Annotated in this window: 212 protein-coding genes, 9 tRNA genes and 2 riboswitches (1 of these 223 cut by a window edge); of the genes, 140 read left to right on the top strand and 81 right to left on the bottom strand. The window is 57.6% G+C overall.

Translation table 11 applies throughout. From position 1 onward, the window contains the following. The first annotated feature begins 234 nt into the window (after window positions 1-234). Window positions 235-1,578 carry a dicarboxylate/amino acid:cation symporter gene (locus V476_RS03785; RefSeq protein ID WP_024960044.1) on the top strand — a complete coding sequence of 448 codons (1,344 nt, stop codon included), beginning with the start codon at window positions 235-237 and terminating at the stop codon, window positions 1,576-1,578. Window positions 1,579-1,644: 66 nt separating this feature from the next. On the opposite strand, the gene V476_RS03780 is transcribed toward V476_RS03785, so the two are convergent. Next, a complete protein-coding gene (locus V476_RS03780) occupies window positions 1,645-2,139 on the bottom strand; it encodes a SprT family zinc-dependent metalloprotease (RefSeq protein WP_003314586.1) in 495 nt (164 codons plus the stop codon). Window positions 2,140-2,333: 194 nt separating this feature from the next. On the opposite strand from V476_RS03780, the gene ttcA reads away from it, so the two are divergent. Continuing rightward, entirely contained in the window at window positions 2,334-3,158 is an 825-nt protein-coding gene (gene ttcA / locus V476_RS03775) for a tRNA 2-thiocytidine(32) synthetase TtcA (protein ID WP_024960045.1), read from the top strand. Window positions 3,159-3,164: 6 nt separating this feature from the next. Here the strand turns inward: ttcA and V476_RS03770 are convergent, their stop codons facing one another. From V476_RS03770 to arsC, 3 genes are all read right to left on the bottom strand, one after another. After that, a complete protein-coding gene (locus V476_RS03770; RefSeq protein WP_003314590.1) occupies window positions 3,165-3,836 on the bottom strand; it encodes a DNA-3-methyladenine glycosylase I in 672 nt (223 codons plus the stop codon). 99 nt (window positions 3,837-3,935) lie between these two features. Further along, on the bottom strand, window positions 3,936-4,541 hold the full coding sequence (gene wrbA / locus V476_RS03765) for an NAD(P)H:quinone oxidoreductase (protein ID WP_003418197.1): 606 nt from the start codon (window positions 4,539-4,541) through the stop codon (window positions 3,936-3,938). Further along, a complete protein-coding gene (arsC, locus tag V476_RS03760; protein ID WP_003418195.1) occupies window positions 4,538-4,891 on the bottom strand; it encodes an arsenate reductase (glutaredoxin) in 354 nt (117 codons plus the stop codon). The genes wrbA and arsC overlap by 4 nt, the downstream gene beginning before the upstream one ends. 129 nt (window positions 4,892-5,020) lie before the next feature. Between arsC and V476_RS03755 the strand changes: the two genes are divergently transcribed. Beyond that, a complete protein-coding gene (locus tag V476_RS03755) occupies window positions 5,021-5,488 on the top strand; it encodes a TlpA disulfide reductase family protein (RefSeq protein ID WP_011268596.1) in 468 nt (155 codons plus the stop codon). Between the two features lie 144 nt (window positions 5,489-5,632). Here the strand turns inward: V476_RS03755 and V476_RS03750 are convergent, their stop codons facing one another. From V476_RS03750 to V476_RS03740, 3 genes are all read right to left on the bottom strand, one after another. Beyond that, on the bottom strand, window positions 5,633-6,040 hold the full coding sequence (locus tag V476_RS03750) for an META domain-containing protein (RefSeq protein ID WP_003314594.1): 408 nt from the start codon (window positions 6,038-6,040) through the stop codon (window positions 5,633-5,635). Beyond that, on the bottom strand, window positions 6,037-6,474 hold the full coding sequence (locus V476_RS03745) for a hypothetical protein (RefSeq protein WP_003314595.1): 438 nt from the start codon (window positions 6,472-6,474) through the stop codon (window positions 6,037-6,039). The genes V476_RS03750 and V476_RS03745 overlap by 4 nt, the downstream gene beginning before the upstream one ends. An 80-nt stretch (window positions 6,475-6,554) precedes the next feature. After that, the gene (locus V476_RS03740) at window positions 6,555-9,308 is read right to left on the bottom strand and encodes a response regulator (protein ID WP_024649972.1); all 2,754 of its coding nucleotides are present in this window, start codon (window positions 9,306-9,308) and stop codon (window positions 6,555-6,557) included. 250 nt (window positions 9,309-9,558) lie between these two features. Between V476_RS03740 and cysM the strand changes: the two genes are divergently transcribed. The 5 genes from cysM to V476_RS03715 all read left to right on the top strand — a co-directional run bounded on the left by cysM (window position 9,559) and on the right by V476_RS03715 (window position 15,714). After that, window positions 9,559-10,461 (top strand): cysteine synthase CysM, encoded by a 903-nt coding sequence (cysM, locus tag V476_RS03735; RefSeq protein ID WP_024960046.1) that lies wholly within the window; start codon window positions 9,559-9,561, stop codon window positions 10,459-10,461. Then, window positions 10,461-11,816, top strand: coding sequence for a 23S rRNA (uracil(1939)-C(5))-methyltransferase RlmD (rlmD, locus tag V476_RS03730; protein ID WP_003424955.1), 1,356 nt, complete (start codon window positions 10,461-10,463; stop codon window positions 11,814-11,816). Before cysM ends, rlmD begins: the two co-directional genes overlap by 1 nt. Before the next feature lie 156 nt (window positions 11,817-11,972). Then, entirely contained in the window at window positions 11,973-14,216 is a 2,244-nt protein-coding gene (gene relA / locus V476_RS03725; RefSeq protein WP_004416742.1) for a GTP diphosphokinase, read from the top strand. Window positions 14,217-14,310: 94 nt separating this feature from the next. Continuing rightward, a complete protein-coding gene (gene mazG / locus V476_RS03720) occupies window positions 14,311-15,144 on the top strand; it encodes a nucleoside triphosphate pyrophosphohydrolase (RefSeq protein WP_024960047.1) in 834 nt (277 codons plus the stop codon). A gap of 30 nt (window positions 15,145-15,174) precedes the next feature. Further along, complete coding sequence (locus V476_RS03715) at window positions 15,175-15,714, top strand: DUF2058 domain-containing protein (RefSeq protein WP_003314606.1); 540 nt, start codon at window positions 15,175-15,177, stop codon at window positions 15,712-15,714. Between the two features lie 78 nt (window positions 15,715-15,792). Here V476_RS03715 and V476_RS03710 read toward each other — a convergent pair whose 3' ends face one another. From V476_RS03710 to purM, 4 genes are all read right to left on the bottom strand, one after another. Continuing rightward, entirely contained in the window at window positions 15,793-15,972 is a 180-nt protein-coding gene (locus V476_RS03710; protein WP_002554613.1) for a hypothetical protein, read from the bottom strand. 508 nt (window positions 15,973-16,480) lie between these two features. Continuing rightward, on the bottom strand, window positions 16,481-17,194 hold the full coding sequence (locus V476_RS03705) for a DUF3108 domain-containing protein (protein ID WP_003305121.1): 714 nt from the start codon (window positions 17,192-17,194) through the stop codon (window positions 16,481-16,483). An 8-nt stretch (window positions 17,195-17,202) separates the two neighbouring features. After that, on the bottom strand, window positions 17,203-17,853 hold the full coding sequence (purN, locus tag V476_RS03700; RefSeq protein WP_017279531.1) for a phosphoribosylglycinamide formyltransferase: 651 nt from the start codon (window positions 17,851-17,853) through the stop codon (window positions 17,203-17,205). Next, the gene (gene purM / locus V476_RS03695; protein ID WP_003344863.1) at window positions 17,853-18,911 is read right to left on the bottom strand and encodes a phosphoribosylformylglycinamidine cyclo-ligase; all 1,059 of its coding nucleotides are present in this window, start codon (window positions 18,909-18,911) and stop codon (window positions 17,853-17,855) included. The genes purN and purM overlap by 1 nt, the downstream gene beginning before the upstream one ends. Window positions 18,912-19,252: 341 nt before the next feature. Here purM and V476_RS03685 point away from each other — a divergent pair, with 341 nt between their 5' ends. From V476_RS03685 to V476_RS03660, 6 genes are all read left to right on the top strand, one after another. Next, complete coding sequence (locus V476_RS03685; RefSeq protein WP_017279530.1) at window positions 19,253-20,356, top strand: DUF2066 domain-containing protein; 1,104 nt, start codon at window positions 19,253-19,255, stop codon at window positions 20,354-20,356. A 39-nt stretch (window positions 20,357-20,395) separates the two neighbouring features. Further along, complete coding sequence (locus V476_RS03680; protein ID WP_003404282.1) at window positions 20,396-21,469, top strand: AI-2E family transporter; 1,074 nt, start codon at window positions 20,396-20,398, stop codon at window positions 21,467-21,469. A 216-nt stretch (window positions 21,470-21,685) separates the two neighbouring features. Beyond that, window positions 21,686-22,390, top strand: coding sequence for a DnaA regulatory inactivator Hda (hda, locus tag V476_RS03675; protein ID WP_003369632.1), 705 nt, complete (start codon window positions 21,686-21,688; stop codon window positions 22,388-22,390). Then, complete coding sequence (locus V476_RS03670; RefSeq protein ID WP_017279529.1) at window positions 22,384-23,148, top strand: NAD-dependent deacylase; 765 nt, start codon at window positions 22,384-22,386, stop codon at window positions 23,146-23,148. The genes hda and V476_RS03670 overlap by 7 nt, the downstream gene beginning before the upstream one ends. Window positions 23,149-23,223: 75 nt before the next feature. After that, window positions 23,224-23,952: a C40 family peptidase gene (locus V476_RS03665; RefSeq protein ID WP_024960048.1), complete on the top strand. Its 729-nt coding sequence runs from the start codon at window positions 23,224-23,226 to the stop codon at window positions 23,950-23,952. 89 nt (window positions 23,953-24,041) lie between these two features. After that, a complete protein-coding gene (locus V476_RS03660; protein WP_003369637.1) occupies window positions 24,042-24,587 on the top strand; it encodes a C40 family peptidase in 546 nt (181 codons plus the stop codon). Between the two features lie 339 nt (window positions 24,588-24,926). Here the strand turns inward: V476_RS03660 and V476_RS03655 are convergent, their stop codons facing one another. Next, window positions 24,927-26,255, bottom strand: coding sequence for a PQQ-dependent sugar dehydrogenase (locus V476_RS03655; protein ID WP_004411233.1), 1,329 nt, complete (start codon window positions 26,253-26,255; stop codon window positions 24,927-24,929). Window positions 26,256-26,374: 119 nt separating this feature from the next. Next, window positions 26,375-26,588: riboswitch (cobalamin riboswitch) on the top strand. A gap of 91 nt (window positions 26,589-26,679) precedes the next feature. Between V476_RS03655 and cobO the strand changes: the two genes are divergently transcribed. From cobO to V476_RS03590, 13 genes are all read left to right on the top strand, one after another. Continuing rightward, on the top strand, window positions 26,680-27,291 hold the full coding sequence (cobO, locus tag V476_RS03650; protein WP_003393737.1) for a cob(I)yrinic acid a,c-diamide adenosyltransferase: 612 nt from the start codon (window positions 26,680-26,682) through the stop codon (window positions 27,289-27,291). 25 nt (window positions 27,292-27,316) lie between these two features. Further along, entirely contained in the window at window positions 27,317-28,612 is a 1,296-nt protein-coding gene (locus tag V476_RS03645; protein ID WP_024960049.1) for a cobyrinic acid a,c-diamide synthase CobB, read from the top strand. Then, window positions 28,609-29,259 carry a 5,6-dimethylbenzimidazole synthase gene (bluB, locus tag V476_RS03640; protein WP_016568711.1) on the top strand — a complete coding sequence of 217 codons (651 nt, stop codon included), beginning with the start codon at window positions 28,609-28,611 and terminating at the stop codon, window positions 29,257-29,259. The genes V476_RS03645 and bluB overlap by 4 nt, the downstream gene beginning before the upstream one ends. Next, window positions 29,256-30,164 carry an adenosylcobinamide-phosphate synthase CbiB gene (gene cbiB / locus V476_RS03635; protein ID WP_003344887.1) on the top strand — a complete coding sequence of 303 codons (909 nt, stop codon included), beginning with the start codon at window positions 29,256-29,258 and terminating at the stop codon, window positions 30,162-30,164. Before bluB ends, cbiB begins: the two co-directional genes overlap by 4 nt. Continuing rightward, a complete protein-coding gene (gene cobD, locus V476_RS03630; protein WP_003314621.1) occupies window positions 30,157-31,161 on the top strand; it encodes a threonine-phosphate decarboxylase CobD in 1,005 nt (334 codons plus the stop codon). Before cbiB ends, cobD begins: the two co-directional genes overlap by 8 nt. Then, complete coding sequence (locus V476_RS03625) at window positions 31,158-32,618, top strand: cobyric acid synthase (RefSeq protein WP_003344889.1); 1,461 nt, start codon at window positions 31,158-31,160, stop codon at window positions 32,616-32,618. Before cobD ends, V476_RS03625 begins: the two co-directional genes overlap by 4 nt. After that, a complete protein-coding gene (gene cobU / locus V476_RS03620; protein WP_003344890.1) occupies window positions 32,619-33,140 on the top strand; it encodes a bifunctional adenosylcobinamide kinase/adenosylcobinamide-phosphate guanylyltransferase in 522 nt (173 codons plus the stop codon). Further along, entirely contained in the window at window positions 33,137-34,189 is a 1,053-nt protein-coding gene (gene cobT, locus V476_RS03615; RefSeq protein ID WP_024960050.1) for a nicotinate-nucleotide--dimethylbenzimidazole phosphoribosyltransferase, read from the top strand. Before cobU ends, cobT begins: the two co-directional genes overlap by 4 nt. Then, a complete protein-coding gene (cobC, locus tag V476_RS03610) occupies window positions 34,186-34,758 on the top strand; it encodes an alpha-ribazole phosphatase family protein (protein ID WP_004416762.1) in 573 nt (190 codons plus the stop codon). Before cobT ends, cobC begins: the two co-directional genes overlap by 4 nt. A 1-nt stretch (window position 34,759) precedes the next feature. Further along, window positions 34,760-35,491: an adenosylcobinamide-GDP ribazoletransferase gene (locus V476_RS03605; protein WP_024960051.1), complete on the top strand. Its 732-nt coding sequence runs from the start codon at window positions 34,760-34,762 to the stop codon at window positions 35,489-35,491. Window positions 35,492-35,589: 98 nt separating this feature from the next. Further along, complete coding sequence (locus V476_RS03600; protein WP_004416764.1) at window positions 35,590-36,798, top strand: MFS transporter; 1,209 nt, start codon at window positions 35,590-35,592, stop codon at window positions 36,796-36,798. Continuing rightward, entirely contained in the window at window positions 36,795-36,917 is a 123-nt protein-coding gene (locus V476_RS29055) for a hypothetical protein (protein ID WP_003314627.1), read from the top strand. Before V476_RS03600 ends, V476_RS29055 begins: the two co-directional genes overlap by 4 nt. 61 nt (window positions 36,918-36,978) lie before the next feature. Then, entirely contained in the window at window positions 36,979-37,530 is a 552-nt protein-coding gene (locus tag V476_RS03590) for a glutathione peroxidase (protein WP_003319771.1), read from the top strand. A gap of 258 nt (window positions 37,531-37,788) precedes the next feature. On the opposite strand, the gene V476_RS03585 is transcribed toward V476_RS03590, so the two are convergent. The 3 genes from V476_RS03585 to V476_RS03575 form a co-directional block, all read right to left on the bottom strand. Further along, window positions 37,789-39,072, bottom strand: coding sequence for an OmpP1/FadL family transporter (locus V476_RS03585; protein WP_011268576.1), 1,284 nt, complete (start codon window positions 39,070-39,072; stop codon window positions 37,789-37,791). A gap of 239 nt (window positions 39,073-39,311) precedes the next feature. After that, complete coding sequence (locus V476_RS03580) at window positions 39,312-39,530, bottom strand: hypothetical protein (RefSeq protein ID WP_002554588.1); 219 nt, start codon at window positions 39,528-39,530, stop codon at window positions 39,312-39,314. Window positions 39,531-40,011: 481 nt separating this feature from the next. Further along, window positions 40,012-40,317, bottom strand: a complete 306-nt coding sequence (locus V476_RS03575) for a hypothetical protein (protein WP_024960053.1) — start codon at window positions 40,315-40,317, stop codon at window positions 40,012-40,014. Window positions 40,318-41,069: 752 nt separating this feature from the next. Between V476_RS03575 and V476_RS03570 the strand changes: the two genes are divergently transcribed. Together V476_RS03570 and V476_RS29050 are read left to right on the top strand one after the other, a co-directional pair. Then, the gene (locus tag V476_RS03570; protein ID WP_161420716.1) at window positions 41,070-42,434 is read left to right on the top strand and encodes a DNA recombination protein RmuC; all 1,365 of its coding nucleotides are present in this window, start codon (window positions 41,070-41,072) and stop codon (window positions 42,432-42,434) included. A 200-nt stretch (window positions 42,435-42,634) separates the two neighbouring features. Then, a complete protein-coding gene (locus V476_RS29050; protein WP_003418154.1) occupies window positions 42,635-42,757 on the top strand; it encodes a PA1414 family protein in 123 nt (40 codons plus the stop codon). A gap of 86 nt (window positions 42,758-42,843) precedes the next feature. On the opposite strand, the gene V476_RS03565 is transcribed toward V476_RS29050, so the two are convergent. Then, on the bottom strand, window positions 42,844-43,140 hold the full coding sequence (locus V476_RS03565; protein ID WP_024960054.1) for a hypothetical protein: 297 nt from the start codon (window positions 43,138-43,140) through the stop codon (window positions 42,844-42,846). Window positions 43,141-43,365: 225 nt separating this feature from the next. On the opposite strand from V476_RS03565, the gene V476_RS03560 reads away from it, so the two are divergent. Both V476_RS03560 and V476_RS03555 read left to right on the top strand, forming a co-directional pair. Then, window positions 43,366-43,965, top strand: coding sequence for a tRNA-uridine aminocarboxypropyltransferase (locus tag V476_RS03560; protein WP_017279519.1), 600 nt, complete (start codon window positions 43,366-43,368; stop codon window positions 43,963-43,965). Between the two features lie 102 nt (window positions 43,966-44,067). Continuing rightward, window positions 44,068-45,027, top strand: a complete 960-nt coding sequence (locus V476_RS03555; RefSeq protein WP_003314634.1) for a DMT family transporter — start codon at window positions 44,068-44,070, stop codon at window positions 45,025-45,027. A 20-nt stretch (window positions 45,028-45,047) separates the two neighbouring features. Here V476_RS03555 and V476_RS03550 read toward each other — a convergent pair whose 3' ends face one another. Next, window positions 45,048-45,662 carry an NAD(P)H-dependent oxidoreductase gene (locus V476_RS03550; protein ID WP_024960055.1) on the bottom strand — a complete coding sequence of 205 codons (615 nt, stop codon included), beginning with the start codon at window positions 45,660-45,662 and terminating at the stop codon, window positions 45,048-45,050. Next, window positions 45,655-47,049: a class II fumarate hydratase gene (locus V476_RS03545; protein ID WP_003342769.1), complete on the bottom strand. Its 1,395-nt coding sequence runs from the start codon at window positions 47,047-47,049 to the stop codon at window positions 45,655-45,657. The genes V476_RS03550 and V476_RS03545 overlap by 8 nt, the downstream gene beginning before the upstream one ends. A gap of 169 nt (window positions 47,050-47,218) precedes the next feature. Here V476_RS03545 and V476_RS03540 point away from each other — a divergent pair, with 169 nt between their 5' ends. The 7 genes from V476_RS03540 (at window position 47,219) to V476_RS03510 (ending at window position 55,035) form a co-directional block, all read left to right on the top strand. Continuing rightward, window positions 47,219-47,746 carry a DUF2059 domain-containing protein gene (locus V476_RS03540; RefSeq protein WP_003314637.1) on the top strand — a complete coding sequence of 176 codons (528 nt, stop codon included), beginning with the start codon at window positions 47,219-47,221 and terminating at the stop codon, window positions 47,744-47,746. Window positions 47,747-47,761: 15 nt separating this feature from the next. Next, window positions 47,762-48,055: a BolA family protein gene (locus V476_RS03535; protein WP_003314638.1), complete on the top strand. Its 294-nt coding sequence runs from the start codon at window positions 47,762-47,764 to the stop codon at window positions 48,053-48,055. 186 nt (window positions 48,056-48,241) lie between these two features. Next, on the top strand, window positions 48,242-49,180 hold the full coding sequence (gene trhO / locus V476_RS03530; RefSeq protein ID WP_032629148.1) for an oxygen-dependent tRNA uridine(34) hydroxylase TrhO: 939 nt from the start codon (window positions 48,242-48,244) through the stop codon (window positions 49,178-49,180). 3 nt (window positions 49,181-49,183) lie between these two features. Beyond that, window positions 49,184-49,816, top strand: coding sequence for a DsbA family protein (locus V476_RS03525; RefSeq protein ID WP_024960057.1), 633 nt, complete (start codon window positions 49,184-49,186; stop codon window positions 49,814-49,816). Then, window positions 49,809-51,635, top strand: coding sequence for an ABC transporter ATP-binding protein (locus V476_RS03520; RefSeq protein WP_004416781.1), 1,827 nt, complete (start codon window positions 49,809-49,811; stop codon window positions 51,633-51,635). Before V476_RS03525 ends, V476_RS03520 begins: the two co-directional genes overlap by 8 nt. Before the next feature lie 123 nt (window positions 51,636-51,758). Further along, the gene (locus V476_RS03515; RefSeq protein ID WP_004416784.1) at window positions 51,759-54,221 is read left to right on the top strand and encodes an EAL domain-containing protein; all 2,463 of its coding nucleotides are present in this window, start codon (window positions 51,759-51,761) and stop codon (window positions 54,219-54,221) included. 31 nt (window positions 54,222-54,252) lie between these two features. Continuing rightward, window positions 54,253-55,035 (top strand): iron-containing redox enzyme family protein, encoded by a 783-nt coding sequence (locus V476_RS03510; RefSeq protein ID WP_003314645.1) that lies wholly within the window; start codon window positions 54,253-54,255, stop codon window positions 55,033-55,035. A gap of 27 nt (window positions 55,036-55,062) precedes the next feature. Here V476_RS03510 and V476_RS03505 read toward each other — a convergent pair whose 3' ends face one another. From V476_RS03505 to V476_RS03485, 5 genes are all read right to left on the bottom strand, one after another. Next, window positions 55,063-55,989, bottom strand: a complete 927-nt coding sequence (locus V476_RS03505) for a GGDEF domain-containing protein (protein WP_003424751.1) — start codon at window positions 55,987-55,989, stop codon at window positions 55,063-55,065. A 207-nt stretch (window positions 55,990-56,196) separates the two neighbouring features. Beyond that, window positions 56,197-56,937: a YciK family oxidoreductase gene (locus V476_RS03500; RefSeq protein WP_024648749.1), complete on the bottom strand. Its 741-nt coding sequence runs from the start codon at window positions 56,935-56,937 to the stop codon at window positions 56,197-56,199. A gap of 12 nt (window positions 56,938-56,949) precedes the next feature. Further along, a complete protein-coding gene (gene mupP, locus V476_RS03495) occupies window positions 56,950-57,621 on the bottom strand; it encodes an N-acetylmuramic acid 6-phosphate phosphatase MupP (protein ID WP_003314649.1) in 672 nt (223 codons plus the stop codon). A gap of 3 nt (window positions 57,622-57,624) precedes the next feature. Then, window positions 57,625-58,323 (bottom strand): bifunctional 2-polyprenyl-6-hydroxyphenol methylase/3-demethylubiquinol 3-O-methyltransferase UbiG, encoded by a 699-nt coding sequence (gene ubiG / locus V476_RS03490; RefSeq protein ID WP_003369710.1) that lies wholly within the window; start codon window positions 58,321-58,323, stop codon window positions 57,625-57,627. A gap of 85 nt (window positions 58,324-58,408) precedes the next feature. Then, window positions 58,409-59,740, bottom strand: a complete 1,332-nt coding sequence (locus V476_RS03485; RefSeq protein ID WP_024960058.1) for a TRZ/ATZ family hydrolase — start codon at window positions 59,738-59,740, stop codon at window positions 58,409-58,411. Between the two features lie 120 nt (window positions 59,741-59,860). Here V476_RS03485 and mtnA point away from each other — a divergent pair, with 120 nt between their 5' ends. The 14 genes from mtnA to V476_RS03415 all read left to right on the top strand — a co-directional run bounded on the left by mtnA (window position 59,861) and on the right by V476_RS03415 (window position 78,097). Further along, window positions 59,861-60,937 (top strand): S-methyl-5-thioribose-1-phosphate isomerase, encoded by a 1,077-nt coding sequence (gene mtnA, locus V476_RS03480; protein ID WP_004416794.1) that lies wholly within the window; start codon window positions 59,861-59,863, stop codon window positions 60,935-60,937. Window positions 60,938-61,241: 304 nt separating this feature from the next. Beyond that, on the top strand, window positions 61,242-64,019 hold the full coding sequence (gene gyrA, locus V476_RS03475; protein WP_024684554.1) for a DNA gyrase subunit A: 2,778 nt from the start codon (window positions 61,242-61,244) through the stop codon (window positions 64,017-64,019). A gap of 204 nt (window positions 64,020-64,223) precedes the next feature. Continuing rightward, the gene (gene serC, locus V476_RS03470; RefSeq protein WP_024960059.1) at window positions 64,224-65,309 is read left to right on the top strand and encodes a 3-phosphoserine/phosphohydroxythreonine transaminase; all 1,086 of its coding nucleotides are present in this window, start codon (window positions 64,224-64,226) and stop codon (window positions 65,307-65,309) included. Continuing rightward, the gene (gene pheA, locus V476_RS03465) at window positions 65,309-66,403 is read left to right on the top strand and encodes a prephenate dehydratase (protein ID WP_003314657.1); all 1,095 of its coding nucleotides are present in this window, start codon (window positions 65,309-65,311) and stop codon (window positions 66,401-66,403) included. The genes serC and pheA overlap by 1 nt, the downstream gene beginning before the upstream one ends. 57 nt (window positions 66,404-66,460) lie before the next feature. Then, the gene (locus V476_RS03460) at window positions 66,461-68,065 is read left to right on the top strand and encodes a prephenate dehydrogenase/arogenate dehydrogenase family protein (RefSeq protein WP_024960060.1); all 1,605 of its coding nucleotides are present in this window, start codon (window positions 66,461-66,463) and stop codon (window positions 68,063-68,065) included. After that, window positions 68,062-68,751 carry a (d)CMP kinase gene (gene cmk, locus V476_RS03455; protein WP_003319089.1) on the top strand — a complete coding sequence of 230 codons (690 nt, stop codon included), beginning with the start codon at window positions 68,062-68,064 and terminating at the stop codon, window positions 68,749-68,751. The genes V476_RS03460 and cmk overlap by 4 nt, the downstream gene beginning before the upstream one ends. 121 nt (window positions 68,752-68,872) lie before the next feature. Further along, window positions 68,873-70,564 carry a 30S ribosomal protein S1 gene (gene rpsA, locus V476_RS03450; protein WP_002554562.1) on the top strand — a complete coding sequence of 564 codons (1,692 nt, stop codon included), beginning with the start codon at window positions 68,873-68,875 and terminating at the stop codon, window positions 70,562-70,564. A gap of 321 nt (window positions 70,565-70,885) precedes the next feature. Next, the gene (ihfB, locus tag V476_RS03445; RefSeq protein WP_002554561.1) at window positions 70,886-71,182 is read left to right on the top strand and encodes an integration host factor subunit beta; all 297 of its coding nucleotides are present in this window, start codon (window positions 70,886-70,888) and stop codon (window positions 71,180-71,182) included. A gap of 24 nt (window positions 71,183-71,206) precedes the next feature. Next, window positions 71,207-71,449: a lipopolysaccharide assembly protein LapA domain-containing protein gene (locus V476_RS03440; protein WP_003314660.1), complete on the top strand. Its 243-nt coding sequence runs from the start codon at window positions 71,207-71,209 to the stop codon at window positions 71,447-71,449. Between the two features lie 412 nt (window positions 71,450-71,861). Next, entirely contained in the window at window positions 71,862-73,295 is a 1,434-nt protein-coding gene (locus V476_RS03435) for an MBL fold metallo-hydrolase (RefSeq protein WP_024960061.1), read from the top strand. 198 nt (window positions 73,296-73,493) lie between these two features. Next, a complete protein-coding gene (locus tag V476_RS03430; RefSeq protein WP_003393782.1) occupies window positions 73,494-74,474 on the top strand; it encodes a UDP-glucose 4-epimerase family protein in 981 nt (326 codons plus the stop codon). Next, window positions 74,467-75,477 carry an MraY family glycosyltransferase gene (locus tag V476_RS03425; RefSeq protein ID WP_024960062.1) on the top strand — a complete coding sequence of 337 codons (1,011 nt, stop codon included), beginning with the start codon at window positions 74,467-74,469 and terminating at the stop codon, window positions 75,475-75,477. The genes V476_RS03430 and V476_RS03425 overlap by 8 nt, the downstream gene beginning before the upstream one ends. A 104-nt stretch (window positions 75,478-75,581) precedes the next feature. Further along, window positions 75,582-77,576, top strand: a complete 1,995-nt coding sequence (locus V476_RS03420; RefSeq protein WP_024960063.1) for a polysaccharide biosynthesis protein — start codon at window positions 75,582-75,584, stop codon at window positions 77,574-77,576. A gap of 158 nt (window positions 77,577-77,734) precedes the next feature. After that, window positions 77,735-78,097: a ComEA family DNA-binding protein gene (locus tag V476_RS03415; protein ID WP_024960064.1), complete on the top strand. Its 363-nt coding sequence runs from the start codon at window positions 77,735-77,737 to the stop codon at window positions 78,095-78,097. 103 nt (window positions 78,098-78,200) lie between these two features. Here the strand turns inward: V476_RS03415 and V476_RS03410 are convergent, their stop codons facing one another. Together V476_RS03410 and V476_RS03405 are read right to left on the bottom strand one after the other, a co-directional pair. Next, on the bottom strand, window positions 78,201-78,770 hold the full coding sequence (locus tag V476_RS03410) for a TetR/AcrR family transcriptional regulator (RefSeq protein WP_003314666.1): 570 nt from the start codon (window positions 78,768-78,770) through the stop codon (window positions 78,201-78,203). Between the two features lie 119 nt (window positions 78,771-78,889). Next, complete coding sequence (locus V476_RS03405) at window positions 78,890-79,681, bottom strand: TlpA disulfide reductase family protein (protein WP_003393787.1); 792 nt, start codon at window positions 79,679-79,681, stop codon at window positions 78,890-78,892. A gap of 367 nt (window positions 79,682-80,048) precedes the next feature. Here V476_RS03405 and V476_RS03400 point away from each other — a divergent pair, with 367 nt between their 5' ends. Beyond that, a complete protein-coding gene (locus V476_RS03400) occupies window positions 80,049-81,326 on the top strand; it encodes an aromatic amino acid transport family protein (RefSeq protein WP_024648738.1) in 1,278 nt (425 codons plus the stop codon). Window positions 81,327-81,398: 72 nt separating this feature from the next. On the opposite strand, the gene V476_RS03395 is transcribed toward V476_RS03400, so the two are convergent. From V476_RS03395 to V476_RS03385, 3 genes are all read right to left on the bottom strand, one after another. Continuing rightward, entirely contained in the window at window positions 81,399-81,605 is a 207-nt protein-coding gene (locus V476_RS03395; RefSeq protein WP_002554553.1) for a hypothetical protein, read from the bottom strand. 123 nt (window positions 81,606-81,728) lie between these two features. After that, window positions 81,729-82,211 (bottom strand): GreA/GreB family elongation factor, encoded by a 483-nt coding sequence (locus V476_RS03390; protein WP_003314669.1) that lies wholly within the window; start codon window positions 82,209-82,211, stop codon window positions 81,729-81,731. Window positions 82,212-82,214: 3 nt separating this feature from the next. After that, window positions 82,215-82,613 (bottom strand): hypothetical protein, encoded by a 399-nt coding sequence (locus V476_RS03385; protein WP_003424765.1) that lies wholly within the window; start codon window positions 82,611-82,613, stop codon window positions 82,215-82,217. 159 nt (window positions 82,614-82,772) lie between these two features. Between V476_RS03385 and earP the strand changes: the two genes are divergently transcribed. Continuing rightward, complete coding sequence (gene earP, locus V476_RS03380) at window positions 82,773-83,909, top strand: elongation factor P maturation arginine rhamnosyltransferase EarP (RefSeq protein WP_024960065.1); 1,137 nt, start codon at window positions 82,773-82,775, stop codon at window positions 83,907-83,909. Between the two features lie 99 nt (window positions 83,910-84,008). After that, window positions 84,009-84,578, top strand: coding sequence for an elongation factor P (locus V476_RS03375; RefSeq protein WP_002554550.1), 570 nt, complete (start codon window positions 84,009-84,011; stop codon window positions 84,576-84,578). 102 nt (window positions 84,579-84,680) lie between these two features. On the opposite strand, the gene V476_RS03370 is transcribed toward V476_RS03375, so the two are convergent. Continuing rightward, window positions 84,681-85,100 (bottom strand): organic hydroperoxide resistance protein, encoded by a 420-nt coding sequence (locus tag V476_RS03370; RefSeq protein ID WP_024960066.1) that lies wholly within the window; start codon window positions 85,098-85,100, stop codon window positions 84,681-84,683. A gap of 202 nt (window positions 85,101-85,302) precedes the next feature. Beyond that, on the bottom strand, window positions 85,303-85,776 hold the full coding sequence (locus V476_RS03365) for a MarR family winged helix-turn-helix transcriptional regulator (protein WP_024960067.1): 474 nt from the start codon (window positions 85,774-85,776) through the stop codon (window positions 85,303-85,305). A gap of 188 nt (window positions 85,777-85,964) precedes the next feature. Here V476_RS03365 and V476_RS03360 point away from each other — a divergent pair, with 188 nt between their 5' ends. Then, window positions 85,965-86,711 (top strand): sulfite exporter TauE/SafE family protein, encoded by a 747-nt coding sequence (locus V476_RS03360; RefSeq protein ID WP_003424767.1) that lies wholly within the window; start codon window positions 85,965-85,967, stop codon window positions 86,709-86,711. On the opposite strand, the gene V476_RS03355 is transcribed toward V476_RS03360, so the two are convergent. Next, window positions 86,701-87,555: a LysR family transcriptional regulator gene (locus tag V476_RS03355; protein WP_003314677.1), complete on the bottom strand. Its 855-nt coding sequence runs from the start codon at window positions 87,553-87,555 to the stop codon at window positions 86,701-86,703. The two genes, V476_RS03360 and V476_RS03355, sit on opposite strands and share 11 nt — an antisense overlap. A gap of 94 nt (window positions 87,556-87,649) precedes the next feature. Between V476_RS03355 and V476_RS03350 the strand changes: the two genes are divergently transcribed. After that, window positions 87,650-87,883: a DUF1127 domain-containing protein gene (locus V476_RS03350; protein ID WP_003342689.1), complete on the top strand. Its 234-nt coding sequence runs from the start codon at window positions 87,650-87,652 to the stop codon at window positions 87,881-87,883. A gap of 26 nt (window positions 87,884-87,909) precedes the next feature. Here the strand turns inward: V476_RS03350 and V476_RS03345 are convergent, their stop codons facing one another. Beyond that, window positions 87,910-89,256, bottom strand: coding sequence for a class II 3-deoxy-7-phosphoheptulonate synthase (locus V476_RS03345; RefSeq protein ID WP_004411146.1), 1,347 nt, complete (start codon window positions 89,254-89,256; stop codon window positions 87,910-87,912). A gap of 169 nt (window positions 89,257-89,425) precedes the next feature. Between V476_RS03345 and V476_RS03340 the strand changes: the two genes are divergently transcribed. Both V476_RS03340 and V476_RS03335 read left to right on the top strand, forming a co-directional pair. Beyond that, complete coding sequence (locus V476_RS03340) at window positions 89,426-90,187, top strand: spermidine synthase (protein WP_024960068.1); 762 nt, start codon at window positions 89,426-89,428, stop codon at window positions 90,185-90,187. A gap of 454 nt (window positions 90,188-90,641) precedes the next feature. After that, on the top strand, window positions 90,642-92,315 hold the full coding sequence (locus V476_RS03335; protein ID WP_003314681.1) for a DEAD/DEAH box helicase: 1,674 nt from the start codon (window positions 90,642-90,644) through the stop codon (window positions 92,313-92,315). 90 nt (window positions 92,316-92,405) lie between these two features. On the opposite strand, the gene V476_RS03330 is transcribed toward V476_RS03335, so the two are convergent. After that, window positions 92,406-93,173, bottom strand: a complete 768-nt coding sequence (locus tag V476_RS03330) for a DODA-type extradiol aromatic ring-opening family dioxygenase (RefSeq protein ID WP_024960069.1) — start codon at window positions 93,171-93,173, stop codon at window positions 92,406-92,408. A gap of 101 nt (window positions 93,174-93,274) precedes the next feature. On the opposite strand from V476_RS03330, the gene V476_RS03325 reads away from it, so the two are divergent. Next, window positions 93,275-93,931 carry a thiopurine S-methyltransferase gene (locus V476_RS03325; protein ID WP_024960070.1) on the top strand — a complete coding sequence of 219 codons (657 nt, stop codon included), beginning with the start codon at window positions 93,275-93,277 and terminating at the stop codon, window positions 93,929-93,931. Window positions 93,932-94,358: 427 nt separating this feature from the next. On the opposite strand, the gene htpX is transcribed toward V476_RS03325, so the two are convergent. Continuing rightward, window positions 94,359-95,246 (bottom strand): protease HtpX, encoded by an 888-nt coding sequence (gene htpX, locus V476_RS03320; RefSeq protein WP_003314685.1) that lies wholly within the window; start codon window positions 95,244-95,246, stop codon window positions 94,359-94,361. Window positions 95,247-95,511: 265 nt separating this feature from the next. Further along, on the bottom strand, window positions 95,512-96,723 hold the full coding sequence (locus V476_RS03315) for a pyridoxal phosphate-dependent aminotransferase (RefSeq protein WP_003314686.1): 1,212 nt from the start codon (window positions 96,721-96,723) through the stop codon (window positions 95,512-95,514). A 188-nt stretch (window positions 96,724-96,911) separates the two neighbouring features. Here V476_RS03315 and msrB point away from each other — a divergent pair, with 188 nt between their 5' ends. Further along, entirely contained in the window at window positions 96,912-97,307 is a 396-nt protein-coding gene (gene msrB / locus V476_RS03310; RefSeq protein ID WP_003393808.1) for a peptide-methionine (R)-S-oxide reductase MsrB, read from the top strand. A 57-nt stretch (window positions 97,308-97,364) separates the two neighbouring features. Continuing rightward, complete coding sequence (locus V476_RS03305) at window positions 97,365-97,850, top strand: glutathione peroxidase (protein ID WP_003418059.1); 486 nt, start codon at window positions 97,365-97,367, stop codon at window positions 97,848-97,850. Between the two features lie 4 nt (window positions 97,851-97,854). Here the strand turns inward: V476_RS03305 and V476_RS03300 are convergent, their stop codons facing one another. Then, window positions 97,855-100,206: a hybrid sensor histidine kinase/response regulator gene (locus V476_RS03300; protein ID WP_024664589.1), complete on the bottom strand. Its 2,352-nt coding sequence runs from the start codon at window positions 100,204-100,206 to the stop codon at window positions 97,855-97,857. Between the two features lie 85 nt (window positions 100,207-100,291). Here V476_RS03300 and V476_RS03295 point away from each other — a divergent pair, with 85 nt between their 5' ends. Both V476_RS03295 and V476_RS03290 read left to right on the top strand, forming a co-directional pair. Further along, window positions 100,292-101,182 (top strand): ATP-binding protein, encoded by an 891-nt coding sequence (locus V476_RS03295; RefSeq protein WP_003314690.1) that lies wholly within the window; start codon window positions 100,292-100,294, stop codon window positions 101,180-101,182. After that, window positions 101,179-101,661, top strand: coding sequence for a GAF domain-containing protein (locus V476_RS03290; RefSeq protein ID WP_024960071.1), 483 nt, complete (start codon window positions 101,179-101,181; stop codon window positions 101,659-101,661). The genes V476_RS03295 and V476_RS03290 overlap by 4 nt, the downstream gene beginning before the upstream one ends. Before the next feature lie 54 nt (window positions 101,662-101,715). On the opposite strand, the gene V476_RS03285 is transcribed toward V476_RS03290, so the two are convergent. Beyond that, the gene (locus V476_RS03285; RefSeq protein WP_004416847.1) at window positions 101,716-102,474 is read right to left on the bottom strand and encodes a hypothetical protein; all 759 of its coding nucleotides are present in this window, start codon (window positions 102,472-102,474) and stop codon (window positions 101,716-101,718) included. 304 nt (window positions 102,475-102,778) lie between these two features. Here V476_RS03285 and V476_RS03280 point away from each other — a divergent pair. From V476_RS03280 to V476_RS03265, 4 genes are all read left to right on the top strand, one after another. After that, window positions 102,779-102,854, top strand: a tRNA-Glu gene (locus V476_RS03280). Between the two features lie 2 nt (window positions 102,855-102,856). Continuing rightward, window positions 102,857-102,932, top strand: a tRNA-Gly gene (locus V476_RS03275). 100 nt (window positions 102,933-103,032) lie between these two features. Then, a tRNA-Glu gene (locus tag V476_RS03270) sits at window positions 103,033-103,108 on the top strand. A 4-nt stretch (window positions 103,109-103,112) separates the two neighbouring features. Beyond that, window positions 103,113-103,188, top strand: a tRNA-Gly gene (locus V476_RS03265). A gap of 135 nt (window positions 103,189-103,323) precedes the next feature. On the opposite strand, the gene V476_RS03260 is transcribed toward V476_RS03265, so the two are convergent. Next, window positions 103,324-104,046: a pirin family protein gene (locus V476_RS03260; protein ID WP_003393821.1), complete on the bottom strand. Its 723-nt coding sequence runs from the start codon at window positions 104,044-104,046 to the stop codon at window positions 103,324-103,326. A 183-nt stretch (window positions 104,047-104,229) separates the two neighbouring features. Here V476_RS03260 and V476_RS03255 point away from each other — a divergent pair, with 183 nt between their 5' ends. The 3 genes from V476_RS03255 to V476_RS03245 all read left to right on the top strand — a co-directional run bounded on the left by V476_RS03255 (window position 104,230) and on the right by V476_RS03245 (window position 108,557). After that, window positions 104,230-105,138, top strand: a complete 909-nt coding sequence (locus V476_RS03255; protein WP_024960072.1) for a LysR family transcriptional regulator — start codon at window positions 104,230-104,232, stop codon at window positions 105,136-105,138. A 117-nt stretch (window positions 105,139-105,255) separates the two neighbouring features. Further along, the gene (locus V476_RS03250) at window positions 105,256-106,248 is read left to right on the top strand and encodes an ABC transporter substrate-binding protein (protein ID WP_174518588.1); all 993 of its coding nucleotides are present in this window, start codon (window positions 105,256-105,258) and stop codon (window positions 106,246-106,248) included. Window positions 106,249-106,286: 38 nt separating this feature from the next. Further along, window positions 106,287-108,557 carry a molybdopterin guanine dinucleotide-containing S/N-oxide reductase gene (locus V476_RS03245; protein WP_024960074.1) on the top strand — a complete coding sequence of 757 codons (2,271 nt, stop codon included), beginning with the start codon at window positions 106,287-106,289 and terminating at the stop codon, window positions 108,555-108,557. A gap of 6 nt (window positions 108,558-108,563) precedes the next feature. Here V476_RS03245 and V476_RS03240 read toward each other — a convergent pair whose 3' ends face one another. From V476_RS03240 to V476_RS03225, 4 genes are all read right to left on the bottom strand, one after another. Then, window positions 108,564-109,757 (bottom strand): acyl-CoA dehydrogenase family protein, encoded by a 1,194-nt coding sequence (locus tag V476_RS03240; protein ID WP_024960075.1) that lies wholly within the window; start codon window positions 109,755-109,757, stop codon window positions 108,564-108,566. A 21-nt stretch (window positions 109,758-109,778) separates the two neighbouring features. After that, window positions 109,779-110,768, bottom strand: coding sequence for an ABC transporter substrate-binding protein (locus V476_RS03235; protein ID WP_024960076.1), 990 nt, complete (start codon window positions 110,766-110,768; stop codon window positions 109,779-109,781). A gap of 224 nt (window positions 110,769-110,992) precedes the next feature. Further along, a complete protein-coding gene (locus tag V476_RS03230) occupies window positions 110,993-112,576 on the bottom strand; it encodes a rhodanese-related sulfurtransferase (RefSeq protein ID WP_024960077.1) in 1,584 nt (527 codons plus the stop codon). Further along, window positions 112,573-113,178, bottom strand: a complete 606-nt coding sequence (locus V476_RS03225; RefSeq protein WP_024960078.1) for a cysteine dioxygenase family protein — start codon at window positions 113,176-113,178, stop codon at window positions 112,573-112,575. Before V476_RS03225 ends, V476_RS03230 begins: the two co-directional genes overlap by 4 nt. A 207-nt stretch (window positions 113,179-113,385) precedes the next feature. On the opposite strand from V476_RS03225, the gene V476_RS03220 reads away from it, so the two are divergent. Continuing rightward, complete coding sequence (locus V476_RS03220) at window positions 113,386-114,291, top strand: LysR family transcriptional regulator (protein WP_024960079.1); 906 nt, start codon at window positions 113,386-113,388, stop codon at window positions 114,289-114,291. 65 nt (window positions 114,292-114,356) lie between these two features. On the opposite strand, the gene V476_RS03215 is transcribed toward V476_RS03220, so the two are convergent. Then, window positions 114,357-115,445 (bottom strand): LLM class flavin-dependent oxidoreductase, encoded by a 1,089-nt coding sequence (locus V476_RS03215; protein WP_024960080.1) that lies wholly within the window; start codon window positions 115,443-115,445, stop codon window positions 114,357-114,359. Between the two features lie 256 nt (window positions 115,446-115,701). Here V476_RS03215 and V476_RS03210 point away from each other — a divergent pair, with 256 nt between their 5' ends. The 4 genes from V476_RS03210 (at window position 115,702) to V476_RS03195 (ending at window position 118,666) form a co-directional block, all read left to right on the top strand. Next, window positions 115,702-116,559 carry an ABC transporter permease gene (locus tag V476_RS03210; RefSeq protein WP_024960081.1) on the top strand — a complete coding sequence of 286 codons (858 nt, stop codon included), beginning with the start codon at window positions 115,702-115,704 and terminating at the stop codon, window positions 116,557-116,559. Window positions 116,560-116,563: 4 nt separating this feature from the next. Next, the gene (locus V476_RS03205; protein ID WP_024960082.1) at window positions 116,564-117,397 is read left to right on the top strand and encodes an ABC transporter ATP-binding protein; all 834 of its coding nucleotides are present in this window, start codon (window positions 116,564-116,566) and stop codon (window positions 117,395-117,397) included. A 51-nt stretch (window positions 117,398-117,448) separates the two neighbouring features. Continuing rightward, window positions 117,449-117,751, top strand: a complete 303-nt coding sequence (locus V476_RS03200) for an Rdx family protein (RefSeq protein ID WP_003314703.1) — start codon at window positions 117,449-117,451, stop codon at window positions 117,749-117,751. Window positions 117,752-117,844: 93 nt separating this feature from the next. Beyond that, the gene (locus V476_RS03195) at window positions 117,845-118,666 is read left to right on the top strand and encodes a UDP-2,3-diacylglucosamine diphosphatase (RefSeq protein ID WP_003342638.1); all 822 of its coding nucleotides are present in this window, start codon (window positions 117,845-117,847) and stop codon (window positions 118,664-118,666) included. A gap of 10 nt (window positions 118,667-118,676) precedes the next feature. Here the strand turns inward: V476_RS03195 and V476_RS03190 are convergent, their stop codons facing one another. Both V476_RS03190 and V476_RS03185 read right to left on the bottom strand, forming a co-directional pair. Further along, window positions 118,677-118,988 carry an Mpo1-like protein gene (locus V476_RS03190; protein ID WP_003393857.1) on the bottom strand — a complete coding sequence of 104 codons (312 nt, stop codon included), beginning with the start codon at window positions 118,986-118,988 and terminating at the stop codon, window positions 118,677-118,679. Window positions 118,989-119,186: 198 nt separating this feature from the next. Continuing rightward, window positions 119,187-120,641, bottom strand: a complete 1,455-nt coding sequence (locus V476_RS03185) for a TrkH family potassium uptake protein (protein ID WP_003314706.1) — start codon at window positions 120,639-120,641, stop codon at window positions 119,187-119,189. A gap of 173 nt (window positions 120,642-120,814) precedes the next feature. Between V476_RS03185 and V476_RS03180 the strand changes: the two genes are divergently transcribed. Next, entirely contained in the window at window positions 120,815-121,375 is a 561-nt protein-coding gene (locus tag V476_RS03180; protein ID WP_024960083.1) for a nitroreductase family protein, read from the top strand. Here V476_RS03180 and V476_RS03175 read toward each other — a convergent pair whose 3' ends face one another. The 5 genes from V476_RS03175 to V476_RS03155 all read right to left on the bottom strand — a co-directional run bounded on the left by V476_RS03175 (window position 121,376) and on the right by V476_RS03155 (window position 125,110). Further along, window positions 121,376-122,725 carry a sensor histidine kinase gene (locus tag V476_RS03175; protein ID WP_003424788.1) on the bottom strand — a complete coding sequence of 450 codons (1,350 nt, stop codon included), beginning with the start codon at window positions 122,723-122,725 and terminating at the stop codon, window positions 121,376-121,378. 86 nt (window positions 122,726-122,811) lie between these two features. Further along, window positions 122,812-123,291: a Spy/CpxP family protein refolding chaperone gene (locus V476_RS03170; protein WP_003314709.1), complete on the bottom strand. Its 480-nt coding sequence runs from the start codon at window positions 123,289-123,291 to the stop codon at window positions 122,812-122,814. A 156-nt stretch (window positions 123,292-123,447) separates the two neighbouring features. Continuing rightward, complete coding sequence (locus tag V476_RS03165) at window positions 123,448-124,125, bottom strand: response regulator transcription factor (RefSeq protein WP_003424789.1); 678 nt, start codon at window positions 124,123-124,125, stop codon at window positions 123,448-123,450. Window positions 124,126-124,212: 87 nt separating this feature from the next. After that, the gene (locus V476_RS03160) at window positions 124,213-124,512 is read right to left on the bottom strand and encodes a YciI family protein (RefSeq protein ID WP_003314712.1); all 300 of its coding nucleotides are present in this window, start codon (window positions 124,510-124,512) and stop codon (window positions 124,213-124,215) included. A gap of 1 nt (window position 124,513) precedes the next feature. Next, entirely contained in the window at window positions 124,514-125,110 is a 597-nt protein-coding gene (locus V476_RS03155; protein WP_003314713.1) for a septation protein A, read from the bottom strand. Between the two features lie 65 nt (window positions 125,111-125,175). On the opposite strand from V476_RS03155, the gene V476_RS03150 reads away from it, so the two are divergent. From V476_RS03150 to arfB, 8 genes are all read left to right on the top strand, one after another. Beyond that, entirely contained in the window at window positions 125,176-126,039 is an 864-nt protein-coding gene (locus tag V476_RS03150; RefSeq protein ID WP_003314714.1) for a PHP domain-containing protein, read from the top strand. A 13-nt stretch (window positions 126,040-126,052) separates the two neighbouring features. Beyond that, complete coding sequence (locus V476_RS03145; protein WP_024960084.1) at window positions 126,053-126,682, top strand: L-threonylcarbamoyladenylate synthase; 630 nt, start codon at window positions 126,053-126,055, stop codon at window positions 126,680-126,682. Then, window positions 126,682-127,500, top strand: coding sequence for a segregation and condensation protein A (locus tag V476_RS03140; RefSeq protein ID WP_003314716.1), 819 nt, complete (start codon window positions 126,682-126,684; stop codon window positions 127,498-127,500). The genes V476_RS03145 and V476_RS03140 overlap by 1 nt, the downstream gene beginning before the upstream one ends. Before the next feature lie 15 nt (window positions 127,501-127,515). After that, window positions 127,516-128,283 carry an SMC-Scp complex subunit ScpB gene (gene scpB / locus V476_RS03135; protein ID WP_003404130.1) on the top strand — a complete coding sequence of 256 codons (768 nt, stop codon included), beginning with the start codon at window positions 127,516-127,518 and terminating at the stop codon, window positions 128,281-128,283. Between the two features lie 304 nt (window positions 128,284-128,587). After that, complete coding sequence (locus tag V476_RS03130) at window positions 128,588-128,779, top strand: DUF1289 domain-containing protein (RefSeq protein WP_003314720.1); 192 nt, start codon at window positions 128,588-128,590, stop codon at window positions 128,777-128,779. A 184-nt stretch (window positions 128,780-128,963) separates the two neighbouring features. Then, the gene (gene rluB / locus V476_RS03125) at window positions 128,964-130,196 is read left to right on the top strand and encodes a 23S rRNA pseudouridine(2605) synthase RluB (RefSeq protein WP_024648258.1); all 1,233 of its coding nucleotides are present in this window, start codon (window positions 128,964-128,966) and stop codon (window positions 130,194-130,196) included. 271 nt (window positions 130,197-130,467) lie between these two features. Then, window positions 130,468-131,877 carry an amino acid permease gene (locus V476_RS03120; protein WP_024960085.1) on the top strand — a complete coding sequence of 470 codons (1,410 nt, stop codon included), beginning with the start codon at window positions 130,468-130,470 and terminating at the stop codon, window positions 131,875-131,877. Window positions 131,878-131,908: 31 nt separating this feature from the next. After that, window positions 131,909-132,322, top strand: a complete 414-nt coding sequence (arfB, locus tag V476_RS03115) for an alternative ribosome rescue aminoacyl-tRNA hydrolase ArfB (RefSeq protein ID WP_003314723.1) — start codon at window positions 131,909-131,911, stop codon at window positions 132,320-132,322. An 800-nt stretch (window positions 132,323-133,122) separates the two neighbouring features. Here the strand turns inward: arfB and V476_RS26545 are convergent. From V476_RS26545 to phhA, 5 genes are all read right to left on the bottom strand, one after another. Then, window positions 133,123-134,498, bottom strand: a protein-coding gene (locus tag V476_RS26545) for an IS3 family transposase (protein WP_103715870.1) whose coding sequence is annotated in 2 segments (ribosomal slippage) — window positions 133,123-134,027 and window positions 134,027-134,498 — 1,377 coding nt in all. Because the reading frame shifts where the segments join, the coding sequence is not laid out codon by codon here. Window positions 134,499-134,617: 119 nt separating this feature from the next. Beyond that, the gene (locus V476_RS03100; protein ID WP_004416882.1) at window positions 134,618-135,817 is read right to left on the bottom strand and encodes an MFS transporter; all 1,200 of its coding nucleotides are present in this window, start codon (window positions 135,815-135,817) and stop codon (window positions 134,618-134,620) included. 140 nt (window positions 135,818-135,957) lie between these two features. Continuing rightward, window positions 135,958-136,137 carry a hypothetical protein gene (locus V476_RS03095; protein WP_003314725.1) on the bottom strand — a complete coding sequence of 60 codons (180 nt, stop codon included), beginning with the start codon at window positions 136,135-136,137 and terminating at the stop codon, window positions 135,958-135,960. Between the two features lie 454 nt (window positions 136,138-136,591). Then, window positions 136,592-136,948 carry a 4a-hydroxytetrahydrobiopterin dehydratase gene (locus tag V476_RS03090; protein ID WP_003342603.1) on the bottom strand — a complete coding sequence of 119 codons (357 nt, stop codon included), beginning with the start codon at window positions 136,946-136,948 and terminating at the stop codon, window positions 136,592-136,594. Window positions 136,949-136,983: 35 nt separating this feature from the next. Beyond that, a complete protein-coding gene (gene phhA / locus V476_RS03085; protein WP_004416888.1) occupies window positions 136,984-137,781 on the bottom strand; it encodes a phenylalanine 4-monooxygenase in 798 nt (265 codons plus the stop codon). Between the two features lie 266 nt (window positions 137,782-138,047). Here phhA and V476_RS03080 point away from each other — a divergent pair, with 266 nt between their 5' ends. Further along, window positions 138,048-139,625: a sigma-54-dependent phenylalanine hydroxylase transcriptional regulator PhhR gene (locus V476_RS03080; protein WP_024959967.1), complete on the top strand. Its 1,578-nt coding sequence runs from the start codon at window positions 138,048-138,050 to the stop codon at window positions 139,623-139,625. 97 nt (window positions 139,626-139,722) lie between these two features. On the opposite strand, the gene V476_RS03075 is transcribed toward V476_RS03080, so the two are convergent. After that, the gene (locus V476_RS03075; protein WP_003342597.1) at window positions 139,723-139,989 is read right to left on the bottom strand and encodes a DUF2790 domain-containing protein; all 267 of its coding nucleotides are present in this window, start codon (window positions 139,987-139,989) and stop codon (window positions 139,723-139,725) included. A 436-nt stretch (window positions 139,990-140,425) separates the two neighbouring features. Here V476_RS03075 and acs point away from each other — a divergent pair, with 436 nt between their 5' ends. The 14 genes from acs to astE all read left to right on the top strand — a co-directional run bounded on the left by acs (window position 140,426) and on the right by astE (window position 156,121). Next, window positions 140,426-142,381, top strand: coding sequence for an acetate--CoA ligase (acs, locus tag V476_RS03070; protein ID WP_003342595.1), 1,956 nt, complete (start codon window positions 140,426-140,428; stop codon window positions 142,379-142,381). Between the two features lie 531 nt (window positions 142,382-142,912). Next, complete coding sequence (locus V476_RS03065; protein WP_004416894.1) at window positions 142,913-143,689, top strand: ABC transporter substrate-binding protein; 777 nt, start codon at window positions 142,913-142,915, stop codon at window positions 143,687-143,689. Between the two features lie 84 nt (window positions 143,690-143,773). Further along, window positions 143,774-144,463, top strand: a complete 690-nt coding sequence (locus V476_RS03060; protein WP_003314732.1) for an ABC transporter permease — start codon at window positions 143,774-143,776, stop codon at window positions 144,461-144,463. Continuing rightward, the gene (locus V476_RS03055) at window positions 144,460-145,158 is read left to right on the top strand and encodes an ABC transporter permease (RefSeq protein WP_003424811.1); all 699 of its coding nucleotides are present in this window, start codon (window positions 144,460-144,462) and stop codon (window positions 145,156-145,158) included. Before V476_RS03060 ends, V476_RS03055 begins: the two co-directional genes overlap by 4 nt. 1 nt (window position 145,159) lies before the next feature. Beyond that, window positions 145,160-146,272, top strand: coding sequence for a succinylglutamate desuccinylase/aspartoacylase family protein (locus V476_RS03050; RefSeq protein ID WP_024959968.1), 1,113 nt, complete (start codon window positions 145,160-145,162; stop codon window positions 146,270-146,272). Between the two features lie 22 nt (window positions 146,273-146,294). Beyond that, window positions 146,295-147,059: an ABC transporter ATP-binding protein gene (locus V476_RS03045; protein ID WP_024959969.1), complete on the top strand. Its 765-nt coding sequence runs from the start codon at window positions 146,295-146,297 to the stop codon at window positions 147,057-147,059. A gap of 135 nt (window positions 147,060-147,194) precedes the next feature. Continuing rightward, window positions 147,195-148,187 (top strand): transcriptional regulator ArgR, encoded by a 993-nt coding sequence (argR, locus tag V476_RS03040; protein ID WP_003424817.1) that lies wholly within the window; start codon window positions 147,195-147,197, stop codon window positions 148,185-148,187. A gap of 235 nt (window positions 148,188-148,422) precedes the next feature. Further along, window positions 148,423-149,640 carry an aspartate aminotransferase family protein gene (locus tag V476_RS03035; RefSeq protein WP_024959970.1) on the top strand — a complete coding sequence of 406 codons (1,218 nt, stop codon included), beginning with the start codon at window positions 148,423-148,425 and terminating at the stop codon, window positions 149,638-149,640. Between the two features lie 133 nt (window positions 149,641-149,773). Beyond that, a complete protein-coding gene (aruF, locus tag V476_RS03030) occupies window positions 149,774-150,805 on the top strand; it encodes an arginine/ornithine succinyltransferase subunit alpha (RefSeq protein WP_003424821.1) in 1,032 nt (343 codons plus the stop codon). A 63-nt stretch (window positions 150,806-150,868) separates the two neighbouring features. Then, window positions 150,869-151,894: an arginine N-succinyltransferase gene (gene astA / locus V476_RS03025; protein ID WP_004404400.1), complete on the top strand. Its 1,026-nt coding sequence runs from the start codon at window positions 150,869-150,871 to the stop codon at window positions 151,892-151,894. Further along, the gene (gene astD / locus V476_RS03020) at window positions 151,891-153,360 is read left to right on the top strand and encodes a succinylglutamate-semialdehyde dehydrogenase (RefSeq protein WP_161780154.1); all 1,470 of its coding nucleotides are present in this window, start codon (window positions 151,891-151,893) and stop codon (window positions 153,358-153,360) included. Before astA ends, astD begins: the two co-directional genes overlap by 4 nt. 46 nt (window positions 153,361-153,406) lie before the next feature. Further along, complete coding sequence (gene astB, locus V476_RS03015; protein WP_024959972.1) at window positions 153,407-154,753, top strand: N-succinylarginine dihydrolase; 1,347 nt, start codon at window positions 153,407-153,409, stop codon at window positions 154,751-154,753. Window positions 154,754-154,814: 61 nt separating this feature from the next. Next, window positions 154,815-155,102: a hypothetical protein gene (locus V476_RS03010; RefSeq protein WP_003314741.1), complete on the top strand. Its 288-nt coding sequence runs from the start codon at window positions 154,815-154,817 to the stop codon at window positions 155,100-155,102. Window positions 155,103-155,113: 11 nt separating this feature from the next. Further along, on the top strand, window positions 155,114-156,121 hold the full coding sequence (astE, locus tag V476_RS03005; protein ID WP_024959973.1) for a succinylglutamate desuccinylase: 1,008 nt from the start codon (window positions 155,114-155,116) through the stop codon (window positions 156,119-156,121). A gap of 78 nt (window positions 156,122-156,199) precedes the next feature. On the opposite strand, the gene V476_RS03000 is transcribed toward astE, so the two are convergent. Continuing rightward, window positions 156,200-156,712 (bottom strand): 6,7-dimethyl-8-ribityllumazine synthase, encoded by a 513-nt coding sequence (locus tag V476_RS03000; RefSeq protein ID WP_003369893.1) that lies wholly within the window; start codon window positions 156,710-156,712, stop codon window positions 156,200-156,202. A gap of 126 nt (window positions 156,713-156,838) precedes the next feature. Further along, window positions 156,839-157,004: riboswitch (FMN riboswitch) on the bottom strand. A 212-nt stretch (window positions 157,005-157,216) separates the two neighbouring features. Between V476_RS03000 and ltaE the strand changes: the two genes are divergently transcribed. From ltaE to V476_RS02965, 7 genes are all read left to right on the top strand, one after another. Next, complete coding sequence (gene ltaE, locus V476_RS02995; protein ID WP_024959974.1) at window positions 157,217-158,221, top strand: low-specificity L-threonine aldolase; 1,005 nt, start codon at window positions 157,217-157,219, stop codon at window positions 158,219-158,221. A gap of 144 nt (window positions 158,222-158,365) precedes the next feature. Beyond that, entirely contained in the window at window positions 158,366-160,990 is a 2,625-nt protein-coding gene (gene alaS, locus V476_RS02990) for an alanine--tRNA ligase (RefSeq protein WP_004404395.1), read from the top strand. Between the two features lie 91 nt (window positions 160,991-161,081). After that, window positions 161,082-162,314 carry an aspartate kinase gene (locus V476_RS02985; protein WP_003369901.1) on the top strand — a complete coding sequence of 411 codons (1,233 nt, stop codon included), beginning with the start codon at window positions 161,082-161,084 and terminating at the stop codon, window positions 162,312-162,314. Window positions 162,315-162,483: 169 nt separating this feature from the next. Continuing rightward, window positions 162,484-162,672 (top strand): carbon storage regulator CsrA, encoded by a 189-nt coding sequence (gene csrA, locus V476_RS02980; RefSeq protein ID WP_002554426.1) that lies wholly within the window; start codon window positions 162,484-162,486, stop codon window positions 162,670-162,672. Window positions 162,673-162,734: 62 nt separating this feature from the next. Beyond that, a tRNA-Ser gene (locus V476_RS02975) sits at window positions 162,735-162,825 on the top strand. Between the two features lie 109 nt (window positions 162,826-162,934). Continuing rightward, window positions 162,935-163,011, top strand: a tRNA-Arg gene (locus V476_RS02970). Between the two features lie 87 nt (window positions 163,012-163,098). Then, window positions 163,099-163,175 (top strand) — tRNA-Arg (locus tag V476_RS02965). 44 nt (window positions 163,176-163,219) lie between these two features. On the opposite strand, the gene bamE is transcribed toward V476_RS02965, so the two are convergent. Continuing rightward, a complete protein-coding gene (bamE, locus tag V476_RS02960) occupies window positions 163,220-163,711 on the bottom strand; it encodes an outer membrane protein assembly factor BamE domain-containing protein (protein ID WP_024959975.1) in 492 nt (163 codons plus the stop codon). A gap of 325 nt (window positions 163,712-164,036) precedes the next feature. On the opposite strand from bamE, the gene mgtE reads away from it, so the two are divergent. Further along, on the top strand, window positions 164,037-165,479 hold the full coding sequence (mgtE, locus tag V476_RS02955) for a magnesium transporter (RefSeq protein WP_003424840.1): 1,443 nt from the start codon (window positions 164,037-164,039) through the stop codon (window positions 165,477-165,479). A gap of 187 nt (window positions 165,480-165,666) precedes the next feature. Here the strand turns inward: mgtE and V476_RS02950 are convergent, their stop codons facing one another. The 3 genes from V476_RS02950 to V476_RS02940 all read right to left on the bottom strand — a co-directional run bounded on the left by V476_RS02950 (window position 165,667) and on the right by V476_RS02940 (window position 166,883). Further along, window positions 165,667-165,993 carry an Arc family DNA-binding protein gene (locus V476_RS02950; RefSeq protein WP_002554423.1) on the bottom strand — a complete coding sequence of 109 codons (327 nt, stop codon included), beginning with the start codon at window positions 165,991-165,993 and terminating at the stop codon, window positions 165,667-165,669. A 428-nt stretch (window positions 165,994-166,421) separates the two neighbouring features. Then, the gene (locus V476_RS02945) at window positions 166,422-166,607 is read right to left on the bottom strand and encodes a PA3371 family protein (RefSeq protein ID WP_003314749.1); all 186 of its coding nucleotides are present in this window, start codon (window positions 166,605-166,607) and stop codon (window positions 166,422-166,424) included. Window positions 166,608-166,643: 36 nt separating this feature from the next. Beyond that, a complete protein-coding gene (locus tag V476_RS02940; protein WP_003342562.1) occupies window positions 166,644-166,883 on the bottom strand; it encodes a hypothetical protein in 240 nt (79 codons plus the stop codon). Between the two features lie 467 nt (window positions 166,884-167,350). Between V476_RS02940 and V476_RS02930 the strand changes: the two genes are divergently transcribed. Both V476_RS02930 and V476_RS02925 read left to right on the top strand, forming a co-directional pair. Beyond that, a tRNA-Arg gene (locus V476_RS02930) sits at window positions 167,351-167,425 on the top strand. Window positions 167,426-167,567: 142 nt separating this feature from the next. After that, window positions 167,568-167,639 (top strand) — tRNA-Arg (locus V476_RS02925). 263 nt (window positions 167,640-167,902) lie between these two features. Here the strand turns inward: V476_RS02925 and V476_RS29250 are convergent. Beyond that, on the bottom strand, window positions 167,903-168,199 hold the full coding sequence (locus V476_RS29250; RefSeq protein WP_051128929.1) for a helix-turn-helix domain-containing protein: 297 nt from the start codon (window positions 168,197-168,199) through the stop codon (window positions 167,903-167,905). Between the two features lie 192 nt (window positions 168,200-168,391). On the opposite strand from V476_RS29250, the gene V476_RS02915 reads away from it, so the two are divergent. The 3 genes from V476_RS02915 to V476_RS27920 are packed head-to-tail and all read left to right on the top strand — an operon-like array spanning window position 168,392 to window position 169,819. Continuing rightward, a complete protein-coding gene (locus V476_RS02915; RefSeq protein WP_024959976.1) occupies window positions 168,392-169,027 on the top strand; it encodes a hypothetical protein in 636 nt (211 codons plus the stop codon). 3 nt (window positions 169,028-169,030) lie between these two features. Next, the gene (locus tag V476_RS02910; protein ID WP_050428329.1) at window positions 169,031-169,558 is read left to right on the top strand and encodes a hypothetical protein; all 528 of its coding nucleotides are present in this window, start codon (window positions 169,031-169,033) and stop codon (window positions 169,556-169,558) included. Window positions 169,559-169,579: 21 nt separating this feature from the next. Beyond that, on the top strand, window positions 169,580-169,819 hold the full coding sequence (locus V476_RS27920) for a hypothetical protein (protein ID WP_146050770.1): 240 nt from the start codon (window positions 169,580-169,582) through the stop codon (window positions 169,817-169,819). Between the two features lie 38 nt (window positions 169,820-169,857). On the opposite strand, the gene V476_RS02905 is transcribed toward V476_RS27920, so the two are convergent. Genes V476_RS02905 through V476_RS26530 form a run of 4 tightly spaced genes read right to left on the bottom strand, consistent with a single transcriptional unit; the run spans window position 169,858 to window position 174,499 of the window. Beyond that, the gene (locus V476_RS02905; protein ID WP_024959978.1) at window positions 169,858-171,543 is read right to left on the bottom strand and encodes a non-canonical purine NTP pyrophosphatase; all 1,686 of its coding nucleotides are present in this window, start codon (window positions 171,541-171,543) and stop codon (window positions 169,858-169,860) included. Next, window positions 171,536-172,519, bottom strand: a complete 984-nt coding sequence (locus tag V476_RS02900) for a beta-ribofuranosylaminobenzene 5'-phosphate synthase family protein (protein WP_024959979.1) — start codon at window positions 172,517-172,519, stop codon at window positions 171,536-171,538. Before V476_RS02900 ends, V476_RS02905 begins: the two co-directional genes overlap by 8 nt. Further along, window positions 172,512-173,237 (bottom strand): hypothetical protein, encoded by a 726-nt coding sequence (locus V476_RS02895; RefSeq protein ID WP_024959980.1) that lies wholly within the window; start codon window positions 173,235-173,237, stop codon window positions 172,512-172,514. Before V476_RS02895 ends, V476_RS02900 begins: the two co-directional genes overlap by 8 nt. Then, window positions 173,237-174,499 carry a DNA adenine methylase gene (locus tag V476_RS26530; protein ID WP_024959981.1) on the bottom strand — a complete coding sequence of 421 codons (1,263 nt, stop codon included), beginning with the start codon at window positions 174,497-174,499 and terminating at the stop codon, window positions 173,237-173,239. The genes V476_RS02895 and V476_RS26530 overlap by 1 nt, the downstream gene beginning before the upstream one ends. A 247-nt stretch (window positions 174,500-174,746) precedes the next feature. On the opposite strand from V476_RS26530, the gene V476_RS28790 reads away from it, so the two are divergent. The 5 genes from V476_RS28790 (at window position 174,747) to V476_RS27915 (ending at window position 179,290) form a co-directional block, all read left to right on the top strand. After that, window positions 174,747-175,100, top strand: a complete 354-nt coding sequence (locus tag V476_RS28790) for a DUF2158 domain-containing protein (protein ID WP_241001533.1) — start codon at window positions 174,747-174,749, stop codon at window positions 175,098-175,100. Window positions 175,101-175,105: 5 nt separating this feature from the next. After that, window positions 175,106-175,372, top strand: coding sequence for a DUF6953 family protein (locus tag V476_RS26525; RefSeq protein ID WP_080278498.1), 267 nt, complete (start codon window positions 175,106-175,108; stop codon window positions 175,370-175,372). Between the two features lie 636 nt (window positions 175,373-176,008). Continuing rightward, window positions 176,009-177,574, top strand: coding sequence for an AAA family ATPase (locus V476_RS02880; RefSeq protein WP_024959983.1), 1,566 nt, complete (start codon window positions 176,009-176,011; stop codon window positions 177,572-177,574). Continuing rightward, window positions 177,574-178,446 (top strand): HNH endonuclease, encoded by an 873-nt coding sequence (locus tag V476_RS02875; protein ID WP_024959984.1) that lies wholly within the window; start codon window positions 177,574-177,576, stop codon window positions 178,444-178,446. Before V476_RS02880 ends, V476_RS02875 begins: the two co-directional genes overlap by 1 nt. A 148-nt stretch (window positions 178,447-178,594) precedes the next feature. Continuing rightward, window positions 178,595-179,290, top strand: coding sequence for a hypothetical protein (locus tag V476_RS27915; RefSeq protein ID WP_024959985.1), 696 nt, complete (start codon window positions 178,595-178,597; stop codon window positions 179,288-179,290). Here V476_RS27915 and V476_RS29245 read toward each other — a convergent pair. The 3 genes from V476_RS29245 to V476_RS02860 all read right to left on the bottom strand — a co-directional run bounded on the left by V476_RS29245 (window position 179,226) and on the right by V476_RS02860 (window position 182,104). Next, on the bottom strand, window positions 179,226-179,531 hold the full coding sequence (locus tag V476_RS29245) for a TetR/AcrR family transcriptional regulator (RefSeq protein ID WP_211254774.1): 306 nt from the start codon (window positions 179,529-179,531) through the stop codon (window positions 179,226-179,228). The two genes, V476_RS27915 and V476_RS29245, sit on opposite strands and share 65 nt — an antisense overlap. Before the next feature lie 331 nt (window positions 179,532-179,862). Beyond that, on the bottom strand, window positions 179,863-181,047 hold the full coding sequence (locus V476_RS02865; RefSeq protein ID WP_024959986.1) for a hypothetical protein: 1,185 nt from the start codon (window positions 181,045-181,047) through the stop codon (window positions 179,863-179,865). Then, window positions 181,031-182,104, bottom strand: a complete 1,074-nt coding sequence (locus tag V476_RS02860; protein ID WP_024959987.1) for a nucleoid-associated protein — start codon at window positions 182,102-182,104, stop codon at window positions 181,031-181,033. The genes V476_RS02865 and V476_RS02860 overlap by 17 nt, the downstream gene beginning before the upstream one ends. Window positions 182,105-182,307: 203 nt before the next feature. On the opposite strand from V476_RS02860, the gene V476_RS29240 reads away from it, so the two are divergent. The 12 genes from V476_RS29240 to V476_RS02815 all read left to right on the top strand — a co-directional run bounded on the left by V476_RS29240 (window position 182,308) and on the right by V476_RS02815 (window position 202,895). Further along, a complete protein-coding gene (locus V476_RS29240) occupies window positions 182,308-182,502 on the top strand; it encodes an NYN domain-containing protein (RefSeq protein ID WP_373365909.1) in 195 nt (64 codons plus the stop codon). Between the two features lie 542 nt (window positions 182,503-183,044). Further along, on the top strand, window positions 183,045-183,521 hold the full coding sequence (locus V476_RS02855) for a hypothetical protein (protein WP_024959988.1): 477 nt from the start codon (window positions 183,045-183,047) through the stop codon (window positions 183,519-183,521). A 1,335-nt stretch (window positions 183,522-184,856) separates the two neighbouring features. Beyond that, window positions 184,857-186,257 (top strand): tyrosine-type recombinase/integrase, encoded by a 1,401-nt coding sequence (locus V476_RS02850; RefSeq protein ID WP_080278499.1) that lies wholly within the window; start codon window positions 184,857-184,859, stop codon window positions 186,255-186,257. 81 nt (window positions 186,258-186,338) lie between these two features. Beyond that, the gene (locus V476_RS27910) at window positions 186,339-189,632 is read left to right on the top strand and encodes a hypothetical protein (protein ID WP_146050771.1); all 3,294 of its coding nucleotides are present in this window, start codon (window positions 186,339-186,341) and stop codon (window positions 189,630-189,632) included. A 16-nt stretch (window positions 189,633-189,648) separates the two neighbouring features. Further along, window positions 189,649-190,248: a hypothetical protein gene (locus tag V476_RS02840; protein ID WP_146050772.1), complete on the top strand. Its 600-nt coding sequence runs from the start codon at window positions 189,649-189,651 to the stop codon at window positions 190,246-190,248. Between the two features lie 1,124 nt (window positions 190,249-191,372). Continuing rightward, complete coding sequence (locus tag V476_RS02835) at window positions 191,373-194,024, top strand: AAA family ATPase (protein WP_024959992.1); 2,652 nt, start codon at window positions 191,373-191,375, stop codon at window positions 194,022-194,024. A gap of 358 nt (window positions 194,025-194,382) precedes the next feature. Further along, window positions 194,383-198,048, top strand: a complete 3,666-nt coding sequence (locus V476_RS02830) for an ATP-binding protein (protein WP_024959993.1) — start codon at window positions 194,383-194,385, stop codon at window positions 198,046-198,048. A gap of 258 nt (window positions 198,049-198,306) precedes the next feature. Then, entirely contained in the window at window positions 198,307-198,840 is a 534-nt protein-coding gene (locus tag V476_RS02825) for a recombinase family protein (protein ID WP_235810977.1), read from the top strand. Next, window positions 198,828-198,995 carry a hypothetical protein gene (locus tag V476_RS28780; RefSeq protein ID WP_235810976.1) on the top strand — a complete coding sequence of 56 codons (168 nt, stop codon included), beginning with the start codon at window positions 198,828-198,830 and terminating at the stop codon, window positions 198,993-198,995. Before V476_RS02825 ends, V476_RS28780 begins: the two co-directional genes overlap by 13 nt. 347 nt (window positions 198,996-199,342) lie before the next feature. Continuing rightward, window positions 199,343-199,603, top strand: a complete 261-nt coding sequence (locus tag V476_RS27905) for a hypothetical protein (RefSeq protein ID WP_146050773.1) — start codon at window positions 199,343-199,345, stop codon at window positions 199,601-199,603. A 334-nt stretch (window positions 199,604-199,937) separates the two neighbouring features. Beyond that, a complete protein-coding gene (locus V476_RS02820) occupies window positions 199,938-201,974 on the top strand; it encodes a PIN-like domain-containing protein (RefSeq protein WP_024959994.1) in 2,037 nt (678 codons plus the stop codon). Window positions 201,975-202,184: 210 nt separating this feature from the next. Next, on the top strand, window positions 202,185-202,895 hold the full coding sequence (locus V476_RS02815) for a hypothetical protein (RefSeq protein WP_024959995.1): 711 nt from the start codon (window positions 202,185-202,187) through the stop codon (window positions 202,893-202,895). Between the two features lie 274 nt (window positions 202,896-203,169). On the opposite strand, the gene V476_RS02810 is transcribed toward V476_RS02815, so the two are convergent. Beyond that, window positions 203,170-205,581, bottom strand: coding sequence for a DUF3772 domain-containing protein (locus V476_RS02810; RefSeq protein ID WP_024692725.1), 2,412 nt, complete (start codon window positions 205,579-205,581; stop codon window positions 203,170-203,172). A 338-nt stretch (window positions 205,582-205,919) separates the two neighbouring features. Between V476_RS02810 and V476_RS02805 the strand changes: the two genes are divergently transcribed. Both V476_RS02805 and V476_RS02800 read left to right on the top strand, forming a co-directional pair. Then, window positions 205,920-206,621 (top strand): glutathione S-transferase family protein, encoded by a 702-nt coding sequence (locus V476_RS02805; protein WP_003406441.1) that lies wholly within the window; start codon window positions 205,920-205,922, stop codon window positions 206,619-206,621. A gap of 198 nt (window positions 206,622-206,819) precedes the next feature. Further along, on the top strand, window positions 206,820-207,386 hold the full coding sequence (locus V476_RS02800; protein ID WP_027902964.1) for a TetR/AcrR family transcriptional regulator: 567 nt from the start codon (window positions 206,820-206,822) through the stop codon (window positions 207,384-207,386). A gap of 56 nt (window positions 207,387-207,442) precedes the next feature. On the opposite strand, the gene V476_RS02795 is transcribed toward V476_RS02800, so the two are convergent. From V476_RS02795 to V476_RS02780, 4 genes are all read right to left on the bottom strand, one after another. Continuing rightward, window positions 207,443-208,255, bottom strand: coding sequence for an oxidoreductase (locus V476_RS02795; RefSeq protein ID WP_024959996.1), 813 nt, complete (start codon window positions 208,253-208,255; stop codon window positions 207,443-207,445). Window positions 208,256-208,320: 65 nt separating this feature from the next. Next, complete coding sequence (locus V476_RS02790) at window positions 208,321-209,322, bottom strand: NADP-dependent oxidoreductase (protein WP_024959997.1); 1,002 nt, start codon at window positions 209,320-209,322, stop codon at window positions 208,321-208,323. A gap of 59 nt (window positions 209,323-209,381) precedes the next feature. Continuing rightward, window positions 209,382-210,170, bottom strand: a complete 789-nt coding sequence (locus V476_RS02785; RefSeq protein WP_024959998.1) for an SDR family NAD(P)-dependent oxidoreductase — start codon at window positions 210,168-210,170, stop codon at window positions 209,382-209,384. 255 nt (window positions 210,171-210,425) lie between these two features. Next, complete coding sequence (locus V476_RS02780) at window positions 210,426-211,028, bottom strand: TetR/AcrR family transcriptional regulator (protein WP_024959999.1); 603 nt, start codon at window positions 211,026-211,028, stop codon at window positions 210,426-210,428. A gap of 117 nt (window positions 211,029-211,145) precedes the next feature. Between V476_RS02780 and V476_RS02775 the strand changes: the two genes are divergently transcribed. Together V476_RS02775 and V476_RS02770 are read left to right on the top strand one after the other, a co-directional pair. Beyond that, a complete protein-coding gene (locus V476_RS02775; RefSeq protein WP_024664792.1) occupies window positions 211,146-212,009 on the top strand; it encodes an alpha/beta hydrolase in 864 nt (287 codons plus the stop codon). 217 nt (window positions 212,010-212,226) lie between these two features. Beyond that, on the top strand, window positions 212,227-212,646 hold the full coding sequence (locus V476_RS02770) for a hypothetical protein (RefSeq protein ID WP_017278364.1): 420 nt from the start codon (window positions 212,227-212,229) through the stop codon (window positions 212,644-212,646). Here the strand turns inward: V476_RS02770 and V476_RS02765 are convergent. Continuing rightward, window positions 212,616-213,410, bottom strand: coding sequence for an NYN domain-containing protein (locus V476_RS02765; protein ID WP_003314764.1), 795 nt, complete (start codon window positions 213,408-213,410; stop codon window positions 212,616-212,618). The genes V476_RS02770 and V476_RS02765 overlap by 31 nt on opposite strands. Window positions 213,411-213,688: 278 nt before the next feature. On the opposite strand from V476_RS02765, the gene V476_RS02760 reads away from it, so the two are divergent. Next, window positions 213,689-214,672 (top strand): GlxA family transcriptional regulator, encoded by a 984-nt coding sequence (locus V476_RS02760; protein WP_032607639.1) that lies wholly within the window; start codon window positions 213,689-213,691, stop codon window positions 214,670-214,672. Window positions 214,673-214,729: 57 nt separating this feature from the next. On the opposite strand, the gene V476_RS02755 is transcribed toward V476_RS02760, so the two are convergent. The 3 genes from V476_RS02755 to V476_RS02745 all read right to left on the bottom strand — a co-directional run bounded on the left by V476_RS02755 (window position 214,730) and on the right by V476_RS02745 (window position 218,886). Beyond that, window positions 214,730-215,068 (bottom strand): hypothetical protein, encoded by a 339-nt coding sequence (locus V476_RS02755; protein ID WP_057443087.1) that lies wholly within the window; start codon window positions 215,066-215,068, stop codon window positions 214,730-214,732. Between the two features lies 1 nt (window position 215,069). Then, window positions 215,070-217,145 carry a hybrid sensor histidine kinase/response regulator gene (locus V476_RS02750; protein WP_024960000.1) on the bottom strand — a complete coding sequence of 692 codons (2,076 nt, stop codon included), beginning with the start codon at window positions 217,143-217,145 and terminating at the stop codon, window positions 215,070-215,072. A 289-nt stretch (window positions 217,146-217,434) separates the two neighbouring features. Continuing rightward, complete coding sequence (locus V476_RS02745) at window positions 217,435-218,886, bottom strand: NCS1 family nucleobase:cation symporter-1 (protein ID WP_003417967.1); 1,452 nt, start codon at window positions 218,884-218,886, stop codon at window positions 217,435-217,437. A gap of 344 nt (window positions 218,887-219,230) precedes the next feature. On the opposite strand from V476_RS02745, the gene V476_RS02740 reads away from it, so the two are divergent. Both V476_RS02740 and V476_RS02735 read left to right on the top strand, forming a co-directional pair. Then, window positions 219,231-219,950 (top strand): GntR family transcriptional regulator, encoded by a 720-nt coding sequence (locus tag V476_RS02740; protein WP_024960001.1) that lies wholly within the window; start codon window positions 219,231-219,233, stop codon window positions 219,948-219,950. Window positions 219,951-219,960: 10 nt separating this feature from the next. Continuing rightward, the gene (locus V476_RS02735) at window positions 219,961-220,692 is read left to right on the top strand and encodes an aspartate/glutamate racemase family protein (RefSeq protein WP_024960002.1); all 732 of its coding nucleotides are present in this window, start codon (window positions 219,961-219,963) and stop codon (window positions 220,690-220,692) included. A gap of 856 nt (window positions 220,693-221,548) precedes the next feature. Here V476_RS02735 and V476_RS02730 read toward each other — a convergent pair. Together V476_RS02730 and V476_RS02725 are read right to left on the bottom strand one after the other, a co-directional pair. Then, window positions 221,549-222,784 (bottom strand): zinc-dependent alcohol dehydrogenase, encoded by a 1,236-nt coding sequence (locus V476_RS02730; protein ID WP_024961481.1) that lies wholly within the window; start codon window positions 222,782-222,784, stop codon window positions 221,549-221,551. 105 nt (window positions 222,785-222,889) lie between these two features. Then, window positions 222,890-223,795, bottom strand: a complete 906-nt coding sequence (locus tag V476_RS02725; protein ID WP_024961482.1) for a LysR family transcriptional regulator — start codon at window positions 223,793-223,795, stop codon at window positions 222,890-222,892. Window positions 223,796-223,956: 161 nt separating this feature from the next. On the opposite strand from V476_RS02725, the gene V476_RS02720 reads away from it, so the two are divergent. The 3 genes from V476_RS02720 to V476_RS02710 are packed head-to-tail and all read left to right on the top strand — an operon-like array spanning window position 223,957 to window position 227,530. Beyond that, a complete protein-coding gene (locus tag V476_RS02720; RefSeq protein ID WP_024961483.1) occupies window positions 223,957-224,847 on the top strand; it encodes an NAD(P)-dependent oxidoreductase in 891 nt (296 codons plus the stop codon). A gap of 3 nt (window positions 224,848-224,850) precedes the next feature. Continuing rightward, the gene (locus V476_RS02715) at window positions 224,851-226,368 is read left to right on the top strand and encodes an aldehyde dehydrogenase family protein (RefSeq protein ID WP_024961484.1); all 1,518 of its coding nucleotides are present in this window, start codon (window positions 224,851-224,853) and stop codon (window positions 226,366-226,368) included. 4 nt (window positions 226,369-226,372) lie between these two features. Next, window positions 226,373-227,530, top strand: coding sequence for a M20 aminoacylase family protein (locus V476_RS02710; protein WP_024961485.1), 1,158 nt, complete (start codon window positions 226,373-226,375; stop codon window positions 227,528-227,530). Between the two features lie 139 nt (window positions 227,531-227,669). Here the strand turns inward: V476_RS02710 and V476_RS02705 are convergent, their stop codons facing one another. Further along, on the bottom strand, window positions 227,670-228,910 hold the 3' portion of the coding sequence (locus V476_RS02705; protein ID WP_024664098.1) for an L-serine ammonia-lyase. 136 nt of this gene lie beyond the right edge of the window; the window shows 1,241 of its 1,377 coding nt (coding positions 137-1,377); the start codon falls outside the window, past its right edge — the gene reads right to left on this strand; its stop codon occupies window positions 227,670-227,672.

The raw sequence follows: 228,910 nt of genomic DNA, 5'->3' as shown, positions 1-228,910 counted from the left end.
GCGGAAAACCGCCACCTCTCCTGTCGGATCCCGGCTACCGTTACCAGTGTGCGCCTTATACTGCGGGGTTTTGATATCAAAATGACTCCATGGCGCGCGTATTGCTACCTACATGGCAGAGACCTGCCTTGCGCAGCTCGACAAAACAAATCCCTCCAGTGCAGGAGGGTTAGCGCTTTATAGGCTCGCGCGCATCAGGTGAAGATGCCGACGACGCCCTTGAGGAAAACTGCAATGACGACTCGTCAGCCCATCTACAAATCCCTCTATTTTCAGGTAATCGTTGCGATTGTCATCGGTATCCTGATCGGTCACTTCTACCCGGACACCGGCAAGGCGTTAAAACCGCTGGGTGACGGGTTCATCAAACTGATCAAGATGGTCATTGCTCCGATCATCTTCTGTACCGTCGTCAGTGGTATCGCTGGCATGCAGAGCATGAAGTCGGTCGGCAAGACTGGCGGCTATGCGCTGCTGTACTTCGAAGTTGTTTCGACCATTGCGTTGCTGATCGGTCTGATCGTAGTCAACGTCGTTCAGCCGGGTGCCGGCATGAACATCGACGTCAGCACGCTCGACGCTTCGAAGATCGCCGCCTACGTCACGGCCGGTCAGGACCAGAGCATCGTCGGCTTTATCCTTAACGTCATTCCGAACACCATCGTCGGCGCGTTTGCCAACGGCGATATCCTGCAAGTGCTGATGTTCTCGGTGATCTTCGGCTTCGCGCTGCATCGCCTGGGGGCCTACGGCAAGCCGGTTCTGGACTTCATCGATCGCTTCGCCCACGTGATGTTCAACATCATCAACATGATCATGAAGCTGGCCCCGCTGGGTGCGTTCGGTGCCATGGCCTTCACCATCGGTGCCTACGGCGTGAGCTCGCTGGTGCAACTGGGTCAGTTGATGATCTGCTTCTACATCACCTGCGTGCTGTTCGTCGTGTTTGTACTGGGCGCTATCGCCCGCGCTCACGGCTTCAGTATCTTCAAGCTGATTCGCTACATCCGTGAAGAGCTGCTGATCGTACTGGGTACTTCTTCTTCGGAATCGGCCCTGCCGCGCATGCTGATCAAGATGGAGCGCCTGGGAGCCAAGAAGTCTGTGGTCGGTCTGGTTATCCCGACGGGCTACTCGTTCAACCTGGACGGTACCTCGATCTACTTGACCATGGCCGCCGTGTTCATCGCTCAGGCAACCAACACGCACATGGACATCACGCACCAGATCACCCTGTTGCTGGTGCTGCTGCTGTCGTCCAAAGGTGCTGCTGGTAGCGGCTTCATCGTACTGGCTGCGACTCTGTCGGCTGTAGGCCACCTGCCGGTTGCCGGTCTGGCGCTGATTCTGGGTATCGACCGCTTCATGTCCGAAGCCCGCGCCCTGACCAACCTGGTCGGTAACGCTGTTGCTACCGTTGTGGTTGCCAAGTGGGTCGGCGAGCTGGACACCGACAAGCTGCAGTCCGAGCTGACTTCCGGTGGCTCCGCCATTCTGGAAACCCGCCCTGAAGACGACCTCGGCGTTGCCGAAGGCCCGACTCCAGGCGCTGCGGTGAACACCACCAAGACTGTCTGATACCCTTCAGGCCATAAAAAACCCATCTTCGGATGGGTTTTTTTATGTCTGCAGTTTGCCGGAGGATTATTCCGTGCGCGTCTCGCCGCTGAACACCAGAGGCTCGCGGCAGCGACGGCACAGGTAGCGCCGCCCCTTGCGAACCATGCCGTGACGCTGCGCGGTGAACGGAAAGTCGCTGTCCGGGCACGGGCAGCGGTAGATGTAACGGATCACGCTACGCCGCTTGACCGCATAGGTGTGGCAGCGATTGGGCGGCAGTTCATAGACGCCGCGCATGATCAATTGCCATTCTTCGCCATGCGGCTGGATGCTGCCACCGAACAACTGATGGGCAATAAGGTGCGCGACCTCGTGGGGCACGGTCTGGCGCAGGAAGTCTTCGGCGTTTTCCTTGTAGAGCTGCGGGTTGAAGCGCAACAGGTTTTCATGCAGATGAGCGACACCGGCCTTCTGACCGCGCAACTGGAAACTGACCACCGGGCGTTTGAAGGTGCGCTTGAAGAAGGCTTCGGCTTGTTGGTAACAGGTTTCGACGCGTGAATTGAGTTGTTCGGGCATGCTTTAGGGTTCTCCAGTGCGCCAAGTATGCCGCAATGTGGCTAAGCTCTGAACAGGCCAGCTGCCCGGTGGTCATTTTTGATCCAGCGTGGTCGCCTGTCTGAACAGCACGGGCGCAGCATATTTAACGAATGGTCGGTTACGGGTAAAATGTCCGGCTTTTCTCAAGCTATCGTCAGCGGATATTTCCATAAATGGGCACCCTTTCAGTCAATCAGAACAAACTGCAGAAACGTCTGCGTCGGCTGGCCGGCGAAGCGGTTGCCGACTTCAACATGATCGAAGAGGGTGACAAGGTCATGGTCTGCCTGTCCGGCGGCAAGGACAGTTACACCATGCTCGACGTGCTGATGCACCTGCAGAAGGTCGCGCCGATCAAGTTCGACATCGTGGCGGTCAACATGGACCAGAAGCAGCCCGGCTTTCCCGAGCACGTGCTGCCTGCCTACCTCAAAGAGCTGGGTATCGAGTACCACATCGTCGAGAAAGACACGTATTCGGTGGTCAAGGAACTGGTCCCCGAAGGCAAGACCACCTGCTCGCTGTGTTCACGGCTGCGTCGCGGCACGCTGTACACCTTCGCTGACGAGATCGGTGCCACCAAGATGGCGCTCGGGCACCACCGCGACGACATCGTCGAGACATTCTTTCTCAACATGTTCTTCAATGGCTCGCTCAAGGCCATGCCGCCCAAGCTGCGTGCCGATGATGGCCGTAACGTGGTGATTCGTCCGTTGGCGTACTGCCGTGAAAAGGACATTCAGGCCTACTCGGACCTAAAGCAGTTTCCGATCATCCCGTGCAACCTGTGCGGTTCGCAGGAAAACCTGCAACGTCAGGTGGTCAAGGAGATGCTGCAGGACTGGGAGCGCAAGACGCCTGGCCGGACGGAGAGCATTTTCCGCGCCTTGCAGAACGTGCAGCCCTCGCAGTTGGCCGACCGCAACCTGTTCGACTTCAGCAACCTGCGCATCGACGAAACCGCTGCGTCGCGGTTCGTCAATGTGGTCAATATCTGACGGCACTCAGTGGTTGACGGTGAACGCCAGCATGGCTGACAGCTGGCACATCGGCCGACCGCTTTCTGCGTGCCACTGGTTGAAGACGTCCTGCACGATCGCCTGATCGCGTTTGCTGCTCGGCACACGGTCGACGATATCCTGCGCGTTCAGGGCGGCAACCACATCCCAGGTCGGAATGAAGGTGTCCTTGCCGATCATGCGCAGAAAGCGCGGCGCTGACAGGCCGCCCATCTGGTTGCCGTGTTTGGCGATGTACTGCCACAGGCCGGTGATGTTATCGACCGGCCACTCGGCGATGAACTTGCCGAAACTGCCATGCTCCTGCTCGATGTCCAGAATCAGTTGCGCATTGCGCGGCACGCTCTTGAGCTTGCCCAGATGACGAATGATGCGCGCGTCCTGCATCAGCCGTTCCAGGTGATCGGCGCCCATCAGCACGACTTTCTCCGGGTCGAAGCGAAAAAACACTTCTTCGAACGCTGGCCACTTGGCGTCTACCAGGCTGTGTTTCAGGCCTGCGCGGAAAACCCGCAGGGCCATGGTCGACAGGTAGCGGTCGGCGCTGATGGCTTGCAGTTGCCTGGGTGTCTTGGGGGAGGGCAGATGAGCTTCCAGAGCTTTGGCGGAGCCGAATCGATTCAGGCAATACTCGTTCAGCCATTTGTAGTCGTGCATCGGTTCTCCAAAGAAATTCAACAGGCAGGACAAGGGTTCAGACCGACCCTTGCCGTGCAAGTTTACGATTTAACTGAAAGCATCCGGCGCTCTGCCGATTCAGCTGCGCGGCGCGTCCAGTTGCACCGCGGTCCTGGCCAGACGCTGGCCCAAGGCGCGGCACAGGTCGGTTTCATGACGGTCCAGCGCGCGCTTGCCATCGGCACCAGCGTGATGGCTGGGACCGTAGGGCGTGCCACCGCCGGTGGTTTCCAGCAGCGCCGATTCGCTGTAGGGCAGGCCCATGATCAGCATGCCGTGGTGCAGCAGCGGCAGCAGCATCGACATCAGCGTGGTTTCCTGACCACCGTGCAGGCTGGCGGTGGAGGTAAAGACGCCGGCGGGTTTACCGACCAAAGCGCCGGTCAGCCACAGGTTGCTGGTGCCGTCGAGGAAGTATTTCAGCGGCGCGGCCATGTTGCCGAAGCGCGTCGGGCTGCCCAGCGCCAGGCCGGAGCAGTTTTTCAGGTCATCGAGGGTCGCGTACAGCGCGCCGCTTTCCGGAATCTCGGGGGCGGTCGCTTCGCAGTCGGCGGAAACGGCAGGCACGGTGCGCAGCCGCGCCTCCATACCGCCCAGTTCGATGCCGCGGGCAACCTGCCGGGCCATTTCGCTGGTGGAGCCGTTGCGGCTGTAATAGAGGACCAGAATGTAGGGTGTGCTCACGGCAGCAGCTCCAGAATGTTCTCGGGTGGGCGGCCAATGACAGCCTTGTCGCCAGCGACCAGAATCGGCCGTTCGATGAGTTTGGGGTGAGCAGCCATGGCGGCGATCAGTTGCTCGTCGCTCAGGCTCGGGTCGGCCAGATTGAGTTGCTTGTAATCGTCCTCGCCGGTACGCAGCAGTTGCCGGGCACCGATGCCCAGCTTGCCGAGCAGGTCGCGCACACGGTTGGCGTCGGGCGGGGTTTCCAGGTACAGGACGATGTCCGGCGTCAGGCCGCGGGCCTGAAGCAGTTCCAGCGCGCCGCGGGACTTGCTGCAGCGCGGGTTGTGATACAGCGTCAGATCGGTCATTTGCACGTCGCATCTTGTGTGGGGTGGCGTATTCTAACCAGCGATGGCACTGTCCGACATATCGAATGGTCAATAGTCGTGGCTTGGGTATAAGTAATTGCAGGTTGAACGGGGCGAGGAAACAAGCAAATGGCAAGGCGATTAACAGCAGCGGTAATACTTTTCGGCAGTTTGCTGCTCAGCGGATGTGGCGTGGACCTGGGCAATGATCAGAATGGCCAGAAGGTCGCCAGCGAGCGCATCAAGGGGCACTGGCTGGTGGTCAACTACTGGGCCGAATGGTGTGGCCCTTGCCGCACCGAGGTTCCGGAGTTCAATGCATTGTCCGAGCAGCTCAAGGACCAGAAAGTCACCGTGCTGGGGGTCAACTTCGACAACCTGCAGGGCGACGAACTGAAAAACGCTGCCAATGCACTGGGCATCAAATTCACCGTGCTCGCCCAGGACCCGGCCGAGCAATACAGCCTGCCGCCCTCCGAGGCACTGCCGGTGACCTACATCATCGACGACAAGGGCAAGATGCGCGAACAACTGCTCGGCGAACAATCGGCCGCGACCGTGATCCAGAAGCTCAAGACACTGCGTGGCGAGGGCTGATCGGATCGATTTTCGACGCTTGGCGTAGCAACGAGGACGCGGAGCGTCGCACGATAGTGATCGTTCCCTGCGCTCCAGCGTGGGAATGCAGTTCTAGACGCTCTGCGTCGCAAGTTACGCTGAGCTTCGGCACGATAGTTACAATCAGCTATCTTCCAGCCAGAAACGCAACGGCTTGCCCTGCGTTGGCCACAGACGCAACTGCTCTATGGGCGAGATATCCCAGCGCTGAACACTGCTCATCGCCTTGATAAAACGTTGCTCCTGCTCCATCAATGCCGGCGCACACATCTTGCGCGTCTTGCCCACCGGACCGAAGCTGATGCTGTGATCGTTCAGCGTATAGGGCGCAAACCAATGGTTGCAGCCCGCATTGCCATACGCACGGCCATCGGCACCCAGCGTCATGGTCAAACGACTGTTATCGATCAGCGGACGCTCGCCGATCCACTCGGTTACATAGCTGTGATCCTGCTGGATCGGCAGCGGGTCAGCAGTACAACCAACCAGCAGCGCGCCGCCGATCAGGCTCAGGAGCGCAAACTGTTTCATGCCGCTTTCTCCTGACACTTCTTGCAGAAGTGCTTCTCGCCATCGGTTTTCCAGCCCAGCTCCGCGATGCGCGCGGTAGCGGCCGGTTTCTGCGCCTTGACGCCCAGCTTGCTCTCTACCATGAACTCGAAGTTCAGTTCGGCGGCGCAGCTGTCGCAATTCACTTTCCACTGATGAATTGCCAACTCGTCGAATACCGGGCCTTTGGCCACCGCAATCCACTGGCCGGGCGGGTTGATCAGGTGCCGGACTTTCTCGACGGTGAGGCGCATGTGCAGGCTTTTACTGCCTTTGATGGTCACCAACAACTGGTCGTTGTCGTGAATCGAGCCGCCGTTGCCGGTGACCTGATAGCGACCGGGCGCCAGAGTGCGGCATTCGGTCAGCGTGTGCTGAGGGTTAAGCATGCTGTAGCGAAAATCATGTTCGACCATGGGTCCTCCAAAATTGCGCGCATCCTAACATGCTCCGCCCACGCTGGAGCGTCAGGCACGAAAGGTGTCCCGCCGCACGCTCAAGCCATGACCCGCGCCTCGGCTTCCAGGCGAATGATGGCCTTGTCCAGATCGTTCAGGGCCTCTTCGGTGTGCGGAGCGTCTTGCTTGAGCAGGGTTTCGGCGCGCTGGCAGGCACTGCGCAGTTGAGGAACGCCGCAATACCGCGTTGCGCCGTGCAGACGGTGGATGCGTTCGATCAACGCGTGCACATCCTGGCTGGCACGCGCCGCACGAATGGCCTCGCGGTCGGCATCCAGGGAAGCCAGCAGCATGGCCAGCATGTCGGCGGCAAGATCCGCCTTGCCTGCCGCCAGGCGCAACCCTTCTTCATGATCCAGCACCAGCGGCCCTACGTGCACCTCAAGCGCTTCATTCTGGCGTTCCGGCGCAGGGTTGCGCAGCGCCAGCCCGGTCCACTTGAGCACCACCTGCGCCAGTTGCCGTTCGCTGATCGGCTTGGTCAGGTAGTCGTCCATACCGCTTTGCAGCAGTGAGCGCTTTTCATTGGCCATCGCATGTGCGGTGAGGGCTACGATCGGCAGCGAACTCTGGTTGCGTTCGGCTTCCCAGGCGCGGATCGCCTCGGTGGCCTGCCGGCCGTCCATGCCGGGCATCTGCACGTCCATCAACACCAGATCGAACGCTTCTTGCTGTACCGCATTGACCGCCGCGTAACCGCCCTCGACAGCGACCACTTCAGCGCCCATGTCTTCGAGCAGGGTCTGTACCAGTAGCAGGTTGGCCGGGTTGTCGTCCACGCACAGCACTCGCGGTGCGCGGCTCGACAGTGGCGGGCCGATATCGGTACGCACCGCTCGCGGCGCGATCAGCTCGGACAGGGCTTTTTGCAGTTTGCGGGTGCATGCGGGCTTGGCCTGCAGTTGCGTGTAGACATCGTGGACCGCCAGCTGGAACAGCGCGTGCTCGGTGGTCGGGCACAGCACCATGACCTTGCAGTTGAGGTTTTCCAGGTCCCAGATGTGCTGGCGCAGCCGTTCCGGAGAGATTTCCAGCGCCGTCACGCCAAGTACCGCCAGATCGATGGCTGCTGGCGTTTCGTGCGCTGCGGTCACGCCGTTGAGCAGGTTTTCCAGATTATTGAACACGATGGTCTGCAGGCCGCAGTCTTCCAGCTGATGCTCCAGCGCCTGACGCGCCAGGTCATGATGTTCAAGTACTGCGGCGCGCAGGCCTCCGAGCGGAATATTGAGTGATTCTTCCTTGTCTTCACGGGCCTTGGGCAGTTTCAGGCTGATCCAGAATTCCGAACCTTCGCCCGGCGTGCTGTCGACACCGATTTCGCCGCCCATCTGTTCGATCAGGCGTTTGGAGATCACCAGACCCAGCCCGGTACCGCCCGGTTGACGCGAAAGAGAATTGTCGGCCTGGCTGAAGGCCTGGAACAGTGCTCGGACATCCTGGCTGGACAGGCCGATTCCGGTGTCCTGCACGCTGATGCGCAGCTGCGCGTGCTCTTCGGTTTCGTCCTCGAGCATGGCGCGCGCGACGATCGTGCCTTCGCGGGTGAATTTGATCGCGTTGCTGACCAGATTGGTCAGGATCTGCCGCAGACGCAGCGGGTCACCGGACAGCGCCAGTGGCGTATCGCGGTACACCAGACTGACCAGCTCCAGCTGTTTGGCGTGCGCCGCCGGGGCGAGGATGGTCAAGGTGTCCTGCAACAGATCGCGCAGGTTGAACGGAATATTGTCGAGCACCAGCTTGCCGGCCTCGATCTTCGAGAAGTCGAGAATCTCGTTGATGATGCTCAACAGGTTGTCTGCGGACTTTTCGATAGTGCCCAGATAGTCGAACTGGCGCGGGGTCAGCTCGCTTTTTTGCAGCAAATGGGTGAAGCCCAGAATGCCATTCAGCGGCGTGCGAATTTCATGGCTCATGTTGGCCAGGAATTCGGACTTGATCCGGCTTGCTTCAAGCGCTTCCTTGCGTGCCAGATCGAGTTCGATGTTCTGGATTTCGATGGTCTCCAGATTCTGTCGCACATCCTCGGTTGCCTGATCGATGCTCAGTTGCAGTTCTTCCTGCGCGTTCTGTAGCGTCGCCGCCATGCGGTTGATGCCCGACGCCAGCTCGTCCAGCTCCCGGCTGCCCAGCGGTGGCAGGCGGGTTTCCAGATTGCCGTCCTTGAGTTGCGAAACCGCCTGCTTGATCTGGCTCATCGGCCCGTTGATGGTGCGGCTCATGCGTACCGCGAGGGTCGCGGTAAACGCCAGCCCGGTCAGGATCAGCAGCAGGCTGGCAAACAGGCTTCGGTAACCGCGCAGCAGCGTGCCGTTATGGGAGATTTCAAGCTCGACCCAGCCCAGCAGGGTATCGGCTTCGGCAGGGATGATCGGGCTGGTCAGATGGCGTTGACTGCCGAATACCGGCAGCAGGTAGCGCGTGGCGTCGGTGCCGGTGGAACTGAGCAACTGCGAGGCGCTGCCAATCGGCGACGGGCTGATCATGGTCGGCCCGGCGTGGGCCAATACCGTTCGATCGGTGTCGAGAAACGACACGGCGCGCACGTCGGCCTGCTCCAGCGTCTGGGTGGCAATGCGACTGAGCAGCACTTTATCCTTGCGCCCCAGGGCATTGGCGGCAAGCGGCGCCAGATCCTGGGCGATCATTTCGCCGCGTTGCAGCAGTTGGCTTTGCAGTTCGCTCAACTGCATCCAGGTGAAATAACCACCGAGCGTCGCCGCCATCAGGCTGGCAGGCAAAATAGTCAGTAGCAGCACACGGCCTTTTATACCCAGCTTGGTCAGCACGCTCTTCCTCCGGCAACATGTATCAGTCCGTCGATATCAGGCATCGGCTGCCTTGCTGTATCGGCACAAGGGAATGAGTTTAGCCATTTACCATCGGCATGGGCACCTTACTCTCTGTGCAGGGCGGGGCGGCAGTGGAAAAATCAGCGTTTATTCTTTTTGGGAATAAGCAGCGCACTTTGCGTGATATGGGCTTTGGCCGTTTGCCGTTATGATAGGCACCCCCCGCAGTCTGGATTGCGAAGACGCCATGACCCTGCAGTATCAAACCATTGCCGATTGCGTCGGCAACACCCCGCTGGTGCGTCTGCAACGCATGGCGGGTAACACCAGCAATACCCTCCTGTTGAAACTCGAAGGTAACAACCCCGCTGGCTCGGTAAAAGACCGCCCGGCCTTGTCGATGATCACCCGCGCCGAGTTGCGCGGCCAGATCCATCCGGGTGACACACTGATCGAAGCCACCTCCGGCAATACCGGGATCGCGCTGGCCATGGCTGCGGCGATCAAGGGCTACCGGATGATTCTGATCATGCCGGACAACTCCAGTGCCGAACGCAAGGCCGCGATGACCGCCTATGGTGCCGAGCTGATTTCTGTCAGCAAGGACCAGGGCATGGAAGGTGCTCGCGATCTGGCCGAGCGCATGCAGGCCGAAGGGCGCGGCAAAGTGCTCGATCAGTTTGCCAATGGCGACAATCCTGAAGCGCATTACACCTCCACCGGTCCGGAAATCTGGCGGCAGACGGGCGGTACCGTGACCCATTTCGTCAGTTCGATGGGCACCACTGGCACCATCATGGGCACCTCGCGCTACCTCAAGGAGCAGAATCCGGACGTGCAGATCGTCGGCCTGCAACCGATGGAGGGCGCCTCGATCCCCGGTATTCGCCGCTGGCCGTACGAATACCTGCCGAAAATCTATCAGTCGGACCGTGTCGACCGCATCATCGACATGGGCCAGACCGAAGCCGAAGAGACCATGCGTCGACTGGCCCGCGAAGAAGGCATCTTCTGTGGCGTGTCGTCCGGTGGTTCGATCGCCGGGGCGTTGCGTATTTCCCAGGAAGTCGAAAACGCCGTGATTGTGGCGATCATCTGTGACCGAGGCGACCGTTACCTGTCGACCGGCGTCTATGATTCGCCCAACTGATGGCCAAGCATGAAAGAGGTTTGCGCTTTCAGCCTGCGGGCGGCGTTAAAACCGTACAGATTCCTACTGGTAAAAAGCAGCGGCTGACCATCGAGCGGCTGTCCGACGACGGTCGCGGTATCGCCTTTCTCGAGGGCAAAACCTGGTTTGTCGCCGGCAGTCTGGCAGGCGAAGAGGTCGAGGCGCGCGTGCTCAATGCGCGCGGCAAGGTCGTCGAGGCGCGCACCGAGCGGGTCTTCACCGCCAGCGCCATGCGTCGTGCGCCGGCCTGTGAGTATTTCGGTCGCTGTGGCGGCTGCAGTGTTCAGCATGTGCCCCACGAAGAACAGCTTGCCCTGAAACAGCGCATGCTCGCCGAGCAGTTGCTGCGCGTGGCGAATGTTGTGCCGGATGAATGGGCGGCACCTTTGAGCGGTGCCGAGCTGGCCTATCGCCGACGCGCGCGGGTCGCGGTTCGCTGGGATGCCAAGGCCAAAAGGCTGGAGGTGGGGTTTCGCGCAGCCGCCAGCCAGGACATCGTCAGCATCGAACACTGTCCGGTGCTGGTACAGGCCTTGCAACCCATCATGAATGAGCTGCCTGGCATGCTGAAAAGTTTCAGCAAGCCGCAGTCGCTGGGTCATGTCGAGCTGTTCAGTGGTGTGGCGACTGCCGTGTTGTTGCGCCACACCGCGCCGCTTGCCGAGGCCGATCTGGCGCTGTTGCAAGCGTTTTGCTCCAGGCATGGCGCGCAGCTGTGGCTGCATGGTGACGGCGAGCCCCAACCGGCCAGCCCTGGCGATACGCTGGGCTACCGGCTGGAGCCGTGGAACCTGCACTTGGCCTGGCGACCGGGAGATTTCATTCAGGTCAACGCGGCGGTCAACACCGCGATGATCGAGCAGGCTATGCAATGGCTGGCGCCTGCAAAAGACGAACGTGTCATGGACCTGTTCTGTGGTCTGGGCAATTTCGCCTTGCCGCTGGCGGGTCTGGCCAGGGAAGTGGTGGCGGTTGAAGGCGTTGCGACCATGGTCGAGCGTGCAGCCGTCAACGCAATGAGTAATGATCTGCACAATGTGCAGTTTTTTCAGGCGGATCTTTCGCAGCCGCTGACACATGCCGACTGGGCGGCAGAAGGGTTTTCTGCGGTACTCTTGGACCCGCCGCGTGACGGGGCCTTTGAAGTGGTCCGTCAGATCAGAAAGACGGGGGCCCGGCGACTGCTCTATGTTTCATGTAATCCGGCAACTTTGGCTCGTGACGCGGTCGAACTGATCCGTCAGGGCTACCGGTTAAAACGTGCCGGAATCCTCGATATGTTTCCGCAGACGGCGCATGTCGAGGCGATGGCTTTATTTGAAATGAGTAAGTGAGCAGCGTTCACTGGAACGAGGTCGTTGCTGACAAGGAATCTCATTTAATCCGACTGGCCCGCGAATGCCGGTCCTTGCTTGCCCGGCAAGTGGCATTCGCTCAGAAGGCTGGCGACTGATGGCGCTATTCATCGCGCCGTAGGGAAGGTAAGCAGCATGGTACAGGTGAGAGCGAACCAGCCGATAAACACAGACGGCAGTATCAATCTCGACGCGTGGCTTGATCATATTGTCAGCGTCGACCTGGTCCTGGACCGGGAAGTCATGAAAAAGGCCTGTGAATTTGCCCGGGAAGCCGAGCAGACCGACAAGGCCCACAAGAATCATTGGGCAGAGGGCACCTCCAGTTTCCAGACCGGTCTGGAAATCGCGGAGATCCTGGCTGACCTCAAGCTGGATCAGGACTCGCTGGTCGCTGCGGTCATTTACCGTGGCGTGCGTGAAGGTCTCATTGCGCTGCCTGAAGTCGAGCAGCGCTTTGGCGCAACGGTCGCCAAGCTGATCGACGGCGTGCTGCGCATGGCCGCGATCAGCGCCAGTCTCAGCCCTCGTCAGTCATTGGTGCTCGGCAGTCAGGCGCAGGTCGAAAACCTGCGCAAGATGCTGGTGGCGATGGTCGACGACGTTCGTGTTGCACTGATCAAGCTGGCCGAACGTACCTGCGCGATTCGTGCGGTAAAGAACGCCGACGACGAAAAACGCAACCGTGTGGCCCGCGAAGTATTCGACATCTATGCTCCGCTGGCCCACCGCCTGGGCATCGGTCACATCAAGTGGGAGCTGGAAGACCTGTCCTTCCGCTACCTGGAGCCTGATCAATACAAGCAGATCGCCAAGCTGCTGCATGAACGCAGGCTGGACCGCGAGCGCTTCATCAGCGACGTCATGTCCCAGCTCGACAACGAACTGCAGGCCACCGGCGTGACCGCAGACATCAGCGGGCGTGCCAAGCATATCTATTCCATCTGGCGCAAAATGCAGCGCAAGGGCCTGGCCTTCAGCCAGATCTATGACGTGCGTGCGCTGCGTGTGCTGGTCCCGGAAATGCGCGATTGCTACACCGCGCTGGGTATCGTGCATACGTTGTGGCGGCATATTCCCAAAGAGTTCGACGACTACATCGCCAACCCCAAGGAAAACGGCTATCGCTCGCTGCACACCGCCGTGATCGGGCCGGAAGGCAAGGTGCTGGAAGTGCAGATCCGCACCCACGCCATGCATGAAGAGGCCGAGCTGGGCGTGTGTGCGCACTGGCGCTATAAAGGCACCGACGTCAAATCCGGCTCCAATCATTATGAAGAGAAGATTTCCTGGCTGCGTCAGGTGCTCGAATGGCATGAAGAGCTGGGCGACATCGGCGGTCTGGCCGATCAGTTGCGGGTCGATATCGAGCCTGACCGCGTCTACGTCTTCACCCCGGACGGCCACGCCATCGACCTGCCCAAGGGCGCGACACCACTGGACTTCGCTTATCGGGTGCACACCGAAATCGGCCACAACTGCCGGGGTGCGAAGATCAATGGTCGAATCGTACCGCTCAACTACAGCCTGCAGACCGGCGAGCAGGTCGAAATCATCACCAGCAAGCACGGTACGCCGAGCCGCGACTGGCTGAACTCGAACCTGGGGTACATCACCACCTCACGGGCGCGGGCCAAGATTGTTCACTGGTTCAAATTGCAGGCCCGCGACCAGAACGTCGCTGCCGGCAGAACCCTGATCGAACGCGAACTGGCGCGCCTGGCGTTGCCACAGGTCGATTTCGACAAGCTCGCGGACAAGGCCAATCACAAGACTGCCGATGACATGTTCGCGGCCTTGGGCGCAGGCGATCTGCGTCTGGCGCAACTGGTCAATCTGGCTCAGCAGCAGGTCGAGCCTGATCGCGTCAATGAACAGCTGGAACTGATCCCGCGCAAGGCCACCGGCTACAAGCCCGGCAAGCGTGGCGATATTCAGATTCAGGGCGTCGGCAACCTGATGACGCAGATGGCCGGCTGCTGCCAGCCGCTGCCGGGCGATGCCATCGTCGGTTATATCACCCAGGGTCGTGGCGTCAGCATTCACCGTCAGGATTGCGCTTCGGTGCTGCAGCTGGGCGGTCGCGAGCCCGAGCGGATCATTCAGGTCAGCTGGGGACCGGTGCCGGTGCTCACCTATCCGGTGGACATCATCATCCGCGCCTACGACCGTTCCGGCTTGCTCCGGGATGTCACCCAGGTGCTGCTCAACGAGCGGATCAACGTGCTGGCGGTCAACACCCGTTCGAACAAGGAAGACAACACAGCACTTATGTCCCTGACCATCGAGATTCCGGGTCTGGACGCGCTGGGGCGGTTGCTGGGGCGTATTTCCCAGTTGCCGAACATCATTGAAACGCGCAGGAACAGGACGCCCTAGGGGCAGCTATAAGCTGCAAGCTAAAGCGGATTGCGGTGGCTTCCAGCTTGCAGCTTGAAGCTTGAAGCTAAACCGCTGCGACCGAAGGAAGCCTATGTACACAGTTCAAGACCTGCTCAACCTCATGGCCCGGCTGCGTGATCCGCAGTTCGGCTGCCCGTGGGACCTGAAGCAGAACTACGCCAGCATCGTGCCGCACACGCTGGAAGAAGCCTATGAAGTGGCCGATGCCATTGAACAGGGCGACCTCGACCATCTGAAAGGCGAGTTGGGAGACCTGCTGTTTCAGGTGGTCTTCTATGCGCAATTGGCCAAAGAGGAAGGCCGGTTTGAATTCGACGATGTGATCGACGGTATTACCCGCAAGTTGCTGCGTCGCCATCCGCACGTGTTTCCGACCGGCGAGCTGTACGCGCCGGCAGAAACGCCGCGCCTGACCGACGAGCAGGTCAACCTTCGCTGGGACGAAATCAAGGCCGAGGAGCGTGCCGAAAAGGCCGGCGTTCCCGAGCAGTTGTCGCTGCTCGACGACGTGCCTCGGGCCTTGCCGGCGTTGAGTCGTGCGGCCAAACTGCAGAAGCGTGCGGCGCAGGTGGGTTTCGACTGGCCTGCGGCTTTGCCGGTGGTCGACAAGGTGCGTGAAGAACTCGATGAAATTCTTGAGGCCATGGTCGACAATGACGCCGAGGGCATTGCCGAGGAAGTCGGCGACCTGCTGTTCAGCGTCGTCAACCTGGCCCGACATCTTAAGGTCGACCCGGAAACTGCGCTACGCTCGGCCAATAGCAAGTTCGACAGACGCTTCCGATTCATTGAACAGGCTTTGCGCCACCTGCAGCGTCCTATCGAAGCGTGCTCGCTCGAAGAAATGGACGCGTTGTGGGGCGAAGCCAAACGTCAGGAAAAAAGCACGCCCGGCTGTGGCTGAGTGTGCGGTAACGGTATAAGTGAGTAGACAATGAGCCTTTCCCTTCGCGATCAGTTGCTCAAGGCAGGTCTGGTCAACCAAAAGCAGGCCAAGCAGGTCGGCAAAGAAAAGCAGAAAGAGCAGCGTCTGGTGCACAAGGGTCAGGCGCAGGCCGATGACTCGCAAAAGCGTGCGGCCCAGGAGGCCATGGCCGAGAAGGCCAAGCGTGATCAGGAGCTGAACCGTCAGCAGCAGGAGAAGGTCGAGCAGAAGGCCCGTACTGCTCAGGTCAAGCAACTGATCGAAGTGTCGCGCCTGCCCAAGCTGATCACCGAGGATTACTACAACTTCGTTGACGACAAGAAGGTCAAGCGCATCCCGGTCAACGCCATGGTGCGCAACAAGCTCAGCAGCGGTTCACTGGCCATCGTTCACCACGGTGGCGGTTACGAGATCATTCCGCGTGAGGCTGCGCTGAAGATCCAGGAGCGTGACCCGCGCCGTATTGTGCTGCTCAACACCCCGACCGAAGCGCCGGATGCAGACGACCCGTACGCGGCGTATCAGGTGCCTGACGATCTGATGTGGTAAGCCCACGGCGCTGTCATTGAGTTGTCAAAACAAAACCCGCATTCAGCGGGTTTTGTCTTTTCCTGTTCTTGGAATTGTTCAGTGGTTACCCTGGCTTTCCAGTGCTTCCAGCTCTTCCTTATAACGAAGGGCATCGGACTCAACGTGGAACATGCCGACAAGTTGGTCCTGTTGGTGTACGTCCCAGATCTGGATGCCGTCGGCAACGGCTTCGTGAGAGAGGTGGGCGTCGTCGCGTTCAGTAACTCTGACAGTCATAGTAGTAAGCTCCTGACTTTGATGGCCTTGATGGTTAGGCCTCTGGATACTGCGGCGATGTGGCGCAGGACTCTTTTATAGGATTTGTTAGCTGCCTAAGTAAATAGCCTGTTCAGGTTCCCCGGTGGTCAGAAACTAATCGATCTTCTGCAGCCCTTGCTTGACGAGGCTTACAGCGCAGTGGTGGCAAAATGAAGGATGTTTCATGTGCTTCGGGTGCGCTGTCGGCTCGTCCGAACGCGCCTGGATACGCCGTTCCAGACGCTCCGCGTCCTCTTTGCGACGCGGAGCGTCGCGAACTGCATTCCCACGCTGGAGCGTGCGAAACGATAACCTCAACTATCGTGCCCGATGCTCTGCGCTTCTGCCCGAAGGGCGTGGGAGTGAGCTTGCTCACGAAGGGGCCGGTGCCGGCGCGACTATCGTGCGGCGCTCTGCGTCGCATGCCTTCAGCCAATAAAAAGCCCCGCTAAAAAGCGGGGCTCTGTGGTGCGGGCGGTCAAGGCTATCAGCTGCCTTTGACGGCTTTGCCGTTGACGGTGCCGTCCAGCAAGACGATGTTGTATTCCTTGCCGTCGGTTTCGACCTGTTGCAGACGGACCAGCAGGTAATCCCAGTCCTTGGCGAACCACAGCACGGTGGTGCGCTTGCTTTGCGTCGGGTCACGTACGCGCTCGACCTTGATCGCATCGACCTGGCCTGTCTTGGTGGTGACTTTTTCCGAACCCAGCACGCGGAAGTCGTAGGTGTCCACTTCATCACCATCGACAACCTGATAGCTCATGCTCTTCTTGCCCTCAGCGATGTCATGTTGCAAGGCCAGCTGATAGGTGGACTTGTCGAGGATGCCACGGTTGAGCGGCAACTTGATCGCATCGCCACGGTCGGTGCCGGTGACGAACTTGGTGTTCCAGTCGAACGCCAGATCGACCTTCTTGGATTTGCCCAGGCCACTGCGCTCGAAGCTGTAGGTCTGCGGCAGCAGGGTGTCCTTGTCGACCTTCAGTGTGCTGACTTCAGTCAGGCTGGCGATCATCATCGAGGCCTTGAAGCTCAAGGTCCAGGTGCCGTTGGCGCCGGCTTCCAGGCTGCGTTCAGCCGTACCGCTCATAGGCAGCTGTTTCCAGTCGGCGGTGTAGCTGGCGGAGAAGGGTTGAAGGTCTGCGGCCTGTACGGCAGGCAATGCGAGCAGAGCGAAAGCGAAGAGCAGAGCGCGACGCATAGTATCTCCTAATGTCGAATCAGATGGCCGCTGGCCGGGAGTAACTGGCTATCGAGTAACGCACCTTGTTCACCAAGGCTCAGTCGGCCTTCGGCAAACCAGCGAATGGCCAGTGGGTAAATACGGTGCTCTTGAACATGGACCCGTTGCGCGAGCGTTGCGGGCGTGTCGTGCAACTGTACCGAAATAACTGCCTGTACGACCAGTGGGCCGCCATCGAGTTCCTCGGTAACAAAATGCACGCTGCAGCCATGCTCGGTGTCGCCGGCTTCCAGCGCACGCTTGTGCGTGTGCAAGCCTTTGTAACGCGGCAGCAGGGAAGGGTGAATATTCAGCAGACGGCCGTGATAGTGGCGAACGAATCCTGCGCTGAGAATGCGCATGAACCCGGCCAGTACGACCAACTGTGGCTGGAAGGCGTCGATCCGTTCGATCAGCGCAGCATCGAAAGCCTCACGGCCTTCGTACGCGGTGTGATCCAGTACGCAGGTTTCGATGCCTGCGTCCCGGGCGCGTTGCAGGCCGAACGCATCTGCGCGGTTGGATATCACCGCGCGGATGCGGACGGGGCTGGCCCCGTCCTTGAAGCTGTCGATCATTGCTTGAAGGTTGCCGCCGGTGCCGGACAGCAGCACCACGACGTCGCAGATGGCTGGCATCAATGCGCCTTGAGGTTTTTCAGCTCGACCTGTGCTGCGCCTTCGGCAGCGGTGGCGATCTGGCCGATCACCCAAGGCTGCTCGCCCGCTTCACGCAGCACCTTGAGTGCCGCTTCAACGTGCTCCTGAGCGACGCAGATCACCATGCCCACGCCGCAGTTCAGCACGCGGTGCATCTCGTTTTCCGCAACGTTGCCTTGCTGCTGCAGCCAGTCGAACACGGCCGGACGCTGCCAGCTGGCGACGTCGACAACGGCCTGAGCGCCTTCAGGCAGTACGCGTGGAATGTTGTCGAGCAGGCCGCCACCGGTGATGTGGGCCATGGCCTTGACTGCGCCGGTTTCCTTGATCAGCTTGAGCAACGGCTTCACGTAGATGCGGGTCGGCGCCATCAGCAGTTCGGTCAGCGGTTTGCCGTCCAGCTGGATGTTCTCGATGTCCGCGCCTGCCACTTCGATGATCTTGCGGATCAGCGAGTAACCGTTGGAGTGCGGGCCGGACGATGGCAGGGCGAGCAGGGCGTCACCGGCAGCAACTTTCGAGCCGTCGATGATCTCGGCCTTTTCCACCACGCCGACGCAGAAGCCTGCGAGGTCGTAGTCTTCGCCTTCGTACATGCCCGGCATTTCAGCGGTTTCGCCACCCACCAGCGAGCAACCGGCCAGTTCGCAGCCGGCGCCGATGCCGGTGACGACCTGAGCGGCGGTGTCGACGTTCAGTTTGCCGGTGGCGTAGTAATCGAGGAAGAACAACGGCTCTGCACCGCAGACCACCAGGTCATTGACGCACATGGCGACCAGGTCGATGCCGATGGTGTCGTGCTTGTTCAGGTTCAGCGCCAGACGCAGCTTGGTGCCCACGCCGTCGGTGCCGGAAACCAGAACCGGTTGCTTGTAGCCGGCCGGGATTTCGCAGAGGGCGCCGAAGCCTCCCAGGCCGCCCATGACTTCCGGACGCTTGGTGCGCTTGGCGACGCTCTTGATGCGTTCGACCAATGCTTCACCGGCGTCGATGTCTACACCGGCGTCTTTATAGCTCAGGGAGGGTTGCTTGCTCATAGAAAATCCAGGCCTTTAGGGGGGATTCGGAGGTATCGACCGCTGCGTTAGGGCCCGTTCAGCACCGCGCTGTCATGCGGTGGTAATGTTGGGGCCATGGCGATTGCCGGTCTGCGAAGGCGCGCGATTTTATCAGGCTTGCTCATCAGGGGCCATCCTTGCGCCGACAACAGGGCGGTGTTGCACCAAATAAACCTCAACCAGGTGGCCTGTCAGTGCGGGCCTGGACGTTTAGGGTGTACTTTATGCGCGAACTGAATGATAGGTGGCTCACGTCTGTCCCAGACCTGTACACCTGCTGAAACAGCTTCTTTTTACTTTTTTCCGTTCGGGAACTGTCCATGCGTTTTTCCAGAATTCTTCTAATCGGCTGTCTGTCCCTGATCAGCCTTCCCAGCCTTGCCGAAACGGTCAGCAACCTTTATCAGGTTCGCGAGCCGGTCAATGGCCAGTCGCCCGATGAACGCACGCGGGCCACGCAGGCCGCCGTTGAAACCCTAGTGCTGCGCCTGACCGGCGACGCCAAGGCCGTGCAGGGTTCGGCCATCGCCGCGCTGCGCAAAGACCCGCAGCAGATCATTAGCCAGTTCGGCTACGAGGCCGGACCGCCGGAAACCCTGCTGGTCGACTTCGATCCGGCAACCACCGACCGTGCGCTGCACGATGCGGGTCTGTCGATCTGGGGCAGTAATCGCCCATCGATTCTCGGCTGGTGGCTGAATGACTCGGTGGAAGGCTCGAATCTGGTCGGCGACGGTCAGGCCGCCGCCGAACCCTTGCGCCAGGCCGCTCAGCACCGCGGACTGCCACTGCGCCTGCCGCTGGCTGATTTGAGCGAGCAGGGTATCGGTAATGCGAAAACCCTGGAGGGCACTGACCCTGCGCCGCTCAAGGAAGCCTCGGAGCGCTATGGTGCTGACGCGATACTGGCCGTGCACGCCAGGGAAGATGGCGGTCAGTGGCAGGGCAAATGGCGCTTGTGGCTGGGTGATCAGCGCGAACAGGGCAGCGCAACCGGTGCCACCTCCGAGGCGTTGGCCGATGCGGTGCTGCTCTCGGTCAGCGAGCGTCTGGCGCCGCGCTTCGTTGCCAAGCCAGGTGCGTCGACCGGCATGCTGATCCAGGTTCAGGGCATGACGCTGGAGCGCTATGCGCAACTGCTTCAGTTACTCGAACCGTTCGGCGTGCGTCTGAGTTCTGTCGAAGGCGATAAAGTGGTGTTTGAGGTCAGTGGCAGCACCGATCAGCTACGCTCGCAGTTGTCGCTGGCCAAATTGCAGGAAGTGCCTGCAGCCGAGGCAGCCGCTACTGCAACGCCGCCTGCTGCGCCTGTCGATGCAACTGCGCCGATGGCGCCAGCGAATGGAGCTGCTCCTGTTGCGGCACCTGCGCCCGCACCGATGATTGTTCCGGCGTCCGCGCCACAGCTTTATTTCCGCTGGTAACCCGGCAAGAACGCTTTTCTATTGGCTTGAGGGATATTGATGACTGATATGCGGCGTTGGTTCTGGATCGGCGGCCTGGCCTTGCTGGTCGCATTCGTGGTGCTGTTGCACCCAATCCTCACTCCCTTTCTGGTGGCATTGCTACTGGCCTATATGGGCGATCCGCTGGTGGATCGACTGGAGCGCGCCGGACTGTCCAGAACCCTGAGCGTGGTGGTCGTTTTCGGGCTGTTCACGCTGGTGCTGATGGCGTTGCTGCTGATTCTGGTACCGATGCTGGCCAAGCAGTTGTTCCGCCTCTACGAACTGGCGCCGCAGATTCTCGACTGGCTGCAACACGCGGCGTTGCCGTGGGTTCAGGCCAAGTTCGGGCTGGCAGACGGGTTCTGGAAGTTCGACAAGATCAAGGCAGCCATCTCCGAGCATATGGGCCAGGCCGGGGACATCGTCTCTATCGTGCTGTCCCAGGCTACTGCGTCCAGCCTTGCGCTGATCGGCTGGCTGACCAACCTGGTGCTGATTCCCGTGGTGTGTTTCTACCTGCTGCGCGACTGGGACATCATGACCGGCAAGATTCGTGGTCTGCTGCCGCGTCAGCGTGAAGCGCAAATCGTCAAGCTGGCGGGCGAGTGCCATGAAGTATTGGGCGCGTTCATACGCGGTCAGTTGCTGGTGATGGTCGGCCTTGGCGTGATCTACGCGGCCGGTCTGATGCTGGTCGGGCTGGAACTGGGCCTGCTGATCGGCGTCATTGCCGGTCTGGCGGCCATCGTGCCTTACATGGGTTTCGTGATCGGTATCGGTTCGGCGCTGGTGGCCGGGCTGTTCCAGTTTGGCGGTGACCTGTACCCGATGATGGGGATTGTGGCGGTGTTCATGATCGGTCAGGCGCTGGAGGGGATGGTGCTGACGCCATTGCTGGTCGGTGATCGCATCGGCCTGCACCCGGTCGCGGTCATCTTCGCGATTCTGGCAGGTGGCGAGCTGTTCGGCTTTACCGGCATTCTGCTGGCCCTGCCGGTGGCGGCGGTGATCATGGTGCTGGTGCGTCACATGCATGATCTGTACAAGGACTCGGAAATCTACGCAGGCGCGGAAGATCCGGAGCTGTAAGGTCGACGCAAGCCTCTTCGCCGACCGGTGAAGAGGCTCATGCCCTGAGTGCATGCCCGCCTTCAAACGCCCCGTACTGGGCGGCGCTTTACTCACCCTGACGCAAACCTTTGATTTTGCTTGAGGTCTGTCGCATTGTGCGACCAGCGTCACGGGTATAAACTTTGCGCTCTTTACACAGAGGCCCTTGACGGTTTGCATGAGCCGTTAGTCAGCATGAAACCGATTCAGCTGCCCCTGAGTGTGCGTCTGCGTGATGACGCCACTTTCGTCAATTACTATCCAGGCGCCAACGCCGCTGCACTCGGCTATGTCGAGCGGCTGTGCGAAGCCGACGCTGGCTGGACCGAAAGCCTCATCTATCTGTGGGGCAAGGACGGGGTAGGGCGCACGCACCTGCTGCAGGCTGCCTGCCTGCGTTTCGAACAGCTTGGTGAGCCTGCGGTGTATCTGCCGCTGGCCGAAGTGATAGATGAAGGCATCGAGCTGTTCGATCATCTGGAGCAATATGAGCTGGTGTGTCTGGACGACCTGCAGGCGATCGTCGGCAAGCCGGACTGGGAAGAAGCGCTGTTTCATCTGTTCAATCGTCTGCGTGACAGCGGGCGTCGCCTGCTGATTGCCGCGTCCAAATCGCCCCGCGAACTGCCGGTAAAGCTTCCCGACCTGAAATCGCGCCTGACCATGGCATTGGTGTTCCAGATGCGCGGGCTGTCCGACGAAGACAAGCTGCGCGCCTTGCAACTGCGTGCTTCACGCCGGGGCCTGCACCTGACCGACGATGTCGGGCATTTCATCCTGACGCGTGGTACACGCAGCATGAGCGCGTTGTTCGAATTGCTCGAGCGCCTCGATCAGGCGTCACTCCAGGAAAAGCGCAAGCTGACCATTCCCTTCCTTAAAGAGACCCTCGGGTGGTAGATCAGGCGCTGTTGATGCAGACGGCGGCTGCCTTGCGCCATGCACGGCGGATTCTGGTGATCACCGGGGCGGGGCTGTCTGCCGATTCAGGGCTGCCGACCTATCGTGGCGTGGGCGGGCTCTACAATGGCAAGACCGACGATGGCCTGCCTATCGAAATGGCCCTGTCCGGGCCCATGCTGCGTCGTGACCCTGAGCTGTGCTGGAAATACATCGCCGAACTGGGCAAGGCGTGCCTGGGTGGCGAGCCGAATGTCGCGCATTACGCCATCGCCCAGTTGCAGCGCATCAAACCCGAGTGCTGGGTACTGACCCAGAACGTCGACGGTTACCATCGCGCGGCGGGCAGTCCGCCGGAGCGCCTGATCGAAATTCACGGGCAACTCTCGCCACTGTTTTGCCAATCCTGCGGTGCTGAGGATTCTCAATTGAGCGAGCACTTGCAGCGCCCTTTGCCCCCCTTATGCCCGGCATGTAGTGGCATTTTGCGACCGTCCGTCGTTCTTTTTCAGGAAATGCTCCCCGAAAAAGCGCTGGAAACACTGCATGAAGAGCTGGCTAAAGGCTATGACGCGGTCCTGAGTATCGGCACCACCGCAAGCTTCCCCTACATTCACGAACCTGTCATTCGCACCAGGGTTTCCGGGGGTTTTACCGCAGAAATCAATCCGCAGCCGACGGATCACAGCGCGCAGATGGACGTCTTTTTACCGTACCGCGCGGCACATGTCATGGCCGAACTCATAAGTCACATCTAGTTCGATTGAATTTGCAAATCACCTTCATAAAAGGCATAGTCTCGCCATCTTAACTAGTCAGTCACGGTTGTGCCCATGCAAGTTGTTCGCTTCGCACCCCTCGTGCCTCTCGCACTCGTTACATTTCTCTTCGGTTGCTCGGCCAATATGCCGGTCGCACAGCAGGAACAGGCCCAGCCAGTTCCACGCTATCAGAGCGCAATCAATGCCAACGCCCAGTCCGCAGCCCGTCGCGCCGACGCGGCAGTCCTGCAGGACGAGCTCGCTACCGAAGACGAACTGTCCCAGTTCGCTGATAACAGGTCTTACCAACTGCCGGCCCTGGCCGACAGCATCCTGGAGCGTGGCAAGTCGCTGATCGGCACACGCTACAAGTTCGGCGGCACGTCGACTTCTTCGGGTTTCGATTGCAGCGGCTTCATCGGTTATCTGTTTCGCGAAGAGGCCGGCATGAGCCTGCCACGTTCCACGCGTGAAATGATCAACGTCGACGCACCTCTGGTGGCGCGCAACAAGCTTCAGCCGGGCGATGTGCTGTTCTTCAGTACCCGCGGTCGCGGTCAGGTCAGCCACGCAGCGATCTACGCCGGTAATCGGCAGTTCATCCACTCCAGCAGTCGCCGCAGCGGCGGTGTGCGCATCGACAGCCTTGATGACGCCTACTGGAGCAAGACCTTCATCGAGGCCAAGCGGCCTCTGGCGATGGCCCCAGGTACTGTTGCAGTAAAATCGACACCTGAAGTCACGCAGACAACGGCGATGACTTCGACTACAGTCAAGACCGCGTCCAAGCGGCGTAAATAAATAGAACGCGCAGTACAAGACCTTCGGGTCTTTCTGCGTTTTTGAGCTTCTCGGCAGCGTAAGCCGCATCCGGATGGGTTGTTGTGGTTATGTCGATTGCGTTGCGGCTGTTAGTCATCTCTGTTGCTGCGTTGCTCGGTGCCTGCGCCAGTGCGCCGCCTCCGCCCAAAGCGCCCCGGATCGTTCAGCGTCCGGTGGTCACTGCACCTCCCCAGATTCTCTCTCCGGCTGCCGAAGACGTCCTGTTTCGTGCGTTGGGGCTGGTTGGCACGCCTTATCGCTGGGGCGGCAACACGCCTGACTCCGGTTTCGATTGCAGCGGTCTTATAGGTTATGTCTATCGTGATGCGGCGGGCATTTCCCTGCCGCGTTCCACGCGCGAGATGATCGTGATGGGCGCACCGAATATTCGTCGCGAGCAATTGCAGTCAGGTGATCTGGTGTTCTTCGCCACATCGGGCGGTTCTCAGGTGTCCCACGCCGGGATCTATGTCGGCGAAGGCCGCTTCGTGCATGCACCTGCCACCGGCGGCACGGTCAAGCTCGACAGCCTCGACAAGCCTTACTGGCAGAGAGCCTACCTCAACGCCAAGCGCGTAATTCAGCCCTCCAGCCTGGCGCAGAATCGGCCTTAAGCGCTTCGCGCTGATTGCTCTGCGCGCGCTCAAGAGCGTCCAGAACTGCATGCCCACGCCCACGCGGAGCGCTCAACGTCACACCTAAGTCTGCTTTTGATTCTGGCCGTAGGCCGTAGGAGCGAACTTGTTCGCGAAAGGGCCTGTATGATCGCCGAAAATGCATCTTCTGAAACACCGCCTTCGCGAACAAGTTCGCTCCTACGCCCTTCGGGCTGAACCCTGAAAGGCACGTATTCCGGGCTCTCCAGGACTTGTGTGTAACGCCGAGTGCTGAGCGTAGGGAACGATGATCTCAACTATCGTCCGACGCTCTGCGTCAAACCTCTACGCTCGGCGTTACTGAGCAGCCTTGGCGGATGTCACGCGCCAGATCTTGTTGCCGACATCGTCGGCCACCAGCAATCCGCCGCGCTGGTCATTGACTACGCCAACCGGACGACCCATGGCTTTTTCATCCTTGTTGAGGAAACCGGTCAACACATCGACCGGTGTGCCGTTGGGTTTGCCGCCACTGAATGGAATGAACACCACCTTGTAGCCGCTGTGCGGTTTGCGGTTCCACGAGCCGTGCTGGCCAATGAACAGACCTTCGTTGAACGGTGCAGCCAGTGTCTTGCCGTCGGCGAACACCAGGCCCAGCGAGGCGGTGTGTGGACCGACTGCGTAATCCGGGGCAATCGCCTTGGCGACCAGTGCCGGGTTCTGCGGCTTGACGCGCTCGTCGACGTGTTGGCCGTAGTAGCTGTAAGGCCAGCCGTAGAATGCGCCGTCCTGCACCGAGGTCACGTAGTCAGGCACCAGATCGCTGCCGATCTCGTCGCGCTCGTTGACCGCCGTCCACAGTTTGCCGGTCTTCGGTTCCCAATCCATGCCGTTGGGGTTGCGCAGGCCGGAAGCGAAGATCCGGTGGTTACCGGTAGCCGCGTCCACTTCCCAGATCGCCGCACGACCTTCTTCCTTGTCCATGCCGTTCTCGGCCACGTTGCTGTTGGAGCCCACGGTCACGTACAGCTTGCTGCCATCCTTGCTGGCGATGACGTTCTTGGTCCAGTGGTGATTGAGCGTACCGCCCGGCAGGTCGACGACCTTGGTCGCTTGCGCGCTGATCGAGGTCTGCCCGGATTCATAAGGGAAGCTGATCAGGCGGTCGGTGTCGGCGACATACAGCTTGTTGCCCACCAGGGTCATGCCGAACGGCGAATTGAGGTTTTGCAGGAAAACCGTGCGGGTCTCTGCCACACCGTCCTTGTCCACGTCGCGCAGCAAGGTAATGCGGTTGGCGCTGGGCACACCGGCACCGGCGCGGCCCATGACTTTTTCCATCACCCAGCCGCGAATGCCTTTGGAGTCATCCGGTTTGGCGGGCGAATTGGTTTCTGCCACCAGCACGTCACCGTTGGGCAACACATACAGCCAGCGCGGGTGATCAAGGTTTTCGGCGAACGCAGCCACTTGTGTGCCCGGCGCGGCGACCGGCTTGGCGCCTTTTTCCCAGCCTACGGCGGGTGCGATGTTGACGGTCGGAATCAGCGTCTTGTTGGGCTCCGGCAGCTTGGGCGAGGGGCCTGTTCCATCCGAGACTTGCAGGCTCGACGACTCGCCGCAGGCAGCGAGGCCGCCGGCGACCAGCAGCAACACTGCGTAGTGGGGTCTGAGTTTGAACATGATCGATCTCCATTAACAAAGGCGTGGTCCAGTAACTGATAGAGGCGCCGCCAACCCGCTAGGTTCAATAACGTTCCGCGGCGACGGTGTCGATTGACGCTCCCGGTCCAACCCTCTACCCTTCGCGGTTTGTTTCAGGTGCTCTGCAATCCTCGATTGGCAGAGTGAAACAGGGAAGCCGGTGTGGGTCGACAGATCCGATCCCGGCGCTGCCCCCGCAACGGTAAATGAGTCAAGGCTGTGCCTGACGCCACTGTGTTTCGACATGGGAAGGCGCGCAGCCGGGGTGACCCGCTCATGAGCCCGGAGACCGGCCTGAATCATTCAATGACATCACGGAGGGTGATGTTCTGTGCAGGGCGTTGCCGTGCTGTCCAGTGCTGTCCTTCCGTCTGTTGTCGCCTGCCCCGAGCGGAGAACCCAGATGAACGAATCCCCCGAACGCGACGAACGCCATCTGGCGCGCATGCAGCGCAAGAAAGCCTTCATGGACCAGCGTATTGCCAGCTCGCCCAACGAGTGCGGCCTGCTGCTGGTATTGACCGGCAATGGCAAGGGCAAGAGCAGTTCGGCATTCGGCATGCTCGCCCGGGCCATGGGCCACGACATGCAGTGTGGTGTGGTGCAGTTCATCAAGGGCCGCAACAGCACGGGCGAAGAAATGTTTTTCCGCCGTTTCCCCGAGCAGGTGCGCTATCACGTGATGGGCGAGGGCTTCACCTGGGAAACCCAGGATCGCCAGCGTGACATCGCCGCCGCTGAAGCCGCCTGGGCCGTGTCTCAGGAAATGCTTCGCGATCCGGCCATTGGTCTGGTGGTGCTCGACGAACTGAACATCGCCCTCAAACATGGCTACCTCGACCTTGAACAGGTGCTGAGCGATCTGCAGGCACGTCCGCCGATGCAGCACGTATTGGTGACTGGCCGCGGCGCCAAAGCCGAATTGATCGACCTGGCCGATACCGTTTCCGAGATCGGCGTGGTCAAGCACGCGTTTCAGGCCGGTATTCGCGCGCAGAAAGGTATCGAGCTGTGACCCCTTCATCATTGAGCGCATTGCAATGAGAGCCCCGCGTGATTGCCCGGCAGTATTGATCGCTGCGCCTGCCTCCGGGCAAGGCAAAACCACGGTGACCGCTGCACTGGCACGCCTGCACCGCAACCAGGGGCGCAAGGTCCGGGTGTTCAAGTGCGGCCCGGACTTCCTCGACCCGATGATTCTCGAGCGGGCCAGTGGAGCGCCGGTCTATCAACTGGACATGTGGATGGTCGGTGCGGATGAAAGCCGTCGCTTGTTGTGGGAAGCGGCTGATGAGGCGGACCTGATTCTGATCGAGGGGGTCATGGGCCTGTTCGATGGCACGCCGTCGAGCGCCGACCTGGCCCGGCATTTTGGCGTGCCGGTACTCGGTGTGATCGACGGCACGGCCATGGCGCAGACGTTTGGCGCACTGGCGCTGGGCCTGGCGCGCTATCAGCCTGATCTGCCGTTCGCCGGTGTGCTGGCCAATCGCGTCGGCACGGTACGCCATGCGCAATTGCTGGAGAACAGCCTGACCGAAGGCCTGCGCTGGTACGGCGCACTGTCCCGGGAAGTCGGCTTCGAACTGCCCAGCCGCCATCTGGGGCTGGTCCAGGCCAGTGAGCTCAACGATCTGGACGTGCGTCTGGACATGGCGGCTGCGGCGCTTGCCAGCACCTGTGAAGTGGCCTTGCCGCCGGCCGTGACCTTCACTGCGCCCGACCCGGTTCAGGTCGAGCCGCTGCTGCGCGGCGTACGCATCGCCATCGCGCGCGACGAGGCCTTTGCCTTTCTGTATGGCGCGAGTCTGGACCTGCTGAGGAACATGGGTGCCGAGCTGAGTTTCTTCTCGCCGATCCATGATCGCGAGTTGCCCGACGCCGACAGCCTGTACCTGCCAGGTGGTTACCCGGAGCTGCACCACGTCGCGCTGGCCGCCAATGGCGCGATGCAGGCTTCGATCAGGGCTCACCATATTGCCGGCAAGCCGATTCTGGCCGAGTGCGGCGGCATGCTCTATTTGCTCGAAGCCTTGACCGATGTCGAGGGCGTGCGTGCCGAACTGGTCGGTTTGCTGTCCGGTGACGCCGTCATGCAGAAGCGTCTGGCGGCGCTGGCCTTGCAAGCCGTCGAGTTACCCGAGGGCACGCTGCACGGTCACACTTATCATCATTCGCTGACCAGCACCGAGCTGCAGCCGATCGCGCGCGGCGTCAGCCCCAATGGCGGACGCGGCGCAGAAGCGGTTTATCGCCTGGGTCGCCTGACCGCGTCCTACGTGCATTTCTATTTTCCGTCCTGCCCTCGGGCGATAGCGGCGCTGTTCAAACCATGACCGAGCAAGCGTTCAGCCCCGAAGAGCGGGCTGCGGTGTACCGCGCCATCGCCGAACGTCGCGACATGCGCCACTTCATCGGCGGCACGGTCGCGCCCGAGCTGCTGGCACGCGTGCTGGAGGCCGCGCATCAGGCTCCCAGCGTCGGGCTGATGCAGCCGTGGCGCTTCATCCGCATCAGCGACCCGCTATTGCGCGACCGGATGCAGGCGCAGGTAGAGGAAGAGCGTATCCGTACCGCCGAGGCGCTGGGTGAGCGAACCGACGAGTTCATGAAGCTCAAGGTCGAAGGCATCAACGACTGTGCAGAAGTGCTGGTCGCCGCGCTGATGGAAGGGCGAGAGCAGCACATTTTCGGCCGTCGCACCTTGCCGGAAATGGACATGGCCTCGCTGTCCTGCGCGATCCAGAACCTGTGGCTGGCCTCGCGTGCAGAAGGCCTGGGCATGGGCTGGGTGTCGCTGTTCGACCCCGAGGCGCTGGCCGAACTGCTGGGCATGCCTGACGGCGCCAAGCCGCTGGCGATCATATGTCTGGGCCCGGTCAAAGAATTTTATCCTGCGCCAATGCTGGTGATGGAAGGCTGGGCGCAGGCGCGTCCGCTGCATGAGCTGCTGTACGAGAATCAATGGGGAGTGAGTCAATGAGTGTGGCGCTGTTGAGCGTCGCCGGGGTCGCGCTGGATGCGCTGCTCGGTGAGCCAAAACGATGGCATCCGCTGGTGGCGTTCGGCAACTTCGCCAGTCGGGTCGAGCAGCGCTTCAACAGTGGCGGTCGTGGCTGGCGCAGTCATGGCGTTACTGCCTGGGTCATCACCGTTGTACCGCTGACGCTGCTGGCCACGCTGCTGAGCTGGTTGCCTGGCGTGGGCTGGCTGTTCGATATTCTGGCGCTGTATTGCGCGCTGGGCATGCGCAGCCTGGGTGAGCACGTTCAGCCGGTGGCGCAAGCGCTGCGCAGTGATGATCTGGTTGAAGCCCGTCAGCGGGTCGGTTATCTGGTCAGTCGCCAGACCACTGAGCTGGACGCTACCGAAGTCGCCCGCGCAGCCACCGAGTCGGTGCTGGAGAACGGCAGCGATGCGGTGTTCGCGGCGCTGTTCTGGTTCGTGGTGGCTGGCGCGCCCGGCGTGGTGCTGTACCGGCTGAGCAATACGCTGGACGCCATGTGGGGTTACCGCAATGAGCGCTTTGAGCGTTTTGGCTGGGCTGCGGCGAAGATCGATGATCTGCTCAACTATATTCCCGCACGTCTTGTGGCTTTGACCTACGCCTTGCTGGGCAAGACCCGACTGGCGCTGCGTTGCTGGCGTACGCAGGCTCCGGCATGGGACAGTCCGAATGCCGGCCCGGTAATGGCCGCTGGCGCAGGCGCGCTGGGTGTCGAGCTGGGTGGCGCAGCGATCTACCACGGCGAGCTGCATCAGCGTCCGCAACTGGGTGAGGGTACGCCTGCCGATGCGGACTCGATCGATCGCGGCTGGCAACTGGTGCAGCGCGGCGTCTGGTTATGGCTGCTGGTCATCTGCGTGGCGGCTGAATTTTATGCTTGAGCACGGCGGGCGGTTGCGCGCGGCGGCGCAGCATTACGGTATCCCTCTGGCCGACTGGCTGGACCTGTCCACCGGGATCGCGCCCTGGTCGTGGCCCATCCCGGAGATTCCGACGCGTGCCTGGGCGCGGTTGCCCGAGACTGACGATGGTCTGGAAGCGGCGGCCTGCACTTATTATGGCGTGTCCCGGTTATTGCCGGTGTCCGGTTCGCAGGCTGCGATTCAGGCACTGCCGCGGGTGCGCAGCGGAGGGAGGGTTGGCGTACTGTCGCCATGCTACGCAGAGCACGCGCATGCCTGGCGCAAGAACGGCTTCGTGGTCCGTGAGGTGGGTGAGCAGGAGGTCGACTACTTCCTCGACAGCCTGGACGTGCTGGTGGTGGTCAACCCCAACAACCCAACCGGCCTGCACCTGAGCGCCGAGCGCCTGCTGGAGTGGCATGCGCGACTGGCCGAGCGCGGTGGCTGGCTGGTCGTCGATGAAGCGTTCATGGATAACACGCCGGGCATGAGCCTGGCGGCCGAGACGTGGCGCAGCGGACTGATTGTCCTGCGTTCGTTTGGCAAGTTTTTCGGCCTGGCCGGCGTCCGGCTTGGTTTTGTCATGGCCGAGCCGGTGCTGTTAAGGATGCTGGCGCAGGAAATCGGCCCTTGGTCGGTCAGTGGGCCAACCCGGATCATCGGTCAGGTGTGCCTTAGCGATCAGCAGGGGCAGACGCGCCAGCGTGAGCGCTGTGAGCAGGCCCGCGAGCGGCTGGTGGCGTTGCTCGACCGCTACCGTCTGAGCCCGCAAGGCGGCTGCGCGCTGTTCCAATGGCTGGTGACCCCTGAAGCGCAGACGCTCTATGAGTTTTGTGCGCAGCGTGGCGTGCTGCTGCGCCTGTTCAAGGGTGACAGCTCCGAGTCGTCCAGTCTGCGTTTCGGTCTGCCCTGCGACGAGGCCGACTGGCTGCGGCTGCACGATGTTCTGCTTGAATACCGCAAGGAATACCCATGAGCACGCTGATGGTACAAGGCACCACTTCCGATGCCGGCAAGAGCACCCTGGTGACGGCCCTGTGCCGCTGGCTGACTCGTCAGGGCGTCAAGGTTGTGCCGTTCAAGCCGCAGAACATGGCGCTCAATAGCGCGGTGACGGCAGACGGCGGCGAGATCGGTCGCGCACAGGCCGTGCAGGCCCAGGCGTGCTACCTCGAACCGCACACCGACATGAACCCGGTGCTGCTCAAGCCCAATAGTGACACCGGCGCGCAGGTGATCATTCACGGCCGCGCCGTGACCACCATGAACGCGGTGGCGTATCACGGCTACAAAGAGATCGCCATGCAGGCAGTGCTGGAATCGCATCGGCGCCTGGGTGAGAGCTATCCGGTGATTGTGGTCGAGGGTGCGGGTTCTCCGGCCGAGATCAACCTGCGCGCCAACGATATCGCCAACATGGGCTTTGCCGAGGCGGTCGACTGCCCGGTGCTGCTGATTGCCGACATCAATCGTGGCGGGGTGTTTGCCCATCTGGTCGGCACGCTCGAGCTGCTGTCGCCCAGCGAGCAGGCGCGGGTCAAGGGTTTCATCATCAACCGTTTTCGCGGCGACATCGCCTTGTTGCAGCCGGGCCTGGACTGGCTGGAAGCGCGCACCGGCAAGCCGGTGGTTGGCGTGCTGCCCTACGTGATGGATCTGCACCTGGAGGCCGAAGACGGCCTGGACCAGCGTCAGACCGACAAGGTCGAGCATGTGCTGAACGTGGTGGTCCCGGTGCTGCCTCGCATCAGTAATCACACCGATTTCGATCCGTTGCGTCTGCACCCTCAGGTCAATCTGCAATTCATCGGCCCCGGCCAGGCGATTCCTCCTGCGGACCTGATCATTCTGCCCGGCTCCAAGAGTGTGCGCAGCGATCTGAACTACCTGCGCAACAATGGCTGGGCCACCGCCATCGAGCGGCATTTGCGTTATGGCGGCAAGCTGATGGGGATTTGCGGTGGCCTGCAAATGCTCGGTGAGCAGGTACACGATCCACTCGGGCTGGAAGGCGCAGCCGGGTCCAGCCCAGGGTTTGGCCTACTGGCAATGAGCACGGTGCTGGAAGCGGAAAAGCAACTGCGCAATGTGCGCGGTCGTCTGACCCTGGAAGACGCCGAGGTCAGTGGCTACGAAATTCATGCCGGGGTAACGACAGGGCCGGCGCTGGAGCAGGCTGCCGTGCAACTGGACGACGGGCGTTGCGATGGTGCGCAGAGTGCCGACGGCCAGGTGCTGGGGACTTACCTGCACGGCCTGTTCGAATCACCTGCTGCCTGTAGCGCGTTGCTGCGCTGGGCGGGGTTGACGAACGTGCAGTCCGTCGATTATCACGCCTTGCGCGAGCGCGACATCGAACGTCTGGCGGACCTGGTGGAAAAGCACCTGGACGGCCCATTGCTTCGCGAACTGTGTGGCCTGGAGGCGAACTGAATGCTGCAATTGATCCTCGGCGGCGCGCGCTCCGGCAAGAGTCGTCTGGCGGAAAAACTGGCCGCCGACAGCGCGCTGAGGGTGACGTACATCGCCACCAGTCAGCCTCTGGACGGCGAAATGAATCAGCGTGTTGCCAGTCATCGCGCACGCCGTCCCGAGCACTGGGGGTTGGTCGAAGAGCCGATCGAACTGGCGCGGGTACTGCGCGAAAACGCGGCGCCCGATTGCTGCCTGTTGGTCGATTGCCTGACCCTCTGGTTGACCAATCTACTGATGCTCGACAACCCCGAGCGCCTGCTTCAAGAACGTGAATCCCTGCTCGACAGCCTTGCCGGGCTGCCGGGTGAAATCATTTTTGTCAGCAACGAAACCGGGCTCGGCGTCGTGCCGCTTGGCGAACTGACCCGTCGCTATGTCGATGAAGCCGGCCTGTTGCATCAGGCGCTGGCCGAGCGTTGCCAGCGTGTCGTGTTGACCGTTGCCGGCTTGCCCCTGACGTTGAAAGGAACCGCGCTATGAGTAATTCCTGGTGGCTCAAGCCTGCACAGGCCATTGATGTGCCAATGCGCGAGGCGGCACTGGCCCGTCAGCAGCAACTGACCAAACCCGCCGGTTCACTGGCACAACTGGAGCGCCTGGCGGTACAGCTGGCCGGTCTGCAGGGACGTGAGCGTCCGGCCGTCGATCAACTGTGGATCGCGGTTTTTGCCGCTGATCATGGTGTCGTCGCTGAAGGTGTGTCGGCGTACCCACAGGAAGTCACCGGTCAGATGCTGCACAACTTCGTCAACGGCGGCGCCGCGATCAGCGTGCTGGCGCGTCAGCTCTCCGCGCAACTGGACGTGGTCGATCTGGGCACCGTGTCGCCAATGGATCTGCCCGGGGTGCGCCATCTGCGCATTGGCGCGGGCACCGCCAATTTTGCCCAGGGGCCGGCCATGAGTGTCGAGCAGGGGCTAGCCGCCCTGCAGGCCGGGCGTGACAGCGTATTGCGCGCCAAAGCTGTCGGCACCGAACTGTTCATCGGTGGCGAGATGGGCATCGGCAACACCACAGCCGCCAGCGCAGTCGCCTGCTCGCTGCTGGAGTGCGCCGCGCCATTGCTGGTCGGTCCGGGCACCGGGCTGAACGCCGAGGGTATTCAGCACAAGACGCGTGTCATCGAGCGCGCACTGGCATTGCACGCCGAGCAGGCCGGTGACCCGTTGAGCAGCCTGTTCTGTCTGGGCGGCTTCGAAATCGCCGCACTGACTGGTGCGTACCTGGCCTGCGCGCAGGAAGGAATTGCGGTACTGGTCGACGGTTTCATTTGCAGCGTGGCCGCGCTGGTGGCGGTGCGCCTGAACCCTTCCTGCCGTAACTGGCTGCTGTTCGGTCATCGGGGCGCCGAACCGGGCCATCGGCATCTGCTGGAAACGTTGCAGGCCGAACCGTTGCTGGACCTCGGTTTGCGTTTGGGCGAGGGCAGCGGTGCCGCACTGGCGGTGCCGCTGGTGCGCCTGGCGTGCGAGCTGCACAACGGCATGGCGACGTTTGCCGAAGCGGCTGTGGCGGATCGTCCCGCATGACCTTGCACCTGGACTTGTTGCGTCACGGCGAAACCGAACTGGGCGGCGGCCTGCGCGGCAGCATCGACGACGCTCTGACCGAGTCTGGCTGGCAGCAGATGCATGCGGCAGTGGCGGGTAGCGGCCCCTGGACGCGGATTGTCAGCTCGCCGCTGCAACGTTGCGCCCGTTTTTCCGAAGAGCTGGCGCAGCGCTTGTCGTTGCCTCTGCACCTGGAGCCGGGTTTGCAGGAGCTGCATTTCGGTGACTGGGAAGGGCACAGCCCTGCGCAACTCATGGAGACCGATGCCGAGGGCCTGGGGCTGTTCTGGGCGGATCCCTACGCCTTCACACCTCCCAACGGCGAGCCGGTGCTGGATTTCTCGAATCGCGTATTGAGTGCCGTTGAGCGTCTGCATCAGGCTTATGCCGGTGAGCGCGTGTTGCTGGTCAGTCATGGTGGTGTCATGCGCCTGCTGGTGGCGCAGGCGCGTGGTTTGCCGCGTGAGCAACTGTTGCAGGTGGTGGTCGGGCATGGCGCGCTGTTGTCGATTCAGGTCGCTGCTGATCGCGTACTCACGGAGATCTGAGATGCTGCCGTTCTGGATCGCTCTGCAATTTCTCGGCAGCCTGCCGATCAGGCTGCCCGGTATGCCGCGTCCCGAAGAGCTGGGGCGTTCTTTGCTGTTCTACCCGTTGGTGGGGGCGGTGTTCGGCACCCTGCTGCTGGGTTTCAACACGCTGCTCAGTGGTGCGCCGCTGATGCTGCACGCCGCGCTGGTACTCACTGCCTGGGTATTGCTCAGCGGCGGCCTGCATCTGGATGGTCTGGCCGACAGTGCTGACGCCTGGCTGGGCGGCTTCGGTGACCGTGAACGCACCTTGAAGATCATGAAAGATCCACGCAGCGGGCCTATCGCCGTGGTCACGCTGGTCTTGGTGCTGCTGCTCAAGTTTGCCGCGATTCTGGCGCTGATCGAGAGCCATGCCAGTGCTTGGCTGCTGTTGGCACCGGTAATCGGGCGCGCTGCCATGCTTGGGCTGTTTTTGGGGACGCCGTATGTGCGTTCCGGAGGGTTGGGGCAGGCGCTGGCCGATCATCTGCCGCGTGGCCCTGGACGCAAGGTTTTGCTCGCCACTGCCATTGTGTGCGTGCTGCTCGCCGGCTGGTCAGGGGTAATGGTATTGCTGGTCTGCGCCGCCTGCTTCTTCTGGTTGCGGCAGCTGATGATGCGACGTCTGGGCGGATGCACCGGTGATACAGCCGGGGCATTGCTTGAGCTGCTGGAGTTGGCGGTGCTGCTGACGCTGGCGCTGCTTTGAGACCCTGCGCATCGCTTTGTTGACAGCTTTTACCGGCAGCGCGTAGCTTCGCGAATCGCGGGTAAAACCATGTAACACAAAGCGCAGGGAGCTTAACCATGACATCGATCTGGCGTACCAGTGGCTGGGTTCTGCTGGGGAGTGCGCTGATTCTTGCGCTTTCGTTGGGCACGCGGCACGGCTTCGGTCTGTTTCTGGCACCCATGAGCGCCGAGTTTGGCTGGGGGCGTGAAGTCTTTGCCTTTGCCATTGCCTTGCAGAACCTGATGTGGGGTCTGGCGCAGCCATTCGCCGGGGCGCTGGCAGATCGATTTGGTGCGGCGAAAGTCGTCTTCGTCGGCGGTGTGCTGTATGCCGCGGGTCTGTTGTGCATGAGTACCGCCGACTCTTCCCTCAGCCTTTCACTGAGCGCCGGTCTGCTGATCGGTATCGGTCTGTCCGGCACATCGTTTTCGGTCATCCTCGGTGTCGTGGGGCGAGCGCTGCCCGCGGAAAAACGCAGCATTGGCATGGGGATCGCCAGCGCAGCCGGCTCATTCGGTCAGTTCGCCATGCTGCCCGGTACATTGGGCTTGATCAGTTGGCTGGGCTGGTCCGGTGCCTTGCTGGTGCTGGGCGTGATGGTGGCGTTGATCCTGCCTTTGGTGGGTATGCTCAAGGATACGCCGAGCGTATCCACCGGCGTCGAATTGACCCTGGGCGAGGCGCTGCGTGAGGCGTGCTCGCATTCGGGGTTCTGGCTGTTGGCGCTGGGGTTCTTTGTCTGCGGCTTTCAAGTGGTGTTCATTGGCGTGCATTTGCCGGCCTATCTGGTGGATCAGCACTTGCCCGCCAAGGTCGGCACTACGGTGCTGGCCCTGATCGGCCTGTTCAATATCTTTGGCACCTACACCGCAGGCTGGCTGGGCGGACGCATGTCCAAGCCCCGACTGCTGACCGTGCTTTACCTGTTGCGTGCGGTGGTGATCGTGCTGTTTCTCTGGATACCCTTGAGTCAGACCACAGCGTATCTGTTCGGCGTGGCGATGGGCTTGCTGTGGTTGTCGACCGTGCCGCTGACCAACGGTACGGTCGCGACACTGTTCGGTGTGCGCAACCTGTCGATGCTGGGCGGCATTGTCTTCCTGTTTCACCAGCTAGGCGCCTTCCTCGGTGGCTGGCTGGGCGGGCTGGTGTATGACCGCACCGGTAGCTACGACCTGATCTGGCAAGTCTCGATACTCCTGAGTCTGCTCGCCGCGGCGCTCAACTGGCCGGTGCGCGAGCGGCCGGTGGCACGATTGCAGGCGCAGGGCGGTCTGGCATGAGTCGGCGCTGGCCTCTGCTGGCGGCGCTGCTGGTGGGCGCCGTGGTGCTGGGATTGCTCTGGTGGGCCTGGCAGCATGTCGGGCTGGGCGCATTGCAATTGGGAATGGGCGCTTGCTAGGCAGACGCTCCTGCATGGGGTAGCGTGTCGGCAGACCAAAACAATATTCAGGGCCGCCATGATGAACATTCGCTTTTTTTCGATCCCTCTTTTGCTGCTGGCCATGAGCGGTGTTGCAATGGCCGCCGACTGCCCGCCGTTGCTGCAAGGCGAGTTGCCCAAGCTGCGCGCCAAGGAAAACATCGACCTGTGCAAGCGCTTTGCCGGCAAGCCGCTGGTGGTGGTCAATACTGCCAGCTTCTGCGGCTTCGCCCCGCAGTTCAAAGGCCTTGAAGCGCTGAGTCAGCGCTACAAGGGGCAGGGGCTCGAAGTATTGGGCGTGCCGTCCAATGACTTCAAACAGGAAGCCAAGGATGGTGAGGAGACTGCCAAGGTCTGCTACGTCAATTATGGCGTGACCTTCACCATGACCGAGCCGCAGGCCGTGCGCGGTGATGATGCGACCCATTTGTTCAAGGTGCTGGCCGAGCAAAGCAGTGCGCCGCGCTGGAACTTTTACAAGTACGTGGTCGATCGCCAGGGCAAGGTCATCGCCAACTTCTCCAGCATGACCAAGCCGGATGATCCTGAGCTGATCGCAGCCATTGAGAAGGCGATTGCGTCTAAGCCTTAGGGGGCAAAAAAGGGCGGCTTGAGTCTTGTCTGAATCGACCTGGCATCGCAGAGCCCTTGTGTGACGCGGAGCGCCACATAGAGGACGCGGAGCGTCCAGAACTGCATGCCGACGCTGAGCGTCGGCACGATAGTCAGTCAATGACGCGGAGTATCTGCACGCTATTCAATCAATGCAGATATGAGCGCACCAGACACGCACTAAAAAGCCCACAACCATTACTGGTTGCGGGCTTTTTTTCAGCCTGGCAGGTGCTTATCAGAAGCGATAGGTAACCGAAGTGCCCAGGCCGTGAGCGGTGTTGCGGTAGTCGGCGCTGTACGAACCTTTGGTCGCGCTTGAGTCGCGGATCTTGGTTTCGTCTTCACGCAGGTACGAGTACGCCACGTCGATGGTCAGGTCGTCGGTCGGGCTCCAGCCTGCACCGAAGCTGATGATCTTGCGATCGCCCGTCGGGATGCGTGGGGAGCGGTTGACGTTGTTAGTCGGCGACTGATCAACGGAGAAACCGGTACGCAGCGTCCACTCTTTATTGACCTTGTACGAAGCACCGATGGCGTGCGCCCAGGTGTCGTGCCAGTTCTGCTCTTCAGTGATGGTGCCGATCGGACCGGCAGAACCGCCCAGCAGGGCAGGGACGCCATCGTTGTTGACGGTGATGTCTTGCAGGCGGCTCCAGCGAGTCCAGGTACTGCCGGCATAGACCGTCCAGTTCTCGTCGATCTGCTGGGTGATGGAGAAGTCCACGGACTCAGGCGTGGAGATATCCAGCGAAGCGTCATACTTCTGACCGCCGAAAGGTCCGAAACCCGAACCTTCGATCTTGGTCTTGCCCTTGAGCTTGTAATCGACCTTGGAGTGGTAAGTCAGGCCCAGGCGAGTGGTGTCGGTAGCCTGCACCAAAATACCGGCATTGAAGCCGATTGCGGTGTCATCGCCTTCGATCTTCACCTTGCCGTCGTTACGGCCCGGTGTTGCGGCGTTCAATGTTGCCGACGTTAGCTCGCCGTCGATACGGTTGATCGTCGGGCCGAAACCGATGGACACCTTGTCATTGAATGCATAGCTGACAGTCGGCTGGAAGGTCACGACCTGGACGTGACTCTTGTCACCCCAGTAGCGACCAGCGAAGCCTTTTTCGTAATCGGTGACCAGGCCGAACGGCACGTACACGCCCAGACCAAATGCCCAGTGATCATCGATTGGTTTGACGTAGTAGCCCATGGGTACGCCGACCACCGGAACCATGTCGCCGTCGTTGCTGCCGCCAAATGTGCCACGGCCATTGTCGATATCGGTCTTGGCGATCACTGCCGCTGCACCCACGCTGATTTGTTCGCGTTTGATGCGGGACATACCGGCAGGGTTGCCGAATACGGTGCTTGCGTCATCGGCTGACGAGGAGCGACCTGCAAAGCCGGTGCCCATGCCGCTGATGCTTTGTTCGTTGAGGGCAAAGCCGGCAGCGAGCAGTTGAGAAGAGGCCAGACCCAGTGCGAGTCCAAGCGTTGTCCGGTTCAGTGCTTTTGTCATTATTTTCATTATTAGAACTCCTTGTTGTTCACCGGTCGAAAATTACCAACATTTTCGACGGCGCGCTATAGGCTGAGGAGCCCGATTTAGAGCTATTCTTGTAGGACAATCCTGCCGAAGGAGTAGGAACTTCGAATTAGCGCAGTTCCAGAGCCTTATCGTCGCATAATGACACTGTTATAAAGCGCGCATAAAAAAAGCCCCGCCTTTGCAGTGCGGGGCTTTTGGCTTGCGGTGCAACGTTTTTGTCAGGCGATGAGGGCCTGACGGGTACGCTCGATCACGGCCTGCAGCGGTTCGGCGCTGGCGTACTGATCGGGGTACAGGCGTTCGCTGTGGCGGGCGATGCCGTGTTCATTGACGATGGTGAAACTGAAGCAGCCTTTGCGAGCGGCCATGATCAGGCAGTTCATTGGGGCAAAAGCGTTGGTCAATGTGTGAATTGCATGTTGAGTCTGAGTATTCATATTCAAGGTGTTTCCTGAAGCAACACGGAACAATACCGTGCAAAAATAAAGATTCCAGTAAACGCGGGCCGACATTTGATACAAAAGCCTGGCTGGGCGGAGAACCTGACTGGAACAAAGACAGGCAGTTGAAGCGCGCTTTATCGTATGGCGCTCTGGCTGACCGGTAGGTACTTAGGAGGGCAGGCAACACAACAGGAGCAAAGGTTCTACGCTCCGGGTGAAGATCCTGATCAATTGCAGGCTGGTTGAAGCAGACCATGAGGGCCATGACTGCACTGTCACCCCAAATGGTGCATCAGCGCGAAAGGTTCATGTCTGGAAACCATCGAGGTGGTCGATCCCTTGTTGCCAACATTCTCGTCGCATGGAGGAGTGTCTGTCGGGGGACTTGTCGACCGGAATTGATTTTCAGCTTGGTACTAACGGTGGCGATATTACCCGCCTCATCTGGACATTGCAAGTGGCAGTGTATAAAACTTCACCAGTGCCCGGCCAATCTATAGATCAGTACGGTGATTGACGCAACCATCGAGCAGCCCAGCACGTAGGCGGTGACAGTAAGCCGAAGCGACCTGCGGCTTTCGATGGCGCGCATGATGTCGCCTGTCGCGTTGATGCGCCCGCTGCTCAGGTCACCGCAGATGATCAGCATCAGGGCGATCGCTGACAGCAGCACGCTGTAGGCGAACACGCCGCCGTCCGGGGGTGGCAGCACGATACTGACTGCCAGGGCGACGAAGCAAACAGCCAACAGCAGCAGGAAGAACTGGGCGATCTCCTTCATGGATTCCTTCACTGAATCGTTGGTTCATTAGGATGGGGAGCATTTTTGGCAGTGCTTGGACCGCACTATGTGCAATTTGTCGCCTGTGTTGCTTTCATTGCCCTGAATAATGCGCAAAATGCCTCTTCATCAATGTCGAACCAGAAACCGAAAACCTGCTGAGAGCCTTGTATTCATTGAGAATGCGATGCGTTCGGGCACGCAATAAATGATGCATGAAATGACCAAAAACGGCCCTGATGAGGAGTTGTGCACATTAGCGCCACAATCTGCGACATCACTGTCACAAGCGAAGCTAAGGGTTTGATTTATGATGGTGAATTATTAAGTCAATGAAAAACATCGTTTTTTTTAGCTGGTGAAAAAATCGTCAGTTTGAGCGCAGGCCCCATGCTGCTTGCGTTTGCGGAAGTTAAAGGGCGGTTGTCCACTGAGTTATCCACAGCTTCTGTGGATTGTCCCGCGCAAATGTCCCCCTAATAGGGGCTGTGTGCCGTGCTGAAAGCGCGTACAATCCGTTCCCCCGATTTGCCCCCGCCTGTTGATCCCGTCTCACCCGAGATGATGTTTCTGCTGCACTATCACGCTCTACTCAATCTGCCGCTGGCCTTTATTATTCAGCCCGCATGGAGTCTTTAATGGCACTGGACCTGAACAGCCTGTTACTGGGGCTTGGCGCAGCAGCGTTGCCCTTGCTGGGCCTGCTTTGGCATCTGCAGCGCCGTCTGGCCGCTCGTCAGGCCGAGAGCGCGTTGCTCGATGAGCGTTTGAGCATGGCGCAAATGGCGCAGGAAGGTCTCAACGCCCAGCTGGATGCGTGCCGTGACGAGGTCAGCGACCTCAGTCAGGCCAATGCCGCCAAGCAGGCTGATCTGGCGGCTTTGCGCCGCGAGGTCGAGTTGTTGCGCCAGGAAAGCGATAACGCGCGCGAAACGGCACAGGACTGGAATCATGAGCGTGCCGCCAGAGAGGCAGAGTTGCGTCGCCTTGATGCGCAGTGTGCAGCGCTTAACGCTGAGCTGCGCGAACAGCAGGATGGCCATCAGCAGCGCCTGAACGATCTGCAGGGGTCCCGGGATGAGCTGCGCGCGCAGTTCGCTGAACTGGCGGGCAAGATTTTCGATGAGCGCGAGCAGCGCTTCGCCGAGACCAGCCAGCAGCAGCTGGGCCAATTGCTCACGCCGCTCAAGGAGCGTATCCAGTCGTTCGAAAAGCGTGTCGAGGAGAGTTACCAGAACGAAGCGCGCGAACGCTTTTCCCTGGCCAAGGAGCTAGAACGTCTGCAGCAGTTGAATCAGCGTTTGAGTGATGAGGCGACCAACCTGACACGCGCCTTGAAGGGGCAGAAGACCCAGGGCAACTGGGGCGAGCTGATCCTGGAGCGCGTGCTGGAGCATGCCGGGCTTGAAAAGGGCCGTGAGTACCAGACGCAAATCAGCCTCAAGGGGCCGGACGGCGAACGCTTTCAGCCTGACGTGTTGATCATGTTGCCGGGCGACAAGCAGGTGGTGGTCGACGCCAAGGTCAGCCTGACGGCCTACCAGCAATATGTGTCTGCCGATGACGAGGTCATTGGTCAGGCTGCGCTGAAGCAGCACGTACTGTCGTTGCGTAACCATGTCAAAGGCTTGTCGGGCAAGGATTATAAGCGTCTCGAAGGGCTTCATAGCCTGGATTTCGTTCTGCTCTTCGTGCCTATCGAGGCCGCTTTTTCTGCCGCCCTGCAGGCCGAGCCGAACCTCTTCCAGGAAGCCTTCGACCGCAACATCGTTATTGTCAGCCCCACGACCCTGCTGGCCACCTTGCGGGTGATTGACAGCCTCTGGAAGCAGGAGCGTCAGAGCCAGAACGCCCGTGAGATCGCCGAACGCGCAGGCTGGCTGTATGACAAGTTCGTATTGTTCATCCAGGATCTGGATGAGGTGGGCAACCGCCTGCAACAACTGGACAAGGCTTACTCGGCTGCGCGAAACAAGCTGACGGAAGGGCGTGGCAACCTGATCAGCCGCAGCGAGCAGCTCAAACTGCTGGGGGCGCGCGCCAGCAAGAGTCTGCCCGCCGATTTACTGGAGCGGGCGATGACCGACGGCGATGGCCTGATCAGTCCGCCAGACTGAGTCTGGTCGACTCGTCGGCGTAATGTTCAGTAACAGGCCGTCCGTCGCAAAGACTAGAAGCGATCCTGCACAAATGTCACATTGGCTCCATCGGGAAAATTGTTTCTCGTTGCACTCGGCTAACAGTTCATTTGCTTCTATGATCTCTAGTGAGTGATGAGTACGGATCGACTGCCGAGTATTTCCCTCAAGGGGGCTCTATGAATAGCAAACTGCAAGAATGGCTCCACGATGTAGGCGTTGCATTGGGTCTGATAGAACGCCCAAAACTGCAACCCATTCCGGTTCGTGCCGACGATGATCGTCGCCGCCAACGCCGGTAAGCCTCTCGCCTGACCCTGGTCACAGGGTAATGCGCATGTTGAATTTCGTCGGGGCGCACAGGGCGTCCCGATACAAGGGCTGGCTTTCAATGCTGATGCCCGGGCTTTTCCTCTGACTTTCCCGGTTCCTTTTTCAGCTCATGCAAAATCAGCTTGACGATGCTGTCCAGCGCAAACTGATCTGGTCTGGCGGTTGCCTGTCTTCTGATGGCTTCAGGGAGGGTGAAATCGAAGGCTTCCTCCAGCGCGCTGAAAAAGCGCTCGATATCCTCGTCATCAAGGGCCAGATCGGCGAGCGTTGCGTCATCCTGAATGGCGCTCTTGTCCACTAGAATGATACCCAGGGCGTCGAATACCTTTTGCCTGATCTCTTCGCGATTCATGAAAGCCCCTGATGTGGATCTTGTCAGATACAGCAGGCGTACTTCATTTCTCCAGCCCAGACCCATGAGGCTAGCTCAAATCGCCGTTGCGGCTGCGGATTGCTCCGCCGTTGGGAGGCTGATTTGTTTAAAATGCCTGGCTGTTCGACAAGCGGTTTGCGGCAATGCTGATTCATCGCGCAGTGCAGCTTCTTTAACCTTGTGAGATTGACCGAGTACCCATCGATGTCCCGCGCCCGTTGTGAACGTTGTCTGCGTCCTGCCACGCATTGTCTGTGCGCCCTGATTCCACAGCTGGACAGTCGCACGCGAGTGTTGATCCTGCAGCATCCCGATGAAGTCGGCCATGCCTTGAACACCGCCCGACTGGCCGCGCTCGGTCTGGTCAATGCGCAGTTGTTGGTGGGTGAAGTGTTCGACGATCTGCAGCGGATTCTGAATCCGCCCGGTTATCAGCCTCGATTGCTGTTTCCGGGTGAGGCTGCGCAGACGCTGACGCCTTATGCGCAGGATTCACTGCCCACGCTGCTGGTCGTGCCGGATGGCACGTGGCGCAAGGCGCGCAAACTGCTGCACCTCAACCCCTTGCTCGCCGAGCTGCCAAGGGTGACGCCGGGCGACGTGCCTGTTTCGCGTTATCGCTTGCGCAAGGCGCCGGGCCCGGAGGCCTTGTCGACGCTCGAGGCCATCGTGCATACCTTGCAGACGCTGGAAGCACCCACCTCGTTCGAGGCGTTGCTGAAGCCGTTCGATGCGTTGATCGAAGGTCAGATTCAGGCCATGGGCAGTGAGACCTACCAGCGCAATCACGGCGGGCAGGGATAAGGAACACAATTCGCGCCGTTAACTGCACCCAGCTGTAACTGTTGCTTTGCCGATCAGCGCCTAGAATGAATGTTCTGTTTTAACCCTCTTGCGGAAGTTGCAATGCATATCTCGTCTGGTCGCTGGGTCTATGGCCTTTGTCTGTCACTGTTGACCGCGCTGCTGTGGGGCATTTTGCCGATCAAGCTCAAGCAGGTGCTGCAGGTGATGGATCCTGTGACAGTGACCTGGTTCCGCCTGGCTGTGTCCGGTGCGCTGTTGTTCATCTGGCTGGCGTCGGTCAAGCGCCTGCCCAGCTTCAAAGTGCTGGGGCGCAAGGGCAGGGTGCTGGTCGGGCTGGCTGTGTTCGGTCTGGTCGGCAACTATGTGCTGTACCTCATTGGCTTGCGCCTGCTGAGCCCGGGCACCACGCAATTGCTGGTTCAGGTCGGTCCGATTTTTCTGCTGATCAGCAGCATCTTTCTGTTCAAGGAGCGTTTCAGTCTGGGGCAGGGCATCGGCCTGATGGTACTGCTGGTGGGCTTCGGATTCTTTTTCAATCAGCGTCTGGTGGAGCTTTTCACCTCGTTGGGTGACTACACCCTGGGCGTGCTGGTGGTGCTCCTGGCCTCGACCATATGGACGTTTTACGGGCTGAGTCAGAAGCAGCTCCTGACGGTATGGAATTCGCTGCAGGTGATGATGGTGATCTACCTGTTTTGCGCGTTGTTGCTCACGCCGTGGGCGCACCCTGCCGAGGCGTTGCTGTTGAGCCCGTTGCAAGGCTGGCTGCTGCTGGCCTGCTGTCTGAACACGCTGGTGGCCTACGGTGCCTTCGCCGAAGCGCTGGCGCACTGGGAGGCTTCGCGGGTCAGTGCGACGTTGGCGCTGACGCCCCTGGTCACGCTAACCGCCGTGGCGGTTGCCGCCTGGCTGTGGCCGGATTACGTGCTGGCTGAAGAGTTGAACATGCTGGGATACGGCGGTGCGCTGTTGGTGGTGGCCGGGTCGGCGCTGACTGCGCTTGGCCCTTCGCTGGTCGCCGGCCTCAGGGCGCGCAAGGCGCGGCTTGCGCAGGCCTGACGTGCGGGTGGTGGGGCAGATCAGCGTCTGCCCAGCCCCTGCGCCTGAATAATCCATTCCTGGCGCTGCTGTTCGCTGGCGCTGTGTACCGGGGCAAACTCGGTCAGGCGTTTGGTCTTGATCCCGCAAAAGCCGAGTATGGTCCGCACCATCTGGCGGTGCGCCGGCGCGCCGTAAATCCATTTAAAGTAGCGCGGCGGCGTGTCCATGGCGACCAGCAGTTCCGCCGTCCGGCCGCGAAGCAGTTCATTGGATGAGTGCTTGCGGCCATGCACCTTGAACGCAAACCCGGGTGTCAGTACCCGGTCGAAAAAGCCAGTCAGCAAGGCAGGCAAGCCGCCCCACCAAACCGGGTAGACGAAGACCAGATGCTCGGCCCAGTGGATCTGACGCTGGGCTTCGAGCAGGTCGGGTTCAAGGGTCTGAGTCTGATCGTAGCCGTTGTGCAGAATCGGATCGAAGTCCAGTTCGCCCAGCTTGATGACCCGCACCACGTGCCCTTCGCCACGCGCGGTATGCGCATAGGCGTCACCCAGGGCGTGACAGAAACTGATGGCCTTCGGCGTGCCGTAGACCATCAGGATTCGTTTGCCATTACCTTCCAGTGGCGTTGCGCCGCTTCTGGCATCAGCCATTACTGCCTGCCTCGAGCATTTTGTCCGGCCGCACCCAGGCGTCGAACTCTTCATCGGTCAGGTAACCCAGCGCCAATGCCGCCTCGCGCAAGGTCAGACCTTCGGTGTAGGCTTTCTTGGCAATCTGCGCCGACTTGTCATAGCCGATATGCGGATTGAGGGCGGTGACCAGCATCAGGCCGCGCTCCAGGTGCTCGGCCATTTTTTCGCCATCCGGCTCCATGCCCGCGATGCAGTGCTCGTTGAAATTGCTGCAGCCATCGGCCAGCAGGCGAATCGACTGCAGAACGTTATGAATGATCACCGGCTTGTAAACGTTCAGTTGCAGGTGACCCTGACTGGCGGCAAAACCGATGGTCACGTCGTTACCCATGACCTGGCAGGCCAGCATGGACAAGGCCTCGCACTGGGTCGGATTGACCTTGCCGGGCATGATCGAACTGCCTGGCTCATTGGCAGGCAGTCTGACTTCTGCCAGCCCGGCACGTGGGCCTGAGCCCAGCAGGCGCAGGTCGTTGGCGATTTTCATCAGCGTACCGGCCAGCGTCTTCAATGCGCCGGACAGCGCAGCAAGTGGCTCATGACCGGCCAGCGCGGCGAACTTGTTGGGGGCGGTGACGAATGGCAGGCCTGAGAGTGCGGCCAGTTCTGCGGCAATGGCCTCGGCAAACCCTTTGGGTGCATTGAGCCCGGTGCCGACTGCTGTACCGCCCTGAGCCAGCTCGTAGACGGCGGGCAGAGCGGCGCGAATGGCTTTTTCCGCGTAATCGAGTTGCGCGACAAATCCCGACAGCTCTTGGCCGAAGGTGATCGGCGTCGCATCCATCATGTGCGTGCGCCCGGTCTTGACCAGCTTCATGTGCCGCGCCGCCTGTTCGGCCAGACCGCTGGACAGCTCGGCGATGGCGGGCAGCAGTTGCTCCTTGACCGCCTGGGCAGTGGCGATGTGCATGGCTGTCGGGAAGCAGTCGTTGGAGCTTTGCGAGCGATTGACATGATCGTTGGGATGGACTGGCGACTTGCCGCCACGACCTTGGCCAGCCAGCTCGTTGGCGCGGCCAGCGATCACCTCGTTGACGTTCATGTTGCTCTGCGTGCCACTGCCGGTCTGCCAGACCACCAGCGGAAATTGCGCGTCATGCTGACCGTCGAGCACTTCGTCGGCGGCCTGCTCGATCAGGCGGGCGATATCGGCAGGCAGATCGCCATTTCGGTCGTTGACCCGTGCGGCGGCTTTCTTGATCAGTGTCAGCGCGTGCAGGACGGGCAGCGGCATTCGCTGGTCGCCAATCGCAAAATTGATCAGTGAGCGTTGGGTCTGCGCGCCCCAGTAGGCATCTTCGGGGACTTCGATCGGGCCAATGCTGTCGGTTTCGGTGCGGCTCACTGGTCTTACTCCTTTAAGTACGTTGCAGGGTTAGGTGTCCATATGCCCACAGGGTTCCCGCGCAGTGCTTTTTAACCGCTGGGTGAACCGGGGGTTGAGCCAAAAGCCCAGATAAGCGCAGAATGGTCGGCCCTGGGGTAATGCCTCGTTTGCTAGATAAGGAAACTCGATGACCCGTCTTCGTGCCATTTGTACCGCGGTAGCCCTGGTCTGTGCCAGCGGCCAGGTTTTCGCCGACACCGCCAGTCACAACGCGAGCGCCGAAACGTTCCTGAAGCTTGCCAACGCCGATCGCCTGGGCGCTCCGGTCTACGCTCAGGTTCAGCAGATGTTCGCTCAGCGTTTTGCTGAAACCAAGGCACCTGCGTCGAAAAAAGCCCTGCTTGAAACTTATCAGGCCAAGGCCAATACCGCTCTGGACCAAGCCATTGGCTGGAACAAGCTCAAGCCTGAGATGGTCAAGCTCTACACCGCCAACTTCACCGAAAGCGAGCTGAAGGATCTGGTTGCGTTCTACCAGTCTCCACTGGGCAAGAAAGTGATGACCAAGATGCCTGAGCTGGCTCAGCAGTCGGCCCAGCTGACCCAGAGCAAGCTGGAAAGCGCTGTTCCAGTCGTCAACAAGCTGCTGGCTGACATGACTGCCGAACTGGAACCTGCCAAGGCAGCTGCTCCGGCTCCGGCCAAAAAGCCCTGACAGGCGATTTCCATCATGACCATGCAACAACGAATCGAGTCGGCGCTTGCGCTGCTGCAACCGCACCACCTGCAAGTGCTCGACGAGAGTCATATGCACAGTCGTGGTCAGCAGACCCATTACAAGGCTGTTCTGGTCAGTGATCAGTTTCAGGGCCTGAACTCGGTCAAGCGGCACCAGAAGGTTTACGCCACGCTGGGCCCGCTCATGGGCGAGTTTCATGCGCTGGCGCTGCACACGTACACGCCTGAAGAATGGTCGAAGATCGGTGCAGCGCCTGCTTCGCCGACCTGTGCCGGCGGGCATTGATCAGGGCTTTTACTGATCCGGCCCCCTTGCCGGGGCGATTGACCCGCCGAGCTGCCTGCTGTACTCCGGTTTTTGCTAGAATCCGCACCGCGCCGCCTGGCCGGTGCGTTTTTTTGGTCCGCAATTTTTTACCCGGTAGGCCCTTTGCGAGGGTCGCCACTGGAGAGATACATGACTCAAGAGCCGATGACTCAGCCGATCGTCGTGGCTGCGCTGTACAAGTTCGTTACCCTCAGCGATTACGTGGAACTGCGCGAGCCGCTGTTGCAGGCGATGATCGACAACGGCATCAAGGGCACGCTGTTGATCGCCGACGAGGGCATCAACGGCACGGTGTCCGGCAGTCGCGAAGGCATCGATGGCCTGATGGCGTGGTTGAAGAACGACCCGCGCCTGGTCGACATCGACCACAAGGAATCCTACTGCGACGAGCAGCCGTTCTATCGCACCAAGGTCAAGCTCAAGAAAGAGATCGTGACCCTGGGCGTCGAAGGCGTCGACCCGAACAAGAGCGTCGGTACGTACGTCGAGCCCAAGGACTGGAACAACCTGATCAGCGATCCCGAAGTGCTGCTGATCGATACCCGCAACGATTACGAAGTCTCGATCGGCACCTTCGAGGGCGCCATCGATCCGAAAACCACGTCGTTTCGAGAGTTTCCGGAATACATCAAGGCGCATTTCGACCCGGCAGTACACAAGAAAGTCGCCATGTTCTGCACCGGTGGCATCCGCTGCGAAAAAGCGTCGAGTTACATGCTCGGCGAGGGCTTCGAAGAGGTCTATCACCTCAAGGGCGGCATTCTCAAGTATCTGGAAGAGGTCCCCGAGCAGGAAAGTCACTGGCGCGGCGAGTGTTTCGTGTTCGACAATCGGGTCACGGTGCGACACGACCTGACCGAAGGCGATTATGATCAGTGCCACGCCTGCCGTACGCCTATCAGTGCCGAAGACCGCGCCAGCGAGCATTACTCGCCGGGCGTCAGTTGTCCGCATTGCTGGGATTCGCTGAGCGAGAAGACGCGTCGCAGCGCCATCGACCGGCAAAAGCAGATCGAACTGGCCAAGGCACGTAACCAGCCTCATCCGATCGGTCGCAACTATCGTTTACCCTCCGAGGCCTGAGCCATGTCTGCCCGCCTGATCTATGTCATGGACCCGATGTGTTCCTGGTGTTGGGGCTTTGCCCCGGTTGCCGACGCGTTGGTGCAACAGGCTCGGGCGGCGGGCGTGCCGCTGCATCTGGTGATGGGCGGGCTGCGCTCCGAAGGTGCGGCGCTGGAGCCTGCCAAACGTCGTTACATTCTTGAACACTGGCAGGCGGTCGAAGAGGCCACCGGCCAGCCGTTTTGTCGCGAAGGTGCGCTGCCGGAAGGGTTTGTCTACGACACTACACCTGCCTGCCTGGCCGTCACTGCGGCACGGCAGCTGGACCCGGATCGCGCCTGGCAACTGGTCGGACTCATCCAGCGGGCTTTCTATAGCGAAGCCCGTGACGTAACGCGTCCGTCATTGCTGGCTGAGCTCGCGGAGCAGACGGGGCTGTCGCGTCAGGCATTTGCCGATGAGTTTGAAAGTCCTCCGCGGCAAGCGGCCACCGCTGCCGATTTTGCCTGGGCACAGGATCTGGGCATTGCCGGCTTCCCGACCCTGCTGGCCGAGCGCAATGGTCAGCTGGCGCTGCTGACCAACGGTTATCAGCCACTGAGCAGCCTTTCGCCCTTGCTGGGTCGATGGCTGGAGCGTGCAGCCAGTGCATGATGAGGTGACTGAGGCTGCCCGACCGTCGCACGCCACGCGCAGCGATGCATTGAGCTGGGCCGAGATCCGTCGTCTCGCCTTGCGGCATAAAAAGTCCCTGTGGCTGGCCAACGGTGTCGCGGTGCTGGCCACACTGTGCAGTGTGCCTATCCCGTTGCTGCTGCCGTTGCTGGTCGACGAGGTGTTGCTGGGCCGTGGCGATGCTGCGCTCAAGGTCATGGATCACCTACTGCCTGGCAGTTGGCAAAAGGCGGCGGGCTACATTGGCCTGATGCTGTCGTTGACACTGGTGCTGCGGGTCGGAGCGCTGGTGTTCAATGTGTTGCAGGCGCGGCTGTTCGCCGGGCTGGCCAAGGACATCGTCTATCGTATCCGGCTGCGGCTGATCGAGCGGCTCAAGCGCATTTCCCTGCGTGAATACGAAAGCCTGGGCAGCGGCACGGTGACCACGCACCTGGTCACCGATCTGGATACGCTGGACAAGTTCGTCGGTGAAACCCTCAGTCGTCTGCTGGTGGCCACGCTGACCCTGGCAGGCACCGCGGGCATTCTGATGTGGATGCACTGGAAGCTGGCACTGCTGATTATGCTGTTCAACCCGCTGGTCATCCTCCTCACGGTAAAACTGGGCAAGCGCGTCAAGCACCTCAAGAAGCTGGAGAACGACAGCACGTCGCGGTTCACCCAGGCGCTGAGCGAGACGCTGGATGCGATTCAGGAAGTCCGGGCGGGAAACCGACAAGGCTTCTTTCTGGGGCGCCTGGGCGTGCGTGCGCAGGAAGTGCGTGACTACGCAATCAATTCACAATGGAAAAGCGACGCCTCGGGCCGTGCCAGCGGGCTGCTGTTCCAGTTCGGTATCGATATCTTTCGCGCCGCGGCAATGCTTACCGTGTTGTTCTCGGACCTGTCCATTGGGCAGATGCTCGCGGTGTTCAGCTACCTGTGGTTCATGATGACGCCGGTGGAGCAACTGCTGAACCTGCAATACGCCTACTACGCAGCCGGCGGAGCTCTGACGCGCATCAACGAGCTGCTGGCGCGTGCCGACGAGCCGCAATATGCCGGTGGCACCGACCCGTTCGAGGGCAAGGAAACAGTAGGGGTCGAAGTGCGTGGCCTGACTTTCGGCTATGGCGAAGACCTGGTGCTGGACCAGTTGAACCTGAACATCGCGCCGGGAGAAAAGGTCGCCATTGTCGGTGCCAGCGGCGGCGGCAAGAGCACCTTGGTGCAGTTGCTGCTCGGGCTCTATACGGCCCGTACCGGGGTGATCCGATTTGGCGGCGTCAGCCAGCAGGATATCGGCCTGGAGACCGTGCGTGAGAACGTCGCCGTGGTGCTGCAGCATCCGGCCCTGTTCAATGACACCGTACGCGCCAACCTGACCATGGGCCGTGACTGCAGCGATGAAGACTGCTGGCGCGCGCTGGAGGTTGCGCAACTCGACCCTGCGATCCGCGATCTGCCACAAGGTCTGGACAGCGTTGTCGGACGCTCCGGGGTCAGAATGTCGGGTGGCCAGCGCCAGCGCATGGCCATCGCGCGCATGGTGCTGTCCGACCCCAAAGTGGTGATCCTCGATGAGGCCACCTCGGCGCTGGACGCTGCCACCGAGTACAACCTGCATCAGGCGCTCGCACGTTTTCTACGCAGCCGCACGACGCTGATCATTGCCCATCGCCTGTCGGCCGTGAAGCAGGCTGACCGGGTGCTGGTGTTCGATGGCGGGCGTATTGTTGAAGACGGTGACCATCAGCAGTTGATTGCCGATGGAGGTCTGTACGCCAAACTGTACGGACATTTGCAACAAATCTGATGTGCGAAGCCTCTATCAGCGCACAGGTTGGCTCGATTGCGGGAGAATCACCTGCCATCACGGGCGAATTTAGCCTAGTCTCTGCGCTAGACGTTTATTCAGGCATGTGGTGACGTGAAACCCATGAAGCAAGCATGGACCTTCTCCAAGCCCCGTCTGTTGGGCATCGTGTGGCCTTTCATTGCCGTCGCCCTGTTTCAGGCGTTGCTGGGGTGCGTCAGTCTCTACACCATGTCTGCGGTACGCAGCTATGTGGCGGGGGAGAGCCTCTGGTCCAAGGGGCAGAAGGACGCCATTCACTACCTGAGCCTGTACGCCAGCCGTCACGATGAGCGTGACTACCTCAAGTATCAAAAAGCCTTTTCCGTACCTCAGGGCGGCCAGGCGCTACGCAAAGCCCTTGATCAGCCCAACCCGTCGCTGGCCGATGCCAGAAGTGGAATCATTCAAGGCGGCAATCACCCGGACGATGTTAACGGCATCATCTGGATGTACATGAATTTCCATAGCTTCAGCTTCATGAAGCAGGTCATCCATTTCTGGGAAGTGGGTGACGGCTACCTCATGCAGCTCGACGAGCTTGCGCGGCATATTCATGAGCGGGTCGGGCAGGGCGCTGTGAGCGCCGCCGAGGTCGACCAATGGCGCGAGCAGATCAATGTGATCGATGAAGGCGTAACGCCTGCTGCGCGCGCTTTCAGTGATGCACTGGGCGAAGGCTCCAGGCTGATCCTCAACCTGTTGATAGCGGTCAACCTGGTCACCGCCGTGTTACTGATTCTCTTGGCGCTGCTGCGGGTGCGACGTCTGATCGTTCAGCGGCGTGTATTTGCCGATGCCCTGCAACTGGAGAAGGAGCGCGCACAGATCACGCTGGAGTCTATCGGCGACGGGGTGATCACCATCGATGTGGCCGGCGCCATTGTTTACATGAACCCTGCCGCCGAGGGCCTCACCCATTGGAAAAGTACTCAGGCCAGCGGGCTTCCTCTGGCTGCACTGTTCAATCTGCTGGATGAAAACGATCAGAAGGACCAGTCAACGCTGGTCGAGCAGATCATTACCGGCAAACTCAAGGGCGGCAGCGCCAACAGCAAGCTGATTCAGCGGCTTGATGGCAGCACGGTGTCGGTCGCGCTGGTAGGTACGCCGATCTACACCGAAGGCGTGATCAGTGGTGCGGTGCTGGTGCTGCATGACATGACCCAGGAGCAGCAGTACATCGCCGATCTGTCCTGGCAGGCTGCCCATGATCCGCTGACGGGGCTGGTCAACCGCAGTGAATTCGAACGCCGCTTGCAGCGAGTGCTCGATGAAGACTGCGGTCAGGGCCGCAGCCACTGCCTGATGTTTCTCGATCTGGATCAGTTCAAGCTGGTCAATGATACCGGTGGCCATGCGGCGGGTGATGAGCTATTGCGTCAGCTTTGCCGGGCCTTGCCGCAGGGTTTGCGTGACGGCGACACGCTGGCCCGGCTGGGAGGTGACGAATTCGGTGTGTTGTTGGTCGATTGTCCCGCCGAAACGGCGCTCGATATTGCCGAGGCGTTGCGCGAGGCGGTGCAGCGTCTGCATTTCATGTGGAAAGGCCGGCCATTCATGGCTACCGTCAGTATTGGCCTGGTGCACCTCGGCGACACGCCGGCGTCTCTGGAAGGATCATTGTCGGCCGCTGACATGGCTTGCTATATGGCCAAGGAAAGAGGTCGCAATCGGGTCCAGGCCTACAGTGTGGATGATCTGACGCTGTCGATGCGTTTTGGCGAGATGGCCTGGATACAGCGCCTGCATATGGCCATGGACGAGAATCGCTTTTGCCTTTATGCGCAGGAAATCGCTTCGATAAAGGGCGAGGCGGGTGAAGTACGACACATTGAAATCCTCCTGCGCCTGCGCGACGAGTCCGGGCGAATGGTCGTCCCGGACAATTTCATTCCGGCCGCCGAGCGCTACGGACTCATGACCACCCTGGATCGCTGGGTGGTACACAATGTGTTCAAAGTCATAGCTCAGTGCCAGAGTGATGATCGGCATCAGGTGCCACAGGCGCTATGTGCTATAAATTTGTCAGGATCGAGTATCGGAGATGATACGTTCCTCGAATACCTGAAACAGCAATTCGAGACGTTTGCCGTATCGCCCGGGATGATCTGCTTCGAGATCACCGAGACCAGTGCGATTGCCGACCTGCAAAGTGCGATCAGATTCATCAACGAGTTGAAGGGATTGGGCTGTCAGTTTTCCCTTGATGATTTCTGCTCGGGCATGTCGTCCTTTGCCTATCTCAAGCATTTGCCGGTGGATTTCCTGAAGATCGATGGCAGTTTTGTAAAGGACATGCTCGACAACCCGATCAACAAGGCGATGGTCGAGGTGATCAACAATATCGGCCATGTCATGGGCAAACGCACCATTGCGGAGTACGTTGAGACGCCGCAGATCGAAGCTGCGTTGCAGGAAATGGGCGTGGATTTTGCACAGGGCTATCTGATTTCCCGCCCTGAATTGTTCACTTGCGAGAGTCTTTATATTCAGCCCGTACGGCCTGACCCCCTGATGTTCGGCGCGCCAGGAACGCTACGTTAATCAGTTGAAACCCTCATAAGGAGATACCCCAGTGATCGACGCTTTCGAAAGAACCGGTCCGCTCATGGAAGCCAGCAGTTATCCGGCCTGGGCGCAGCATTTGATCAAGGATTGCAGCGCTGCAAAAGCGCGGGTGGTCGAGCACGAGTTGTACCAGCAAATGCGTGACGCGAAGTTGAGTCCGCAGATCATGCGGCACTACCTGATCGGCGGGTGGCCAGTCGTCGAGCAGTTTGCGGTGTACATGGCCAAGAATCTCACCAAGACCCGTTTTGGTCGTCACCCGGGTGAAGACATGGCGCGCCGCTGGCTGATGCGCAATATCCGTGTCGAACTCAATCATGCCGACTACTGGGTGAACTGGTGTGCGGCCCATGAAGTGACGCTTGAAGACTTGCACGATCAGCGGGTAGCGCCCGAGTTGCACGCGCTGAGCCACTGGTGCTGGCAGACCAGTTCGTCAGATTCGCTGGCCGTGGCGATGGCGGCTACCAACTACGCCATTGAGGGGGCGACCGGCGAATGGTCGGCCGTGGTCTGCTCCAGCGGTGTGTACGCCGAAGCCTTTCCTGAAGAGACACGCAAGAAAGCCATGAAGTGGCTCAAGATGCATGCACAGTACGACGACGCGCACCCTTGGGAGGCGCTCGAGATTATTTGTACGTTGGTGGGTAGCAAGCCGAGTGTGCAATTGCAGGCCGAGCTGCGTCAGGCCGTTACCAAAAGCTACGACTATATGTACCTGTTTCTTGAACGTTGCATGCAGATGGACAGGGTCAAGCCGCGAGGACGTGTTGCCGCGCTGGAGGCGTAAGGACGGGCGAGACGGCAGGAGAGAGTGCTAGCTTGCCATGGCGATACGATTGCGGCCTTCGCGCTTGGCGACGTACAGAGCATTGTCCGCACGACGCAGCAGGCTGTCGGCTGTTTCAGTCGGCAGCAGTGTCGAGCAACCCAGGCTGACAGTCATGGTCAATGCCGGGCTAAGCTCGCGAAACTCGAGATTTCGCACGGCCTGGCACAGACGCTGACCAATCAGCTCGGCAGAATCGGCGCCAGTGTTGGAAAGAATCACCACGAACTCTTCACCGCCATAGCGGAACACCCGGTCGATATTGCGCAGTTGTGCCTTAAGGCTCTGCGCGACGGTCTTCAGCACATCGTCACCGGTGTGATGACCGTATTCATCATTCACTTTCTTGAAGTGGTCGATATCCAGCATCAGCAGGGACAAGGGTTGCTTGTGGCGACGTGAAATCTCGATTTCACGGGCCAGGCTCTGATCCATGGCGATGCGATTGCCGGTGCTGGTCAGCGGGTCACGCAGGGCAGTCTGGGTAGCAATGCGGTACAGCAGCGCATTCAGCAACGGGTACACCAGGCACACCAGCAGGGATTCGAGGTCGCTCAGTTGCCGCGTATCGAATGGCCTGGAGCCCTGAAACTCCAGTTCGCCGATGCATTTGCCTTCGTGACGCAGATGAAAACTGGCGCTGTCGGATGACATCTCGCCCAGACGCAGGTGCAAGTCGCTTTCGATATGTCGATACATCAGACCGCTCAATGGCAGGAACCGTTGTACGCCTTGAAAGAACAGGGTCAGTATCCGCTCGGCTTCCAGACTGGTTTGCAATTGTCGCCCAAGCTGATAGATCAGCTCGGGCAGTGACGGGGGGGGAAGCACGGCGTCAGGTCGATTTCTGAAACCCAGGCGCTGCAGTTCAGCCGTATCGAAATCGATTGCATGGGTCTGGGTAGGAAAATTCATCTCTTCGCTCCTCAGCACATATTGCTGGCTTGGCTGGGTTAGAGGGGACGTGGTGCCATTCGGTTCATTTTTGGCCAGACTTATTAAAATCAGTGGTTTAGCTGACGCCATCTCTCTGACAGTGGCCCCGGATCGGCAATTCCTTGACTTAAAAAGCCGCTCGAAACAGCCTTTGTGACGGTTTTTCGTCACAACGGCCTTTTCCCTTCACTGGGCATTCAATGCCTGCCCGTTGATGCCTTTGCTGTCCGGCCCCATCAGGTACAGATAGACCGGCATGATCTCTTCAGGTGCCGGATTGTTCTGCGGGTTTTCATCCGGGTAGGCCTGCGCGCGCATGCCGGTACGGGTCGCGCCGGGGTTGATGCTGTTGGCGCGGACCGTGCTGACGCCTTCCAGCTCGTCAGCGAGGGTTTGCATCAGGCCTTCGGTGGCAAACTTCGACACGCCGTAAGCGCCCCATTGTGCGCGCCCTTTGCGGCCCACGCTGCTGGAGGTGAAGGCTATCGATGCATCCTCCGAACGCTGAAGCAGCGGCAGCAGTGCCTGGGTGAGCATGAAGGTGGCATTGACGTTGACGTGCATGACCTCCATGAAGTCTTCGCCGGGCAGGTGCTCCACTGAGGTACGCGGGCCGATGATCGAGGCGTTGTGCAGCAGCCCGTCAAGACGGCCGACTGTGCGCTCGATCATGGTCGCCAGCGCTTGATACTGCGCAGGGTCGGCGCTTTGCAGATCGAAGGGTATGACCAACGGCTGCGGCTGGCCTGCTGCATTTATCTCGTCATGGACCTGCGCCAGGCTGGCTTCGGTCCTGCCCAGCAGCAGGACGGTGGCGCCATGCGCTGCGTAGGCTTTGGCGGCTGCGGCACCGATGCCGCGAGCGGCGCCAGTGACCAGAATGATCCGGCCCTTGAGCAGTTCCGGGTGCGCGGAGTAATCAAACATGTAAAGCCTCGTTTAGCAGCTGCACAGTGCGTTATCCAGCACCTTGCGCAATTCCAGCGGATGATCGACCACCACGTCGGCACCCCAGTGATCCGGGTTGTCGTCGGGGTGGATATAGCCGTAGCGCACGGCGGCGGTCTTTGTGCCGGCGTCGCGCCCGGACTCAATGTCGCGCAGGTCATCGCCTACGAACAGAACGCTGGCCGGGTCCAGGTCAAGCATCCGGCAGGCCAGAATCATCGGTTCCGGGTGTGGCTTGCTGTGTGTGACATGGTCAGGGCAGATCAGCAGCGCCGAGCGTTCCGACAGGCCGAGCCGCTCCATGATGGGTTGGGCAAAGCGCACCGGTTTGTTGGTCACCACACCCCAGATCAGCCCCGCCTTTTCGATGTCGGCCAGCAGTTCGTCCATGCCGTCGAACAGTTTGCTGTGAACGGCGCAGTCACGCTGATAGCGTTCCAGAAATTCCAGGCGCAATGCCTCGAATTGTGGATCTTCGGGGGACATCGCAAAGCTGGCCGCGACCATGGCTCTGGCACCGCCGGAAACTTCGTCGCGGATCAGTTTGTCCGGCACCGCAGGCAGGTTACGATCTGCAAGCATTGCCTGGGCGATGGCGATGAAGTCCGGTGCGGTGTCGAGCAGGGTGCCGTCCATGTCGAATAAAACCGCTCTCAGGCGCATCAATCATGCCTCCCGCAGGGTCTGGATCATGTAGTTGACGCCGACATCGGAGGTCAACTTGTAATGCTTGGTCAGCGGGTTGTAGGTCAGGCCGATGACGTCCTTGACCTGCAGACCGGCGTCACGGCTCCAGGCGCCCAGCTCGGAAGGGCGGATGAATTTCTTGAAGTCGTGAGTGCCGCGTGGCAGCAGGTTAAGGATGTATTCGGCGCCGACCACGGCGAACAGATAGGCTTTCGGGTTACGGTTGATGGTCGAGAAGAACACCTGGCCGCCAGGCTTGACCATGCGGTAGCAGGCGCGGATCACCGAGGAGGGGTCCGGCACGTGCTCGAGCATTTCCAGGCAGGTCACTACATCGTATTGCTCGGGCATTTCTTCGGCCATGTCCTCGGCGGTGATCTGTCGATACTCGACGCTGACACCCGATTCGAGCTGATGCAGCTGCGCAACTGCCAGCGGCGCTTCGCCCATGTCGATGCCGGTCACCGTGGCGCCGCGCAAAGCCATCGCCTCGCTGAGAATGCCGCCGCCGCAGCCGACGTCCAGCACCTTCTTGCCCGCCAGGCCGACACGCTCGTCGATCCAGTTGACGCGCAGCGGGTTGATGTCATGCAGCGGCTTGAATTCGCTTTCGCGGTCCCACCAGCGATGGGCCAGGGCCTCGAATTTGGCGATTTCTGCGCGGTCGACGTTGCTCATGGGTGTCCCTCTTGAACTCAAAATTCTTTTTCATCAGTCAGGGTTATAGATAAGCCTGACTGGCATGTGTTCGGTCCGAATCGAATTATTCGGCTTTACCGGAAATACGCTGGCCCCACGCGATCGCGGTGTCGCGCAAAGCGTGTTCATCCATGCGGGTCAGCTGGCGAGCGTCGAGCAATTGCTTGCCGGCCACCCAGACATGACTCACGCAATCGCGGCCAGTGGCATATATAAGCTGCGATACCGGATCGTAGATCGGTTGCTGGGCCAGGCCCGACAGGTCGAAAGCGACCATGTCCGCCGCCTTGCCGATCTCCAGCGAGCCGGTCTCGGCCTGAATACCCAGGGCGCGAGCGCCATTCAGCGTTGCCATGCGCAGCGCGCGGTGTGCATCCAGCGCCGTAGCCGAGCCAGCAACAGCCTTGGCCAGCAAGGCGGCGGTGCGGGTTTCGCCGAGCAGGTCCAGGTCATTGTTGCTGGCGGCACCGTCGGTGCCCACCGCAACGTTCACACCGGCCTGCCACAGTCGTTCAACCGGGCAGAAACCGCTGGCCAGCTTGAGATTGGATTCCGGGCAATGAATGACGTTGGTATTGCTTTCCACCAGCAGGGCCAGATCGTCGTCGCTGATCTGGGTCATGTGCACGGCCTGGAAGCGCGGCCCGAGCATGCCCAACCGGTTGAGGCGGGCGAGGGGGCGTTCCTGGCGCTGTTCGACAGCCTGCTCGACTTCAAATGCGGTCTCGTGGACGTGCATCTGGATCGTGGCGTCCAGCTCGTCGGCGATTACCCGGACCTTCTCCAGGTTCTCATCGCTCACGGTATAGGGCGCATGCGGGCCGAAGGCGATCTTGATGCGTGGATGATGGGCGAGATCGTTGAACAGTTCGATGCCGTTGTGCAGGGCTTCAGCCGTGGTATGGGCACCTGGAATCGGAAAATCCAGCACCGGGACGGTGATCTGCGCACGCATGCCGCTGGCGTGGACGCGTTCGGCGGCCACCTTGGGGTAGAAATACATGTCGGAGAAACAGGTGATGCCGCCCTTGAGCTGCTCGGCGATGGCCAGGTCTGTGCCGTCACGCACGAAGTCTTCATCGACCCACTTGCCTTCGGCAGGCCAGATATGGTCCTGCAGCCAGGTCATCAGTGGCAGGTCATCGGCCAGCCCGCGAAACAAGGTCATCGCCGCATGGCCGTGGGCGTTGATCAGGCCGGGGCTGAGCAGCATGCCGGGCAGTTCCAGCACCTGCACGGCGTTTTGCCGCAGCGCTTCGGCGCGTGGACCGATATAAGCGATACAGCCATCGCGAATGCCGATGCCGTGGTCCTTGAGCACGACGCCTGCGGGCTCGACCGGCACCAGCCAGTCGGGCAGGAGCAAAAGGTCGAGCGGTGCTGTAGCGTTCGGCATGAGAAGGTTTCCATCGTTTATTACGTTGATGACGAAGTATACCCGAGCGTCTTCGCAGGCGGCTCGCTATAATCAGCGGCTTTTGATGCTGGGTTTCGGATGTTCAAGATGGAGTTGGCGATGCGCGATCGAATGTTGGCTGCAGAGAAAGTTAAGGCCATCGATTGGCGAGACGACGCTCTGTACCTGCTGGACCAGCGGGTACTGCCGTTCGAGGAAGTCTGGCACCGCTATACCACCGCCGAGGGAGTCGCCGAAGCGATTCGCACGATGGTCGTGCGCGGCGCGCCGGCTATCGGCATCAGTGCTGCCTATGGTGCGGTGCTGGCCGCACGTGCGCGTATCGCGCAAGGTGCAGACTGGTATCCGGCGCTGGAAGAGGACTTGCAGTTGCTGGCCGATTCGCGCCCAACGGCAGTGAACCTGTTCTGGGCGCTGAACCGGATGCGTGATCGTCTGATGCGCGTCAAGCACGGCGATGACCCGCTGGCGGCCCTCGAGGCCGAAGCCGTGGCGATTCACCTGAGCGACCGCGAGGCCAATCTGACCATGGCCCAGCTGGGCGCCGACCTGATCCGCAAGCACCAGGGTAATCTGCAGACGGTGCTCACCCACTGCAATACCGGGGCGCTGGCCACTGGCGGCTTCGGCACGGCGCTGGGCGTGATTCGTGCGGCGCATCTGGAAGGCATGATCGAGCGGGTCTACGCCGACGAAACCCGGCCCTGGCTGCAGGGTTCGCGGCTTACCGCCTGGGAGCTGGCCAACGAGGGCATCCCGGTGACCCTGAACGCAGATTCCGCCGCCGCGCACCTGATGCGCACCAAGGGCATCACCTGGGTCATCGTCGGTGCTGACCGCATCACCGCCAACGGCGACGTGGCGAACAAGATCGGCACCTATCAGCTTGCTGTCGCCGCCATGCACCACGGGGTGCGCTTCATGGTGGTCGCACCGAGCTCGACCATCGACATGGACATGGCCAGTGGTGACGACATCATCATTGAAGAGCGCGACGGCCGTGAACTGCTCGAAGTGGGCGGCCAGCGAGTCGGCGCCGAGGTCGAGGCTTTCAACCCGGTGTTCGATGTGACGCCGGCCGACCTGATCGACGCCATCGTGACCGAAAAGGGCATTGTCGAACGTCCCGATACCGCGCGCATGGCTCAATTGATGAGCCGTAAACACCTTCACTGAGGCAGACAGGCCCGACCCGTCGCCGTTGTGCAATGCGGCTGGGCGGGCCTGTAAGCGTTTCTCAGGCGTGTTATGTGTCTGCGGCTCGCTTTCAGCGCCTGCAAAGGATGTGAGCGCCTCGGCGATTGTGGTAATATCCGGCGGTTATCGGGGACACTGATTGTAGTCGCCCACGCTGCGTAGATTCATGGCATAACTCGTTGATTTGTCGTAAGTCGCTGCCCTGCATATGCTGGCAGCGGCGAGCTTCGTATACCCCGAATGGGTTTGCGAGGTTTCACCAGAAAAAGGAATCAGGCTTCTCATGGGCGAACTGGCCAAAGAAATCCTCCCGGTCAATATCGAAGACGAGCTGAAGCAGTCCTACCTCGACTACGCAATGAGCGTAATCGTCGGTCGCGCACTGCCCGATGCACGCGATGGCTTGAAGCCCGTGCACAGGCGCGTGCTGTTCGCAATGAGCGAGCTGGGTAACGACTGGAACAAGCCGTACAAGAAATCCGCCCGTGTGGTTGGTGACGTGATCGGTAAGTATCACCCGCACGGCGACACCGCCGTGTACGACACCATCGTTCGTATGGCTCAGCCATTCTCTCTGCGTTACCTGCTGGTAGACGGTCAGGGCAACTTCGGTTCGGTCGACGGCGACAACGCCGCCGCCATGCGATACACCGAAGTGCGCATGACCAAGCTGGCGCACGAGCTGCTGGCCGACCTGCACAAGGAAACCGTGGACTGGGTGCCGAACTACGACGGCACCGAGATGATCCCGGCGGTCATGCCGACCCGTATTCCCAACCTGCTGGTCAACGGTTCCAGCGGTATCGCCGTGGGCATGGCGACCAACATCCCGCCGCACAACCTCGGTGAAGTCATCGACGGTTGCCTGGCGCTGATCGACAACCCCGAGTTGACGATCGACGAGTTGATGCAATACATCCCCGGTCCGGATTTTCCGACTGCGGCGATCATCAACGGTCGCGCCGGCATCATCGAAGCCTATCGCACGGGCCGTGGACGCATTTACATGCGTGCCCGCTCCATCGTCGAAGACATCGACAAGGTGGGCGGTCGCCAGCAGATCGTTATCACCGAGCTGCCTTACCAGTTGAACAAGGCGCGTCTGATCGAGAAGATCGCCGAGCTGGTCAAGGAAAAGAAACTCGAAGGCATCACCGAACTGCGCGACGAGTCCGACAAGGATGGTATGCGCGTGGTCATCGAGCTGCGTCGTGGCGAAGTGCCTGAGGTTATCCTCAACAACCTCTATGCCCAGACCCAGCTGCAAAGCGTTTTCGGTATCAACATCGTCGCCCTGATCGACGGTCGTCCGCGCATCCTGAACCTCAAGGATCTGCTGGAAGCCTTCGTTCGTCATCGCCGCGAAGTGGTGACCCGTCGTACCGTGTTCGAACTGCGCAAGGCGCGCGAGCGTGGCCACATCCTTGAAGGTCAGGCCGTTGCGCTGTCCAACATTGACCCGGTCATCGCCCTCATCAAGGCCTCTCCGACACCTGCCGAAGCCAAGGAAGCGTTGATCAAGACGCCTTGGGAATCGAGCGCAGTGGTCGAGATGGTCGAGCGTGCCGGTGCCGATTCGTGCCGCCCCGAGAACCTCGATCCGCAATACGGTCTGCGTGAAGGCAAGTATTTCCTGTCGCCGGAACAGGCTCAGGCCATTCTGGAACTGCGTCTGCACCGCCTGACCGGTCTCGAGCACGAGAAGCTGCTGGGCGAGTACCAGGAAATTCTCAACCAGATCGGCGAGCTGATCCGCATCCTGAACAGCGCAACGCGCCTGATGGAAGTGATCCGCGAAGAGCTGGAACTGATCCGCTCCGAATACGGCGATGCCCGTCGCACCGAAATTCTCGATGCACGTCTTGACCTGACGCTGGGTGACCTGATCACCGAAGAAGAGCGTGTTGTCACCATTTCCCACGGTGGCTATGCCAAGACTCAGCCATTGGCGGTCTATCAGGCTCAACGTCGTGGCGGCAAGGGCAAGTCGGCCACCGGCATCAAGGATGAGGATTACATTGCTCACCTGCTGGTTGCCAACAGCCACACCACGCTGCTGATGTTCTCCAGCAAGGGCAAGGTCTACTGGCTCAAGACCTACGAGATTCCGGAAGCGTCCCGCGCTGCCCGTGGTCGTCCGCTGGTCAACCTGTTGCCTTTGAGCGACGGCGAATACATCACCACCATGCTGCCGGTCGACCTCGAAGCCATGCGCAAGCGTGCCGATGAAGAAGGCGAGGCGCTGGAAGGCGAGCTGGACGACGCGGAAAACAGCAGCGAGACCGAAGAAGAGCGCAAGGCCCGTATCAAGGCGGCCGACAAGAAGAAGGCTCCGTTCATCTTCATGTCCACCGCCAACGGTACCGTCAAGAAGACTCCGCTGGTTGCATTCAGCCGTCAGCGCAGCTCGGGCCTCATCGCCCTTGAACTGGACGAGGGCGATATCCTGATCTCCGCAGCCATTACCGATGGCGAACAGGAAATCATGCTGTTCTCCGACGGCGGCAAGGTGACCCGCTTCAAGGAATCCGACGTGCGCGCCATGGGCCGTACAGCCCGCGGCGTTCGTGGTATGCGTCTGCCAGAAGGGCAAAAGCTGATTTCGATGCTGATCCCGGAAGAAGGCAGCCAGATTCTAACCGCTTCCGAGCGCGGCTACGGCAAGCGTACGGCGATCTCCGAGTTCCCCGAGTACAAGCGTGGCGGTCAGGGCGTCATCGCCATGGTCAGCAACGAGCGTAACGGCCGTCTGGTCGGCGCGGTTCAGGTGCTCGATGGCGAAGAAATCATGCTGATTTCCGATCAGGGCACGCTGGTTCGTACCCGTGTCGGTGAAGTTTCCAGTCTGGGTCGTAACACCCAGGGCGTTACCTTGATCAAGCTGGCCAGCGACGAGAAACTGGTCGGTCTGGAGCGTGTTCAGGAGCCGTCGGAAGTCGAAGGCGAAGAGCTTGAGGGTGAGCTTGTCGACGGCGTGATCGTCGATGCTGCTGAAGTGGACGATGCCGGTGAAGGCCTGCAGGCGGATGCTGCGTCAGACGAAGACGAACCACAGAACTAAGCGGTAACGTAAATCAGGTAAGGGCTGGCTCGTCTGTGCATGCATCTGCATTCCAGGCAAGTCCAGCCCTTGCGGTATTCGGCCAGCCCGGCGGCCGGATCAAGATTCCCGCAAGGAGCTGCCAGTCGCTGCGGCGTCTGTCTGCTCGTGGCAAGCAACCAGAAACAAGCGCGTACAGACCCAACGTATTTGACGAGAGTGGATATGAGCAAGCGAGCCTTTAACTTCTGCGCAGGTCCTGCTGCGCTTCCTGAAGCTGTTCTGCTGCGTGCCCAGGCGGAGCTCCTCGACTGGCATGGCAAAGGCCTTTCCGTCATGGAAATGAGCCACCGCAGTGATGAGTTCGTCTCCATTGCCACCAAGGCCGAGCAGGATCTGCGTGATCTGCTGTCCATTCCTTCGAATTACAAAGTGTTGTTCCTGCAAGGCGGTGCCAGCCAGCAGTTCGCCCAGATCGCGCTGAACCTGCTGCCTGAAAATGGCAAGGCCGATTACATCGACACCGGCATCTGGTCGCAGAAGGCTATCGACGAGGCTTCGCGCTATGGCGCAATCAACGTCGCGGCCAGCGCCAAGGCCTACGGTTACTTCGCCATTCCCGGCCAGAGCGAGTGGAAGCTGTCCAAGGACGCGTCTTACGTCCACTACGCGCCAAACGAAACCATTGGCGGCCTGGAATTCAACTGGATTCCGGAAACCGGCGACGTGCCCCTGGTGGCCGACATGTCTTCGGACATCCTCTCGCGTCCGCTCGATATCTCGCGTTTCGGCATGATCTACGCCGGCGCCCAGAAGAACATCGGCCCCAGCGGCATCGTGGTGGTGATCATTCGCGAAGACTTACTGGGTCGTGCGCGCTCGCTGTGCCCGACCATGCTCGACTACAAAGTCGCGGCCGACAATGGTTCGATGTACAACACGCCGCCGACCCTGGCTTGGTACCTGTCCGGGCTGGTCTTCGAATGGCTGAAAGAGCAGGGCGGTGTCGAAGCGATCGGCAAGCGCAACGAAATCAAGCAGCGCACGCTGTATGACTTCATCGACGCCAGCGAGCTGTATAGCAACCCGATCAACAAGTCTGATCGTTCGTGGATGAACGTCCCGTTCCGTCTGGCTGACGATCGTCTCGACAAGCCGTTCCTGGCCGGTGCCGATGCAAACGGCCTGCTTAACCTCAAGGGCCATCGCTCGGTGGGTGGCATGCGTGCATCCATCTACAACGCGATCGATATCAACGCCGTCAACGCGTTGGTGGCCTATATGAAAGACTTCGAGAAGGAGCACGGCTGATGTCCGAGCAAGAACTCAAGGCGCTTCGCGTCCGTATCGACAGCCTCGATGAGAAGGTTCTGGAACTGATCAGCGAGCGTGCCCGCTGTGCCCAAGAGGTGGCCAGGGTCAAGATGTCCTCGCTGGCTGAAGGCGAGGTGCCGGTGTTCTATCGGCCGGAGCGCGAAGCTGCGGTGCTCAGGCGAGTCATGGAGCGTAATCGCGGGCCGTTGAGCAACGAAGAAATGGCGCGTCTGTTCCGCGAAATCATGTCTTCCTGCCTCGCGCTGGAACAGCCGCTCAAGGTCGCCTATCTTGGCCCTGAGGGGACGTTTACCCAGGCCGCCGCGATGAAGCATTTCGGGCACGCCGTCATCAGTCTGCCGATGGCTGCAATTGACGAAGTGTTCCGCGAAGTGGTCGCCGGTGCCGTGAATTTCGGCGTGGTTCCGGTGGAAAATTCCACCGAAGGCGCGGTCAATCACACCCTCGACAGCTTTCTTGAACACGACATGGTGATCTGCGGCGAAGTCGAACTGCGCATTCACCACCATTTGCTGGTGGGCGAAAGCACCAAGACGGAAAGCATCACGCGCATTTATTCCCATGCCCAGTCGCTGGCTCAGTGCCGTAAATGGCTGGATGCCCATTACCCGAATGTCGAGCGCGTCGCCGTTGCCAGCAACGCCGAAGCTGCCAAACGGGTAAAGGGCGAGTGGAACTCGGCGGCCATCGCCGGCGATATGGCGGCAGGTCTGTATGGCCTGACCCGACTGGCGGAAAAGATCGAAGATCGTCCGGACAATTCCACGCGTTTTCTCATTATCGGCAATCAGGAAGTCCCGCCGACCGGCGATGACAAAACCTCGATCATTGTGTCGATGAGCAACAAGCCGGGCGCGCTGCACGAGCTGCTGGTGCCGTTTCACGAGAATGGCCTGGACCTGACGCGTATCGAGACCCGTCCTTCGCGCAGTGGCAAGTGGACCTACGTGTTCTTCATTGACTTCGTCGGCCATCACAAGGATCCGCTGGTCAAGGCCGTGCTGGAGCGAATCAGCAGCGAAGCCGTCGCCTTGAAGGTGCTGGGTTCCTACCCGAAAGCGGTGCTCTGAGGGTGTGGTCCATGATTCGTTTGTTTTTTACCTTGCCGGGTTGTCAGGTGTGTTCGCGTGGTTGATGTGATTGCAGAACAGTCAGTACGGCCGGTGATCGGTCGTCTGGTGGTCGTCGGGCTCGGGCTGATCGGTGGTTCCTTTGCCAAGGGTGTGCGCGAAAGCGGCCTGTGTGGCGAAGTGGTCGGCGTCGACCTCGATCCGCAGTCGCGACAGCTGGCGGTAGAGCTGGGGGTCGTGGACCGTTGTGAGGCTGACCTTGCCACCGCTTGCCGTGGTGCGGACGTGATCCAGCTGGCGGTGCCGATACTGGCCATGGAAAAGCTGCTTGCGCTGCTGGCGCCGATCGATCTGGGTCATGCAATCCTGACCGATGTCGGCAGCGCCAAAGGCAATGTGGTGAGGGCTGCACGTCAGGCGTTCGGGCACATGCCGTCGCGCTTCGTGCCCGGCCATCCGATTGCAGGCTCCGAGCAGAGCGGTGTCGAGGCGTCCAATGCGGCGCTGTTTCGTCGCCATAAGGTCATTCTCACGCCACTGACTGAAACCGATCCCCAGGCGGTGGCGATTGTCGACCAGTTGTGGTCAGCCCTTGGGGCTGACGTTGAGCACATGCAGGTCGAGCGCCACGACGAGGTGCTGGCTGCCACCAGCCATCTGCCGCATCTGCTGGCATTCGGTCTGGTCGACTCGCTGGCCAAGCGCAATGAGAACCTGGACATATTCAGGTATGCCGCGGGCGGGTTTCGTGATTTCACGCGCATCGCAGGCAGCGATCCGACCATGTGGCATGACATTTTCATGGCCAATCGTGATGCCGTACTGCGCACCCTGGACAGCTTTCGCACCGATCTCGACGCCTTGCGCGAGGCTGTGGATGCCGGTGATGGCGCGCAGTTGATGGATGTATTTACCCGTGCACGCGCAGCGAGGGAGCACTTCGGCAGAATTCTCGCCAGCCGTGCGCGTGTCGATACCGCACCTGAGGAGCCTCGTGCACTCCACGGTGGGTCTGCTGAGGGTGTCAGTCATCGCATCAAGGGGCCGGTTGACGTGACGTCGGCGGTGCTGTTCATGGTCGCGACGTCGATCAGTGAAGGCTGCGATCTGCTGCTGGAGGACGTTCCCGTCAGTTCCTCTTGCGAGGGGGCGATCGATATCTTGCGCCTGATGGGCGGCGATATCGTGCTGCAGAACGTCCGCAAGCTGGCGAATGAAGCGGTCGCTGACCTGCATGTTCGCTCGGCCCGGCTCAAAGGCGCTGACATCCCCGAAGCACTGGTGCCTCTGGCGCTGAATGCATTTCCGGTGCTTCTTGTTGCCGCAGCCTGCGCAGAAGGGCGTACCATTCTGCGCGGCGCGCAGGCCCTGCAAGCCGATGAGTCGGAGTGCGTCAGGCTGATGGCTGACGGTTTGCTGGCGCTCGGTATCGAGGCCGAGCCCGTGCTGGATGGCATCATTATCGAAGGCGGTGTGCCGGGTGGCGGCGAGGTGGATGCTCGCGGTGATCAGCGTATCGTCATGGCGTTTCGCGTTGCATCGTTGAGGGCTTCGGCACCCATCCGTATCCAGGCGTGCGCGGATGCCGCCGCATTGTTTCCCCATTTTCTGGCGCTGTGCGCTCAAGTTGGCATGCGTGTAGCGCAAGAGGACAAAAAGTGAAAATCAAAGCTCCTGTTATTACCATCGACGGCCCCAGCGGTTCCGGAAAGGGCACTGTCGCCGGATTGCTGGCCAGGAAACTTGGCTGGTGCCTGCTCGACTCCGGCGCGTTGTATCGCCTGCTGGCTTTCGCGGCGCGCAATCACGGTGTCGACCTGACCAATGAAGAAGCGCTCAAGGTTCTGGCCGCTCATCTTGATGTTCAGTTCGAAGCGACTGCGGCAGGGCAGGGGCAGCGCATCATTTTGGAAGGCGAGGACGTCACCCACGCCATTCGCAACGAGCAGGTCGGCAGTGGCGCATCACAGGTGGCCTCGCTGCCGGCGGTGCGCGATGCGTTGCTGTTGCGTCAGCGAGCGTTTCAGGAAGAGCCGGGTCTGGTCGCGGACGGTCGCGACATGGGTACCGTGGTCTTTCCGGATGCACCGCTGAAGATATTCCTCACCGCCAGTGCCGAGGAGCGTGCGCGTCGACGTTACTTGCAGTTGAAGGCCAAGGGCGATGATGTTAGTCTGTCGAGTCTGCTAGATGAGATATGTGCACGCGACGAGCGTGACACCCAGCGAGCGGTAGCACCGTTGAAGCCGGCGCACGACGCCATACAGCTGGATTCCACTGAATTGTCCATCGAACAGGTGCTGGAACGCATTCTGAGCGAAATCGCGCTTCGCGGTATTGCCGGGTGACGAAGAAGCATGTGGGAGACCAGTCATAGTCCCGCAGGCTTTCTTTTACTTGAACGAAACCCACGTTGTCTGGAGCGTGGCAGATGGGCGTATCCTTCGCCCTTGATCAACAGGAATTAAAATGAGCGAAAGCTTTGCAGAACTTTTTGAAGAAAGCCTAAAGACCCTCAACCTTCAGGCCGGTTCGATCATCACCGCGATCATCGTTGATATCGACTACCAGGCAGGTTGGGTTACGGTTCACGCCGGTCTGAAATCTGAAGGCCTCATCCCGCTGGAGCAGTTCCACAACGACGCTGGCGAGCTGACCATCAAGATCGGTGATGAAGTTCACGTTGCGCTGGACGCGGTCGAAGATGGCTTTGGCGAAACCAAGCTGTCCCGCGAAAAAGCCAAGCGTGCCGAGTGCTGGATCGTTCTGGAAGCGGCTTTCGCAGCTGAAGAAGTGGTCAAGGGCGTTATCAACGGTAAGGTTAAAGGCGGCTTCACTGTCGACGTTAACGGCATCCGTGCGTTCCTGCCTGGTTCTCTGGTTGACGTCCGCCCTGTGCGTGACACGACTCACCTGGAAGGCAAAGAGCTCGAGTTCAAGGTCATCAAGCTGGACCAGAAGCGCAACAACGTTGTCGTTTCCCGTCGCAGTGTCCTGGAAGCCGAGAACAGTGCCGAGCGCGAAGCTCTGCTCGAGTCCCTGCAGGAAGGTCAGCAAGTCAAGGGTATCGTCAAGAACCTCACCGATTACGGCGCATTCGTCGATCTGGGTGGCGTCGATGGCCTGCTGCACATCACCGACATGGCCTGGAAGCGCATCAAGCATCCATCGGAAATCGTCAACGTTGGCGACGAGATCGATGTCAAGGTCCTGAAGTACGATCGCGAGCGCAATCGTGTTTCCCTGGGTCTGAAGCAACTGGGTGAAGATCCATGGGTCGCTATCAAGGCTCGCTACCCGGAAAGCACCCGCGTTACCGCGCGTGTTACCAACCTGACCGACTACGGCTGCTTCGCAGAGCTGGAAGAAGGCGTGGAAGGCCTGGTACACGTTTCCGAAATGGACTGGACCAACAAGAACATCCACCCTTCGAAAGTCGTTCAGGTTGGCGACGAAGTGGAAGTCATGGTTCTGGACATCGACGAAGAGCGTCGTCGTATCTCCCTCGGCATCAAGCAGTGCAAATCTAACCCGTGGGAAGATTTCTCTGGCCAGTTCAACAAGGGCGATAAAATCTCCGGCACCATCAAGTCGATCACCGATTTCGGTATCTTCATTGGTCTGGACGGCGGCATCGACGGTCTGGTTCACCTGTCCGACATCTCCTGGAACGAAGTGGGCGAAGAAGCCGTACGTCGCTTCAAGAAGGGCGACGAGCTCGACACTGTGATCCTGTCGGTTGATCCTGAGCGTGAGCGTATCTCGCTGGGTATCAAGCAACTGGAAAGCGATCCGTTCTCCGAGTACGTCACTGTCAATGACAAAGGCGCCATCGTTCGCGGTATCGTTAAAGAAGTTGACGCCAAAGGCGCCATCATCACTCTGGCCGACGACATCGAAGCGACCCTCAAGGCTTCCGAAATCAGCCGTGACCGCGTTGAAGACGCGCGTAACGTTCTGAAGGAAGGCGAAGAGATCGAAGCCAAGATCATCAGCGTTGACCGCAAGAGCCGCGTAATCAGCTTGTCCATCAAGTCGAAAGACGTTGAAGACGAGAAAGAAGCGATCCAGAGCCTGCGTAGCAAGCCTGAAGTCGCTGAAAGCACTGGTCCTACCACTATTGGTGACCTGCTGCGCGCGCAAATGGAAAAACAGAACTAAGTTCTGCTTGACCAAAAAAAGGACGACTTCGGTCGTCCTTTTTTGTTTCTATCGTTCAGGCCCTACAGGTTCAGGTCTTCCTGGCTTGCTCTCACGCACAGTGTGAGTCGCAAAACGCCTCCATTGGCCTCTCAGGCTGTCTCGTTTCGTCTATTGCTCCAGCTCCCTTCCCCTGCCTCGCCCCTGTCATGTCGCTGTAATCTGTTCATGCCTGGTTAGACGGGATTGAACATAAGTCAATAGATGGGCTGTTCAAATTCATCCGGTCATGCTAAAACCTTCCAAGCGCTGATCTAGCTGCTTGAAAAAGAAGGGAAAAATATGACGAAGTCGGAGTTGATCGAACGAATTGTCACCCATCAAGGGCTGCTCTCATCCAAGGATGTCGAGCTGGCCATCAAGACCATGCTTGAACAAATGTCCCAGTGTCTGGCAACCGGAGACCGAATCGAGATTCGAGGCTTTGGCAGCTTTTCGCTGCATTACCGCGCACCGCGGGTAGGGCGCAACCCGAAGACCGGTCAGTCGGTCAGCCTCGATGGCAAGTTTGTCCCGCATTTCAAGCCGGGCAAGGAGCTGCGGGATCGCGTCAACGAAGATGAAGAAGAGGGCTTTTAAAGCCATTCACCACAGGATCACCAGATGCGTATCTTCAAACGAGTCATTTTGATCGTCGCCGTATTGCTCGTTGTTTTGGCAACAACTGTGTTTGTGCTTGAGAACCGGCAGTCTGTTGCCGTGACGTTTTTCGGTTGGTCGGCGCCTCAGCTTCCGCTGGCATTGCCTGTTGTCCTCGCGTTGCTCGTGGGCATGGTCATTGGCCCGATACTGGCGTGGATAGCCAGCCTTCGCAAAAAGCGCGCACCTTCCCCTCGCTCTGTCTGAGCAGCGCTGATCATGCGTCGTCGGAGAACGATCTGGCGACACGATAGCGCGCGTCTTTTACTCCCTTCTGTTCATGAAGCAGCATGCGCTGCTGCTGAGCTGGCACGCTTTGTTGTGTCTTCAAACAGTTTTGTCGAAAAAAGAGTCTTATAATTCTGTCGGTTTATTCTTCTGTTATATGAAGATTAGTTACTACGCCGTGTAGGAATATTCGCTTTTTTAAATCGTGTACCCATTTTAAAGGGGGTACGGGTTATATTGATTTTCAGCGTCGATTACTGCTGCCCTGACAGCCTTGTGTCAAGGCTTGAAAATGATTCGTTCAAGTGCAGAATGCGCCGAAACTTAATGTTCAGCCCTGATATCGGATATCCCGGATATTCAGAGCAGGCTGGCAAGAAAAGGTGACTGCATGTCTTATCCGCAAATCATTCATCACGGCGCTGTCGATACAGTAACGGGCTCGTGTCATCAGCTGCACATCGACGTATCGAGCAGCCTGCTGATTGACTGTGGGTCGGTGCAGGAGCGCGGCAGGCAGTCCGAACGCGCGTCATTCGGATTCGATCCCGAGGCTATCAGGGCGCTGCTGATCAGCCACGTACACAATGACCATGTCGGGCGTATTCCAGAGTTGCTGGGATCCGGTTACAAGGGGCCGATACTGTGCAGTGAGCCCAGTGCCCATCTGTTGCCACTGGTCATGGAAGATCTCCTGAAAATTGAATTTGCACACGACCCCGGGCAAGTCGCGCGCTACCTGGACGTCATCAACAAGAGAATTATCGCTCTGCCATTCGATGACTGGTTCAGCCTGATCGACAACGAATCCTTGCATTGCCGGGTCCGCTTGCAGCGCGCCGGACACATATTGGGGTCGGCCTATATAGAATGCGATCTTCAATATCCTGCACAAGGGCGTTCTGTGCGGGTGGTGTTTTCCGGTGACCTGGGGGCGAGTCATACGCCTTTTCTGCCTGCGCCGAAGCCGCCCGAGCGCGCGGATGTGCTGGTGCTGGAAAGCACCTACGGCAATCGTGTTCACGAAGATCGCAACATTCGTCAGCTTGGACTTGAGCGCATCGTAGACAAGGCGCTGGAGGATAACGGCACCGTGCTGATACCGGCGTTCAGCATCGGCCGAACCCAGGAATTGCTCTACGAGCTGGAAGACATACTGCGACGCAAGATGCCTTCGAATCATTGCACTGAAAGCAGCGAGCACCGGGGTGAGAGTGCCCCAGACTGGTCGAGGTTGCCGATCATCCTTGATTCGCCTCTGGCGAGTCGCTTTACCAAGGTCTATCAGTCGTTCGAAGACTATTGGGATGAGGACGCCCGGCTAAGGCTCGACGTCGGCAGAAAGCCGTTGGGTTTCGAGCAACTGGTTACCGTCGACACCCATGAAGAGCATTTGCGTACGGTCAATTACCTGGCCAGTACGGCGCGTCCGGCCATTGTGATTGCCGGTAACGGCATGTGTGCAGGAGGCAGAATCGTCAATTACCTGAAAGCCATGCTCGGCGACACGCGACATAACGTGGTATTTGTCGGCTATCAGGGCAAGGGAACACCGGGCGAGGCCATTCAGTTACATGGCCCATCGGGCGGCTATGTAGAGCTGGATCGCGAGCGCTTTGATATAAATGCCGGAGTCCATACCGCAAAAGGCTATTCTGCTCACGCCGATCAGGTCGAATTGGTCGAATTCGTCACGGGGATGAAAGAGTGGCCGACGCAGATTCGGTTGGTGCATGGCGAAGCGGCTGCGAAAAAGGTTCTGGGTAATATTCTGAGTCGTAAGTACTCGCTCGAAAAACGCCCGTTGGAACTGTTTATCCCTTGAAGGCACGATGAGCACGTTAGTTGTCGGCTGGCGTGGTAATCGAATTCTTGCAAGTAAGTGCCAGGACATGATGATTGTGCATTGACCTTGGTACACGTTGAGCATCATCGTGAACGTTATAAAATGGATTGGACATATTTCAGTTGTCAAAAAGCGTTACTTGAGCAATATTTGGCCGATTTGGAAGGGCGTGTTTGCATGAGCGGTGATGTTGCATTGGTTGCAATAACAGGTGCGACAGGTTTCGTGGGCAGTGCCGTGGTTCGTCGGCTGATCGAGCGCACAGGCTTTGCTGTGAGGGTTGCAGTCCGAGGCGCTTATGTCGCTTCCAGTCCGCGCATCGATGTTGTCAGCGCGCAATCATTGGCACCGGACAATCAATGGGCAAGTTTTGTAGCTGGCGCGGACGTGGTGATTCATTGTGCTGCCCGTGTTCATGTACTGAACGAGACCGCTGAAGCGCCGGATCAGGAATACTTCCGCGCTAATGTCACCGCAACGCTGAATCTGGCCGAGCAGGCCGCAGCCGCAGGCGTCAGACGCTTCATCTTTATCAGTTCCATCAAGGCCAATGGCGAGTCTACGCCTGTTGGTGCGCCATTCACGGCCAGCGACCCGTGCAATCCGCTGGATGCCTATGGTGTTTCAAAGCACAGGGCCGAAGAGGGCTTGCGTGAGTTGTCTGCCCGCACCGGTATGCAGGTGGTGATCATTCGACCGGTACTGGTCTACGGTCCGGGGGTCAAGGCTAACTTCAGAAGCATGATGCGCTGGCTGGACAAGGGGCTGCCGTTGCCGCTCGGGTCCATCGATAATCGTAGAAGCCTTGTGGCGGTGGATAACCTGGCAGACCTGGTGACGGTCTGTGTCGATCATCCTGCTGCGGCTGACCAGACGTTTCTGGTCAGTGATGGGGAAGATTTGTCCACGACCAGGCTGCTGCGCGAAATGGGCAAGGCCCTGGGCAAACCTGCTCGACTGTTGCCGGTGCCGGCCGTACTGCTGAAAGCGGCTGCAGCACTGTTAGGCAAGAAAGCTTTTTCACAACGGCTGTGCAACTCGCTGCAGGTCGATATCAGTAAAACCTGTACGATGCTGGATTGGCATCCACCTGTGAGTATTGAACACGCCATGCAGGACACTGCCCGATATTATCTGGAACACGACAAGCATGATTGAGTGGCTGTCGGTAATCGCTATTGCCTTTCTGTCTCTGATTCTAACGGCGTTGCTGCGCAAGTATGCGCTCGCCAAAAGTCTGATCGACATTCCAAACGCCCGAAGTTCGCATTCCATACCCACGCCCAGGGGCGGCGGTGTTGCCATCGTCATCACTTTCATCCTGGCGATCGCTGTGCTGGGGTGGGCGGGTTATCTGCCTCCCTCTGCGCTTGCCGCAATTGTCGGTTCGGGAGGCCTGGTGGCGGTGATCGGTTTCATGGACGATCACGGGCATATCGCCGCACGGTGGCGCCTGCTGGGGCACTTTGCTGCGGCTGCCTGGGCCTTGTTCTGGCTGGGCGGACTTGCCCCGCTCGACATCATGGGCTGGACGGTCGACCTGGGGGGGCTCTGGCAGGTGCTCGCGGCGTTCTATCTGGTGTGGATTCTGAACCTCTACAACTTCATGGACGGAATAGACGGCATCGCCGGTATCGAGGCGGTCACGGTATGCCTGGGCATGAGCATTATCTACGCGTTTGGCGGCCAGGCCGGGCTGTCCTGGGAAGTGCTCATGCTGGGCGCTGCCGCAGCAGGTTTCCTCTATTGGAACTTCCCTCCGGCGAAGATATTCATGGGCGATGCGGGCAGTGGTTTCCTCGGCATAGTGCTCGGTGTGCTATCCATTCAGGGTTCCTGGGCTTCACCTCAGTTATTCTGGTCCTGGTTGATTCTGCTGGGAGTGTTTGTCGTCGATGCGACCGTAACCCTCGTGCGACGCCTGTTACGCAAAGAAAGGCTCTACGAGGCGCATCGCAGCCATGCTTACCAGTTTGCTTCGCGTCACTACGGCAGGCATGTGCCGGTTACGCTTGCGGTGGGGTTGATCAATCTGGTGTGGTTGCTGCCCATTGCACTATGGGTTGCGCTGGGCGATGGGGAAGGGCTTATATGGGCGGTCATTGCTTACTGCCCGCTGATTCTGCTGGCGTTGAGGTTCGGCGCCGGCGAGGCAGAATAAGGTAACGAAGTGTTTTTCTGGTTGTCTCAGACACGTAGCTGTTTCACAGGTACCGATTTCAGATCATGTTGCAACCGGTAGCATAACGGAGCATAAAAAAATTGATGAGCAGATTGCGGACCAGATTACTGGCTCTACCACGCCGCAAAAAACGAATAATTCAGGTTGCTACCGACGTCTTCCTGGTCTGGCTGGCTCTGTGGATGGCGTTTGTGGTACGGCTGGGTATCGATGAGCTGATCAATCCTCTCGAGAAGCACACGTGGCTGTTCATCAGTGCGCCCGTTGCGGCTATCCCGCTGTTCATACGATTCGGCATGTATCGCGCAGTCATGCGCTACTTCGGCAATGATGCGCTGATTGCCATCATCAAGGCCGTCACGATGTCGTCCTTGATCCTTGGTTGCATGGTCTACGTGTACAGCAACCACCAGCAATTGGTCCCGCGTTCGGTGATCTTCAATTACTGGTGGCTGAGCATGGTCATGATCGGTGGTCTGCGCCTGGCCATGCGGCAGTATTTTCTCGGCGACTGGTTCGCTGCGGCGCAGCATGTGCCTTTCGCCAAGAGCGACAACGGTTTGCAGAAGGTTGCCATTTACGGCGCCGGTGCAGCGGGAAACCAGTTGGTCGCCGCATTGCGCATGGGCCGTCTGATGCATCCGGTGGCGTTCATCGATGATGATGAGTCGATTTCCAATCGGGTCATTTCCGGTCTTCAGGTCTACAAGCCGCGAAACATCCAGCGAATGATCGATTCCACGGGAGCTCAGGAAATCCTCCTGGCAATCCCGTCATCGTCGCGTGGGCGTCGTCGGGAAATCCTCGGCTTTCTGGAAGGCTTCCCGCTGCACGTACGAAGCGTTCCGGGCTTCATGGATCTGGCCGCTGGCAGGGTCAAGGTCGATGACCTTCAGGAAGTCGACATCGCAGACCTCCTGGGGCGCGATGCAGTCCCGGCTCGCGATAACCTGCTCGAGCACTGCATCAAGGGCAAGACGGTGCTGGTGACCGGCGCCGGCGGCTCGATCGGTTCCGAGCTGTGCCGACAGATACTGCTGCTGCAACCTACCCAATTACTGCTGCTGGACCATAGCGAGTTCAATCTCTACAGCATTCTCTCCGAGCTTGAACAGCGCTCGGCTCGAGAGTCACTCTCGGTGAAATTGCTGCCCATACTCGGTTCGGTACGCAATCACCCCAAGCTGCTGTCGATCATGAAAACCTGGAAGGTCGATACGGTCTATCACGCTGCTGCCTACAAGCATGTGCCGATGGTCGAGCACAATATTGCCGAAGGCGTCATCAACAACGTTGTGGGTACGCTCAATACCGCCCAGGCGGCGTTGCAGGCAGGGGTGTCCAACTTTGTCCTGATCTCTACCGACAAGGCGGTCCGCCCCACCAACGTGATGGGCAGTACCAAGCGCCTTGCCGAATTGATATTGCAGGCACTGAGCCGCGAAACCGCGCCAGTGATCTTCGGTGACAAGGCCAACGTCTATCAGGTCAACAAGACCCGCTTTACCATGGTGCGCTTTGGCAACGTGCTTGGCTCTTCCGGTTCGGTGATCCCGCTGTTCCACAAGCAGATCCAGTCAGGCGGTCCGCTGACGGTGACGCATCCAAAGATCACCCGCTATTTCATGACCATCCCCGAAGCCGCTCAGTTGGTGATTCAGGCCGGCTCCATGGGGCATGGCGGCGATGTCTTCGTTCTCGATATGGGGGAGCCGGTCAAGATTGTCGAACTGGCCGAGAAGATGATCCATCTTTCCGGTCTGGCCATTCGCTCGGAGAAAAATCCGCACGGTGATATCTCCATCGAGTTCACTGGCCTGCGTCCCGGCGAAAAACTCTATGAAGAGCTGTTGATCGGCGACAACGTGGTTGCCACCGAGCACCCGATGATCATGAGTGCAAACGAAGATTGCCTGTCATGGGATGTATTGAAAGGCCGCCTGACAAAGCTGCTGGATGCGGTCGACCGAGATGATTACACCAGCGTGCGTCAGTTGCTGCGCGAAACGGTAAACGGTTATACGCCAGAAGGTGAAATCGTTGACTGGATGTATCAGGAACGCAGCGGCGAAACGTGATTTCATCAGCACTGCCGGGGCTCTGGGCAGGGGTGGAAATACGTTGAACGATCCGGCAACAGGCAGCAACGCTCGACTTCTTTTCCAGGAGGGGACGCTGGTCTAAGTTTCAGGCACAGCATGTGGATGCTGCCTTGAACTGCTATGGAGCTTTATCTATGCGAACCCCTATCTTCAGTGCCTTGATCTTTGCCTTGCTCACCAGTACCTCGGTTGCGGTCAACGCCGCGCCTGCGTCCCAGCCCGCCATCCCCCAGTCCGCGGTATCCCATTCGCCGATGATGGAAGAAACAGCACCCGCTGTGGCGCATGAGCAGCGCAAGGACAGGGTCAATCTCAATACTGCCGATGCTCAGACACTGCAGAAAGAACTGGCGGGGATCGGGAAGAACAAGGCTGATGCCATTGTGGCTTATCGGGAAGCCAACGGCGATTTCACCTCGATTGATGAACTGATCGAAGTAAAAGGAATCGGCAAGGCCATTCTGGAGAGGAATCGCGAAAAGCTTGCACTCGACTGATCAGTGTTTCATCCGCTAAACACACAGGCCGATCGATGATCGGCCTGTGTGTTTATAAACTCTCACCGGGGAAGCTCTCCGAGAGAGTATCTGTTCCAGAGGATCAGTTGGTGCTCTTTTTTATCTCCTTTTTGAGATAGTCGCGGGTCGTGTCCAGAATGCGCTGTGACAGTTCCTCGTCAAAAGCGCTGCGGGCGAGTGCCAGACCACCTACCAGTGCGGACAGCACCGGCAAGCTTTTGGACTCCAGTCCATTCTCCGCCAGGGGCTTGTCGAACTGCTCCAGCAGATGAAGGATGATTTTATCCGTCGTCATGCTGGGCTGATCGCGCTGGCCTAGTTCCAGGCACATAGTCGGTAACGGACAACCGCCGTCTTCCGCATCGCGGCTGGCTATCGATAGGTAGAGATCAATGAATTCACTGAGCGAGTCCTGCCTGGCGAAAACGTCGCTGGTGATTCCTTTCACATTGTCGAGGGCGTGACTCAATGCCTGTTCAACAAGATCATCCTTGGATTTGAAATGCGCGTAGAACCCGCCATGGGTCAAGCCAAGTGCCTTCATCAAAGGTTGCAAGCCCGTAGCACCAATGCCGTCACGACGGAAGCGCATGGACGCTTCCTTGACGATGCGTTGGTGCGTTTGGGCCTTATGATCAAGCGCGTAACGCATGCGCTGAGTCTCCAGAAGGGCCAATGTGTAAGCGCATTTATACATGGATAGGTGAAACGATGCAGCAGGCTTTCGCTCGCAATGACAACTTCATCTCAATCAGGTAGGTGAATACCTAGCTATTTATCCAGGTAATGAGTGAGGCTGGCTCTGGACAACTCGCCCAGATGACTGTCGATCAGCCGTCCGTCTGGTGAGTAGAAAAGAGTGGTGGGCAGCGCCGCCGAACCCACCTGGCGGGCGAACTCGCCGTCCGGATCGAGAAAGCTGTTGCTTAGCACCAATTGCTGTTTCGACAAGTAGTCGCTGACTTCTCCGGCGCTTTCGGCCTGATTGACGAACAGAAATGTAATGTCCTCGCGTTCCCGTTGCATATCGCGCAGCACCGGCATTTCGCGGCGACACGGAGGGCACCAGGTGGCCCACAGGTTGATGACCACTGGTTTGCCCCGATAGTCGGAGGCCCTGACCGGCTCGCCAGTCAGCGTTCGAAGGGTTGTATCAGGCAGCGAATTGCCCTTCTGATAGTGGTCCAGAATCAAACCGCCCGATACCCAGATCGCCAGTCCGATGCTCATTGCGAACGTCAGGGCGCGCCGCTGTCCGGGACGGCGCCAGCCGATGATCAAGCCGCCCAGCAGAGCGCAGATAACCCCGGGCCAGACCACAAAGCCGCCATCACGGATGTCCAGCGCCTTCCAGGGGGCGTCGCTGTATTGCGCGAAATAGGTCAGGACGAATGCGATACGTGCAGTGGCAATACCCAGAATGAAGAGTCCGAATACTGCGGTCTTTCTGGTCAGGGTATGCCGGACGAGCCGGGCCTCTACCCATGTGGCGGTTATCAAGGCGCCCAACAGCAACAGATGGGATATCGCGAGGGCGAACGGCCCGGCGTTGATGCTCAACATCGTTTTTGGTCCTTGAAGAGGTTTTTGCCGGATGTACCGCACAGGCGCGGCATGGTATCGCTGCTGCCCCTCCAGGAAAAATGCAGAACTGTTCCCGGATGTTAGGCCGCGTGGGCGGCTCGATTGAGCCCGTAAGCTGTTGAAACACTAATTCCTCGACAAGAGGTCGACCGTCCTCCAGCCCTTTGTGCAAAAGGCGTGCGCTCGAATGCCGGCATGTCGTGGAAGAAACTATTGTCCTACAAACCTTTGACTTCTGGCGTCAATCCCGGAGAATCTCGCCCGCTGTTTTCGAGGGGAGCGCTGAACTGCCGGTTTTTTCGATGCGTTTCCCTTTTTGATAAACCGGCCACGGAGAGTCGACCGGATGAATGATCAGGCTAATGGCGTCGTAGAACGTCTGGATGTAGCTCCCGAGAGCATCGCGTCGTGGAATCGTAATGACACCACCTGGATGCTCGGATTGTTCGGTACCGCCATCGGTGCGGGTACCCTGTTTTTGCCAATCAACGCGGGTATCGGCGGTTTCTGGCCATTGATGGCGCTGGCACTGCTGGCGTTTCCCATGACGTTCTACGCTCACCGCGGTTTGACGCGCTTCGTGCTCTCAGGACGTGAGGGTGCCGACATCACCGATGTGGTCGAAGAGCATTTCGGCAAGAGTGCTGGCGCGATGATCACCTTGCTGTATTTCTTCGCCATCTTCCCGATCCTGCTGATCTACAGCGTGGCCCTCACCAATACCGTGGGCAGTTTTCTTGAGCACCAGCTGCACATCACGCCACCGCCGCGAGCCGCACTGGCGTTTTTGCTGATCATGGGGCTGTTGGCCGTGGTGCGTTGTGGCGAGCGGTTCATCGTCAAGGCCATGAGCCTGATGGTTTATCCGTTCATCGTCGCACTGTTGTTTCTGGCGATATTCCTCATTCCGCACTGGACCGGCGGCATTCTGAGCACCGCCACTACGTTCCCTGAGCTATCGGCGTTCATACCCACGCTGTGGCTGGCCATTCCGGTGATGGTGTTCTCTTTCAACCACACACCGATCATTTCCGCGTTTGCCGTCGATCAGAAGCGCCAGTATGGCGAAAACGCCGAAGTGCGCAGTTCGCAGATTCTGGCCCGCGCCCACGGTCTGATGGTCGTGATGGTGCTGTTCTTCGTATTCAGTTGCGTGTTGACCCTGTCGCCTGTCCAGCTCGCCGAGGCCAAGGCGCAGAACATCTCGATCCTGTCCTACCTGGCCAACCACTTCAACAACCCGACCATCGCCTTTGTCGCGCCACTGATTGCGTTCGTGGCTATTTCCAAGTCGTTTCTCGGTCACTACATCGGTGCAAGCGAGGGCTTGAAAGGCCTGGTTCTGAAGGCGGGTCGTCGTCCTGCACCCAAGGCGCTGGACCGCATGACGGCGGCTTTCATGCTGGTGGTGTGCTGGCTGGTGGCAACACTCAACCCAAGCATCCTGGGCATGATCGAAACCCTGGGCGGGCCGGTGATTTCGGCTTTGCTGTTCCTGATGCCGATGTACGCCATCCACAAGGTACCGGCCATGCGTAAATACGCTGGCGCGTGGTCCAACTACTTTGTGGTGGCCGCCGGAGTTGTGGCGATTTCAGCACTGATCTTTTCGCTGATCCGCTAAAGCCAGCAAGCGAAACCTCGAAGTCTGCGCCGATCCAGCGGCGCAGACTTCGATAAGGTTATGCGATCGTGATCAGTCCACTGGCTCGGGATACAATGGCCTGGACAAGTGCATGATGCTCGCATAGTCGTAAACGTACTGCCTTCCCGCATGGCTGGTCGAACGCAGTTGGTCGATCAGTTGTCGTTCTTTCTTGTTCAAGTATCTCAACGCCGGATCTTGGCTGGACTTCAGGCGATCACGTTCATGGGCGTCAGGGAATGCGATGACGTTCGTCATGAAAAATCTCCTTGGGTTTTAGTCCTTGTTTGCTTTGATGTTGCCCCGGTTGCGGTGGTGATGGCGACGGTTAACCTTACCCACAAAAACTTGATGCGATCAACCCTGCAGATGCCGGGTGTGTCACAACGTTTGTGTGATCTCGTAGGATTGTCGACTGCCGTTGATGACAATCTGTACGGCATCGTCTTCGAATTTGCCCAGCAGGCTCTGCCCGAGCGGGGCTCTGGCAGTAATGACGGTGACCAGTTGATCCCCTGCACTGACCTTCAGGCCGGCAGCATCGGGGCCGAGAAACAGATAGTGTGTCTGCCCGTCGGCATCCTCGACGACCACCAGATCACCGGTCTGAATGCCACGCGATTCATCGAATGGCTTTAGAGACCATTTCCGATAAAGCGTCAACGACTGACGAATCTCCTCGACGCGGCGCGCCTGGCCGGCTGCCAGATAAGAAGCCTCCAGCCCTAGCGTGTCGTACTTGTTCTCGGCGATGTTCTCTTCGTGAGTGGCCGTTTCGTAGGCGGTCTGCGCCGCTCGTTCGGCGATGTCCAGATCGATGTTCAGTTTGTCGATGATCCGTTGCAGTACATCCTGTTTGTTCATGGTTTATCCGCAGTACTGATTGATGCTGGCACGGCTTTTTTCGCTAGGCGCGGTGCGATCCTGCTGTATCCAGAAGTCACACTTCGAGCGGTTGAAGGTGCGCTGCTGTTGCTCCTGCGCCTGTTCACGCGCCTGACGCGCCTCGCTTTCACGCAGGCTTTGCTCATATTTGCGAAACATCTCGGTCTCCGGCGCAGACGGGGAGGCGGGCTTTTGCGCGGGCGGGGTGGTCAACTGTGCGGCGGCATTGTCCAGCGCCTGGGTCTGGGCCGGTGGCAGGCTTTTGTAATACAGCAGGGCGGTCAGAAACACCGCCAGGGCGCCCAGCCAGATGCCCAGCGCAATGCACACGATCAATTTCAACGACACGTACAGGTCGCGACGGCGGGTAGGGAATGACATGGCTGAACTCCTTGCAGGCCAACAGATGTGATTGTGCCATGCCTGATGGTCAGGCATGAAAACGGTGCCGCCTGTTTGCCCGGCAGCATCAGGCTGGTGACAACGTGCCGTTCTGAACGACAATCAGCGTTTTTTGCCATCCAGCCTCAGGGAGCCAGGATGAAAGCCTCGTGGGACATTTTTTGCAGCGTAGTCGACAACTACGGTGATGCGGGCGTGACCTGGCGCCTGGCGCGCCAGCTGGTTGCCGAGCATGGCCTGCAAGTGCGTTTATGGATCGATGATCTGTCGGCCTTCGTTCGCTTGTGCCCCGGAGCCGATCCCCAGGCCCGGCAACAATGGCAAGAGGGCGTGAGCGTCTGCCAGTGGCCGACCGACTGGCTGAACACCGATATTCCTGATGTCGTCATCGAAGCGTTCGCCTGCCGCCTGCCGACGCGCTACACCGAAGCGATGCTGCAGCGTTCGCCAAGGCCGCTGTGGCTGAATCTCGATTACCTCAGCGCCGAGGACTGGGTGTCTGGCTGCCACGGCCTGCCTTCGCCACAGTCGAACGGTTTGAAGAAGTTCTTTTTCTTCCCGGGTTTTTCCGAAGCCACGGGTGGCCTGTTGCGCGAAAAAAACCTCATCGAGCAGCGCCAGGCGTTTCAGCAAAACAGCGCGGCAAGGCAAGCCTTCCTGAGCGGGTTGGGTATCGAAGCGTTGGCCGGTGCGCGCCTGATCTCGGTATTTGCCTATGAAAATCCCGCGCTCGGCAGTTGGCTTGATGCCCTGGTCTGCGACAGCCGGCCGACGCATCTTCTGGTGCCAGAGGGGCGCATACTCGGCGACCTGCAGCGTTGGCTGGGTACCAAAGATCCGCTGCGCGCCGGGTTCATTCAGGCCTGCGGCGGGCTGACGGTTCAGGTCCTGCCGTTCATCCGTCAGGAGCTTTACGACCAACTGCTCTGGAGCTGCGATTTCAATATCGTGCGCGGCGAAGACTCGTTCGTGCGTGCGCAGTGGGCGGGGCGGCCGATGCTCTGGCACATCTACCAGCAGGAAGACGACGCGCATCTGCCCAAGCTCGATGCGTTTTTAACGCTCTATCTCGCGGGTCTTTCGCCGGCGGCCGCGCAGGCGTTGAATCAGTTCTGGCAGCGCTGGAATGTCGGCGACGACCTTGGCGAGTGCTGGGCTGCGCTGGCAGAACACTGGCCGCAGATCCAGCACCATGCCGAACACTGGTCCCAGCAACAAGCCGCACAGACTGATCTTGCCACGGCGCTGGTGCAGTTTTATGTAAATTCGCTATGATACGCGGCCTTGATACAAGGCTCTGTACGAAAAAGGCCTGCGCAGGTTGTTTCTCGTACAGAGCCTTTGGTTAATTCCATCCAAATTCGGATATATGCAATGAAAACTGGTAAAGAGCTGAAACCCGGTACCGTGATCCGTCTCGAGAACGATCCTTGGCTGGTTCAGAAAGCTGAGTTCACCAAATCCGGTCGTAACAGCGCGATCATGAAGACCAAGCTGAAAAACCTGCTGACCGGTTACAAGACCGAGATCGTTTACAGCGCCGACGACAAGCTGGACGACGTGATCCTGGATCGCAAGGAAGCCACCCTGTCTTTCATCAGCGGTGACACCTACACGTTCATGGACACCACTGACTACACCATGTACGAGCTGAACGCCGAAGACATCGAAAGCGTTCTGCCTTTCGTTGAAGAAGGCATGACCGACGTCTGCGAAGCCGTGTTCTTCGAAGACCGTCTGGTTTCCGTAGAGCTGCCGACTACTATCGTGCGTCAGGTTGACTACACCGAAGGCTCCGCTCGTGGCGACACGTCGGGCAAGGTCATGAAGCCTGCCAAACTGAAAAACGGCACCGAGCTGAGTGTTGCTGACTTCATCGAAATCGGCGACATGATCGAGATCGATACCCGTGAAGGCGGTTCCTACAAAGGCCGTGCGAAGTAAGCACGGTTTTGTAACCCCGTTACGCAAAAAACCCGCATCGCTGCGGGTTTTTTTGTGCCTGAGGTTCTTGTGAGGTGGCCGTTACTCAGGCGTCAGACCGGATCAGACCGTTACATGCAGGCGCACATCGACGTTACCGCGAGTGGCGTTGGAGTAAGGGCAGACCACGTGAGCGGCATCGACCAGTTGCTGAGCGTCGGCTTGATCCAGGCCTGGCAGGCTGACATGCAGATCGATGTCCAGACCGAAACCGCCTGGAATCTGGCCAATGCCTACATGGGCGGTAATCGAGGTGTCTGCCGGAATGCTGCGTTTGCTCTGACCGGCCACGAACTTCAATGCACCGATGAAGCAGGCCGAATAACCGGCAGCGAACAGCTGCTCAGGGTTAGTGGCTGCGCCGCCAGCACCACCGAGTTCTTTCGGGGTCGCCAGCTTGACGTCGAGAATCTTGTCGTCGGAAACAGCACGACCATCACGGCCGCCGGTGGCGGTTGCAACTGCGGTGTAAAGAGTGTCCATGATTTTGCCTCGTTCGATGAAGGTTTGATTGCGCTAAATACTTGCGCGCTAACTAATCGCAAAGCAAAGGTATTCCAAGGATAGTTTGCGCGCAAGCTAATTTTGCAAAAAGGTCGAGGATGGTCGTTGGAAGCAAGAAAACATGCTTGGAGCACCTGTCAGACCTCACGCGCGGTGACGAGAGGCAGGTCTGCACTTTTTCCTAGAGGCTGTGGTGCAGGTGCTCGCGCAGCTGCAGCAACTGGGCTTGCAGGTCGCGAAGCTTTTCCATGGTCAGCCCGCTTGACGAAAGAACACAGCCAGGGACGGTCAAGGCTTTCTGCTGCAATTCGCTGCCCTGCGCAGTCAGGTGAAGCAGCACCACACGCTCGTCTTCCTTGCTGCGCGTACGGCTGATGAAGCCCTCACCTTCGAGGCGTTTGAGCAATGGCGTCAATGAGCCCGGATCGGTGAGCAGGCGGGTGCTGACATCCCCCACGGTAAGCCCGTCCCTTTCCCACAGCACCATCATCGCCAGGTACTGCGGATAGGTGAGCCCGAGCGCCTGCAGCAGCGGCTTGTAAACCTTGGTCATCATCAACGACGTGGAATACAGGGCGAAACACAACTGGTTATCCAGCAGCAGCGAATCGCAATCGGCAGGTGCGGCGCGGGTCGGGCTTTCATCGGCGCTCATATCAGGTCCTCAAACTCGGTCGGATGAGTTTAACTTAGTGTTGCACTCTTTAATGCGCCAGATAATTTTGCTCATGTGCGCTCAACGCGCTGGGATTGTGCGTGACGCGTGAAAAAAACGCCGTCATCGGGTGTCGGTCCAGAGCAGGACTGCGTAGGATTTGCTCATTGATTGGGTGGGGATGCAGTGTGATTGAAATTGTAATGTTTGTATTGCTGGGTGCAGCGATGGGCACCCTGGGAGGATTGTTCGGCATCGGTGGTGGTCTTGTGGCAATTCCCGCACTCGGGGTGTTGTTTGGTCTGGATCAGCAACTCGCTCAAGGCACCGCCTTGTTGATGGTCCTGCCCAATGTGTTGCTTGCCTTGTGGCGTTACAACCAGCGCAACCGGATTCTGCTGCGTAATGCGCTGATGTTGATCATCCCCAGTTTCATTTTTGCCTGGTTGACCTCACTGCTCGCGGTCCGCGTCGACCCGCAGGGCATGCGCCTGGCCTTCGTCGGTTTTCTGGTGGTACTGACCGTGTTCAACGTTGCGCAGATGTATTGGCGCAGCAAACAGGCCGCGGGCGGGTTGCGTCATGAAAAGTGGCTATGGCTGCTGGGCGTCGGGTCCGGCGTGACCGGTGGTCTTTTTGGCGTTGGCGGCGGGGTAGTGGCGACGCCGATCCTCACCAGTGTCTTTGGCGCGACCCAGGTCGTGGCCCAAGGGCTGGCGCTATCCCTGGCGGCGCCGAGCACCGGCATCACGCTCGTCACCTACGCGCTGCACGATCACGTCAACTGGGCGATGGGCATTCCGCTGGCCATTGGCGGCCTGGCCAGCATCAGTTGGGGCGTGAAGCTGGCGCATTCGTTGCCGGAGCGCACCCTGCGCCTGATGTTCTGCGTGTTTCTAGTGCTCTGTGCGGTCATTCTCGCGCTCAAGGTTTGAAGCCGGCGATGATGTAATCGGCCATGCATTCGGTGATGGGCGAGGGATTTTCAGGCTTGCGTAGCAAGACGATGCTGGCGGTTGGCAGCTGTGGCAATTGTTCCGCCTCGCCGAGGATGCGCAAATCCGCTGTGGCCAGGCTCTGGAACTGCGCGGTGACTGCCAGGCCCGCGCTGACCACTGCGGTGATCGCCGCCATGCTCGAGCTGCTGTAGGCGATGCGGTAGTCACGCCCGACGCCGTCCAGCGCATTGCACGCCCAGTCACGACAGAAGCAGTGGGTGTTGAACATCGCCAGGGGAATGGGCGTTTGCTCATGCGGGGCAAAGCCGATGGCCTCCATCCACATCAGACGTTCCTGACGCAGCAATGTGCCGATCTCGGTGCCTGGCTTGCGCGTGACAATGGTCAGATCCAGGTCGTGACGTTGCAGCAGAAGGTCCGAAGGCTCGCAATGCACTTCCACCTGAACCAGCGGATACGCTTGGGCGAACTGCGCCAGAATGCCGGGCAGGAAGCGCATCACGTAATCGTCAGGCGAGCCGATTTTCACCACGCCGATCATGTGCGGCTCGCGCAAGGTGTTGAACACCTCGCTGTGCAGCTTGAGGATTCGTCGCGCGTAACCGAGCAGTACCTGGCCCTCGGCAGTCAGGTTCAGGACCCGACCTTCACGCTGAAACAGCGGGCGCTGCACGACATCTTCTTCCAGACGCTTCATCTGCATGCTGACCGCCGACTGAGTGCGGTTGACGGCTTCGCCTGCACGGGTAAAACCACCGTGATCGGCAATCGCCACGAAGGTGCGCAACAGTTCGGTATCAATGCTCGGGTAGGTGGCCAATACATCAATCTCCCAGATGGAAGGCATAACGAACATTCGTTGGATTGATCCTACGCCCGAAGCGAGACTTCAGTCATCCCACAAGGAGGGCAAGATGATGAAAGGTCAGAAACAATGCGTAGGGGTGGAAAGGGCTGATGGGTGTTTGCAGGCGGGCGCGGTGTTCACAGTGCTCAAGGGTCATCTGCAGCGCTGGCTGGAGTTGCACCGCCAGCGCCACCTGCTGGCGCAAATGAGTGACGGAACACTTAAGGACCTGGGCTTGAGCCGTGCCGACATTCAGCAGGAAGCCGAACGTCCGTTCTGGGACGACCCGCTCAAGCATTGAGCGGGCAGTTGGCCCGGTTTTCCTGTTTAGCGCCTGACCTGCTTGAGGGTCTCGGCAATCAGGAAGGCCAGTTCCAATGACTGATCGGCGTTCATGCGTGGGTCGCAATGCGTGTGATAGCGATCCGAAAGGCCGTCTTCAGTAATCGGGCGCGCACCACCGATGCATTCGGTGACGTTCTGTCCGGTCATTTCGATATGAATGCCGCCCGCGTAAGTGCCCTCGGCCTGGTGGACTTGAAAGAACTGCTTCACTTCGCCAAGGATCTGCGCGAAATCGCGGGTCTTGTAGCCACTGCTGGCCTTGATCGTGTTGCCGTGCATCGGGTCCGAGCTCCACAGCACCTTGCGGCCTTCGCGCTCGACGGCGCGGATCAGCTGCGGCAAGTGATCAGCCACCTTGTTGGCACCCATGCGGGCGATCAGGTTCAGGCGTCCAGGGTCGTTGTCCGGGTTGAGGATGTCGATCAGGCGAATCAGGTCGTCGGTATTCATGCTCGGGCCGACCTTGACGCCGATCGGGTTGTTGACCCCGCGCAGGAACTCGACATGCGCGCCATCCAGCTGACGGGTGCGGTCGCCGATCCACAGCATGTGCGCCGAGCAATCGTAGTAATCGTTGGTCAGACTGTCGCGTCGCACGAAGGCTTCTTCGTAGTTGAGCAGCAACGCTTCGTGAGCGGTGAAGAAGCTGGTTTCGCGCAATTGCGGCGAGCTGTCCATGCCGCAGGCGCGCATGAACGCCAGGGTTTCATCGATACGCCCGGCCAGCTGGCTGTATTTTTCGGCGAGCGCCGAGTTGGCGATGAAGTCCAGGTTCCATTTGTGGACCTGATGCAAATCGGCAAATCCGCCCTGAGCGAAGGCGCGCAGCAGGTTCAGGGTGGCGGTGGACTGGTTATAGGCCTGCAGCAGGCGCTCCGGGTCCGGCACACGGCTCTTCTCGTCGAACCCGATACCGTTGACGATATCGCCGCGGTACGCCGGGAGCGTCACGCCGTCGATGATTTCGTCATTGGCCGAGCGTGGCTTGGCAAATTGCCCGGCCATGCGTCCGACTTTCACCACCGGGCAGCCGGCGGCAAACGTCATCACGATTGCCATCTGCAGCAGGACCTTGAACGTATCGCGAATCTTGGCGGCGGAAAACTCCATGAAGCTTTCTGCGCAGTCGCCGCCCTGCAGCAAGAACGCACGCCCTTGGGTCACTTCGGCAAACTGACGGCGCAACTCACGGGCTTCGCCGGCGAACACCAGCGGCGGATAACTGGCCAGCGTCTGTTCGACCCGGTGCAGGTGCTCGGCATCAGGGTAGTGAGGTTGCTGCTGAATCGGCAGTGCCCGCCAGCTGTCGGGGCTCCAGGGTTGGCTCATTATTGGCTCTAGAGTTGTGCAATCGGATCGGCATGTTAGCAGTTCGCCGTTGCTCTGCCATTCTGGTGCAGACCACTGGAGCGGTGCTGGACGCCACAACGTGTGACAAAGCCGTGCGCTTGCCCGACAATTCGTATTTTGCGCTCGGCGCAGACAACCAGGAACGGTGATGACGGAAGAGCGTGAGCGCGTAGAGCGAATCCTGGCCGAGGTCCACGACGACTTCGGCATGATTCGCGTGCTGGAAGTGGAGGACTACCGCTTTCTGGAGTTTGGCGATGCCATCGAGCAAAGCTGCACCTTTACAGCCGATCCGAGCTGGCTGGAGTACGACTACACCCGGGCGATGCTGATCGGCGCGCTGTGCCATGACGTGCCGGAAAGCGCGCTGTTTCTGGGGTTGGGGGCCGGTACGCTGACCCAGGCCTGCATGAAGTTCCTGCCACTCGAGGACGTGGAAGTCATTGAGCTGCGCCCGGATGTGCCACGTCTGGCCATGGAGTTCATGGGGCTCGACGACGATCCGCGACTGTATATCCGCATCGGCGATGCGCTGGACCTGCTGGACAGCGCCGAGCCTGCCGACCTGATCTTTGTCGACCTGTACACCGATGTCGGGCCTGGCGTCGGGCACCTGGCCTGGAATTTTTTGCAGAGCTGTCAGCAGAGGTTGAACCCGGGCGGCTGGCTGATCATCAATCAGTGGGCCACTGACGACGGCAAACCGCTGGGAGCGGCGTTGTTGCGCGGCCTTTACCACCGCCATTACTGGGAGCTGCCGGTGAAGGAGGGCAACGTCATCCTGCTCGTGCCCGCCGACCTGGATCAGACGCTGGATATCGACGCGTTGAGCGGGCGAGCCGAGGCACTTGCGCCGCATCTGGGCTACTCGCTGGCGTCGCTGATCAGGGCCATTCGTTCCGCCACCTGAGCAGGCGGCAGGTGAGTAGGTTGTTCTGAAAACGGGGTGGGACAATTCGCCACACCTCGAAGGCCAGAATGCCGGTCATGTGCAAGAATAGATTAAACGTTTAAGCGGCAATGCCCGCAATCTCGGGCCCGCGCCTTGATCAAGCGGTCTTCTGCCCGCACTCAGGGCCTGCCGCCGCTCAAAAATGGCGCAACGTTTCGTAAAAAAAGACTCACCAAGGTGCGTATTTCCGGTATAGTGCGCGCCGGTCTTTAACAGGACCCTCGTCAAGGTATTGCAATTTCCCGAAGCCAGCTTCGGCTGCTTGTTCGCTCTGCGGACTATCCTAGGCGATCCATTCATCAAACGTTTTCGCAAATCCCCGCCGACAAAGCAGCCAGGGTGACTTTAGGGTCGTACACGGCACGCGCAGCTTTGGAGCATGGGTCTTTGCGGATGCACTAGAGGCAGACCCATGACCCAGGAATTCGGCGGCTTCGCCGCTTTTGAACTTCATCCAAATATCCTCGCAGCCGTTATCGCCACTGGCTACGAAGAGCCGTCGGCCATTCAGCAGCAGTCGATCCCGATCATCATGGCCGGCCACGACATGATCGGTCAGGCGCAAACCGGTACGGGTAAAACCGCCGCTTTCGCACTGCCTATCCTGCATCGGATCGACCCGAGCAAGCGCGAGCCGCAAGCACTGATCCTGGCCCCGACCCGCGAACTGGCACTTCAGGTTGCCACCGCGTTCGAGACCTACGCAAAACAAATGCCGGGCGTGACCGTTGTAGCGGTCTACGGCGGCGCGCCGATGGGCCCTCAGCTCAAGGCTATCCGTAATGGCGCACAGATCGTCGTCGCTACCCCGGGCCGTCTCTGCGACCACCTGCGTCGTGACGAGAAAGTCCTGGCGACCGTGAACCACCTGGTTCTCGACGAAGCGGACGAAATGCTCAAGCTGGGCTTCATGGACGACCTCGAAGTTATCTTCAAGGCCATGCCGGAAACCAAGCAAACCGTATTGTTCTCGGCTACTTTGCCGCAGTCGATCCGTGCCATCGCTGAGCGCCATTTGCGTGATCCGAAGCACGTCAAGATCCAGACCAAGACCCAGACTGTTACCGCGATCGAACAGGCTCACCTGCTGGTTCATGCTGACCAGAAGACCTCGGCTGTACTGAGCCTGCTGGAAGTCGAAGACTTCGATGCCCTGATCATGTTCGTCCGCACCAAGCAGGCGACCCTGGATCTGGCCAGCGCCCTTGAAGCCAAAGGCTACAAGGCTGCCGCACTGAACGGCGACATCGCCCAGAACCAGCGCGAGCGCGTTATCGAATCCCTCAAGGATGGCCGTCTGGACATCGTTGTGGCGACCGACGTTGCTGCCCGTGGTCTTGACGTTCCGCGTATCACTCACGTATTCAACGTGGACATGCCTTACGATCCAGAGTCCTACGTTCACCGTATCGGCCGTACCGGTCGTGCCGGTCGCGAAGGTCGCGCCCTGCTGCTGGTGACGCCTCGTGAGCGCCGCATGCTGCAAGTGATTGAGCGTGTTACCGGTCAGAAGGTTGCGGAAGTCCGCCTGCCGGATGCCCAGGCCGTTCTGGATGCGCGCATCAAGAAACTGACCAACAGCCTGTCGCCGCTGGTCGCCGATGCCGAATCGACTCACGGTGATCTGCTCGATCGTCTGACTGCCGACATCGGCTGCAGCCCTCGCGCTCTTGCCGCTGCACTGCTGCGCAAGGCTACCAACGGTCAGGCACTGACCCTGGCAGCCATCGAGCGCGAGCGTCCACTGGTTCCGAACAACGCCCCGCGCGGTGATCGTCCAGAGCGCAGCAGCGACCGTGGTGATCGTCCTGAGCGTGAGCGTCGTGCGCCGGTTCCATTGGCCGAAGGCCGTGCTCGTTGCCGTACCGCGCTGGGTGCGCGTGATGGTATCGCTGCCAAGAACCTGCTGGGTGCCATTCTCAACGAAGGCGGCCTGGCCCGCGAAGCGATCGGCCGTATCCAGGTCCGTGACAGCTTCAGCCTGGTTGAACTGCCGGAAGATGGTCTTGAGCGTCTGCTGACCAAGCTCAAGGACACCCGCGTTGCTGGCAAGCAGCTCAAGCTGCGTCGCTATCGCGAAGACTGATCGGCTCTTGAGCTGATCGGCCAATAGAAAATCCCCGACTGGTTCGGGGATTTTTTTGCTTTGTATTCAGGCAAATTGGCGCTATTGGCTTCACCCGAACCGATAGATATCCATCCCGAGTGCGCCCATGGTGAAGCCCTGATGGGCAATGCCGAAGACACCGCCAGCGCCGCGTGCGAAATACAGCGGCAGCAGGTGCTCTTCACTGGGGTGCGCACGGGCCGCGTGAGGGGCGAGGCTGCGGTAGTGGTGCAGTGCGGCTTCGTCGTCGTTTTGCAGTTTGTCGATCATCCAGTCGCGAAACGCGGCAGCCCAGGGCTCGATACTGTCGGGGCCGGCGTTCCAGTCAAGGTCACGCAGGTTGTGCGTGATGCTGCCTGAACCGATGATCAGCACACCCTGTTCACGCAAGCTGGCCAGTGCCCGGCCCACGCGGGTCTGTAATTCCGGCCCCTGGCGGCTGGGCAGCGAAACCTGCACCACCGGAATATCGGCGTCCGGGTACATCAGCGACAAAGGCACCCAGACGCCGTGGTCGAAGGGACGTCTGCTGTCGATGCGTGCAGGCAGGTCGCTGGCGGCAAGCCGTTCAACCACCTTGCGCGTCAGTGCCGGCAGCCCTGGGGCCGGGTACTGTACTGCAAACAATTCGGGCGCAAAGCCACCGAAGTCATGCCACGTCTCGGGTTGTGGATTGCCGTTGACGATCAGTTCATGGCTTTCCCAGTGGGCAGACACCATCACGATGGCGCGAGGCCGGGGCAGGCTGGCAGCCAGTCGCTTCAGAGCCGGGCCGCTTTCGCCGGGTTCCAGCGCCAGCATGGGGGAGCCATGGGAAATAAACAGGCTGGGGAACATTTAAAGCTCCAGAATAGTGGGATGACTCATAGTCGGTCATTTTTATGATCTAAATCTAATATAAGTTCTGGCGCTTTTTTATCGAATTTTCAGGAGGTTTCATGCAGGCGGATTTTTGGCTGCAGCGCTGGAGTGCCGGGCAGATCGGCTTTCACCAGTCAGAGGTCAATAAGGACCTGCAACAATATTGGTCCTCGCTGAATGTTGTTCCGGGAGCGCGGGTTCTGGTGCCGTTATGTGGCAAGAGCCAGGACATGAGCTGGCTGAGCGGGCAGGGGTATCACGTGGTGGGCGCCGAGCTGTCCGAGGCGGCGGTAGAGCGCTATTTCACCGAGCGTGGTGAGCAGCCGCACATCACGTCGCAGGGCGACTTCAAGGCCTACGCAGCGCCGGGTATCGAAATCTGGTGCGGTGATTTCTTCGCGCTGACTGTGCGCGATATCGGTCATTGCGCGGCGTTTTACGACCGCGCCGCGATGATCGCCCTGCCAGCGGACATGCGTGAACGCTATGTGCAGCACCTTGAAGCGCTGATGCCGCAGACGTGCAGCGGTTTACTGATTACCCTGGAATACGACCAGGCCCTGCTGGAAGGCCCGCCATTCTCCGTCCCGCAAACATGGCTGCACAGGGTCATGTCAGGGAACTGGGAGGTCACCAAGGTTGGTGGGCAGGATACGCTGCACAGCAGTGCCAAGGGGTTGAAGGCCGGATTGGAGCGTATGGATGAGCACGTTTATGTGTTGGAGCGTGTGTAACTCTGAGCGCGCAAGCCTTCCGACTCTCACTTCCGTGGCTGTGCATTGAGTCAGTTCTGGGAGGCAGCACAACGTCATGACTTGTCCATAGCCACTGCACATAAAAGCGCTTTTTTATCGCGATGGCACTGACGACGCAGGGTGCGACGTAAGTGACGGCTGAGTCATGGCGCTGATCCGGGGGTAACTCGGCAGGACGCCGAGTTAGCTGCACCGGGCCATGGATGGCCCGTTGCAGCGACCCCCGGATTAGTGACGGGGCGAAGGAACCCGACGAAGTCGGGCCGGAAACGGAGCCAAGGACTTTGCTCACTTTGGTCCCTCAAAGTGAGTCGCCGAGGGGCGAAAAGGTGACGTGAGTCGGACCTCATTTCGCCTGACAAAGAAAACCAGCTTCTCACGCGGAGCGTGGGTGCGACCATCTGATTCAACCGCGACGGCGCAGGGCCTCGATGCGTTGCTCCAGCGGCGGGTGGCTCATGAACAGGCCGGCGAGGCCCTTCTTGAGACCGGCATTGATACCGAAGGCGGTCAGGCTGTCAGGCATGTTCACCGGGACGCCCTGTTCGGAACGCAAGCGTTGCAGCGCGCCGATCATTGCACTCGTACCCGCCAGTCGTGCACCGGCATCGTCAGCGCGGAATTCGCGTTTGCGCGAGAACCACATGACGATGGCGCTGGCCAGAAAGCCCAGTACCAGCTCGGCGAAGATCGTCGTGATGTAGTAAGCGATGCCCTGACCGTTTTCAGTCTTGAAGATCACCTTGTCGACGAAATTACCGATGATGCGGGCGAAGAACATCACGAAGGTGTTCACCACGCCCTGCACCAGCGCCAGCGTCACCATGTCGCCGTTGGCAACGTGGCCGATCTCGTGAGCCAGTACGGCTTTCACCTCATCCGGCGAAAAGCGCTCGAGCAGGCCCTGGCTGACCGCAACCAGGGCATCGTTCTTGTTCCAGCCCGTGGCAAACGCGTTGGCTTCGTACGCCGGGAAAATACCGACTTCCGGCATCTTGATGCCCGCGTCGCGGGACAGTTGTTCAACGGTCTGCAGCAACCATTGCTCATGGCGAGTGCGAGGCTGGCTGATGATCTGAGTACCGGTGCTCATCTTCGCCATCCACTTGGAGATGAACAGCGAGAACAGCGAGCCCGCGAAACCGAACACAGCGCAGAAAACCAGCAGCTGATTGAGGTTCAGATCAACCCCGTTGGCCGCCATGAACCCATTGAAGCCAAAAAGGCTCAGGGTGATGCTGGCAATCAGCACGACCGCAAGGTTAGTGGCCAAAAACAGCAAAATGCGCATCATGGTCGAAACGTTCTCCTCAGGTAAATATGTAACTCGATGCCGGGTATATAAGGTGATGCTTGCTGCTATTCAACAGAGGGACTATTTCAAACTGTGTCCTCTTGTCGCAATCAATGGTAATCCCGCAAGGCTGAACGGCGCCTGAGCCAGAGCGGTCGATGCCTGAAGCGTTTGTGGCAGGGCGCTCATGATGTTTCAGGCACGCAGAAATAAACTGCCCCGAGCGGGTCGGGGCAGACAGGTCAGGCGGGAGGGCTGTGGCTGTTTACTGCCGATAACCCTTGAGGAAGTTACCGATGCGGCCAATGGCCTGCTCCAGCTCATCGACGCGGGGCAGGGTCACGACGCGGAAGTGGTCAGGGTATGGCCAGTTGAACGCTGTGCCCTGGACCACCAGCAGCTTCTCGGAAAGCAGCAGGTCGAGGACGAACTTCTCGTCGTTAAGGATCGGGCAGACCTTCGGGTCAATGCGCGGGAACGCATACAGCGCGCCCATCGGCTTCACGCAGCTGACACCGGGAATGTCGTTGAGCAGCTCCCAGGTGCGGTTGCGCTGTTCCAGCAGACGGCCAGGGGGAAGAATCAGGTCGTTGATGCTCTGATAGCCGCCCAGCGCGGTCTGGATGGCGTGCTGGCTCGGCACGTTGGCACACAGGCGCATGTTGGCCAGAATGTCGATGCCTTCGATGTAGCTCTGCGCGTTGTGTTTCGGCCCGGAAATGGCGATCCAGCCGGAACGGAAGCCCGCAACCCGATACGACTTGGACAGGCCGTTGAAGGTCAGGCACAGCAGGTCCGGCGCCAGCGAGGCGGTGCAGATGTGCACTGCGTCGTCATACAGGATCTTGTCGTAGATTTCGTCGGAGAACACCACCAGATTATGCTGGCGGGCCAGTTCCAGCATGCCCAGCAGTACTTCGCGCGAGTACACCGCACCTGTCGGGTTGTTCGGGTTGATGATGACCATGGCCTTGGTGTTCGGGGTGATCTTGGCCTTGATGTCTTCAAGATCAGGCCACCAGTTGGCCTGCTCGTCGCACAGGTAATGCACCGGGCTGCCACCGGACAAGGCGACAGCAGCGGTCCACAGCGGGTAGTCGGGGGCCGGAACCAGCACTTCGTCGCCATTGTTGAGCAACGCCTGCATCGACATCACGATCAGCTCGGACACGCCGTTGCCCAGGTAGATGTCTTCGATGCCGACACCTTCGACCTGCTTCTGCTGGTAATACTGCATCACCGCCTTGCGGGCGCTGAACAGGCCCTTGGAGTCGCTGTAGCCCTGCGCAGTCGGCAAGTTGCGGATCACGTCCTGCAGAATTTCGTCCGGCGCCTCGAAACCAAACGGTGCCGGGTTGCCGATGTTCAGCTTGAGGATGCGATGGCCTTCCTCTTCCAGGCGTTTGGCGTGCTTGAGCACCGGCCCGCGAATGTCATAGCAGACGTTTGCGAGCTTGTTCGATTTGTTGAACTGCATGGTGATGATCCCGAAAATGGACGAGCTGTCGCCGGCTTGCAATGAAGGTCGCTACATTCGCCATGAAAATGGGTTTGTGTACGACAAACGCGGGTGCCAGACTGACGTCTGACCTGGCGCAATGATACGTGCCACCTGATCTGCGGAAAAGGTACAGATCAGGGTTTTTCGAATTCGGAGGTGTACCTGTGGACAAGTTGGAAAAAACGCTGGAAGAGTGGAAGCAGATGCTCGACCCGGAGCAGTACAACGTCTGTCGTCTGAAAGGCACCGAGCGGCCGTTCTCCGGCAAGTACAACGGGACAAAGACAGACGGTATCTACGAATGCATCTGCTGCCATGAGCCGCTGTTCGATTCCACCACCAAGTTCGATTCAGGCTGCGGCTGGCCCAGCTTCTATGCGCCGCTCGAGGGCAGTGCAGTGATCGAGGTTCGCGATATGAGCCACGGCATGATTCGTACTGAAGTGGTCTGCGCCAAATGTGATGCGCACCTGGGCCACGTGTTCCCGGATGGACCGCCACCTACCGGACTGCGTTATTGCATCAATTCGGTATGCCTGGATCTGGTGCCGCGCGCCTGAACGCCCTGCAGATTCAGCCACCGCCCTGTTCCAATTCCAGTATCGAGGCCTCCTTTGATGAGTGAAAACCTGCTGAGCATCCCGGTCACGACGATCAAGGGCGAACAGAAAACCCTCGCTGATTTTTCCGGCAAGGCGTTGCTGGTGGTCAACACGGCCAGCAAATGTGGCTTCACCCCTCAATACAAGGGGCTGGAGAAGCTCTGGCAGGATTACCGGGATCAGGGGTTGGTGGTGCTGGGCTTTCCCTGCAACCAGTTCGGCAAGCAGGAACCAGGCGACGAGGGGGCGATTTCCGGCTTTTGCGAGCTGAACTATGGCGTCAGCTTCCCGCTGTTCAAGAAGATCGATGTGAACGGCGAGCAGGCCCATCCGCTGTTCGTGCAGCTCAAGCAGCAGGCTCCGGGGTTGCTGGGTACGGAGCGCATCAAGTGGAATTTCACCAAGTTCCTGATTGGCCAGGATGGTCGGCTGGTCAAGCGTTTCGCGCCATTGACCAAGCCTGAGGAACTGACGGGCGAGATCGAGGCGCTGCTGCGCTGAGCCTTCAGTCGATACCGGTAATGGGTATCCACTGATCCAGAATGCTGACCAGTTCGGCACGCCGGAACGGCTTGGCCAGATAGTCATTCATGCCTGCCGCCTTGCAGCGCTCGCGTTCATCGGGCATGGCATTGGCGGTAAGGGCAACGATCGGCAGGTTCGGCCAGCGGCCACTGCTGCGGATCTGGCGGCTGGCTTCATAGCCGTCCATGACCGGCATGTTGCAGTCCATCAATACCAGGTCGAAATGGCCTTGTTCCAGCTGTTCCAGGGCCTCGCCGCCATGGCTGCTGATGATCACTTCGCAACCCAGCTTGCCGAGGATGCCCTTAGCGACCAGCTGATTGACCGGGTTGTCCTCGACCAGTAACACCCGCGCCAGACGTGGCGCAGTGTGTTCGAGCGCCTGCGTGTCCTTGAGGCCTGTCTCTTCCTGACCCAGTATGCGCCGCAGCGTGTGGTAAAGCGCATTGCGCGCCAGTGGCCGGGCCTGCTGTTGCAGCGGGGCCAGGGCGGCAACCTGTTCGCCAGGCATGAAGTTGCCATAGGCGGTCACCAGCAGGATCGGCACGGGCGTCGTGGGGCGAATGGCAAACAGGCACTCGGGGCAGTCGGTAATCACCAGATCAGGACTGCCGTCGAGGTCCACTGCTTCCGGGCGGTCGTCGATGCTGCGTCGCTTGAGGTCGACCCCCCAGAACGGCAGCAGGCTGCCAAGCAGCTCCACCAGGCCGCTGCCTGCCGAGCTGACCACCGTCACACGGCCCTTGAGCGGGGTCTGAGTGACCGCAGGCACGTGGACCGGCAGCGGCAGCTCGGCGCAGAACTGGCTGCCGAAACCGGACTGCGACTGGATGCTCAACGTGCCATTCATGGCCTCGCAGAGGTTGTTGGTCAGCGCCAGGCCCAGCCCGGTGCCGCCGTACTGGCGGGTGATGGCGGTTTCAGCCTGGGTGAACGGCTGGAAGATTCTGGTCTGGGCGTCCTGCGCAATGCCGATGCCGGTATCGCGGACTTCGATGCGCACGCGGTTTTCACCGGAGCTGGCGTCCCGATGATGAGTCAGACGCACATCCACGCGCCCGAAACGGGTGAACTTGAGGGCGTTGGACAGCAGATTGCTGACGATCTGACGCACCCTGGTCGGATCGCCGGTGACCATGGCCGGGAAGTCCGGCGCGATCAGGCAGGTCAGCTCCACGCTGGGGGCTGCGTTCTGCGACAGCAGATTGGCGGTGTCCTCGATCAACATCCCCAGGTCGAAAGGAATACGCTCGATCTCCAGGTGGCCGGCATCGAACTTGGACATGTCGAGAATATCGTTGAGCAGCTCGACCAGCACCTTGCCGGAGTCGTGGGCGATCATTAGCTGCTGGCGTTGTTCGGCACCCAGCGGACTGTCCAGCGACAGCGCCAGCATGCCCAGCAGACCGTTGAGCGGTGTACGAATCTCATGGCTCATGTGCGCCAGAAACGCCGAGCGCGCATGGGCCATGTCCAGCGCCGTGCTGCGTGCTATCTGCAGTTCCTCATTGGACTCGCGCAGGCGCAGGTTGCTGGCCTTGAGCTCGTTGGTGCGCGCCGAGACGATGTTTTCCAGTTCGTTGAGGTGGTCGGTCAGCCGGTCCTCGGCCGCGCGGCGCCTGGAAAACTCGCTGCTCATGGTTTCAAACTGACGGTTGAACGTCTCGACCAGCACACCGATTTCATCCTGGGCATGGTAGGGCGGGCAGGTGATTTTGCCTTGGTCAGGGTTACGCGGATCGCGACTGCTCAATTCGCGGATCACTCTCACCAGCGGCTTGGTCAGGGTCGCGTAAAACAGGATGGTCAGAATCCCGGCCAGCGCCAGGCTGCGGACGAAGCCGTTGAGCAGGGTGATTTCAGCGCGTTGCAGAAAATGGCTGCCGAACGCGAAGGTGTCCACGGTCAGGTACAGTGTGCCGATGGTTTCATTGGGCAGGTGATTGAGGTGCAGCTTTTCCTGAAACTGCCGGCTTTCGCCGAATAGCCAGTCACTCAACACCCGATAGCGCCCGGTGGCCATTGGGCGCTCGACGCTGGAGAGCACGGCGTCGTTGTTGTCGGTAAGCCTTGCGCTGACCACGGCAGGGGAGCGCAGCAGGCCGAGTGTGAGTTCCTGGGCCAGCTCGGAGTCGATGTTGTAGGCGATGCGCGATGCCGGGTTCTGGATGATTTCCAGCAGCGACTTGATTTCTCGATTGATGGAAGCGTCTTCGCTGGCATAATCGATCGCAATCTGAAACAGGCTCAGCAAGGTCCCCAGCACGAAGCCGATCAATACAGCCAGGCGTGCCTGCTTGAACGACAGCCTGTTTTTGAGCGATATATCCATGAGTACTGCCACTTCTGGTGCCCGGTGCCGGCCAAGCATAGCTGATCGGCACTGCTGATTAATCAGTTAAATATAAGGAGATCCCGTGGATTCTCGGTTGGATGCTTTTCTGCAGCGCGCCGACGCCGTGCTGGCCCGACTGGAGCCCTTGCTGCCAGCGCTGCGCGAGCCGGTCGACTGGTCGCAGGCTCTCGCCGCGCGCTGGGTGCAAGAAGGGCGCAGCGGTTACCTGATGCCGTTGCAAGTAAGCCTGGATACACGCCTGACCGATCTGATCGGCGTCGACCTGCAGCGCGATCAATTGGGGCGCAATACCCGCCAGTTTATCGAAGGACTGCCTGCCAACCACGCTTTGCTCTGGGGTTCGCGCGGCACCGGCAAGTCATCCTTGATCCGCGCGCTGCTGGCCGAGTACGCCCCGGCCGGGCTGCGTCTGATCGAGATCGAACGCGATCACCTGGGCGACTTGCCGCGTGTGGTCGAACAACTGCACAAGCTGCCGCAGCGTTTCGTATTGTTCTGCGATGACCTGTCGTTCGAGTCGGGCGAGGGTGATTATCGCGTGCTGAAGAGTGTGCTCGACGGCTCGCTGGAGCAGGCGCCTGACAACGTGCTGCTGTATGCAACCTCCAATCGTCGTCATCTGGTGCCCGAGAAGGAAAGTGACAACGTTGACTGGAAACACGTTGACGGCGAACTGCATCCCAGTGAGGCCGTCGAAGACAAGATCGCCTTGTCTGACCGGTTCGGGCTATGGCTGTCGTTCTATCCGTTCACTCAGGAACATTATCTGAACGTGGTCGAACACTGGATCACGCAATTGGCGCAAAAAGCCGGATTGCAGTGGCAGCGTGACGAAAACCTGGAAAAAGCCGCGATTCGCTGGGCAACCGCGCGTGGCAATCGCAATGGCCGCTGCGCCTATCAATTTGCACGTTACTGGGTAGGACTTGAATTGTTGGAGCAACACACATGATTGATTTGCAAAATACCGGCGCGGGCCTGGACGGCTACGGCCTGCTGGCCGCACAACTTGAGGCACTGCTGGCCGATGAGCGCGATTTCATCGCCAATGCGGCGCAGTTTTCGGCGTTTCTCTACACCCAGCTCGATGATCTGAACTGGGCGGGTTTTTACCTCAATCGTAACGAAGAACTGGTGCTGGGGCCGTTTCAAGGGCAGATCGCCTGTGTACGCATCCCTTTCGGCCGCGGCGTTTGCGGGACGGCCGCGCAGAGTCGGCAAACCCAGCGCGTTCAGAACGTTCACGAATTTCCCGGGCACATTGCCTGCGACAGTGCATCGAACAGCGAGTTGGTAGTGCCATTGATCAAGGAAGGGCGTCTGATCGGTGTGCTGGACCTGGACAGTCCGAGTGTGGGGCGTTTCAACGAGGAGGATCAGGCAGGGATCGAGCGTCTTGCGGCTATCTTTCTGGCATCGACCGACTGCTGAGCCGGTCGGCCTGCCGCTGCCCGGCGCACAATTCCGGCAGCGGCGGGGCAGTCATCAATCGTAGATGACTTTCTTCTTCCATTCCGATTCGGTGTCGTCCTGCTTCAGGCCTTCGGTCAGTTCGTTGTCGTCGTCTTCGGTCGGTGCGGTGTTGGTCAGTACCACCGAGTTGGCGCGGGCCAGCTGTTTTTCCATCGCCAGCAGTTGCTGTTGATAAGTGACCGGGTCCGGCTGGTTGCGCAAGTACTGTACGCCGCGTTCGAATGCCAGGCGTGCCTGACCTGGCTGATCCTGGGAAAGTGCGGTCTGGCCAAGGTTGTTGAAAAATTCGATGTGCAGGTTGACCAGGATCGTGCGGATTTCACGAATCCAGTGTTTCGCTTCGCTGGTCTGCAGAAAACCGTCATGCGCAGCGCGCGTCACCTGACCGTGCAGGGCTTCCAGCAGAAAACGCACGTCCTTGGCCTTGGCTTCGGTCTGGATCGGTGTGACCGGGTTGGGTATCTCGATGCCTTCGCCCTTGGCAATCTGCTCTTCCAGTTCGCCAATGCGGTGCTTGAGCTGAGCGTTGCCTTTCTCCATGTTCAGCATGCGCTGCACGACGTTCAGCTCCAGCCGCGCCAGCAACAGCTTCAAGGCGGGGGACATCAGCTGGCCCGGGAACACTTCGGTGATCTCGCTGCAGCGACGCAGGCGATCCCCGAGTTCGACCTTGGTGCGAGCCTTCTCCAGTTTGCCGTTTTCAGCGACGTGATTCAGGTAGCCGATCGCGATGAGCAGTGCGATACCTGCTACTACCATCAGCGTGATCATGAGTGGAGTCACTGTGCAAACCTCATTCGTTCAATTAGTTTTAGTGCGAGTGTAGTGGCTAAGCACTACTGCGCATAGATGTCCCTCTCGGAGTTTGTCGGCATCTCTTCTATATAGATGAGGGAAGATTGATCAGCCGCGCGCCTGGCGACGGTCGGTCATCCTCCGAACGGCATCGAAGTTATTGATTTCAATAAATTTTCACATGGGGGTTGACGACCCCTCAATCCATCCATAGAATGCGCGCCACTTACAGCGTAAAGCACACAGCGTAGCGCAAATAAGTAGTGAATGTTGTACGTGTGTCCCCTTCGTCTAGTGGCCTAGGACACCGCCCTTTCACGGCGGTAACAGGGGTTCGAGTCCCCTAGGGGACGCCATTGCGGGAATAGCTCAGTTGGTAGAGCACGACCTTGCCAAGGTCGGGGTCGCGAGTTCGAGTCTCGTTTCCCGCTCCAATTTTAAGCAGCTTTGCCTTAGGGCAGGGTTGAGTGAAACCAGAACACGTCTTCGGATGATGTCTGGAACTGAAACACACACCATGGTGTTTCAGGCAGTGTCCCCTTCGTCTAGTGGCCTAGGACACCGCCCTTTCACGGCGGTAACAGGGGTTCGAGTCCCCTAGGGGACGCCATATTGCGGGAATAGCTCAGTTGGTAGAGCACGACCTTGCCAAGGTCGGGGTCGCGAGTTCGAGTCTCGTTTCCCGCTCCAAATTCACAAAAACGCCGCTCAACAGAGCGGCGTTTTTGTTTGTGCGTTTTAAGCCAGATATTTTAACGTCACGGGTTTTTAACGTTATATAAAGGAACGCCGCTCTGTTAAGAGCGGCGTTTTTTCGTTTCAGGCTCAAGGCATCTGCGGCAATTCATTTGGCCGCATGTCGAACACCAACACCTCTGCGTCAACCCCTGCGCTCAGGCTCAGCGTCTGTTCGTCGCGTACACGCACGCCATCCCCTTCACCCAGTTGCTCGCCATTGAGCACCACGCTGCCACGGGCAACGTGCACGTAGGCATAGCGGTTGGCTGCCAGCTCCAGGGTGGCGGTTTCATCGCCATCGAACAGGCCGGCATACACGCGAGCGTCTTGGCGCACCTTGAGCGCACCGTTCTCGCCTTCCGGCGAAATGATCAACTGCAAGCGACCGCGTTTCTGCTCGGGGCTGAAATGCTTTTCCTGGTAGTTGGGCGCCGCGCCTGCAACATTCGGCACGATCCATATCTGCAGAAAATGCACGCCCTCGGTGTGCGAGTGGTTGAACTCGCTGTGCGCCACACCGGTACCGGCGCTCATCAATTGCACGTCACCAGGGCGAATCACCGAGCCGGTGCCCAGCGTATCCTTGTGTTCCAGCGCGCCTTCCAGCACATAGGAAAAGATCTCCATGTCCCGATGAGGATGCTGGCCGAAGCCTTTGCCTGCACTGACACGGTCGTCGTTGATCACCAGCAGGTCGGAAAATCCCTGTTCCTGCGGGTTGCGATAGCCGGCAAAGGAAAAGGTGTGAAAGGATTTCAACCAGCCATGGTCGGCTGCACCACGATCAGAGGCTTTGCGAAGAGTCAGCATGATTCTTTCTCCATCTATCGACGCTGCACATTCAGCAATCGATCACGTAGGACGAAGAGTACGGCTTATCGACTGTCGCAATAAGTAGCTGAAATATGAATGACTGTCTCTCTGAGATTGACAGTGGTCAACGCTGCGTTACGCTCTGTCGAACGCCATCAACGCTTGATCAGGTCGCAACACATGAACCCTTTTGAAGACATGCGCATGTTCTGCCAGGTAATGGAGTCCGGCAGCCTGACCGCCGCGTCCGACAAGTTGGGCCTGTCCAAGCAGTTCGTCAGTCGTCGCCTGATGCAACTGGAGGCGCGTCTGGGCGTACGCCTGCTCAACCGCTCGACGCGACGTCTGGATGTCACGCCGTTGGGGCAGAGTTACTACGAGTCGGCTCTGCGTCTGCTCGCCGAGCTGGAGCAGGTGGAGCAGGGCATCACCGGGCAGAACAACGAACCGCGTGGCACTCTGCGCGTGAGTGCGCCGCTGTCGTTTGCCGTTACACACCTGGCGAGCCTGCTGCCGCTGTTTTTGCAGCGCTATCGCGAGGTGGCGGTGGAAGTGGACCTGAGTGATCGTCCGGTGGATGTGATCAGCGAAGGCTACGACGTGGTGCTGCGTATCGGGGTGCTGGAAGATTCCAGTCTGATCGCCCGGCGCATTGCCTCGATCGACCGGGTGTACTGCGCCAGCCCGGCATACCTGGCCGAGCGCGGCACACCACAAAAGCCCGAAGACCTGCACACCCATGATTGCCTGCCCTATGGCCACAGCCGTCAGGCGCTATGGCGTTTTCAAGGGCAGGACAAGCCGTTGACCCTCAATGTCAGCGGGCGTATGCGCGCCAATAATGGCGAGCTGCTGAGGGAATCAGCCATTGCCGGGCTGGGCATCACCTATTTGCCTACCTTCATTGTCAGCGCGGCGTTGCGCGAGGGCAGCCTGGTTCGTGTGCTGGACAACCTGCGTCCCGAGCCGTTGACGCTGTCAGCGGTTTATCCGCAACACCGACAGGCGTCGCGACCGGTGCAGGCATTCATCGAGTTCCTGCGCGAGCGTCTGGAGTCAGGTCTCGAACTGAATGATCGGCAAGCTTGAAGCAGGCTGGCACTCGATCTATTGATGATTAATTTGCATCTTAGGCTAGAACAAAAATGAATTTAGCTAATTTTTGTTCGGGTGTTAGGGTCGTTGCCGATCATTTCGATTTGCCCAATGCCTGTGGAGAACCTACCTGTGCCAACGACCCTCGTCCGCTGGAGCCAACGCTTGCTGAAGGGGCTGTCGCTGGGCCTCGTGGCCTCGCTCAATACCCAGGCGGCCAATCTGATCGTCGGCGATCAGAGCTACAGCGCCCGTACCGTGATGGAAGCCGCCGGGGTCCTCAAGGATCTGTCTTACGAACTGGAATGGAAGCAGTTCACCGCAGGCTCGCCGGTCGCCGAGGCCTTGAACGTCGGCAGCCTGGATATTGGCTTGCTGGGTGATTCGCCTGCGCTGTTCATGGGCGCGCTGGGGGCTCCGATCAAGGTCATCGGTGTGTCGCGACAGAACCTCGACGGCGTTGCCATCGTTGTGCGTAAGGACTCGCCAATCAAGACCGTGGCGGATCTGGCGGGCAAGAAGGTCGCCATCTGGAAAGGTTCGTTCAGCCAGCAACTGATGCTCACTGCACTGGACAAGGCAGGTGTCGCCCGCGATGCCGTTGACTATCGCTACCTCAGCGCACTGGATTCTTCCCATGCGCTGGACGGCGGTTCGGTGGATGCGATTGCTACCTGGGAGCCCTACGTCACTCAACAGGAACGACAGGGCGCGCGGATTATCGCGACTGCCGAGGGCTTGATTCCGGCGCAAAGCTTCATCGTCGCCAACGATCTGGCCATCAAGGACAAGCGTGCGCAGATCAGCGATTTCCTGCAACGCCTGCAGGCCGCCCGGGCCTGGTCGGTCAGCGATCCGCAGCACGATGAACGCTATGCCAACGCCTGGGCCGCGCTGACCAAGGCCGATGCCGAGGTAGCACGCCGCTGGTTTTCCCGTGCTCAGGTAGTGGTCGTGCCGATCACTGCGCAAGTGGTGGCCGGTGCGCAGCAGACCATCGATTTCTTCAACAACGCTGGGCTGACCAAGCGTTATCCTGCTGCCAGCGTGTTTGACGAGTCGTTCAGTGCCGCGCTGGCCTATCAGGCGCAAGTAGTGCGCTGACCGACTGCCTGCCACTGCGCTATCCGGGAGCCATCACCATGAGTTTCACATCATTGCACTGGGGCGCTTACCGTCCACAGGTCGAGGACGGCAAGCTGACCGGGCTGCTGCCGGCAGAATGGGATAAGGACCCGTCTCCGATCGGCGATTCGGTTGCCGAGGCCATTACCTCACCGACCCGCATCAGGCGCCCGGCGATACGCCGCAGTTTTCTTCAGCAGGCCGGTGGACGGCCGGATCTGCGTGGTCAGGAGCCGTTCGTCGAGGTTTCCTGGGAGGTCGCGCTGGATCTGGTCGCCAGCGAGTTGCAGCGAGTCCGGCACGAGCACGGCAATCAGGCTATTTTCGGCGGCAGCTATGGCTGGGGCAGCGCGGGGCGTTTTCATCACGCGCAAAGCCAGTTGCATCGCTTCCTTAACTGCATCGGCGGTTATGTGTTCAGCACCGACAGCTACAGTCTGGGTGCCGGGCGGGTACTGATGCCGCACATCGTCGGCAACATGGACTGGCTGCTGGCGGCGCATACCTCCTGGAAAAATCTGGCCGAGCATTGCGAGCTGTTCGTCGCGTTCGGTGGCTTGCCCGCCAAGAATGCCCAGACCAGCCCCGGTGGTGCCAGCGACCATCTGCTGGGCGACGCGCTACAGCGTATGTCCGACGCGGGGGTGCAGTTCGTCAATGTCAGCCCGCTGCGTGACGATCTGGTCGGCCCGACGCATAACCAGTGGCTGGCGGTACGTCCCGGCAGCGACACGGCGTTGATGATGGCACTGTCCTGGGTGTTGATCAGCGAAGGGCTGCACAACGAGGATTTCGTCCAGCGCTATACCGTGGGCTATGCACGTTTTCGCGAGTACCTGCTGGGCCACACTGATGGCCAGCCGAAAGACCCGCGCTGGGCCGAGGCGCTGACCGATATTCCTGCGCAGCAGATTGTCGAGCTGGCCCGACGCATGGCCAGCAAGCGCACCATGATCAACGTCGCCTATTCATTGCAGCGTTCGCTACATGGCGAGCAACCGTTCTGGATGACCGTGACTCTGGCCGCGCTGTTGGGGCAGATCGGTTTGCCCGGTGCCGGTTTCGGTCTGGGGTATGGCTGCATGAACAACACCGGCAGTGGCCGCAAAGCGTTCTCGGGGCCGCGCTTTTCCCAGGGCAGCAACCCGGTCAAGGCGTTCATTCCGGTCGCGCGGGTGACGGACATGTTGCTCAACCCCGGGAAGCCCTTCGATTACAACGGGCAGCAACGCAGGTACCCGGACATTCGCCTGGTGTACTGGGCGGGTGGCAATATCTTTCACCACCATCAGGACCTCAATCGGCTGCTGGAGGCGTGGCAGCGGCCGCAAACCATCATCGTCCACGAGCAGTTCTGGACAGCCCAGGCACGCTATGCCGACATCGTGCTGCCGGCCACCACGGCCCTGGAGCGAAATGACATCGGCAGTTCGGCCTCCGACCGTTTCATGATCGCCATGCAGCAGGCGATCGAGCCCGTGGGAGAGTCGCGTGACGACTACTCGATTCTGGCCGCGCTGGCCGAACGGCTGGGAGTGGCACAAGCGTTTACCGAAGGTCGGGATGCGGGGGAATGGCTGCGCTTTATCTATGACGAGTCTCGGCAACGGGCCGAAACGTTTGGCATCACCCTGCCGGAGTTCGAGCAGTTCTGGCGTGACGGTGTACTGGAAATAGACTACCCGCACACCGACAACGTGCTGCTTGAATCCTTTCGTCATGACCCTGACGCGCATCCGTTGCCGACGCCGTCCGGGCGCATCGAAATTTTCTCCGAGCGCATCGCAGGCTTTGGCTATGCCGATTGTCCCGGTCACCCGGTGTGGCTGGAAAAGCCTGCGCCGACCCACGCGCTGCACCTGTTGTCCAACCAACCGAAAACCCGTTTGCACAGCCAGTACGACCACGGCAGTTACAGTCGCTCTTCGAAAATTGAGGCGCGCGAGCCGCTGACCCTCAACCCGCTGGATGCTCGCGCCCGTGGACTGGTCGATGGCGATGTGGTCAAGGTGTTCAACGAGCGTGGCGCGTTTTTGGCCGGGGTGATCGTGTCGGACGGCATTCGCCCCGGCGTAGTGCAGATTGCCACCGGGGCCTGGTTCGACCCGCTGGTGCATGGCGAGCGGGGCAGCCTGGAAAAACACGGCAACCCGAATGTGATCACCGAAGATGTGGGCGCCTCCAGCCTGTCGCAGGGCTGTTCAGCACAGACAGCATCGGTGGACATCGTCAAATGGGATCAGGACCTGCCGCCGGTGACGGCGTTCGAGCCGCCGTCACTGCTCTGACGCGTCTTATTGGTCTTTGCTGCGTGCCGCAAACGCCGCCTTGCCCACGCTGGCCAGCACCGCATCGTTCTGTGGGGTATGCACCCGACCGCACAGGACGTTGCGGTAGTGGCGCTGCAACGGGTTGCTGCGTGACAGTCCAGGATTCCCCGAAGCCTCGATGGCCAGCTCCACCGCGCGAATGGCGTTGCCGGTTATCAGGTATTTGATCTGCCCGGCGTGCTGGGCAGGTGTGTGCCCTTGAGCAGCCGATTGCAGCAGGCTGCGATTGGCGAACAGCAGAGTATCGATCTGCCCGACGGTTTCCTGAAAGCGCGGCAGGGTCGACAGCGCCGCGCCAAGGTTGGAGGGTGTGCGCTGTTCCAGCCAGTGCACCAGCCAGTCACGGGCGGATTGAGCGATGCCGTCGTAGACCGACGACAGCAGCACCGCCATCCACAGCAGGCCTGATCCATCCAGCTCGGATTGCGGTGCGCTCCACGGGCTGACGCTGACGGCGTGATCGAGTGGCACCAGCACATTGTCGAATCTGACTTCGTGGCTGCTGGTGGCGCGCATGCCCAGATGGTCCCAGTCCTCAATGATGGTGATGCCCGGCGTGTCCTTGTGGACCAGCCAGCTGCCCACCAGCGGGTCATCGTCATCGCTGCGCGCCCATACGGCAAACCAGGTCAGACCGTGGCTGCCGGTGGAGTAGATCTTGCTGCCGCTGATGCGCCAGCCTTGCGCGGTGCGGCGCGCGATGGTGCCTGGCAGGCCGCCCCGCGCGGGCGTGCCCAGATCGGGCTCGACGCGCAGAGCGTTGATCAACGCGCCCTCACGCACGGCCTGTTCGGCCACCTGCACGCGCAGATGGTTCGGCCAGTTGCGGTTCTCCTGCAGCCTCGAATGCTGCAGGTATTGCATGACCAGAATCAGCGCCGTCGACGGCTCTCCCCGGGCCACCGCGCTGATCACCTGTTGAGCGCGGGGCAAGTCGGCACCGCCGCCGCCCAGTTCGGTCGGAACCGTCAGGCCAAGCAGGCCGTGAGCGTGCAGCAGTTGGAAGTTGGCATGGGGAAATTGCGCGCTGATATCGTATTGCTCGGCGGTTTCGGCCAGCGCTGCGGTCAGTTCTGCCAGCCGTTTACTGAAGTCCTCGGCGGACTCGGGCGCTTCATGCAACTGGTGCGGGATAGGGCGCAGGGTCGAGAGTGTCATGCGGGGTCCTTTTCGCAGCGTTTATTGAGCGGTGGCCTGCGCGATCTGCGCGCGCGACGCGTTGAAGCTTTTGTCGAAGCCTGTCGAAACGTCGATCCGTTTGCTTAGAATGCCTTCAGCCAGGTAAGTGTCTGCAGTGTTTTGCAGGCCCTGGACAATCTGGTCATCAATCGGCGTGCGCTGCATTTTCGTCGCCTTGGCCACTGCGAGGTGCACCGCCAGGGGCAGGCCGGTGACTTTCGCCTGGGCCGCCGCGTACTCCTCGGGATGGGCGTTGGACCAGTTGAAAGCGCGCTCCACACGGGCAACGAAATCATCCAGTTGCGCGCGTTTGCCTTCGATGGCCTTGCTGGTTGCGGCAAGGTAGAGATGGTTGCTCAGCAGCTCGCTGCCACTGACCAGCACCCGCGCGTCGCTTTGTGTGATGGAGATCGTGGTGTACGGGTCCCATGTCGCCCAGGCGTCGGCATCGCCACTGTCCAGCAGCAGACGCGATTCGCTGGGCAGCAGATTGATGAAGGTAACATCACTGGTTTTCAGCCCGGCCTCATGCAAGGCGCGGATCGCCAGATAGTGGCCGATGGAGCCGCGTCCGGTGACGATGCGCTTGCCCTTGAGGTCGGCAACGGTCTTGATCGGCGAGTTTTTCGGCACCAGCACCGCAGTGGTGAAGCGGCCTTGGGCGTGGGTGATGCTGACCACTTTCAAGGGTGCACCCGCCCCCAGAGCGAATACATAGGGTGCATCACCCAGCGCACCGATATCCACCGCGCCCGCATTCAGCGCCTCTCCCAAGGGCGCCGCCGCGGGAAACTCGGAAAACTGAATCTCGTAAGGCACGTCCTTGAGCTCACCGGAAACCTGCAGCAGGGTTTTCAGCAACGACTTCTGATTGGCGACCAGCAGCGGCGCCTGCTCGGCAGCCATCACCTGCTGACCTGCCAGCACACTGAGCAGCGCGCCGAGCAGCAGAGTTTTAAAAGGCAGGGTGGATTTGAAAAAAGGCAGCATTTAAGTGTGTCTCCAATAGGGTGATGAATAGTCCTGATGAGCCTTTGACGCTTGTGCCAATACGCCTCACCTTTAGAGTCGGACGCAGCCTTGTGGGAGCGAGCTTGCTCGCGAAGACCCTGTTCCAGACGCAGAAAATGCACTGAATGTAGCGCCCTCTTCGCGAGCACGCTCGCTCCCACTTGGCGCTTGTGCCAATGCGCTGCGCGGTGTACTCAACGGCATCAAATCACGTAAAACCCGTGTGTTGCGTCACGTCCCAGCTGCTCCACCAGGCCGAATTCCCAGTCCAGATACGCCTGCATGGCTTCGCGCGGTGCGTCGGTGCCTTCGTACGGGCGGCGGTAGCGATCGATGCGTGGCGAGGCCAGTCGGCTTTCGCCGTGCTCCAGCGGCAGGCCGGCCTTGATCCAGCTGGCGGTGCCGCCTTCGAGCAGAAACACCGGCTTGTCGGTCAACGCTTCCAGGTCGGCCACGGCAAAGCGCGCCAGACGGCTGCTGCCGCAGGTCAAGACATAGCGGTCAGCTGCCGGCAGCTTGCCCAGCGCCTGCTTCAGGTCGGCACGCAAGGTCCACCAGGCACCGGGGATATGCTGTTTGACATAGTTGGCGCTGGCGGTGAAATCCAGCACCGCCACGTTTACCTGTTTCTGCCATTGAGTAAGGGTCTCGACGCTGATCGCCTCGACCTGCGGCGGCGTCGGGAAGGGTGCGTCCCAGTCGCCCTGTTCGCTGAAATCCGCTGCCTCCAGGTCATCAATCACCGACACGTCCCAGCCCAACTGCGCCAGCCAGGAGGCCGACATGTTGGCGCGCACGCCGTCGTCGTCCAGCAGCGCGATTCGCGCACCGCGGACGCTGGCGAAATGATCGGTTTCCTGCACCAGTTGCCCACCCGGTGTGGAACGCGCGCCGGGCAGGTGGCCTTTGGCAAACTCTTCCGGGGTACGTACATCGAACAGGTAAGTGGTACGTGAAGCCTCGGCTTGCCAGTGTTGCAGATCAGCACGGCTGGCTCGTTTGACCTTGGCGCGATCGGCCACCTGGCGCGCATCGGCACTGGCGTTTTCGCGGGTCTCTTCACTGACTGCCGCAAAACGCCGGTTCTGGCCATGGTCCAGCGTCTGGCCGGCCAGCAGCCAGCCAATGGTGCCATTGCGCAGTGCGTTGATCGGATTGGGCAGGCCCGCGTTGACCAGCGACTGGGTGCCGATGATGCTGCGCGTGCGACCCGCACAATTGACGATGATTCGAGTAGAGGGATCCGGTGCCAGCTCACGTGCCCGCAGCACCAGTTCGGCGCCCGGTACGCTGATGCCGCCTGGAATGCTCATGGTCTGGTATTCGTCATAGCGCCGGGCATCGAGCACCACCACGTCCGCATTGCTGTCGAGCAGGCGCTTGACCTCTTCTGCGGCCAGCGACGGGGTGGCGCGGTGATGCTCCACCAGCTCGCCAAACGCCTTGCTCGGCACATTCACGTCGATGAACAGTTCGCCGCCAGCCGCGCGCCAGCCCTGAAGGCCGTCGTCGAGCAGTTTCACGTCGCTGTAGCCCAGTGCCTGCAGGCGCTGCAGGGCGATCTGCGCCAGACCTTCGCCATCGTCGTAAAGGGTCACGGCCGTGTCGCGTCGCGGGATGCGGGAGAAAATCTCCAGCTCCAGCTTCGACAGCGGGATGTTCACGGCAAACAGCGGATGAGCCTGGGCAAAGGGGGCCTCTTCGCGGACATCTACCAAGACCAGCTCCTGGCGGTCCAGCAAGGCCTGGCGAATGTCGGCGAATGATCGGGTGGCAGGTGTGGTCATGGGGTCGGGCTCCCTGTTGGCTGATCCTGATGGGCGGTGGCGGCGTTCGAATAGCCGGAGATGAACAGTTTTTCGGTGCCGTCGAGGTCATAGACCGCACGCTTCACAGTGCCGATATCGGCGCCGTAAACGTGGATGCTGATCGACACCTGATCGTTGAAGGCGTTGCTGACCTGATGGACATCGTTGCTGTGCGGTGACAACGCCTCGACCTGGCCGGGTTGCAGGCGAATCGCCGGGCCACTGGTTTCCAGGTGCCCTTGCGCGTTGCGAAGGTAGCCTTGGGAATCTTCCGCGCCGCGCAGCATGCCGATCAGCCCCCACACGCGGTGGTCGTGAATAGGTGTGCGTTGGCCAGGCCCCCAGACGAAACTGACTACCGAAAAACGCTGCTGTGGATCGGCATGCAGCAGAAATTGCTGATAGCGGTTGGCGTCGGGTACGGTAAATTCTTCTGCCAGCCAGTCATCGTGGCTGACCAGTTGCGCCAGCAGCTTGCCGCCGCGGCGTAACAGATCGCCTTCATGCGGCTCGCTGCCAAGCAGTTCGGTGAGTGCATCGATAAAGGCCCCGAGTCGCTCCGGGTGTCGGTTCTGAGTCATGTCCATTTCCAGATCAAAGTCAGGGAATGGTTCGATATAAGCATAATATAGATATTTAATATGCTATTTTTTAATGATTAGGTTATAACGAAAACGTCTGTTACTTGTTTGTCGTAATCCGCGAAATCTACGCTCGGGCTATCCATGAGCGCCTGCTGGTACTATGCTTTTTGCCTATGTTTAATCTCTTCTTTATGTGCGGTCCGAATGAAAATTGATGATATCGATGCGTTCGTTGCAGTCATCCGCTGCCAGTCGATCAGCCACGCCGCTGAATCGCTGGACCTGACCCAGCCCGCCATCACGCGCCGGGTGCAGAATTTCGAGCAAGCCCTCGGGGTCGAGCTGTTCGACCGCAATACCAAGCCGCTCAAGCCGACTCCGATGGGTCTTCAGGTGTACCAGAAGTGCCTGGCGATCCTGCGCGAGATGGATTCGTTGCGCGAGCTGGTGGCCAGTGACACGCCGCCCAGCGGTCTGTTGCGTCTGGGCGTGCCGCAAACCATCGGTGACGTGGTGCTGCTCGATGCGCTCAAGCAGTTGCGTGGGGAGTTTCCCGATCTGCGCGCCCAGGTCAGCACCGGTTGGGGCAGCCACCTGATCGGCAAGATCGAAAACGGCGAGCTGGATGCAGCGGCTGCGCTGTTTCCGGCAGGCAAGATATTTCCAGACAACATCGTTGGTCAGTCGATTGGCAAGATGGAGCTGGTGGTGGTCTGCGCCAAGGGGCTGGCCCCGAAAAAGCCCGGCAAGCTGGCGGACTGTTATGAGCAGGGCTGGGTGCTTAATCCGGACGGCTGCGGTTTTCGTGCAGGCTTGCAGCGCACGCTGACCGATCAGGGCTTGAGCATGAAGGTCAATCTGGAAACTTTCGGCACCGAGCTGCAACTTGGGCTGGTGGCCGATGGCATGGGGCTTGGCCTGGTGCCCCGTCCGCTGCTGGAACGCAGCGCGCACCGCGAGCAGTTGGTGGCGCTGCCGCTCAAGGACTTCAAGCCGGTAATGGACTTGTGGCTGTTCTACCCGCGCTTTCTCGGTAACCTGCAAGCGCCGGTGGAAGCCTTTGGCACACTGGTGGCTCGGTCGCTCAAGCCGGTCTCGGCAGCCGCCTGAACACCGCATTGCGGGCAGGCGGTCTGGCGTTGGGCGTCAGACCGGCCCGCAGGATATAGGTTGAATCAGGCGACCTGTTCGCGAGCCTGCTGTTCACGTTGCGCCACCAATGCGCGGGTCAGCGGGATCAGCTTCTTGCCGTAGTCGATGGCATCTTCCAGTGGATCGAAGCCGCGAATCAGGAAGGTGGTAATCCCCAGATCGTAGTAATCCAGCAGCGCTTCAGCGACCTGTTCCGGGGTGCCAACCAGCGAGGTCGAGTTGCCCTGTGCGCCGAGCAGGCCGGCGATGCCTGTCCACAGGCGCTTGTCCAGGCGCGATCCTTGTGCAGCAGCGGCCAGCAGGCGGCGTGATCCTTCATTCGGCGGTTCGCGACGTACAAAGCCGTTGCGGTCTGCCAGGGCCTTGGCCTTTTCCAGAATACTGTCGGCACGTGCCCAGGCCTTTTCCTCGGTCTCTGCCAGAATCGGGCGCAATGACAGGCTGAAACGAATGGTCCGCCCATGTCTGGCGGCTTCGGCGCGGACCTGTTTCACCACGTCACGCACCTGCTCGTATGTCTCGCCCCACAATGCATAAACATCGGCGTGTTTACTCGCCACAGCAATCGCCGCCGCCGAGGAACCACCGAAGTACAGAGGGATATGTGGCTGCTGTGGGGATTTGACCAACGAGTGCGCACCCTCAAGCTGGTAGTAGGTGCCGTTATGATCGAACGGCTTGTCGCTGGTCCATTCCTGACGCACCACGCTGAGGTATTCGTCGCTGCGTGCGTAACGTTCGTCCTTGCCGATATGGCTGCCGTCGGCGCGCAGTTCCTTGTCGTCACCGCCGGTGATGATATGCACGGCAGTGCGGCCGCCATTGAACACGTCCAGCGTCGCGAACTGCCGTGCGGCCACCGTGGGCGCGATGAAGCCGGGGCGATGGGCGACCAGAAACTTCAGTCTGGTGGTGACGCTGGCGGCATGCGCTGCGACCAGCGTGCTGTCCGGGCTGTTGGAGTGGTAGGCGATCAGCGCGCGATCAAAACCGGCATCTTCATGAGCCTTGGCCACGGTCTTCACGTAGTCGGGCTGGATGGCCGCGCCGCTGCGCGGGTGAATTTCAGAACCGGGTTGCGTGGCGATATAGCCAATGAATTCGATGCTCATGAAAACTCCTGCCAATGGTTGAGGTCCGTTCGACCTTGTCGAGAGGCACCATAAAGGCAAGGGGCAGACGCTGTGAAATTCGATTTCGGTCTAAGTTAATTATAAAAAAGATGCATTATATTTATTTTTTTGATCAAATATTTTGACTATTAGCTTAGGTCTAAATCGAATTTCACGCAGCGTTCTTATGCTAATAGCATTGCCCTCATAATGTATCGGGTGCGTCCTGCCCGGTTTGTCCAGGAAGGATGTGCCCATGCCTGACACAACGCTGAACCTCGCAGAACCCGGTTTTCTGGTGGTCAACAAACCCGAACAGAGCCGCAGCTCGCAATCGGTTCGCCTGCGCTGGCAAGTGCCGGGTTTTGTCTTGCGTCTGCTCAGCCCGCTGGTGCTGTTGCTGCTCTGGGAACTGGCTTCACAAACCGGTCTGCTGCCCGTCCGCGTGATTGCCGCGCCATCGCAGATCGGCGGTACGCTCTGGTCGATGATCGTTTCGGGCGAACTGGCCCACCACTTGTGGGTTTCGTTGCAACGGGCACTGTTGGGCTTGAGCATTGGCGTCAGCATCGGCGTGGTCGCTGCGGTGGTGACCGGGCTTTCCCGACGCGGCGAAATCGTTCTCGACTCGCCCATGCAGATGTTGCGCACCATTCCCTCGCTGGCACTGGTGCCACTGTTCATCCTCTGGTTTGGCATTGGCGAGTTCACCAAAGTGGCGCTGATCGTCATGGGCACCACCTTTCCGGTGTACCTGAACCTGTTTTCCGGCATCCGCAATATCGACCCGAAACTCATTGAGGCTGCCAATACGCTCGGCTTGAGCCGCCGCGAGCTGATCTGGCACGTCATCCTGCCCGGCTCGTTGCCTGCGTTTTTTGTCGGGCTGCGCTATTCACTGGGTATTTCGTGGCTGGCCCTGGTCTTTGTCGAGCAAATCAACACCACCGCGGGCATCGGTTATCTGGCCAGTGATGCGCGGGACTTCATGCGCACTGATGTAATCGTTATCTGCCTGTTGATCTACAGCGTCCTTGGCCTCGTGATCGACGCCATCATTCGCACGCTGGAGCGCTATGCGCTGGCTTGGCGACCGACCTTCGTGAGGCATTGAACACATGGCGACTCCTGATCTGCGCAACACTCCATTCGTCGTCCCCCAAGCGGGGCAGGCGCCTGTACAACTGCGCGACGTGGTGCGTCAGTTTGGTCGGCAACGGGTCATCGACGGGCTGAATCTGGACATTGCTCCGGGCGAATTTGTCGCCTTGCTCGGGGCCAGTGGCTCCGGCAAGACCACCTTGCTGCGCACTCTGGCCGGGCTGGACGAGATCGACAGCGGTGAGCTCCGTGTGCCGGTCGCGCGTGCGGCGGTTTTTCAAGAGCCGCGCCTGATGCCGTGGAAAAGCGCGTGGAAAAACGTGGTTCTCGGCCTGCGCATCAACGATGCCAAGGCTCGGGCTGAAGCAGCATTGACCGAAGTTGGCCTGGCGCATCGGCTGAATGCCTTTCCGGCCACCTTGTCCGGTGGCGAAGCGCAGCGTGTGGCGCTGGCGCGGGGGCTAGTCCGTGAGCCAAAACTGTTGCTACTCGACGAGCCTTTTGCCGCACTCGATGCGTTGACGCGCATTCGCATGCATCAACTGATCATCGACCTGTGGCGCAAACACACCCCGGCGGTGCTGCTGGTGACGCATGATGTCGATGAGGCGATCCTGCTCGCTGACCGGGTCATCGTGCTGGCCGACGGCAAGATTGCCGACGACATCCGTGTCGACCTGCCGCGTCAGCGCGACAGCGGGCAGGCCGGGTTCCAACTGATTCGAAGCCGCTTGCTGGGCTTGCTGGGCTTGCTGGGCGTCAAGGTGAACGCAGCTGCCGATACCGCTCCGCAAGCACCGGAGCAGGACGTAACGCTCAGCGCACTGCGCCGCTTCGCCAACGCTCGTTGATTCGGCGCACGCTGCGTATCATGGTCGTCTGAATTTCCGAAGGGGACGCCCATGTCTGTCGAAAAGCCTGAAGTCATCATCACCTATTGCATTCAATGCCAGTGGCTATTGCGCGCCGCCTGGCTGGCCCAGGAACTGCTGAGCACATTCAGTGATGATCTGGGTAAAGTCTCGCTGCAGCCAGGCACCGGCGGCGTGTTCCGTATTACCTGTGACGGCGTGCAACTCTGGGAACGCAAGGCCGATGGCGGCTTTCCCGAAGCCAAGGTGCTCAAGCAGCGGCTGCGTGACCAGATCGATCCGGCCCGCGATCTGGGCCACAACGACCGCCATACTCCGGCAGACCCTCAGTAATACAGGGCAACTGTCACGACATCGCCACGCACGTGTCACATTCGGTTAACCGGCATGCTCCACTCTTCTGGAAACCCTGCCGGAGGTCTTCACATGACCAGTGCTCAGCTCGCCACACCCAGCCGCAAACAGCGCGTGCGCACCTTGTGGATTTCCGACGTTCATCTGGGCACACGTGATTGCCAGGCCGAGCACCTCTCCGCGTTTCTCAAGCGCTATCAGGCTGACAAGGTGTACCTGGTCGGCGACATCATCGATGGCTGGAAACTGCGCGGCGGCATGTACTGGCCACAAGCACACACCAACGTGATTCGCCGCTTGCTGACCATGAGCAAGCGCGGCACCGAAGTCATTTACGTCACCGGCAATCACGATGAATTCCTGCGCCGTTACTCCAAGCTGGTGCTGGGCAACATCCAGTTGGTAGACGAAGTCGAACACGTGACGGCCGATGGACGTCGTTTTCTGGTCATTCACGGCGACCAGTTCGACGTGATCACCCGATACCACCGCTGGCTGGCCTTTCTGGGCGACTCGGCCTATGAATTCACCCTGACCCTCAACCGCTGGCTCAACCACTGGCGCGCCAAATACGGCTATGGCTACTGGTCGCTGTCGGCGTACCTCAAGCACAAGGTCAAGAGTGCGGTGAATTTCATCAGCGATTTCGAGGAAGCCATCGCCCACGAATGCGTGAAGCGCGGGCTGGACGGCGTGGTCTGCGGGCACATCCACCATGCGGAAATTCGCCAGGTGGGCGGCGTGGAATATCTCAACTGCGGCGACTGGGTCGAATCCTGTACCGCCCTGATCGAACATCTGGACGGCAACATCGAACTGTTCCGTCTGGCGGATGCGCATTTGAAGGCGCAACAGGTTGCGGTCGAAGAACCCGCCAGCGAAACGCTTGCCTGAAGCAGTCTGCCTAGAAAGGCACCTTACCCAGGAGCATGTCGCGGTACATCACAAAGTCGCCGAGCAAGCTGTAAAACGGATGCTTGAACGTGGCCGGACGGTTCTTCTCAAAAAAGAAATGCCCGGCCCACGCGAAGCCGTAACCCGCGACCGGCAACAACCATAACAACCCCCAGCGGCCGCTGCCCACACCAAACGCCAGCAGGAAAATCACCAGAGACGTACCGACAAAATGCAGACGCCGGCTGGTAGCGCTGCTGTGCTCGGCAAGATAGAAAGGATAGAACTCGGCAAAGCTCGAAAAACGCCTGATGGTATCCACGGTGCCTGTCCTCGTGTGGGTTCTTATTGTTATACACAAATTTAGCCGACTGTCTTACCGATATGGAGCATTCGAGTCGTGCTCATGTTTACGACTATCGTGCCAATGCTCTGCGTTGGCACGCAGTTCGTGACGTTCCGCGTTACACATCCAAGATGCGAAACACCGTCATGCCTTACCCGCGGCCTCTGCCAGGCCTCAATGCCGCCAGAATGCCGGTACACAGAGCACCAGCACAGTAATGATTTCCAGACGGCCAAGCAGCATGCCGCCGGACAGAATCCATTTGGCCGCATCCGGCAGGGTAGAGAAATTACCCGCCGGCCCGATGACCTCACCCAGCCCTGGCCCTACACCCGATACCGTACTGGCAGCGCCGGTCAGCGCCGTCATCCAGTCCAGCCCGAGCAGCGACAGCATCAGCGCGATCAGACAGATAGTGATCGTGAAGAAAAACGAAAAGGTCAGGATCGAGCGCACGATCTCATCGTCCAGCCGATGGCCATTGTATTTCTGCTTCATCACCGCGCGCGGATGGATCAGTTGATTGAGGTTGGTCTTGAGCAGAATGTAGGCCACCTGAAAACGGAAGATCTTCACTCCGCCGGCTGTCGAGCCAGAACAGCCGCCGATAAAGCCCAGATAAAAGAACAGCATCAGCGAGAAATTACCCCACAGGCTGTAGTCACCCAGTGCAAAACCCGTCGTCGTCACCACCGAGGTCACGTTCAGCGCGACATGGCGCAGCGCCTCGGTCCACGGCAGGTCCGTGGTATTGGCGTACCAGACCGTCATGACCAGCCAAGTGATCAACAGCAGCCCGATCAGGCCCTGAACCTGCTCATCCTTGATCAACGCCTTGCGGTTGCCACGCAATGTCGCGACATACAGGGTAAAGGGCAGGCTGCCGAGGATCATCACCACGATCGCCACCCAATGCACCGCCGGTTGCGGCCATTTGGCCAGCGACTGGTCGGAGGTGGAGAAGCCGCCTGTGGAAATCGCCGACATCGCATGGTTGATCGCGTCGAACAGACTCATGCCCGCCGCCCAGAAAGCCAGACTGCCCAGCGCGGTAAAGCCGACATAGGCGAGCACGATGAACTTGGCCACCATGTGCGAGCGGGGCATGACCTTTTCCGAGCGGTCCGAGGACTCGGTCTGAAACAGACGCATGCCGCCGATGCGCAGCAGGGGCAGAATCGCCACGGCCATACCGATGAAGCCGATACCGCCCAGCCAGTGCAGCATTGAGCGCCAGATCAGAATGCCCGGCGACATGCTGTCCAGATGGCTGAGTACTGTCGAGCCGGTGGCCGTGATGCCGGACATGCTCTCGAAGAACGAGTCGGTGTAACTGATGTGCTGGGTCAGCAGAAAGGGCAGGGCGGCGAAAATGCACACCACAATCCAGCTGGAGACGGTCAGCATGTACATGTCCCGAGGGCGCAACTGAACGTTGTCGGGGCGTCCGGGCACCACCAGCGCCAGACCGGCGATAAAGGTGATGGCGCTGGCCCAGAGAAACTCGCGCAGATCTTCGAAACGGTCGTAGATGACCAGCGTGGCCATGGGCACGATCATGGCGACAGCCAGGGTGATCAGGAAGATGCCGATAATGAAACCGATGATACGCAAGGTCGGCAACGACATGACAGGCTCTGGCTGGTGTGAGGAAAGGCGCCATTCTACCTGCGCTTGAAGGCATGTAAACCGGCGCGGCCGAGGAGCGTCTGCAAGCGCAGAGGTAACGAATTGTGCGTCGCACTCGTTATTGACGCTAAACAGGCTCTAGAATGCTCGATCACTTTTCAAGGAGACAGTCCATGCAGGCGCTCGACGTTTTGCTCAATCGTGTATCGGTTCCACGACTGATCGACCCGGCCCCGGACGCTGCGCAGCGGGATATCCTGTTCGGTGCTGCATTGCGCGCGCCGGATCATGGACAGCTCAAGCCGTATCGTTTTCTGACGGTCGAAGGCGCGGCCCGTGAGCGCATGGGCGAGATGCTGGCGCAGGCGCTGCAGGAGAGTGGTGTTGAAGTGACCCCGCAGGCGCTGGAAAAGGCCCGTCTTGGCCCATTGCGCGCACCTTTGGTGGTGGTCGTGATCGCGCGCTTGCAGGACCACTTCAAAGTCACGCGCTCGGAACAACGGATCACCGCCGGATGCGCCGCCCATGGCGTGTTGCTGGCAGCGTATGCACTGGGTATCGGTGCGGTCTGGAGGACTGGCGAGCTGTCCTATGCGCCACAGGTAGCCAAGGGCTTCGGCCTTGAAGCCGGCGAAGAAGTGCTTGGCTTTCTGTACCTGGGCACCCCGCTGAACCCGCCGCGCGAAGCACCAAAAGTCGATGTGGGCGAGTTTGTCAGCGAGTGGCAGGGCTGATCAGACAGCCGACGAACTGAGCGGCTCTCTGGGCAGATCCAGTGTGGCGATAAACCCGCCGTCCGGGTGATTGCCCAGCATAAGAGTGCCGCCATGTCGTTCCGCTGCGCGTTTGGCGATCGCCAGCCCCAGGCCGTGACCCGGGGTGGTCTGGCCGGGGGCTCGGTAAAACGGCTCGCCCAGTTGCGTCAGGTGTTCGTCGGCAACGCCTGGGCCATGATCGCGAACGCTCAGACGGATGTGATCGCCGACCTGAGTTGCCTGCAGATCAATGCGCTGGCCGCTCGGGTTGAAGCGCAGCGCGTTGCGCAGCAGGTTGTCCAGCGCCCGTTCGATCATGTCCGGCCAGCCTTTGAACTGCAGGTTGTCCTGCACCTCGACGCGAATGTTCTGGTCGACACCGTCCAGCTGTGTGTCGCTCTTCAGGCGCTGCAGCAGCGCTTCGAGGTCGACGGGCTCCGGGCCGCGAAGCTCTGCGTCGAGGCGTGCCAGGGCCAGGATCTCGCTGATCAGCGCCTCCAGTCGGTCACATTCACGGCCCAGCCGTGGCCAAAGCTTTTCACGCTCGGCAGGCTCCGCACGTTCAGCCAGCGCCAGGGCGATGCGCAACCGGGCCAGCGGCGAGCGCAGTTCATGAGACACATCGCGCAGCAACTGGCGCTGACTGCCAATCAGGCTTTGCAGGCGCGCGCCCATGCGGTTGAAGTCCTTGGCCAGCACGCCGAACTCGTCACGGCGGTTGGCCAGTTGTCCGAGGCTGTGCTGTTGATAGCTGGTTTGCCCCAGATCGTGCACTGCGCCGCGCAGGCGACTCAGCGGTCGGGTAATCGACAGCGTCACGAACAGGCTGAACAGGGTCAGGACCACCAGTGCAATGCCCAGCGCGCTCAATGGCCACATCAGACTCTGACGGTGCCACTCGTCGAGCTCCGGGTGCGGAACGCGGTAGATGAACAGGTAGGTTTCGCCGGTCTTCGGGCTGCTGTACTCGGTGGCCAGACGGCGCCAGGGCAGTTTGCGCCCCTGCTCGTCGTCTTCCCGCTGCCGTGCTTCCAGGGCTGCGGCGCGCGGCGGGAAGGTGCCACGCACCATGGGCTCGCCGCTTTCGCTCAGCACTTGAGTGTCGATACGATTGCGTCGTTTGATGTCCTGAAGAAACTCCTGAGCGTTATCCGCGCCCTTGTCCTCGAAGCGTTGTGTCCACTGTTCGGGCAACGAGTTGAGCACCGGGTGACGACTGAGGATCCACGCATCCTGATTGAGCATATGCCCCATGAGCACCGACAGGCCGCCTACCAGAGCGATGGCCAGCCAGAAGCTGGCCAGGATTCGCCAGAACAATGAACGCACGGGATTTCCTCGGTCTCAGTAAAAAAGCCCGGCATGCGTGCGCATGCCGGGTTGTGTTCAACTCATCGGGCCGCGAGGCCTGATGGTTACAGCGTTTTTGCTGCTTTTGCCGCTTTCCAGGCCTTGAACTCGGCCCATTCGGCGCGACGTTCATCTTCTTTCTTCTTGATTTCGTCAAACTGCTTCTGCTGGTCAGGCCTCAGCAGTGCACGAACTTCGCTGTCGGTCTTGGAGCGTTTGGCTTCGATTTCGTCATGCATTGCTTTCTGGTCGGCAGCAGGCATTTTTTCCAGGTAGCTTTGGGTGATTTCGCGGCGCTCGTGTCGTTGCTCGCGCATCAAACGTTCGATCTGCTGACGCTGTTCACGTGTCAGGTCCAGCTCACCCATCGGTCCCATCGGGCCAGGGCCGCGGTCCATACGTGGGCCAGGGCCGCGGTCATCGCGATCCATGTGCATGGCAGGTCCGTCAGCATCCGGGCCACCGGCAGGTGGCGGTGGTGGTGCGGCCATGGCGATGGTCGGCAGGGCAGTGGCAAACATCAAAGCGATCAGGGTCTTGCGCATTGTGTATCTCCTTGTCTCTAGTGCGGCTCGATGCCGATGAGCCCAGTTTAGGGAGATCAAGGTCAAGCGCAGTCAGCGCTTGGTAAAGCTTGTGTAAGGGCAGCTGCAAGTTGTCAGCTTCAAGCTTCAAGCCAGAAGCGCTCTGCTTGTAGCTGCTCAAAGAGCATAATAATATCCGCGGCTGCGCAGCGCGACGATGCGTGGGCGGCCGTCGGAGTGCGGGCCGATTTTCTTGCGCAGGTTGCTGACGTGCATATCCAGACTACGGTCGTACAGGGTCAGCTTGCGGCCCAGGGCCAGTTGCGCCAGTTCCTGCTTGTCCAGCGGTTCGCCGGGCTGGCGCATCAATGCTTCCAGCAAGCGGCTTTCGGACACCGTGAGGGTCAGTTCCTTTTCGTCGACACTGACCACGCCGCGCATTGGGCTGAAGGTCAGGTCGCCCAGTTCGAGCTGGCTTGACGACGCCACCGGGTGACTGCGGCGCAGTACGGCGCGCAGGCGGGCAGTGAGTTCGCGAGGGTCGCAGGGTTTTGCCAGATAATCGTCAGCGCCCAGCTCCAGACCCAGGATGCGGTCCAGCGGCTCGCCGCGTGCCGAGAGCATGACCACTGGCAGGTCGGGGTGGTCGGCACGTAATTGCTTGAGTAACTCCAGGCCGCTGCCATCGGGCAGCATCACGTCCAGTACCACGGCAGCGGGGGCGGCGTCGGCCAATGCCTGACGCGCGCTGGTCCCGTCGTGACAGGCGCGCACCTGAAAGCCTTCCTGGCTCAGCCAACTGCTCAGCAGTTCGCACAGCTCTTGATCATCATCAATTAGTAACAGCTCGCTCATGACTCACTCAATTGGCCACTGCCGGGGTGCCGCGTGACTCTGCCTCGATCAGAAAGCAGAGCTGTTAAAAAAGTCGGTCGGGCAGGCTCAGGGCAGGACCTGCTTGAACGGTTTGACCACGACGTTCGCGTAGACACCTGCGGCCACGAACGGATCGGCTTCGGCCCAGGCCTTGGCGGCGCTCTGCGATTCGAACTCGGCAACGATCAGGCTGCCGCTGAAACCGGCAGCGCCGGGGTCGTTGCTGTCGACTGCCGGGTGTGGACCGGCCAGCACCAGACGGCCTTCATCCTTGAGCGCGTTGAGGCGCTCCAGGTGTGCCGGGCGAACGCTGAGGCGTTTTTCCAGCGAGTTTTCGACGTCGGTGGCGATGATTGCGTAGAGCATGTCAGTCCTCGGATTTGGTCGTATTGGGAGCGGTGTCGTGCAGGTGGCGTGACAGGTAGATCCCCTGGCCGACCAGGAAGATCAGGGTCATGCCCAGGCTGCCGAATACTTTGAAGTCGACCCAGAATTCCTGATAAGTGAAGGCCACATACAGGTTGGCTGCCCCACAGAACAGGAAGAATATGATCCAGGCGATGTTGAGGCGGGTCCAGATCGCCGCCGGCAGGGTCAATGCATGACCCATGATGCGCTGGATAAGCGGCCGGTCGCCGATGAAATGACTGCCGGCAAAGGCGACGGCAAACAGCCAGTTGACCACCGGGGCTTTCCATTTCAGAAAAGTTTCGCTGTGGAAGGCCAGGGTCAGGCTGCCGAACACCAGGCACGCCACCAACGTGAGCCACTGGCTTTTTTCCAGCTTGCGCTGTTTGACGTAGAGAATGCCGTAGACCACCACCGAACTGATGATCAGCATCGCCGTTGCACTGAAAATGCCGCCTACCATATAGGTATTGCCGAGGATATCCACGGCACGCGGCTCGGTCTTGTAAACGATGAAGAACAGCAGCAGCGGGATGAAGTCGATGAATTGTTTCACAATGGCAGCCAGAAGCAGGATGTGGCGGCATAATAACAAACATCAATGAACACGAAAGCCTCACTATGAATGTAGACCTGCACTGTCACAGCACCGCTTCCGACGGGGCACTCTCGCCCACGGCACTGGTCACGCGTGCTCATGAAAACGGCGTGCGCGTCCTTTCGCTGACCGACCACGACACCCTTGAAGGGCTTGAAGAGGCCCGTGCGGCGGCGCATTCATTGGGTATGCAACTGGTCAACGGGGTGGAGCTGTCCTGCACCTGGGGCGGCGCGACCATTCATATTCTGGGTTACGGATTCGATACCCAGGCCCCGGCGCTGACCGAGGCCATCAGCCGTTTGCATGAAGGACGCTGGCTGCGTGCGGAAGAAATCAGCCGTAAATTGGCGATCAAAGGTATGCCTGGTGCGCTGGAAGGCGCTCGCGCGATTCAGCAGGAACTGGGTGACAGCGGTAATGCGCCTGCGCGTCCGCACTTTGCCGACTTCATGGTGCGCTCGGGTTTCGTCAAGGATCGCGCCGAGGCATTTCGCAAATGGCTGGGGGCGGGCAAACTGGGCGATGTGAAGCAGCACTGGCCGACGCTGGAGGACACGGTCGCCACCTTGCGGGCGTCGGGTGCATGGGTCAGCCTCGCGCATCCTTCACATTATGACTTTACCCGCAGTAAACGGCGTAAACTGGTCGGCGATTTCGTCCAGGCTGGTGGGCACGCCATAGAAGTGGTCAATGGCATGCAGCCTGCCGATCAGGTCGGCACCCTGGCCATCCTTGCACGCGAGTTCGGTCTGCTGGTTTCTGCCGGCAGCGACTTCCACGGTCCTGGTACCTGGGGCGAGATCGGCACTTATCGCCCCGTGCCTGAAGATCTACCGCCTTTGTGGTGCAGATTCAAACATGAACAGCCTACTGCCTCCGTCTGAACAGGAAGTAATCGTGAGTCAATTTTTCCAGGTCCATCCGGAAAACCCGCAGCCGCGCCTGATCAAACAGGCCGCTGAAATCATCAAGGCCGGCGGGCTGGTGGTGTACCCGACAGATTCGTCCTATGCATTGGGTTGCCAGATCGGTGACAAGAGCGCCATCGAGCGTATCCGCCGCCTGCGCCAGCTGGACGACAAGCACAACTTCACCCTGATGTGCTGCGACCTGTCGCAACTGGGGCTGTTTGCCAAGGTCGACACCGGCGCGTTCCGTGCGCTGAAGGCGCACACGCCCGGGCCGTACACCTTCATTCTCAACGCCACCCGCGAGGTACCGCGTCTGGTGCTGCACCCCAAGCGCCGCACCATCGGCCTTCGTGTGCCAAGTCATCCCATCGCCCAGGCCCTGCTGGAGCAATTGGGTGAGCCGCTGATGAGCGTCAGCCTGATCATGCCGGGCGACAGCGTGCCGCTCAGCGATCCCTACGAGATACGCCAGATTCTCGAGCATCAGGTCGATCTGATCATCGATGGCGGGATCGGCGGTATTTCGGCGTCCACGGTCATTAACCTGGCTGAGGGTGAACCCCAGATCGTTCGGGTCGGCTGTGGTGATCCGACGCCTTTCGGTGAACGCGCCTGATGACAGCCGTCGAGGCAGTCGACAGCCAGGCCGACGCCCAGCAAGAGCTGCCGTTCGCGCTGGTCTATGGGCGTGCTGTCACGCAGATGCCGCTGGACCTGTACATCCCGCCCGATGCGTTGGAGGTTTTTCTCGAAGCGTTCGAAGGGCCGCTCGACCTGCTGCTGTACCTGATCCGCAAACAGAACATCGACATCCTTGATATTCCTGTGGCCGAGATCACCAAGCAGTACATGGGGTACGTCGAGCTGATGAAAACCGTGCGCCTGGAGCTGGCTGCCGAGTATCTGGTCATGGCCGCCATGCTGGCCGAGATCAAGTCGCGCATGCTGTTGCCGCGTTCGGCGGAGGTCGAAGAGGAAGAGGGTGATCCGCGCGCCGAGCTGATTCGCCGCTTGCAGGAATATGAGCGCTTCAAGGCCGCCGCCGAGGGCATTGATGGCCTGAGCCGTGTAGGCCGCGATGTCATCGTGCCGAAACTGGACGCTCCCGAAGCCCGTGCACGCAAGTTGCTGCCGGATGTCAGCCTTGAAGAAGTGCTGATGTCGATGGCCGAAGTGCTGCACCGCGGCGACATGTTCGAAAGCCACCAGGTCAGCCGCGAGGCACTGTCCACCCGCGAGCGCATGAGCGACGTGCTGGAACGTCTCAAGGGCGGCGGTTTTGTGCCGTTCGCCGAGCTGTTTACCGCCGAAGAAGGGCGTCTGGGTGTGGTCGTGACGTTTATGGCGGTGCTTGAACTGGTCAAGGAGTCACTTGTCGAGCTGGTCCAAAATGAGCCCTTTGCGGCGATCCATGTCCGGGCGCGAGCCGAGTAGAGCTAAAACACATTCATGAACCTCAACGAACCTCGCGAACTGGCCCCGCTGCTTGAAGCATTTCTGCTGGCCTCCGGAAAACCGCAGACGCTGGAGCGCCTGTATGAGCTATTCGAGGAAGGCGAGCGCCCTGAACCCCCGGTGTTCAAAAAGGCACTCGAGGTGTTGCGCAAGTCATGTGAGGGGCGCGCTTTTGAGCTCAAGGAAGTGGCGTCGGGTTATCGCCTGCAGATTCGTGACCGCTTTTCGCCGTGGGTCGGGCGGTTGTGGGAAGAACGGCCGCAGCGTTACTCCCGAGCCATGCTGGAAACCCTCGCGTTGATCGCCTACCGCCAGCCGATCACGCGGGGCGAGATCGAGGATGTGCGCGGTGTCGCGGTCAACAGCCACATCGTCAAGACCCTGCTCGAGCGCGAGTGGATTCGCGTGGTGGGCTACCGCGATGTGCCCGGCAAACCGGCGATGTTCGCGACCACCAAAGGCTTTCTCGACCACTTCAACCTGAAAAGCCTCGACGAACTGCCGCCGCTGGCCGACCTGCGCGAGATGGAAACCGAGCCGGTGCTGGATTTCGAAGAAGCGCCGGTGCCTGCGCACCTGCAAGCCCTGGCCGACGCCAGCCTCGACCCGGACGCAGAGCCAGAAGCCCCGCGTGACGAAACCAGCTTCCGCAGTTTGCTTGTGGAACTGGATTCGATGGAGCAGGGCCTCAAGACCGACTTCGACGACCTACTACGCGCGGAGCCAGAGCCTGAAGACGACAAAGGCGACGATGAGGTCTGATTGACTAGCGCTCCCACGCTGAAGCGTTCAGCGTGATACACAAGTCTCGTGGGAGCGAGCTTGCTCGCGAAGGCGATGGTGCAGGCTCGCTATTTTCGGATTCTGTAAGGGCCCTTTCGCGAGCAAGCTCGCTCCCACAAGACCTGTATGTAGCCATGAGCGCTCTGCGTCCTCTTGATACCTCGTCCTGGAGCGTGCGGAACGATAATCAGAATTGTCGTGCCAACGTTCCGCGCACTCCGGTCGAATTCATGCGCCAGCCCAGGGTCACATCTGATACCACTCGCCATGAGATTCGCTGCCCATGAGTTCGACCAAGAACCCCTGCATCAGCCTGTGCAAGTTCGATGATGATATTTGTCTGGGCTGCGGTCGCAGCAAGCGCGAAATCAAGTCCTGGAAGAAGCTCGACAAGGACGACAAGCGCACGGTGCTCGATGAGTCTGCCAAGCGGCTGGCGAAGCTCAAGACCGCCGGTCGCAAAAAGAAGAAGTGATTCGGGCATTTGCCGTTGACGCCGGATGCGTAAACCGGCGCAGGGGCGTATGATGGCCGACCCTCGGCGATCAAGTGTCGCCCGGGCTTTCAAGTATTTCGCCTTGCCGCTATCCACAGCGCGCCGGGTACAGGTCTTGCCGGTTCTCGGCCAGCCCTGATTCGACACACCGGGAGGTGCCCAGATGAGTGAAAAAGACAAGCAGGACAGCCAGGAAATCGGACCCGCAGGCGAAAAGCTGCAGAAGGTTCTGGCGCGCATTGGCGTGGGTTCACGCCGTGACGTGGAAGCCTGGATTACCCAGGGCCGTATCAAGGTCAACGGCAAGGACGCGACCCTCGGTCAACGCGTCGACCTGCATGACGCCATCAGTGTCGATGGTCGCGTCATCAAGCGCGAAGAAGCGGCCGAAACGGTCCGTCGCGTCATCATGTACAACAAGCCCGATGGTGAAATCTGCACCCGTGACGACCCTGAAGGCCGTCCGACCGTGTTTGATCGTCTGCCGCGCCCGAAAGAAGGCCGCTGGATCAACATCGGTCGTCTCGACATCAACACCACCGGCCTGCTGATGTTCACCACCGACGGTGAACTCGCCAACCGCCTGATGCACCCATCGTTTGAAATGGACCGTGAATACGCGGTTCGCGTGCGTGGCGAAGTCGATGACGACATGCTGCTGCGCCTCAAGAACGGGGTGATTCTCGAAGACGGTCCTGCGCGCTTCACCGATATCCAGCAAGCGCCGGGCGGCGAAGGTTTCAACCACTGGTATCACTGCGTGGTGATGGAAGGCCGTAACCGCGAAGTGCGTCGTCTCTGGGAATCCCAGGGGCTGGTGGTCAGCCGCCTGAAGCGCGTGCGTTACGGGCCGGTGTTCCTCAACTCCGACCTGCCGATGGGCCGCTGGCGCGAAATGAGCCAGTACGAAGTCGACATTCTGGCAGCCGAAGTCGGTCTGCAACCTGTGGCCCAGCCGCAGATGAATGCCAAGACCAAAGACAAGATGGAGCGTCTGCAGCGTCAATCGTCCCGTCCGTTGGGCAAGGGCGAGCGCGTTGTCCGTACACTCCGTCCTGCCGCTGGTGCTCCGGCGACCGGCGGCGAGCGCGCACCGCGTCAGCCGCAGATCACCGGTAGCGAGCGTGATCGTCCGCGCGGTGGCGATTCGACTCAGCGTCCTTCGCCGCGCAAGGATTCGGGCAAGCCCGGCTCACGCGCGCCGCGTCCGGCCGACAACAGCCGTGGTACGCCGGTCGCCGAGCGTCCGAGCGACATGAACAAGCGCCCGGCCAAGCCGGGCCCGAAGCGTGTCGGCATCAAGCTGGTCAACGATGATGCGCCGTCAGGCAAGCGTCGTGGCCCACCGGCAGGTTCAGGTCAGCGTCCGGGCTTCGGTCGTCGCAAGCCTGAGTGATCGCTCGGTGTGAATGAATGGCAACGCCAGTCCACAGGGCTGGCGTTGTCGTTTTCGTCGCTCTGAAAAGCGCTGTCACACTGCCGGCGCACCTCGACCTCCCTGTTTTGAACCTCAGCCGGGATGCACGTGTACAATGCTGCGCTTTTTTCTGTGAAACAGTGCTGTTCAACGCTCCGGGCCATCCGCCTCGAACGCTGCAATTCTGTTGCGCCACGAGCGCAGCAGGTTCTATTCCGTCACAGAACAAGATCGATCAGGTGGCTATTGAATGAGTGAAACAACCTCACCCTCGGGCGAACTGAAACGTGGCCTGAAGAATCGACACATCCAGTTGATCGCCTTGGGCGGTGCCATCGGGACAGGCCTGTTTCTCGGTTCGGCGGGCGTGCTGAAATCAGCCGGGCCGTCGATGATTCTCGGTTATGCCATCTGCGGCTTCATCGCTTTCATGATCATGCGCCAGCTGGGCGAGATGATCGTCGAAGAGCCGGTCGCCGGCTCGTTCAGCCACTTCGCCCACAACTACTGGGGCGGTTTCGCCGGGTTCCTGTCGGGCTGGAATTGCTGGCTGCTGTACATCCTGGTCGGTATGTCCGAGCTGACTGCCGTCGGCAAATACATTCATTACTGGTTGCCGGACATCCCGGGCTGGGTCTCCGCGGCAGCCTTCTTCGTGCTGATCAATGCCATTAACCTGACCAACGTCAAGGTCTTCGGCGAAACCGAGTTCTGGTTCGCGATCATCAAGGTGGTGGCGATCATCGGCATGATTGCGCTGGGCAGTTACATGCTGGTCAGTGGCAGCGGCGGCCCGCAGGCCTCGGTCAGTAACCTCTGGGAGCATGGCGGATTCTTTCCCAACGGTGTCAGTGGTTTGGTGATGGCGCTGGCAATCATCATGTTCTCCTTCGGCGGCCTGGAGATGCTCGGTTTCACCGCTGCCGAAGCCGAACAGCCGAAGACCGTGATCCCCAAGGCGATCAACCAGGTCATCTACCGCATCCTGATTTTCTACATCGGCGCGCTGGTGGTGCTTTTGTCGCTGACGCCGTGGGATAGCTTGCTGGCCAGCCTCAATGCGTCTGGCGACTCCTACAGCGGCAGCCCGTTCGTGCAGGTGTTCTCGATGCTCGGCAGCGACACGGCGGCGCACATCCTCAACTTTGTGGTGCTGACGGCAGCGCTGTCGGTCTACAACAGCGGCACTTACTGCAACAGCCGCATGCTGGTGGGCATGGCCGAGCAGGGTGATGCGCCCAAGGCGCTGGCCCAGGTCGACAAACGCGGGGTGCCGGTCAAGGCGATCTTTGCCTCTGCCGCCGTGACACTGGTCGCGGTGCTGCTCAACTATTTCGTGCCGCAGCAGGCGCTGGAACTGTTGATGTCGCTGGTGGTGGCCACGCTGGTGATCAACTGGGCGATGATCAGCTACTCGCACCTGAAATTCCGCCAACACATGAACCGGACCGCCCAGGTGCCGCTGTTCAAGGCGCTGTGGTATCCCTATGGCAACTATGTGTGCCTGGCCTTTGTGGTGTTTATCCTCGGCATCATGCTGATGATCCCCGGCATCAGCATATCGGTCTATGCGATACCTGTTTGGCTGGCGGTGATGTGGGTCTGTTACCGGGCCAAAAACAGGCGTAGCGTTGTCCTATCTGCACAGTCTGGCAAATAGCCTTGCCCGTTTCCGAGAAGAAGAGACCCCGATGCTGGTGATTTCCAACAACGTTCATCTGCCGGATGCAGAGATCGAATTGACCGCTATCCGTGCTCAGGGCGCGGGCGGGCAGAACGTCAACAAGGTCTCCAGCGCGGTGCATTTGCGTTTCGACATCAACGCCTCATCGCTGCCGCCGTTTTACAAGGAACGGCTGCTGGCGTTGAGTGACAGCCGGATTACCAGCGACGGCGTGATCGTGCTCAAGGCTCAGCAGTATCGGACCCAGGAGCAGAACCGTGCCGATGCCTTGCTGCGTTTGAGTGAGCTGATCGTCAACGCGGCCAAGGTCGAAAAGAAACGCCGCCCGACCCGTCCGACGCTCGGCTCCAAGACCCGGCGCCTGGAGTCCAAGAGCAAACGCGGCTCGATCAAGGCCGGACGCGGGAAAGTGGATTTTTGAGGTGTTTTTCAGTCTCGTGCCACGCAGTGCTCAGCGCTATACAAAAGTCTACGCTTGATTCTGGCCGCAGGCCGTAGGAGCGAACTTGTTCGCGAAAGGGCTCGTACCGTCGCAGAAGATTTGGCGTTCAAAACAATGCCTTCGCGAACAAGTTCGCTCCTACAAAAGCCATCCCGCCCTCACGCTCGAACGTAGGAGCGAACTTGTTCGCGAAAGGGCTCGTACAGTCGCGGAAGATCTGGCGTTCAAAACAATGCCTTCGCGAACAAGTTCGCTCCTACAAAAGCCCCGTTCCCACGCTCGAACGTAGGAGCGAACTTGTTCGCGAAAGGGCTCGTACCGTCGCGGAAGATCTGGCGTTCAAAACAATGTCTTCGCGAACAAGTTCGCTCCTACAAAAGCCCCGTTCCCACGCTCGAACGTAGGAGCGAACTTGTTCGCGAAAGGGCCCGTACCGTCGCAGAAGATTTAACGTTCAAAACAATGCCTTCGCGAACAAGTTCGCTCCTACAAAAGCCCCGTTCCCACGCTCGAACGTAGGAGCGAACTTGTTCGCGAAAGGGCTCGTACCGTCGCAGAAGATTTGGCGTTCAAAACAATGCCTTCGCGAACAAGTTCGCTCCTACAAAAGCCATCCCGCCCTCACGCTCGAACGTAGGAGCGAACTTGTTCGCGAAAGGGCTCGTACCGTCGCGGAAGATCTGGCGTTCAAAACAATGTCTTCGCGAACAAGTTCGCTCCTACAAAAGCCCCGTTCCCACGCTCCTATGGTATGACCCCCGAAGGTTGGACGATTATTTCTACGCTGCCTGAGCGGCCTGCATTCTGAACTCCACAGGGCTCAGGCCGTTAAGTTTCAGTTTGATGCGTGACTGATTGTAATACTCAATGTACTCGTCGATGCCCGCATGAAGCTCATCCAGATTGTTAAATTTGTTCAGATAGAAAAACTCGGACTTCAGCGTGCCAAAAAAACTTTCCATAGCCGCGTTGTCGTAGCAGTTGCCCTTGCGCGACATGCTGCATGTGATCGAATGCTCATTGAGTAATCGTTGGTAAACAGGCATCCGATATTGCCAGCCCTGGTCTGAGTGCAAAATAGGCTTTTCATGCGGCTCAAGCTTCTTGAACGCTCCTTCAAGCATTTCGTCCACCATGGAGTACAGCGGGCGCCTGGCGATTGCATAGGAAATGATTTCGCCGTTGTACAGATCCATGATGGGCGACAGATAGAGCTTCTGGCCTCCCACTTTGAACTCGGTGACGTCCGTGGCCCATTTTTCATTAAGGTGCTGGGCCTTGAAATCACGCTTGAGAATGTTGGGCGCAGCCTTGCCTACTTCGCCCTTGTAAGAGCGGTATTTCTTCACTCGCACCAGGCTCTTCAGGCCAAGCTGCCCCATCAGTTTCTGCACCGTCTTGTGGTTCACAAGATGGCCTGCGCGCCGCAACGCCGCCGTGATACGACGATAGCCATACCGGCCTTTATGATCGTAGAAAACTGTCTGAATCAGGTCTTTCAGCCCGGCGTACTTATCGCCCGCTTGCAGTACCTTTTGTTGATAGTAAAAAGTGCTGCGCGCCAGACCGGCAAGCTTCAGCAGGCCACCCAGAGAATGCCCCAGTCTCAGTTCGGTTACGATTTGCGCTTTTTCTGTTGCGCTATTCGTTGCTTCTTCTGAGCCAAGGCATCGAGCTTTTTTAGATAGTCGACCTCCATCCGCAGTTGCTTCACCTCGGCAAGCAACTCGTCACGCGAGCGCGATTCATCGTCGATTGAGGGGGCGTTCACAGGCGGAAGTGCAGTCGTCATCTTTCTTGGGCGTCCGGCTTTTGTGGGTGGCTTGGAGGAGGCATCAAAGGCCCCTTCTTCATAATGGCGCTGCCATAGACCGATGATGCCGAACTGACGGATATCGAACAAGGCCGCTGTCTGGCGCAGAGATAAACGCTCATCATGCATGCGCTTCAAAACAGTCAGCTTGAACTCGTCACTGTAGCGCTGGCGTTTTTTCTCTTGCAGGCCCGCTACGCCATGAATCTGATAGGCCGCAACCCACTGCCTAAGGCAGGAAAAATCCACATCGTGGCGATGCGCAACATCCCTCAAACCTGCCTTGCCAGCACAATACTCTTTCACGGCTGCGAGTTTTGCCTGCTCTGTATATTTACCCATGACGCCTCCAAAGGTTGCATCCAACCTTCGGGGGTCACACCACTACGCCCTGCGGGCAGCAGCCTGAAAACTCTGCTTTCCGGGCTCTTCAGGACCTGTATGACTATGAGCACCGATCATTACTGGCGCAGCACCTGCGCCTGCTTGTACAGATAAACGCTCAACGCCAACCCGGTGAGTGACGCCAGTGCCGCGAACAGGAAGATCGAGACGAAGCCGAAGCCGGCGGCAATGGCGCCTGCCAGTGGGCCGGTGATGCCCAGTGACAGGTCGATGAACAGCGAGTAGGCCCCGACTGCAGCGCCTCGGCTTGACGCCGGGACCAGATTGACCGCTTCCACGCCCAGCGCCGGGAACACCAGCGAAAAGCCGAAACCGGTCAGCGCCGCGCCAGCCAGTGCCAGGTCCGGAGTGGGCGCAAGCCACAGCAGCAAGAGCCCCAGGCTTTCCACGGACATACAGACAATCGCCACTCGAAAGCCGCCCAGGCGATTGATCAGGCTGCCGAACAGCAGGCGCGCGGCGATGAAGCTGCCACCAAACAGCGTCAGGCACAGCGCGGCGTTCGGCCAGTGGTTGCTCGCGTAATACAGGGTGATAAACGTCGCGATAGTGCCAAAGCCGATACCGCCCAACGCCAGGCCCATGCCATGCGGAAACACTCGTCCCAGTACATGCATGAATGGCAGTCGCTCGCCCTGCACGATCGGCGCGGGCTCTTTATGCCACGTCAGGTAGAGCCCCAGCGCGCACAGCAGCATGATGCTCACACCCACTGTCCACAGGCCGAGTTCGTCAACCATCCACACACCCAGTGGCGCACCGATGGCCAGCGCGCCGTAGCTGGCGATGCCATTCCAGGAAATGACCTTGGCGGTGTTCTGCGCGCCGACCCGGCCGATGCCCCAGCCAATCGAGCCAGAACCGACAAGGCTTTCCGCGGCACCGAGGATCACCCGGCCAATCAGCAGAATCACCAGGCTCGCCATCGGCCAACTGTCCAGCCACACCGGCACCAGCATGAACACACCGCTCAGCCCGCAACCGGTCAGCCCGATCTGCACAGCTTTTTTGCTGCCCAGATTGTCGATGATGCGACTCGACCAGGGGCGACTGATCAGCGTGGCCAGGTACTGCACGCTGATGACCAGCCCGGCGATAACTGCACCGAAGCCCAAATCACTGTGGACATAGCCGGGCAGAACGGCGAGGGGAATGCCGATGTTCAGGTAGCCGATAAAGGTGAACATCACGATGGACACGACGGTCAGGGTAACGGCCATCGGGGTTTGTGGTGTGTTTTGCTGTGTCTCGGACATGGGGCGGGCTTTCATTCTTTTGCGGGCATGGCGTTCGAGCGGGCGGGGAAAAACCCTTAGCAAGCTCTCGAAGTGCTTATCATACCGATGCATCGGGCGATGCAGGTGCAACAGATTGAAATAAACCTGAATGGAGGGGGCTATTTGTCCCTGGGTGCCACAAGGTGTGTGGTTACGAGAGCGGCCAAGGCGTTTTCCTGAGTACCGAAACGGGCGAGCAGGGCGCTCTGTTTTTCCGGGCTGAGGCGTGACCAGATCTCGATCATTTTCTCGGCGGTGCCAATCAGGGCGCTGGCTTGGGTTTCAGTGAAGTCGCTCATAAAAATCTGCTGTTTGCCTGTTGCTGGTTTTCCAGGCGTATTGAAAACCGGCAAAACCGTTTTTCGATACGCCTGAAAACAATCGCCTTCAGTCTTTGCGTCCGGCTTTCTGGCTGTCTTGAGCCGAGGGTGCTGCTTTCATTGCGACAGGTTGACCAAGCTCTTGCTGAGCCAGAGTCGACTGTTGTGGTTCCTGTTGGCCTGGTGGGAAGTTAGGGATTTCATGCATCGTCGTCGCTCCTCGCAAGGGGTTGCAGATAGAACCGTGCTTTAAAAAAGCATGCGCAGGATAACCCACTGAAAATGACAATCAGGATATTTTTTTACCCCGATTGCCCTGATCGTGAAACAAAATGGCTTTTTCACTGTCTGGCTTTTCGCCTCGCGAGGCGCTGAGCAGCTTGATTTCATTGGGCCGGACCGCATGAGCAGGGTCCACAGCCCGTTGATCATTTTATTTTCGGCCTTCTGCACCCTTGGCCACTTCATCCGTGCGCGCGGCCATGATGAAGTCGTTGCGATGCAGGCCCTTGATCGAGTGGCTCCACCAGGTCACGGTCACCTTGCCCCACTCGGTCAACAGGCCCGGGTGATGGCCTTCCGCTTCGGCAATTTCGCCCACGGCATTGGTGAACGCCAGCGCCCATTTGAAATTCTTGAACAGAAACACTTTTTCCAGCTGCATCACCGCGTCGCGGACCTCGATGTTCCAGTCCGGGATCTGCTTGAGCAGTTCCGGCAATTCGGCTTCGCTGACCTGCGGCGCATCGGCACGGCAGGCTTCACAGTGGGCTTGATTCAAGGTGGTCATAAGCAGAGTGTCCTTTTCGGATAGCGGGCCGAGCGTCAGGCGGCGTGGCTTTTGGTTTTAGGTGGAAACTTGGGAGCGTGCAAGCCCAACTGCATGCCTTGCCCGACCAGCGCCATGATGTCTTGCTGCGCCAGGTCGAACAGATGCTTCAGATCCGGCAGGACAAAGTACAGCGGTTGCAGAATGTCGATGCGATAAGGTGTGCGCATCGCCTCAAGCGGATCGAAAGGCTGGTGTTCGGGGGCTGCCGATAAGCTGTACAACGCTTCCTTCGGTGAAGAAAGGATGCCGCCGCCGTAGATTTTCCGTCCTTGCGGTGTATCGACCAGACCAAACTCGATGGTCATCCAGTACAGCCGGGCCAGGTACACGCGTTGTTCCTTGCTCGCGCTCAGGCCGAGTTTGCCGTAGGTGTGGGTGAATTCGGCAAACCATGGATTGGTCAACAGCGGGCAGTGGCCAAATATTTCATGAAAGATGTCCGGTTCCTGCAGGTAGTCCAGTTCTTCTGCGCTACGAATGAACGTCGCCACCGGAAAGCGCTTGCTGGCCAGCAGTTCAAAAAACGTCTGGAAGGGGATCAGCGCGGGCACTCGCTCGACCTGCCAGCCCGTGGTCGCGCCCAGAACCTTGTTGATTTCGCCTAGCTGAGGAATACGATCGAGTGGCAGGCCCAGTTGCTTGATGCCGTCCAGATACTCCTGACAGGCACGTCCTTCGACGATTTTCATCTGCCGGGTAATCAGGGTGTTCCATACCGCATGTTCGTCCGCCGTGTAATCGATGAAACCCGAAGCGTCCGGCTCGCGTGCCACGTAAAGCGTCTGGGCCATGCTGATGTCCTCGAAAGGCTGGTGTTTTTAGAGTGTTCTTGTAAAAGCCTGTGTTCAGGAATAACCCGGTTTCGAGGGCGCGTCAGCGGGTGTGGGCAGGGTTGCGCATGGGTTTGATCACTGGTTCGTAACGAAAAGTTTACGCTTGCGATGGAAGAGGCTTGAAATCAAGCATACTGCCGCTCGCGAAGCGGGCATGCGTAACGTATTGTTGACATTAATTTTGCCGACTCATGAAAAACATACCCTCACAGGGACGATGACTCATGCGCATCAAGGTGCACTGCCAGAACCGCATCGGCATTCTTCGCGACATTCTCGATCTGCTGGTGGCTTACGGCGTCAACGTGGCGCGCGGCGAAGTGGGGGGCGAACACGGTGACGCGATCTATCTGCATTGCCCGAACCTGATCAACCTGCAGTTCCAGGCCTTGCGCCCGAAGTTCGAGGCGATCACCGGGGTGTTCGGCGTCAAGCGCGTCGGGCTGATGCCCAGCGAGCGCCGGCACATGGAGCTCAATGCCTTGCTCGGTGCGCTGGAATTCCCGGTGTTGTCCATCGACATGGGCGGGGCGATCGTTGCGGCCAATCGTGCCGCTGCGCAGTTGCTGGGCGTGCGGGTCGATGAAGTGCCGGGCATGCCCTTGTCGCGTTACGCCGAAGATTTCGACCTGCCTGAGCTGGTGCGCGCCAGCCAGTCGCGGATCAATGGGCTGCGGGTAAAGGTATGTGGCGATGTGTTTCTTGCCGACATCGCACCTCTGCAATCGGAACATGACGACAGCGAAGCCATGGCCGGGGCCGTGCTGACGCTGCACCGCGCGGATCGGGTCGGCGAGCGCATCTACCATGTGCGCAAGCAGGAGCTGCGTGGCTTCGACAGCATCTTTCAGAGCTCGAAGGTCATGGCTGCTGTGGTTCGAGAGGCGCGGCGCATGGCGCCCCTCGATGCGCCGCTGCTGATCGAGGGCGAAACCGGCACCGGCAAGGAGTTGCTGGCCCGCGCCTGTCACCTGGCAAGCCCGCGCGGCCAGTCACCGCTGATGGCACTCAACTGTGCCGGGTTGTCGGAGTCCATGGCCGAGATCGAGCTGTTCGGTTATGACCCTGGTGCGTTCGAAGGCGCGCGTGCGGAAGGGCGGCTGGGGCTGTTGGAACTGACCGCGGGCGGCACGCTGTTTCTCGATGGTGTAGGTGAGCTGAGCGCCCGTATGCAGGCCAAACTGCTGCGCTTCATTCAGGACGGCAGCTTTCGCCGGGTCGGCAGTGACGAGGACATGTTTCTTGATGTGCGAGTGATGTGTTCGACCCAGGTCGATCTTTCGGAGCTGTGCGCCAAAGGCATGTTCAGGCAGGACCTTTATCATCGCCTTAACGTGCTGTCGCTGCATATACCGCCACTGCGCGACTGTCTGGACGGTCTTGAGCCTCTGGTGGAGCATTTTATCGATCAGGCCAGCCGGCAGATAGGCTGTCCGCTGCCCGGCATATCACCTGCGGCCATCAAGCGTCTGAGTCAGTACCACTGGCCCGGCAATGTGCGGCAACTGGAAAACGTATTGTTTCAGGCCGTATCGCTGTGTGATGGCGGCAAGGTGCAGGCCGAGCACATTCGTTTGCCGGATTACGGCGTGCGACAAGGATTGAGTGAAGTGTCGCTGGAGGGCGGGCTGGGCGCTATTATCGGGCGCTTTGAAAAGTCGGTGCTGGAACAACTGTATGCGCAATATCCCAGCAGTCGCCAATTAGGTAAACGCCTGGAGGTGTCTCATACAACGATTGCCAACAAGTTGCGCGACTATGAATTAGGGCGCGAATCAGATCCGCATCCTGTCGATAAATAACTCGCTCATTGCTAGTCGTGTCAGCCACTTCGTGCATGCGCCTCGCACCTTAATATAGCGGCGAGGCGTCGTGCACAGGTTGCAACGGCAAGAAGCCTCAACCGTTGCTGCAGCCGTTGCCCATCACCTGATAGCCCATGGTGTGGCGCGCGCCTTGCGAATCTTCATACACCATGCGCGCCGGGACCACTGCGCAGACGTTAGGGATCTGGCTGATGGAAATAACCCGGGCGATATCCAGATGAGTGCCGTAGGTATATTGCTCGACACGCGCCTGTTGCGCAGCCACTTTGGTCTGCGATTCTTCGGCCATGGCGAAACTGCTGATACCGCACAGGGCCAATGCCACTAATAAAGCTTTCATTGTCGTTTACCTTTTTCAAAGTGAGCGCCGTCGCATCACGTTTTTGACATCATGGGCTAAGGCGGTCTGATACGTTTTTCGAGTTGGAACAACACTGCGTGGGGGCAGTTGATGTCTGCCTTGTTGGCGGATCGAATTCTATGCCTGTTGCGACAGTGCATATATAAAGACTTTGGATAAGCGCTTTTATCAAAATGGTAATAATCTTGAGGGCAGGTGCAAGCTGCAAGCTGCAAGCTGCAAGCTGCAAGCTTCAAGCTTCAAGCTTCAAGCTTCAAGCTTTCGGGCTTAATGCTTGCGGCTTGCAGCTTATGGCTTGCAGCTTATGGCTTGCAGCTCCGGCCCCGCCCGGTAAGACCAACGTCGAATGGCCCCTGCGGGTGGGGCGGGATACAACAGGGGCATAAAACAACAACTATCCACCGAGGTAACCAAGATGAGTGCAGCTTCCCTGTACCCCGTCCGCCCAGAAGTCGCAGCGACTACGCTGACGGATGAAGCGACCTACAAGGCCATGTACCAGCAGTCGGTGGTCAACCCTGATGGTTTCTGGCGTGAACAGGCTCAGCGCCTCGACTGGATCAAACCTTTCACCGTGGTCAAACAGACCTCGTTCGATGATCACCGTGTCGATATCAAATGGTTCGCCGACGGCACGCTGAACGTTGCCTACAACTGCCTGGATCGCCATCTGGAAGAACGCGGCGACAGCATCGCCATCATCTGGGAGGGCGATGACCCTTCCGAGCACCGGGAAATCACCTACCGCGAACTGCACGCCGAAGTGTGCAAGTTCGCCAACGCGCTGCGTGGCCAGGACGTGCACCGTGGTGACGTCGTGACCATCTACATGCCGATGATCCCCGAGGCTGTGGTCGCCATGCTGGCGTGCGCGCGGATCGGTGCGATTCACTCGGTGGTGTTCGGCGGCTTCTCGCCCGAAGCGCTGGCTGGCCGGATTATCGATTGCAGTTCCAAAGTGGTCATCACTGCCGACGAAGGTCTGCGTGGCGGCAAGAAGACAGCGCTCAAGGCCAACGTCGACCGCGCCCTGACCAACCCGGAAACCAGCAGCGTGCAGAAGGTCATCGTCTGCAAGCGCACCGGGGGCGAGATCGAATGGAACCGTCACCGTGATATCTGGTACCACTCGCTTCTGGAAGTGGCGTCCAGCACCTGCGCGCCGAAAGAGATGGGTGCTGAAGAGTCGCTGTTCATTCTCTACACCTCGGGCTCGACCGGCAAACCCAAGGGCGTGTTGCACACCACCGCAGGTTACCTGCTGTATGCCGCGCTGACCCACGAACGCGTGTTCGACTACAAACCAGGTGAAGTCTATTGGTGCACCGCCGACGTCGGCTGGGTCACCGGGCACAGTTACATTGTCTACGGCCCTCTGGCCAATGGTGCGACCACGCTGCTGTTCGAAGGCGTGCCGAACTATCCGGACATCACCCGCGTGTCGAAGATCATCGACAAGCACAAGGTCAATATCCTCTACACCGCGCCGACCGCGATTCGCGCCATGATGGCTGAAGGCACCAAGTCCGTTGAAGGCGCCGACGGTTCCAGCCTGCGCCTGCTGGGTTCGGTGGGCGAGCCGATCAACCCGGAAGCCTGGGCCTGGTACTACAACACGGTCGGCAAGCAGAACTGCCCGATTGTCGATACCTGGTGGCAGACTGAAACCGGCGGCATCCTGATCAGCCCGTTGCCAGGCGCGACCGCCCTGAAACCGGGCTCGGCGACACGTCCGTTCTTCGGTGTGATTCCGGCGCTGGTGGATAACCTGGGCAACCTCATCGAGGGCGCTGCCGAGGGCAATCTGGTGATCCTCGATTCGTGGCCGGGCCAGTCGCGCTCGCTGTACGGCGATCATGACCGTTTCGTCGACACCTACTTCAAGACGTTCCGTGGCATGTACTTCACCGGTGACGGTGCCCGTCGTGACGAGGACGGTTATTTCTGGATCACCGGGCGTGTGGATGACGTGCTCAACGTTTCCGGCCACCGCATGGGCACGGCTGAAATCGAAAGCGCAATGGTTGCGCACCCGAAAGTCGCCGAGGCTGCTGTGGTCGGTGTGCCGCATGACCTGAAAGGGCAGGGCATTTACGTTTATGTGACCCTCAATGGCGGTGAAGAACCGAGCGACGCGCTGCGCACCGAATTGCGCAACTGGGTGCGCAAGGAGATCGGTCCGATTGCCTCGCCTGACTTCATTCAGTGGGCGCCCGGCCTGCCGAAGACCCGTTCGGGCAAGATCATGCGCCGCATCCTGCGCAAGATTGCGACCGCCGAGTACGATGCGCTGGGTGACATCTCTACCCTGGCCGACCCGGGCGTGGTGCAGCATCTGATCGACACGCACAAGGCCATGAACGCTGCTTGAGTGATCCTGTGACTGAAGCGCCCCGTTTGGTGAGAGCCGAACGGGGCGCCTTCGTTTTCGGCGTCTGGTACGGGAAAAGGGATATATATCGGGTTGTTACCGGTTTACACGGCGTTGTCGCGCAGCGCTTCGTTGTGGGACATGTCTGGGGTTTCTGTGTAGGAAAGTACGACGCAGCAAGGCTTTTAAATCGCCATGTGGCACGCTGGGCTTGCCGGATTAAAAGGGTTTGCCAATAATGGGCGCGCTTTTTGCTGTTATGACAGGTTTAGTCTGCGCTGCTGGATCAGCAGAAACGGGCCCCGTCAATACCGTGTGGTGGGTTTTCAAGCGCTTCTGTAACTAGTTGTCGCATTGAAGAAATATCGACTTCGAGCCTGTCGTTAAAATGCCCCTCATTCGCCGAAGGGCTGTGAGCCGCCAGCGCGGTGTCACGTATCCGGCGTCGCTTTTCCCCGAGATTGTCCTTTCGCACATTGGGCGCTTGCTCACTTTGCCACTTGTCGTGCTTTACCGATGGAGTCCCTGGAAATGAAAAAGCTCATGCTTATTGGCGCGATGGCGTTGTCCGTGCTCGCCCAGCCGATCTTTGCTGATGAAAAACCACTGAAAATCGGTATCGAAGCGGCTTACCCTCCGTTCGCGTCCAAGGCCCCGGATGGCAGCATCGTCGGCTTTGACTACGACATCGGCAATGCGCTGTGTGAAGAAATGAAGGTCAAGTGCACCTGGGTCGAGCAGGAATTCGACGGCCTTATCCCGGCGCTGAAAGTGCGCAAGATCGACGCGATCCTGTCGTCGATGTCCATCACTGACGACCGTAAGAAGTCCGTTGATTTCACCGGCAAGTATTACAATTCCCCGGCGCGTCTGGTCATGAAGGACGGCACTACGATCAGCGACAGCCTGGCTGAACTCAAGGGCAAGAAGATCGGCGTGCAGCGTGGCTCGATCCACGAGCGTTTCGCCCGTGAAGTCCTCGCTCCCAAAGGTGTCGAAGTGACGCCGTACGGTTCGCAGAACGAAATCTACCTGGACATCGGTGCAGGCCGCCTGGACGGTACTGTCGCCGACGCCACGCTGTTGCAGGACGGCTTCCTGAAAACCGACGCAGGCAAAGGCTATGCGTTCGTAGGTCCGTCGTTCGTCGATCCGAAATACTTCGGTGACGGCATCGGCATTGCCGTGCGCAAGGGCGACAAGGCCGACCTTGACCGTCTCAACGCCGCCATCGCCGCGATCCGTGCCAACGGCAAGTACAAGGCTATCCAGGACAAGTATTTCGATTTCGATATCTACGGCAAATAAGTCGTCGTCCTTACCCTGACCAATGGCGCAAACAGAATTGCCTGGATTGCGCCATTTTTATTCCACGCTTGAGGACCGCACATCATGTTGAAAGGTTACGGAGCTGTCATCCTCGAAGGTGCCTGGCTGACGTTGCAGCTGGCCCTGTCGTCGATGGCTCTGGCGATCGTTCTCGGTCTGATCGGCGTGGCGCTGAGGCTGTCTCCGGTACGCTGGATCGCCTGGCTGGGCGACCTGTACAGCACGGTGGTTCGTGGTATTCCCGATCTGGTCCTGATTCTGCTGATCTTCTACGGCGGCCAGGACCTGCTCAACCGCGTCGCCCCGTTGCTGGGGTTTGACGACTACATCGACCTTGATCCGTTGATGGCAGGCATCTGCACGCTGGGCTTCATCTTCGGCGCGTATCTTTCGGAAACCTTTCGCGGTGCGTTCATGGCCATTCCCAAGGGGCAGGCCGAGGCGGGCATGGCGTATGGCCTGAGTAGCGGCAAGGTGTTCTTCCGTATTCTGGTGCCGCAGATGATTCGTCTGGCGATTCCCGGTTTCACCAACAACTGGCTGGTGCTGACCAAGGCCACCGCGCTGATTTCCGTGGTCGGTCTACAGGACATGATGTTCAAGGCCAAGCAGGCGGCCGATGCCACCCGCGAGCCTTTCACCTTCTTTCTGGCGGTTGCGGCGATGTACCTGGTGATCACCAGCGTGTCGCTGCTCGCCTTGCGTTACCTCGAAAAACGCTACTCGGTGGGCGTGAGGGCGGCTGACCTATGATCTTTGACTACAACGTGATCTGGGACAGTCTGCCGCTGTACTTCGGCGGCCTGCTGACCACCCTGAAGCTGCTGGCGATTTCACTCGCGTTCGGGCTGCTGGCGGCATTGCCGCTGGGCCTGATGCGGGTCTCGAAAAACCCTTGGGTGAACATCCCTGCCTGGCTGTACACCTACGTGATTCGCGGCACGCCGATGCTGGTGCAGCTGTTTCTGATCTATTACGGGCTGGCCCAGTTCGATGCGGTGCGCGAAAGCTTTTTGTGGCCCTGGCTGTCCAGTGCCACCTTCTGTGCCTGCCTGGCGTTCACCATCAACACCAGCGCCTACACGGCGGAGATCATCGCCGGCAGCCTCAAGTCCACACCGGCCGGTGAAATCGAGGCCGCGCGGGCCATGGGCATGTCGAAAGCCAAGATGTACCGGCGCATTCTGCTGCCCTCGGCCTTGCGCCGGGCGCTGCCGCAGTACAGCAACGAGGTCATCATGATGCTGCAGACCACCAGTCTGGCGTCCATCGTGACCCTGATCGACATCACCGGCGCGGCCCGTACGGTCAACGCGCAGTTCTACCTGCCTTTCGAGGCTTACATCACCGCAGGCGTTTTCTATCTTTGCCTGACATTCATTCTGGTGCGGCTGTTCAAGATCGCCGAACGCCGCTGGCTGGGCTACCTCGCCCCACGGAAGGTCTGAAATGCAAAGAACCAATCATGTATTGCCGTGGAGCACCCTCGGCACCCAACGCACGCTGAGCGTCTTTCGCTTCGGCACCGGTGAGCGCAAGGCCTACATCCAGGCCAGCCTGCATGCCGACGAACTGCCCGGCATGCGCACGGCCTGGGAGCTGAAAAAACGCCTCACAGAGCTGGAGCAGCAGGGCCTCCTCAAAGGTGTTGTCGAACTGGTGCCGGTGGCCAATCCACTGGGCCTGGGGCAGTTGCTGCAAGGTGCGCATCAGGGCCGTTTCGAGTTCGGCAGTGGCAAGAATTTCAACCGTGACTTCACCGAGCTGAGCGAGCCGGTCGCCGAGTTGCTGGAAGGTCAGCTGGGCGATGATCCGCGCGCCAATACCCGGCTGATTCGCCAGGCAATGAGCGCTGCGCTCGAAGGTCTGCCCGCGCCGCAGAGCGAATTGCAAGGCATGCAACGCATCCTGCTCAGTCACGCCTGCGTCGCTGATGTGGTGCTCGATCTGCATTGTGATGCTGATGCCGCGTTGCACATGTACGCCTTGCCGCAGCACTGGCCACAATGGCGTTCGCTGTCGGCGCATCTGAATATCCAGGTGGCGCTGCTCGCCGAGGATTCCGGTGGCAGCTCCTTCGATGAAGCCTGCTCGCTGCCATGGTTGCGCCTTTCGCGGATTTTCCCGCAGGCGCAGATCCCGCTGGCCTGCCTCGCGACTACCCTTGAACTGGGCGGTCAGGCCGATACTGGCAAGCCGCAGGCCCTCGCGCACGCCGAGGGTATCCTGGCGTTCCTCGCCGAACAGGGCTTCATCAGCGGCGACTGGCCGCAGCCGGCGCATGAAGCCTGCGAAGGCTTGCCGTTCGAGGGCACCGAATTGCTCTATGCGCCGCACCCTGGCGTGGTGACGTTCCTGCGCGCGGCAGGCGACAGGGTCGAGGTGGGCGATCCGCTGTTCGAAGTGATCGACCCGCTGTCCGATCAGGTCAGTACCATTTGTGCGAATACTGCCGGGGTGTTGTTCGCCATCGAGCGGCTTCGTTACGCTCAACCCGGTTTCTGGCTGGCCAAGGTGGCGGGGCGCACGGCGCTGCGTCACGGACGTCTGCTCAGTGATTGACCGTTCTGTGGAAACCCAAAGCATGAACAAACTGGAAGTGCAGGACCTGCACAAGCGCTACGGCAGTCACGAAGTGATCAAGGGTGTGTCCATGACCGCCAGGGCCGGCGATGTCATCAGCATCATCGGCTCCAGCGGCTCTGGCAAAAGCACCTTTCTGCGCTGCATCAACCTGCTCGAACAGCCCCATGCCGGCAAGATCCTGCTCAACAACGAAGAGCTGAAGCTGGTGCCGAACAAGGAAGGCGGTTTGAAAGCTGCCGACGCCAAGCAGTTGCAGCGTATGCGTTCACGCCTGTCGATGGTGTTTCAGCACTTCAACCTGTGGTCGCACATGACGGCACTGCAGAACATCATCGAAGCGCCGGTCCATGTGCTGGGTGTGTCGAAAAAGGAAGCGCTGGAAAAGGCTGAACATTATCTGGCCAAAGTCGGCGTGTCCCATCGCAAAGACGCTTACCCTGGGCACATGTCCGGCGGTGAGCAGCAGCGTGTGGCGATTGCCCGCGCACTGGCGATGGAGCCCGAGGTCATGCTGTTCGATGAGCCGACCTCGGCGCTGGACCCGGAGCTGGTCGGTGATGTGCTCAAGGTCATGCAGGGCTTGGCTCAGGAAGGCCGCACCATGGTGGTGGTGACTCACGAAATGGGTTTCGCCCGTGAGGTCTCCAATCAGCTGGTTTTCCTGCATCAGGGTGTCGTTCTGGAGCGTGGTGCCCCGCGCGAAGTGCTGGCCAATCCGCAGACCGAGCGTTTGCAGCAATTCCTGTCCGGCAGCCTGAAGTGACGATCGGCAGCGCATGACGATGCCTTTTTATGGCAGAACAGGGCATGCTGCGCGACGCGCGACACGACCTGGATGTTCCAGATCGAGCTATCTTCCAAGGCTCGGCTTTTGCGGCAATACGTATCGGATGTCCCAATGACTGCCCATCGAATAGGTTTCCTCGTCTGGCCTGGCACCAAAGCCCTGACCCTGGCACTGGCCGAGGAAGCCTTGCGCGTAGCGCAGCGCGTTCACCCTGAAGTGGTCTATGAGCTGTCGTTCCTGCAGGCCGAGGCCACGGAGCCTTCGGCGCTCGCCGGCGCGTGGCAATTGCCGGGTGAGCCCTGGGCCGGCCGGCTGGAAGGCTTTCAGAAGCTGTTTTTGCTGGCTGACGAGCCTCCTGCAGGTGTGGCCCCGGCGCTGGGCAGCGCGCTCAAGCAACTGGTGCGTGCCGGCTGTTCGATTGGCGGGCTGTCGGCGGGCGTCTATCCGCTTGCGCAACTGGGCCTGCTGGATGGCTACCGTGCCGCCGTGCACTGGCGCTGGCAGGACGACTTTGCCGAGCGTTTCCCCAAGGTCATTGCCACCAGCCATTTGTTCGATTGGGATCGGGATCGCCTGACCGCCTGTGGTGGTATGTCGGTGCTCGACCTGCTGCTGGCGGTGCTGTCCCGTGATCATGGGGCCGAACTGGCCGGGGCGGTTTCCGAAGAGCTGGTGGTCGAGCGCATTCGCGAAGGCGGCGAGCGTCAGCGCATTCCGCTGCAGAACCGTCTGGGCTCCAGCCATCCCAAGCTGACCCAGGCGGTGCTACTGATGGAAGCCAACATCGAAGAGCCATTGACCACCGACGAAATCGCTCAGCATGTGTGCGTGTCTCGTCGTCAGTTGGAACGGATCTTCAAGCAGTACCTCAACCGTGTGCCCAGCCAGTACTACCTGGAGCTGCGCCTGAACAAGGCGCGCCAGATGCTGATGCAGACCAGCAAGTCGATCATTCAGATCGGCCTTTCGTGCGGTTTTTCCTCGGGGCCGCACTTCTCCAGCGCCTACCGCAATTTCTTCGGTGCCACGCCGCGCGAAGACCGCAATCAGCGACGCAGTAGCAGCCCGTTCGAACTTTCCCCTGTGCCTGCCGAACGCGGTTGATTGTCTTGTCGCGATAAAGTGCTGCCGCGATAGCTCAGGTCCAGACAGGCCGGCTTCAATCCGTTTAAACTGCGCCTTTGTGACGCAAATTGTCGCATTGCCGAAAACCTTGAAAAAACCCGGTTTTGCGCTGTAACAAGTTGTCGCCTGGCGGCAAGGCCGAACACAAATCAGTCCTTACAATCTTTCCATCGCTCGCCAGTTTCAGGCAGGCGTTCCTCATCAGGAGACTCCGATGTCCGTTGAGCATGCTGCGGTGCAACGCGCCGATTTCGACCAGGTAATGGTCCCCAATTACGCCCCGGCCGGGTTCATCCCTGTGCGCGGTGCGGGCTCCCGGGTCTGGGATCAGGCGGGGCGCGAACTGGTGGATTTCTCGGGCGGTATCGCCGTCAACGTATTAGGCCACTGCCACCCGGCGCTGGTCGGTGCCTTGACCGAGCAGGCCAATAACCTCTGGCATGTGTCCAACGTCTTCACCAACGAGCCGACCCTGCGTCTGGCGAAAAAACTGGTGGATGCGACGTTTGCCGAGCGCGTGTTCTTCTGTAACTCCGGTGCTGAAGCCAACGAAGCCGCCTTCAAGCTGGCACGCCGTGTGGCGCATGACCAGTACGGCCCGGAGAAGTACGAAATCATCGCGGCGCTGAACAGCTTTCATGGCCGCACCCTGTTCACCGTCAGCGTGGGTGGGCAGCCGAAGTATTCCGATGGTTTCGGGCCGAAGATCACCGGCATCAGCCATGTGCCGTACAACGACCTCGACGCACTGAAGGCTGCTGTTACCGACAAGACCTGTGCCGTGGTGCTGGAGCCGATTCAGGGCGAGGGCGGTGTTCTGCCGGGTCAGCTGGAATACCTGCAAGGTGCGCGCAAGCTGTGTGACGAGCACAACGCTCTGCTGGTGTTCGATGAAGTGCAGAGCGGCATGGGCCGCAGCGGTCATCTGTTCGCCTACATGCATTACGGCGTGACCCCGGACATCCTTTCCAGCGCCAAGAGCATCGGCGGCGGTTTCCCGCTGGCGGCCATGTTGACCACTGAAAAGCTCGCCAGGCACTTCGCGGTCGGCGTGCACGGCACCACCTATGGCGGCAACCCGCTGGCCTGCGCGGTCGGTGAGGCGGTCATCGATGTCATCAATACGCCTGAAGTGCTTGCGGGCGTGCAGCGCAAGCATCAGCAATTCAAGACCCGTCTGGAAAGTATCGGCCAGCAATACGGCGTGTTCAGCGAAGTGCGCGGTCTGGGCCTGTTGATCGGTTGCGTGTTGTCCGATGCCTGGAAAGGCAAGGCCAAGGACATCTTCAATGCGGCCGAGGCCCAGGACCTGATGATCCTGCAGGCCGGCCCTGACGTGATTCGTTTCGCGCCGAGCCTGGTGATTGAAGACGCAGACATCGAAGAGGGCCTGAACCGCTTCGAACGCGCCATCGCCAAACTGACATCCTGATTCGATGGCAGCCTTGCGGTGTCCGCTTGATGGCGGACGCCGCACCTGTTTCCTGCGCCATGCGGCCTGACGCCATGTGGTGCTTTTACTAGCGCCGGTCGTAAAGGCTGGTCGATCTACAAGGAGTGGCACCATGCTGGTAATGCGCCCTGCGCAAATGGCTGACCTGGCCGAGGTTCAACGCCTCGCTGCCGACAGCCCTATCGGTGTCACGTCCTTGCCCGACGATGCTGGCCGCCTGACCGACAAGATCGGCTCGTCGGAGGCGTCGTTTGCCGCCGAAGTCAGCTTCAACGGCGAAGAAACCTACTTCTTCGTGCTCGAAGACAGCGAAAGCGGCAAGCTGGTGGGCTGCTCGGGCATCGTGGCCTCGGCGGGCTACTCCGAGCCGTTCTACAGTTTTCGCAACGAAACCTTCGTGCATGCTTCCCGCGAACTGAAGATCCATAACAAGATTCACGTGCTGTCGCAGTGTCATGACCTGACCGGCAACAGTTTGTTGACCAGTTTCTACGTGGTCCCGGAGCTGGTCGGCACGGCATGGTCGGAGCTCAATTCGCGCGGTCGGCTGCTGTTTGTCGCCAGTCACCCCGAGCGCTTTGCCGATTCGGTGGTGACCGAGATCGTCGGTTACAGCGATGAGCAGGGCGACTCACCGTTCTGGGATGCCATCGGGCGCAACTTCTTCGATATCAATTACGCCGCTGCCGAACGCCTGTGCGGGCTGAAAAGCCGGACCTTCCTCGCCGAGCTGATGCCGCATTACCCGATCTACGTGCCACTGCTGCCCGACGCAGCGCAGGAAGCCATGGGGCAGGTGCATCCGCGCGCGCAGATCACCTTCGACATCCTGATGCGCGAGGGCTTTGAAACCGATCACTACATCGACATTTTCGACGGTGGACCAACGCTGCACGCTCGGGTGTCCGGAATTCGTTCGATTGCCCAGAGCCGTCTGGTTCCGGTCAAGGTCGAGCCCGGGCAAGGCAGCGATGTCGGCAAGGGTGGGCGTCTGTATCTGATCGCCAATGGCCTGTTGCAGGACTACCGCGCGGTGCTGCTGGAACTGGACTGGGCGCCCGGCAGGCCGGTGGTGCTGAGCCTCCAGGCTGCCGATGCCCTGGGTGTTGGTGAAGGTGCCAGTGTACGGATTGTCGCGGTCTGAACCGGACGTTCGATAGCTGATTAGCGAGTTTCAAGGCTCTTGATGAGCCGCTGAGGAGATAACATGATCGTTCGTCCTGTACGCAGCAGCGACCTGCCCGCGTTGATCGAGCTGGCGCGTAGCACCGGCGCCGGTCTGACGACTCTGCCCGCCAATGAGCAGCGTCTGGCGCACCGGGTAGGCTGGGCCGAAAAGACCTTTCGCGGAGAAGCCGAGCGCGGCGATGCCGATTATCTGTTCGTGCTGGAAGACGACGACGGCCGGGTGGTGGGCATTTCCGCCATCGCCGGGGCGGTCGGTCTGCGCGAGCCCTGGTACAACTACCGGGTCGGTCTCACCGTCAGCGCTTCACAGGAGCTGAACATCTACCGGGAAATTCCGACCCTGTTCCTGGCCAACGACCTGACCGGCAATTCCGAGCTGTGCTCGCTGTTCCTGCACAGTGATTCGCGTAACGGCCTCAACGGTCGCCTGCTGTCCAAGGCGCGCATGCTGTTCATCGCCGAATTCCCCAGGCTGTTCGGCAACAAGATCATTGCCGAAATGCGCGGCATGTCCGATGAGCAGGGCCGTTCGCCGTTCTGGGAAAGTCTGGGGCGGCATTTCTTCAAGATGGAATTCAGTCAGGCCGATTACCTGACCGGCGTGGGCAACAAGGCATTCATCGCCGAACTGATGCCCAAGTTTCCGTTGTACAGCTGCTTTCTTTCCGAAGACGCACGCAACGTGATCGGTCGGGTGCATGCCGACACCGAGCCTGCGCTGACCATGCTCAAGAGCGAAGGCTTTTCGTATCAGGGTTATGTCGACATCTTCGATGCCGGCCCGGCCATCGAGTGCGAGACCGGCAAGATTCGCGCAATCAAGGACAGCCAGGCGCTGGTGCTGGCCATCGGCACGCCAGGTGACGACGCTCCACAGTTCCTCATCTACAACCGCAAGCGTGAAGACTGCCGCGTAACGGTAGGCGCTGCGCGTTTTGCCGCCGGTACGCTGGTCGTCGCTCCGCAAACCGCCAAGCGGCTGCGCATGAGTGCGGGCGACAATGTGCGCGCGGTACCCTTGTCTGCGGCGCGGGAGGGCGTTTGATGAATAGCCTTTACATCGCAGGTGCCTGGCAGGACGGGCAGGGTGAGGTGGTCAATTCGCTGAACCCGGTGACCCAGCAGGTGCTGTGGTCCGGGCGTGGGGCGAGCGCCGCGCAGGTCGAGCAGGCGGTGCAGGCGGCGCGTCAGGCATTTCCCGCCTGGGCGCTGCTGTCTCTGGATCAGCGCATCGCGGTACTGGAGGCCTTCGCTGCACGGCTCAAACAGCACGCCGACGCGCTGGCGCAGTGCATCGGTGAAGAAACCGGCAAACCTTTGTGGGAGTCGGCGACCGAAGTGACCAGCATGGTCAACAAGATTGCCATCTCGGTGCAGAGCTATCGCGAACGAACCGGCGAAAAGAGCGGGCCACTGGGCGACGCCACTGCGGTACTGCGCCACAAGCCGCACGGCGTGGTCGCCGTGTTCGGCCCGTACAACTTTCCCGGGCATCTGCCCAACGGCCATATCGTCCCGGCCTTGCTGGCGGGCAACGTGGTGCTGTTCAAACCCAGCGAACTGACACCGAAAGTCGCTGAGCTGACCGTCAAGTGCTGGATCGAAGCCGGACTGCCTGCCGGGGTTCTGAACCTGCTGCAGGGCGGTCGCGAAACCGGTATCGCGCTGGCGGCCAATCCGGGTATCGACGGCCTGTTCTTCACTGGGTCGAGCCGGACCGGCAATGCGCTGCATCAGCAGTTCGCCGGTCGGCCGGACAAGATCCTTGCGCTGGAAATGGGCGGTAACAACCCGTTGATCGTCGATCAGGTTCAGGACATCGATGCAGCGGTGTACACCATCATTCAGTCCGCCTTCATTTCCGCGGGCCAGCGCTGCACCTGTGCGCGTCGTCTGCTGGTGCCCGAAGGCGACTGGGGTGATGCCTTGCTGGCACGACTGGTGGGCGTCAGCGCTACTATCGAAGCCGGTGCGTTCGATCAACAGCCTGCGCCGTTCATGGGTTCGGTGATTTCGCTGGAGGCTGCACGCGCCTTGCTCGACGCGCAGCGCAATCTGCTCGCCAACGGCGCACTGACCCTGCTGGAAATGCGCCAGCCGCAGCCCGGCTCGGCGCTGCTGACGCCGGGCATTATCGATGTCAGCGCGGTGCCCGATCGACCCGACGAAGAGCTGTTCGGCCCGCTGCTGCAGGTCATCCGCTACGCCGGTTTTGACGCCGCCATCGCCGAAGCCAACGCCACCCGTTATGGCCTGGCGGCAGGTCTGCTCTCTGACTCCGAAGCGCGTTATCAGCAGTTCTGGCTGAACAGCCGTGCCGGGATCGTCAACTGGAACAAGCCGTTGACCGGAGCCGCCAGCAGCGCGCCGTTCGGCGGTGTAGGTGCCTCGGGCAACCACCGCGCCAGCGCCTATTACGCGGCCGATTACTGCGCCTATCCGGTGGCTTCGCTGGAGGCCGGCAGCCTGACGCTGCCTGCGACACTGACCCCAGGTATCAGGCTGAGCTGACAGTGCGCACGATTGCTTATAAAAACAGATCCACGGAGCCTTGCCGATGAAGTCCTGTGAAGTGAATTTTGACGGTCTGGTCGGGCCAACCCACAACTACGGCGGGTTGTCCTACGGTAACGTTGCCTCCCAGAGTAACAGCCAGCAAAGTGCTAACCCGCGTGAGGCGGCGCTGCAAGGCCTGGCGAAAATGAAAGCGCTGATGGACCTGGGTTTTACCCAAGGCGTGCTGGCACCGCAGGAACGTCCTGATGTGTCCGGCCTGCGCCGTCTGGGCTTCACCGGCAGCGATGAGCAGGTGATTGAAAAAGCGGCCCGTCAGGACATGCCGTTGCTGGTCGCCAGTTGCTCGGCATCCAGCATGTGGGTGGCCAACGCGGCCACGGTCAGCCCCAGTGCCGACACTGCCGATGGGCGCGTGCATTTCACGGCGGCCAACCTCAACTGCAAATACCACCGCAGCATCGAGCATCCGACCACCACCCGCGTGCTCGGCGCGATGTTCGCGGATGCAAAGCATTTCGCTCATCACCCTGCGCTACCGCCTGTCGCGCAGTTTGGCGATGAAGGCGCTGCCAACCACACCCGTTTCTGTCGTGATTACGGAGAGGCCGGTGTCGAGTTTTTCGTGTTTGGCCGCAGTGCCTTCGACACGCGCTACCCGGCGCCGCAGAAGTATCCGGCGCGTCAGACCCTGGAGGCGTCACGCGCCGTTGCGCGGCTGCACGGTCTGAGCGAAGCCGGCGTGGTCTATAGTCAGCAGAACCCGGCGGTCATTGATCAGGGGGTGTTCCACAACGATGTGATTGCGGTCGGCAACGGTGAGGTGCTGTTCTATCACCAGGACGCATTCCTCAATACCGAGCCGATGCTCGATGAGCTGCGCGACAAACTCAGTCGTGTCGGCGGGCAGTTGCGGGCGATTTGCGTACCGCATGCCGAGGTCTCGGTTCAGGATGCCGTGCGCTCCTACCTGTTCAATAGCCAGCTGTTGTCGCGGCCCGATGGCTCGATGTTGTTGATCGTGCCGCAGGAGTGCCAGGCGAACGCGAATGTCTGGGCTTATCTGCAACGATTGATCGCCGATGACAGCCCGGTTGCCGAGGTCAAGGTGTTCGACCTCAAACAAAGCATGCAGAACGGTGGTGGTCCAGCCTGCCTGCGCTTGCGGGTGGCGCTCAACGACACCGAGCTGGCTGCGGTGAATCCGGGGGTGATCATGACTGCGCCGTTGTACGAAACGTTGACGCAGTGGGTCGACAGGCACTACCGGGACCGCATGAGTGAAAGCGATCTGGCCGACCCTCGATTGCTCAACGAATGCCGCGCGGCATTGGATGAACTGACGCAAATCCTTAAACTGGGCGCGGTTTATCCGTTCCAACTGAATTGAAGCATCCTGCGCGTCGGGCCACTGTCCGGCGCACTATTTCCTTTGTAGAGAGCATTTTTATATGAGCGACGCCCTGCAACTGATCCTTGAAGACACTGATGGCACCCAGCTGGAAACGTCCTGCACCCGCGTTGCCGTCATCTGGCAGGGCAAGGAATTGTGGATTCAGCAGGATGGCCGTGGCCAGTTGCTGATCGGCGTTGACGTCGAAGAGGACGATGCCGAATACGCCAACCTGCTGCTGCGTCCGTTGGCGACCAACCTGGTCAGCCTGCAACTGGAAATGGAGCCGGCCGACATGGGCGTCGAGGAAGACGGTCACGTTCACGGTCCTGACTGCAACCACTAAGGAAGCGCGCCATGCTCGCCCTCGGCAAACTGCTTGAACTGACCCTGGCTGGACGTGAGCCGGCGGAAAAGACTCAACTGACCGTCGAAGGCGTGCGCATGCGCTGGATGGGCGAGGGCGCACTGGAAGTCCGCCCGCCACAGGCTCGTGACAATGGCACTGACCTGCTGCTGTCTGCCGGTATCCATGGCAACGAGACTGCGCCCATCGAGCTGCTGGATGAATTGATCCGCAGCATTGCGCGCAGCGACCTGAAACCGCGCGCACGAATTCTGTTCCTGTTCGGCAATCCCGACGCTATGCGACGCGGGGCGCGTTTTGTCGAGCAGGACGTCAATCGGCTGTTCAACGGCCGTCATCTGCAAAGCGGTGGCGCCGAGGCGTTGCGGGCCTGCGAGCTGGAACGACTGGCCGCCAGCTTTTTCAGTCTGCCGGAGCGTTATCGGCTGCATTACGATCTGCACACCGCCATTCGCGGCTCGACGATCGAACAGTTCGCGCTGTACCCGTGGAAGGAAGGACGTCAGCATTCCCGGCTTGAGCTGGCCCGGCTGCGGGCCGCGGGCATGAGTGCGGTGCTGCTGCAGAACAAGCCGTCCATTGTGTTCAGCGCCTACACCTACGATCAATTGGGGGCCGAGGCTTTCACTCTGGAACTGGGCAAGGCGCGGCCGTTCGGGCAGAACCAGCAGGTCAATCTTGGGCCGCTGCGCGTGTGTCTCGAGCAGCTCATCGAGGGCACCGAGCCCGAGCGGGATGACAATCTTGAAGGGTTGCAACTGTTCAGCGTGGCGCGGGAAGTGATCAAGCGCACCGATGCGTTCACCTTCAACCTGGCCGATGACGTCGAGAACTTCTCCCCGCTGGAAAAGGGCTACGTGCTGGCCGAAGACGCGGGTGGTTCACGCTGGGTAGTGGAAGAAGAGGGCGCGAGGATCATCTTCCCCAACCCCAAGGTCAAAAACGGCCTGCGGGCGGGGATTCTGATCGTACCCACTGATGCGGATAGCCTCGGCTGATCGCTCGGCACCCTCAGGATCGGACGCAAAGCGTCCAGAACGATAGGTGTCCGGGAGAACACCTACCGATGCTGCGTCTCAGCAGGCCGCTTTCTGCTGTGCATCCAGACGGCGCAGGCTGCGTACCTTGTTCAGAGTGTCAGCGCAGGTCTTGGCTGCTTCTTCGCCCTTGTGCACGAAGTGATCGAAGAAGAACTTCTGATGCTCTTCGCCGGCATGGAAGTGATGCGGTGTCAGGACCACGGAGAACACCGGTACTTCGGTTTCCAGCTGGACCTGCATCAGCGCACTGACCACTGACTGCGCGACGAATTCGTGACGATAGATGCCGCCGTCCACTACCAGTGCGGCGCCGACGATGCCAGCGTAGCGGCCGGTGTTGGCCAGCAGTTTTGCATGCAGCGGGATTTCAAAGGCGCCGCCCACTTCAAAGATGTCGATATCGCTTTCGGCGTAGCCCTGATTGGCCATCTCGGCGATAAAACCTTTGCGGCTCTGGTCGACGATATCCTTGTGCCAGCAGGCCTGGATGAACGCGACACGCTCGTTTGCGTGGCTTTTGCTTTTGCTGTCGATTGCGGTTGGTTGCACGTGTTCTGACTCCTGTTTATGGAAAAAACAGGGCATTTGGATCGAAAGGGATTCAAGCTGCGTAGGAAAGCCTCCTGAACGATGTCGTTCATGGATAGGTTTTACAGACGTTCTTGCTGACACCAATCCCGCTCTCTCTTCATCCGGACTATGACCGTCGGCCCCGGAATCACACCGGGTCTGCTGACCTTGCAGATCGCGGCCAACGCCACGACCCCCAAGCGCTCGCGGGCTAGACGCATTGCGCGTCATTACCGCCGGTGGGGAATTACACCCCGCCCTGAGAACGTTGCCGTCACTTTACGTGGCCGGCGCGAGATTTTTATCATAGTTCGCTGGATCATGCATGGACACTTTCGTACGGTATACCTGCCTTTTTCTTATAAGGAGTCGGAGTATCGAGAGCGGCCGCGCTTGATTATCATGTACCGCGTCGTCAGTAATGCCTTGTTGCAAGCCAAAGGTTGCATGCATTATCGATCTTCAACTTCAGGGAGCTTTTTCGTGACTGTCATCGATCTGCGCAGCGACACAGTGACTCTGCCCACGGCCGGCATGCTTGATGCCATGGCACGTGCGCCCGTTGGCGATGACGTCTACGGCGAGGACCCTACCGTCAATCTGCTCGAAGCGACGCTTGCCGGACGCCTCGGGTTTGATGCCGCGCTGTTCGTGCCGTCGGGCACCATGAGCAATCTGCTGGCGCTGATGGCGCACTGTGAACGCGGCGACGAGTACATCGTCGGTCAGCAGGCCCACACCTATAAATACGAAGGTGGCGGTGCGGCAGTGCTGGGCTCCATTCAGCCACAGCCGCTGGAGGTACAGGCCGACGGTTCTCTGGACCTGCAGCAGGTGCTCGACGCCATCAAGCCCGATGATTTTCATTTTGCCCGCACGCGCCTGCTGGCCCTGGAAAACACCATGCAGGGCAAAGTGCTGCCCTTGGACTACCTGGCTGCCGCGCGTACCCTGACTCTGGAAAAGGGGCTCGCCCTCCATCTGGACGGCGCACGGCTGTACAACGCCTCGGTCAGGCTGGGTGTCGATGTCCGCGAGATCACCCGGCACTTCGATTCGGTTTCGGTCTGCCTTTCCAAGGGGCTGGGCGCGCCGATCGGCTCGGTGCTGTGCGGTTCGCAGCCATTGATCGCCAAGGCCCGCCGCTTGCGCAAGATGCTCGGCGGTGGCATGCGTCAGGCTGGAGGGCTGGCGGCGGCAGGGCTCTACGCGCTGGATCATCAGGTCGAGCGGTTGGCAGACGACCATGCCAACGCGGCGTTTCTGGCTGAAGGCCTGAGCGGGCTCGGCTACGCTGTCGAGCCGGTGCAGACCAATATGGTCTATGTGCAGATCGGCGAGCGCGCGGCATCGCTCAAAGCGTTCTGCGCCGAGCGTGGCATCGTACTCACGGCCTCGTCGCGGCTGCGCATGGTGACCCACCTGAACGTGTCGCGCGCTCAGATCGAACAGGTCATCGCCGCATTCGCAGCCTTTGAACACTCATGACATGCCGATAATCCAGTTACTTGTTTCTATCGCACAAACACACTGTACCGAGGGCGCAACGCCTATATAATGCGGCCCTTTGCCGTCGCTACGTCATTTGACGTTTTGCACTTGCCTCTGGCCGCAGTCTCCGTGGAAGAACCTATGAAAAGCGCAGAAATCCGTGAAGCCTTCCTTGGCTTCTTCGAAGAGCAAGGCCACACCCGTGTCGCTTCAAGCTCCTTGATTCCGGGCAATGACCCAACCCTGCTGTTCACCAACGCAGGCATGAACCAGTTCAAGGATTGCTTCCTGGGCCAGGAAAAGCGCGCCTACACCCGCGCCGTTACCAGTCAGAAATGCGTGCGTGCCGGTGGCAAGCACAACGACCTGGAAAACGTCGGCTATACCGCTCGTCACCATACTTTTTTCGAAATGCTGGGCAACTTCAGCTTCGGTGACTATTTCAAGCGTGATGCCATCACCTACGCCTGGACCTTCCTGACCTCCGAAAAATGGCTCAACCTGCCCAAGGAAAAGCTCTGGGTCACGGTGTACGCCACTGACGACGAAGCCTACGACATCTGGACCAAGGAGATCGGCGTACCTGCCGAGCGCATGGTCCGTATTGGCGACAACAAAGGCGCACCGTACGCCTCCGATAACTTCTGGACCATGGGCGACACCGGCCCATGCGGCCCTTGCAGCGAGATTTTCTTCGATCACGGCCCGGAAATCTGGGGCGGCCCGCCAGGCTCGCCGGAAGAAGACGGCGACCGTTACATCGAGATCTGGAACAACGTATTCATGCAGTTCAACCGGACTGCAGATGGCGTGCTGCACCCGCTGCCAGCGCCGTCGGTCGATACCGGCATGGGCCTGGAGCGTGTCAGTGCGGTCCTGCAGCACGTGCATTCCAACTATGAAATCGACTTGTTCCAGAGCCTGCTGGCTGCGTCGGCCAAGGCCATTGGTTGCAGCAATGACAACCAGGCTTCGCTGAAAGTCGTGGCTGACCACATTCGCTCGTGCGGCTTCCTGATCGCCGACGGCGTGCTGCCGTCCAACGAAGGGCGTGGTTATGTGCTGCGCCGCATCATTCGTCGCGCCTGCCGTCACGGCAACAAACTGGGTGCCAAGGGCAGCTTCTTCTACCAGATCGTTGCCGCGCTGGTCGCCGAGATGGGGTCTGCGTTCCCTGAGCTGGTGCAGCAGCAGTCGCACATCGAACGCGTACTCAAAGGCGAAGAAGAGCAGTTCGCCAAGACCCTCGAGCAAGGTCTGAAAATCCTCGAGCAGGATCTGGCCGACCTCAAAGGCACCGTGGTTCCGGGCGAAGTGGTGTTCAAGCTGTACGACACCTACGGTTTCCCGATGGACCTGACCGGCGACATCGCCCGCGAGCGCAACCTGACCCTGGACGAAGCAGGCTTCGAGCGTGAAATGGACGCCCAGCGCGTGCGCGCCCGTTCGGCCAGCTCGTTCGGCATGGATTACAACAGCCTGGTGAAGGTCGATGTGGCCACGCAGTTCACCGGTTACTCGGCGACCACTGGCAGCGCAAGCGTCGTGGCGCTCTATAAGGAAGGCCAGTCGGTTTCTCACCTGAATGAAGGCGAAGAGGGCGTGGTGATTCTCGACATCACCCCGTTCTACGCCGAGTCGGGCGGTCAGATCGGTGACAGTGGTTTCCTGCAGGCCGGTGACGCGCGCTTTGACGTCAGTGATACCACCAAGACCGGTGGTGCGTTCCTGCACCACGGCGTTGTGGCGTCCGGCAGCCTGAGCGTTGGCGCGCAGGTTGAAACACAAGTGGCTGATGAAGTTCGCGATGCAACCAAATTGAACCATTCGGCCACTCACTTGCTGCACGCCGCATTGCGTCAGGTGCTGGGTGAGCACGTTCAGCAGAAAGGCTCGCTGGTCGACAGTCAGCGTCTGCGCTTCGACTTCAGCCATTTCGAAGCGATCAAGCCCGAGCAACTGCGCGCGCTGGAAGATATCGTCAACGCCGAGATTCGCAAGAACACCGAGGTAATGACCGAAGAAACCGATATCGACACGGCGAAGAAGAAGGGCGCCATGGCGCTGTTCGGCGAAAAGTACGGCGACAGCGTTCGCGTACTGAGCATGGGCGGCGAGTTTTCCGTCGAGCTGTGTGGTGGCATTCACGCCAGCCGCACCGGTGACATCGCGTTGTTCAAGATCGTCAGTGAAGGCGGTGTTGCAGCAGGCGTGCGCCGTATCGAGGCCGTCACTGGCGCTGCGGCGCTGGCCTGGCTGAATTCGGCCGAAGATCAACTCAAGGAAGCTGCGACGCTGGTCAAAGGCAATCGCGACAACCTGCTGGACAAGCTGACGGCGGTGATTGAACGCAACCGTCTGCTGGAAAAACAACTGGAACAACTGCAAGCCAAGGCAGCCAGTGCCGCCGGTGACGACCTGTCGTCAGCTGCGCTGGATGTCAAAGGGGTCAAGGTTCTGGCCACGCGCCTGGATGGTCAGGACGGCAAGGCGCTGTTGGCGCTTGTCGATCAGTTGAAGAACAAGCTCGGCCGCGCAGTGATCCTGCTCGGCAGTGTTCATGAGGACAAGGTTGTCTTGGTCGCAGGCGTGACCAAGGACCTGACTGGCCAACTCAAAGCCGGTGATTTGATGAAGCAGGCAGCTGCCGCCGTAGGTGGTAAAGGTGGTGGCCGTCCTGATATGGCTCAAGGCGGTGGTGTCGATGCCGGCGCGCTGGATTCAGCGCTGGCACTGGCCGTTCCTTTTGTAGAGCAGGGTATCTGAGTCGGGTCAGCGTGCCTGCCGCACACCGGCAGGCCGTACTGGGACTCGAATGTTAATGGGTGCTCTTAACGGGATTTGAGGCGGCTTTGAGATGGCTTTAATCGTACAGAAATTTGGCGGCACCTCCGTGGGCTCTGTAGAGCGCATCGAGCAGGTGGCCGACAAGGTCAAGAAATTCCGTGAGGCGGGTGACGACCTGGTGGTCGTGCTGTCGGCCATGAGTGGTGAAACCAATCGTCTGATCGAGCTGGCCAGGCAGATCAGTGATCAGCCGGTTCCCCGTGAACTGGATGTCATTGTCTCCACGGGCGAGCAGGTCACCATCGCGCTGCTGGCGATGGCCTTGATGAAGCGTGGCGTTCCGGCGGTGTCCTACACCGGCAATCAGGTGCGTATTCTCACCGACAGCGCGCACAACAAGGCGCGCATCCTGCAGATCGACGACCAGAAGATCCGCTCCGACCTGAAAGCGGGTCGCGTGGTGGTGGTCGCCGGCTTCCAGGGTGTCGATGAACACGGCAACATCACGACCCTCGGGCGTGGTGGCTCGGACACGACCGGTGTTGCCCTGGCGGCGGCGCTGAAAGCGGACGAGTGCCAGATCTACACCGACGTCGATGGCGTCTACACCACTGATCCGCGCGTCGTGTCGCAGGCCCAGCGCCTCGACAAGATCACCTTTGAAGAGATGCTGGAAATGGCCAGCCTCGGTTCCAAGGTGCTGCAGATCCGTGCGGTCGAATTCGCCGGCAAATACAATGTCCCGCTGCGCGTTCTGCACAGCTTCAAAGAGGGGCCGGGCACCCTTATTACAATCGATGAAGAGGAATCCATGGAACAGCCGATCATTTCCGGCATCGCCTTCAACCGCGATGAAGCCAAGCTGACCATCCGTGGCGTGCCAGACACCCCCGGCGTGGCGTTCAAGATTCTCGGCCCGATCAGCGCGGCCAATATCGAAGTGGACATGATCGTGCAGAACGTCTCGCACGATAACACCACCGATTTCACCTTCACGATCCATCGCAACGACTATCAGGCGGCCTTGCAGGTGCTCGAAGCTACCGCACGTGAAATCAGCGCGCGTGAAGTCTCCGGCGATACCAAGATCGCCAAGGTGTCGATCGTTGGCGTCGGCATGCGCTCGCATGCCGGCGTTGCCAGTCGCATGTTCGAAGCGCTGGCCAAGGAGAGCATCAATATCCAGATGATCTCCACATCGGAAATCAAGGTTTCCGTGGTCATCGAAGAGAAATACCTGGAGTTGGCTGTGCGCGCATTGCACACGGCCTTTGAGCTGGATGCTCCGCGGCAGGGTGAATGACCCTGTCATCGAAGGGCGCGGCGTGACCGCGTCTTTCGGGTGCTGCGCAGAAGGGCTTTTGTTTTCTTTGCGTTAGTCGATATACAGGTAGTGGTCATGGCGTTTTGCTAGTGTCACTGCCTATAGGTTGCAGACTGTTGTCCCTGAATAAAGGCGTAAGGAGAAAAGTATGCTGATTCTGACTCGTCGGTGCGCGGAAAGCCTGATCATTGGGGATGGTGAAATCACCGTCACCGTGCTCGGAGTGAAGGGTAATCAGGTGCGTATTGGTGTCAATGCGCCCAAGGAAGTCGCTGTCCACCGTGAAGAGATTTACCTGCGTATCAAGAAAGAGAAGGACGAAGAACCAAGCCATTAATTTTTATTGAATTTTTGGTTTGCAAACGGGGAAAAGGGTGGTTATTATACGCCCCGTGTTGCGGAGAGCTGGCCGAGTGGCCGAAGGCGCTCCCCTGCTAAGGGAGTACACCTCAAAAGGGTGTCGGGGGTTCGAATCCCCCGTTCTCCGCCATTATTTATGTAGTGCGTAAAACTGGGCTTGATCTGTAAGTTGTTGAATTTACTAGAAAAAGTGCTTGACTAAACAGTTTTACGACCTATAATGCGCGGCACCAACACATGCACTCGTAGCTCAGCTGGATAGAGTACTCGGCTACGAACCGAGCGGTCACAGGTTCGAATCCTGTCGAGTGCACCATTTAAAGTTGTTTGAAGTGTTGTAAGCAATTACAAGGTTTCCGATAACTGGCTCCAACCAGAGGTGATCTGGTCTAAAAACACCAATGCACTCGTAGCTCAGCTGGATAGAGTACTCGGCTACGAACCGAGCGGTCACAGGTTCGAATCCTGTCGAGTGCACCATACAAACAAAAAGCCCACATCGAAAGATGTGGGCTTTTTGCTTTCTAGCGTTTTCCTTTAACGCATCCGTGCTCGTCGAATGTCACCTTATTGCTGCGGCCTTTTTTCTGGTTGTACACGTAATGCAATTCCCCGTTACGGTTGATGACCTTGTCGGGACGCCCCAGCAGGCTCTCGACATCACGCTGCGTCATGCCGGGAGGGGTGCGCTGGTTGATGATCGCAGCCCGGCGCTGTTCGGCGCTCAAGCGGTTGCCGCAGCCATCATCGCGTGTGCCCACCACGACAACTGTCTGTTCTGCCGATTTTCCACGCGCGGTTTGCGCTGTGTTAGAGGGCGGCAGCACATCGATACGGGTTCCCGGCGGTGCGTTGAAGGCGCTCTGCAGGCGGGTGCTGTGCCCATCCGGGCATCCCAGGGTGGTAAACGTAATCTTTCCGGATGCATCCTCGCAGCGATGAACGTTGCTGGCGGTTGCAGTCGCAGGCAGGCAGAGCAGGGTGCTCCACAGCAGCAGGTGATTGGCAGGTCGCATGCCCAAGGTCCTCCGTGACGGGTGTCAGCAAAGGCTAACTCCCGCCTTTGCAAGGGGCGAGCGTGTTTTGTTGGCTGAATGTGACGTCGAACCTTGGCTGGCTTACGGAGTTGTGCAGGTTTGCACTGCAAACGGTTGTTCTGAGCTGAATTTTCTCGCGTGCGCTTCGCTCAAAGCGGTGTATCATTGCGCCCGTCAGCTCCGCCGGGGCTTGTGGAACACCTCCATGGACATACCCAGTCGTTACTCAATAATGTTTTTCAACAATCATGAATTAACTGATTGATCTCCCGGCGTGCTCCGCTGCTGGGAGTGGAGTTCGCCTATGACCGAAAGAGAAGTAAAAAAAACGCAGGAAAGCTTGCAGGATCGCCTGGCTCAGGTCGTCGATCTGCTGCAGCGCCAGCGTATTGTTGAGGACCTGACCCATCGTCAGGAAGGTCAGCATCAGGACCGTGTAGAAAACCTGGTTCACCGGCAGAACCTCGTCGAGTTGCAACGCAAGCTCGAAGACCTTCACTCTGCCGACGTCGCTTATATCCTTGAAGCCTTGCCCCTGGAAGACCGTCTGACCGTCTGGCAGCTGGTCAAGGCCGATCGCGACGGCGATATTCTTCTCGAAGTATCCGATTCCGTTCGTGAAACCCTGATCGCCGACATGGACGATCATGAGTTGCTCGCGGCGGCACGGGACATGGACGCCGACGAACTGGCCGACCTTGCTCCCGAGTTGCCCCGCGACGTCGTCCACGAACTCATGGAAACACTGGATTCACAGCAGCGTGAGCGCGTGCGGTCGGCCCTGTCCTATGACGAGGATCAGGTCGGTGCGCTGATGGACTTCGAGATGGTGACGATCCGTGAGGATGTCAGCCTTGAAGTCGTACTGCGCTACCTGCGCAGGCTCAAAGAGCTGCCCGGTCACACCGACAAACTGTTCGTAGTCGATTCCGAGGGCGTGCTCAAGGGCGTGCTGCCGATCAAGCGTCTGCTGGTCAATGATCCGGAGAAGCAGGTTGGCGAAGTCATGGCCAACGACCCGGTCAGCTTTCACCCGGAAGACGATGCCTACGATGCGGCACAGGCGTTCGAGCGTTACGACCTTATTTCCACGCCGGTCGTGGACAAGAACGGCAAGCTGATCGGCCGTCTGACCATCGATGAAATGGTCGACCTGATCCGTGAGGAAAGCGAAAGCGAAGTCCTCAACATGGCGGGGCTGCGTGAAGAAGAAGACATCTTCGCGTCGGTATGGCGTTCGCTGCGCAACCGTTGGGCCTGGCTGGCAGTCAACCTGGTAACTGCGTTCCTGGCCTCGCGCGTGATCGGTCTGTTCGAAGGCTCCATCGAGAAGCTGGTGGCGCTCGCTGCGCTGATGCCTATCGTGGCCGGTATCGGTGGCAACTCCGGTAATCAGACCATCACCATGATCGTGCGCGCGATGGCGCTGGATCAGGTCAATACCGGTAATACGGCGCGCTTGCTGCGCAAGGAGCTGGCTGTCGGCCTGATCAACGGGCTGCTCTGGGGGGGGGTGATCGGCGTGGTCGCCTACATGCTGTATGGCAGTTGGTCATTAGGTGTGGTCATGACCGCAGCCATGACGCTCAACCTGTTGCTGGCAGCGCTGATGGGCGTTTCCATTCCCATGGCGCTTGCTCGCCTGGGACGAGATCCCGCGATGGGGGCAAGCGTCATGATTACGGCGATGACCGACAGCGGCGGCTTCTTCATCTTCCTTGGACTGGCGACGATCTTTCTGCTCTAAGCCTCGCGACTCTTACAGTCTTTTGAAATAAAAAAACCGCCGTGATCAGGCGGTTTTTTTATGCTTCGGCCAGGTCTTCATCTCGTTGTGTAACGCGATAAGCCGACGACTAATAAAGAAAAAGACTACAAGAAGGCTATAACGAAAAAGGCCAGCTTTCGCTGGCCTTTGTCTGTTAAGTGAAATCTCAGGACTCTTCGGAAGCGAGTTCCGTGTCATGAGCAATCAGCGAAACAAGAGCGTTCTGTTGACGATGTGAAAGCTGACGAAAGCGCTGCAGCAGCTCGCGTTCGTGCAAGGACAGCTCAGGACTATCGAGACGCAGGCTTGGTTCATCACCAAGAGCGCCTTCCTGAATCAGGCTTTGTTCGAGACGAGCGATGATTTCCGAGTTCATGCTGCGGTGATGATTCTTGGCTACCTCTTGCACGCGATTACGCATGCCGTCTGGTAGGCGAACGACGAACTTGTCAGCCGTGCGGCTGGAATAAGTAGCCTGTTTCATAGGGCTCATATATTTAACCGGTTAGTTCAGGGGAAGCGGTTCTAGCAAGTGGCCGCAAGATTGTCACAGTCAGACAGTCATTTTGGCCAAATGTTCAACCGGGGTTCCAAGGGGCCGACATAATGCCGCATTCCGTCGAATCCTTGGCGTCAATTCTGTGACAAATATTGACTCAGGTAGAGGCGTATTGCCAGCACCAATTATCAGAAATGCGAGCGAATTTGCAAAGTCATCGCATTTGTCCCGGGATAAAAGGGCACGCCACCGAGCTTTTTCCTGTCATGGCCATTTGACTCCAAGTATGCGTCGAAATTCAGCGTGAGCGAGGTTAGCCGACAAAGGGTTGGCTGCGATGCAGGAAGGTTCTTTTGGAGGAGGGGAGATTCTGGATACGAACGGTCAGACGACCGGGCAAATTGCTGCAAGTAGCTTCGCTGTCAGCGCAGCACTGGGTCGAATTTGAAGCGACGACCGACGAACAACGCAACGACAAACAGACTGGCGAACACACCGGCGGCGATGTTTGCAGCGATACTCATAGCTTGTGCATTAACAGGAAGCAAAAGGTCGACGACGAAAGCCATGATCGCCAGGACCAGAAACGACAACGCGGATTTTGACATGGCTACTCTCTCTTGAAAGGGTCGTTGCGGGCGTTATCAGAAAACCCAGCGCTGTTCGGCGCGTGGAAACTGAAGTGACTCATCATCGTCATTGGCCAGCATTGCTGCGCTTGCAACGCGTTCAGTCATGATTGCCAGTTTTGGCGCCTGACTGATCTGGTGGTGGACTGGAGCAGGCATAGCGGCCTGAGCGTCCTTGATACCAGAATCCTGGAAATGAAATGCCACCAGAGCCACCAGAGCTGCCGCATTCAACACTGAGAGAGTCTTGTTCATTTTCCAGTACCTGTGCCCGACCGTTTGGGATGAGATGTGTTCCACAGATATCAATAATGCAGTCTGCATGCCAATCAGAAAATGATAAAAAATCCTTTAAAATCAATGGCTTATTAAATTAAAAAAAGTGCTCTACAGTGCGTTTTGCAATGATGGCTTTTTGGGGTATTGCAAATTGCATGATCAGTTTATGAGACCGTGTTTCCAGGCGACATCGGCTACAGGGTCGAAGGGCAATGACGACATGACAAAAGCGCCACATGCCGCTAAGATGCACGCCGTCCTCGCTGGCACCGATCGGTGTGTCGGCACGCAGTGTCTCAGTAGCTCAATTGGATAGAGCATCCCCCTCCTAAGGGGAAGGTTGCAGGTTCTTATCTGTGGTACGTATTGGGTGCGCAACCCTGCACTGCTTCTACTTTGCAGTGGACCTAACCACCGATAAAGCGAAGCCCTAGTGATGCCATGTCCTTTTAGTTCAAGGGATAGAACAGACCCCTTCTAAGGGTTAGATGCTGGTTCGAATCCAGCAAGGGACACCATTTTTGCTTCACCATCCGCAGAGGAAGACCGCTTCAGACAGCTCAAGGCAGGAGACTGAGTCTGATGAGGAGTGTAAGCCAATGATAAATTTGAAAAATGCTTGATAGCTGCGCCTGAAAACCGGAAAATGTCTGCGCATGTGCTCTCTTAGTTCAATGGATAGAACAAGCCCCTCCTAAGGGTTAGATGCTGGTTCGACTCCAGCAGAGAGCAATACCCTTCCGGCGAGTGATCGACTTTAGGTTACAGGCCTGTAATTTTTTACCCCACGGAACCTTTTCTGCCGCCCCTGCCAGGCCAGATTGCCATCGCGAAACGTCCGTTTCCAATAATGTCTGGCTGACTCACATCCCTGTAGTTTTCTGCACGCCTTACAGCTTCGTACGGATGCTTTCGTCTAGAGATGCCTACGTACCACGGTCAGCGTCCTAGTCCGCTCGCCTAGATCAGCTAGGCGCGTTGGGGCGTACTGAGGTTTATGGCGGGGCGTTCAGACCGCGAGCTATCCGAATTTCTTCACTAATGCTCGCAAGAAATGATTCCAGATCCGTATCGCTAATTCTGTCTGCTTCACAGAGCGCGATCAGGGTAGAGGGGTGAATTTCCAATAGCTCGGCTAGGCGCGCAAGGGTATCGAGCGTGGGTGATGCTCCACCCTTCTCTAATTTTCGTAGATACCGGTCCGTCACTACCGGCGAAAAAAATTCTTGAGACAGGCCTCTCGCCAGACGTAGTCGCTTGAATACCAATCCGAAGCTTTGCGTAAGATCCATCGGTTGAGTGCCAGAAAAGCTGGCATTTGATCTCGCATTGGAATAGATTAACAGGAACTAAAGTTCCGGTTCGGTGAAAAAATTACCAACCTTCAGATTTTATTAATTCCCTAATCAGTCACGGTGCGTGTTCGCGGCACGGAAGCTGGTGCATTAGCGGAGAGGCGTTCCTGCCGACAGGAGGAGAATAGAATGTTTGAAACGATGCCAGATGCTCAGATCCGAACGTGTTCGGATTTCACGAGCGAGGCGACGCCTTGGCGATTCGTTACATTTCGAGGGTTGGACAGCTGGTTTTACGTTACACAGACATCTATCGCCGATGGCGAAGCATTGGCGGATCGGATGATCATGATCAGTGACATCCAGGAGTTTCTGATGCTTGTCCGCAGTCCCTTGAAAGATTCTGTGCTCGGGAAAGTCTTCCTTGTGACGCCAGTCCACCGCAAAAATGAGCAAACTAGGGACTGGGAAATGCATCCGCTGGTTGCAATCAATGAGTATCGACCCGAGGGCGGTGAGCCGCACCGTTATGCTCTCGAAACTGTATCTACGTACGTGTTCTCAGTTCCTCCTGACGGTATTTGGGAAAGGGGAAATGCGAGAGAAGTTTATCGAACGAATTTCAACGTTGGTGAGAAATTAGATGATGAGTGCCTGAGGCGATACGAAAGGGTGATGGATTTTGCCGTGAAATTATTCGACGGATGTTACGAGGACGCCAAGGCGTGGGTAAAGACACCGCTTCTATCACTGCATGACCTAGCGCCGCACGACATGCTAAGTGATGAGCAATTTGAGAGACTCCAGAATTTATTTGGACGATAGTCAATGATCTCATTAGTAGACTTGGGTTCGGACTATAAGCCAAAAATCATTATGGCGGATGATCCTGATCTTTTGCCAAAATTAAAAGTTCACCTTACTAACGACTATGTGCTCAACGACGGTCGGACGCCTTTGCTCCATTTTCGGTCACTAATATCTTCACCGCGACTAGCTGAATACCATGTGCGTGAGCGAGGGAAGCATGGTCTGTGTGCAGTCGGTGATACCTTCCTCAGCAAGCACACCATGCTTGCAGATGGGCCGCAAAAAACTCTAGCGATTGAACTTGGTGAGTGGAAGAAAAATGAGTCAATGTTTGAAAAGGTTGAGTCCTACGCTTTGAGAGATGGGTCAGTAATCAAAATTCAGGTATGGCCTTTCAATCCATATAAATTGAATCTTCCACAGCTTAAAGTTGCGGTCGCAGTTAGCTACAATGAAATTGAGCTTATGCGAGACTCCAGGTTGTGCGGAGCCATATATGAATTACTATCTACTTATAACGTAGACGCCGACCCTTTAAGCCGATAATACTTTGATTAGGTAATTGAAATGACTGACGTGCCGTTGGATGACGAAGAAACACAAAAGCGGCGCGCGGCTTTTGTAGATGTTGTTGCGCTTAAAGCACATAATCAAAACGAAAGTCAGCGTGACTTAGAAGTATTGAGGTTATCATATGCATCTTTAAGTGAAGAGGAGCGCTTAATAATTGCCAAAAAATTTGCTGAAGTTTACGATAAAGTAACAGCGCAGTTCGGGAAGTCGAAAAGGTATCGGTTGAAAAAGTAAAACATGTCGTAGCCATAAAATTTCATGACTACGCTCCTTTAAGGTGTCTCATTAGCCAGCCTCCTGATGAGAGATAGAGCTGCACTTATTCCTGTGTGCGATAGGCTGTAATAATATTTTCCGTTTTCAAATTTTGCTTCGAAATGAGGGCTGAAACGTTGATTAAAGAATCTGCTCACATTGTTTTTATCTACGGCTAGTGTTTTCTTGCCTTTTTTGCGAAGGTTAGGAATGTTTGCACGTGCATTATTCGCAATTTGGGTAGTAGTAAGTGCTGGTGATCTTTTTCTGTTGTCAATCAACATAGAGACTAGGAGTGCTTGCTCAAGAGGTAGGAAATCTACCATCTTTGAAATATCGCAATTAAAAGGAATTAGCTGTGCATTGTTGGTTAGGGTGCTAACGGTGTCTTTTATGTATCTGAATAATGATTGCTCATTAGATATAATTTTCGCGAGCTGGCGAATGCCATCCAGCCCCATAGAGTTCTGTGTTTCATTTTTTCTTTCAAAATCTGAAATGCTAATAAGGGCATCAGATCTGTTTCTTGTTTTATTTCTTTGAAATCTTATATTCAAGCTACTATCAATATATAATACCTCTAGATCAATTCCTGACAGTTCTTCCCGTAAAATCTGAATTTCTTGAGGAGAGCGGAAGCCGGTTATTACTAGCCCCGTGGTGGATGAGTTTTTAACATACTGAGAGATCTGCCGGGCGACAATACCAGGATCTTTTTTTAAGGCATCTTTAGCAAAATCTTGGATTTTCATTGTACTTGAATAGCCATGCCGAGTATAAAGCGCGCACCGCATAAAGTCGCTAGCTTCGATATGTCGGTAAGCATGCAGCCTAGCTAGGGCAGTAGCGAGGACAGTTTTGCCAGCACAAGTTGCCCCGCAAATTATATAATTGCGTCTTGGAAAAAGTTCACCCTGTAGTGGTTTTTCATACAGATGTTTAGCTTCGAGGAGATCTTTTTCTTTCAGGAACTCAATAAGTTGTTGTAGTGCCAGATTTCTAAAGTCGTACTTTAGGCTGGAGTTCAAAGATAGCTGGCTTATAGGTTTTTTCGCACCTTTGGGTACAAACCATTTATTGAACGTCTTGTTGTCCAGCCAAGGATATAATTTATTGGTCTCAAACGGTACTTCAATATCTACTATAGTACCTTCAGACTTTCCAACAAAAATCTTATAAGTTTCGTCGGGTGCGCTACGAAGGTTGGGCGGAAGATACAAAACTATATCAGAGCGCACTATTACCTTTCTGTTATTTCCAAGCTCTTTTAGTCGATTGTCGAGATCTGAGAAGGAAGTTTCTCGCATCCAGTATTTTACGTCTACTCCAGGGAACTCTCGCTCCGTACTCAGTGCTTCAATCGCAATGGAAGTGTCTTCGATAAAAAAAATCTTATGCTGATGCCTAGAGACAAAGCGTGCCAGTAAAGAGGTATTTTCATTGGCGTTTTCAGCTTCACTCTCTGTGTCTGTAAAGAAGGCTGGTTGACGTCCCTCGTCATTACCACTTAACGTTTTAGCTAACCTTAAATTTGCACTTTGGATGCTTTTTTTAAGAAGAGTGTCTCTATCTTCAATCCGAGGCTCATCGTAAGGTTTTCCATAGTTAGGCGGCGGCAGTAGCAGAATTGGCTGCTCACGTAGCAGATATTCAAAGTGTGCTATCTTCGTTAAGTTGGATGAGAGGAAGACGATTTTAATCAATTTCTACTACTCGGCCTGAGTTGTTTGGTGAAGATTTAACGAAGATATGATCATCCATGATGTTTAGTTTTCCTACTAAATCATCGATATTTGGCGCCATGAAGTAGATTGCAGGCCCCAAGCTCGACAGGCCGATGCATGAAGCGCCTGCCTTGTGTAGATCATTTCTCAAGCTTCTGATGTCACTTGATTGTGTCATCCATTCCGCCATCTTCCATTGAGAGGTTTGGGTCGCATTGATCGCAGAGCAAAAAGTAAAGATGTCATTTTCGATAGCCGCGCAGGCAAGGCCTGATAACGCTTGGTACATTGATCCGTGAACTGAAACAGAATCTATAGGGCATGTTTTATTAAAAAAATATTTTTCCTCATCTGAGGATATACGCTTTTCGTTTAGAAGAATTATGACGCCGATAAACCAACTTTCCGGGAGATGGATATTGATTAGACTGACAGGTGGCTTTTTTGGTCCTTGTCTCGCCGAAGACGGGCCCAATGCTAACCCTGCTTGTTTCACCCCAAGATCAACATTCAAACCTCCTTTGAAATAGGTACTAATACCTACGCCTGAGGTGCCACCTCGACCCGATGCAGCTATTAACTCTGCTTGATCAGGTCTGGTATCGTTAAGGATGCTTGCAGCTTCAGCACAAGCTAATTTCGTCGCAGTCCCCGTGCCAAATCCGCTATGGGGAGGAGGACCCGCTTGAAAGGTTATCTTCATTTTTTGTCGAAATTGACGCGAAGCATACATCTGTTGCAAGAACGCGGTAAGGAGCTTCTCTTCTTCATTGGTATAAGGGATCGAACGATTGTCAATGATTTGAAACTCGTGGTCGGGATAGAACTCAATCACTGTGTCCAACCCATTGAGACAAAAACCTATCCCGCCGTTTTGCCTATAGCCGTTGTTGCTCATGTCGAATAAATTTACGTGTATTCGAGCAGGTGCAGATATTTTTATTTTTTTAAACATGGTCAGTGGTCGCTTTGGCTAAGGTCTCATTGATATGTTCGAGATATAGTCTAGTATATAAGCCGTCCTTGTTAAAGTTGATTGCCGGAGTATCTTTGCTTTTCTTGTTTTTAAATATAGGTCCGACCACGCAGTTGGAGCCTGCTAAGAATATGCTATGGGAGGGCTCGAAATCATAGTATTTTATTTTAAATAGTTCAGGATATTGTTGTGAGATTTTTGAAGATTTCGGAAGAGTTTTATGTGTAAAGTCTGCGCGATCGTCATCATCTAAATACTTGGATTTTGGGACGAGTAATGTAACTTCAACTCCTCTGGCCAGCGCTTCTAAAAGGTCTTGGGATTCGTATACATCTGGGTTTGCAAAGTCATCTAGCAACCTATTGCAGGTAACGCCTACGACAATGATCTTGTCGCTTACCTTCGTTGTCTTGATCAGCTGTCGATAATACTCAGGGTCTTTTCGATTTGTGAGAAACTCAACAAGACCGTGCTTTTTATATTCAGCAAGTCTCTTTTGCTCAAGATATTGTGTGAAAAACTGGAGCGCAGCGATGCCAATACCAGACACCAACCCGCTTAAAACGCCAACCCATCGACTGTCCGCAGCTGGATCGGCATACATCAGAATTACCATTAAGGTCAACGTCAGCGCGATGAGAAACCCAAGATATATGCGAGGTGCTTGCACGACAAAGTTTAATTTCAACATGTCCATTATGGCGTACCTATAACGATAACTTCTTTTTTAGGTGTTCTGCTCAATGCGTGTGGCATGTCATGCTCAAGTAAGGTCACACCTTTGAACTGAGTCTGGAAAAATTTAAATATAGTTTCAATTTCGGGAAAAGCACCATGAACGTAAGAAAGGCAAACAATCGACTTTTTATGTTTCTCAACTAGCATAAAAAGATTTTCTTTAAAATGCTTCTTGTCGGTCCATTTGAGCATGCTTTCCGGGCTAGGAATCGGATGATTTCGTTTTGAAAGATCAATCATTTCGCTCCATTTTTCAGGCATGCATATTCCCTCAAGAAAATGATATCTGTCCATGTATGAAATATCTTGTTTTTTTATTGGCACATAAGGTGGATCTAAATAAACAAAATCGTACCCTGACGGTATATCGATTGCGTCAGTGCATGGGAGAATGGTAGGTGTTAGCTCCGAAGCCCATCTGGTTTTATGTATTTCGCTCAGCGCACGACTCATCAATACCGAAAAAGGTCTTTCCCACGTCGCCCAGTTCCCGAACTTTGTGTTCTTTTCGTTGTTTTCTCTTAAGTAAAGATTTTTTCTATGGAAGAGATTGAAAGGTCTTTTTTGCAGGCAAGCTTGCATCAAGCAATATAGAATTTCTGCCTTCTGAAGAAGATTTTCGATTTTTCCTAATGCTTCGACTGCACCATCAAGCCACATGTTTTCGGAGTTTGTATAATATATTCCTTCATAGTTTTTTGATATAAAACCATGTAGGGGTTGTACCGTCTCAAAAAAATTGTTTAAGTCTAGGTGTGTAGTTGCACAAGGCTCGTTTGACATCAGTGCTGTTGCAATAATCCTATTTGACTCTAATAAGTCATTGTAAGTTACTTTTTTTCTCAGATGTTTTAAGGCTAGGGAAACTGTGGATGTGCCACCGAACACATCTAGTGCGGTATTGAAATTATATTTAGTGAATTCACTAAACATCCACTGAGCGAGCCTGCGTTTACTTCCGTAATACCGTGTTTGCGGAAGATAAACAGTACTTGTCTGAGTGGGCGAAAACTCAACAGATTTGGCCTGGAATGAATCGATGGCAGTATTATTAATACATTCGGAGCTGGATTTCATTAAGTCGGATGAGTGCGCTTGTGAACTCTGAGCTTTCTGTTCTCTGCCTGTCGCAAGCTCGCATGAAAGAGGGTTAAGCACCTGACACTCCGATAATGCTGTGATGTATATGCGCAGGGGGCAAAATTCTATGATTTTTGCCATAACAATCTTTTGTCCTAGCCGCTTCGCAAATCGAAAGGGGGGCTGCCATCGAGACAAAAGCTTGGATGTATGCTAAGTGGGGAGAAAGGTGCATAGCTTCCTTGATTTTACGAGTCTGACCATTTGCTTCACCGCTTCGCCCCATCCCTCATGGGCTTTCGGGCCAGCTCGGCCCAATCATGGCCGTTTGTTATCGGGTTTGCTACTGACAGAAGATAATAACACTTCGCTGTGAACGGCACGTTCCTTGCCCTGCAATTTCGATGGGCGACTGTCGGTCACCAGCCTGTGGCGGCCCCGCAATCGGCAGCCGTCAGCCAAAAGCGAGGCCCGTTTGCCTGCCCACCCGGTCGGAAGTAGCTTTTTTGCCATCATTTCGCTACCTTGGGAAGTAAACCCAGGCACGATGGAGAAGCAGCTCATGCAAATAGAGGACGCGGTAACAGGTGCGCAGGTGCGATTAACCGTCGGTGGCCCTGACATGGTCGTCTCTTACGTAGATGGCAAGTGGATCAACTGTCAATGGTTTGCTGGCAAGAAGCTGGACAGTGGCCGCTTTCGCGCTGAAACCTTGGAGTTAATTAAACCTAAAGAGGAGTAGCGGCGATGACTCCAGATTCCGTTGCGCTTTGGATGCTGGAAAAGATTCGAAATGAGTCATGTGTCTACCAAGACGACGTCGTAGACTTTTTGGTTAAAAATAATCAGGAAGGCCTTTTGGTAGAAAATGCTGACGGGAATCAGGTTCTGGGAAGGCATGTGCTGACCTCATTTCGAAAGCTCACAGATGCTACTGTTGTGTGGGTCAGGCCTGATCGCTACTGGCGAGTCCGTGTCGATGAGGACGAACCAGGAAGAGATGCAAGAGGGTAGTGCCGACCATTATTAAGTCTGGATGTTATCGCTGATGCAGAACTGACCCTGCTGCCCAGTTAGCGTTGCTCATGAGCATTCAGCCCAAAGTCAAAACGGCTAACGCTTTAAGAAGTGGAAGCTCGGGGCAGTGAAATTCCGACACCTAGCTCAATTCTGCATCAGCGGCCACAGGCACTGCGCGCCGGCAGTGCATCTGCGCGTTTTTAACACCCTTGGCCGAAAGCAGCCAGTCGTCAGAGATACGCTATCGCCACCAAATCTGTTGATCGGCACTAGTGCTAAGTTTCTGCATTTTAGACGCGGCTTTGGAGCGACAAACCGAGTTAGTCGGACGGCTCAGGCGCCACTCCGAATGCAGGTCAGAACCTTTTGCAAAGGGGCTTCCCAGAGTTGTTAAATGTGGTCGAATGCTGCTTAATATGGAAGTGGTGGCAAAAAGCCTTTTTTGAAGCGCCAACAGCCTTGATGCGGCCAAAGCAACCCAACTCCTAGCACGTTTAACGCTCCGGTTTCCTCAGTCTACTGAGCCGCTGTGCGGAGGTCGGCTAGCGGGTGGTTTTGTTGTGCTGCTTAAGGCATTTGCCCTAGCGCTGGATCGGCGTAAGACCTGTGGACTGTGTGAGGTAAAAACGGATGTTTACTGTATTGGGCGCAGGGCAGCAGCTACCTCAGCATGGGACGAACTGCGCTTACTTGGTCGTCGATCATTGGGATGACTGGTTTAAGTTTCGGACGATGTTCACGCTGTTCGTGTTTGATGTTCGCTCCATTCGCCACAGGGTGGGTTCCGTTAAAATAGGCCAAGCAGGCTTGCTTCCCGCTCCTGCCGGTGCAGATATTCCTCCCGGCAACCGGACCCCAGGGATTCCCAACGCCTTTGTTGAGCTGGATGAGCGCCAGTTCTTTTCCCTTGGCCAAGATGAAGACTACTACTCGACACTTCGATCTTTACCCAATGGCCTGGGCATCACGATTCTAAGAGCACTGTGCGACTGTGCCTTCAACCTTGAGATCCTTGAGCGACATCTGGCTGAGCTGGTTATGTCTGAGTCGATCTTGCGATCCATCCATGAACCCAACGTTCGAAACCGTTTGAATCGACTCGCGCATGGAAACCCCGAGTTGACTCGGTTCGAGTTTCAGTACACTTTCCCGTCAGCACCTGCGGAGGCGAACGGGCTACCGCCGCTGGCACCCGCCGTAATGCAATTCCAGGTCATCCCAGATGCTGTGCCTCCAACGAACCTGCATGTTCTGGTGGGGCGCAACGGCGTTGGCAAAACACGATGTATTCAGGGCATCATCAACACACTATTGGAACGGGATAGCCAAGGTGCACCTAGGGGGATTTTGCAGCGGCTCGGTGTGAATCAAGACGAGTGGACCTTCTCAGGCTTGGTCTCTGTATCCTTTAGCGCTTTCGACTCGTTCGAACTGCCATCTATTGCATTCCAGCGAACGCCAGCGACTTTTGTAGGGCTGCGGTCTCAGAGAACAGACGACCAAGGAAATGTTGTCGATGTGCTCAAGAGCGCTGCTGATCTGGCTCAGGATTTCGTTGCAAGCCTTGAGCGCTGCCAAGCCGAACCTCGTCGCTCACGCTGGCTCACCGCTGTGGCAACGCTGTCTACGGACCCGCTTTTTGGCGAAACAGGCGTGGAGCAGCTGATCGAAGGCGGTTTTGAATGGAAAGAGCGAGCAACCCGCTTTTTCGGTTTGTTAAGCTCTGGCCATGCAATAGTGCTGCTCACTGCGACGCGCCTCGTCGAGTTGGTGGATGAGCGAACTCTGGTCGTTTTAGACGAGCCTGAGGGGCATCTGCATCCGCCTTTGCTCGCTGCATTCATACGTACAGTCGCCGATCTGTTGGTAGCACGAAATGGCGTTGCTCTGCTTTCGACTCACTCACCTGTGGTGTTACAGGAGGTCCCCCGAAGCTGCGTTTGGATGCTCCGCAGGACGCGCACCCAATCTACGGTTGAGCGGCCTTCTATTGAAACGTTTGGGGAGAGCGCAGGGGTACTGACTCGGGAGGTATTCGGCCTGGAAGTAAGTCAATCTGGCTTCCATAAGCTGGTAGCTGCTGCTGCTCGACGACCCGGTATTACCTATGCGGGCGTTGACCATCACTTTGGAGGTCAGCTAGGGGTAGAAGCGCAAGCGCTGGCACGGAGTTTGGTCGCGGGTAGGGGCAACTGATGAAAAGACTTCGACCACCCGCTATGCATGCGACTGATACGGTTCACGCCTGTGTTGAGGGTATTACCATCCCTCAACGTGCCCAAGCTCTCACTGAAGCTCTACCGACGATACAGAGATGCGAAGCCGAGTATCTGGAGCTTGGCCCTCCCGGCCAGCTATACCGGATACTCCCAAGCCTCGGTGTGACCCCAGCGATTGATGCTGCACTCATGGGCGTTATCTATAAAAGTCATTTTGCGCGTCAGGGCACGCTGTCACGGACTTTCTATGACCGTATCAGGATGGCTCCTGAATTCGGCCTCTGCCCGCTATGCGGGCAACGAATTGTCGCGACGGTTGACCACTATCTCCCCCAGTCTCGTTTTCCTGCGCTCAATCTCACGCCTGCCAACCTTATTCCCGCCTGCTCGGACTGCAACAAACGTAAGCTGGCCAGCGTTCCTACAAAGGCGGAGGATCAGACTCTACACCCATACTTCGATGACCTCGGCAATGAGCGCTGGCTAATTGCTGATATCCAACCCTCTACTCCTCCTACAGTGTCATTTGATATTCGCGCCGCGAGAGCTTGGGATGAGGTGCTCACAGCGCGAGTAATAAATCATTTCGCCGTGATGGGCTTAGCTGAGCTATATGTCGCCCAAGCTGCTAGTGAACTGGCCGATATGTCTTATGGGCTGGAATTATTAGGCGCCGCAGCAGGGCCCGATGGGGTTCGCCAGCATTTAGAGATCCAGTTTCAGTCATGCCAGGCGCGAGACTCAAATTCGTGGAGAACAGCGTTGCATGAAGGGCTGAGAGACTCGGATTGGTTCTGTGTAGAAGGCTATCGCTTGATTCGCAACCGCCTTCCAGCGAACGCGTACTGATTTGATAAAATCGGTGAAGCGACTGGTCAAGTGCTAGTACTGAATGCACCAAGCCTGCCATTTGTAAGGCTCAGTTCGGACAATTAATAGCAAGCCTTTGATCCAAAAAACTACCAGCCAGGTCGTGGATGGCTGAACAAGGATGAAAATGAGTGAGATCAATCTCCCTCCTGAACAGCAGGAGTGCATAAAAGCTGTGGGTATCGACAGCTTGTATAAACTGGTCGATCAAAGCTTGTATAACGAAGATCCAAGCGCTCTGAGAGAGTTACACCTGGAAGCTTGTGGGGATTACGTAGCCACGCAGCTGAGAGCTTTCGAACGAGCGCTGTCAGGACATGCAAAAGCCAAGTCAGTAAAGAAACGGGCAAACACGGAAATGGATGTGCGTCGTGCAGGAGGTGCATTGATTTCATCTGTACAACAGATGCAACAAAGAGTCGAAAGGGAAGAGAAAGAAGGCTTGTTCTTTTTTATAGACGATTATGTCATGCAGCCTTTCGGCTCTAGCAGTAATCTGTCAATGTCGATCAGCTACCGCTGGCGTGTAGAGATCAGCGATCCTTGGATCTATGGCGGCGTTAAATTCATTCACCAATACTCGACTACATCCTCCGACCTTTCTTATCCACCTAAAAGGAAGCAGAGCCTAGCATCTGAGGCTAGGAAGAGGGAGATGGAACTTTACAGTGAGTGGGATCACCTTCGCCGATTGGCTCTACATTCGGTGAAAGATTTTTTCAAGCAGGGCGGGAGTGGCTATGACATTCCAGCTCAGTTCAACGCGAAGCTAAGCACGTACGGTGGAGGATTGAATAACCACAGCCTGCGTTTTTGGGATTGAAAATTAATAGCTTCGTGTCGGCAGCGGCTATTATTGCACTGCCGGTTACGAGAGAAGCGTCGGTATTTTCGACATTTATGGATTCGAGCTGACCCTTGAATCGGAATAAATAGCTCTCGACGATGGAAATCGCCAAACCTTCTTTGGTGGGGAAGTGTTGATGAATACTTGCCTTTTTGATGCCGATCTCTTCAGCCACATCGGCGTGACTGAAGGCTGCGCAGCCCTTTGTACGCAACAAAGTCTCTGCCCTGGAGAAGTTCGGGGTTTCACATTTCTTTGGGCGCTGCTTTTCCTCTGATGACCTGCGAAAGCGGCTGGTAGGTGATCATTGCCGATAACCTCATCGTCGATAGTTACCTATCTGAACTTCATTCCCATGAGGCGATGGCTCAAATGGCGGGAAGATACATATCTCTGCCGATCCCTAGAAGGGAGGTCCCGGCCTGGTCAGATCTGTCCTGAGTAGTTTACAGCAGTTGAAGAGTTACGCTGTTCTAGTCCTTGATTAGTGGATAGAAAAATCCTACGTATTACACGCCAAAGCAGTGGAGAGAGTTAATATGTTTACGTCAGAACAGCCAGTTAAAAATTGGACGAGTATGAACCACATAATAGATAGCGCACCAACACAACATCGCAGCATCCAGTACAAAAATAGTTCCTATAGCGAAGAACTGCCACCATATTCTATTATCAATCGAATTTAGTTCTTCTGAGTATGCGGCTTGGTTACCTTCAAAACGTTTTTCGAAAATTTTTCGCTGCCGGTTTACCTCGGATTTTATCGTACGTAATGTCGCATGTTGGTTGACGAGAAACCCCACAAGCAAAATGCAAAAAATTATCACTCCAGCAAAAATTGCGGTGTTGGCTGCAAACTGCGCATTCAAGTAATAAGTTACTTTTAACTGACTAAGGGCAATAAATGTCGCTATTGGTATGCCGAGTACTTGAGCCTGAATGTCGGAAATGGCTTTGTGTGCCTTAGTAATAGCGTCGACTTTGAACGTATGAACTTCGGCAATCGCTTTATCGTAGGTGTAATCAGAGGCAAATATATTATAACTTGCCTGCATGCGCTGATGTAGCTCGCTTAAATTTTTGACCAAATAAGAGAAGCGTTCCTTTTCCGGAGTCAACGCCAACATCTCGATCAGATTATCACCCAGCATTTGTACTTTCTGCTCATGATGATAGTGATCCAGTACAAAATTCTCTAGCCGCTCGAATGCTGAGATATTCAGGAAATTTACTTCTTCCTCACCGTAAATGACCGGTACGAGAAAGCGCCCGTCCTTATAGAAAATAAGTTCTTCCTTTTGCGTGTCTAGGTAATGTGCTGAATCGACTAGCAGCCTGACCAAGCGTAGTACCTGGCGGTACCGATTGACGACCACGAGCGCAGGCTGATCAGTTGAGCAAAAACGCTCTGCGAGTAAGTAATAGTTGTCCCTTTCTTTCACGCGCGCGCCAGTCGTGGCCGTCACATAGGTTGCGAAATTGGGGGCTAGGATGCCCAGGCCAACGCGAGGCTGTGAAACATCCAATACGAAGGCATCACCCACGCTAATGTGGTTATAGTCTCCCTGAAGAACAGTGATACCTGATTCGTCGGCGTTTTGCTCATCCACCGCCTGCACGAGGGAGTCCCGCAACAATTCATTTGTCACTCTGATGCTGTGTTTGCCACCTGCGGTACTCTCAACCGCCCTGTAGATAGGAACCAGATCAGAAAACTTAATCCTCTTTACCATCTTGACTAACTTCCATTCTTAAGCGTGCAAGCAATTCTGTCGGCAGTTGCTTTATAACAAGTGCCTCAGACTCCAGGTCGAACTCGATCTCCCCATTACTGAGGGCTGCACGGTCAAAAGTTATGCGCCAGTTCTTAGAACCACCAGTGAATTTAATAAGGCTGCGCAGCGAGCGCTTATCCGGAATGAATCCATCCGAAATGTCCAGCCCAGAGCTTTCAAACAAGCCGCTCAAGTCCTCAGGCGACTCCGGCCACAGCTCATTTGTAAACGCATTAACTTCGAATGGTACGTCCTTGTCTGCGTAGCGCTTGCATATAGAGTAGGCGTTCCTAAGGAACTCTTCGCGCTGCTCTTCGCTCATCTCTTTGGACTGGGAAAATTGCTCTAGGGCTTTTCCAATTTTTTGGGTCTCCAATACAGCGGCCACAGAGTTATTGCACCCCAAAAACAGCTTGAAGAAGTCTGAGACTTTATCTTGTCCGCGCCCTTTAATGAAGCTCAGGTACTTGTCGCCGCCCTCAGCCCAGTTGGTCAGATTCACTCGCCCAGCCAAACGGAAGCCTTTGATATCAAGGTGCAGAGCGTCCACCACTTCCTTGGACTTGTTGAGTGCAGCACCTAGCTCATCGTTCAAAATAGTAACGATGAAAAAGTCAGTTTTGTCAGAGGTGCGTCTGAAATGGGCGAAAAATACGTGGCCACCAGTAGACGCTGTACCTTGCACCGACTTTCTTAAGCTCTGCACCATGTGTAGGGTCGTAGTTACGAAGTCGCTGGTACTGGCTTGAAAGTAGCTTTCTAAAAATTTAGACACCGGGTAATTATCAGTGTCCTCTTCAAAACGGCCGTGCGACTTACCAGTTTTGGCCGCATAGACTTTCGCCAGCTGATCAATCAGACGCTGGACGGTCTCGCCGACCTCCAACACTTCTTTTCGATCATCGACGACGAAGCCGCCGTCGCTTTTACTCACGGTATGAACAATAACGTTGACGATCTCGTTATCGAGCACGCAGTCTGAGGCCATCTGGCCCTCATCGTAGCCATCCGCCATCTTCAATCCCTATGCTTTAGAATCCATGGTGTCGCAAACGGACGTGCGAGGATAGTCGCCCACCTAAACCAGATAGCATAGGCTGGCATTTTGATATCTGCAAGCACGTGGGTTAGGCCGGACAAAAGATAGCCTGTTGAGCATTGGCCCCATCAGCTATTCGACCTATGCAGCAGTTCGCTTTGACGTAAGGCAAGCACGGCATTGACTCTGTACTGGCCTTTGACGCAATGGATTTGCAATACAGCAAGAATCTCGATGCCCTCGCACTTATGGCCAGCGGCAGCGACTTCACTCCTCTTGGGCTGCGACTGCTTGAAAGCGGCTTATGGGTTATGGCTTTGGCGAGAGGAAGACTTCTAAATCATTCGTGGATGTCTATCAAGAGAAGCTGCTGAGGGCGAGCCACCACAATCCAAGAATCGGATCTGGAACGAGCTGCTCAGCGCACGTCCCTTGTCAGATTGCTTAGTACAGCAGCAGAGAAAAATAGCAGACTATGTCGGGTGGTAGCATCTCAGCCGGTTAGAGGAGTTCATCCTCTATAATTGTTCGTTCACATCAGCCGATTACGGAATCGGACGCTGGGCGATCTCACCCGCACGTCAGAGCTGTTCGAGATCGCTATGCGCTTTGGCGGACCCGCGATATTTATCAAGAGCACACGCAAATCGAGCCTCGCGACGTACCAGCAGGCCGAGGCCAATCGTAAGAACGAGCCTCGTACTACATTCTGAACGTGTTCATAACGTTCTCAGCTAGCTGCTACGCCACCAACCACAATGGTGTCTTGCCTAGAACGATGACCAAGTGACATAGTGGTACATGACACGAACTACCCGCAAAAACGTTGAGTAGGAAAGGTTAATCCGTTACCGAAGCCAAGCATAAAGCTCAGGGATGGAGTAAAAATCAAAGGGCAGATCACTAGGAGGTTGGAGTGCAGTACTATCACTTTGCTATTTTTAAGAAAGATGATGAATTCTTGGCTGTATTCGCTAACCAGAACACAGAATGGGAAAAGGGTCACTATCACGAGCAAGGTTATATCTTTCTGATGTATGTTTCCGCTTTCAATGCTAACGGAGCAGTAGAAATAGCGAAACAAAATATAAACTCGGAGATTGGCCGCCTGCAAGCAGAGCTTACAGCTTTGAGAATCGAGCATCAAAAAGTTTTGAATGAAAATAATAATCTAAAATTCAGCAGCCAATTCGGTAACTTTCCACAAGCCAGTCATTTTAATCCATTGGATGTATTAGGATTCAGTAATATACCTACCAAGGAAGAACTCAAGAAAAAAGTGAAACTGCTTTCTCAGAGAGTTCATCCTGACAAGGAAGGTAGCGGCTTTTTGATGACTTTGATTAATCAAGCAAATGACGCCTTGCTGCAACAGCTCAACAATAATTACTAGTGACTGTTAAATGAACGGTTCTTTGACCCGTTCATAACGCCTCCAGAGCAGACTCTGATTTGATTCTTAGCCGGTTTAGAACCAAGTCAGATCGAAAAAACCATCTCATCAGGCAGGCTTTCAAGACCATTCAGATTCTCTCTTCTTGGGCTTGGTTTCTAAGGCGCGGACCTCGAAGCGACGTGACGGTGTACAGTGGATTGTCTCAGTTACTAGCAGTGTTATAGGTGCTGACAACATCGCTAATGGAACGGCCCCAATCAAGGCGCACGCTGCGGATATCTAAGCGTGTCACGAACGACACAAGCCGATAGGAGCGGATGCGAGATAATGAGCGCATACATGAGGGGCACTTCGAGAGTGCTACAGTACGAAACGTAATGAATGCGAGCTTGTCTGAGATCGAAGCAACCAATGCTTAGTACTTATCGCTTTAAGAAGCCGATCCCAGTGGCGTTTAAGGTGATACCACTTTATTGTAATGTCCGCTTTTGACCGTACTGTTGAAAAAAACCGCCATGGTTCTCATAGCGAAAAAATACGCGCTTGAGATTGAACACTTTAATTTGAGCAGAGGTCTCCAGACGCTGAATTTGTGGAGCTGCACGCAGAAAACGCGTTTTCGGCTGTCAGCACGTAGCCAGCCTGGAAGGACCGACTGTTTTCAACAGAATCGCCCTATTGCTGCCCTTCTTCGGAGTATCCTGACAGCTCTGAGTCAAGAAGTCCGGTTACTCCAATTCTGATCCATCCCCGACGGGATTAGTTTTTGCTGATCTAGGCTCCTTCGTGAGGAGTGCAAGCGCGATTGAGGTTCATACTACTCGGTCGCTAAGAGCGCTTTCGACCAGCATAAATAAATTCTGAAAGGCAATGTGCAAAATTCGCACATTGCAAATCAATATCCATGAAGCATTAGCTGATGCTCAGCTTCGCGATATGGTCGAATCGGCCGAAAGCCCAATCAAGGGAGTCACTAAATAGGTTGCACTCCATTTAGACTGATTGGTTATAAAAAACCTGGCAGGGGGCGCTTATTTTTATAAAAAATCTCTTATACAATTTTGTTGGGTTTATCACATTGACTAATTAGCCATGCACGATTGCCGGTCTTTTTGATCGCACAATGCTTTGACCATTGGAAGGCTGGACGCTCCAACTGATTGTCATGAGCTATTTTTTTAATCTAGAGCTTCTACAGGAAAAAACATTCACGATACTTTACGTGATATTAATGTATGGGAATTATTAGTCGGGAAAAGAAATGAGTTTTGACTGCAATTAAGTGAATGAGCTATATAGAACCTTTAGATATAGCTACTATCGCGAAAAAACATGAAAAAACCAGGTTTGGTCAGATTTCAGATGCGCTCCACCGTTTATTGCGGGCATGAGTCATTTTTAATGTATGGGGCTGATGGTGAGGAGAATCTAGCATTCCGCTCCTTCATGGAAGCACTTGTGCTGAATAAGTTCAAATACAACACTCGTCGTACATACGCTTATGCAGTTTCACAGCTATTGGACTATCTAGTCGTTGGTTTCGAAGTTCAAGGCGAAATAACTCCTCAGGCTGCAACATTGCTTGTTCGCGAATATTACAGTTATTTAGTTCATGGTGAAGACTCTAACGATTCCGCTGTTCAGAAAATATCAATAGTAAAACCAAGAGCTACTGTCTCTCCTCGATCCGCAGCTCTCTATCACGCTGCTATTAATAGATTCATTCAAAGCGTCCGAGACCATCATGCTGAGGAGCAAGTCCTAGAGTCAGACAATTTAAAGCATGATAAAAAAGTGGATGATTTTCTTGCACTCAGTCTCGTCCCTGCGGCAGCACTGCTCGACAATGCCGGAAAGTGGATATCTCGGCACAATCATGGTCCTTATCCCAATCGAAAAAATTCCAATAGCCTCCTGGGCCATGTGCCTACACTAGATTTTTCAGATGCGCCAATTACGAAAGAAAGCTTCTTTCCCCTCCATAAGATAGCTGCATTAATTGAGAGCGCAACGTCGTATCGAAATTCCGCCTTGTGGGCACTTCTTGCCGCGACCTCAATACGCGTTTCCGAAGCTATGCAGTTCCTCTTGGAAGATGTGGATATCCAAAATCGAAAAGTCTATGCCAGAGGTCCGCGCTCCAGCGCTCGTTGTTCCAAGTCTTACCGAGGGATAGACGAAGTAAGCTTCAATAAACTGGCATGGAAGGGGCGCACAACGGAGCACACCCTTTTACTTGAACCTTATGGATCGATGTTTTTTAAGTATTATTCATTGTATCTCAAGCATGAATATAAACCGACCTATCACAATTTTATTTTTCAGACTGGTAATGGTGATCCTCTATGCTTTTCTGACTACAGTAGTGTGGTTTTCGAACCCTTTAGGCAGTCGTCTCGACGCGTATTGGCTAATACTGAATTTGAACGTTTTAGCTACACGCCTCATAGCCTAAGGCATAGCTTCTGTGTGTTCTTTAAAAACTTTGTGGAACATACTGAGGGGGTTGGCTTGCGAAATAGTGAGATCAAAGCGTTAACGGGGCAAAAAACTGACAAAGCCGTCGAGCGTTACGCCGTTATGATGCGTTATCTATTAGAACTTAAGATTGCATTTGCATTTGTTAGGGCAGATGACTTTTCGAAAAGTTTTAACGAGCTTAAGTTAGGTTTTCTTGAAAGAGAATATGATCTGACGATGAATGAAGTTGCAAACGAGAAAGCTGCTGCCTGATTAGCCGGGTCATCTGGCTTTGGAGATGTCGTGATAAATAGAAGTAATAAATTAATCTATTTGAAAGATCAGGAATTTGTTTTGAAGTCTACCAAAGACTTAATACAAAAAACTACAGGTCTTGTCCCGCAGCTTTTTGCAGGTGGCCGTAAAAAACATCCATTTTTGGCTTATATATCTGGCATGGTACTGCGCTCGTCAGACCTAGACGTTTTTTTGAGTTTGATATTAGGAGCATGCCTGAGCGGAAAGGCGGCAAACAGTAATGTAAACAAACTATTTGAATTTCTAGGCTACAAATCCCCAGGTCAAGACGCTATTAAGTCGCTGCTACCTGCTCTTAAATATTTACTAGCGGGGTTGCATAAGGCAGGGGTTTTGATGTTGCCGTATGAGTTTTCTCGACCTTTATCTACCTGGATAGGTGAGTTAAAAGATTCTGATAGCTGTTATTCCGAAGTGATATTAGCATTCAGAAGCCTCGACACCGAAAAATGGCCCGACCCCAGTAGAGGTGGGTCATATTCTGCGGAGGAGAAAACCAATCGGCGACTTTTTACCACAGCAACAAAGGTCGCGTTTGCATCCGGTTGGGTTGTTCCTGAAGACATCACCGCATCTGACATTCTAGCTTGGCGTGACATTAAAGTTGTCGAATCACGAGACGGGGGAACGCACCAAACTACTCCCATTCCGATGAACGATTTGCTTGATTTTCTTCAGAACACTTTTGGAGAGCGCCTACGCTTTAACGTTTCAAAGGTTAGGTTAGAGATAAACACTACAATTCGCGTCGCACCTCATTCTGTAGTCGAATATCTTCCTCGGATATTTGAGAACACAACCAGCCCGTTAGCTGTAATTGATGAACTACTCGCATCCCCGCTCCGAGGTATGGCGTCGTTTTCAAGTAAAGATATTTCAGAGTACGATATCGTAAGCGCACTGCTATCTTTAGGTGTTGATATCTCCAACTCCTATAGTTGCTGGCTTGAAGCGCAGAAGCTTTTCATGCGATTTCAGCAGTACACGAATGAAAAATCGTGGGGTACGCTGTTTGGGCGTTTCAATATGTACGTTTTTATATACTTACCACTTTGGTTTAATTCTAATCCTGAGTCAAATATCGAGTACCCCGATACTCCTTCTAAATTTGAGGGTGCGTTGTTCTATGAAGGTATACAAGGCCCCTCTCCGGACCGGCCGTTAACACTTGTACAGTTTTATGAGTACGCTGGGTTCACTTACTCAGCCACGGTTGCGAGAAATGCTAGAACGTTTTTCGATCACCTAGTTAAGATGCACATTCTCATTGGTGATGAGAAGCCAGTTAAGCAACCTGTCCATAGAACTCCTAGGGAAACTAGTCCTGACAAGACAGTAAAACACGCCTTATCCAGGCCGTTAGAAAACTTGTTTCACAAGTATTTGTTGGCGAAACAGTCACAGGCTGAATTTATCAATGAGAATGTAGAGATTGTTTGGGCAGAGATAAGAAAGAAGGTCAGAAGTGTCGGTCGAAGAGTATTTGAAATTGATCTGCGTGAACTAGGGTCGGTTGTCGAAGTTCATCATGAAAATCATAGTTATCCTGTATCAAAATTCCATGTAGAGTCACTTCTATTTACGTCTTATGAAGATCAGATATACTTCAATCCGGCTACCTATGTATTTCCATTTTGTTTATTGCGAGGTGGATTTAGGGGGCAAAATTTGCAATGGCTTGACGCAGATACCTACGACAGCATGTCTGAACCTAGTAATAGGCATGCCCGAGAACTTGACTGGTGTTGGGTGAACACAGATAAAATACAAAAGAAAGCATTTTGCGCTTATGTGCGGCCCAGCGTTATGAATATGTTAGATATACAACGTGATTGGCGAGATCACCTGTTAGAGTTGGGGTGCGATGCTTTTAGTAAACGTGTGAACTATGAAGGTAAGAAAGGGACGCGCTGGGGCCAAATAAAATGTCTCTTTGCTAACAATGTTCGTAGCGGTGCTCCTATTAGTGATAAAGTTTATACAAATCTTTGGGTCTATACTCTGTTGGATTTTCAAAATTGGTTGAAGTTTAATGGGCTAGCCGCTGAGACTTTTGTTGCTTATATGCCAGTTAAAACAGGCAGCAATTCTCGTCGTACATCCTTCAATTGGAACGATTGGGAGAAAAAAGATTTTCCGCTGAGTTCAGTTAAAATCGATACAAAGGATCATCCTGATGGTGCTGTGCCATTTTGCCCTGTAAATTTGCGTGCGAAGATAACCCCGCATTCTGGAAGGGTAACTCATATAACATTGTTAAGAGAACACGCGGATGCGGCTTCAGTTTGCTTGACCACTGGTCAGAGTGCAGATATGACCGACTATTATGACCGTGGTGAGGTTTCGCTCATTCGTAAGCTCGAAGGAGTGCTAAACAAAAACGATTCTGGCTGGCAGTTGACAGGCCCCACTCTCCCAAGTGCACAGGCTAAAAATATATCTGATAAAATTTTACAGGCACAAGTGCATGGCTCAGTACAGAACCTAATTGATGATTTTTCTCTTCTATCTCTTCCTCATCCAGATCCTGCACGTTCGGGTGAGGAGGGGATACATATAATAGCCAGAGAGAAAAGTTCAAGCCTTGGCGTTGCGAACACTCATTTATGCTCTCTGAATATGAATTGCAGCGCTGATGTTGTTTCAATTTTAGGAGGTAAGTTTCGATGCTCGTGGTGCCCGTATGCAATTTTTTCAACTGACCTAATATTCGAGGTGTCCGCCAAGCGCCATTATCTAGCTGAGGAGTTATACCGGGTGACACGCAAGCTAGACGATTACAGGACAACAAAACGAGTAGCTGCTGCTGAGATGGAGATGCTGTCTCAAACGACTAAAACTATGGCCGAGGACGTGTTGGGTTGGTATGTAGTCGAAAAAACACTAGACATGTTTATTCGAAATAAACAAAAAAACCTCAATTCTGCAAGCTACTTAGTCTCTGATCGTGAAAAAGCTTTAATGGAAATAACAAACCACGTTGTGAGGACTGACAGTGTGGAAGCTTTTATGTACCGCTTTGAGCAAGTTTGTGATAATCCGTTGACCATGTCAGAGGATTTTCGAGACAAAATTAACCGTGGCGTTCGCTATTTGCTAGCCCAGAGTGGCGATGTGACAGCGGCAGTTATGTATGCCTCTACTGTGTCACCCGAGATGAAGCTTGCAGCGCTGATGAGGGAGCGTGCATCTTTTGGAGGTATTGAAATTGAAAGTTTGGTAAAATTTATAAACATGCCGCAAGAAGAGTGGAGTACGGCTGTTCTCAGTCAACGTTCTGAAGATGAATGTAACTCGGATTTCGTCAAAGAGTTGCTAGGTTATGAATAGGAATTACCAAGCTAGAATGAATTCCGTATTAAAACGTAAGGAGGTAGTTAAGCATGCGCTGGCCGACGCCTCGCAGTTAAGAATGAGGTTTGAGTTTATAAGTGATCTTGCAAAATATATAGCGCTGCGTGTTCAAGATAGTGAGATGGTCTCAATGGCGGAAGTCAAGGAGCTTTCTGGGTTGGAAGAAATTAAAACTTCCTCTAGAACAGTTCACTATCAAACGTTTCTAAGACGAGGCAGCCTTTATCGTAGCTACTTAGATGAGTGGTGGCGAAAAAATTCACTTACATCATCAGATGATCTTGGAAAGTACGATTATTTTTTAAAATACTCTGAAGCCTGTAGTTACATTCACTCGCTAAAAGAAAAGCTTCGTGAGGTTGAGGCTGAGCTGAACCAGGGCGAAAACGGTAGTCTGACCGTGGAGAGTCGCAGCGCTGCGCCCGTTTCAGATGCTTATTGCTTTGTCGAAAATCTTCTCAAGGAGTTTCAAGAATTTTTGCTACTAGAAGGAGGTGCGCTGGTCAGCAAGGATTCGATGCGGCGCGTCATAGCGACGAGCGAAATGCTTCATCAATACAAAGAATGGAAGGTGTCAGTATTGAATCGCTAGCTTAATTTTGCGGATCACTGACCGAAAGCAGTGTTTCCTCGGAAGCCTCATGAGTATGCTTTTGACCATTTCCATATTCCGTCAAATTGATGGTTTTGTAATTCTCTCGTTGCCTGCTATAACATTTATTCAACCCATCAGCCCATCAGCCCATCAGCGCAGCTCACTCTGAGCAGGCGTTGGGTGGATTAATGCTGCGCTCAGGTGAATGGGCGCTAGCGTCTTTCTTAGCCCATCTCCTGCACCGGCGGTCAGCTTCGGCTTCACGCGGCTTAAGCATATAGCGCTCTCTCAGAGTAACCAAAGCTGATCGTGTGTGGTGCCTCTGTGATTTCTAGGTATCTCAACGATTCAATTTTCTCACATGCTGACATTCCTGAGATTCTCAGCTTCAGCCATGCAATGTCGGCTCGGGTCTGATTTCCCTCACGCACTGACGTGCAAATCGGCACGGGAAGGAATACTTGCGTAACCTTCAATAGCGCACCTAGGTGCGCTATTGGTTTCTGTTAAAAAATCATTATAAATCAATGTCATACATGCCTAATTAGATCGATTCTAAGCTAGTCACCACAGATAAAGGTTCGAACCCCGCCTGGGACACCATACAATTCAAGGTCTTCAGCCGTTAGCATGGAGTGATTATAAACTTCATGGGTGCAGAGCGGGTGCAGGCGCTAGCTTAAAACTAAAGAAAGGTGCCGCTCATGTCCGCACTCCGAAAACAAGGGGCATGGGTTCGAATCCCGTAGGGGCACCAAAATGAAGTTTCTGGTTGTTTCCTGATGACTACGAAACGCCCCTCAAAGCCCGCCCTGTGCGGGCTTTGTTGTTTTTACTCGTCAACAATATCACCCCAACCACATCTGGCCTCTGAAGCCGTCGCCTTTTCTACAGCCTTGCCCATATGGAGCATCAACTCACTAGCGGCGTGGGAGTCGCCTTTCTGGGGGGGCACCCGCCCTGTGAGTCTCTGCAGTTCGTAATCTCATTACTCTCAGAATCTAATTCTGAGCAAAGCTGTGAGCGTTCTTTGCTAGGCTTGAGCCGTCTCGTTACGTCTATCTAGACGGCGGGCCTTCCAACAGGTACAACGTATCAAAAAGCCACTACAGGGACTGTGCATGAACTCTTACCAAGCAATCGTGGAGTGGGCGGCAAACGACCTGCCGGAATGGGAGGCAGACCTTGTCCGTCGGCTTTTACAAGACCCAGCGTTAAGCCCCGATCAGCTCGAACAAGTAGCGAAAAATGCGCTTTGCGCCTTCGGGATAAACGACCAAGGCGAAAATAAAGATTGCTCTCCGCCCGTCTATGAGCTGGACGGCCAAAATATCCAGACTTCCGACGAGCCTATAAAACTTTGTAGCATTGACCTTGTAGAGAACATTAACGCTATACATTCAGAAGCCAAGCTACCCTTTGGGCATTCTGGAATAACATTAATATATGGAGAAAATGGCTCCGGAAAATCAGGATACAGCCGTATACTGAAAAACGCTTGTTTCGCAAAGCATGTAGAAACATCACTGCTCAGCAATATTTATAAGCCAAAAACATCCAAACAGTCCGCACGCATAAGTTTTCTCAAAAATGGCAATAGGGAAGAATGGATCTGGACCCCAGGAAAAAACCACGCTGAATTAGCATCAATCAATGTGTTTGATACTGATTGCGGAAAAGCCCTACTTGATAGCAATAACCGCGTGACATACAAGCCACGAGGTGCAGATGTTTTTGACCACGTATCCCAAGTAGTAGAAAGTGTAAAAAACAAAATTCAATTGAAACTGCGGGATGCGAGTAAGCCTACTATAAAAGGTTTAGAAGATAACGTAGAAGCTCAAGCTTGGCTGGGCCGTCTATCGGACAAAACTAACACTGCTGATGTAAAGAACAGCCTCAATTGGAGCCAACAAGACGCAACTGAGCTAGCGACCTTAACTAGCTCCATCGCCGATTACGAAAACGGCACGACCGTAAAAACCATAGCTAAACTAAATAAGATCTCAACGGAACGGCTACCAAGAGCGATTCAAAAACTAACGTCCGCTGCGAAAATATTAAACGAAACAAAACCATCAGAGATTACAGATTTACAAGAGGCTGAAGCCGCTGCCAAAAAAACCTACGACCTCTCCCTGATCACCTTGGACAAAGCTGATCCATTAGAAGGAGTCCATTCCGACCCTTGGAAAGAGCTCTTCAAATCAGCTCGAGAGTTTTCTATTTCCCATGCGTACACCAGTAGTGAGTTTCCGAACACCAGTGACGACGCCCTGTGCGTTCTTTGCATGCAGTCACTTGACGAACATGCAAAAGATCGTCTTGAACGCTTTGAGCGTTTTATGCAAGACAAGAGCAAAGTAACTTATGACCAAGCCTGCACCAATCTAAAAAATAAAAAAGATGAAATCTTCAATTTAGCTTTACCCGAGTCAGAGGCATACGAGCCTTTGTGTAATGAACTGGTCGAGATCTTAGGCTCAGACTTTGGTCTGGCTGAAGCCTTTCGCACCTTGAAGGCTAGACAAGATTTTTTTAAACCTGGCCAGACTACAGATATAGAATATAAAGGGCTCCCCATTTTCGGCGAAAATATAAATAAAAGTATCTCGGAAAGCCTTCAGAATAAATTGAAAGAGCTTCAAGAAAATATCGCCCCGGAAAAACATGAGCTCGACAAAACAAGTCATGAAAAGAAAATTAACAAAAAACTTTTATCAAATGCATCCGAAAAAATTATTAATTATATAGATAACCTCAAGCGCAACAAAGATGTCGAAGTTGCTACCAACTCTCTGCGACAGACAAAAACGCGATTCTCTAGCAAAGCTAAGTCAATTATCTCTCAATTAATCACACCTGACTTCATAAAAAATTTTACAGCAGAGCTGGATGAGCTCGGTATCGCGTTGGACGTCCAAATAGCTCCAATCGTCAGAGATAGTGATACTTCACACAGCTTTTCCATTGGTGCACAAAAGCCTGGGAAAGTTCTCAGCGAAGGAGAGCAAAAAGTAGTATCTCTTGCGGCATACCTTGCAGAGATAAAGACTTTCTCTAATTCGGCTCCTATTGTATTTGATGATCCTGTTAGTTCGCTTGATCATATTTACCGTGAAAAAATTGCTTCAAGGTTATGCAGGGAAGCACTAACAAGGCAGTTGATAATATTCACCCATGATTTAGCGCTTATCATGGAAATCGATGGCAAGTGTGACGAAATGGCTTTAGAAATTAGTCATCGTCCCGCCGTCTCATCCTTTACAGTTAGACGAAATGGCAGAGACTCTGGTTTTTGTCATGTAGAGGCACCATGGCGAGGAATGAGCACAGCCAATAGAGCGCAGAACTTAGAGCAGGAACTAAACTCGTTCAAAGGGCTCTATGAAATAGATATATTAGCCTATAATCATAAGTCCGCTATGCTCTACTGCTTACTAAGAGAGGCTTGGGAGGCCTCAATCGAACAGGATCTGTTCTATGATATAGTCAGTCGAGGAAGGAATAGCGTTCAGACTACCAGGATTGGTCTCATCACAATAGAACCAACGGATGCGACTAAAATTACTGCGAATATGTCGCTCTCTAGTAACTGGATGTATGGCCACCATAAATCAAGGGCGCTTTCAGAAAACAGACCGGCTCCACTTGAAATCAAAAACCATATTGATGCGTTGAGAGTTTTCGCGGCTGATATAGCGACTCGAAGGAAATCTGCGGATGCAGCATTCAAGGCGTTAAAAAAAGCCCCTACCAGTGCAATTGGGTGATCGGAGTAGTAGCACCGGTGCAGTGAAAGCTGCACCAGTGTATCCCTCATTTAACGGCACGAGCTATTTATAGCACCTGGTTCGTAGTGCCCTGCGATCCATGACGAGACCCAAGGACGTGTGTGAGTCGTCAGCATTATCCCGGAGAATTCAACATCGAAGCGTTCACGGAGTTTCCCGAAGGCAATCTACCCATTGTCGAAGTAGCCATTTCACCGCTCGGCCTGTATGCGTGGATAAAGTTCACAGCAAACCTTGTATGTCTAGCATCAAAGTCGGCTATCACGCAGAAAAGCCATCAAACTGCTTATAAAAATGCTAACCAGCTTTATACCGAGAAAAATACAGGGAGAACGGCATGGCCACCCAAACAATTCAGCAACTGGCGACCATTACTGACGCAGCTCAGTTTGAACGCATTGCTACATCGGTGCTTCGCTCTGCTGACCCTGACCTCTATGCGAATCTGTCGCATCAGGGGGTGAATACTAATGGTAAGACTGTAAAGGCGCCGTTGGATAACTTGGGCTGGGTCACCATTGATGGAGAGTCCATGTTTGTTGCTGGGGCACATACAACATCAAGCCGAGATGATCTTGAAAGAAAGTGGCTGCACAACCCCTCTACCGTGAAGCCCCGTAAACAAAATGGCAAACCAACACAGCCCCCCGGGGATTTGGTCAAGGCACTCGCGGAGATTGTAAATCTACGGAAGCAGCACCCTAATTTGAGGGCGACGTTAGCGTTGACTTGCAATAGGGAGGAGCCGACGGTAGTCCGCCTCAAAGCTCAAGCCCTCGCCAGTGATTACAACGTCACTCTTGATGTTTGGTCAGTCTCGAGAATTGCACAGTATTTGGATACGACATCAGAAGGGCAAGCGATACGTCGTGCTTATCTTGGCGTGCAGCCAAACTTGCTGTCGATGGGCGAACTGCTTCGAATAGGTAGGTTAAGTCTGAATGCGCGGCTGCCAGCTACGAATAGAGATGCCTTGGTTTCTCGAGAACAAAGTTTCGCAGGCGCGGGCCATTTACTGCTCGCTGGCGCTTCTGGTATGGGCAAAACCACTATCTGTTTCGAAATCCTGCATCAGGCTTTAGTTGAAGGGCAGCCAGGCATCGTGCTGAGCGATCAAACAGTACGTGCCGCTGGTTCTATAGAAGAAGCAATCGATATCGAGCTCCGACGCTATCTCCCTGAGTTGGAGCCGCTTGCAGGTTTTAAAGCACTTGAACTAAGTAGCGAGCTGAAGCCATTTGTCGTTGTAGTAGAGGACATAAGCCGCGCTGAGAATACTGTGAGCTTGATGAATAAGCTGGTTGCTTGGGCGTTGCGAGGAAGCTCTCAATCCGATAGTCACCCGCTCCGGAAATGGCGCTTACTTTGTCCAATTTGGCCAAAGTTTTTAGCAGGCCTGGAAAGTAAAGAAGAGCTAACAAACGGCGGGATGGTTCATGTAGTAGGTCTTTATTCGACAGAAGAGGCTTTAGAAGCAGTGCGGCTCCGAGGTTTGGTATTGGGGTATCCGCAAAACGATCTATCAGCTGCTGCAGTCGCTCGTGAGCTGGGTCACGACCCTCTGCTAATTGGACTTTACGATTTTGCCCATTCTGCGCGGGCACAAGACGTAATTGCACAGTATGTTAGCCGTGAGTTAGATAACGTGGCTTTGTCATCTGAACTGACCGCGACTGACCTTGAAAACGCCGTGAATGCACTCCTTTCTGGGATGTTGCATCAACGTTGTCTGGTACCAACTTGGCGCGAAGCACAAGCCTGGTTGAATTCCTATGATCTGAGCGCTCTGCGATATCTCGTTGCCAAAGGGGGAGTTTTGCGATTAAGCAAAGCGGGTGGGTCAGAAGTCATTGAGTTGCGACATGGACGCATTCTACACACGCTGCTCGCCAACTTCATCGCCACGCAAATAAATGCTGATCATCAAGCTGCCTATCTTTCAGATCCCTACTTTGCGGAGTTCGTGGGCACTGCTGCTTCGCTTACGGCCCTCGACCCAAACCGTTTGTATGCTTTGATGTCCGAAAGTCCGCTGGTCGCCTTTCATGCCTTTAAGAATTCTGTACAGCGAAAGAGCGATTATACTGCTCATACAGCGTCTGTTATTGATGCTTGGATTAACATGGCGGCCACCCGGACCAATGCATACTACAGCCGGCGAGCTCGTGGCTTGCAAATCCTTTCCGAGATTGACTCGCCAGATGTTCTTGACTTGACGTACATGTTTCCGCAGGACGATTTTAATCCATATATGTACGAGGCTCAGTTCCGCAATGGAAACTTATCAGCAGGTTTAAATTGGGTCTCGAGTTACTCTTTCGGGGTGAATGTCAACGACAGAGATAAACTCGTGGAGCATGTTCGTAATAAATATGGCCGCGGACTTGAGCGGGCCATTGAGAAAGTCCTAGTAGATCCGGAGTCGTCGATTTTCAATACGAAAAGTAGTGCACTATATTTAGCCGGATATCTTGCGGAGCCAAGACTCTCGGCTGCTGTGCGTACAGCATGGCGACAATTAGATCCTGAAGAGCGGGATTTGGAAGCTTTTTTATGGGCCGCTGCGCATACCTGTGGTGATGAAGTGGCTACCACGCTTGGCCCTGTATGCGATGCTTGGGAAGCTCTACCGGAACGAGAAGATAGCGTTTTTGGCAAAACGAACCGGACTTCATTGGCCGCTCATGGCATCTCTTGGAAGTTTCGTGATCATGTCCCTCGCGCCGCGTTGCCGTACTTTGTATTGCGAGCCAAACAATCCGAAGCTCTAGAATGGCCCATAACCTACATGCTACGCGGGGTTGATGACCCTATTGCACTCCAACACGGGGTCGAATACGTTGCCGGGCGTACGCGAGAATCGGCTGGAACTGGTGGATATGTTGACCACTTTTTGAAGGACGAGTGGCGTCGTCAAACAGAAAAAGATGGACGGGTCATGTCCATTGAAAGCAAGCAGCATCTAGCTAACTTAGCGATGAATCTCGATAACGATCCCTACCTCCGCAAGTCCTCATTTTCCCTTTGGGAAGTTTGCGTTGCTCCGGGAGATCTCGATATTGCGCGTAATGTTAAAGTCGGTGATGTACTTCACGATCCTGCGGTCTGGGCTCGAGCGCGAAGAGCTGATTTTTCGGTAATTCCGGAATTGTTGAAGAAAATTGAAGAAGATCCAAGTTATTGGTGGCAGGCAGGAAGATACATCTGGACGGTTGAGCTCACTGCTGCGCTCGATGCATCACTTCATGCTCTTGAAGAGTCCACGTTAGAGGAAGACGAGAATGGCCTTTGGATGTTTCCGGAGCTTGTCTTGCAACTCGATTCCGTAACGGCGGAACGATTGGTCTTAAATTCTTGGTCAAAAATTCAATGCATTCCAGAGTTTGTTCACGTAGCTCTGTGTTTGGCGACACCTAAGCTAGTTAATCTCGCCAACATGGCCATTGCGGAGGCCGCTGACCCGCATAAACTTTTGGAACATTTTCCTTTTACCGCGGGCTTGTTTATGTCTAATCGTCCTGTACTCACTCGAAGTGCACAGCTAGACGCGCTTCGCCCCCATCTAAGCTTACTTTCGGAAAGTGATATTTTTGTTCTGTGGGAAACCTGCAACAAAAACAACTGGCTCCAGTTTCGAAAACAAAATCTAGACCCTATCCTGTTTGCGTTGCGCTCTCCTAAGTCAACAGCCCTATTGAATCGTGAAGCCGTAGACATGTCGGATATTGAAGAGGCTCTGGCCGGTAAGCGTTTTTGGCACGGCCAATGGATTGAAAAACAGGCTAGGAATGGGGTTGAGCGTGAGAAAATATTTCCTGCGCTTCTTCAGTGGGTAAAGAGCAAAGGCACTGAGGAAGCTCTATCTATAGTAGACCCAATATTTTCTTCGGAAGCTAACCGGACGCAGTTTGCGCAACTCAAAGAAATCAGCGCTTTTATCGAAGGTAGGGATTCGATTCTAGACAAGATCAGATTTGAAGTGTTTCACAGAACTTTGAGGTGACGAACGGCTTTGCGATCGGCTGAGTAGGGATAATGAATCCAAGTGGGTGAGCTGGAAGAGTGCCGCTGAACAGCCTAAGGGACCGCAAGCGGTATCAGTGTGCTGTGTCGCTAACCCATTTCCAACTATCAAATAAGTCTACCGCTGCGAGAATTGATTGAGTAGTTAGGTTGACTATCAAATAGATATTGGCGTATCTCCAAATGATAGATTATTATTGGGCTATACGTTTATATGTCTTAATGAGAGTTTTCCTCTATGGTCTTTGCACACCTCTATCTTCGAGCCTCAACACAAGATCAGGATGCGAATCGGGCTCGCGCTGCTTTGCTGGCTTTTGCAGCCAGCCGACACTATGAGGTGGCAGGGATCTATGCCGACAATTTCTCCGGCACCAAATTGCAACGGTCTGAACTCCACTGGCTGCTGACCAGTGCAGAGTCTGGACAAGTTTTGTGTGTTAAATCGGTGGATCGTCTTTCTCGGCTCAGCCAAGCGGATTGGGAAACCCTCAAAGGAACGATCAATTCGAAAGGTTTGAGGCTAGTAGTGGCTGACTTACCCACTAGTTGGGAACATCTGGACAGTCCCTCTAGCGGGCGCATTGACATTGCGGGTTCTGTCATGCACGTGATCAATAACATGCTCATTGATCTGATGGCGACGATGGCCCGCCTTGATCAAGAAAAGCGTGTCGAGCGGATCAGGCAGGGTATCGCCAACAAGAGGGCGGCTGATCCCTCCTGGAGGGCTGTAGGGAAACGGAAGAGCACCGAGAAATGGCAACGGTAGAAAAGCTTCTCAAAGGTCAAACTGCCTCGAACATGACTATCAAAGAAATTGCCCAGGCTGCAAATGTCGGCGAAGCCACAGTCTACAGAATTAAAAAAGAGCTTGGCGCCATGATACCGCCGCAAGGGCGGCATGTGCTTCCCCTAGATCTCTGATGGCGTAATTGGGTATATCACCGTTTTTTCAGCGGGTATTAACAGGGGTATGACAAGGATGAACAAAGCTACAGCGGCTTTTCTAGGGATTTTTTTCTGCGCTGTCTCTCAAGCCCAAGAATTTGACTTCAATGGTGCTGTGTTAGGAATGAGGCTCACTGAGTTTTATAATCAATGGAAAACTGACTCCTGACGGCAAGGCCGGATGGTGTGACCAGAGAGCGGGAAAACTGGTTTGTCACCGGGTTGGCGATGACCCATTTGGGCAAATCTACGGCCCTGCCTTTGGTGACTATCATTTCGACAAAGACAAGAGCGGTGAGCTTCGTCTTTACATGATTATGCTCATGGCTGACCGTAGAAATTACGCTATTGCCGAGGCGGGTCTTACCCAAAAATGGGGAGCTGGTAAATCGATCGTTTCAACAGCAACAAACGGGCTAGGGCAAGAAATCAAGGCGACCACTCTGAGTTGGAACAAGCCGGACTCCTCCATCAAGCTTGAGGCTCCGTGTGGTGACGTCAAGTACCTTTGCCTGACATACACTCACAAATTCCTTTCTAAAGAAGTGGCGGGTTCTGCACCACCTTCAGGTCCTGGTTTCTAGGAATCAATCCAAAACTCATGCAGCGGCATTAGGGCTAGCAAAAGGGTGGAGTACAGGTGCATCCATAATACCTCGAGCGAAAGGATGGATTCAGCAAAGACGCTGGTTTGTTTTCGGTAGGAGTAGGGCTTCCCTTTAGTCTAGGTAAGGCGAACAGTCCTCAGCCCCTGAAATTGGGTATGCGTCCGGCCAACACACCTTCCTGACCCCGACACCAAAGGGGATGGTGTCTCCTATGAACCCGTACCTCTTGGGTGTTGCAGCGATTCTCTATGGATATGATTAGGGAGTGGGGTTAAGCTCGGGCGGACATGAATACGCCAAGGAATAAGCGATGCTGCTCGGGCTCAATCTTCTAAAGAAAACCAAGGACGAATTTCTCACAGATCTTGCCAATCTGGCCAAAGCGAAAGACACCCTGATATTCATCGATACCAACATCCTGTCATACCTGTTCAAGCTCCACTCCGCTGCGAGGCAAGAGTTTTTTGACTGGGCGGTGGTGGCGATTAGCGAGCAGCGCCTTTATCTACCAGCGTGGTGCGCAGGTGAATATCTGGCAAGAGTTAGAGAAAACCTGCTTCACACTTACACCCCAAAAAGTAAGGGTGACGACCAGCCGAGGAAGGCCCTTGAGGCGATGCTCGATACTGCCTCACTGTTCGTAGATGACGCAGTACTCAGATCAACCACCTATTCCGGCAGCCGAACCGAATATTTAGCGGGCTTCCGGGAAGCCATAGACGGCCTCAAGCAATACACCCAGGCGTTCAAGCACCAATTTGACCCGGACAAAATCCACGCTGAAATTGAGGAGCATCTGGGGCCGGCTGTGCTTGAATCACCCATTGCCAAACTCTGCGACCGAGCGGCCAAAGAAGGGCCTTCACGGATTGAGCATCGGTTACCTCCTGGCTTTCGGGATGAAGCGAAACCTGAAAACCGCTTAGGCGATTTGATCATTTGGTTGGAGATTCTTGAATATAGCCGTGTGCGAAAAAATGACTTTTCTCACGTGCTCTTTTTGACTAATGATGAGAAGTCGGACTGGGTATACGTGCCGGCAAAACGACTTGATACAACGCGCACCGGCCTAAAACCGATTCCAAACAATAATCCTAATCTGAAGATTATCGATCCTCGTCTGGTTTCTGAATTCAAACAGACGATCGGCCATCCGCATGTCTCAATTTGCACCCTATCTACCTTGGTGCAGGGCCTATCCAAAACTGATCCTACGACTGTCGCCCAGCTCGCCGCTGCGATCCAGATCGAATTGGTAGCAAGCGAAGGGCTAGCGGCTGAAATAAATACGTCCGTGGTGGAACTGCCAAATGCAGAAGTGGAAATCGAACCTGTACCGGCTCCCGAACCTGCACCGGTTCCGGTTCCCGAAGCAGTACCTGGAGTTGATCCTCTAGCGGAACATGCAGCCGGTGATCATGGGATCGACGCAGCTAACATTGTGCCTAATGTTGCCCCAGAGCAGCCTGTCCAGGTAGACCCAGTCGTCCATGCGGCTCCCGACCCTGGAGATGAGATAGCAGGCGCCATCCAGTTGGAAGGATACCGAGATTCAACCTATCAGGCGGATGCCCCTGGTGAGCTCAACGACATAATCAGCGCTCTCCAATCACACAATTGGTATGTTCAGAATCCCGCTATAGAAAAGCTGAGAACGATCATCCACGAAGAGTTCCCCCCTACTTCTTGGTTTGTTTTAGGTCGCAATATCTATCAGGCCGCGTGTGGGAACGCACAGAAGGCTATGGATTTCATATCTAACCTGGATACTCGCCTTAAATGGTTCCCTCACCCCATCTCGAAATACGTCCTAGCAGGTATTGTTTTCGAAATTTATTTCGACAGCAAAGGCGCGCTGCGCGATTCGCCAAAAGCTGGCTACTTAGCCAAACCGTTATCCCTACTCGCCAAAGCTGACTATCCGGATGTGCGCGCATTTATCAGATCAAAGCTGGAGCTCGCTGGTGCGCACCTCTTCTTCTCCCCTGGTGACGACCAACAGCGTACGGTGGCCGTTCAGTCGGAACCAGTCGAAACTGAAGACGTTCTCGACGCCGGTAAGCGAAGACAATTGAGCTCGATTACCCTCAATGGACGCCAAATTCTGGTGGATGCGCCGCCAGACGAGGATAGCTGGTCGACCCGCTATAGGATGACCTATAGCAGTACAGATATTCTGGAGGACATCTCCACCAGCCTGTCGATTCCTCGCTGGGCGCTCACCTTGGTACTGAACCCGGAAGTCGATGCCAACGTTCGATTCGTCCTCCCCGACGATCGCTGGTTTAGACCTGGCATCGTGCTGGAAACAGATGGCGCGGATAGAGCGGCTCAAGCCAACGACTGATCTTTCGGCTGTATTGGCTCAGCCGTCGGCATTCGGTATGAACTAGGCAAGTCATCGGCAGCGATTAGAGCATCTCGCTGTAGTGGTAGACACAAGAGTCCATGCGAAAGATACTAGGCTGCTACAGTAATAGCGGCCTAGGGCTCACAAGAAGAGACTAGGAGTATAGTCATGCAACAGAACCAGAACGTAAACTATTAAGAGAGAATTATGCAAGATCTAAAAACAGTTTTAGATGTCTTAGAGACGATGAAACCTTATCGCCCTCGTGCAGCGTTGACTAAGTTTGAAAGTGTCGTAGATCGTATTTCTAAGTATGGAATTATGACTGCGGCTGTACCATTCTTTTTACTTGTGCTCCTCGCCCTGTGGCACAAGCTTATCTTCACGCTGTCGGAAGGATGGGTGACGTTGGCCATTTGGAGTGCCATGCTTTCACAATTGATTGCAACACTGTCTTTACTATGCCCACCTGTTCTTATGGTATTCAGTATATGGATGTGGAAGGAGAGATCACGCATTCTTAGGGACGCTGAGATTGACCATGATCAGCATCATACAATTCAACTGAGGCAGTACGAGGTGAAAAGCCTGAAAAGCGCCAAAAACTACCTGGAGTTAAAAATCAAACGCCTAGAGCGTCGCTTGGGTTATTTTATTGAGGCTGACGGTAAAAAATTTGCTGCGTTCTCTCTTTTAGTCCTGAATTTCACATTAGGCAACATGCTCACGCAAGGTAACTGGTCATCCCTGTTTTCGACAAGCTTGGATAGCCCGCTTTCGACTAAAGTCGTAACGATAATGATGGCATTCCTTTTTCTAATTTCCATCAGCGCAATGTGCATTCGCTTCATCACTAATCGTGACGCTTATCGTATAGAGCTGATTGAATTATCGCTTGCTTCCCGAGACTCGGAGTGATTCAGCTTTTGATAGCGCTTAATATTTAAATCTTATTGGTTGCTCAATTTCTATTGAGCCACCAATGTGTGTAGTTCTGATGCGCAGTTTGCGGGCACTGGGCCGATTTTTATGCCGAGTTAGAGGTGAGTGATTGGGAGCGTAAGCAAAACTATGAGCGCTTTTTCCATTAATCGATTCTCACCTATTAAGCTCCTGCCTCGTTTTAATCAGTTAAGAACCGACGTCGGCGGTACCACCGCCGCGCCCTGCGTGCCGTCTTATCCTTGAGACATCACTGACTCTCCTCCGCCGCCGCATCCTTCCCAGCCCCCTCATTAATCAACACCATGCTCTGCGGTGCAGACAGCGCTACACCCAATTCCCTCAGACGCCCCAAGACCGTAAACAACAGATCACTCCGTGCGCCACCCACCGAGCGTGGGCTGTTCACGTAGCCGCTGGCGCTGATGATCAAACCGGTATTGGTCAGGTCCTTGAAGGTGACTGAAGGCGCTGGCGCATCGAGTATGGCTTCATGCTCGGTGAAGGCCTGCAACAGCAGTTCGCGTATTTGCAGGACGTCTGTTTCCAGGGGCAGCGTAAGGGTGATTCCGACCACGCCCAGCGCATTGCCCATGGTGACGTTGCGCACGTTCTGCGTGATGAACTGCGAGTTCGGCACGATCACTGTCGAGCGGTCGCCCATCTGGATTTCGGTCGCGCGGACGTTGATCCGGCGAATATCTCCTTCGACCCCCGCCAGGCTTACCCAGTCGCCGACTTTGACCGGACGCTCGGTCAGCAGAATCAGGCCGGAGATGAAGTTCTGCACAATGGCTTGCAGGCCGAAACCTATCCCCACCGACAGCGCACTGACCACCCAGGTCAGGTTGGTGAGGCTGATGTTGAGTGTGGACATCACCACGGCCACCACCAGCACAAAGCCGATGTAACCGATCAGGGTCACCAGCGAGGCCTGCATGCCTGCGTCCATGTTGGTTTCGGGCAGCAGGCGTTCTCCAAACCATTCCTTGAGTACACGCACACTCAGCAGGCCGACGACCAGGCAGACCAATGCCACCAGAATGTCGCTGGGGACAATGTTCAGGTTGCCCATGGATTTGGACGTGACATCCAGCTGAGTAAAGCTGGCGAGCAGATCGCCCGGGCTCGACCCTGAGGGCAGGAACGCCAGCAGGACAGCGGTGAGCAGCAGCAAAGTGCGGCCTATGCCGGCCAGCACGGTACTTGCCTGCGCCTGATGGCGAGTGGACAAACCCAGCGCTGAGCCCAGCGCCAGGCCGCCAGGTTGTTTGGGCGACAGGAGGGTTTCGCAGATGTCACCGAAGCAGGCGATCAGCAGGTACGCAGTGGACGCCACTACGCTGACCCAGAGCAGTTTCACTGCCAGAAAGTAAGCCAGCGTCAGGTAGCCGCTCAGCAACGCCAGCAAACTCAGGCCGACCCACACCGCGACGATAAACGGAATCAGCCCGGCGAAGCCTGCCGGGCGCTCCAGCTCAAAGCGGCGGCGGGTACGGCGGTAGCGCAACAGGGCGTAGAAGAATACCAGCGAAACCGCCAGTGCCGTCAGGCCATTGACCGCAACCGTCAGGGCCAGGCTGCTGGCAATCACACTGTTGATTCGCTCCTGTGTGCCGATGACCATCAGTGCCAGCGCCAGGGCAGGGGGGAAGCGGCCCAATGCGGTGGCGATCTGGTCAGGAATTTGCGGCAGGCGCCACGAGGCGTGTGCCAGCATCAACAGCGCGCGGCCCAGACCGACGATGAAGGCGCAGAAGGTAATCAGCGTCTGCACCTGATCGAGCAGATTGACTACGTCATTGCTGAGCACCGCGTTGTGGACGATTCCCCAGCGCAGCAAGGAAGTGGCAATGGTGATGGTAAGAATGGTCGACAGCCCGACAGCCAGGGCCAGAGCACTGCGGCGCAGGCGGCCTTCGGGCAGCCAGCGAATCATCGCCCAGATCAGCAGGCGCTCCAGCAGTCGCCGGACAACCACCCAGATGAACAATGCGCCCAGCACCACGCTGATGAATTGCACACGGTTGTCCGGTGCCATCGCGTTATTGAGCACCTGGCGCACGTCCACCAGAAGCCTGTTCAGGCGTCCCAGGTCGTCATCGGTCGGGCGAATCAGCGTGGACCAGAATGCCGAACTGAGCGGGCTCGCCGTGCGCGTGCTGATCTGTGAATCGAAGAGGCTGCGGCGCAGGTTGAATATCTGCGTGGCCAGATCCCGGGCTGACTGGCTTAGCTCATTGGTCTGACGTTCATCATTGACCAGCGCGTTTTTCTGTGCGGTCAACGTCTTGCGCTGACTGGTCAGGCTTTGCGCTTCGTCCGGTTGCACCGGCCCGAGAATGTTGAGCTGATCATTCAGGTGTTCGATGTCGACAGCTTGCTGCGCAACCAGATTGTCGGCTTGTTTCTGAACCTGCAAAGCCGCCTGACGCAGGCTTGAAAGCAGGTCATCGTTGGCACTGCCCGTCACTTTCTGACGGATCTGATCGAGCTGTTGGTTCAGATCATCCAGGCTTGGGACAACCACGGCAGGCGCTGCGCTGCTGGCACTATCGGCCTGGGGCGCGGGGGCATTCTGGGCCAGGGCCGGCAAGGTCACGCACAGCAAGAGCAAGGCGAGCAACCCGGTACGAAAACGGTTCAGCGAAGCGTGCTGCATTCTTTTTCCTTCTTCTCTGCGCGATGCGGCCTGGCAAGGCCTGTGGTTCGAGCCTGGGTCTTGTACGTTTTTGAGCAGCATTCACTGGCCGCCCGAGATCGGCGCACAGGATATCAAGGCGCTCACGTTTGAGCGCTGTCAATGCGGGCCAACCCATGCCTGAAGGCTGCATTTTCAGCACAATTCTGTCCGGTTGCTAGGCTTGCTGATCAGCCGAGCCAAATATGGTCTACCTAACAAATGTTAGGTAGACGTTGACTCGGTGCAAAAGTACCGCTACGGTATGGCTACCTAACGATAGTTAGGTAGGTTTTCTACCCTACCTCACAGGCCCGACCATGACCTCTAAATTGCGACTTTTCACCTCTCCTTCGGCTTTTCCGAATCCTCAACGCCTGCGTTTGTTCATCCACGAAAAAGGCATTGCCGATCAGTTCGACGAAACCATTTATGACATGACGCCGGGCGGAGAGCAGCGTGGCTGGCGTCACCTGAACATGAACCCGTGGGGTGAAACACCGACCCTGGAACTGGCAGACGGCAGCTTCATTTCCGAGACGGCCGCTATCGCTCGCTATCTGGATCAGGCTTATCCGGGCCGCAAGATCATGGGCGAGGGCGCTCTGGAGCAGGGCCTCGACAACATGTGGGATAACCGCATCTGGGTGCATATCCTCTATCGGATCGTTACGGCCTTTCACGTGCTGCACACCGGCCTCGGTTTCAAGCTTGAACTGACCAAGAACGAAGCATGGGGCGAGCATTGCCGCAAAGAGGCGCTGAGCCATGCGGCATTGGTCAATCGTCATTTGTCCGATGGTCGCGAGTGGCTGCTGGGCGGCGATGCGCCAACGTTCGCGGACATCACGCTTGCAACCGCCATTGCCTTCTCCAAGTTCCCGGTCAACGCCACGCCACTGGATGAGCGTTTCGAGTTCCTGGACCTGTACTGGCAGCGCTGGCAGAAGCGTCCGGCTTTCCAGGCGGCTTATGCTGATCGCAGCAGCGGTATTCCTGAGCTGGACTCCCCGGCCGAATGATTGAGCTGTTGTACGCGCACCTTATCGCCGGGAACGTCAAGCAGGATGTTCCCGGCGATAGCCGTTGCAGCTTGGGAGAAACCGACGATGGCCGTTCAGCAGCCATGCGCTACACCGTCTTTCTACCTAACAAAAGGCAGGTTTTTGAATTAGCATGTGTCGGTCTCCAGAAACGCGTCCGAAGTACAAGGCACTACGATGACCATCAACGCCCGTGAGGCGATTCTGCTTGCTGCGAGAAACATTGCCCAGTCGCAGGGCTACAACGGCCTGAACTTTCGCGATCTGGCCGCCCAGGTCGGAATCAAGCCGGCCAGTATTTACTACCACTTCCCCAGCAAGGCTGATCTGGGTGTCGCGGTTGCCAGGCGATACTGGCAGGACGGTGCCGCTGCACTCGAGACGATCTCCGCAGAAACCCCCGATCCCGGCGAAGCGTTACAGCGTTTCCCGGAAATTTTCCGGCGTTCGCTGGAGGTTGAAAACCGCCTTTGCCTGGGCACTTTCGTAGGCGCTGAAACCGACAACCTGCCGCCGGAGATGACTGAGGAAATGCAGCTGTTTGCCCAAGTCAACATTGCCTGGCTGAGCAAGCTTCTGGTGGCCGCGAACATTTGCACGCCCTCGGACAGCGAGGTGCGGGCGCAGGCCATTTTTTCCGCTGTGGCGGGCGCTCAACTGGTTGCCAGAAGCAGGTCGGACATTTCCCTGTTTGACACGTTGATCGACACCTATCGTGCCTGTGGGCCGTTGCCGAACCAATGAGTGTGGAACGGCGCTGACACTCGAATTCGAGAAGCTGCCAACCCGACCCACGCCATTCACTCCGGCAAGCGAAACTGCTTGCGCAAGCTCTTATCGAACGCCCCGGCAGGCGCGAAGCGCCGTAGCAGGCTGATTTGTCGGGCGGTCTTGCCGGCGGTGTATCGATGCCGGGGACGAACATCGCTCGCCGCTTTCAGCACCACCGCTGCGACAACCTCGGGCAGGTCGGCTGTCGGCATGACATCGGCGAGCAATGCACGGACACTGGCTCGCGCCTGATCGTACGCCTGCAACTGCGAGTCAGGCTCGATGCCATTTTGATCGAAGACGGTGCGTACGTAGGCCGGCTCAATGACCGAGACCCGGACGTTGAAGGCACGAATTTCATGATCGAGTGATTCCGAATAGCCTTCCAGGGCATGTTTGACGGCCGAATAATGAGCCGAATAGGGCGCCGGTATCAGTCCCAGGACCGAGCCGATATTGATAATGCGGCCCTGACCTCGTTGGCGCATTGATGGCAGTACTGCGTTGGTCATGCGCATGACGCCAAACAGATTGACGTCGAACAGTGCCTGTACTTGCGGGATCGAGAACTCCTCGGCGCCGCCCAGCATACCGATGCCGGCATTGTTGACCAGCAGGTCGATACGCCCGGTTTGCGCGAGGACGGTGGCAACGAGCGCGCGGACAGAATCGTCATCCGTGACATCGCAGGTCAGCATGGAGACCTGTGCCTCACTTTCACCGGCTTTGCGGCTGGTGCCAAACACGGTGTACCCCGAGCGCGCCAAGGCCTCGGCGGTAGCGCGACCGATGCCCGATGATGCACCCGTGACGATGGCGGTTCTTTCGGAAGAGGTGTTCATTTGATACTCCAATGCTCGACAGGCGCGGGCCTGAAGGGTGGTTGAGCGGGGCGTCGAATAGGTGCCTATCTGATTTTTACAACGACCTTGCCTTTGGCGCGGCCCCGACCCAGGTATTCAAGCCCTTCGCGGGCCTGTTCAAACGCAAAGACGCTGTCAATCACCGGTTTTATCTGGCCACTTTCGAGTAACCTGGCAATGTCGCCAAGTTGAGCGCCATCCGCGCGGACAAACAGAAACGAGTACGACACACTCTTCTTTCTGGCCAGGCGCGTGATCCTGCGGCTCATCAACCCGAATACGAAGGTGAAGAAGGCATTCATCCGCCGAGCCTTGGCGAATGCCGTATCCAGCGGGCCGACCAGGGATACGATCCTGCCGCCGGGCTTGAGGATGCCGACAGCTCTTTCAAGGTCGTCTCCCCGGGTGGTGCCAAGCACCAGGTCAACGTCGTGTAGCACCTGTTCGAATGCCTGCTCTTTGTAATTCACCACTTCATCTGGCCCCAGGCTACGAACCAGCGCCATATTTCCTGTGCTGGTGGTCGTGGCCACTGTGGCGCCCAGGTGTTTGGCCAGCTGGATGGCGAAGGTGCCGATACCTCCAGACCCGGCCGGTATGAACACCTTCTGGCCCGCTTGAAGAGGGGCGCGATCTTTGAATGCCTGCCACGACGTAAGCCCGACCATCGGGATGGAGGCTGCCTGAACAAAGTCCAGGTTGGCGGGCTTCAACGCGGCAGCGTGTTCCGGTACGGCGGCGAACTCGGCGATGGCGCCCCCACCCAGTTCGAACAGGCTCGCGAATACCGCGTCGCCTGCCTTGAATCGAGTGACTGCGCTGCCCACTTGAATGACCACGCCCGCCAGATCGCTGCCCATGGTGGCCGGTAGTTGCATCTTCACCACCGACTTGAAGACACCCGTAGTGATGATGTTGTCGATCGGGTTCAACCCGGCCGCGTGAACCTCCACCAACAGTTCGTCAGGTTTGATGGCGGGTATGGGTACGTGGGTAATCGCAATCTCAGGCGACTTGCCGTAATTCTCAAATGTCAGTGCTTTCATGACGCTCTGATTCCAGTGTCGTCGAACAAGGATGTGCATCTGCCGCGGTTTGATTCGCTTCAGGCTTGCGGGCGATAGCGCTCGGCCGCCTGAGCCTGTCGAATGTCCGACATCAGCCCTAGTCGCGCCTCATCCAGCGAGTCCCAACGCCCCGCCACATGCAGCGGTGGAATGGTCACCTGTTCGCGGCGGTCGAAACCCACCAGTGCTGCATCAACCAGCTCTTCGACGTCCATCACCTCTGCAATAGTGTTCAGATCGATCCCCGCACGCTCCCAGATTTCGGTGCGCGTGGCCGCCGGAAGCACCGCCTGGACGTATACGCCCTTGAGCGCCAGTTCCACGTTCATTCCCTGGGAAAGGAACAGTACGTAGGCCTTGGTCGCACCGTAGACCGACATGCCGAACTCTGGCGCAAAACCCACCACCGATCCGAGGTTGACGATCGAGCCCGAGCTGGACTGCGCGAAACGCGGGGCCACGGCGGCCGCAAGGCGTGTCAGGGCGACGATATTGAGTGCGACAAGCTTGTCGATGGACTCGGCGTTCTGTTGAACGAACCCTCCGGATTGGGCAATGCCCGCGTTGTTGATCAGCACATCGATGCTGGCGTCCTCACGCAGACGGGTTTCCAGAGCTGTGAGATCGGCAGATTGAGTCAAATCCGCCTGGATGACTTCAACGGCAACGCCGTTTTCTTCACGAAGGCGTGTTGCCAGGGCATCAAGACGTGCCTTGTCACGAGCGACCATCACGAGATTGTGACCGCGACGGGCAAAGCGTTCGGCATATACCGCGCCGATGCCGCTGGAAGCACCGGTAATGAGAACAGTGGATGGCGTTGTCATGGAGGAGATACTCGTAATGTGCGTTGAGGAAGTCGCACTTATGATTACGATCCAAATCTAAAATGTCAACGCATTGATGTTGATCGACATCAAAAATGGTCGATGCCGATCTTGCTCGGTTTTCGGAAAGGGACGTGGGGAACATCGTGGCAAGACGTGCGGGCAAATGGCATGCACACCGTCGAAACCGCTTCTGTGCAAGCGCAGTCACGACGGCGGTTGTTTATCAATCGGGTGGCGGCAGTGCGTCTGTTTTCAGCCTGAGGGCATAAGCACGGAGCATGTCATCAATTGCAGTACCGACTCGGCAGAGGGAATAGGGGGGGTATTCGTCTTTCTGTCGATGGTCAGGGAAGCGTAGCCGTGCGCGGTGCTCCAGGCGAGGAAGGTACGCTGTTCAAGCAGTTCCGGCTCGGGCTCGCTACCGTATTTCGCTATCCAGGCATTGCGTATCGACTGGCGGAGCACTTGCAGCGCACGTTCCCCCGATTTTAGAAGCCTGGGCAACGTGCGGTTTACACCCGCGCTAAACATCAATCGGAAGTGCTCCGGGTAACTTTTGGCGAAACTTACATAACCAATACCGCAACCCAGGAGGGTGTCGTCAAGTTCCTCTTGGACGGCAATGATGACGTCGGCCATGCGCTCATATCCATCGGCCACCACCTCTGCCAGCAGATTTTCCAGAGAGCCGAAATGGTGGGCGGGGGCGGCATGAGAGACATTCGCCCGTCTGGCGCACTCGCGCAGTGACATGCCGCGGACTCCCGCTTCCCCCACGATATCCCAGGCGGCCTGACGCAGGACGGCGGGCAGATTGCCGTGGTGGTAGGTCCGTGGGGCGTCTGAAGTCGACATGTAAGGCTCCCTATCATGAAACAAAAGTTATATTCCCATCGGTTCAGCCTATCTTGTCAGTGACAAGATAGGCTGTTCTAATGGTGCCAGATCATCTGACGGGCGTGGGGAACACCGATGAGCGACATCATCAAGAGGCTTCGACTATTGACGCTGCGCGGCACGTTCACGCTGACCAGCCGTATTCTACCGGGCATCACTGGAAGATATCTCGCTCGACGTTTTGTGACTCCGCAGGCGTCCGGACGTGCCAAGGCTGCTGAAATTCTGAGTACAGCGACGGATGTGCAAACCGGTAGCCTTGAGCTGGACGGCATCAGAATTGCCACCTATGTCTGGGGCGATCCCTCCAGCCAGCCGTATGTGTTGCTGGCCCACGGCTGGTCAAGTTACGCGATGCGGTTTATCGGATGGGTGCCGTTACTGCGCTCGATGGGCTACGCCGTGGTGGGGTTCGATCAGCCCGCGCATGGGTTGAGCGCGGGCAGCATCAGTCATATGACCCAGTTCGTGGCTGTGCAGCAGCACGTGGGGCGCCATTTCGGAAAGCCTTCGGCGGTGATAGCGCATTCACTCGGCGCTTCATCGATTGTTTTCGCTCAGGAGCAGTCGTGGTGCCCTGATCGTTTTATTCTGATTGCGCCGTTCCTGGCACCTACGGACAGCGTCCTTCAACTGTTCGATTCAGTCGGTGTTGCCCACACAGTATTCAAACCTTTCGAGGGCGTCCTGCATTCGCTGACCGGTCGCCGCTTCGCAGACTACGACGCCAGTTCGCGACTGCCGCTGCTTGATCGTCCCGCCTTGGTCATTCATGACCGCCGTGATCGTGAAACACCGTGGGAAAAGGGCGCTCGTTTTGCAGAGCTATGGCCGGGAGCGCGTCTGTTTACCACTGAAGGGCTTGGCCACAATCGGCTGATTGATCATCCTTCGGTGATTACGGAAGCGATGAAATTTCTGACACCGGATCATCGTTAACGGCATCCGCAACGGATGGCCTTTTCAACGATTCCACTCTAAAGCGTCTACACGCAGCTTCATGAAATCCGTATGTGCCAGTTGGATCTGGCTCGTTTAATTGCAAGATGAATAACGGAAGCCAGATGCGTTTCCGCTCATCACGAGCTGAGCTTCTTTTAAAAGTCCTGACGTAGCCGGACAGGCGGGTCAGTGTCTTCAGAAGTGGGAGGCCGCTATGGGTTTTAATAATTTTTCCGATGAATTGGCGGTGCTTGAAATTGTCCGCAGCGCGAACTTCGTCCGCCCTGGAAAGTTGACGTCTGGTCAAATTTATCTCGCGCTGATACGTCTTCAATCAGACGTTCCGGCGGCCGGGGATTTTATGGCCATGATTGATGAACTGGTCAAAGAGGGTCTGCTGGTTTCCGCCGCTGTGCTGGAGCACGACATCTCGTTTCCCTATGTCCAGCACATTGTTCTTGGTGTTACCGAAACAGGTGCGGCCGTACTGGAAGACCGGAGTTTTCAGGCTGACCTTTTTTACATGTGTTCGACGGTGCCGTTCCAGCTACAGCGTCAGGAAAGAACTGACAGTCGCAACTGTCAGTCCCGGACTGACGAACCTCACTTGCCCTGCAGTTTATGCCGCGCATAAAGCACTGCCGTTCCACCAGAGGCCGGACGGGCCTGTAGCTCGAACGTTTGTGGATAGCCTTTGATCAAATCGCTCAGTTTCTTGTAGCCATGGGTACGAGGATCGAACTCAGGCCGCAGTTTGGTGATGTTCGTGCCAATGGCGCCCAAGGGCGCCCAGCCGTCTTCATCAGCAATATCGTCCATTATCTTTGCAATGAAGCCCACAGGGGCTTTGGGTTTCTTGCTCGGCTCGGTTGCCACTGATTTCACGTTGCTCGGTGTTGCAGCTGCATCCGGCGTAGAGTCTCCGGTGGCCGGTGTGGTGATCTCTTCACGAAGCAATTCGATGTAGATGAACTTGTCGCAGGCCGCGACGAAGGGTTTGGGTGTCTTTTCTTCGCCAAAGCCATAAACGGTCAGACCTTCCTCACGCAAGCGCGAGGCCAGGCGTGTGAAGTCACTGTCGCTGGATACCAGGCAGAACCCGTCGAAACGACGCGTGTAGAGCAAGTCCATAGCGTCGATTATCAATGAGCTGTCAGTGGCATTCTTGCCTTTGGTGTAGGCGAACTGCTGGATGGGCTGGATGGAGTAGTCGAGCAGAACTTTCTTCCAGCCGCCGAGTTGCGGGCCGGTCCAGTCACCATAGATGCGCTTGACGCTGGCCACGCCATATTTGGCGATCTCTTCGAAAAGGCCTTCTACGATCGCTGCTGGCGCATTGTCGGCATCGATCAGCACCGCCAGATGCTTTTGAGAACTGTTGGGGTTTTGGACGGCCATGGATCACCCTCATAGGAAAGCCTAACCATACCGGCAAAACGAGAGATTGGCGCTATTCCCCGATATTTATGCAACGCAGCGTTTTTCATCAGGTTTTGATAACGTCACGAAAACAAAAATGAAGTGCATGGAACGCATCCAGAGCGCGTTTCAATGTATACCTCTCTCCGACGTCTCGCATTTACTGCGGCCTGCGGGTACATCGGCAAGAGTGGTTCTCAATTGGCGTGAATCAAGCGAGGTTTCAAGTGATCGCCAGGCGTAAATTCAGCGACGCAATGCAAGGGAAAAACCTTCGCTTTCTGAAAGAGGAACAGCCTGAGTCCACACGGCAAACGTGTGCCGGTTTTCTTCTGCTGGAGCATTTTTCGTTACCTGCTTTCACCCAGGTGCTGGACGCCATTGTCACGGCCAATCTGCTGCGACGAGATCTGTTTTCGACCATCACGCTTGGTCTTGGCGAAGGCGAGGTGGTCAGTGATCTTGGGCTGGTGATTCGCCCGGACGAGCTGTTTGGGCGTGACAGCCTTGCAGGACTGGACCTGTTGGTCATCTGCGGAGGCTATCGCACCGAGTTGAAGGCAAGCGATAACCTGATCCGCTTATTGCGCGACGCTGCTGCTCAGGGTGTAACCCTGGCAGGATTATGGAATGGTGCCTGGTTCCTGGGGCGGGCCGGCTTGCTGGATGGCTACCGATGCGCGATTCACCCCGAGCATCGACCCGCTCTCGCGGAAATTGCCAGCGTGGGCCAGGTCACCAGTGAAGCGCATGTCGCAGACCGGGACCGACTGACCGCATCAAGTCCGACAGGCGCTTATCATATGGCGTTGGAGTGGATCAAAGGTCTGCATGGCAAGGCGCTGGTAGAAGGTATCGAAGACATCCTGTCATTCGAAGAGTCCAGATACCGGCGTATCAAAACCTCGCCGTTACTGTCCGTGAGCGCTCCTTTGCGCGAAGTGATTGGACTCATGGAGTCCAATCTGGAGGAGCCTCTGGAAATGGAAGAACTGGCCGTTTATGGAGGGCGTTCGCGACGTCAGCTCGAGCGATTGTTCAAAGAGCAATTAGGCACTACACCACAGCGCTATTATCTGGAACTTCGCATCACCGAAGCTCGGCGGTTGCTACAGCACACCGAGTTGTCTCAAACCGAAGTGCTGGTGGCGTGCGGCTTTGTATCGCCGAGCCATTTCAGCAAGTGTTACAGCTCCTACTTCGGCTATCGCCCCTCTGCAGAGAAAAGGCGTGTCAAATAAGCAAGTGAGCGAGCAGCACAATGGTGTCGATCATCACGTGTTGTGGCATGAACGTGCTTACTCACTACTTGCCTGTTGTTCCGACGCTTCGTGCTCTGCATACCACTGTGCGTAAGGCGTGTTTTTTACCTTGCGCCGATTGAAATCCTCGGCGCCATCGGTCCACCAGACTTCACCGCGCTCGCCCAGTGCAACTTTGGCCTTGTCGACACTGGCACGAGCCACCTTCAGGGCTGCGGGGTCTTCGGATGCCTTGGCGGCTTTGACTGCACGACGCGCAGCCATCAGCTCATCCACCAGATGCTGGCGGACGTCGTCGCTCAAAGAGGGATTGGAGCATCGCCAGAGTTGCCCCTTGACCACAAAATACCGACCATCTGGCGTGGTCGGATTCACCCTACGAATATCCGCGGGCGACCGCGTCAGCGCCGATCAGGCCTGTCACCCGTCCGGCCAGTGCGTCCAGCCCGAACGGCTTGGTCAGCACTTGTGTGCAAGGTCGCAGGTGGCAATCATCCAGCACCGACGTCTTGGCGTAACCGGTGATGAACAGGGTCGGCAGGCCTGGTCGACAGTCACCGGCCGCATCGGCCATTTCCCGGCCATTCATGCCGCCCGGCAAACCTATGTCACTGATCAGCAGGTCGATGCGTGTGTCCGACTGCAGGATCTGCAAGCCTGATTGTGCGTCTGCCGCTTCCAGGCAGTTGTAGCCCAGACCGCTGATGACTTCGGCGACGAGCATCCTCACCGAGGGTTCGTCGTCCACGATCAGAACGGTTTCGCCGGTGTGATGCGGCGGTTCTTCGATGACTTCCGGCTCGACGGGGCGGGGAGCGTTTTCAGCGGTGTGGCGGGGCAGGTGCATGACCACGCTGGTGCCCTGGCCTTTGATCGACTCGACGCGAATCTGCCCGCCGGACTGGCGCACAAAGCCATACACCATCGACAGGCCGAGACCGGTGCCGGCACCTATGGCCTTGGTGGTGAAGAACGGTTCAAAGGCTTTGGCGGCGATGTCCGGGCTCATGCCGATGCCCGTGTCGGTCACGCGGATGCTCAGGTGCTCGCCGGCGGGAATACCGTGGTCCGGGTCGGTGCACTCTTCAAGGGACGCATTGGCGGTCTCGATGATAATGCGCCCGCCGTTGGGCATCGCGTCACGGGCGTTCAGGCACAGGTTCAGCAGCGAGCTTTCAAGCTGGTCATGATCGATCAGCGCGGGCCACAGGTCATTCTGCGCAACGACCTTTATGTCTATCTCCGGGCCGACGGTACGGGCGATCAGCTCTTCCATGTCATGAATCAAGCCGTTGACGTCGGTGACTCTCGGCGACAGTGTCTGGCGTCGAGAGAACGCCAGCAGGCGGTGAGTCAGCGACGCCGCGCGGCGTACCGCGCCCTGGGCGACCGACACGTAACGGTCGACGTCACCGACGCGGCCCTGGGCCAAGCGTTTGGTGATCAGTTCCAGGCTGCCGGAAATGCCAGCCAGCAAATTATTGAAGTCATGGGCAATGCCCCCCGTCAGTTGCCCGACGGCATCCATCTTCTGCGAGTGGCGCAGGGCATCTTCGATTTGCTCGCGTTCGAAAACCGCCTGTTCGATGCGCTGTTCAAGTGTCTGGTTGAGCTCTCTGACCGCCTCTTCGGCTTTTTTTCTGGCGGTGACATCGATGGATGAGCCGATCAGACCGATCACCTCGCCGTTTTCATCGAGCAGGGGCGCTTTGGTCGAGAGCCATATCGCTGCAGAGCCATCAGCCAGATTAACCTGTTCTTCGATCTGTTCGCTGACATTGTTCTGCATGATCCGGCGGTCGGTTTCCATGAGGATCCGCGCCTGTTGCTGGTCATCCAGGAAATCGAGGTCCGTCTTGCCAATGAAAAACTCGGGCGGTTTGCCGATCAGGTCAGCGGTGCCACGATTGGCAACGAGCATGCGGCCCTCAAGATCCTTGGCGTAGACCACGCCGGGAACGGCAGCGGTGAATATTCTCAACAACTCGTTGAGCCGGTCGCGCTCTTCTTCGGCAGTACGACGGCTGTCTATATCGAGCAATACACCCGGACTGCGGACAGGTTTACCGCGACTGTCGCGCTCGATTCTTCCGCTGGCTTCGATCCAGCGATAAATGCCGTCTTCATGCAGAACCCGGTATTCGCATCGATAGGTTTCGCTGCTCTGCAGCGCTTCCTCGATCGACTTGTCGACTCTGGCCGAATCGTCAGGATGAATGGAGGCAATTACCAGTTCCAGTGGCAAGCCTTTGGCGCACAGCTTCGGGCACAAGCCGAAGGTCCGGGCAAAACGCTCATCGCCGGTCAGTTGATCGGCAATGATGTCCCACACCCAAGTGCCGACAACTGCCCCAGAATCGAGGGTGAGTTGCAGCCGCTCGGCCGCTTCCTGCGCCGAGGATAGGGGGGGCTGGGGGGCGAATGGCCTGCCGCCATAAACATCATTGCTCATCACTATCGACCCACTTGAACGCCTGGTTCACAAAGACTCAGTCATAGGGCAGCGCAGCGGCCTGAAAGTTGTACAAAATTTATTCTATTTTATGCCTGATGCCTGACAAAGCGATCAGTGACACTCGATCATTTCATGATTCAGGTAGGGGTGATATTAAAATAATATCATTTGAGGCGCGCGCAAGCTTCAGCGGAGCAGGCAGGGCAACGCTTCCAGGTCATGCCGGGGCTGGCGAATCACCTGAAAGCGCTGGTTTCATTCAAGTACTTAGCGTCTTGCCAACACCTCAATGCTGTCCGACAGGCGCAGGCAGGTTGGCAGCCTGCACCGGTGACCAGCGAGTCAGCGCATAAAACACTGCGCCGCCCAGGATGCAGCCGGTAAACCAGGCGAAGTTGGCAATCGGCTTGAACCACTCGACAAAGGTGAAGCACAGACCGACCAGTGCGGTGAGCAGCAATGCCTTGACCGCGATCCAGTTCACGCCGTTGGTGTACCAGTAGCGCCCGCTCGGCGTGTCATTGAACAGGGCGTCGACATCGATCTGCTGCTTCTTGATCAGGTAGTAATCTACCAGCAGGATGCCGAACAGCGGGCCGATGCAGGCCGCCAGCACGTCCAGGGTGTAGTGAATCACTTCCGGGTTGTTGAACAGGTTCCAGGGTGTGATGAAGATCGACGCCACCGCAGCGATCATGCCGCCTGCACGCCAACTGATGCGGCTGGGCGCCACGTTGGCGAAGTCGAAGGCGGGGGAAACGAAGTTGGCGACGATGTTGATGCCGACCGTCGCGGTCACAAAAGTAAAGGCACCGAGCAGCACGGCCGTGGTGTTGTCGATGCGCGCGACGGTCGCGATCGGGTCGTGGATCATCTCACCGAAAATCGGCAACGTGCCTGAAACAATCACCACCGTTACCAGTGAGAACGCCAGAAAATTCACCGGCAAACCCCAGAAATTGCCGCGGCGCACGTCCGCCATGCTGCGGCAATAGCGGCTGAAATCACCGAAGTTTAGCGTCGGCCCGGAGAAATACGAGACTACCAGAGCAATGGCCATGACCACCTGGCCGAACGCCGCCCAGCCGGACAACTCCTTTTCAGCCAGGGTAAAACTGATGTTGTCCCAGCCCGCGCGCCAGACAATCCAGCCTGCCAGCGCGAACATCACCGCGTACACGGCCGGGCCGGCCCAGTCGATGAAGCGCCTGATCGATTCCATACCTGTCCAGAACACCGCGGCTTGCACCACCCACAACGCGAGAAAGCCGAACCAGCCGAGCCAGGACAGGCCGAGAAATGTCACGCTTTGATACGCGGCCAGTTCCGGGAAGAAACGCAGCACCACGATTACCAGGGCGCTGGACGCCAGGTAAGTTTGAATGCCGTACCACGCCACGGCGATGAGCCCGCGAATGATGGCGGGAATGTTGGCTCCGAAGACGCCGAAGGCCAGGCGGCAGATGACCGGATAGGGCACGGCGGCTTGCTGACTGGGTTTGGCGACCAGATTGGCGATCACCTGAATGATGCAGATCCCCACCAGCAGCGCGATCAGCACCTGCCAACTGGCCAGTCCCAAGGCGAACAGACTGGCAGCGAAAACGTAGCCGCCGACGCTGTGCACGTCGCTCATCCAGAACGCCAGAATGTTGTACCAGGTCCACTTCTGCGGCACCGGCCCCAGATCGTGGTTGTGCAGGCGCGGGCTGTACCCGGCCGGGCGTTGATCTGTCATTGCCTGACTCCCTCGGTGTGTCGTGACGGGATCGGAGTACGATCGATGATTTTTTTGTATACGATTGTGTACGCAAAACATGTGCCATACGATTTCTCGTTGGTAGGGAATGGCTGCGAGTCTTGTTTTAGGGCGTTTCTACTCAGGCGGGCGGATAAATCAGGAAAGTCCGAGCAGGTGCTTGAAGTGCACGTAAACAGGGCGCTTTTGCTCATTTACGGTGCGATTAATTCGTTTTCAGTTGAGTGGCTATCTGGCCTGTTAATCAAATTGCGCTACTCATCATGTTCCGCATCAGGCACTATTCTTGTATACGATCTGTAATGCCAATGTGATGTGAAGCCATGATCCGACCTGACAGTGCCCCGTTGTTTCTCACGCCTGCCGCTGATGAAAAGGGCCGTGACGAACAGATTTACCAGCATGTACTGGAAGCCATCGTCGAACACCGGCTCGCTCCGGGAACGCGCTTGCCCGAGGACGCCCTGGCCGAAGTGTTCGAGATCAGCCGCACCGGCATTCGCAAGGTCTTGCAGCGTCTGGCGCTGGAGCGACTGGTTACCCTACGGCCCAAGCGCGGCGCAGAGGTTGCGCAACCTTCGGCTCAGGAAGCACAGGATGTATTGGGTGCCAGGCAACTGATCGAGCCCGCGCTGATGGCCGATATCGCCACGCGAGTCGGCGGCCGGCGTCTGGAAGCACTGCGCGCGCTTTGTGATCGGGAGCATGAGGCGCAACACGCCGGGCGCCACAGCGAAGCGATTCAACTGTCGGCGCGCTTTCATGTTCAGTTGAGCGCGCTGGCGGGCAATCAGGTGTTGACCGAACAGGTCGCGCAGCTCACCACTCGGTCGTCGTTGATTGTGGCGGTCTACGGCTCGCGACGCAGTGTCGGTTGTGATTGTGGCCAGCATGTCGACTTGCTGGCCTTGCTCGAAAGCGGGCAGGGCGAACAGGCGCGCGAGTGGATGGCCGAGCATTTGCGCCGCATCCGTGCCAGCCTGAATGTAGATGCGCCGCTCAGCGAGACAGTGGATTTTCATAGCATTTTCAAACGGCGCTGAAGGAGTTCCGGTGCGTATTCAAGTAATCAACCCCAATACCAGCGAAGCCATGACCCACAAGATCGGCCTGGCCGCGCAAGCCGTGGCGCGCCCAGGCACGCAGATCATCGCCTGCAGTCCGGAGGATGGCCCGGTGTCCATCGAAGGCCATTTCGATGAGGCGATAGCGACGCTGGGCGTGCTCGAAGAAGTGCGCAAGGGGCGCGAGCAACAGGTCGACGCGCACATCATCGCCTGTTTCGGCGACCCTGGCCTGCTGGCGGCACGCGAGTACGCCAGCGCCCCGGTGATCGGCATCGCCGAAGCGGCCTTTCATATGGCCAGCCTGATTTCCACCCGTTTCGCCGTGGTCACCACGCTGACCCGCACGCGGATCATTGCCGAGCATCTGTTGCAGCGTTATGGCTTCAGTGAGTTGTGCACATCGGTGCGCTGTATCAATCTGCCAGTGCTGGCGCTGGAGGAAAGCGGGCCGGAGCTCATCGAATGCATGGCCGAACAGGCCCGGCGCGCCCGTGACGAAGAAGGGGCGGGAGCCATTGTGTTGGGTTGCGGCGGCATGGCGGATCTGGGCAGGCAGTTGAGCGAAGCGATCGGCCTGCCGGTCATCGACGGCGTGGCAGCGGCGGTGAAACTGGCCGAATCACTGGTGGATCTGGGCCTGACCACCAGCAAACACGGCGACCTAGCCGACCCGATCGGCAAACCGTTCATAGGCCGGTTCGCCTATCTGAGCCGGTGATGGCGTTTGCCCGCAGGGCGCAGGAGCGAACGTGTTCGCGAAAGGGGCGGCACGAACGATGAACATACATCGTCTGCAATACCGTTCGCGAACAAGTTCGCTCCTACGGCCTACGGCCAGAGTCAAAAGCGAACGTGCGCATAACGATGAGCGCTCTGCGTGGTAGTGACATTTTCAAGCTTCTGCCCGCAGGGCGTAGGGTAGGAGCGAACGTATTCGCGAAAGGGGCGGCATGAACGATGAACATACATCGTCTGAAATACTGTTCTCAGGCCTCTGCCCGCAGGGCGTAGGAGCGAACGTGTTCGCGAAGGGGGCGGCATGAATGGTAAACATACATCGTCTGAAACACCGTTTTCAGGCTTCTGCCCGCAGGGCGTAGGAGCGAACTTGTTCGCGAAGGGGGCGGTATGAACGATGAACATATATCGTCTGAAACACCGTTTTCAAGCTTCTGCCCGCAGGGCGTAGGAGCGAACTTGTTCGCGAAGGGGGCGGCATGAACGATGAACATACATCGTCTGAAACACCGTTTTCAGGCCTCTGCCCGCAGGGCGTAGGAGCGAACTTGTTCGCGAAGGGGGCGGCATGAACGATGAACATACATCGTCTGAAACACCGTTTTCAGGCCTCTGCCCGCAGGGCGTAGGAGCGAACTTGTTCGCGAAGGGGGCGGTATGAACGATGAACATATATCGTCTGAAACACCGTTTTCAGGCTTCTGCCCGCAGGGCGTAGGAGCGAACTTGTTCGCGAAGGGGGCGGTATGAACGATGAACATACATCGTCTGCAATACCGTTCCCGAACACGTTCGCTCCTGCGGCCTTAAGCTAGAATTAAAGGCGAACCCGTACCTTACATAGCCGGCACGCCACCCCCGACCAGGGCTTCGGTCTTGTCGTCCGGCACCACAATGGTGTTGTTGCCGGGTGTGAGTATGACCTTGCGGCAATCCTCTTCCTTCTTGTCGAACAGCTTGTAGCCCTTCGCCGCATCTTCCAGTGACATCCGGTGCGTGATGATGGCTTCGGGTTCCAGGCGGCCGGCCTCGATATGCTGCAGCAATTCAGGCATGAAGCGATGCACGTGGGTCTGGCCCATTTTGAAGGTCAGGCCCTTGTCGAACGCATCGCCGAACATGAAGCCGTGGATGAACCCGGCATAAACCCCTGGCACACTGACCACGCCACCACGGCGTACCGCCGCGATGCACTGACGCAACGCCTTGCCGCTGCTGCCTTCCAGTTTCAGCGTGGCGAGAATGGTTTCAGTGGTGCTGCCCTTGGCCTCGAAACCCACTGCGTCCACTACCCCATCCACACCGCGCATGCCGGCGGTCTGGCGAATGATCGTGTCGGCCGGGTCATCGTCTTCATCGAAGTTGATCGGGATAACGCCGTAGGTTTTCTGCGCATAAGCCAGACGATACGGATGGTGATCGACCATGAAGATCTTCTCGGCACCGAGCATTTTTGCGCACGCTGCGCTCATCAGGCCGACCGGGCCAGCGCCGTAAATGGCAACCGTCGAGCCCTGGCCAATCCCGGCGTTGAGTACAGCCTGCCAGGCGGTGGGAAGAATATCGGAAAGGAACAGAACCTTCTCGTCAGCCAGCGTGCCTGGCACCTTGAACGGACCGACGTTGGCCTTGGGCACTCGCACGTATTCAGCCTGGCCGCCCGGGACGCCGCCATACAGATGGCTGAAGCCGAACAGCGCCGCCCCTGGTGGAATCGACTTTTTGTTGATAATCGCGCCACGTCCGGTGTTGGTGGTTTCGCAGGCCGCGAACTGGTCGAGGTTGCAGAAAAAGCAGCTGCCGCAGGCGATGACAAACGGGATCACCACGCGATCGCCTTTGGCCACAGCCGTGACGGCCGAGCCGGTTTCTTCCACGACGCCCATGAACTCGTGACCGAAGATGTCGCCGTGTTCAACCGTAGGGATTTTGCCGCGATACAAGTGCAGGTCGGAACCGCAGATAGCGGTCGCCGTGACGCGCAGAATGATGTCATCCGCTTGCTCGATCACAGGGTCCGGCACTGTATCGACCTTCACACTGTTCGCGCCGTGGTAAGTCAAAGCTCTCATGGTTAATCCTCAGTGGTAGCAGAAAATTCCGATCCGTTACTGAAGATGAACCATGAGGTTTTTGTTGGTTCAGCGCGATTGCTTGACGTGGGGACTAACGGTAGGTCAGTTGCGGAATGCTGTCATATTCTGCAACAGCATGCCCATCAGGCGATTGGCGCCGACGCTCAGTTGACGGCCCAATCGGCTGATCAGGTGAGTCTGCGGGCTGCTGAACACCTCATGCTGCAAGGGCAGGGCACGCAATCTTCCGGCCTTTATTTCTTCCTCCACGACAAAGGTCGGCAGCAGCGTGACGCCACCCTGCATGGCGAAATGCTTGAGCATCGCGAAGGTGCTGCAGGTCAGCGTCGGCTGCACGGTGATGCCCAACTGATGCTCGGCTTGCAGCAGAATCTGGCGGATACCGTAAGACACGGCAGGCAGGGCAACACGGTAGTCTTCAAGTGCCCGCAGCTGTATCGGGCCAGGTTCTTCGGCCAGCGGATGATCTGGCGCAGTGATCACACAGACCGGTTGACGCTGATGCGCATGCGAGCGGATTTTCGGGTCGGCAGCCGGGTTGAAGACCAGACCGATGTGCGCTTCATCCTCGACCACCTGGCGAATCACTTCGTTGCTGCCACAGACGTTCACGATCAGTTCGATCCTGGGGTACAGCTCGGAAAACCGGGCCAGCGGCTGCGCGAGACTTTCCAGAAAACCCTCCCCGGAGACCAGTGTCACCGAGCCGCTGTGCAAGCCTTTCAAGGCCTGAATCGAATCCAGCAAAACCTCCTGCTGCGTCAATCGCTGGCGGTAGTAGGCCAGCACCTTGTCGCCCGCCTCGGTCGGTTTGACGCCGCGTCGATGACGCTCCAGCAGGGGAGAGCCCAGCTCCTGTTCCAGTTGTGCGATCTGGCGGCTCACCGCCGAAGGCGCAACGTTGAGGAAGTCGGCGGCAGCCCGGACGCTGCCCAATCGTACGGCTTCGAAAAAATACAGGATGCGTCGATCTTGAACGAGGCTCATGGGCTTCCAGTGTTGCGCTAAAGGCAACATAAATTCGATTTTTGGATTATTGCTGAGAGGGGAGAGCGCTGTCCATACTCGAATCATCAGCGCATTGCAGGCCGAAAGGGCTCGCAGCGTCATCCTCTAATTCGTACAAAATCTTTGATCGGGATGCAGACATGACTCTGAAAGCAGGTGTGATCGGATTGGGCAACATGGGCGGCGGCATGGCTGCCACCCTGGCGGGCAAGGGCTTTGATGTCAGCGGCTTCGACCTGTCGCAGGCCGCGCTGGCCCAGGCCGAAAGCAAGGGCGTCAAGCCGGTTGCCGACCGCACGCAACTGATTCAAAGCGTGGACATTCTGGTCCTCTCGCTGCCCAAGGCCGAGCACGTGGAATCGGTGTGCCTCGGCGCGGGTGGCATCAACGAGGTGGGGCGCAAGGGCCTTATCGTTGTCGATACCACGACGTCGACGCCGGAAATGAGCCGCAAGGTCGCCGCCGAACTGGCGAAAAACGGCATCGCATTCATCGACGCGCCGGTGTCTGGCGGCCCGAAAGGCGCTGCCACCGGCACCATGTCGATGGTGATCGGTGCCGAGGACGCTGACCTGGCGCGCGCCATGCCGGTCCTGGAAGGCATGAGCGGCACACGCGTGCACGTCGGGCAATGTGGCGCAGGCAACGTCGCCAAAATCGCCAACAACATGCTCGCCGCCTGTCACCTGATCAGCACTGCCGAAGCCGTGGCGATGGCCGCGCGCGCAGGGGTGGATCCGGAAAAACTTCTGCAGGGCCTGAATGCCGGTTCCGGGCGCAGTGGTGCCACGCAAGTCATGTTCCCGACCTGGGTACTCAACAAAGCGTATGACTCTGGTTTCACCATGGGCCTGATGCGCAAGGACGTCGGCCTGGCCAGCGATCTGGCGGACAGCCTGGACATGGACCTGCCGCTGTCGCGCGTTGTCGCCCAGTTGTGGCAGGCCAGCAGTGAAACCCTGGCGGACAACGAAGACTTCTGCGCCATCGTGCAACGCACCGATGGCAAACTTTACGGTCATGGAGAATAAGCGATGAGCACTGTAAAAATCCTCGAACTGATGCGTCCTTACTGGGGCGATCGCAGTGTCATCGCCAGCTACGTCGGCGGCCAGTTCATCGAAGGTCACGGCGCGCCCGTCGAAGTGCGCAATGCCCATGACGACAGCCTGCTGCTGAGTTTTCCGGACGCCGACGAGTCGTTGGTCGAAGTGGCCGACAAGGCCGCCAGGGCTGCTCAACAACAATGGTGGGCACTGACCGCTCAGGCACGTGGCCGCGCCATGTATCAGGTGGGCAATCTGATTCGTGACGAGCTGGAAAACCTCGCGCAGATCGAATCCCTGACCGCCAACAAGCCGATCCGCGATGCCCGTGTCGAAGTACTCAAAGTGGCTGAGATGTTCGAGTATTACGCCGGCTGGGCGGACAAGCTGCACGGCGAGATCATCCCGGTGCCGACCACGCACCTGAACTACGTGACCTACGAACCGCTGGGCACGGTGTTGCAGATCACGCCCTGGAATGCGCCGATCTTCACCTGTGGCTGGCAGATCGCTCCGGCAATTGCAGCGGGCAACGCGGTCATTCTCAAGCCGTCGGAACTGACCCCACTCAGCTCGCTGATGGTCGGCGTGCTGATCGAACGTGCCGGCGTGCCGAAAGGGCTGGTCAACGTGATTGCCGGTTTCGGTCATTCCATCGGCCAGGCGTTCATTGCCAAGGCTGACATTCGCAAGGTGGTGTTCGTCGGTTCACCCGCCACTGGCCGGCATATCGCCGTGGCGGCAGCGCAGCGTTGCATTCCTGCGGTGCTGGAGCTGGGCGGCAAGTCGGCCAACATTGTGTTCGACGACGCCGACCTGGAAGTCGCCTTGCGCGGTGCCCAGGCTGCGATCTTTTCCGGAGCCGGGCAGAGCTGTGTTTCCGGTTCGCGCCTGCTGGTGCAGGAATCGATCTTCGAGAAGTTCACCAATGCCCTGGCAGTGGCAGCGACACAGTTCAAGGTCGGTGATCCGAGCGACCCTGAAACCCAGATCGGCCCGATCAACAACGCCAAGCAATACAACCACGTGAAAAACATGGTCGAGCAAGCGCTCAAAGACGGCGCGAAGCTGGTGGGCGAGCATGCTGATCCGATCCCGGAAAAGCCCGGTTACTACATCAACCCGACCGTTCTGGCAGGCTCAAACGAGCTCTATTGCGCGCAGGAAGAAATCTTCGGCCCGGTGGTGGTGGCGATTCCATTCAAGGACGAAGAGGATGCGATCCGCATCGCCAACGACAGCCGTTTCGGCCTGGCCGGTGGTGTCTGGACCCGCGATGTCGGCCGCGCTCACCGCGTTGCCAGACAAGTGCGTGCCGGGACCTTCTGGGTCAACGGTTACAAGACTATTCACGTCAGTTCGCCGTTCGGCGGCTATGGTGAGAGTGGTTATGGCCGGTCTTCCGGTCTGGATGCCCTGCGCGAGTACAGTGAAGTGAAAAGCGTCTGGGTCGAAACCGCCGCCAAGCCAGCCGCCAGCTTTGGCTACGGCGCGAGTCTGGAGTAAGCACATGTCCATTTCAAAAACGTTGATTGACGAAGCAACCGTGTGGCGCCGCACGCTCCACGCCGCGCCGGAACTGGGCTTTCAGGAGCTGAAAACCTCTGACAAGGTGGCTGAGCTGCTGAGCAGTTTCGGCATCGAGATTCACCGTGGTCTGGGCGGCACTGGCGTGGTCGGCACCCTGCGTAACGGCGACGGCCCGACCATCGGCCTGCGTGCCGACATGGATGCCTTGCCGATTCAGGAGCTGGGCGACAGCGTTCACAAGTCGACCCACAAGGGCTGCATGCACGCCTGCGGTCACGATGGCCACACCGCGATCCTGCTGGCCACCGCCAGGCATCTGGCCGAGACTCGGCGCTTTCGCGGTACGGTGCATTTCGTCTTCCAGCCTGCCGAGGAGAACCTCGGCGGCGCACAGCGAATGATCGAAGACGGGCTGTTCGAGCGCTTTCCGATGGAAGCCATCTACGGCCTGCACAACTGGCCGGGTGTGCCTGCGGGCAAGGTGGTGATCAATCCGGGGCCGATGATGGCGTCGCTCGACACCTTTGAAATCATCCTGACCGGCAAAGGCAGCCACGCGGCCATGCCGGACAAGGGCTACGATCCGATCGTGGCCGCGGCCGAACTGGTCCTGGGGCTGCAAACCATCGTCTCCCGGCGCCTGTCGCCACTCGATTCGGCGGTGGTCAGCATCACTCAGTTCAATGCCGGCGAGGCGATCAACGTGATCCCGGAAACCGCCACGCTGCGTGGCACCGTGCGTTGCCTGCAAACCCCTGTGCGGGAAAAGGTCCAGCGCCTGATCGGCGAGTTCGTCGAGCGTTTGCCGACGGCCTTCGGCGTGCGCGGCGAGCTGGTCTACAACGTCGGCTACCCGGTGACCGAAAACCATGTCAAAGCGGCAGCCACGATCCGTCGTGCAGCGGTCGCTGCAGTGGGCGAGGCCAACGTGCAGTGGGGCTGCAACCCGTCGATGGCCTCCGAAGACTTCGCCTTCATGCTGCACGCCTGTCCGGGTGCTTACATCTGGATGGGCGTCGACGGCGAGAAGCCGTCGGCGGCGTTGCACAACCCTTACTACGACTTCAACGACCAGGTCATCGAACCCGGCGTTGCGGTGTGGACCTCGCTGGTGGAGCAGTGTTTGCCGGTGGCTTGAATGGCTCGCGCGCTTACGCCAGCCTTTGATTCTGGCCGTAGGCCATAGAGCTAACCGGTTCGCGAAAAGGACGGTACATCCGCAGGAAATGTACTGTCCCTGACGCTCTCGAATACGTCGCGACGCCGATGAATGCCTGTCAGCACTCGATCAGGTTGACCGCCAGGCCGCCGCGTGAGGTTTCCTTGTATTTGTCGTGCATGTCGGCGCCGGTGTCGCGCATGGTGCGGATGGCGTGGTCCAGCGAGATGTGGTGCTCGCCGTCGCCGCGCAGGGCCATCTGGGCGGCATTGATGGCCTTCACGGCAGCAATCGCATTGCGCTCGATGCAGGGGATCTGCACCAGCCCGCCGACCGGATCGCAGGTCAGTCCCAGATTATGCTCCAGGCCAATCTCGGCAGCGTTCTCTACCTGCTCGGGCGTCGCGCCGAGGATCTCTGCCAGGCCCGCGGCGGCCATCGCGCAGGCCGATCCTACCTCACCCTGACAACCGACTTCGGCACCGGAAATCGAAGCGTTTTTCTTGCACAGAATGCCGACTGCAGCGGCGCTCAGGAAAAAGCGCACCACGTCATCGTCATTGGCCGTGGGTTTGAATTTCATGAAGTAGTGCAGCACGGCGGGCACGATGCCAGCCGCGCCGTTGGTGGGCGCCGTCACCATGCGCCCGCCTGCGGCGTTTTCTTCGTTGACCGCGAGGGCGAACAGGTTGACCCATTCCATGGCGCTCAGCGTCGAGCCGATCACGTTGGGGTTATCCAGGTTCTGCAGGTTCTGATGCAGGCGGTAGGCACGTCTCCGCACGTTCAGGCCACCGGGCAGGATGCCGGTTTCCACCAGGCCCTTGTCGACGCAGGCACGCATCGCGGCCCAGATCACCATGATTTTCTCGCGGATTTCTTCCTCGCTGCGCCAGACCTTTTCGTTGGCCATCATCAATTCGGAAATGCTCATGCCGTGGGTTTTGCACAGCCTCAGCAGTTGCGCGCCGCTGAAAAAGTCATAAGGCAGCACAGTCGTGTCACTGTCCAGTACACCACTGGCTGCCTGCTCGGCGTCAATTACAAAGCCGCCGCCCACCGAATAGTAGGTTTGCTCGTGGAGTTCGCCGTTCTTGCCATAGGCGCACAGCGTCATGCCATTGGGATGGTAGGGGAGGCTTTCATCGAGCAGGCACATGTCCCGCTCCCAGACGAAGGTGATGGCCTGTTCGCCCGCCAGCATCAGCTGGTTATCGGCACGCAGCGCGTCGATGCGCTGGTTGACCTGGCTAGGGTCGATCTGGTCAGGCCACTCACCCATCAGGCCCATGACCGTTGCGCGATCGCTGCCGTGACCGATGCCCGTGGCCGACAGAGAACCGTACAATCGCACCTCTA

This window comes from Pseudomonas syringae KCTC 12500 (assembly GCF_000507185.2).
Taxonomy (GTDB): Bacteria; Pseudomonadota; Gammaproteobacteria; order Pseudomonadales; family Pseudomonadaceae; genus Aquipseudomonas; species Aquipseudomonas syringae.
Note: the sequence above shows the minus strand (reverse complement) of the source record. Positions and strands in the feature narration are given on the sequence as shown.

Bases quoted from the DNA above. Each gene is read 5' to 3' on its own strand.
- V476_RS03745 (WP_003314595.1), bottom strand. From the start codon at position 6,474: ATGGTCGAACATGATTTTCGCTACAGCATGCTTAACCCTCAGCACACG.
- V476_RS03160 (WP_003314712.1), bottom strand. From the start codon at position 124,512: ATGCTCTACGCAATCATCGCCACCGACGTCGAAAACTCGCTGGAAAAA.
- V476_RS03750 (WP_003314594.1), bottom strand. From the start codon at position 6,040: ATGAAACAGTTTGCGCTCCTGAGCCTGATCGGCGGCGCGCTGCTGGTT.
- V476_RS03500 (WP_024648749.1), bottom strand. From the start codon at position 56,937: ATGTTTGATTACTCCGCGCACCCGGAACTGCTCAAGGGCCGGATCATT.
- serC (WP_024960059.1), top strand. From the start codon at position 64,224: ATGAGCAAGCGAGCCTTTAACTTCTGCGCAGGTCCTGCTGCGCTTCCT.
- V476_RS02835 (WP_024959992.1), top strand. From the start codon at position 191,373: ATGAACTCTTACCAAGCAATCGTGGAGTGGGCGGCAAACGACCTGCCG.
- V476_RS02745 (WP_003417967.1), bottom strand. From the start codon at position 218,886: ATGACAGATCAACGCCCGGCCGGGTACAGCCCGCGCCTGCACAACCAC.
- V476_RS03660 (WP_003369637.1), top strand. From the start codon at position 24,042: ATGTCGATTGCGTTGCGGCTGTTAGTCATCTCTGTTGCTGCGTTGCTC.
- V476_RS03330 (WP_024960069.1), bottom strand. From the start codon at position 93,173: ATGTTCCCCAGCCTGTTTATTTCCCATGGCTCCCCCATGCTGGCGCTG.
- V476_RS03165 (WP_003424789.1), bottom strand. From the start codon at position 124,125: ATGAGCGAGCTGTTACTAATTGATGATGATCAAGAGCTGTGCGAACTG.
- V476_RS03515 (WP_004416784.1), top strand. From the start codon at position 51,759: ATGAAGCAAGCATGGACCTTCTCCAAGCCCCGTCTGTTGGGCATCGTG.
- V476_RS02825 (WP_235810977.1), top strand. From the start codon at position 198,307: ATGGTCTTTGCACACCTCTATCTTCGAGCCTCAACACAAGATCAGGAT.
- bamE (WP_024959975.1), bottom strand. From the start codon at position 163,711: ATGCGACCTGCCAATCACCTGCTGCTGTGGAGCACCCTGCTCTGCCTG.
- V476_RS03230 (WP_024960077.1), bottom strand. From the start codon at position 112,576: ATGACCACACCTGCCACCCGATCATTCGCCGACATTCGCCAGGCCTTG.
- V476_RS02875 (WP_024959984.1), top strand. From the start codon at position 177,574: ATGAAAAGACTTCGACCACCCGCTATGCATGCGACTGATACGGTTCAC.
- V476_RS03525 (WP_024960057.1), top strand. From the start codon at position 49,184: ATGTCTGCCCGCCTGATCTATGTCATGGACCCGATGTGTTCCTGGTGT.
- V476_RS02820 (WP_024959994.1), top strand. From the start codon at position 199,938: ATGCTGCTCGGGCTCAATCTTCTAAAGAAAACCAAGGACGAATTTCTC.
- arfB (WP_003314723.1), top strand. From the start codon at position 131,909: ATGCTGGTGATTTCCAACAACGTTCATCTGCCGGATGCAGAGATCGAA.
- V476_RS03605 (WP_024960051.1), top strand. From the start codon at position 34,760: ATGCTGCCGTTCTGGATCGCTCTGCAATTTCTCGGCAGCCTGCCGATC.
- V476_RS03090 (WP_003342603.1), bottom strand. From the start codon at position 136,948: ATGACCACCTTGAATCAAGCCCACTGTGAAGCCTGCCGTGCCGATGCG.
- mazG (WP_024960047.1), top strand. From the start codon at position 14,311: ATGTACACAGTTCAAGACCTGCTCAACCTCATGGCCCGGCTGCGTGAT.
- cobO (WP_003393737.1), top strand. From the start codon at position 26,680: ATGAACGAATCCCCCGAACGCGACGAACGCCATCTGGCGCGCATGCAG.
- V476_RS02940 (WP_003342562.1), bottom strand. From the start codon at position 166,883: ATGAACAAGACTCTCTCAGTGTTGAATGCGGCAGCTCTGGTGGCTCTG.
- csrA (WP_002554426.1), top strand. From the start codon at position 162,484: ATGCTGATTCTGACTCGTCGGTGCGCGGAAAGCCTGATCATTGGGGAT.
- V476_RS03665 (WP_024960048.1), top strand. From the start codon at position 23,224: ATGCAAGTTGTTCGCTTCGCACCCCTCGTGCCTCTCGCACTCGTTACA.
- V476_RS26530 (WP_024959981.1), bottom strand. From the start codon at position 174,499: ATGGCAAAAATCATAGAATTTTGCCCCCTGCGCATATACATCACAGCA.
- V476_RS03395 (WP_002554553.1), bottom strand. From the start codon at position 81,605: ATGACGAACGTCATCGCATTCCCTGACGCCCATGAACGTGATCGCCTG.
- V476_RS03390 (WP_003314669.1), bottom strand. From the start codon at position 82,211: ATGAACAAACAGGATGTACTGCAACGGATCATCGACAAACTGAACATC.
- V476_RS03225 (WP_024960078.1), bottom strand. From the start codon at position 113,178: ATGACTCAGAACCGACACCCGGAGCGACTCGGGGCCTTTATCGATGCA.
- V476_RS03535 (WP_003314638.1), top strand. From the start codon at position 47,762: ATGACCATGCAACAACGAATCGAGTCGGCGCTTGCGCTGCTGCAACCG.
- V476_RS02720 (WP_024961483.1), top strand. From the start codon at position 223,957: ATGACTCTGAAAGCAGGTGTGATCGGATTGGGCAACATGGGCGGCGGC.
- V476_RS02800 (WP_027902964.1), top strand. From the start codon at position 206,820: ATGACCATCAACGCCCGTGAGGCGATTCTGCTTGCTGCGAGAAACATT.
- V476_RS03590 (WP_003319771.1), top strand. From the start codon at position 36,979: ATGAACATTCGCTTTTTTTCGATCCCTCTTTTGCTGCTGGCCATGAGC.
- V476_RS02750 (WP_024960000.1), bottom strand. From the start codon at position 217,145: ATGAGCAATGATGTTTATGGCGGCAGGCCATTCGCCCCCCAGCCCCCC.
- htpX (WP_003314685.1), bottom strand. From the start codon at position 95,246: ATGATGCGCATTTTGCTGTTTTTGGCCACTAACCTTGCGGTCGTGCTG.
- bluB (WP_016568711.1), top strand. From the start codon at position 28,609: ATGACCGAGCAAGCGTTCAGCCCCGAAGAGCGGGCTGCGGTGTACCGC.
- mgtE (WP_003424840.1), top strand. From the start codon at position 164,037: ATGACCGAAAGAGAAGTAAAAAAAACGCAGGAAAGCTTGCAGGATCGC.
- mupP (WP_003314649.1), bottom strand. From the start codon at position 57,621: ATGCGCCTGAGAGCGGTTTTATTCGACATGGACGGCACCCTGCTCGAC.
- purN (WP_017279531.1), bottom strand. From the start codon at position 17,853: ATGCCAGCCATCTGCGACGTCGTGGTGCTGCTGTCCGGCACCGGCGGC.
- rluB (WP_024648258.1), top strand. From the start codon at position 128,964: ATGAGTGAAAAAGACAAGCAGGACAGCCAGGAAATCGGACCCGCAGGC.
- V476_RS03180 (WP_024960083.1), top strand. From the start codon at position 120,815: ATGCAGGCGCTCGACGTTTTGCTCAATCGTGTATCGGTTCCACGACTG.
- pheA (WP_003314657.1), top strand. From the start codon at position 65,309: ATGTCCGAGCAAGAACTCAAGGCGCTTCGCGTCCGTATCGACAGCCTC.
- purM (WP_003344863.1), bottom strand. From the start codon at position 18,911: ATGAGCAAGCAACCCTCCCTGAGCTATAAAGACGCCGGTGTAGACATC.
- V476_RS03205 (WP_024960082.1), top strand. From the start codon at position 116,564: ATGGCGACTCCTGATCTGCGCAACACTCCATTCGTCGTCCCCCAAGCG.
- V476_RS03405 (WP_003393787.1), bottom strand. From the start codon at position 79,681: ATGTTGAGCATCAACGCCGGGCCGTTCGCCCTCGCGATATCCCATCTG.
- V476_RS03785 (WP_024960044.1), top strand. From the start codon at position 235: ATGACGACTCGTCAGCCCATCTACAAATCCCTCTATTTTCAGGTAATC.
- V476_RS03655 (WP_004411233.1), bottom strand. From the start codon at position 26,255: ATGTTCAAACTCAGACCCCACTACGCAGTGTTGCTGCTGGTCGCCGGC.
- V476_RS03385 (WP_003424765.1), bottom strand. From the start codon at position 82,613: ATGTCATTCCCTACCCGCCGTCGCGACCTGTACGTGTCGTTGAAATTG.
- V476_RS02785 (WP_024959998.1), bottom strand. From the start codon at position 210,170: ATGACAACGCCATCCACTGTTCTCATTACCGGTGCTTCCAGCGGCATC.
- V476_RS03345 (WP_004411146.1), bottom strand. From the start codon at position 89,256: ATGAGCCAACCCTGGAGCCCCGACAGCTGGCGGGCACTGCCGATTCAG.
- V476_RS03715 (WP_003314606.1), top strand. From the start codon at position 15,175: ATGAGCCTTTCCCTTCGCGATCAGTTGCTCAAGGCAGGTCTGGTCAAC.
- V476_RS03150 (WP_003314714.1), top strand. From the start codon at position 125,176: ATGAATGTAGACCTGCACTGTCACAGCACCGCTTCCGACGGGGCACTC.
- V476_RS03170 (WP_003314709.1), bottom strand. From the start codon at position 123,291: ATGCGCAAGACCCTGATCGCTTTGATGTTTGCCACTGCCCTGCCGACC.
- V476_RS02790 (WP_024959997.1), bottom strand. From the start codon at position 209,322: ATGAAAGCACTGACATTTGAGAATTACGGCAAGTCGCCTGAGATTGCG.
- V476_RS03435 (WP_024960061.1), top strand. From the start codon at position 71,862: ATGTCTTATCCGCAAATCATTCATCACGGCGCTGTCGATACAGTAACG.
- V476_RS03300 (WP_024664589.1), bottom strand. From the start codon at position 100,206: ATGGATATATCGCTCAAAAACAGGCTGTCGTTCAAGCAGGCACGCCTG.
- V476_RS02770 (WP_017278364.1), top strand. From the start codon at position 212,227: ATGGGTTTTAATAATTTTTCCGATGAATTGGCGGTGCTTGAAATTGTC.
- V476_RS03045 (WP_024959969.1), top strand. From the start codon at position 146,295: ATGAACAAACTGGAAGTGCAGGACCTGCACAAGCGCTACGGCAGTCAC.
- V476_RS02765 (WP_003314764.1), bottom strand. From the start codon at position 213,410: ATGGCCGTCCAAAACCCCAACAGTTCTCAAAAGCATCTGGCGGTGCTG.
- V476_RS02860 (WP_024959987.1), bottom strand. From the start codon at position 182,104: ATGGCGGATGGCTACGATGAGGGCCAGATGGCCTCAGACTGCGTGCTC.
- V476_RS03080 (WP_024959967.1), top strand. From the start codon at position 138,048: ATGCGCATCAAGGTGCACTGCCAGAACCGCATCGGCATTCTTCGCGAC.
- cobU (WP_003344890.1), top strand. From the start codon at position 32,619: ATGCTGCAATTGATCCTCGGCGGCGCGCGCTCCGGCAAGAGTCGTCTG.
- V476_RS02850 (WP_080278499.1), top strand. From the start codon at position 184,857: ATGAAAAAACCAGGTTTGGTCAGATTTCAGATGCGCTCCACCGTTTAT.
- V476_RS03680 (WP_003404282.1), top strand. From the start codon at position 20,396: ATGACTGATATGCGGCGTTGGTTCTGGATCGGCGGCCTGGCCTTGCTG.
- V476_RS03600 (WP_004416764.1), top strand. From the start codon at position 35,590: ATGACATCGATCTGGCGTACCAGTGGCTGGGTTCTGCTGGGGAGTGCG.
- V476_RS03645 (WP_024960049.1), top strand. From the start codon at position 27,317: ATGAGAGCCCCGCGTGATTGCCCGGCAGTATTGATCGCTGCGCCTGCC.
- mtnA (WP_004416794.1), top strand. From the start codon at position 59,861: ATGCGCGATCGAATGTTGGCTGCAGAGAAAGTTAAGGCCATCGATTGG.
- V476_RS03010 (WP_003314741.1), top strand. From the start codon at position 154,815: ATGAGCGACGCCCTGCAACTGATCCTTGAAGACACTGATGGCACCCAG.
- V476_RS03410 (WP_003314666.1), bottom strand. From the start codon at position 78,770: ATGCGTTACGCGCTTGATCATAAGGCCCAAACGCACCAACGCATCGTC.
- V476_RS03770 (WP_003314590.1), bottom strand. From the start codon at position 3,836: ATGCACGACTACAAATGGCTGAACGAGTATTGCCTGAATCGATTCGGC.
- V476_RS02805 (WP_003406441.1), top strand. From the start codon at position 205,920: ATGACCTCTAAATTGCGACTTTTCACCTCTCCTTCGGCTTTTCCGAAT.
- V476_RS03340 (WP_024960068.1), top strand. From the start codon at position 89,426: ATGACGGAAGAGCGTGAGCGCGTAGAGCGAATCCTGGCCGAGGTCCAC.
- V476_RS03575 (WP_024960053.1), bottom strand. From the start codon at position 40,317: ATGAAGGAGATCGCCCAGTTCTTCCTGCTGCTGTTGGCTGTTTGCTTC.
- rpsA (WP_002554562.1), top strand. From the start codon at position 68,873: ATGAGCGAAAGCTTTGCAGAACTTTTTGAAGAAAGCCTAAAGACCCTC.
- V476_RS03120 (WP_024960085.1), top strand. From the start codon at position 130,468: ATGAGTGAAACAACCTCACCCTCGGGCGAACTGAAACGTGGCCTGAAG.
- scpB (WP_003404130.1), top strand. From the start codon at position 127,516: ATGAACCTCAACGAACCTCGCGAACTGGCCCCGCTGCTTGAAGCATTT.
- V476_RS03285 (WP_004416847.1), bottom strand. From the start codon at position 102,474: ATGATCACGCTGATGGTAGTAGCAGGTATCGCACTGCTCATCGCGATC.
- V476_RS03370 (WP_024960066.1), bottom strand. From the start codon at position 85,100: ATGGACACTCTTTACACCGCAGTTGCAACCGCCACCGGCGGCCGTGAT.
- ihfB (WP_002554561.1), top strand. From the start codon at position 70,886: ATGACGAAGTCGGAGTTGATCGAACGAATTGTCACCCATCAAGGGCTG.
- V476_RS03130 (WP_003314720.1), top strand. From the start codon at position 128,588: ATGAGTTCGACCAAGAACCCCTGCATCAGCCTGTGCAAGTTCGATGAT.
- V476_RS03755 (WP_011268596.1), top strand. From the start codon at position 5,021: ATGGCAAGGCGATTAACAGCAGCGGTAATACTTTTCGGCAGTTTGCTG.
- V476_RS03415 (WP_024960064.1), top strand. From the start codon at position 77,735: ATGCGAACCCCTATCTTCAGTGCCTTGATCTTTGCCTTGCTCACCAGT.
- V476_RS03565 (WP_024960054.1), bottom strand. From the start codon at position 43,140: ATGAATCGCGAAGAGATCAGGCAAAAGGTATTCGACGCCCTGGGTATC.
- V476_RS02945 (WP_003314749.1), bottom strand. From the start codon at position 166,607: ATGTCAAAATCCGCGTTGTCGTTTCTGGTCCTGGCGATCATGGCTTTC.
- V476_RS02740 (WP_024960001.1), top strand. From the start codon at position 219,231: ATGATCCGACCTGACAGTGCCCCGTTGTTTCTCACGCCTGCCGCTGAT.
- V476_RS03260 (WP_003393821.1), bottom strand. From the start codon at position 104,046: ATGCTGACTCTTCGCAAAGCCTCTGATCGTGGTGCAGCCGACCATGGC.
- V476_RS03240 (WP_024960075.1), bottom strand. From the start codon at position 109,757: ATGACACTCTCGACCCTGCGCCCTATCCCGCACCAGTTGCATGAAGCG.
- V476_RS02950 (WP_002554423.1), bottom strand. From the start codon at position 165,993: ATGAGCCCTATGAAACAGGCTACTTATTCCAGCCGCACGGCTGACAAG.
- argR (WP_003424817.1), top strand. From the start codon at position 147,195: ATGACTGCCCATCGAATAGGTTTCCTCGTCTGGCCTGGCACCAAAGCC.
- V476_RS29055 (WP_003314627.1), top strand. From the start codon at position 36,795: ATGAGTCGGCGCTGGCCTCTGCTGGCGGCGCTGCTGGTGGGCGCCGTG.
- V476_RS03305 (WP_003418059.1), top strand. From the start codon at position 97,365: ATGAGTGAAAACCTGCTGAGCATCCCGGTCACGACGATCAAGGGCGAA.
- V476_RS03485 (WP_024960058.1), bottom strand. From the start codon at position 59,740: ATGCCGAACGCTACAGCACCGCTCGACCTTTTGCTCCTGCCCGACTGG.
- V476_RS02840 (WP_146050772.1), top strand. From the start codon at position 189,649: ATGAATTCCGTATTAAAACGTAAGGAGGTAGTTAAGCATGCGCTGGCC.
- V476_RS02865 (WP_024959986.1), bottom strand. From the start codon at position 181,047: ATGGTAAAGAGGATTAAGTTTTCTGATCTGGTTCCTATCTACAGGGCG.
- phhA (WP_004416888.1), bottom strand. From the start codon at position 137,781: ATGGCCCAGACGCTTTACGTGGCACGCGAGCCGGACGCTTCGGGTTTC.
- cobC (WP_004416762.1), top strand. From the start codon at position 34,186: ATGACCTTGCACCTGGACTTGTTGCGTCACGGCGAAACCGAACTGGGC.
- V476_RS03580 (WP_002554588.1), bottom strand. From the start codon at position 39,530: ATGAATACTCAGACTCAACATGCAATTCACACATTGACCAACGCTTTT.
- V476_RS03200 (WP_003314703.1), top strand. From the start codon at position 117,449: ATGTCTGTCGAAAAGCCTGAAGTCATCATCACCTATTGCATTCAATGC.
- V476_RS02780 (WP_024959999.1), bottom strand. From the start codon at position 211,028: ATGTCGACTTCAGACGCCCCACGGACCTACCACCACGGCAATCTGCCC.
- V476_RS03335 (WP_003314681.1), top strand. From the start codon at position 90,642: ATGACCCAGGAATTCGGCGGCTTCGCCGCTTTTGAACTTCATCCAAAT.
- V476_RS03055 (WP_003424811.1), top strand. From the start codon at position 144,460: ATGATCTTTGACTACAACGTGATCTGGGACAGTCTGCCGCTGTACTTC.
- aruF (WP_003424821.1), top strand. From the start codon at position 149,774: ATGCTGGTAATGCGCCCTGCGCAAATGGCTGACCTGGCCGAGGTTCAA.
- V476_RS03250 (WP_174518588.1), top strand. From the start codon at position 105,256: ATGCCTGTGGAGAACCTACCTGTGCCAACGACCCTCGTCCGCTGGAGC.
- V476_RS03425 (WP_024960062.1), top strand. From the start codon at position 74,467: ATGATTGAGTGGCTGTCGGTAATCGCTATTGCCTTTCTGTCTCTGATT.
- V476_RS03185 (WP_003314706.1), bottom strand. From the start codon at position 120,641: ATGTCGTTGCCGACCTTGCGTATCATCGGTTTCATTATCGGCATCTTC.
- alaS (WP_004404395.1), top strand. From the start codon at position 158,366: ATGAAAAGCGCAGAAATCCGTGAAGCCTTCCTTGGCTTCTTCGAAGAG.
- V476_RS27915 (WP_024959985.1), top strand. From the start codon at position 178,595: ATGAGTGAGATCAATCTCCCTCCTGAACAGCAGGAGTGCATAAAAGCT.
- V476_RS02775 (WP_024664792.1), top strand. From the start codon at position 211,146: ATGAGCGACATCATCAAGAGGCTTCGACTATTGACGCTGCGCGGCACG.
- V476_RS03540 (WP_003314637.1), top strand. From the start codon at position 47,219: ATGACCCGTCTTCGTGCCATTTGTACCGCGGTAGCCCTGGTCTGTGCC.
- cobD (WP_003314621.1), top strand. From the start codon at position 30,157: ATGCTTGAGCACGGCGGGCGGTTGCGCGCGGCGGCGCAGCATTACGGT.
- V476_RS03625 (WP_003344889.1), top strand. From the start codon at position 31,158: ATGAGCACGCTGATGGTACAAGGCACCACTTCCGATGCCGGCAAGAGC.
- V476_RS03220 (WP_024960079.1), top strand. From the start codon at position 113,386: ATGAAAATTGATGATATCGATGCGTTCGTTGCAGTCATCCGCTGCCAG.
- V476_RS03215 (WP_024960080.1), bottom strand. From the start codon at position 115,445: ATGAGCATCGAATTCATTGGCTATATCGCCACGCAACCCGGTTCTGAA.
- V476_RS02815 (WP_024959995.1), top strand. From the start codon at position 202,185: ATGCAAGATCTAAAAACAGTTTTAGATGTCTTAGAGACGATGAAACCT.
- cobT (WP_024960050.1), top strand. From the start codon at position 33,137: ATGAGTAATTCCTGGTGGCTCAAGCCTGCACAGGCCATTGATGTGCCA.
- V476_RS03195 (WP_003342638.1), top strand. From the start codon at position 117,845: ATGACCAGTGCTCAGCTCGCCACACCCAGCCGCAAACAGCGCGTGCGC.
- V476_RS02830 (WP_024959993.1), top strand. From the start codon at position 194,383: ATGGCCACCCAAACAATTCAGCAACTGGCGACCATTACTGACGCAGCT.
- V476_RS02915 (WP_024959976.1), top strand. From the start codon at position 168,392: ATGTTTGAAACGATGCCAGATGCTCAGATCCGAACGTGTTCGGATTTC.
- V476_RS03350 (WP_003342689.1), top strand. From the start codon at position 87,650: ATGATGAAAGGTCAGAAACAATGCGTAGGGGTGGAAAGGGCTGATGGG.
- V476_RS26525 (WP_080278498.1), top strand. From the start codon at position 175,106: ATGACTCCAGATTCCGTTGCGCTTTGGATGCTGGAAAAGATTCGAAAT.
- V476_RS02725 (WP_024961482.1), bottom strand. From the start codon at position 223,795: ATGAGCCTCGTTCAAGATCGACGCATCCTGTATTTTTTCGAAGCCGTA.
- astA (WP_004404400.1), top strand. From the start codon at position 150,869: ATGATCGTTCGTCCTGTACGCAGCAGCGACCTGCCCGCGTTGATCGAG.
- V476_RS02715 (WP_024961484.1), top strand. From the start codon at position 224,851: ATGAGCACTGTAAAAATCCTCGAACTGATGCGTCCTTACTGGGGCGAT.
- V476_RS02910 (WP_050428329.1), top strand. From the start codon at position 169,031: ATGATCTCATTAGTAGACTTGGGTTCGGACTATAAGCCAAAAATCATT.
- V476_RS02730 (WP_024961481.1), bottom strand. From the start codon at position 222,784: ATGAGAGCTTTGACTTACCACGGCGCGAACAGTGTGAAGGTCGATACA.
- V476_RS03705 (WP_003305121.1), bottom strand. From the start codon at position 17,194: ATGCGTCGCGCTCTGCTCTTCGCTTTCGCTCTGCTCGCATTGCCTGCC.
- V476_RS03245 (WP_024960074.1), top strand. From the start codon at position 106,287: ATGAGTTTCACATCATTGCACTGGGGCGCTTACCGTCCACAGGTCGAG.
- relA (WP_004416742.1), top strand. From the start codon at position 11,973: ATGGTACAGGTGAGAGCGAACCAGCCGATAAACACAGACGGCAGTATC.
- astE (WP_024959973.1), top strand. From the start codon at position 155,114: ATGCTCGCCCTCGGCAAACTGCTTGAACTGACCCTGGCTGGACGTGAG.
- gyrA (WP_024684554.1), top strand. From the start codon at position 61,242: ATGGGCGAACTGGCCAAAGAAATCCTCCCGGTCAATATCGAAGACGAG.
- V476_RS03095 (WP_003314725.1), bottom strand. From the start codon at position 136,137: ATGAGCGACTTCACTGAAACCCAAGCCAGCGCCCTGATTGGCACCGCC.
- ubiG (WP_003369710.1), bottom strand. From the start codon at position 58,323: ATGAGCAACGTCGACCGCGCAGAAATCGCCAAATTCGAGGCCCTGGCC.
- V476_RS03325 (WP_024960070.1), top strand. From the start codon at position 93,275: ATGCAGGCGGATTTTTGGCTGCAGCGCTGGAGTGCCGGGCAGATCGGC.
- V476_RS02810 (WP_024692725.1), bottom strand. From the start codon at position 205,581: ATGCAGCACGCTTCGCTGAACCGTTTTCGTACCGGGTTGCTCGCCTTG.
- V476_RS03050 (WP_024959968.1), top strand. From the start codon at position 145,160: ATGCAAAGAACCAATCATGTATTGCCGTGGAGCACCCTCGGCACCCAA.
- V476_RS03710 (WP_002554613.1), bottom strand. From the start codon at position 15,972: ATGACTGTCAGAGTTACTGAACGCGACGACGCCCACCTCTCTCACGAA.
- V476_RS29050 (WP_003418154.1), top strand. From the start codon at position 42,635: ATGAATAGCAAACTGCAAGAATGGCTCCACGATGTAGGCGTTGCATTG.
- V476_RS03400 (WP_024648738.1), top strand. From the start codon at position 80,049: ATGAATGATCAGGCTAATGGCGTCGTAGAACGTCTGGATGTAGCTCCC.
- V476_RS03035 (WP_024959970.1), top strand. From the start codon at position 148,423: ATGTCCGTTGAGCATGCTGCGGTGCAACGCGCCGATTTCGACCAGGTA.
- V476_RS03505 (WP_003424751.1), bottom strand. From the start codon at position 55,989: ATGAATTTTCCTACCCAGACCCATGCAATCGATTTCGATACGGCTGAA.
- V476_RS02880 (WP_024959983.1), top strand. From the start codon at position 176,009: ATGTTTACTGTATTGGGCGCAGGGCAGCAGCTACCTCAGCATGGGACG.
- astB (WP_024959972.1), top strand. From the start codon at position 153,407: ATGAAGTCCTGTGAAGTGAATTTTGACGGTCTGGTCGGGCCAACCCAC.
- V476_RS03235 (WP_024960076.1), bottom strand. From the start codon at position 110,768: ATGCTGCCTTTTTTCAAATCCACCCTGCCTTTTAAAACTCTGCTGCTC.
- V476_RS02900 (WP_024959979.1), bottom strand. From the start codon at position 172,519: ATGTTTAAAAAAATAAAAATATCTGCACCTGCTCGAATACACGTAAAT.
- V476_RS27920 (WP_146050770.1), top strand. From the start codon at position 169,580: ATGACTGACGTGCCGTTGGATGACGAAGAAACACAAAAGCGGCGCGCG.
- V476_RS03560 (WP_017279519.1), top strand. From the start codon at position 43,366: ATGTCCCGCGCCCGTTGTGAACGTTGTCTGCGTCCTGCCACGCATTGT.
- V476_RS03365 (WP_024960067.1), bottom strand. From the start codon at position 85,776: ATGAGCGCCGATGAAAGCCCGACCCGCGCCGCACCTGCCGATTGCGAT.
- V476_RS03440 (WP_003314660.1), top strand. From the start codon at position 71,207: ATGCGTATCTTCAAACGAGTCATTTTGATCGTCGCCGTATTGCTCGTT.
- V476_RS02710 (WP_024961485.1), top strand. From the start codon at position 226,373: ATGTCCATTTCAAAAACGTTGATTGACGAAGCAACCGTGTGGCGCCGC.
- V476_RS03065 (WP_004416894.1), top strand. From the start codon at position 142,913: ATGAAAAAGCTCATGCTTATTGGCGCGATGGCGTTGTCCGTGCTCGCC.
- V476_RS03100 (WP_004416882.1), bottom strand. From the start codon at position 135,817: ATGTCCGAGACACAGCAAAACACACCACAAACCCCGATGGCCGTTACC.
- V476_RS27905 (WP_146050773.1), top strand. From the start codon at position 199,343: ATGGCTGACCGTAGAAATTACGCTATTGCCGAGGCGGGTCTTACCCAA.
- V476_RS03290 (WP_024960071.1), top strand. From the start codon at position 101,179: ATGATTGATTTGCAAAATACCGGCGCGGGCCTGGACGGCTACGGCCTG.
- V476_RS02760 (WP_032607639.1), top strand. From the start codon at position 213,689: ATGCAAGGGAAAAACCTTCGCTTTCTGAAAGAGGAACAGCCTGAGTCC.
- V476_RS03550 (WP_024960055.1), bottom strand. From the start codon at position 45,662: ATGGCTGATGCCAGAAGCGGCGCAACGCCACTGGAAGGTAATGGCAAA.
- rlmD (WP_003424955.1), top strand. From the start codon at position 10,461: ATGGCCAAGCATGAAAGAGGTTTGCGCTTTCAGCCTGCGGGCGGCGTT.
- V476_RS03315 (WP_003314686.1), bottom strand. From the start codon at position 96,723: ATGCAGTTCAACAAATCGAACAAGCTCGCAAACGTCTGCTATGACATT.
- earP (WP_024960065.1), top strand. From the start codon at position 82,773: ATGAAAGCCTCGTGGGACATTTTTTGCAGCGTAGTCGACAACTACGGT.
- V476_RS28780 (WP_235810976.1), top strand. From the start codon at position 198,828: ATGGCAACGGTAGAAAAGCTTCTCAAAGGTCAAACTGCCTCGAACATG.
- V476_RS03685 (WP_017279530.1), top strand. From the start codon at position 19,253: ATGCGTTTTTCCAGAATTCTTCTAATCGGCTGTCTGTCCCTGATCAGC.
- V476_RS03585 (WP_011268576.1), bottom strand. From the start codon at position 39,072: ATGAAAATAATGACAAAAGCACTGAACCGGACAACGCTTGGACTCGCA.
- ttcA (WP_024960045.1), top strand. From the start codon at position 2,334: ATGGGCACCCTTTCAGTCAATCAGAACAAACTGCAGAAACGTCTGCGT.
- V476_RS03255 (WP_024960072.1), top strand. From the start codon at position 104,230: ATGAACCCTTTTGAAGACATGCGCATGTTCTGCCAGGTAATGGAGTCC.
- V476_RS03210 (WP_024960081.1), top strand. From the start codon at position 115,702: ATGCCTGACACAACGCTGAACCTCGCAGAACCCGGTTTTCTGGTGGTC.
- cbiB (WP_003344887.1), top strand. From the start codon at position 29,256: ATGAGTGTGGCGCTGTTGAGCGTCGCCGGGGTCGCGCTGGATGCGCTG.
- V476_RS02795 (WP_024959996.1), bottom strand. From the start codon at position 208,255: ATGAACACCTCTTCCGAAAGAACCGCCATCGTCACGGGTGCATCATCG.
- V476_RS03555 (WP_003314634.1), top strand. From the start codon at position 44,068: ATGCATATCTCGTCTGGTCGCTGGGTCTATGGCCTTTGTCTGTCACTG.
- acs (WP_003342595.1), top strand. From the start codon at position 140,426: ATGAGTGCAGCTTCCCTGTACCCCGTCCGCCCAGAAGTCGCAGCGACT.
- trhO (WP_032629148.1), top strand. From the start codon at position 48,242: ATGACTCAGCCGATCGTCGTGGCTGCGCTGTACAAGTTCGTTACCCTC.
- V476_RS03375 (WP_002554550.1), top strand. From the start codon at position 84,009: ATGAAAACTGGTAAAGAGCTGAAACCCGGTACCGTGATCCGTCTCGAG.
- V476_RS03780 (WP_003314586.1), bottom strand. From the start codon at position 2,139: ATGCCCGAACAACTCAATTCACGCGTCGAAACCTGTTACCAACAAGCC.
- V476_RS03075 (WP_003342597.1), bottom strand. From the start codon at position 139,989: ATGAAAGCTTTATTAGTGGCATTGGCCCTGTGCGGTATCAGCAGTTTC.
- V476_RS03140 (WP_003314716.1), top strand. From the start codon at position 126,682: ATGACAGCCGTCGAGGCAGTCGACAGCCAGGCCGACGCCCAGCAAGAG.
- hda (WP_003369632.1), top strand. From the start codon at position 21,686: ATGAAACCGATTCAGCTGCCCCTGAGTGTGCGTCTGCGTGATGACGCC.
- V476_RS29250 (WP_051128929.1), bottom strand. From the start codon at position 168,199: ATGGATCTTACGCAAAGCTTCGGATTGGTATTCAAGCGACTACGTCTG.
- cysM (WP_024960046.1), top strand. From the start codon at position 9,559: ATGACCCTGCAGTATCAAACCATTGCCGATTGCGTCGGCAACACCCCG.
- arsC (WP_003418195.1), bottom strand. From the start codon at position 4,891: ATGACCGATCTGACGCTGTATCACAACCCGCGCTGCAGCAAGTCCCGC.
- V476_RS02985 (WP_003369901.1), top strand. From the start codon at position 161,082: ATGGCTTTAATCGTACAGAAATTTGGCGGCACCTCCGTGGGCTCTGTA.
- V476_RS03060 (WP_003314732.1), top strand. From the start codon at position 143,774: ATGTTGAAAGGTTACGGAGCTGTCATCCTCGAAGGTGCCTGGCTGACG.
- V476_RS03430 (WP_003393782.1), top strand. From the start codon at position 73,494: ATGAGCGGTGATGTTGCATTGGTTGCAATAACAGGTGCGACAGGTTTC.
- V476_RS03420 (WP_024960063.1), top strand. From the start codon at position 75,582: ATGAGCAGATTGCGGACCAGATTACTGGCTCTACCACGCCGCAAAAAA.
- V476_RS02895 (WP_024959980.1), bottom strand. From the start codon at position 173,237: ATGGACATGTTGAAATTAAACTTTGTCGTGCAAGCACCTCGCATATAT.